The organism is Paenibacillus sp. 79R4 (assembly GCF_013393165.1).
Classification (GTDB): Bacteria; Bacillota; Bacilli; order Paenibacillales; family Paenibacillaceae; genus Fontibacillus.
Genome location: NZ_QJOT01000005.1, coordinates 1 through 230,686, shown reverse-complemented (window position 1 = coordinate 230,686; position 230,686 = coordinate 1). Strand labels below are relative to the sequence as shown.

General features: G+C 47.7%; 200 protein-coding genes, 6 tRNA genes and 1 pseudogene (1 of these 207 cut by a window edge). 172 read left to right on the top strand and 35 right to left on the bottom strand.

Annotation, left to right across the window (positions count from 1 at the left end; all coding sequences use genetic code 11):
* The 11 genes from DMN77_RS08970 to pgmB all read left to right on the top strand — a co-directional run.
* Positions 1–463: the 3' portion of a carbohydrate ABC transporter permease gene (locus DMN77_RS08970; RefSeq protein WP_229520970.1), read on the top strand. It extends 386 nt beyond the left edge of the window; only the last 463 of its 849 coding nucleotides appear in the window; its start codon lies beyond the left edge, outside the window; it ends in the stop codon at positions 461–463.
* Between the two features lie 71 nt (positions 464–534).
* Positions 535–3,864, top strand: a complete 3,330-nt coding sequence (locus DMN77_RS08965) for a sugar-binding protein (protein ID WP_179014497.1) — start codon at positions 535–537, stop codon at positions 3,862–3,864.
* A gap of 105 nt (positions 3,865–3,969) precedes the next feature.
* Entirely contained in the window at positions 3,970–4,389 is a 420-nt protein-coding gene (locus tag DMN77_RS08960) for a hypothetical protein (protein WP_179014496.1), read from the top strand.
* Positions 4,390–4,712: 323 nt separating this feature from the next.
* Positions 4,713–5,669: an alpha/beta fold hydrolase gene (locus DMN77_RS08955; RefSeq protein ID WP_068779788.1), complete on the top strand. Its 957-nt coding sequence runs from the start codon at positions 4,713–4,715 to the stop codon at positions 5,667–5,669.
* A gap of 126 nt (positions 5,670–5,795) precedes the next feature.
* The gene (locus DMN77_RS08950) at positions 5,796–6,806 is read left to right on the top strand and encodes a LacI family DNA-binding transcriptional regulator (protein ID WP_068780007.1); all 1,011 of its coding nucleotides are present in this window, start codon (positions 5,796–5,798) and stop codon (positions 6,804–6,806) included.
* Positions 6,807–6,986: 180 nt separating this feature from the next.
* Entirely contained in the window at positions 6,987–9,314 is a 2,328-nt protein-coding gene (locus DMN77_RS08945; RefSeq protein ID WP_179014494.1) for a glycoside hydrolase family 65 protein, read from the top strand.
* A gap of 36 nt (positions 9,315–9,350) precedes the next feature.
* Positions 9,351–10,661, top strand: a complete 1,311-nt coding sequence (locus DMN77_RS08940) for an ABC transporter substrate-binding protein (protein ID WP_068779790.1) — start codon at positions 9,351–9,353, stop codon at positions 10,659–10,661.
* A gap of 60 nt (positions 10,662–10,721) precedes the next feature.
* Positions 10,722–11,615 carry a carbohydrate ABC transporter permease gene (locus DMN77_RS08935; protein ID WP_068779791.1) on the top strand — a complete coding sequence of 298 codons (894 nt, stop codon included), beginning with the start codon at positions 10,722–10,724 and terminating at the stop codon, positions 11,613–11,615.
* 20 nt (positions 11,616–11,635) lie between these two features.
* Positions 11,636–12,475 carry a carbohydrate ABC transporter permease gene (locus DMN77_RS08930; RefSeq protein ID WP_068779792.1) on the top strand — a complete coding sequence of 280 codons (840 nt, stop codon included), beginning with the start codon at positions 11,636–11,638 and terminating at the stop codon, positions 12,473–12,475.
* Positions 12,476–12,918: 443 nt separating this feature from the next.
* Positions 12,919–15,126 (top strand): alpha-L-rhamnosidase-related protein, encoded by a 2,208-nt coding sequence (locus tag DMN77_RS08925; RefSeq protein ID WP_372775621.1) that lies wholly within the window; start codon positions 12,919–12,921, stop codon positions 15,124–15,126.
* A 44-nt stretch (positions 15,127–15,170) separates the two neighbouring features.
* Positions 15,171–15,833 carry a beta-phosphoglucomutase gene (gene pgmB, locus DMN77_RS08920; protein ID WP_179014492.1) on the top strand — a complete coding sequence of 221 codons (663 nt, stop codon included), beginning with the start codon at positions 15,171–15,173 and terminating at the stop codon, positions 15,831–15,833.
* Positions 15,834–15,943: 110 nt separating this feature from the next.
* On the opposite strand, the gene DMN77_RS08915 is transcribed toward pgmB, so the two are convergent.
* A complete protein-coding gene (locus DMN77_RS08915; protein WP_068779794.1) occupies positions 15,944–17,350 on the bottom strand; it encodes an MATE family efflux transporter in 1,407 nt (468 codons plus the stop codon).
* Between the two features lie 173 nt (positions 17,351–17,523).
* On the opposite strand from DMN77_RS08915, the gene DMN77_RS08910 reads away from it, so the two are divergent.
* Entirely contained in the window at positions 17,524–18,492 is a 969-nt protein-coding gene (locus DMN77_RS08910) for a helix-turn-helix domain-containing protein (RefSeq protein WP_179014491.1), read from the top strand.
* 144 nt (positions 18,493–18,636) lie between these two features.
* Positions 18,637–19,434 carry a Nif3-like dinuclear metal center hexameric protein gene (locus tag DMN77_RS08905; protein ID WP_068779796.1) on the top strand — a complete coding sequence of 266 codons (798 nt, stop codon included), beginning with the start codon at positions 18,637–18,639 and terminating at the stop codon, positions 19,432–19,434.
* Between the two features lie 132 nt (positions 19,435–19,566).
* Here the strand turns inward: DMN77_RS08905 and DMN77_RS08900 are convergent, their stop codons facing one another.
* The 3 genes from DMN77_RS08900 to DMN77_RS08890 all read right to left on the bottom strand — a co-directional run bounded on the left by DMN77_RS08900 (position 19,567) and on the right by DMN77_RS08890 (position 24,405).
* On the bottom strand, positions 19,567–21,390 hold the full coding sequence (locus DMN77_RS08900) for an ABC transporter substrate-binding protein (RefSeq protein ID WP_179014489.1): 1,824 nt from the start codon (positions 21,388–21,390) through the stop codon (positions 19,567–19,569).
* A gap of 140 nt (positions 21,391–21,530) precedes the next feature.
* A complete protein-coding gene (locus DMN77_RS08895) occupies positions 21,531–23,015 on the bottom strand; it encodes an ABC transporter permease (RefSeq protein WP_068779798.1) in 1,485 nt (494 codons plus the stop codon).
* 13 nt (positions 23,016–23,028) lie between these two features.
* On the bottom strand, positions 23,029–24,405 hold the full coding sequence (locus tag DMN77_RS08890; protein ID WP_179014669.1) for an ABC transporter permease: 1,377 nt from the start codon (positions 24,403–24,405) through the stop codon (positions 23,029–23,031).
* A gap of 211 nt (positions 24,406–24,616) precedes the next feature.
* On the opposite strand from DMN77_RS08890, the gene DMN77_RS24130 reads away from it, so the two are divergent.
* The 10 genes from DMN77_RS24130 (at position 24,617) to yajC (ending at position 34,863) form a co-directional block, all read left to right on the top strand.
* Positions 24,617–26,356, top strand: coding sequence for an ABC transporter ATP-binding protein (locus DMN77_RS24130; RefSeq protein ID WP_179014487.1), 1,740 nt, complete (start codon positions 24,617–24,619; stop codon positions 26,354–26,356).
* A 92-nt stretch (positions 26,357–26,448) separates the two neighbouring features.
* Positions 26,449–26,522 (top strand) — tRNA-Pro (locus tag DMN77_RS08880).
* Positions 26,523–26,658: 136 nt separating this feature from the next.
* Positions 26,659–27,351, top strand: coding sequence for a BofC C-terminal domain-containing protein (locus tag DMN77_RS23840; RefSeq protein ID WP_068779800.1), 693 nt, complete (start codon positions 26,659–26,661; stop codon positions 27,349–27,351).
* Between the two features lie 485 nt (positions 27,352–27,836).
* Complete coding sequence (gene ruvC / locus DMN77_RS08870; protein ID WP_068779801.1) at positions 27,837–28,340, top strand: crossover junction endodeoxyribonuclease RuvC; 504 nt, start codon at positions 27,837–27,839, stop codon at positions 28,338–28,340.
* The gene (ruvA, locus tag DMN77_RS08865; RefSeq protein WP_068779802.1) at positions 28,337–28,954 is read left to right on the top strand and encodes a Holliday junction branch migration protein RuvA; all 618 of its coding nucleotides are present in this window, start codon (positions 28,337–28,339) and stop codon (positions 28,952–28,954) included. Before ruvC ends, ruvA begins: the two co-directional genes overlap by 4 nt.
* Positions 28,955–29,124: 170 nt before the next feature.
* Positions 29,125–30,141 (top strand): Holliday junction branch migration DNA helicase RuvB, encoded by a 1,017-nt coding sequence (gene ruvB / locus DMN77_RS08860; protein ID WP_179014484.1) that lies wholly within the window; start codon positions 29,125–29,127, stop codon positions 30,139–30,141.
* 77 nt (positions 30,142–30,218) lie between these two features.
* Complete coding sequence (locus DMN77_RS08855) at positions 30,219–32,324, top strand: SpoIID/LytB domain-containing protein (RefSeq protein ID WP_372775617.1); 2,106 nt, start codon at positions 30,219–30,221, stop codon at positions 32,322–32,324.
* A 7-nt stretch (positions 32,325–32,331) separates the two neighbouring features.
* Positions 32,332–33,360: a tRNA preQ1(34) S-adenosylmethionine ribosyltransferase-isomerase QueA gene (gene queA, locus DMN77_RS08850; RefSeq protein WP_068779804.1), complete on the top strand. Its 1,029-nt coding sequence runs from the start codon at positions 32,332–32,334 to the stop codon at positions 33,358–33,360.
* Between the two features lie 22 nt (positions 33,361–33,382).
* Positions 33,383–34,522 (top strand): tRNA guanosine(34) transglycosylase Tgt, encoded by a 1,140-nt coding sequence (gene tgt / locus DMN77_RS08845; protein ID WP_068779805.1) that lies wholly within the window; start codon positions 33,383–33,385, stop codon positions 34,520–34,522.
* 35 nt (positions 34,523–34,557) lie between these two features.
* Positions 34,558–34,863, top strand: a complete 306-nt coding sequence (gene yajC / locus DMN77_RS08840; protein WP_068779806.1) for a preprotein translocase subunit YajC — start codon at positions 34,558–34,560, stop codon at positions 34,861–34,863.
* Between the two features lie 69 nt (positions 34,864–34,932).
* Here the strand turns inward: yajC and DMN77_RS08835 are convergent, their stop codons facing one another.
* Together DMN77_RS08835 and spoVB are read right to left on the bottom strand one after the other, a co-directional pair.
* Positions 34,933–35,325, bottom strand: a complete 393-nt coding sequence (locus DMN77_RS08835; protein WP_068779807.1) for a TIGR04086 family membrane protein — start codon at positions 35,323–35,325, stop codon at positions 34,933–34,935.
* Between the two features lie 108 nt (positions 35,326–35,433).
* Positions 35,434–37,011 carry a stage V sporulation protein B gene (spoVB, locus tag DMN77_RS08830; protein ID WP_068779808.1) on the bottom strand — a complete coding sequence of 526 codons (1,578 nt, stop codon included), beginning with the start codon at positions 37,009–37,011 and terminating at the stop codon, positions 35,434–35,436.
* A gap of 624 nt (positions 37,012–37,635) precedes the next feature.
* Between spoVB and DMN77_RS08825 the strand changes: the two genes are divergently transcribed.
* The 6 genes from DMN77_RS08825 to DMN77_RS08800 all read left to right on the top strand — a co-directional run bounded on the left by DMN77_RS08825 (position 37,636) and on the right by DMN77_RS08800 (position 44,330).
* Positions 37,636–37,893 (top strand): post-transcriptional regulator, encoded by a 258-nt coding sequence (locus DMN77_RS08825; RefSeq protein ID WP_068779809.1) that lies wholly within the window; start codon positions 37,636–37,638, stop codon positions 37,891–37,893.
* A gap of 157 nt (positions 37,894–38,050) precedes the next feature.
* On the top strand, positions 38,051–39,304 hold the full coding sequence (gene secD / locus DMN77_RS08820) for a protein translocase subunit SecD (protein WP_179014483.1): 1,254 nt from the start codon (positions 38,051–38,053) through the stop codon (positions 39,302–39,304).
* Positions 39,285–40,196 carry a protein translocase subunit SecF gene (gene secF / locus DMN77_RS08815; RefSeq protein ID WP_082790014.1) on the top strand — a complete coding sequence of 304 codons (912 nt, stop codon included), beginning with the start codon at positions 39,285–39,287 and terminating at the stop codon, positions 40,194–40,196. Before secD ends, secF begins: the two co-directional genes overlap by 20 nt.
* Positions 40,197–40,301: 105 nt before the next feature.
* Entirely contained in the window at positions 40,302–41,270 is a 969-nt protein-coding gene (locus DMN77_RS08810; RefSeq protein WP_179014481.1) for a cation diffusion facilitator family transporter, read from the top strand.
* Positions 41,271–41,345: 75 nt separating this feature from the next.
* Positions 41,346–43,751: a single-stranded-DNA-specific exonuclease RecJ gene (gene recJ, locus DMN77_RS08805; protein WP_179014666.1), complete on the top strand. Its 2,406-nt coding sequence runs from the start codon at positions 41,346–41,348 to the stop codon at positions 43,749–43,751.
* 60 nt (positions 43,752–43,811) lie between these two features.
* Positions 43,812–44,330 (top strand): adenine phosphoribosyltransferase, encoded by a 519-nt coding sequence (locus DMN77_RS08800; RefSeq protein ID WP_068780012.1) that lies wholly within the window; start codon positions 43,812–43,814, stop codon positions 44,328–44,330.
* 98 nt (positions 44,331–44,428) lie between these two features.
* Here the strand turns inward: DMN77_RS08800 and uraA are convergent, their stop codons facing one another.
* Complete coding sequence (uraA, locus tag DMN77_RS08795; RefSeq protein WP_068779813.1) at positions 44,429–45,715, bottom strand: uracil permease; 1,287 nt, start codon at positions 45,713–45,715, stop codon at positions 44,429–44,431.
* 337 nt (positions 45,716–46,052) lie between these two features.
* Complete coding sequence (locus DMN77_RS08790) at positions 46,053–46,400, bottom strand: DUF4870 domain-containing protein (RefSeq protein ID WP_179014480.1); 348 nt, start codon at positions 46,398–46,400, stop codon at positions 46,053–46,055.
* Positions 46,401–46,703: 303 nt separating this feature from the next.
* On the opposite strand from DMN77_RS08790, the gene DMN77_RS08785 reads away from it, so the two are divergent.
* The 7 genes from DMN77_RS08785 to DMN77_RS08755 all read left to right on the top strand — a co-directional run bounded on the left by DMN77_RS08785 (position 46,704) and on the right by DMN77_RS08755 (position 57,726).
* A complete protein-coding gene (locus tag DMN77_RS08785) occupies positions 46,704–48,881 on the top strand; it encodes a RelA/SpoT family protein (protein WP_068779815.1) in 2,178 nt (725 codons plus the stop codon).
* Positions 48,882–48,927: 46 nt separating this feature from the next.
* The gene (dtd, locus tag DMN77_RS08780; RefSeq protein WP_179014478.1) at positions 48,928–49,374 is read left to right on the top strand and encodes a D-aminoacyl-tRNA deacylase; all 447 of its coding nucleotides are present in this window, start codon (positions 48,928–48,930) and stop codon (positions 49,372–49,374) included.
* A 383-nt stretch (positions 49,375–49,757) separates the two neighbouring features.
* Positions 49,758–50,228, top strand: a complete 471-nt coding sequence (locus DMN77_RS08775) for a hypothetical protein (RefSeq protein WP_179014476.1) — start codon at positions 49,758–49,760, stop codon at positions 50,226–50,228.
* A gap of 841 nt (positions 50,229–51,069) precedes the next feature.
* Complete coding sequence (gene hisS / locus DMN77_RS08770) at positions 51,070–52,317, top strand: histidine--tRNA ligase (RefSeq protein WP_179014475.1); 1,248 nt, start codon at positions 51,070–51,072, stop codon at positions 52,315–52,317.
* Between the two features lie 102 nt (positions 52,318–52,419).
* Positions 52,420–54,198: an aspartate--tRNA ligase gene (gene aspS / locus DMN77_RS08765; protein WP_179014473.1), complete on the top strand. Its 1,779-nt coding sequence runs from the start codon at positions 52,420–52,422 to the stop codon at positions 54,196–54,198.
* Positions 54,199–54,699: 501 nt separating this feature from the next.
* Entirely contained in the window at positions 54,700–55,455 is a 756-nt protein-coding gene (locus DMN77_RS08760) for a tRNA threonylcarbamoyladenosine dehydratase (RefSeq protein WP_068779820.1), read from the top strand.
* 141 nt (positions 55,456–55,596) lie between these two features.
* Positions 55,597–57,726, top strand: a complete 2,130-nt coding sequence (locus DMN77_RS08755; RefSeq protein ID WP_179014471.1) for a HelD family protein — start codon at positions 55,597–55,599, stop codon at positions 57,724–57,726.
* A 111-nt stretch (positions 57,727–57,837) separates the two neighbouring features.
* Here DMN77_RS08755 and DMN77_RS08750 read toward each other — a convergent pair whose 3' ends face one another.
* Complete coding sequence (locus tag DMN77_RS08750) at positions 57,838–58,137, bottom strand: CD3324 family protein (RefSeq protein ID WP_068779822.1); 300 nt, start codon at positions 58,135–58,137, stop codon at positions 57,838–57,840.
* A gap of 421 nt (positions 58,138–58,558) precedes the next feature.
* Here DMN77_RS08750 and DMN77_RS08745 point away from each other — a divergent pair, with 421 nt between their 5' ends.
* The gene (locus tag DMN77_RS08745; protein ID WP_179014468.1) at positions 58,559–59,866 is read left to right on the top strand and encodes a replication-associated recombination protein A; all 1,308 of its coding nucleotides are present in this window, start codon (positions 58,559–58,561) and stop codon (positions 59,864–59,866) included.
* Positions 59,867–60,204: 338 nt separating this feature from the next.
* On the opposite strand, the gene mnmA is transcribed toward DMN77_RS08745, so the two are convergent.
* Positions 60,205–61,326, bottom strand: a complete 1,122-nt coding sequence (gene mnmA / locus DMN77_RS08740) for a tRNA 2-thiouridine(34) synthase MnmA (RefSeq protein ID WP_179014466.1) — start codon at positions 61,324–61,326, stop codon at positions 60,205–60,207.
* 260 nt (positions 61,327–61,586) lie between these two features.
* On the opposite strand from mnmA, the gene cymR reads away from it, so the two are divergent.
* The 17 genes from cymR to DMN77_RS08660 all read left to right on the top strand — a co-directional run bounded on the left by cymR (position 61,587) and on the right by DMN77_RS08660 (position 80,863).
* Positions 61,587–62,006, top strand: coding sequence for a cysteine metabolism transcriptional regulator CymR (gene cymR / locus DMN77_RS08735; RefSeq protein WP_068779825.1), 420 nt, complete (start codon positions 61,587–61,589; stop codon positions 62,004–62,006).
* Between the two features lie 95 nt (positions 62,007–62,101).
* Positions 62,102–62,230: a hypothetical protein gene (locus DMN77_RS23835; RefSeq protein ID WP_256872305.1), complete on the top strand. Its 129-nt coding sequence runs from the start codon at positions 62,102–62,104 to the stop codon at positions 62,228–62,230.
* A gap of 340 nt (positions 62,231–62,570) precedes the next feature.
* On the top strand, positions 62,571–63,725 hold the full coding sequence (locus DMN77_RS08730) for a cysteine desulfurase family protein (protein ID WP_179014665.1): 1,155 nt from the start codon (positions 62,571–62,573) through the stop codon (positions 63,723–63,725).
* Between the two features lie 87 nt (positions 63,726–63,812).
* Positions 63,813–64,328, top strand: a complete 516-nt coding sequence (locus tag DMN77_RS08725) for a PRC-barrel domain-containing protein (protein ID WP_068779826.1) — start codon at positions 63,813–63,815, stop codon at positions 64,326–64,328.
* 24 nt (positions 64,329–64,352) lie between these two features.
* Positions 64,353–64,559 carry a hypothetical protein gene (locus DMN77_RS08720; protein WP_082790016.1) on the top strand — a complete coding sequence of 69 codons (207 nt, stop codon included), beginning with the start codon at positions 64,353–64,355 and terminating at the stop codon, positions 64,557–64,559.
* A 136-nt stretch (positions 64,560–64,695) separates the two neighbouring features.
* On the top strand, positions 64,696–65,763 hold the full coding sequence (locus DMN77_RS08715; protein ID WP_179014465.1) for an AI-2E family transporter: 1,068 nt from the start codon (positions 64,696–64,698) through the stop codon (positions 65,761–65,763).
* 790 nt (positions 65,764–66,553) lie between these two features.
* Positions 66,554–69,178 carry an alanine--tRNA ligase gene (gene alaS / locus DMN77_RS08710; protein ID WP_179014463.1) on the top strand — a complete coding sequence of 875 codons (2,625 nt, stop codon included), beginning with the start codon at positions 66,554–66,556 and terminating at the stop codon, positions 69,176–69,178.
* Positions 69,179–69,581: 403 nt separating this feature from the next.
* Positions 69,582–69,842, top strand: coding sequence for an IreB family regulatory phosphoprotein (locus DMN77_RS08705; protein ID WP_068779831.1), 261 nt, complete (start codon positions 69,582–69,584; stop codon positions 69,840–69,842).
* An 8-nt stretch (positions 69,843–69,850) separates the two neighbouring features.
* Positions 69,851–70,267, top strand: a complete 417-nt coding sequence (ruvX, locus tag DMN77_RS08700; RefSeq protein ID WP_068779832.1) for a Holliday junction resolvase RuvX — start codon at positions 69,851–69,853, stop codon at positions 70,265–70,267.
* Positions 70,268–70,278: 11 nt separating this feature from the next.
* Positions 70,279–70,602: a DUF1292 domain-containing protein gene (locus DMN77_RS08695; RefSeq protein ID WP_068780014.1), complete on the top strand. Its 324-nt coding sequence runs from the start codon at positions 70,279–70,281 to the stop codon at positions 70,600–70,602.
* The gene (locus tag DMN77_RS08690) at positions 70,595–70,900 is read left to right on the top strand and encodes a DUF1292 domain-containing protein (protein ID WP_068779833.1); all 306 of its coding nucleotides are present in this window, start codon (positions 70,595–70,597) and stop codon (positions 70,898–70,900) included. Before DMN77_RS08695 ends, DMN77_RS08690 begins: the two co-directional genes overlap by 8 nt.
* A 107-nt stretch (positions 70,901–71,007) precedes the next feature.
* The gene (gene mltG / locus DMN77_RS08685) at positions 71,008–72,060 is read left to right on the top strand and encodes an endolytic transglycosylase MltG (protein ID WP_179014462.1); all 1,053 of its coding nucleotides are present in this window, start codon (positions 71,008–71,010) and stop codon (positions 72,058–72,060) included.
* A gap of 14 nt (positions 72,061–72,074) precedes the next feature.
* Complete coding sequence (locus DMN77_RS08680) at positions 72,075–73,010, top strand: peptidase U32 family protein (protein WP_179014460.1); 936 nt, start codon at positions 72,075–72,077, stop codon at positions 73,008–73,010.
* A 243-nt stretch (positions 73,011–73,253) separates the two neighbouring features.
* Entirely contained in the window at positions 73,254–74,588 is a 1,335-nt protein-coding gene (locus DMN77_RS08675; protein WP_068779836.1) for a peptidase U32 family protein, read from the top strand.
* Positions 74,589–74,840: 252 nt separating this feature from the next.
* The gene (locus DMN77_RS08670) at positions 74,841–76,991 is read left to right on the top strand and encodes a methyl-accepting chemotaxis protein (RefSeq protein ID WP_068779837.1); all 2,151 of its coding nucleotides are present in this window, start codon (positions 74,841–74,843) and stop codon (positions 76,989–76,991) included.
* Positions 76,992–77,143: 152 nt separating this feature from the next.
* Positions 77,144–78,943, top strand: a complete 1,800-nt coding sequence (locus tag DMN77_RS08665; protein WP_179014459.1) for a peptidoglycan D,D-transpeptidase FtsI family protein — start codon at positions 77,144–77,146, stop codon at positions 78,941–78,943.
* A 516-nt stretch (positions 78,944–79,459) separates the two neighbouring features.
* Positions 79,460–80,863 (top strand): polysaccharide deacetylase family protein, encoded by a 1,404-nt coding sequence (locus DMN77_RS08660; protein WP_068779839.1) that lies wholly within the window; start codon positions 79,460–79,462, stop codon positions 80,861–80,863.
* Positions 80,864–80,971: 108 nt separating this feature from the next.
* Here DMN77_RS08660 and ilvD read toward each other — a convergent pair whose 3' ends face one another.
* Both ilvD and DMN77_RS08650 read right to left on the bottom strand, forming a co-directional pair.
* Entirely contained in the window at positions 80,972–82,657 is a 1,686-nt protein-coding gene (ilvD, locus tag DMN77_RS08655) for a dihydroxy-acid dehydratase (RefSeq protein WP_068779840.1), read from the bottom strand.
* A gap of 1,934 nt (positions 82,658–84,591) precedes the next feature.
* On the bottom strand, positions 84,592–85,650 hold the full coding sequence (locus tag DMN77_RS08650) for an acyltransferase family protein (RefSeq protein WP_179014457.1): 1,059 nt from the start codon (positions 85,648–85,650) through the stop codon (positions 84,592–84,594).
* A 280-nt stretch (positions 85,651–85,930) separates the two neighbouring features.
* Here DMN77_RS08650 and DMN77_RS08645 point away from each other — a divergent pair, with 280 nt between their 5' ends.
* The 3 genes from DMN77_RS08645 (at position 85,931) to DMN77_RS08635 (ending at position 88,474) form a co-directional block, all read left to right on the top strand.
* A complete protein-coding gene (locus tag DMN77_RS08645; protein ID WP_179014456.1) occupies positions 85,931–86,695 on the top strand; it encodes an HAD family hydrolase in 765 nt (254 codons plus the stop codon).
* 169 nt (positions 86,696–86,864) lie between these two features.
* Positions 86,865–87,611 (top strand): NAD-dependent protein deacylase, encoded by a 747-nt coding sequence (locus tag DMN77_RS08640; protein WP_179014663.1) that lies wholly within the window; start codon positions 86,865–86,867, stop codon positions 87,609–87,611.
* A gap of 86 nt (positions 87,612–87,697) precedes the next feature.
* The gene (locus tag DMN77_RS08635) at positions 87,698–88,474 is read left to right on the top strand and encodes a protein-glutamine gamma-glutamyltransferase (protein ID WP_229520974.1); all 777 of its coding nucleotides are present in this window, start codon (positions 87,698–87,700) and stop codon (positions 88,472–88,474) included.
* Positions 88,475–88,632: 158 nt separating this feature from the next.
* Here DMN77_RS08635 and DMN77_RS08630 read toward each other — a convergent pair whose 3' ends face one another.
* Positions 88,633–89,487, bottom strand: a complete 855-nt coding sequence (locus DMN77_RS08630) for an AraC family transcriptional regulator (protein WP_179014454.1) — start codon at positions 89,485–89,487, stop codon at positions 88,633–88,635.
* Positions 89,488–89,648: 161 nt separating this feature from the next.
* On the opposite strand from DMN77_RS08630, the gene DMN77_RS08625 reads away from it, so the two are divergent.
* From DMN77_RS08625 to DMN77_RS24125, 36 genes are all read left to right on the top strand, one after another.
* The gene (locus tag DMN77_RS08625; RefSeq protein WP_068780016.1) at positions 89,649–90,827 is read left to right on the top strand and encodes a galactokinase; all 1,179 of its coding nucleotides are present in this window, start codon (positions 89,649–89,651) and stop codon (positions 90,825–90,827) included.
* Between the two features lies 1 nt (position 90,828).
* Positions 90,829–91,815 carry a UDP-glucose 4-epimerase GalE gene (gene galE, locus DMN77_RS08620; protein ID WP_179014453.1) on the top strand — a complete coding sequence of 329 codons (987 nt, stop codon included), beginning with the start codon at positions 90,829–90,831 and terminating at the stop codon, positions 91,813–91,815.
* A 13-nt stretch (positions 91,816–91,828) separates the two neighbouring features.
* Positions 91,829–93,412, top strand: a complete 1,584-nt coding sequence (locus DMN77_RS08615) for a UDP-glucose--hexose-1-phosphate uridylyltransferase (RefSeq protein WP_179014451.1) — start codon at positions 91,829–91,831, stop codon at positions 93,410–93,412.
* Between the two features lie 483 nt (positions 93,413–93,895).
* The gene (locus tag DMN77_RS08610; RefSeq protein ID WP_068779847.1) at positions 93,896–94,438 is read left to right on the top strand and encodes an NfeD family membrane protein; all 543 of its coding nucleotides are present in this window, start codon (positions 93,896–93,898) and stop codon (positions 94,436–94,438) included.
* Positions 94,439–95,986, top strand: a complete 1,548-nt coding sequence (locus DMN77_RS08605) for a flotillin lipid rafts scaffold protein FloT (RefSeq protein ID WP_068779848.1) — start codon at positions 94,439–94,441, stop codon at positions 95,984–95,986. It abuts the gene before it with no gap.
* Between the two features lie 220 nt (positions 95,987–96,206).
* Positions 96,207–97,055: a glucose PTS transporter transcription antiterminator GlcT gene (gene glcT, locus DMN77_RS08600; protein WP_179014450.1), complete on the top strand. Its 849-nt coding sequence runs from the start codon at positions 96,207–96,209 to the stop codon at positions 97,053–97,055.
* A 470-nt stretch (positions 97,056–97,525) separates the two neighbouring features.
* Entirely contained in the window at positions 97,526–97,801 is a 276-nt protein-coding gene (locus DMN77_RS08595; protein WP_068779850.1) for an HPr family phosphocarrier protein, read from the top strand.
* A complete protein-coding gene (ptsP, locus tag DMN77_RS08590) occupies positions 97,794–99,506 on the top strand; it encodes a phosphoenolpyruvate--protein phosphotransferase (RefSeq protein WP_068779851.1) in 1,713 nt (570 codons plus the stop codon). Before DMN77_RS08595 ends, ptsP begins: the two co-directional genes overlap by 8 nt.
* Before the next feature lie 197 nt (positions 99,507–99,703).
* Positions 99,704–100,414, top strand: a complete 711-nt coding sequence (locus tag DMN77_RS08585) for a DsbA family protein (protein ID WP_068779852.1) — start codon at positions 99,704–99,706, stop codon at positions 100,412–100,414.
* A gap of 44 nt (positions 100,415–100,458) precedes the next feature.
* Complete coding sequence (locus DMN77_RS08580) at positions 100,459–100,920, top strand: disulfide oxidoreductase (RefSeq protein ID WP_068779853.1); 462 nt, start codon at positions 100,459–100,461, stop codon at positions 100,918–100,920.
* Between the two features lie 171 nt (positions 100,921–101,091).
* Positions 101,092–102,921 carry a sensor histidine kinase gene (locus DMN77_RS08575; protein ID WP_179014449.1) on the top strand — a complete coding sequence of 610 codons (1,830 nt, stop codon included), beginning with the start codon at positions 101,092–101,094 and terminating at the stop codon, positions 102,919–102,921.
* The gene (locus tag DMN77_RS08570) at positions 102,896–104,479 is read left to right on the top strand and encodes a response regulator (protein WP_179014447.1); all 1,584 of its coding nucleotides are present in this window, start codon (positions 102,896–102,898) and stop codon (positions 104,477–104,479) included. Before DMN77_RS08575 ends, DMN77_RS08570 begins: the two co-directional genes overlap by 26 nt.
* 206 nt (positions 104,480–104,685) lie before the next feature.
* Positions 104,686–105,600, top strand: a complete 915-nt coding sequence (locus tag DMN77_RS08565; RefSeq protein WP_179014445.1) for a carbohydrate ABC transporter permease — start codon at positions 104,686–104,688, stop codon at positions 105,598–105,600.
* A 5-nt stretch (positions 105,601–105,605) separates the two neighbouring features.
* Positions 105,606–106,445, top strand: a complete 840-nt coding sequence (locus DMN77_RS08560; protein WP_068779857.1) for a carbohydrate ABC transporter permease — start codon at positions 105,606–105,608, stop codon at positions 106,443–106,445.
* 136 nt (positions 106,446–106,581) lie between these two features.
* A complete protein-coding gene (locus DMN77_RS08555) occupies positions 106,582–107,928 on the top strand; it encodes an ABC transporter substrate-binding protein (RefSeq protein ID WP_179014444.1) in 1,347 nt (448 codons plus the stop codon).
* 68 nt (positions 107,929–107,996) lie between these two features.
* Entirely contained in the window at positions 107,997–109,661 is a 1,665-nt protein-coding gene (locus DMN77_RS08550) for an MGH1-like glycoside hydrolase domain-containing protein (RefSeq protein ID WP_179014442.1), read from the top strand.
* 74 nt (positions 109,662–109,735) lie between these two features.
* Positions 109,736–110,647: a glycoside hydrolase family 43 protein gene (locus DMN77_RS08545; RefSeq protein WP_179014662.1), complete on the top strand. Its 912-nt coding sequence runs from the start codon at positions 109,736–109,738 to the stop codon at positions 110,645–110,647.
* 186 nt (positions 110,648–110,833) lie between these two features.
* Positions 110,834–113,389, top strand: coding sequence for a DUF2339 domain-containing protein (locus DMN77_RS08540; RefSeq protein ID WP_179014440.1), 2,556 nt, complete (start codon positions 110,834–110,836; stop codon positions 113,387–113,389).
* Positions 113,390–113,542: 153 nt separating this feature from the next.
* Positions 113,543–117,916 (top strand): WIAG-tail domain, encoded by a 4,374-nt coding sequence (locus tag DMN77_RS08535; protein ID WP_179014439.1) that lies wholly within the window; start codon positions 113,543–113,545, stop codon positions 117,914–117,916.
* Between the two features lie 190 nt (positions 117,917–118,106).
* Positions 118,107–119,066 (top strand): 3'-5' exoribonuclease YhaM family protein, encoded by a 960-nt coding sequence (locus tag DMN77_RS08530; protein WP_068779861.1) that lies wholly within the window; start codon positions 118,107–118,109, stop codon positions 119,064–119,066.
* Positions 119,067–119,239: 173 nt separating this feature from the next.
* Complete coding sequence (gene sdaAB, locus DMN77_RS08525; protein WP_068779862.1) at positions 119,240–119,902, top strand: L-serine ammonia-lyase, iron-sulfur-dependent subunit beta; 663 nt, start codon at positions 119,240–119,242, stop codon at positions 119,900–119,902.
* A 53-nt stretch (positions 119,903–119,955) separates the two neighbouring features.
* The gene (sdaAA, locus tag DMN77_RS08520) at positions 119,956–120,834 is read left to right on the top strand and encodes an L-serine ammonia-lyase, iron-sulfur-dependent, subunit alpha (RefSeq protein ID WP_179014437.1); all 879 of its coding nucleotides are present in this window, start codon (positions 119,956–119,958) and stop codon (positions 120,832–120,834) included.
* A 139-nt stretch (positions 120,835–120,973) separates the two neighbouring features.
* A complete protein-coding gene (locus DMN77_RS08515; RefSeq protein ID WP_068779864.1) occupies positions 120,974–122,158 on the top strand; it encodes a GntR family transcriptional regulator in 1,185 nt (394 codons plus the stop codon).
* A gap of 257 nt (positions 122,159–122,415) precedes the next feature.
* Positions 122,416–123,126, top strand: coding sequence for a response regulator transcription factor (locus DMN77_RS08510; protein ID WP_068779865.1), 711 nt, complete (start codon positions 122,416–122,418; stop codon positions 123,124–123,126).
* 5 nt (positions 123,127–123,131) lie between these two features.
* The gene (locus DMN77_RS08505; RefSeq protein ID WP_256872303.1) at positions 123,132–124,769 is read left to right on the top strand and encodes a sensor histidine kinase; all 1,638 of its coding nucleotides are present in this window, start codon (positions 123,132–123,134) and stop codon (positions 124,767–124,769) included.
* Positions 124,770–124,862: 93 nt separating this feature from the next.
* The gene (locus tag DMN77_RS08500; RefSeq protein WP_179014436.1) at positions 124,863–126,506 is read left to right on the top strand and encodes a type 2 periplasmic-binding domain-containing protein; all 1,644 of its coding nucleotides are present in this window, start codon (positions 124,863–124,865) and stop codon (positions 126,504–126,506) included.
* 105 nt (positions 126,507–126,611) lie between these two features.
* Positions 126,612–127,481 carry an ABC transporter permease gene (locus DMN77_RS08495; RefSeq protein ID WP_229521114.1) on the top strand — a complete coding sequence of 290 codons (870 nt, stop codon included), beginning with the start codon at positions 126,612–126,614 and terminating at the stop codon, positions 127,479–127,481.
* 9 nt (positions 127,482–127,490) lie between these two features.
* On the top strand, positions 127,491–128,378 hold the full coding sequence (locus DMN77_RS08490; protein WP_179014434.1) for a carbohydrate ABC transporter permease: 888 nt from the start codon (positions 127,491–127,493) through the stop codon (positions 128,376–128,378).
* A gap of 34 nt (positions 128,379–128,412) precedes the next feature.
* A complete protein-coding gene (locus DMN77_RS08485) occupies positions 128,413–131,151 on the top strand; it encodes a carbohydrate-binding protein (RefSeq protein ID WP_372775600.1) in 2,739 nt (912 codons plus the stop codon).
* Positions 131,152–131,430: 279 nt separating this feature from the next.
* Entirely contained in the window at positions 131,431–132,759 is a 1,329-nt protein-coding gene (locus tag DMN77_RS08480; protein ID WP_179014433.1) for an FG-GAP repeat domain-containing protein, read from the top strand.
* Positions 132,760–132,782: 23 nt separating this feature from the next.
* On the top strand, positions 132,783–133,481 hold the full coding sequence (locus tag DMN77_RS08475) for a response regulator transcription factor (RefSeq protein ID WP_179014431.1): 699 nt from the start codon (positions 132,783–132,785) through the stop codon (positions 133,479–133,481).
* The gene (locus tag DMN77_RS08470) at positions 133,468–134,865 is read left to right on the top strand and encodes a sensor histidine kinase (RefSeq protein ID WP_179014429.1); all 1,398 of its coding nucleotides are present in this window, start codon (positions 133,468–133,470) and stop codon (positions 134,863–134,865) included. The genes DMN77_RS08475 and DMN77_RS08470 overlap by 14 nt, the downstream gene beginning before the upstream one ends.
* Before the next feature lie 155 nt (positions 134,866–135,020).
* Positions 135,021–136,160, top strand: coding sequence for a stalk domain-containing protein (locus tag DMN77_RS08465; protein WP_069188336.1), 1,140 nt, complete (start codon positions 135,021–135,023; stop codon positions 136,158–136,160).
* Between the two features lie 320 nt (positions 136,161–136,480).
* A complete protein-coding gene (gene groES, locus DMN77_RS08460; protein ID WP_068779872.1) occupies positions 136,481–136,762 on the top strand; it encodes a co-chaperone GroES in 282 nt (93 codons plus the stop codon).
* A 59-nt stretch (positions 136,763–136,821) separates the two neighbouring features.
* On the top strand, positions 136,822–138,450 hold the full coding sequence (gene groL, locus DMN77_RS08455) for a chaperonin GroEL (RefSeq protein ID WP_068779873.1): 1,629 nt from the start codon (positions 136,822–136,824) through the stop codon (positions 138,448–138,450).
* Between the two features lie 607 nt (positions 138,451–139,057).
* Positions 139,058–141,085, top strand: a complete 2,028-nt coding sequence (locus DMN77_RS24125; protein WP_179014657.1) for a glycosyl hydrolase family 18 protein — start codon at positions 139,058–139,060, stop codon at positions 141,083–141,085.
* Between the two features lie 61 nt (positions 141,086–141,146).
* Here DMN77_RS24125 and DMN77_RS08445 read toward each other — a convergent pair whose 3' ends face one another.
* Together DMN77_RS08445 and ybaK are read right to left on the bottom strand one after the other, a co-directional pair.
* A complete protein-coding gene (locus DMN77_RS08445) occupies positions 141,147–141,455 on the bottom strand; it encodes a hypothetical protein (RefSeq protein ID WP_068779874.1) in 309 nt (102 codons plus the stop codon).
* Between the two features lie 242 nt (positions 141,456–141,697).
* On the bottom strand, positions 141,698–142,171 hold the full coding sequence (gene ybaK, locus DMN77_RS08440) for a Cys-tRNA(Pro) deacylase (RefSeq protein ID WP_218652903.1): 474 nt from the start codon (positions 142,169–142,171) through the stop codon (positions 141,698–141,700).
* Positions 142,172–142,376: 205 nt separating this feature from the next.
* Here ybaK and DMN77_RS08435 point away from each other — a divergent pair, with 205 nt between their 5' ends.
* A complete protein-coding gene (locus DMN77_RS08435; protein WP_068779876.1) occupies positions 142,377–143,078 on the top strand; it encodes an ABC transporter ATP-binding protein in 702 nt (233 codons plus the stop codon).
* A 13-nt stretch (positions 143,079–143,091) separates the two neighbouring features.
* Positions 143,092–146,400, top strand: coding sequence for an ABC transporter permease (locus tag DMN77_RS08430; protein WP_179014428.1), 3,309 nt, complete (start codon positions 143,092–143,094; stop codon positions 146,398–146,400).
* Between the two features lie 198 nt (positions 146,401–146,598).
* On the opposite strand, the gene DMN77_RS08425 is transcribed toward DMN77_RS08430, so the two are convergent.
* From DMN77_RS08425 to DMN77_RS08410, 4 genes are all read right to left on the bottom strand, one after another.
* Entirely contained in the window at positions 146,599–146,826 is a 228-nt protein-coding gene (locus DMN77_RS08425; protein ID WP_068779878.1) for a hypothetical protein, read from the bottom strand.
* Positions 146,827–147,145: 319 nt separating this feature from the next.
* A complete protein-coding gene (locus tag DMN77_RS08420) occupies positions 147,146–148,063 on the bottom strand; it encodes a glycine betaine ABC transporter substrate-binding protein (protein ID WP_068779879.1) in 918 nt (305 codons plus the stop codon).
* 2 nt (positions 148,064–148,065) lie between these two features.
* Entirely contained in the window at positions 148,066–148,908 is an 843-nt protein-coding gene (locus DMN77_RS08415; protein WP_179014426.1) for an ABC transporter permease, read from the bottom strand.
* Positions 148,901–150,121 (bottom strand): quaternary amine ABC transporter ATP-binding protein, encoded by a 1,221-nt coding sequence (locus DMN77_RS08410; RefSeq protein ID WP_179014425.1) that lies wholly within the window; start codon positions 150,119–150,121, stop codon positions 148,901–148,903. The genes DMN77_RS08415 and DMN77_RS08410 overlap by 8 nt, the downstream gene beginning before the upstream one ends.
* Before the next feature lie 369 nt (positions 150,122–150,490).
* On the opposite strand from DMN77_RS08410, the gene DMN77_RS08405 reads away from it, so the two are divergent.
* Positions 150,491–151,042 carry a GbsR/MarR family transcriptional regulator gene (locus DMN77_RS08405; protein WP_068779881.1) on the top strand — a complete coding sequence of 184 codons (552 nt, stop codon included), beginning with the start codon at positions 150,491–150,493 and terminating at the stop codon, positions 151,040–151,042.
* 134 nt (positions 151,043–151,176) lie between these two features.
* Here the strand turns inward: DMN77_RS08405 and DMN77_RS08400 are convergent, their stop codons facing one another.
* Positions 151,177–153,435, bottom strand: a complete 2,259-nt coding sequence (locus DMN77_RS08400) for an alpha/beta hydrolase family protein (protein ID WP_179014423.1) — start codon at positions 153,433–153,435, stop codon at positions 151,177–151,179.
* Between the two features lie 157 nt (positions 153,436–153,592).
* Positions 153,593–154,960 (bottom strand): amino acid permease, encoded by a 1,368-nt coding sequence (locus DMN77_RS08395; protein ID WP_256872302.1) that lies wholly within the window; start codon positions 154,958–154,960, stop codon positions 153,593–153,595.
* 385 nt (positions 154,961–155,345) lie between these two features.
* Between DMN77_RS08395 and DMN77_RS08390 the strand changes: the two genes are divergently transcribed.
* The 7 genes from DMN77_RS08390 to DMN77_RS08360 all read left to right on the top strand — a co-directional run bounded on the left by DMN77_RS08390 (position 155,346) and on the right by DMN77_RS08360 (position 169,198).
* Entirely contained in the window at positions 155,346–156,308 is a 963-nt protein-coding gene (locus tag DMN77_RS08390; protein WP_068779883.1) for an ABC transporter permease, read from the top strand.
* A 30-nt stretch (positions 156,309–156,338) separates the two neighbouring features.
* On the top strand, positions 156,339–157,232 hold the full coding sequence (locus DMN77_RS08385; RefSeq protein WP_068779884.1) for a carbohydrate ABC transporter permease: 894 nt from the start codon (positions 156,339–156,341) through the stop codon (positions 157,230–157,232).
* A 117-nt stretch (positions 157,233–157,349) separates the two neighbouring features.
* Positions 157,350–159,026, top strand: coding sequence for an extracellular solute-binding protein (locus DMN77_RS08380; RefSeq protein WP_068779885.1), 1,677 nt, complete (start codon positions 157,350–157,352; stop codon positions 159,024–159,026).
* A gap of 147 nt (positions 159,027–159,173) precedes the next feature.
* Positions 159,174–160,772, top strand: coding sequence for a response regulator (locus DMN77_RS08375; protein ID WP_068779886.1), 1,599 nt, complete (start codon positions 159,174–159,176; stop codon positions 160,770–160,772).
* Positions 160,773–160,787: 15 nt separating this feature from the next.
* Positions 160,788–162,563 (top strand): cache domain-containing sensor histidine kinase, encoded by a 1,776-nt coding sequence (locus tag DMN77_RS08370; RefSeq protein ID WP_068779887.1) that lies wholly within the window; start codon positions 160,788–160,790, stop codon positions 162,561–162,563.
* A 140-nt stretch (positions 162,564–162,703) separates the two neighbouring features.
* Entirely contained in the window at positions 162,704–162,937 is a 234-nt protein-coding gene (locus DMN77_RS08365; protein ID WP_068779888.1) for a hypothetical protein, read from the top strand.
* A gap of 246 nt (positions 162,938–163,183) precedes the next feature.
* The gene (locus DMN77_RS08360; protein ID WP_179014421.1) at positions 163,184–169,198 is read left to right on the top strand and encodes an S-layer homology domain-containing protein; all 6,015 of its coding nucleotides are present in this window, start codon (positions 163,184–163,186) and stop codon (positions 169,196–169,198) included.
* A gap of 201 nt (positions 169,199–169,399) precedes the next feature.
* Here the strand turns inward: DMN77_RS08360 and DMN77_RS08355 are convergent, their stop codons facing one another.
* Entirely contained in the window at positions 169,400–169,741 is a 342-nt protein-coding gene (locus DMN77_RS08355; RefSeq protein WP_179014419.1) for a hypothetical protein, read from the bottom strand.
* A gap of 101 nt (positions 169,742–169,842) precedes the next feature.
* Here DMN77_RS08355 and DMN77_RS08350 point away from each other — a divergent pair, with 101 nt between their 5' ends.
* The 4 genes from DMN77_RS08350 to DMN77_RS08335 all read left to right on the top strand — a co-directional run bounded on the left by DMN77_RS08350 (position 169,843) and on the right by DMN77_RS08335 (position 173,254).
* Positions 169,843–170,976, top strand: coding sequence for an outer membrane lipoprotein-sorting protein (locus DMN77_RS08350; RefSeq protein WP_179014418.1), 1,134 nt, complete (start codon positions 169,843–169,845; stop codon positions 170,974–170,976).
* 213 nt (positions 170,977–171,189) lie between these two features.
* The gene (gene alr, locus DMN77_RS08345; protein ID WP_179014655.1) at positions 171,190–172,374 is read left to right on the top strand and encodes an alanine racemase; all 1,185 of its coding nucleotides are present in this window, start codon (positions 171,190–171,192) and stop codon (positions 172,372–172,374) included.
* 244 nt (positions 172,375–172,618) lie between these two features.
* Positions 172,619–172,900: a CopG family ribbon-helix-helix protein gene (locus DMN77_RS08340; protein WP_082790021.1), complete on the top strand. Its 282-nt coding sequence runs from the start codon at positions 172,619–172,621 to the stop codon at positions 172,898–172,900.
* 3 nt (positions 172,901–172,903) lie between these two features.
* Positions 172,904–173,254 (top strand): type II toxin-antitoxin system PemK/MazF family toxin, encoded by a 351-nt coding sequence (locus DMN77_RS08335; protein WP_068779893.1) that lies wholly within the window; start codon positions 172,904–172,906, stop codon positions 173,252–173,254.
* 144 nt (positions 173,255–173,398) lie between these two features.
* On the opposite strand, the gene DMN77_RS08330 is transcribed toward DMN77_RS08335, so the two are convergent.
* The 3 genes from DMN77_RS08330 to DMN77_RS08320 are packed head-to-tail and all read right to left on the bottom strand — an operon-like array spanning position 173,399 to position 176,693.
* A complete protein-coding gene (locus DMN77_RS08330; RefSeq protein WP_179014416.1) occupies positions 173,399–174,571 on the bottom strand; it encodes an ABC transporter permease in 1,173 nt (390 codons plus the stop codon).
* Positions 174,568–175,275 carry an ABC transporter ATP-binding protein gene (locus DMN77_RS08325; protein ID WP_068779895.1) on the bottom strand — a complete coding sequence of 236 codons (708 nt, stop codon included), beginning with the start codon at positions 175,273–175,275 and terminating at the stop codon, positions 174,568–174,570. Before DMN77_RS08325 ends, DMN77_RS08330 begins: the two co-directional genes overlap by 4 nt.
* Positions 175,275–176,693 carry an efflux RND transporter periplasmic adaptor subunit gene (locus DMN77_RS08320; RefSeq protein WP_179014415.1) on the bottom strand — a complete coding sequence of 473 codons (1,419 nt, stop codon included), beginning with the start codon at positions 176,691–176,693 and terminating at the stop codon, positions 175,275–175,277. Before DMN77_RS08320 ends, DMN77_RS08325 begins: the two co-directional genes overlap by 1 nt.
* Positions 176,694–176,983: 290 nt before the next feature.
* On the opposite strand from DMN77_RS08320, the gene DMN77_RS08315 reads away from it, so the two are divergent.
* Complete coding sequence (locus DMN77_RS08315) at positions 176,984–177,355, top strand: DUF4190 domain-containing protein (protein WP_068779897.1); 372 nt, start codon at positions 176,984–176,986, stop codon at positions 177,353–177,355.
* A gap of 81 nt (positions 177,356–177,436) precedes the next feature.
* Positions 177,437–179,737, top strand: coding sequence for a Tex family protein (locus DMN77_RS08310; RefSeq protein WP_179014413.1), 2,301 nt, complete (start codon positions 177,437–177,439; stop codon positions 179,735–179,737).
* 59 nt (positions 179,738–179,796) lie between these two features.
* Here DMN77_RS08310 and cmpA read toward each other — a convergent pair whose 3' ends face one another.
* Together cmpA and DMN77_RS08300 are read right to left on the bottom strand one after the other, a co-directional pair.
* Positions 179,797–179,946, bottom strand: a complete 150-nt coding sequence (gene cmpA / locus DMN77_RS08305) for a cortex morphogenetic protein CmpA (protein WP_148466553.1) — start codon at positions 179,944–179,946, stop codon at positions 179,797–179,799.
* 450 nt (positions 179,947–180,396) lie between these two features.
* Positions 180,397–180,750, bottom strand: a complete 354-nt coding sequence (locus DMN77_RS08300; RefSeq protein ID WP_179014412.1) for a hydrolase/acyltransferase — start codon at positions 180,748–180,750, stop codon at positions 180,397–180,399.
* A gap of 144 nt (positions 180,751–180,894) precedes the next feature.
* On the opposite strand from DMN77_RS08300, the gene DMN77_RS08295 reads away from it, so the two are divergent.
* Positions 180,895–181,356, top strand: a complete 462-nt coding sequence (locus DMN77_RS08295; protein WP_068779900.1) for a SprT family protein — start codon at positions 180,895–180,897, stop codon at positions 181,354–181,356.
* A gap of 52 nt (positions 181,357–181,408) precedes the next feature.
* Complete coding sequence (locus DMN77_RS08290) at positions 181,409–181,624, top strand: hypothetical protein (protein WP_068779901.1); 216 nt, start codon at positions 181,409–181,411, stop codon at positions 181,622–181,624.
* On the opposite strand, the gene DMN77_RS08285 is transcribed toward DMN77_RS08290, so the two are convergent.
* Both DMN77_RS08285 and DMN77_RS08280 read right to left on the bottom strand, forming a co-directional pair.
* Positions 181,597–182,157 carry an ArsR/SmtB family transcription factor gene (locus DMN77_RS08285; protein ID WP_229520978.1) on the bottom strand — a complete coding sequence of 187 codons (561 nt, stop codon included), beginning with the start codon at positions 182,155–182,157 and terminating at the stop codon, positions 181,597–181,599. The genes DMN77_RS08290 and DMN77_RS08285 overlap by 28 nt on opposite strands.
* A 99-nt stretch (positions 182,158–182,256) precedes the next feature.
* Positions 182,257–183,525, bottom strand: coding sequence for an MFS transporter (locus DMN77_RS08280; RefSeq protein ID WP_068779903.1), 1,269 nt, complete (start codon positions 183,523–183,525; stop codon positions 182,257–182,259).
* Between the two features lie 251 nt (positions 183,526–183,776).
* Between DMN77_RS08280 and DMN77_RS08275 the strand changes: the two genes are divergently transcribed.
* From DMN77_RS08275 to DMN77_RS08235, 9 genes are all read left to right on the top strand, one after another.
* Positions 183,777–183,852, top strand: a tRNA-Asn gene (locus DMN77_RS08275).
* A 6-nt stretch (positions 183,853–183,858) separates the two neighbouring features.
* Positions 183,859–183,947, top strand: a tRNA-Ser gene (locus DMN77_RS08270).
* A gap of 201 nt (positions 183,948–184,148) precedes the next feature.
* Positions 184,149–184,223: transfer RNA gene (locus tag DMN77_RS08265), tRNA-Glu, on the top strand.
* A 9-nt stretch (positions 184,224–184,232) separates the two neighbouring features.
* A tRNA-Leu gene (locus tag DMN77_RS08260) sits at positions 184,233–184,315 on the top strand.
* 202 nt (positions 184,316–184,517) lie between these two features.
* A complete protein-coding gene (locus DMN77_RS08255) occupies positions 184,518–186,161 on the top strand; it encodes an AraC family transcriptional regulator (protein ID WP_179014410.1) in 1,644 nt (547 codons plus the stop codon).
* Positions 186,162–186,267: 106 nt separating this feature from the next.
* Positions 186,268–187,272 carry an iron-hydroxamate ABC transporter substrate-binding protein gene (locus DMN77_RS08250; RefSeq protein WP_068779905.1) on the top strand — a complete coding sequence of 335 codons (1,005 nt, stop codon included), beginning with the start codon at positions 186,268–186,270 and terminating at the stop codon, positions 187,270–187,272.
* A gap of 34 nt (positions 187,273–187,306) precedes the next feature.
* Positions 187,307–188,314, top strand: a complete 1,008-nt coding sequence (locus tag DMN77_RS08245) for a FecCD family ABC transporter permease (RefSeq protein ID WP_179014409.1) — start codon at positions 187,307–187,309, stop codon at positions 188,312–188,314.
* A gap of 1 nt (position 188,315) precedes the next feature.
* Positions 188,316–189,326, top strand: coding sequence for a FecCD family ABC transporter permease (locus DMN77_RS08240; protein WP_372775667.1), 1,011 nt, complete (start codon positions 188,316–188,318; stop codon positions 189,324–189,326).
* A gap of 21 nt (positions 189,327–189,347) precedes the next feature.
* The gene (locus DMN77_RS08235) at positions 189,348–190,904 is read left to right on the top strand and encodes an alpha/beta hydrolase (RefSeq protein ID WP_179014407.1); all 1,557 of its coding nucleotides are present in this window, start codon (positions 189,348–189,350) and stop codon (positions 190,902–190,904) included.
* 79 nt (positions 190,905–190,983) lie between these two features.
* Here DMN77_RS08235 and DMN77_RS08230 read toward each other — a convergent pair whose 3' ends face one another.
* A complete protein-coding gene (locus DMN77_RS08230; RefSeq protein ID WP_068779909.1) occupies positions 190,984–191,601 on the bottom strand; it encodes a PAS domain-containing protein in 618 nt (205 codons plus the stop codon).
* Positions 191,602–191,868: 267 nt separating this feature from the next.
* On the opposite strand from DMN77_RS08230, the gene DMN77_RS08225 reads away from it, so the two are divergent.
* The 6 genes and pseudogenes from DMN77_RS08225 to DMN77_RS08200 all read left to right on the top strand — a co-directional run.
* Positions 191,869–192,219 (top strand): helix-turn-helix domain-containing protein, encoded by a 351-nt coding sequence (locus DMN77_RS08225; RefSeq protein WP_068779910.1) that lies wholly within the window; start codon positions 191,869–191,871, stop codon positions 192,217–192,219.
* 156 nt (positions 192,220–192,375) lie between these two features.
* Positions 192,376–192,458: transfer RNA gene (locus tag DMN77_RS08220), tRNA-Leu, on the top strand.
* 300 nt (positions 192,459–192,758) lie between these two features.
* Entirely contained in the window at positions 192,759–193,037 is a 279-nt protein-coding gene (locus DMN77_RS08215; RefSeq protein WP_068779911.1) for a hypothetical protein, read from the top strand.
* Positions 193,038–193,191: 154 nt separating this feature from the next.
* Entirely contained in the window at positions 193,192–193,614 is a 423-nt protein-coding gene (locus tag DMN77_RS08210; protein ID WP_068779912.1) for a thiol-disulfide oxidoreductase DCC family protein, read from the top strand.
* 170 nt (positions 193,615–193,784) lie between these two features.
* Entirely contained in the window at positions 193,785–194,927 is a 1,143-nt protein-coding gene (locus DMN77_RS08205) for a P-loop NTPase family protein (protein ID WP_179014406.1), read from the top strand.
* Positions 194,924–195,808, top strand: a pseudogene (locus DMN77_RS08200) (TadA family conjugal transfer-associated ATPase); the annotation flags it as partial. The gene DMN77_RS08205 and the pseudogene DMN77_RS08200, both read left to right, overlap by 4 nt.
* A gap of 24 nt (positions 195,809–195,832) precedes the next feature.
* On the opposite strand, the gene DMN77_RS08195 reads toward DMN77_RS08200, so the two are convergent.
* Both DMN77_RS08195 and DMN77_RS24205 read right to left on the bottom strand, forming a co-directional pair.
* Positions 195,833–197,320 carry a recombinase family protein gene (locus DMN77_RS08195; RefSeq protein WP_179014403.1) on the bottom strand — a complete coding sequence of 496 codons (1,488 nt, stop codon included), beginning with the start codon at positions 197,318–197,320 and terminating at the stop codon, positions 195,833–195,835.
* A gap of 10 nt (positions 197,321–197,330) precedes the next feature.
* Entirely contained in the window at positions 197,331–198,257 is a 927-nt protein-coding gene (locus DMN77_RS24205) for a S24 family peptidase (protein ID WP_179014401.1), read from the bottom strand.
* A 205-nt stretch (positions 198,258–198,462) separates the two neighbouring features.
* Between DMN77_RS24205 and DMN77_RS08185 the strand changes: the two genes are divergently transcribed.
* The 4 genes from DMN77_RS08185 to DMN77_RS08170 are packed head-to-tail and all read left to right on the top strand — an operon-like array spanning position 198,463 to position 199,495.
* Positions 198,463–198,729, top strand: coding sequence for an XRE family transcriptional regulator (locus DMN77_RS08185; protein ID WP_179014399.1), 267 nt, complete (start codon positions 198,463–198,465; stop codon positions 198,727–198,729).
* 28 nt (positions 198,730–198,757) lie between these two features.
* The gene (locus DMN77_RS08180; protein WP_179014398.1) at positions 198,758–198,919 is read left to right on the top strand and encodes a hypothetical protein; all 162 of its coding nucleotides are present in this window, start codon (positions 198,758–198,760) and stop codon (positions 198,917–198,919) included.
* A 13-nt stretch (positions 198,920–198,932) separates the two neighbouring features.
* Positions 198,933–199,307 (top strand): hypothetical protein, encoded by a 375-nt coding sequence (locus DMN77_RS08175; protein WP_179014396.1) that lies wholly within the window; start codon positions 198,933–198,935, stop codon positions 199,305–199,307.
* Positions 199,308–199,330: 23 nt separating this feature from the next.
* Entirely contained in the window at positions 199,331–199,495 is a 165-nt protein-coding gene (locus tag DMN77_RS08170) for a hypothetical protein (protein WP_179014395.1), read from the top strand.
* Here the strand turns inward: DMN77_RS08170 and DMN77_RS08165 are convergent.
* A complete protein-coding gene (locus tag DMN77_RS08165) occupies positions 199,485–199,691 on the bottom strand; it encodes a hypothetical protein (protein ID WP_179014393.1) in 207 nt (68 codons plus the stop codon). The genes DMN77_RS08170 and DMN77_RS08165 overlap by 11 nt on opposite strands.
* A gap of 88 nt (positions 199,692–199,779) precedes the next feature.
* Here DMN77_RS08165 and DMN77_RS08160 point away from each other — a divergent pair, with 88 nt between their 5' ends.
* The gene (locus tag DMN77_RS08160) at positions 199,780–200,424 is read left to right on the top strand and encodes a Rha family transcriptional regulator (RefSeq protein WP_179014392.1); all 645 of its coding nucleotides are present in this window, start codon (positions 199,780–199,782) and stop codon (positions 200,422–200,424) included.
* A 156-nt stretch (positions 200,425–200,580) separates the two neighbouring features.
* On the opposite strand, the gene DMN77_RS08155 is transcribed toward DMN77_RS08160, so the two are convergent.
* The gene (locus DMN77_RS08155) at positions 200,581–201,228 is read right to left on the bottom strand and encodes a hypothetical protein (RefSeq protein WP_179014390.1); all 648 of its coding nucleotides are present in this window, start codon (positions 201,226–201,228) and stop codon (positions 200,581–200,583) included.
* Between the two features lie 951 nt (positions 201,229–202,179).
* Between DMN77_RS08155 and DMN77_RS08150 the strand changes: the two genes are divergently transcribed.
* The 20 genes from DMN77_RS08150 to DMN77_RS08055 all read left to right on the top strand — a co-directional run bounded on the left by DMN77_RS08150 (position 202,180) and on the right by DMN77_RS08055 (position 213,170).
* The gene (locus tag DMN77_RS08150; protein WP_179014388.1) at positions 202,180–202,806 is read left to right on the top strand and encodes an ERF family protein; all 627 of its coding nucleotides are present in this window, start codon (positions 202,180–202,182) and stop codon (positions 202,804–202,806) included.
* Positions 202,799–203,227, top strand: coding sequence for a single-stranded DNA-binding protein (gene ssb / locus DMN77_RS08145; RefSeq protein WP_179014387.1), 429 nt, complete (start codon positions 202,799–202,801; stop codon positions 203,225–203,227). Before DMN77_RS08150 ends, ssb begins: the two co-directional genes overlap by 8 nt.
* Positions 203,228–203,239: 12 nt before the next feature.
* Entirely contained in the window at positions 203,240–203,626 is a 387-nt protein-coding gene (locus DMN77_RS08140) for a hypothetical protein (protein WP_179014385.1), read from the top strand.
* Positions 203,627–203,962 carry an HNH endonuclease gene (locus DMN77_RS08135; RefSeq protein WP_179014384.1) on the top strand — a complete coding sequence of 112 codons (336 nt, stop codon included), beginning with the start codon at positions 203,627–203,629 and terminating at the stop codon, positions 203,960–203,962.
* A gap of 11 nt (positions 203,963–203,973) precedes the next feature.
* Positions 203,974–204,849, top strand: coding sequence for a hypothetical protein (locus DMN77_RS23620; protein WP_218652901.1), 876 nt, complete (start codon positions 203,974–203,976; stop codon positions 204,847–204,849).
* Between the two features lie 61 nt (positions 204,850–204,910).
* Positions 204,911–205,630 carry an ATP-binding protein gene (locus DMN77_RS08125; RefSeq protein ID WP_179014382.1) on the top strand — a complete coding sequence of 240 codons (720 nt, stop codon included), beginning with the start codon at positions 204,911–204,913 and terminating at the stop codon, positions 205,628–205,630.
* A gap of 333 nt (positions 205,631–205,963) precedes the next feature.
* Positions 205,964–206,260 (top strand): hypothetical protein, encoded by a 297-nt coding sequence (locus DMN77_RS08120; RefSeq protein WP_179014381.1) that lies wholly within the window; start codon positions 205,964–205,966, stop codon positions 206,258–206,260.
* Complete coding sequence (locus DMN77_RS08115; RefSeq protein WP_179014379.1) at positions 206,257–206,772, top strand: hypothetical protein; 516 nt, start codon at positions 206,257–206,259, stop codon at positions 206,770–206,772. Before DMN77_RS08120 ends, DMN77_RS08115 begins: the two co-directional genes overlap by 4 nt.
* Positions 206,773–206,954: 182 nt before the next feature.
* Positions 206,955–207,314, top strand: coding sequence for a hypothetical protein (locus DMN77_RS08110; RefSeq protein WP_179014377.1), 360 nt, complete (start codon positions 206,955–206,957; stop codon positions 207,312–207,314).
* Positions 207,315–207,330: 16 nt separating this feature from the next.
* Positions 207,331–207,789, top strand: a complete 459-nt coding sequence (locus DMN77_RS08105) for a hypothetical protein (RefSeq protein WP_179014375.1) — start codon at positions 207,331–207,333, stop codon at positions 207,787–207,789.
* A 167-nt stretch (positions 207,790–207,956) separates the two neighbouring features.
* Entirely contained in the window at positions 207,957–208,334 is a 378-nt protein-coding gene (locus tag DMN77_RS08100) for a hypothetical protein (protein ID WP_179014374.1), read from the top strand.
* Entirely contained in the window at positions 208,331–208,702 is a 372-nt protein-coding gene (locus DMN77_RS08095) for a hypothetical protein (protein WP_179014372.1), read from the top strand. The genes DMN77_RS08100 and DMN77_RS08095 overlap by 4 nt, the downstream gene beginning before the upstream one ends.
* The gene (locus DMN77_RS08090) at positions 208,699–209,115 is read left to right on the top strand and encodes a hypothetical protein (protein ID WP_256872298.1); all 417 of its coding nucleotides are present in this window, start codon (positions 208,699–208,701) and stop codon (positions 209,113–209,115) included. Before DMN77_RS08095 ends, DMN77_RS08090 begins: the two co-directional genes overlap by 4 nt.
* 331 nt (positions 209,116–209,446) lie before the next feature.
* Positions 209,447–210,259: a DNA adenine methylase gene (locus tag DMN77_RS08085; RefSeq protein ID WP_179014371.1), complete on the top strand. Its 813-nt coding sequence runs from the start codon at positions 209,447–209,449 to the stop codon at positions 210,257–210,259.
* Between the two features lie 18 nt (positions 210,260–210,277).
* Positions 210,278–211,129, top strand: a complete 852-nt coding sequence (locus DMN77_RS08080; RefSeq protein WP_179014369.1) for a hypothetical protein — start codon at positions 210,278–210,280, stop codon at positions 211,127–211,129.
* A gap of 279 nt (positions 211,130–211,408) precedes the next feature.
* Positions 211,409–211,591 carry a DUF7167 family protein gene (locus DMN77_RS08075; RefSeq protein ID WP_179014368.1) on the top strand — a complete coding sequence of 61 codons (183 nt, stop codon included), beginning with the start codon at positions 211,409–211,411 and terminating at the stop codon, positions 211,589–211,591.
* A gap of 219 nt (positions 211,592–211,810) precedes the next feature.
* Positions 211,811–212,056, top strand: coding sequence for a hypothetical protein (locus tag DMN77_RS08070; protein ID WP_179014366.1), 246 nt, complete (start codon positions 211,811–211,813; stop codon positions 212,054–212,056).
* A 14-nt stretch (positions 212,057–212,070) separates the two neighbouring features.
* Positions 212,071–212,280 carry a hypothetical protein gene (locus DMN77_RS08065; protein WP_179014365.1) on the top strand — a complete coding sequence of 70 codons (210 nt, stop codon included), beginning with the start codon at positions 212,071–212,073 and terminating at the stop codon, positions 212,278–212,280.
* 35 nt (positions 212,281–212,315) lie between these two features.
* Positions 212,316–212,516, top strand: coding sequence for a hypothetical protein (locus DMN77_RS08060; protein WP_179014363.1), 201 nt, complete (start codon positions 212,316–212,318; stop codon positions 212,514–212,516).
* A 216-nt stretch (positions 212,517–212,732) separates the two neighbouring features.
* Positions 212,733–213,170, top strand: a complete 438-nt coding sequence (locus tag DMN77_RS08055; RefSeq protein ID WP_179014361.1) for an ArpU family phage packaging/lysis transcriptional regulator — start codon at positions 212,733–212,735, stop codon at positions 213,168–213,170.
* 517 nt (positions 213,171–213,687) lie between these two features.
* On the opposite strand, the gene DMN77_RS08050 is transcribed toward DMN77_RS08055, so the two are convergent.
* The gene (locus tag DMN77_RS08050; protein WP_179014360.1) at positions 213,688–213,957 is read right to left on the bottom strand and encodes a DUF3892 domain-containing protein; all 270 of its coding nucleotides are present in this window, start codon (positions 213,955–213,957) and stop codon (positions 213,688–213,690) included.
* Positions 213,958–214,043: 86 nt separating this feature from the next.
* Between DMN77_RS08050 and DMN77_RS08045 the strand changes: the two genes are divergently transcribed.
* The 21 genes from DMN77_RS08045 to DMN77_RS07945 all read left to right on the top strand — a co-directional run bounded on the left by DMN77_RS08045 (position 214,044) and on the right by DMN77_RS07945 (position 230,319).
* Entirely contained in the window at positions 214,044–214,352 is a 309-nt protein-coding gene (locus DMN77_RS08045; RefSeq protein ID WP_068779651.1) for a hypothetical protein, read from the top strand.
* A 62-nt stretch (positions 214,353–214,414) separates the two neighbouring features.
* Positions 214,415–215,164 (top strand): phage terminase small subunit, encoded by a 750-nt coding sequence (terS, locus tag DMN77_RS08040; RefSeq protein WP_179014358.1) that lies wholly within the window; start codon positions 214,415–214,417, stop codon positions 215,162–215,164.
* Positions 215,161–216,453, top strand: coding sequence for a PBSX family phage terminase large subunit (locus DMN77_RS08035; protein ID WP_179014356.1), 1,293 nt, complete (start codon positions 215,161–215,163; stop codon positions 216,451–216,453). Before terS ends, DMN77_RS08035 begins: the two co-directional genes overlap by 4 nt.
* Before the next feature lies 1 nt (position 216,454).
* Entirely contained in the window at positions 216,455–217,840 is a 1,386-nt protein-coding gene (locus DMN77_RS08030) for a phage portal protein (protein WP_179014355.1), read from the top strand.
* A complete protein-coding gene (locus tag DMN77_RS08025; RefSeq protein ID WP_179014353.1) occupies positions 217,824–219,368 on the top strand; it encodes a minor capsid protein in 1,545 nt (514 codons plus the stop codon). The genes DMN77_RS08030 and DMN77_RS08025 overlap by 17 nt, the downstream gene beginning before the upstream one ends.
* Complete coding sequence (locus tag DMN77_RS08020; protein ID WP_179014352.1) at positions 219,369–219,656, top strand: hypothetical protein; 288 nt, start codon at positions 219,369–219,371, stop codon at positions 219,654–219,656.
* A gap of 212 nt (positions 219,657–219,868) precedes the next feature.
* The gene (locus DMN77_RS08015) at positions 219,869–220,483 is read left to right on the top strand and encodes a DUF4355 domain-containing protein (RefSeq protein WP_179014350.1); all 615 of its coding nucleotides are present in this window, start codon (positions 219,869–219,871) and stop codon (positions 220,481–220,483) included.
* Between the two features lie 15 nt (positions 220,484–220,498).
* Positions 220,499–221,395 (top strand): phage capsid protein, encoded by an 897-nt coding sequence (locus DMN77_RS08010; RefSeq protein ID WP_179014348.1) that lies wholly within the window; start codon positions 220,499–220,501, stop codon positions 221,393–221,395.
* A 10-nt stretch (positions 221,396–221,405) separates the two neighbouring features.
* A complete protein-coding gene (locus tag DMN77_RS08005; protein ID WP_179014326.1) occupies positions 221,406–221,627 on the top strand; it encodes a hypothetical protein in 222 nt (73 codons plus the stop codon).
* Positions 221,578–221,889: a phage head-tail connector protein gene (locus tag DMN77_RS08000; protein ID WP_179014346.1), complete on the top strand. Its 312-nt coding sequence runs from the start codon at positions 221,578–221,580 to the stop codon at positions 221,887–221,889. The genes DMN77_RS08005 and DMN77_RS08000 overlap by 50 nt, the downstream gene beginning before the upstream one ends.
* Entirely contained in the window at positions 221,886–222,242 is a 357-nt protein-coding gene (locus DMN77_RS07995) for a hypothetical protein (RefSeq protein WP_179014345.1), read from the top strand. Before DMN77_RS08000 ends, DMN77_RS07995 begins: the two co-directional genes overlap by 4 nt.
* A complete protein-coding gene (locus DMN77_RS07990; protein ID WP_179014343.1) occupies positions 222,242–222,790 on the top strand; it encodes an HK97-gp10 family putative phage morphogenesis protein in 549 nt (182 codons plus the stop codon). The genes DMN77_RS07995 and DMN77_RS07990 overlap by 1 nt, the downstream gene beginning before the upstream one ends.
* Positions 222,790–223,143 (top strand): hypothetical protein, encoded by a 354-nt coding sequence (locus DMN77_RS07985; RefSeq protein ID WP_179014341.1) that lies wholly within the window; start codon positions 222,790–222,792, stop codon positions 223,141–223,143. Before DMN77_RS07990 ends, DMN77_RS07985 begins: the two co-directional genes overlap by 1 nt.
* Positions 223,144–223,159: 16 nt before the next feature.
* A complete protein-coding gene (locus DMN77_RS07980) occupies positions 223,160–223,582 on the top strand; it encodes a phage tail tube protein (protein ID WP_179014339.1) in 423 nt (140 codons plus the stop codon).
* A gap of 51 nt (positions 223,583–223,633) precedes the next feature.
* Complete coding sequence (locus DMN77_RS07975) at positions 223,634–224,011, top strand: DUF6096 family protein (protein WP_179014338.1); 378 nt, start codon at positions 223,634–223,636, stop codon at positions 224,009–224,011.
* 74 nt (positions 224,012–224,085) lie between these two features.
* Positions 224,086–224,487 carry a hypothetical protein gene (locus DMN77_RS07970; RefSeq protein WP_179014336.1) on the top strand — a complete coding sequence of 134 codons (402 nt, stop codon included), beginning with the start codon at positions 224,086–224,088 and terminating at the stop codon, positions 224,485–224,487.
* The gene (locus DMN77_RS07965) at positions 224,396–227,011 is read left to right on the top strand and encodes a phage tail protein (RefSeq protein WP_179014334.1); all 2,616 of its coding nucleotides are present in this window, start codon (positions 224,396–224,398) and stop codon (positions 227,009–227,011) included. Before DMN77_RS07970 ends, DMN77_RS07965 begins: the two co-directional genes overlap by 92 nt.
* 11 nt (positions 227,012–227,022) lie before the next feature.
* A complete protein-coding gene (locus DMN77_RS07960; protein WP_179014332.1) occupies positions 227,023–227,391 on the top strand; it encodes a DUF6711 family protein in 369 nt (122 codons plus the stop codon).
* Between the two features lie 12 nt (positions 227,392–227,403).
* Positions 227,404–229,440, top strand: a complete 2,037-nt coding sequence (locus tag DMN77_RS07955) for a bactofilin family protein (RefSeq protein WP_372775575.1) — start codon at positions 227,404–227,406, stop codon at positions 229,438–229,440.
* Positions 229,441–229,508: 68 nt separating this feature from the next.
* Entirely contained in the window at positions 229,509–230,048 is a 540-nt protein-coding gene (locus tag DMN77_RS07950) for a kinetochore Spc7 family protein (RefSeq protein WP_179014331.1), read from the top strand.
* 67 nt (positions 230,049–230,115) lie between these two features.
* Positions 230,116–230,319, top strand: coding sequence for a YqaE/Pmp3 family membrane protein (locus DMN77_RS07945; protein ID WP_179014329.1), 204 nt, complete (start codon positions 230,116–230,118; stop codon positions 230,317–230,319).
* Positions 230,320–230,686: the final 367 nt, after the last annotated feature.

Sequence of the window (230,686 nt, the reverse complement as noted above, 5' to 3'; positions counted from 1 at the left end):
TTTTGTACCGAAATTTATTATGTTTGATTGGATGAAAATTTACAATACCCATTGGGCGCTTATTCTTCCAGGTTTGTTCACCGTGTTCGGCGTTTTCATGATCCGGCAATTTTTCATGAGCATTCCGCATGAGATTTCTGAAGCGGCTTTCATCGATGGAGCCGGTCACTTCCGGATTTTCTTTCAATTATTCCTGCCGCTCTCCAAACCGGTGCTGGCGACCTTCGCTATTATTGATTTCACCTGGACCTGGAACGATTATGAGAACGCGCTGATATTTTTGCTAGATAAGAAACTTTATACGGTTCCGCTCGGTATGCAGAACTTCATGCTGGAAGCCGGTGTGGATTACAATCTGATGATGGCCGCCGCTACAGCGGGAGTCGTACCACTATTAATCGTCTTCTTCCTCGGTCAAAAGTATATTATTCAAGGTTTTGCAAGCTCTGCCGTCAAAGGATGAACAGCTGCTGATGAACTCAATTACTCAGACCTATTATGAAAAATATGAAATAGAGGAGGAGTTTCATCTATATGAAGAGGATATCGTTCGTTATCGTATTGCTTTTAGTGACCCAAATGTCTTTGCTCAACGGTCCTGTCCAGGCTTTTTCGGAGGAGATGGCGGGAAAAATGGCTTTTGCAGCAGATGATCTTAACTACTTAATCAGTGACTTTGAACAAGAGAGTGATAACTGGCTCTTTGCTTACGGTGATGCACCTGAAGTAAAAGGGAGCTTCAATGTAGTCGAATCAGCCGAGAGCTATGCAGGAAACTATATGGGACAAATAAAAGCAGATTTCAGTCAAAGGCCCACGGGTTCACCATATGCTTCTATAAAAAAAGAAGTGGATGAGCTAGACATTGAACAATTGAAATTCTGGGTTAAGACCTCGGATCTGAAATCATTGCGCATACGAACGACAGATTCGACAGGGCAGACGTTCCAGCAGCGGATTGAATTGCAAAATACAGCGGATTGGCAGCAGGTGGCTGTCAGTGAAATGGGATCAAAATCATTTACTTACTGGAACGGCGCCAATGACGGGGTATGGCAAAAACCAGCAATGGCTATAACGATACTTTTTGATCGTTTTGATATTAAGAATACTTCATTAACGGCGACTTTACTGGTAGACCAGATGACGGCTCAAATCGGAGACTGGCTGCCGGATTTGAAAATTCAGCAAACAGCACTTGGCAATATATTTCTGGATCATGAACCAAACGATTTTGTTATAAGAACAAGCAGGCCGGCAGTAAATTGGGTCGCATATGATATTTATGGTGCGCAGGTTGCTTCGGGAAGTAAGGCTACGAACGCAGGGGAAGCCCGCATAACGGTACCTTTCAGCAAGCTGGGTTACTTTACTCTTGAAGTCTCTGCTGAACAGCCAGGCAGTAGACCTCTGGTCCGACGAACATCCTATGCGACCATATCTTCGGCTTTGCCGCCGGGCAATGGCGAGTCGCCGTTTGGTGTCAGCACGCATTTGAACCGGACGGCTTTCGGATGGAGCAAAGAACTGAGCAAGCTGGTCCGCTATATGGGCGCGTCCTTCGTCCGGGATGGTGTGGAATGGAGCAGTATAGAGAAGCAAAAAGGAGTCTATACTTTTGCTCCTTCACCAGATGACTATATGCAGAAGCTTGCGGAGAATGATCTTAAGCTGCTCTTTGTAGCGGCATTCAATAACCCATTTTATGATAATAACGGCACACCTTACACGGATGCGGGGAGAAAGGGACTTGCTGAATATGCCAAGGCTTACGTGGAGAAGTACAAGGATCAGCTTATCGGTTTTAACGTCTACAATGAATTTAATGGTGGATTCGGCAAAAGGGGCAATAGTCCTGCTAATTCGCAGCCAGATTATTATTTCAAGCTGCTGAAGGAGACCTATAATCGGGTAAAACCCGCCTATCCGGATGTGCCGGTAGTCGGAATCGTCTCAGGTGGCATCGACTTGGACTGGATTGAAGGGGTACTAAAAGGCGTAGGTGAGGGTGAGGACAAAAACGCTGGTTTGAAATACCTGGATGCCGTGTCCATTCAAAACTATATGGACCCGAATGATCCTGATAATGTATTCGTTAAATTGGAAGGCCTGAAAACCTTAATTAAGCAATACAATGATGGCAAGCTTGTACCGATATGGGTAACGGAATTTGGTTCGCCAACTCACCAATCCGCTAAAGGCGTCGATGAGAAGACACAGGCTAATTATTTACCTCGTGGCTTTGTGACGGGATTGGGCCTCGGAGTAGAGCGAATGTCCTGGTATGATTTTATGAACGATGGGATTAGAGCAGATTACAATGAAGATAATTTCGGTTTAGTCCGGTATAAGGATGACCCGATGGGAGCTTATACACCGAAGCCAGCTTATGTGAGCTATGCGGCAATGAGCAGACAGCTTGCTGGCGCGACCTTCGAGGAGTCAGAGCAATTCGGTTACCCGATTAAAAGTAATTTGTTTACGAAAGGCGGCGAAGCTCTCAGAGTCGTCTGGGCGCAGAGTGAAGTGCAAGCTGTAATTAAAACGGAGAGCAACTTGGAAATTACAGACTTTATGGGTAACACGGAAATTTACACCCCGCATAACGGCAAGATCTATATGACGATAACCGGCGAACCTTTTTACATTAAAGGAAATATCACTCGAATTGTGAAAGATAACACTTTTGCAGTTGCCGGAGAGCAAACGGCAATAGGCGACCCGCATACGTTCACGGTAACGGTGAAAAATGATAGTCTTCCTCAGCTTGCTTTATCCGCGAAGATGGAGGGGAACAGCTATTCGATTGTAGCTGAGCAGGGGCAGCCGGAAGTGCTCTCTCTAACCGTGGATGAAATACGGGAAGGTTTCCGCGCGGTATCGATTCATTTGTTGGATGAAGCAGGCAACAGGATAGGCAAGCTGCAGCATGAGGTCTTAACCGGAGTGCCGCAAAAGGTTACAGTCAGACCCGCGATGCAGCAAAATGATGGGCAATACAGTCAAATGCTAAATGTAGATGTGGAAAACTTCAGGCAAGCTACAGATCTTACTGTTAGCCGTGTAACCTGGCGGGTAGGAGAACAGTCCGGTCAAGAGCATGTCAATATGATCGTACAGTCGGGCAGTAAGCAGCAATTCAGCATTCCGCTCAGCAGGGTCGCGCTAGGAGAGGACCTGTCTGCATCGATCCGCGTCGAGTTTGCAGAGCAGGAGCCATATGTGTATGACGGAAATTTCAGTTTTAATCCGGTTACCCGGGGGACGATTGCGATTAATGACCACATCGAATCGGAAATCGAAGCTTTAGCGCCTACAATCGATTTGTCACAGGGCAAGCCAGTTCTACTTTCCGGTCATAGCGGCACAATTGATGTGAGCGGGGAAGCCTGGATTCACTATGATCAGGATCATTTGTACCTTACTGCAAAAATTAAGGACAATGTCCATGCGGCAGCAGCTTCTGGAGCTGAGATTTGGAATAATGACAGCATTCAGTTTGCCTTGTCTCCAGGAATCTCGGGCGAGAGCGGGGGCTGGTATGAATATGGCATTTCAGATTCCCCTCATGGTCCGCAAGTTTATCGCTGGACGGCGATGGAAGGATTGCCGGCAGGCCTCGTGCACAATGCTGATGCAGCGGTAACAAGGGATGAAGGACAAAAGCTAACGATCTATAAGCTTGCGATTCCATGGTCGGAGCTAACGCCAATTCAGCCTAAAAACGGAGATGTGATGAGCTTCTCGTTGCTTGTGAATGAGAATGACGGCAAGGGGAGAAGAGGCTGGATCGAATGGGGAGGCGGAATCGGTACCGAGAAGCGGCCGAGTTTGTTCCGTTCCATGCAGTGGATATGCCCTTAAGCCTTTGATCCAGATCGAAGCCATCGCGGAAGGCAAGTCTATACAGATGAAGTGACACCTGCCGTTCGCCTTCTAGATGAATCGGGAAAATGGAAGATTACACGGATGGAGCTGGATGGAGAAGCGTGGACAACGGGAGCAGCCGTGACGGAGAAAGGAAATCATTCGTTTAGCGTCTGGGCCGAGAACGCTTACGGTCAACTTATGAGTGAAACCGTTTCGTTCCAGTTGTTTCATAGCACGAATGTCGAAGTAAGAGACAATTCGGGAGCATATGGCAATGAAGTCCAGTTGGAAGCCAAACTGATGGATGTGAACGGTCAATCGGTGATCGGTGGACAGGTCGAATTCGAAGTAAATGGCCTTCCAGTGGGGACGGCGATGACGGATGCAAATGGAAAAGATTCATTGCCATGCACGATCGAAATCGGCACAACCGATGAGACGGATAGCCGATTAATTGAAGTTAAGGCGATTTATGAAGGAAATGAAGAGACCTACTACGGGAACAGAAGCAAAGGGTAAACTGACTGTAACGAAAGCAGAGGTCGCTATTCAATAGGGCAACCTTGTAGCCCGCACAGATGAGAGCCCGGTATTGTCGGCACAAGTTATGGGTGCCGACCTGAAGGGAAGTTACCAGATCAAGTGACTTATGCCAGACCGGAATTCGATTCTACGATTGACGAAACACCATGATCGAAAGAAAGAATTCAAATCTCCCGTTACCGGTCATTCTGGGAACGGGAGGTTCGTCGTTGGCATGTGGACCGTCGGCTTTACAGCCTTATCGGGCAAGCCGATGCTGTGACTGATATCGTAAGATTAGTAGGAAGAGGAGAATAGATATGCCAATGATCGATATGCCACTGGAGCAATTAAAAACCTATCAAGGAACCAATCCACGTCCGGCAGATTTTGATGAATACTGGGAGCGAGCCTTGGCGGCGATGCGTGCGGTGGATCCGCAAATTGAGATTGTACCTAGCAGATTTCAAGTACCGAATGCAGAATGCTTTGACCTTTATTTCACTGGTGTGAAGGGAGCGAGAATTCACGCGAAGTATGTGCGGCCTAAGCAAGCAAAAGAGCCTCATCCTGCGGTAGTCATGTTCCATGGCTATTCTGGCCATGCCGGAGATTGGAGCGATAAGCTGGCTTATGCTTCGATAGGTTTCTCTGTACTTGCCATGGATTGCCGCGGTCAAGGGGGAAGCTCTGAGGATGTTGGCAGGGTGAAGGGGAATACGCATCATGGACATATTATCCGCGGTTTGGAGGATCATCCGGATGAGCTGCTATTCCGCCACATTTTTTTGGACACAGCACAGCTTGCTGGGATAGCGATGAAGCTGCCTGAAGTTGACCCGGATCGGGTTTACGCAGCGGGCGGATCTCAGGGGGGCGGACTTACGATAGCATGCGCTGCTTTGGAGCCAAGGGTGAAGAAGCTAGCGCCGATCTACCCGTTTCTTAGTGATTACAAGCGGACCTGGGACATGGATCTGGATCAGGAAGCTTACGGTGAACTGCGAACGTATTTCCGCTATTATGATACACTGCATGAACGTGAGCACGAAGTATTTGAGAAGCTCGGCTATATAGATATTCAATTCCTGGCTGAACGTATAAAAGGTGAGGTATTGATGAGCGTGGGGTTAATAGATACCATCTGCCCGCCATCCACTCAATTTGCAGCCTACAATAAGATGAGCACGAAGAAGAGACTTGTTATTTATCCCGACTTCAAACATGAGTATTTGCCGGAGTCGTCGGATCGAACAATGCAGTTTTTTCTGGAGTAAAGCCATGAAGCTTGTAAAGTTGAACATTCAGCTTTGCAGGCTTTTTCCTGCTTTTGACCTATATGCTATAATGAAAATGAAACAGGAAAGTGATGAAAATTGAATAAGGATGGGATTGCAGAAAACATGGTATCTATTAAAGATGTAGCCAAGCATGCTAATGTTTCCATCTCGGCGGTCTCCAAGACCTTGAACGGGTACAGCGATGTAAGTGAAACAACCAGGCAGAGGATTCTCAAAGCAGCGCAGGAGCTGAACTATTCTCCCAACATGTTGGCGAAAAATCTCAAGCATAAAGTCACGAAGACAATCGCACTGATCATATCCAATTTCGAGCAGACCAGCGGTAAGGACGGCGTTATGTTCCAGATTATGAGCGGAGTGTATGCCGCCGCTACTCAATACGGGTATGAGGTCGTCATCTATACCCGCAGCCTTTCAGAGCAGCAGGATCGTTCCTATTGGCAATTCTGCAAGGATCACAAAATAGCCGGGGTCGTCATTTCAGGTCTGCGGACGACGGACCCGTATTTTGAAGAACTGGTCAAGAGCGATATTCCTTGTACCGTCGTCGATGCTCATACAGTAGGGCCGCATACGGGCTCCGTCATCACGGACAATCTGCTGGCGTCAAGGCGGGCTGTACAATACCTGATCAGCAAAGGGCATCGCGAGATTGGTCTGGTGAATGGGCATAAATATGCAACGGTTAGTATACAGCGCGAGCAGGGATATCGTGAGGCATTGGAAGGCGCAGGACTCCCGTTTATTGATTCGCGTGTGATCGAGGCTGACTTCAGCGAAGAGAAGGCTTACCAGCTGACGGAAGAATATATTAATAACAACCCGCAATTAACAGCGGTATTCGTAGCCAGTGATCTGATGGCAATCGGGATGATCAATCGCTGCAAAGAGATTGGACTGCGCATTCCAGAGGATATTTCGATTATGGGCTTCGATGATATCGTGCTCTCCAGCTATACGACCCCCAAGCTATCGACGATTAGCCAGGACTTTGCCGGCATCGGTTTTGCCGCATTGGAGCTGGTAGTAAAGATGCTAGAGAATAGCTTGCCGGGCTATCACAAAATTCTTCCCTTCAAAATAGTTGACAGAGAATCCATAAAGACTTTATAATAAGTTCGAAAACGTTTTCGAAAACCTTTGCAAAAAGTTTAACAGGTGTAAAAGTTTTCGGAATCGGGATCGAATTTTTTTTCAAGTTCGAAAACGATTTCGGTAACGCTTACAGAATAATGTGGATTTTTTGCAGAAAATTAAAGATATTGAATCAGGAGTAGAAAGGAAATTTAAGCCATGCTAAATTACAACAAGAAACTGCCGGACGGAGCGTCGGATTGGGTAGTATCGGAGGAGAACTTCCAGACTCTTGCGCTCGGAAAGTGCGAAGCTGTAATGGCTTTAGGCAACGGCTATATGGGACTTCGTTCCGCTGCTGAAGAATCCTATGTTGGAGAGAAGCGCAATTTGTTCGTGAACGGCACCTTTAACCGTTTTGATGAATTTGAAGTGAGTGAACTGCCGAATGCGGCCGATGTTACCGGTCTGGATATCCGAGTTGACGGCAAGAGATTCACATTGGAGCAAGGAGAAGTAACGGAGTACAGCCGCAGCTTGAATTTGCGTGAGGCGGAGCTGGTTCGTACCTTCATCTGGACCAATGCCGAGGGCAAGAAGCTGGAATTTACTTTCCACAGATTCGTATCCCTGAATCGCTTGCATCTGATCGGAATGAAGCTGGAGATCAAATCATTGAACGGTCCGGTTAAATTGTCGATCGCATCAGGGATCAATGCACAGGTGAGCAATAGCGGAAGCCAGCATTTCCATGAAGGTGAGAAACGGATTTATGATAAGAAGTATCTGGAGCTGATTCAGACGACGACGGAATCCAAGGTTGATTTTGTCATCGGAGCTGCACATCGCTTAAAATTGGATGGCCAAGAGATCGAGATCAGCCCGGCAATGGAGATCGACCGCCGCAAAGTGGCAGTCGCATACAGCGTGGAGCTTCAGGAAGGACAAAACCTCAGCTTCGAGAAGGTAGCAACGGTTCATACAAGCCGCGACCAAGCCTACGCACAAGACTACAGCTTGCCGGCGATGAGAGAGCATGCTCTTAGCGACTTGAAGAGCGTATATGCCGCAGGATATGATGTACTGTTCCAGGATCATACTGCCGCTTGGGCGAAGGTATGGAATGAATACGGAATCAACATCGTATCTAAGAATTCCTTTGATCTATTGGCACTGCGTTTTGCTCTGTATCATCTCGTAGTTATGACTCCGGCGCATGATCGGAGAATGGGTATTGGGGCGAAAGGTCTTAGCGGCGAAGGCTACAAAGGCCACTCCTTCTGGGATACAGAAATTTTCATCCTGCCTTTCTATATTTACAGCAATCCGAAAACAGCACGCTCGCTGTTGGAATACCGTTATCTGGGCCTCGAAGGCGCACGCCGCAAAGCGAAGGAAAACGGTTATGCCGGAGCGATGTATCCGTGGGAAGCCGCATGGCCTTCCGATGGTGAAGTAACGCCGGTATGGGGCGCAGTTGATATTGTGACAGGCGAGCAGACAAAGATCTGGTCCGGATTTATCGAACAGCATATTACATCCGACATCGTTTATGCCGTATGGCATTACTACCGGGCTACCGGAGATGAAGACTTCATGGAGCGTTACGGCTACGAGATGATCTTCGATACGGCGATATTCTGGGCAAGCCGCCTGGAATGGGACGAAGCGGAAGGACGTTATGAAATTAACGAAGTTGTTGGTCCGGATGAATACAAAGAGCATGTAGACAACAACGCCTTTACGAATTATATGGCTCATTTCAATATCGAACTGGCTTTGCAGTATTACAGCAGGCTGGAGATGGAGCAGCCTGAACTGTTCAAGCATTATGATGAATTGCTGAACTTGCAGGAAGCACGGAAGGTATGGGAGAGCAAGCTGGATTTGATCTACCTGCCGCAGCCCAACGAGCAACTGATTATTCCTCAGGATGATACTTATTTGCAAAAAGAAATAATTGATCTGACGCCTTACAAGGATCAGGAAAAAGTGGGCAGTATATTTAATGACTACAACCTGGATCAGGTTGGCAACATGCAAATTTCGAAGCAAGCGGACATTATGATGCTGTTCTTCTTGCTGGAAAATAAATTCACACCTGAAGTGAAGCTGGCGAATTACGAATATTACGAAGAGAAGACGCTGCATGATTCATCGCTGTCGCTCTCGACTCATTCGATTCTGGCCAGTGACTTCGGCGACAAGGAACTCGCTTATCATCTCTTTAAGAGAGCGGCCGAGATTGATCTGGGGCCGAAGATTCATTCGTCGGATGCCGGTATCCATGCCGCCTCGCTCGGCGGAATCTGGGAATGTGTTGTCATGGGCTTTGCCGGAATAAGAATGCTGGATGGTCAGCTGCATTTGGCACCTAAGCTTCCAGAGCACTGGGAGAAGTTAAGCTTCCCATTGCATTGGCAAGGCAAACTGCTGGAGATCAGCATCACACCTCAGCAGATCTCGATCACAAACACTGCAAGCGAGCCGGTACAATTGTTTGTTAACGGGGAACTGCAGGTCGTCCAAGGTAATGTTGTTTTTTAATAATCATAAAGTCAAATATTTAGGGAGGTCATTGAAATGAAAAAGAAATTGTCGATTACCCTTGCAGCAGTGCTAAGTTCCGTTCTGCTCCTATCCGCTTGCTCCACTGGCGGCAACACAGCAAATTCGGGCAACAGCTCTGCTGGTAATAGCGGCAGCAAAGAGAAAGTACAGCTTACATTTACGACTTGGGGCGATGTAAGCAGCAGCTCCAGCGAGCAGAAGCTGGCTGATGAATTTAATGCTTCTCATCCTAATATTGAAGTTAAATTTGAGCCTGTACCTGGCGATGGTTATGCAACGAAGCTGACGACTTCGCTGGCTAGTGGTACTGCTCCTGACGTATTCCTGATTGGTGAAGGCGATTTCTATGCTTATGTAGATAAAGGTGTAGTTGAGCCGCTTGATGATTATGTTGCTAAGGACAGCTCCTTCGATCTGAATATGTATCAGCAGGACCTGATCGACATGGAACGCATCAACGACAAGCTTTACTACCTGCCTAAAGACTTCAACCCATTGGCACTCTGGTTTAACAAACGCATCTTTGATGAAGCCGGCATTGCTTACCCTAGCGATGAATGGACTTGGGATGATTTGATCGCGACAGCACAGAAGCTGACCAAGCAAGAGAACGGCAAGTATACGCAATTCGGCTATAATGCAGGAACCTGGGAATACCCGATCTACACTTATCTGTGGGCCTATGGCACTGACATTGCCAACGAAGAAGGCACTAAAGCTGAAGGCTTCATGAACAGTGAAAAAACAGTAAATGCTATCCAGAAATATGTAGACCTGTCGACAGGTCCGAACAGAGTTTCCCCAACACCGCAAGACACGGAAACAATGGGTGGAGACTCCTCGATGTTCATGACCGACAAGCTGGCTATGATGGTTACAGGACGTTGGATCAAAGCCGACTTGGATAAATCGAATGTTGAATACGGTTCCGCTCTGATTCCAAAAGGTCCGAACGGCGACCGCGCAAGCATTATCGCTGCTGCAGGTTGGGCAATGAACTCCAAGACGAAGCATAAAGAAGAAGCTTTCGAACTGATGAAATGGTTGTCAGGTACCGATGCTCAGAAGCTTCGTTCCATAGACGGCCGAGTATTGCCGGCAACTACAGCAGAACTTGAAGAAGTTAAGGCTACTGAAGAGAAGGATAAGCCGGTTATTGAAATGATGAGCTTTGCTCGTAAGCCAGTAACCATGCGCTCTGCTAACGGTCCAATCTTCAAAGATGCATTCACTCAAGCCCTTGAGAAAATTCTTGTTGGCAAGGTAGATGTGAAGAGCGCGCTTGATGAAGCGGCGAAAACTGCGGATTCTAAACTTAAGTAAAAATCGCTGCGGGTGAGGTGTCGATAAGGCGCCTCGCCCGCTTCCATCAAGGAGGATGTCATGAATAATACCAAATCGGATCGGGCGGGGTACTTGTTTATTCTTCCGTGGCTAGTGGGACTTATCATCTTCACGCTTGGGCCGATGATCTTTTCGCTGATCCTATCCTTCAGCAAGTGGGATGTTATCACCGGCGTTGAATCCATTCAATATGTGGGACTGGACAATTTTAAAGCGATTTTCCATGATCCGCTGTTCTATCAGTCTCTGAAGGTTACTTTTATTTTTGCATTGGTATCGGTACCGTTATTCCAGGTCGCTTCGATTCTGATTGCCGTACTGCTCAATATGCGTTCACGCGGAATGAAGTTCTTCCGCCTTATTTACTTTATGCCGTCTGTAATTCCAGCTGTTGCCACTTCGATGATGTGGGTTATGATCTTCAACCCGGAATACGGAATTCTGAACGAGGCCTTAGGTTGGTTCGGCATTCAAGGTCCGGCTTGGCTGCAAGATCCGAGCTATGCGCTTGGTGCGCTGATTGTTATGGGTCTGTGGGGAATCGGCAACACAATCATTATTTATCTATCGGGTCTTCAAGGGGTGCCCGAGGACTTGTATGAGGCCGGAGAGCTTGATGGGGCCGGTATTTTCCGCCGTTTCTTCAGCATCACTATGCCGATGATTACCCCGACTATATTCTTCAATTTGATTATGGGGATTATCGGTGGATTCCAGTACTTTACCCAGGCGTTCGTTATGACAAATGGCGGTCCGCTCAATTCAACCTTGTTCTACAATCTGTATTTGTATAACAAAGCGTTCATCGAATTCGACATGGGCTATGCGTCCGCACTCTCCTGGATATTGTTCATCATCATTTTAATATTCACGCTTCTGGTTATCCGCAGCTCGTCCTTCTGGGTGTATTACCAGGGCGATGATCGAGACTAAAAGGAAGGGGGAGGCCTACTATGCAAACTTCACTCAGAAAAATTAATCTATCCCAGTGGCTCGCTCTTCTTATTCTGATCGCGGGCTCGGCCATTGTACTGGTACCGCTGCTGTGGACCGTATCTACATCATTGAAGACACCGGCTGAAGTATTCGGCAACTCATTCTTTCCACAGAAATGGATCTGGTCCAACTATTCGAATGCAGTTACAGCAATTCCGTTCTTTTTATTTTTACGCAATACGCTGATTATTCTCGTTCCTACGATGATAGGGACCGTCTTTACAGGCGCTCTCAGCGCCTATGGATTCGCGCGCTTTAATTTCCGTGGCAAACAGACCTTGTTCCTGATCCTGTTGGCTACAATGATGCTGCCAAGCCAGGTCACATTGATCCCGACGTTTTTGCTCTTCAAGCAAGTAGGGTTGACCAATTCCTTCTTGCCGTTGATCCTGCCCGCATTCTTCGGTGGTGGGGCGTTTAACATTTTCCTGATTCGTCAGTTCATGCGCGGTATTCCACGCGAACTCGATGAGTCGGCATTTGTAGACGGGGCGAGCCGCTGGCAAATTTTCGTTTGGATCATGGCTCCACTCTCGAAGGCTCCGTTAATCGCGGTATCGATCTTCACCTTTATGGGCGTATGGAACGACTTCCAAGGACCATTGATTTATCTGAACTCCAATGAAAAGTATACGCTGGCCCTTGGCTTGTCCATGTTCAAAGGGATGTATAATGTCGAGTGGAACATGCTGATGGCTGCGACGATTCTCATTATGCTGCCGGCATTGATCCTGTTCTTTATAGCGCAAAAATATTTCATTGAAGGTATTTCGATATCCTCGGCTGTAAAAGGCTGATGGGCTGAATGCATTCATGTTCTTATAATGAGAGATCAAAGAGGGCTTTTTGAATTACCTCATAAAATAAGGTTCAAAAAGTCCGGTTTTCAGCACCGAGAAGATTGGATGAAGCTAGGGTATGAGGAGCGGAGCGTACGTAGTTTGTACGTGAGCACCGGAGGACCCGGCTGAATTCAAGATTCGATGCCGAAAACCCTTTCAGGTTTGCTTCGTGATCAAAAGAGGACTTTTTGAATTACCTCATAAAATAAGGTTCAAAAAGTCCGGTTTTCAGCACCGAGAAGATTGGATGAAGCTAGGGTATGAGGAGCGGAGCGTACGTAGTTTGTACGTGAGCACCGGAAGACCCGGCTGAATTCAAGATTCGATGCCGAAAACCCTTTCAGGTTTGCTTCGTGATCAAAAGAGGAATTACCGCTTATTAGATGGAGGAGATGAAGGTGAAGATAGCTGGCATCAATAGCAAACATCCATTCAACTTATATTATAACGGCGGAGAATACGTCAAGATTTGTGGAACACAGGACGGGTACTTTCCCGATTTCGGCCATCATATAGCTAATGAAATGGGCGGGGTCTGGCTGCATCCGGTTAAACTGCTTGACGGCTTCTGGCTGAAGCTGACTGATACGAAACGGAATATCTCCGTCTGGTCCCGGGCTGACGGGTTTACAAGCGAGCCCTGGGGCAGTCGCTTCCATTACGATCATGGCCTTAGCTATATCCCTGTAGCTATGCAGCGCACGCAGTTTGCGCCTGAACAAGTTAAAGGCATGACGGCGGGATATGAGCTTCGTCATTATGGCGAAGGAGAGCTTCATCTGCAGGTAGAACTGCTCGCGCGCACCGATCTGCGGCCGGTCTGGTACTCGGATGAGGTCGGTATCCATAAGGGAGCCGGAGATCAAGCTTCCGTATTGAATCCGCGGGAGGTGCTTGTTCGCGACCCAGAAAATAACTGGTTCGTGCAAGTGGGTTCGGATTTGCCGGGGGATCAATTGGAGGTTGGAGCCGAGCTGTACGGTCCGGAATTCACGGCCGGAGCAGGCTGCGGGATTGCCTTCCGAACCGAACTGACGATCCCGGCTGGCGAGAGCCGCCGCTTCAATCTGTTTGTGGCTGGTTCCTATCTATCCGCAGAAGAATGTACGGATTCATATCGTCAGATCGCTGAGCATCATCAAGAGCTTCTTGCTGAGAAGCAAGCGGTATACAATGCTGTGGCAGATCGGGCCAAGCTTACGATCGAGGGGGAAACGGACTGGAATGAAGTCTTTGCCTGGGCCAAGTGGAATAACCAATGGCTGATCCAGAAGGTGGATGGGACCGGACGTGCGCTGACTGCCGGCGGACCAACCTATCCTTGGTGGTTTGGCTGTGACAATACCTATTCCTTGCAGGGTGTGCTAGCGATTGGCGATCCGCAGCTTGCCAAGGACACGCTGAATTTGCTGCTGCAGAAATCCGAGGAGGTTAACGGCAATGGTCGCTTCATCCATGAGGTGACGACACTTGGCGCTGTATCCAACCCGGGCAATACGCAGGAGACAGCGCATTATATCGCCTTTGTCTGGGATTTATTCCGCTGGACAGGGGATGAAGAACTACTGCGCCGTCATTATGCTTATTGTGTAAAAGGCATCGATTGGCTGTTGGAGGAGATGGACCCGGATCATGATCTATTCCCTTCGGGTTACGGCATTATTGAAATCGCTGGCCTGAATATGGAGCTTATCGACAGCGCTGTCTATACGGCAAAAGCACTGCAAGCTATGGCTGACATGAGCGCATATTTACAAGACGCTGCGGCAGAGAGCAAATACAGTGAACTAGCAACGCGCTGCATAGATGCGATCAATCGCTCATTTTGGCAGGAGGATGAAGGCCTGTATGCCGATGCAGTTGCACCGGCTCGCGATGTAGCACCGAAGGTTGATTATCTTGTCTCGCTTGCCGAAGGGCAGGGGGTGACCGACTATCGCGAGTATGTAGAAGGTCTGTTGGCCAAAGCCGCCAATAGCGGAACTGCTGATGCGGATCACGGTTGGCTGCTGAACAAGAACTGGGTTATTGTCACTCCGATGGAAGCGGGAATTGCCGATCCTGCTAAGGCGCGCAGAGCGCTGGATAATATGCGTAACGATACATTTATCGGTGAATACGGTACGTACTTATCCGGAACATTCCAGCAAGGCACGATGACGATCTCTACCGGGGCACATGCAGTAGCTGAGGCAGCTAACGGAAATGCCGATGCCGCGCTTGATCTTTTGAACCGGATGCGCCGCAGCTTCTCACGCGCCCTCCCAGGTTCCTTTTCGGAGATGTCGCCGGATTACGGCTGTGTTGTCCAGGCCTGGACAATCTATGCGCTGGCCGTTCCGTTTATACGGCATTTCTTTGGTGTAGCCCCGTTCGCTGCCCGTCAACAATTGACATTGCGACCACAGCTGCCTTCAGCCTGGAGCGGCAAAGCATGCACGCTGGAGCGTCTGGTTATCGCCGATGCTGAATTTGACCTGTCTCTGACAGAACAAGACGGCGTTCTAACTGGACAAATCCGTAATGATGCCGGTTGGACTGTCACTGTAGAATGGAATGGACAGACGGTCACAAGTACAGAGAAACTCATTGAACTTAGCCTGTAAATCCCTTAAGGTTATAAATAAACAAGAGGAGTTGGAGTGAGAGCATGAAGCTGGAAGCAGTTATTTTCGATCTTGACGGTGTCATTACCGATACTGCGGAATACCATTATGTAGCTTGGAAGCAGTTGGGTGAATCGATCGGAATTCCGTTCGACCGTGAATTTAACGAGACGTTAAAGGGAATAAGCCGCGGCGAATCACTGGAGCGAATCTTGCGACTAGGTGGCAAGGAGAACGATTATACAGAGGAGGAGAAGGCGGAGCTGGCTCGGCAAAAAAATGAACATTATGTCTCATTGCTGGTTAATCTTACTCCGGCCGATACCTATCCTGGGATCGTCTCATTGCTGACTGAGTTGAAGGCCCAAGGCATTCCGGCCGTCATCGCTTCGGCAAGCAAAAATGCGCCGCAAATATTGCGTTCCCTGGAGATCGACAAGCTGTTTCGTTATGTCGTTCATCCGGATTCTGTGAAGCGCGGCAAACCAGCGCCAGATCTGTTCCTGCGCGGCGCCGAGGAGGTTGGAGTGAGTCCGGAGCATTGCGTGGGTATCGAGGATGCAACAGCCGGAGTTGAAGCCATCAAAGCAGCCGGAATGAAGGCGGTTGGCATCAGTGAAGCCGAAGCCTTGCAAGCAGCTGGCGCCGATATTGTACTCCCGAACACATCGGGATTGAATGTGGACCTGTTGAACTCTTTATTGTAAAAGCAGGAGACACCAGGAGACAGGATGAACCTGAATATCCATCAGGCTGTGAAGTGAAGTCAGCCTGATTATAGTGGCTGAGGAGGCCGAGAGCGTCAGACAGCTCAGTATTAAGTACAACTGAGCTGTCCGGCTGCTTCGGAATCCTCAGCTTTTGCTGATTTCAGAGCTAAAAATTCCTGTCTGACCATAATCACAGTCCATAACACGATGATAGTATCAATGCCTAGCGAGCCGTAATAGATACCGGATACGCCTAATACTCTGGGAAGCAGCAGCATGACTGGAACATAGAACACCAATTGTCTGGCAATCCCGATGAGCACGGCCGGCCTTCCTTTATTAATAGAAGGGAAGAAGGTCATTGCCATGAAGATCGAAGATAAAAGGGGCAAAATCGCCATATAAATTCGGAAATGCAGCAATTGGGCTCCTGTGAAGGCTTGATCGGGCAGCATTATTCCCAGAAGGAGCTGCGGAGCGGTCATCGAAAGGATCCAGAATGGCAAGGTCAGCAGCATTGAAGCCAAGGTGAAAACTTTATACGAGCTGATGACCCGGTCATACTGTCTGGCACCGTAGTTTATTCCGATCACAGGCTGAAGCGCGCGCATTAGGCCGAAAATAGGCGTGAGCAGGAAGGTAAATATTCGGTATACCACCCCGTAGAAAGCGATATCGAGCATCGTACCGTATTTGGCGAGTGCGTTGAATACAATGACGGCTTGCACTAAGTTCATAATGTTCATGATCAGCGAGGACATACCCAGATTTGTGATCGATTTTAGGATAGAGCCATTCCAATAAAAAGCGAACGTGCTTGTCTTAAAGGAGGAGAATCCGCCCTTAAAATAAATCCAGCCCAGCAGCGTATATACAATCATGCCGATGTTCGTGGCCCACGCTGCTCCCTCTACCCCCAGATCGAGAAGAACGACAAGAATATAATGGAACGCGATGTCAGCTGCAAGACCGATCGCCATTAGCAAAGCCGCGGATTTCATTTTGCCTTCTGCCCGTATGATCATGTTGGCAGCCAGCCCATAGATCCAGAAGAAGGAGCAGAGGACTGTGATGCGAAAATACTGATCGCCGAAAAATAATGCTTCGCCTTCTCCACCCATCATTTTGATCCATTGAGTAGAGAAGACCAGACCAAGGATCATATAGATGGCTGTGACAATTAGGGCGAGGCAATTTACATTCCCAAGCAGTCGCTTCTGGGTGCTCTTGTCCTGGCGACCGATGGCAATGCTTAATACGGATCCTGCTCCGACCCCGATAAGAGAGCCTAGTCCTGCACTGATCTGGCTTAACGGGTAGGCGACCGAGACGCCGGCCAATGCGTTCTCGCCAACATATCTGCCAACAAAAAAGGCTGAAATAACGGCATTTAAGCCATATAAGACCATAGCGATGATAGCTGGCCAGGATAATCTGATCATGACTTTGTACAGCTTCTCATTTAATATGAGCTTCGTTTGCTCATCCTTCTCTAATGTGTTTTCTTCATTCAAGGTGAACCCTCCCGCAACATTGATTTATAGAAGAATGTAATTTAAAATCAATTAAATGATATTGATAATCATTATCATATAATTTGTTTTTTTTAGCGTCAATACGTGGAGAGCAACTATGGTTTTTAGGGGAAAAGCTTAGGCTTCCAGCAGTAAATACGGGGGGATGAGCCTTGGAGAACATATTGGATAAGCTGTTTCTGCCCTATTTGTCCGGGATCGGGCTGATCCCCGTGGAGAGAGGGGATAACTTCAAACGCAGCGGTTATTGCTATTGCCTTGCCTCGACAGAAGGAAGAGGGTACTACTGGATTTATCCCATAGATCGCTGGCACGCGATTGCTGTATGCGACCTTGTATTTTATCGTGATATATCCTTTCAATGCGAACATCCGGCCTCTTTAAGTCTAGGGTATTACGAATCACCGTTAGCCCGACTGATTTGCAGCAGAAAGGCCTCCCGGACAGAGAATCTGATCGCGTGCATGGGGAATAAGAGTACACATAGAGAGACTTTTCAGAAGAATATGCCTGTGCGGGGCGTTAGCATAAATTGGCTTCCGGAGTTCTATCAAGAGATTCTGCCGGCAAAATATTCGGAGGATTTCAGGGCTTTGCCTACGATCTGCACCAGGCTTGACGGCACCGGTACGATCCCGGAGGTGGAACAGATATTGAAGCAAATTCGCGCGTCCAAGCCAACCGACCATTTCGCGCGAATGTACTATGAAGGCAAGGTTCTGGAGATTATTTCACTGGTGATGCAGTGGGGAACGAATGAGCTTATGGTTCATGCTGCTCATGAAATTCCCGTTAAGGATTTGGAGGCCTTGGCTAAGGTAAAGAGCTATGTGGAACGGCATTATGCCGAACAGATCCCGTTGGCAGAACTCACAAAAATCGCTTGTATGAGCTCAAGCAAATTAACCAGTGATTTCAAACGGGCATATGGATTAACGATTACCGAATATATACAGATAATCCGAATGAATCGAGCGAAGCGAATGCTGCTGGATTCAGCGAAGGGAGTTGGCGAGATTGCCTGCGCTGTAGGGTACCAGAGGCATGCCAGCTTCTCCGAAGTGTTCAAACGGATAACCGGACTGACGCCAATTGAATTTAGAAGACGCAGCAAGCTGTAAGCTTGTCGGCAGGGCTTGATTTGGATAAACTTCCGATAGAAGTGGCTATGGTTATTTGTCTGTGAGCATGATAGGTTGAAGGAAAAGATCCGAGGATTAGTCCACCCTTTTATAGGTGAGACGAGGCAGGGGGTATCAAATCCAATGAGTATAAGCATACGTGAGGTATTGGAGCTGTTGGCAGACTCTGGCGGCGGCTCTACGGAGAACGGTGTCGACGGGCTGGAGTATGGGGACCCGGATACGGCAGTGAAGGGAATCGCCACGGCTTTCATAGCCAGCCAGCCTGTCATTGCAAGGGCGAAGTCCCTCGGGGTCAATTTGCTGATTACCCATGAAGGTTTATTTTATAGTCATTTTCCGCCAGGGGAGCAGATTGCGGAAACAGTTGTAGTACATGAGAAGAAAAGACGGATCGAGCAAAGCGGAATTGCCGTCTATCGCTATCATGACGGGATACATCGCTCCCGGCCGGATGGCATCACCTCTGGCTTGGTACGGGAATTGGGCTGGTTGGATAAACTGGAGGGATATCGTTCCTTTGCCGCGATAATCAGACTGCCGCGGATGACGGTTGCGGAAATAGCAGCCCATGTTAAGAGCCAGCTGGACTTGAGACAAGTGCAAATCGTTGGCGATCGCACGATGTCTTGCGAAAGAATCGGAGTTCTGGTCGGCTACAGAGGCGGGGGAAATCCGGCAATTCCCCTATTTGAACAGGAAAATCTCGATTTAATTCTATATGGCGAGGGGCCGGAATGGGAAACGCCGGAATATGTTAAGGATTCGCTCTCGCAAAATAAACCGAGGGCACTCTTGATCCTGGGACATGCGGCGAGTGAGGCGCCGGGGATGAAATACTTAGCTGAATCGCTCCAGACGAAGCTGCCTGACCTGCCTGTTCATTTTATTTCCGAGGAGCCGTTATTTGATAGTTTATAATTAAGTGACAGTTCAAAGCGGACCTTCTTAACAACCGCATTAAATAAAGAACCCTTGAATCTGCCATAATGGATTATGGCCTGGATTCGAGGGTTCTTTTCCCGTTTGCTGGGAGATTATAGGGTTTGCGGCTTATTTTGCCGCGTTGTATTTATCGAGGTATTCCTTCACCTTGGCCGGATCAGCCGTCAGCTCGTTGCCGGTCTTGACGATCGGACTAACGGTCGATACTGCCTTGATCTTCTTGTTGTTATAGAATTGCAGGAACTCATCCTGATTGATCGAGTAGAGCACGGCTTTTCTCAGATCATCGCTCTTGGCTACATCACGATTGCTCGTATTAAACAGCAGATAAGATACAGCATTGCTCTCAATACTTTGCAGCTTCAGCTTGCTATCGCTCTCTATCGTATCAAATTTCGTCTCCGGCACACCGTAGTAGAGGTGGATCTCACCGCTGCGCAGCGCGGACAGAGCGCTATCGGTATCGGCGATAAAACGGACTTTTACAGTTGAGATTTTAGGTTCGGACTCTGTACCTTTCCGATAGCCAGGATTCTTGTAGAAGATGCCTTCATAGTCATTTTTGTAAGACAAAATATAGGGTCCGCTGGCATACAGAGTGTTGTTGTATTTGCTTCCTTCGGTCACTGTGTTTTGATCCCCGTAAGGAATATCCTTATTCACATCGAACTTGGCTACATCATAAGTATTGATGCTCTCCACCTGCTTCTTGGAGACGATCCCGGCAGACTGGTGCGCCAGGTAATTCAGCACTTGCGGGAAAGGCTCGGTTGTTGTCAGCTTCACAACCTGGTATTTACCTGCTTTGTTGTCGGCTTGATTCTTGTCAGCTACAAGCTCTTTGATCTTCGTATCGAGTCCCGCTTCCAGCGCTTCCTTGATTGTACCGCTGCCTGAAGATTGCTTGACATTGTCCAGCGCGGTCAGATCCGTCACGGTCTCAATGGTTTTGATATGCTCATGCAAGCTGTATGTCCGGTGATCAGGTACCGAGTTTTTGTCCTTGGCCCGGTCGAGGGAGAAGATGACGTCATCCGCACCTACGCGCTCACCGGTGTCGGCAGCTTTTTTGTTATCGATCTTGGCAAAGTTAATATCGTCCCTAAGGAGGAAGTAGTATTCCGTATTGCCTTCTGCGATGCTGTGATTATAGGATAGAGAGCCGTCAGACGTAATTTTGTCATCATCCGTCAGGTTGATCAGGCGTACATACATATTCGTATTAAGCTGGTTAATCGACCCGTCATTGCCTTTGATCGGGTCCAAGGATGTCAGGACTGAAGCAGATTGCGTCAGAATAAGCGGCTCCTTGTCCCGTTTGGATGTATCGTTGAAATCGATGCTCTCCCAAGCCAGGGCACGGGATTTCGAGAGTCGAACGGTATCCGGGTTCAGCACATCCTTGTTCACAGCCTGGCTCTTCAGGGAAATATAGAGCGGAGCAATATAAGCTTTGTCAAATACGAGACGCTGTTCTAATTGTTTGTAGGTCTCTGTGTATTGATCCGGCGTCTGGGTGGCGGCTTCATCGATCAGCTTGTCCAGCTCCGGATCAGAGATAATGCTGTAGTCGCCGCCGGTCTTGAACAGCGATCTAACCGCATAATCGGGATTTCCGGTTACGGTTGTCCAGCTGGACAGGGCGATATCGAAGTTACCCGCATCCTCCTGTGCCTTGAAGCTGCCATAGTCGGGTTGAATGTTCAGCTTCACATTGAAGCCGTTTTTCGTTAACTGGTCGCGAATAATATTGATATCTGATTCATTTGAACTCATGCTCAGTACTTCAATATCTACCGGGGTATTGTTCTGGACAGGCGTTGTTCCAGAGTTATCCGGGTTGCTTGCTGCATCTGTCTTGGTTTTTACGGAGCAACCGCTCGCCACCAGCACAAACGTAAGCAGCAGTGCAAGCAAAGAAGATTTTTTCATGAATAGTTCCCTCCTGAATTGTTATTTGTTATATATATTGATTCATTCCCATGCGACAAATGAGAGGCATGCTCCGCATAGCTGATGAAAATGAAGGCCAACCGAAAATAGTAAACAGTACATACCAGATAAATATGACGCTAGCTTAATTTAGGATCCAGTGCATCGCGAAGCCCGTCTCCAAGAAAGTTAAAAGAGAGAACGAGAGCGATGATGGCCAGCCCGGGATAAATTGCCAAGTAGGAATTTGTCTCCAAGTAAGTGCTGCCCAGCTTCAGAATATTTCCCCATTCCGGGATATGCGGCTCTACACCGAGACCGAGGAAGCTGAGACTGCTTGTAGAGATTACCGCCGCGCCAATCGTTAAGGTCGCCTTAACAATCATTGGTGCGAGAGAATTCGGAACGATATGCTTGAAGATTATGGCGGTATCTTTGGATCCGAAAGCTCGGGCAGCATCCACATATTCGAAGGTAGAGACTAACAGTACATTGGCCCGCATCGTCCTGGCATAGGTAGGAATGGAGCCGATGCTTAACGCCAGGATCAGGTTGATGGTGTTGGCGCCAAAAGCGGCTATAATCGCAATCGCCAGCAGCACCCCGGGAATTGCATATAGAATATCAAGCAGCCGCATGATGATATTGTCGGTGCGCCGCCCATAATAGCCGGATACCGCTCCAAGGATACCGCCAATCACGAGAGGGATCGCTGTGGAGATCAGTCCAACAATCAGGGAAGTACGTGCACCAAATATGATGCGCGAGAACAGACATCTGCCGAAATTGTCCGTGCCAAGCGGATAAGCGAGACTCGGATGCTGCAATATCGCGCTGTAGTTATTCTCGGTTGCCATCGCGTAATCGAAGGTGAACAGGCTGCAGATCGATATCGAGAACAGGAAGATGATAAAGAACAAGCCGATCATCGCTGCTGTATTTCTCGTAATTTTCTCCCAGATGTCCTCCCACTTTGCTGAGGCGGGATTCCCTTGATTGCGGATCTTCAGCAGCAGATTAATGCCAAGCAGCAGGGCAAACAGATTGCCGGTAGCAGAGGTCAGAATCAGCAGACAAGCTACGACTGACATCCACGAAGCGATGGTTTGGCGGCCGCGTACATACTTCGCCACAAGCAGTAATGCAATGAGATGAAATAGGCTGACAATGACCAAAAGGAACATTGCCGGCAGAAATGTATCGGATACATACGGCTTGAACAGATTTAACGCCGATATCGCAATAACGAAGATCCCGGTAAGCAAGGTATACACGGCCAGAGCATATTCCGGGGTCCTCTGCTTTTTGATGAGATAAAAGGCGGAAGTGACCGTGAATAGATTCCCTGTCACAATACTAGCCAGTTGTACATAGCCGAGTGCGCGCGTGAAGCTTCTAATCTCTCCGTATCGGAGAATATCCTTCCTGATTAGCAGGGTAATGGCTAACTGAATGATCGTGAATAACGCATACGCCACAAAAGCAGCAAAGACATAGGGCTTAACGGTCTGTGCTGAGAAATCGTAGCTGTTCAGCAGCAGCAGTACGGATAAGGCAAGGGAGACCACCAGAGCGAAGATCGCTTTGCTGTATTCCTCGGAAGTTTTCAAGTTCGTCTTGATCATATCTACACCTGCTTTAATATTGTTTCATTCTGGTTCGGATTCTTGGATCGAAAAAGGCATACAAAATATCGATAATGACGTTGATCAGCGAGATCGTAATTGCGGTATAGACAACCCCGCCCATAATGCTCGGGATATCCGGGATAAATTGCTTATCTACGATATAGCTGCCGATCCCGCTAATATTAAATACTTTCTCGGTGACCGCTGATCCGCCCAGCATCCCGCCGAATTGCAAGCCGATGACGGTAATGATCGGGATCATCGCATTGCGGACCGCATGTTTCCAGAGCACCTGACGCTTGCTCAGCCCTTTGGCTTTGGCCGTAATCATGTAATCTTCGTTAATGACCTCCAGGGTGGAAGAACGGGTCATTCTGGCAACGGAGGCAGTAAGCCCGGTTCCCAGCACGATTGTCGGCATGATGATCGACAGCCAGTTCTGCGGGTTATACGTGGCCGGCAGCCAGTGCAGCTTGATCGAGAAATTCAATATAAAGATGAGCCCCTGCCAGAAGCTTGGAATGGACAAGCCGATCAGGGCAATGAACATAAACGTATAATCCCAGAAGGAATTGCGCTTCATCGCGGATATAATCCCCACGGGGATGGCGATGATCATGGACATGAGCAGGGAGATCATCGTCAGCGTAAAGGTGATAGGAAACTTCCTGGCGATTGTCGCGGTCACCTGCTCATTGCCGGCGAACGATTTGCCCAGATCGAAGGTGGCGATTCCCTTGATGTTGTTCCATAGCTGGGATAGGTAAGACTGATCCAATCCATAGATTCTATTAAAGTTAGCGATTTGATCTTCCGTAGCCGTCTCGCCGAGAATATTCGCTGCCGGATTCATCGGTGACAAATGCAAAATCGTAAAGACAAGCACCGATACGCCCATTATGACGAACAGACTCATTAGCAATCTCTCAAACACATATTTCATATAAGGACTGCTATATAGGAGGATCAGCAGATACATAAAAATCCCGGGAATGAACGAGAGAAGCAAAAAGGCCCGGCTCTGAATGCATGAGGCAAATGTCTCGGCATAGCTCAATCTCTGCTGTCCGTTAAGCAGCAGCTTGCGATTCGTGCTTTCGGTCAGCTCCTCCTGAAATCTGGCCTTGGCTATTTTATGGGCCTCGCGTTCCGTCTGCTCCGCGCTTGCGTTCTGTCTGAAGAATTGCTGTTTTTTCAGCAACTGCTCCCGCGTCTCTTCTACCAGTTGTCCCATATAGCCGGATTCAAGCAATTCGAGACGAGTCTCCTCAAGTAGAGTGTGATAGATATCATTCTTGCGGCGAGAGATATGAAATAGCAGAACAGCGATATTAACGGGTGCTCCCAGAATGAGTAAAAAATATTTATAGGAAGGATTCCGCAGCATTTTGGCATAGGTGTTACTTATGTAGCGGATAAAATGCGATTCTCTGGTTTGCTCTTTGGTTGCTCTGGCAACTTCCACAATAGTTCCCCTCCTGATGTGCAAATTTGCATTATTCCGATGGATATAGTATATATTATGGTAGGTTGTTTTTTATGTCAACACTAGAAATGATAGATTTAACGATATTACATACTAGACAGGTGTGATTAATGTGGAAACTATATTACAAGTGAAGGATTTAACGGTTTCCTTTCAAACCCGTGAACAGGAAGTTGAGGCGGTTCGCGGGGTCAGCTTCGAGGTTAAAAAGGGAGAGACCCTGGGAATTGTAGGGGAATCTGGCAGCGGGAAGAGCGTAACGGCTCGTTCAATTATGCGTTTATTGCCTTCGCCCCCTTCATATATGAAAGCTGGAGAAATTTCTTTTCTGGGCAAAAATCTGGCCGATTATTCGGAGAAAGAGATGGAGAGCCTTCGCGGCCGTGATATCGGCATGATCTTTCAAGATCCTATGACCTCCTTAAATCCGACCATCAAAATCGGAAAACAGATCTCGGAGAGTCTGATCAAGCATCAGCAGCTATCAAAGAAGGAAGCGAAGCAGCAGGCTTTGGAAATGCTCAAGCTGGTCGGGATCCGCAATAGCGAGGTCAGGTATAATCAATATCCGCATGAGTTCTCCGGCGGGATGCGTCAGCGGGTGATGATCGCGATTGCCTTGGCCTGCCGTCCTGCTCTGCTGATTGCTGATGAGCCAACAACGGCGCTGGATGTGACGATTCAGGCGCAAATTTTGAGCCTGATGAAGAATATTCAGGAGAAATTCGGTACATCGATCATTTTAATTACACATGACCTTGGGGTGGTCGCAGGAATGTGCGATCGGGTCGTCGTTATGAAGGAAGGGTCCATTGTAGAGAGCGGCACGACCGAGGAAATCTTCGAGAAGCCCTCGCACCCGTATACGTTGAAACTGCTAAATGCACTGCCCAGACTGGACGAGAAGAAGAAGGCGAAGCCGTCGCCTCTGATCATGACGAACTCGGATAGTGCCCGTCCGCTGCTGGAAGTTAGATCGCTAAGACAGCATTTTGATCTGGGCAAGGGCAATATATTGAAGGCCGTCGATGATATCAGCTTCACTATCCGCGAAGGAGAGACGCTGGGCCTTGTCGGCGAGTCAGGCAGCGGCAAATCGACGACCGGGCGGGCAATTCTTCGCCTGCATCAGCCAACAGGGGGAGAGGTATTATATCAAGGGATGGCGGTGAACCGTCTAACTTCAGCGGAAATGAAGACGTTGCGTCGCTATATGCAGATGATCTTCCAGGACCCCTACGCTTCGTTGAATCCTCGCTTTAAGGTGCTTGATATTATCGGAGAAGCGCTCGATGTCCATCGCCTTGTCGGCAGCAAGGAGGAACGAAAGAAGCGAGTTGAGGAGCTGCTTGATATGGTAGGACTGGATCCTTCCTTCGCCATGCGATATCCTCACGAGTTCTCGGGGGGACAGCGCCAGAGGATTGGGATTGCCCGCGCGCTTGCGGTCGAACCGAAGTTCATCGTCTGCGATGAGCCGCTCTCTGCGCTTGATGTATCGATCCAGTCACAGGTCGTCAGGCTGCTTGATGAGCTGCAGCAGCGGCTTGGTTTGACCTATCTGTTCATCGCTCATGATCTTTCTATGGTGAAGCATATCAGCGATCGAGTAGCTGTGATGTATATGGGCAAGATCGTGGAGCTCGCCGAGAGTGAGGAGCTCTATGCCAATCCGCAGCATGAATATACCAAGTCGTTATTCAAAGCAATCCCGGTACCTGATCCGAGGATCGAAGCGAAGAAGACGAGATCGGCCCTCCATGATTATTCCGATGTGGACAAGTATCAGCTGGAGCATTCCAGATTAGTAGAGGTCTCTCAAGGACATTGGGTGGCTATGGCAGGGGCATAATCATTGATTATTCCCCTTTCTCTTTTATATCTATTTTTCCTTGCTATACCAAGGCGGATGTGCTATTATCTTCTTTGTCAGGTTTTTTACTTCGGGACGTAGCTCAGCTTGGTAGAGCACCTGGTTTGGGACCAGGGGGTCGCATGTTCGAATCGTGTCGTCCCGATCAAGAACAGTCATTTGCGAATGGCTGTTTTTTTGCGTTTACAGACGAGTGTACAGCTTGCAACGCCGTATATTTCCTGATTCTATCGGTCACAATATTAGTGCATGATCAAAAAGGTCGATAGAAGGGGATCATCGTGAATATATTCCGTACAAAAAAGCAATGGAGAAGACGCTGGAAAAGATGGAGACGTGCGATTTGGACCTTTAGTGCCTGCGCTGTGGTTGCGGCAATGGCATGGATGGGATTACAGCTGTCCGGTCAGCTTGAGAAGCTGATGACCGGTGAGCCGCTTGCGCTTGAGACGCTAGGCAAGCTGCGCAGCTATGCCGAGGATCAGGCTGGACCGTCATCCACTGATTGGGTCAAGGTGCTTCAGGATCGGAAGCGGGCTCGTATCGTCCATTTAAATAAAGTATATACCTGTGGTGAGGAGCGCTCTGTCCTTGGCATTATGGATGCAAAGGAAATCGAAGCGTTGGCCGAGGAGCATCCGGAATGGACGGGACGGGTAGATTCGCTTGGCGAAGTCTGGCTGGAGGAGCATATCGTCGGATTATCCGAGGAATGTCAGCGATCAGGGTATATGGGCATCGATAAAGATGGGAATTTGAGCCTATTTGAAGGACCGCCCAAGGAGGAGAAAGTGCTGCGTACTTTTTTCCAATTGGATGTAGAGACGATGGAGAGTGTGCTGCCTGAAGATGTAGTGAGGCAATTGCAGCAAGGAATCCGCGTCCAGGATGTGGATGAATATAACAGTGTGCTGTCAACCTTCAGTGATTTCGCAGTAGAAGTATCGCAGGAAGCACTAAAACAGCATAAATAGAACAAGGCCAGAACGGGAGCTATTCCATAAGTAGTGATATCTACTTGGGATAGCTCCTTTAGTTATTCCTTTAAACTTTTTCCGCAAGGGTGGAAATCTTTTGTTATAATGAAGTGAATACATATGTTCGCTTATCGGACATGCGTTCTTTCCGGCTTGGTGAAGCGGAATTTGCAAGATTATCTGGATGAATTATTAATATAAAGGCGTGAAATGCGAGTTCAAAAGGTCTTTTATTCAGCAGCGAAGCTTAGGCTTACGATGTACGTTTCTTTGAAACGCTTCAGCTGGAAAAGATAAGGGACTGCGGGGCAGAGCGTACGTTGTTTGTGCCTGAGATCTGAAATAGTTCCCGAGGAAGCATAAGTTCAGAAATTCTATATCGCAATCACAAGAAAACCAACCTTTGACTCGCGGTCGCTCATCATTGCAAGGCCTCGTTAGAGGTTTTCTTATCAAAAGTGGATATTAGGGAGAGATTGTATTTGCGAATATTGGGGATAGACCCGGGAATTGCGATTGTCGGGTTTGGATTTATCGATAAGGAGGGCAGCAAATGTACACCGGTTCAGTATGGGTGCATTGAGACGAAGGCTCATACGCCGGAGGAAGATCGGCTGCTCTATGTTTACGAAGGAATGGTCCAGTTGATCGAGAAATATCAGCCTGATGCGGTGGCACTTGAGAAGCTGTTCTTCAATCGCAACGTAACGACGGCGATGACGGTCGCTCAGGCGAGGGGTGTGCTCGTGCTTGCAGCGGTCCAGAAGGGACTGCCCGTTGCCGAATATACACCGATGCAGGTTAAGCAGGCCATCGTCGGATACGGTAAAGCGGAGAAACGCCAGGTGCAGGAGATGACCCGGATGTTCTTGAAGCTGAAGGCGATTCCGAAGCCGGATGATGTGGCCGATGCATTAGCGGTTGCTATTTGCCACGCTCATTCATACACTTTAAATTCCAAGTTAAATGAGGTATTGAGGTCATGATCGATTTTTTACGAGGCCAGGTTGCTTATGTAGAGACGGAATATATTGTGCTTGATGTACAGGGTGTGGGCTACCGCGTGTTTTGTCCGAACCCGTACGTATTTCCGGCCAAGGGGCAGGATGCGATTACGGTGTATATTCACCACCATGTCAGGGAGGACGCTCAACTGTTGTTCGGATTCCCGACTCGGGAGGAGCAGCGCTTGTTCCGCAAGCTGATCGAGGTATCGGGCATCGGTCCGCGCGTAGCGCTCGGGATTCTTAGCGGCGGCAATCCGGATGGAGTGATTGCCGCGATTCATAACGAGAACATCGCCTTCCTGACCAAGCTGCCGGGAATCGGTAAGAAGACGGCGCAGCGGATGATTCTGGATCTTAAGGACAAGCTTGAGGGTTTCGGAGGCGTAACCCTGTTCAATCCGGTCTCTGCGGATGCGGAAGAACTGGAGGATGTCAGCCCGGGCTGGCCGGAGGCAAGGGAAGGCTTGAAGGCGCTGGGCTATACGGATGCGGAGCTTGATCGTGTGTGGGCGAAATTGAAGGATCAGTTAAACGCGGATGAAGCGGTTGATTCGTTAATGAAGAAAGCCCTCAAGCTGTTATATGCAGGTTAATGCAATTTCATAAGCTATCGGCCAAGCTGATATAATTCGATATCGCAAGAAAATCGGCCTCCGGATCGCGGTCGCTCATCCTTGGATGGCTTCGAACGATTTTCTGATTACAGGCTGAATTTTTAAACAACCTCTAATAGGCGACAGGATGGAAGGAGAGTGGGAGAGCGATGGAGGATCGAATCATTTCCGCGAATTTAATGATGGAGGATCAAGTGGAGGAGCTGAGCCTTCGGCCCCGCTACTTGTCTGAATATATTGGACAGAATCAGATCAAGGAGAATCTGAAGATATATATTGACGCGGCAAAAATGCGCAAAGAGGCCTTGGATCATGTGCTGCTGTATGGTCCGCCAGGACTCGGGAAGACAACACTGGCTAACATTATTGCCAATGAGTTGGGCGTAAATCTGCGTACGACATCCGGGCCGGCGATTGAGCGGCCCGGAGATTTGGCGGCTTTGCTCACCAATCTGCAAGAGGGCGATGTCCTGTTCATTGACGAGATTCATCGTCTGCATCGAACTGTCGAAGAGGTTCTGTATCCGGCGATGGAGGACTCGGCGCTGGATATTATGATCGGCAAGGGACCCAGCGCGCGTTCGGTACGGCTCGATTTGCCGCCTTTTACATTAGTGGGGGCTACGACCCGGGCTGGACTGCTGTCTGCTCCGCTCAGGGATCGGTTTGGCATCGTCAGTCGACTTGAGTTCTATACGATGGAAGAACTGAGCTATATCGTCTCCCGTGGTGCGGATATTTTCGGTATACAGATTGTTGGCGATGCAGCTGATGAGATTGCACTGCGTTCGCGCGGGACGCCAAGAATTTCCAATCGATTGCTGAAGCGGGTGCGCGATTATGCCCAGGTTCGCGGTGATGGAATGATTACGGAGGCCGTTGCCGCAGAAGCGCTGCAGATGCTGCAGGTAGATCCGAAGGGCCTGGATATGATCGACCATAAGATGCTCAATGCGATGATCACCAGCTTCCGGGGCGGCCCTGTTGGACTGGATACGATCGCAGCAACAATCGGCGAAGAGAGTCAGACGATCGAGGATGTCTATGAGCCTTATCTGCTGCAAATCGGTTATTTACAGCGGACGCCGCGCGGCAGAATGGTCACAGCTGCTGCTTACAATCACTTGGGAATTCCTTATCCGGAAGACAGAGGTAAGGGCCAATAACAAGATCAAGTTCAATCTTAAAAGTGTGTGTTCATAATATGTGTTCTAATACGACAACATGAAGGAGGAGCGAACAAGTGAAGGAGAAGAAGACAACATTCAAGCTGTTAAAATGGGGAAGGGGGATATTAGCGGGAGTTTTGCTGGCAGGGGCTCTGCAGCTTCCTGTATCTGCGCCTGTATCTGCCGATGATTGGTCGGGGAACCGCGTACGCGTCGCGATGTTCCTTGATCTTGGCAGCACCTATAAATTAACAGTGCCGGCGGTGACCTTGAAGCCAGGATCGGCAATGGATCTGGTGCTTCAAACATCCTTTGGCGCCAATAACTCATTGCTTACATTGGATTCCGGCCAAACTGTGCGTTTCAGCGCAGGAAGCAATCGGATTAAAGCGGCGGAGAGCTCTGACTGGAAAGCGATTGCCGCCGCCGTTAAAAAGCTGCAGGGTACGGCAGACCGTCCCGTGGCTTATGCTGTAGAGCAGTCGGGGGGCACGGTCTATCAAATTTATACCGGTCCTTATGCGAGTGCGGCAGAAGCTAAGAAAGCGGTAAGTCGAGTGTCCGGCAGCCTGTCTGGAGTTATCAGCGGACAAGCCCCTTCTGTCAAAGGCGGTTATTATTATTCCGCAGGGGCTCTTGGCAGCAAGTCAGAAGCGGAAGCGCTAAGAAATTCTGTATCCGCTGCTGGCGTGGATGCCTATCTTGTCTTGATTGGACAGCAGCAATATACGGTATGGGCTGGCGGAGCAGCAAGCGAATCTGAACTGTCAGCGGTGCGAGGTTCATTACCGCAGGCTTCCTGGTCCCAGGTTGACGATTCCGAGCCGGGAGTGATCGTGCAGCAGGACGTAACGCTTAATCTTAATTCGCCATCCCCGGTGGATCACTACGAGCTGAGAGGGACGGACAGCAAGCTGATTGTGAATGGCGATGATACGCTTGCAACCCAGGTCGTCGAAAGATCGGGTCGCAATTATCGAGGGAGCTTCGAGATTAGCCAGCTTAACGGTCAACTCGCCCTTGTCAATGAACTTCCGCTTGAGAAATATTTGTATTCGGTGGTTTCCGGGGAAGTTCCAGCATCCTGGCCACAGGAATCCTTGAAGGCACAAGCGGTTGCTGCGCGCAGCTATGCGCTCTATTCGGCTTCAACGGATCGCTTTAAGGTGGCCGGGCTTATCGATACAACGTTGAGCCAAGTGTATAACGGGGTTGAGAACGAAAAGGACAGCATCATCGAGGCAGTTGACAGCACGGCGGGGGAAGTTATCAAGTCCAACGGTAAAATTGTCGAAGCCATATTCTCCTCCAACAGCGGCGGTGTGTCGGCTGACTCTTCCGAGGTCTGGAGCAGTGTGAACCCGACGTTCTCAAGCGTGAACAGCGAGTGGGACAAGGCGGCGCAGGCTGCGTTGAAGTCGTGGTACTATGTTCTGCTGCCCAACGGTAAGACGGGATATGTTCGCGAGGATAATACAAAATTGACTGGCGGGACGACGGCCGCAGGCTTGAAGAAGCTGAGTGTAACGACTAGTTCCGTAGCGGTCCGTCCTCTGCCGCAGATTCAATCCGATGTCGATCCTGTAGCTAAGCTGAACCCTGGCGATGAGATTATCATCCTCGATAAAGTTGATGAATCCAGCACCTATGCATGGATTCGCGGTCCGTTTACATCGGATCAATTAGTGAAGTCCCTAAGCGGCAAGACCTCGACGCCGGCTCCGTCGTCGATCTATAATATGGAAGTTACGCAGAGAGGACCTTCGGGCCGGGTCACGCAGATCAAGGCGAACGGACAGATTCTCGATGTGAAGTACCCGGATGCCTTCCGTTCTGCGTTAGGCAGCTTGCCAAGCACTCTGTTTGATATTAAGGCAACGGGAAGGTATACTGTACTGGGTGCTTCAGGAGCGACTACAAGCGGTACAGCAGCTTCCGGCACGCCTGTTCTAACGGCTTCCGGTCAGAAGACCTGGAGCGGCGGCAATATGGTCGTCATGGATGGGGACGGGGTTGCTCGTGTGGTGGATCAATCCAATCAGTTCCTCTTTGTAGGCCGCGGCAACGGACATGGTCTTGGGCTATCCCAGTGGGGAGCCAAGGGAATGGCGGATGCCGGGTATGATTACCAAAAGATTTTGCAACACTACTATCAAAATGTAACTATCGTTAAGGAATGAACAAGATATGGACATAAATATGTATGACTTTGAGCTTCCGGAAGAGCTGATCGCTCAGACCCCATTGGCGGATCGGAGCGCTTCGCGCTTGCTGACGCTGGATAAGCGCAGCGGGAACATGGAGCATCATCAATTCTCGGAGATCATCCAATATTTGCAGCGCGGAGATACCCTTGTACTGAATGATACAAGAGTGCTTCCGGCTCGTCTCTTTGGTGTCAAGGAAGATACAGGAGCCAAGGCGGAAGTGCTGCTGCTCAAAAATTTGGGGAATGACAGCTGGGAAGCATTAGTGAAACCTGGCAAGAAGCTGAAGACGGGATCCGTCATCATCTTCAGTGATGAGTTGAAGGCAACGATCGAATCGGAAGGAGAGATGGGCGGCAGAGTGCTGCGCTTCTCTTATCAGGGAATTTTCAATGAAATTCTTGATCGCTTGGGACAGATGCCGCTGCCTCCCTATATCAAGGAAAGATTGGATGATCAGGAACGGTATCAGACGGTCTATTCCAAGCATGAAGGGTCTGCGGCGGCGCCGACGGCGGGATTGCATTTTACGGAGGAACTGCTGGAGCAGATTCGCAATAAAGGGGTAGACATCGCTTTTGTAACGCTGCATGTCGGACTGGGTACTTTTCGTCCGGTGTCCGTTGATCGTGTGGAGGATCATGTGATGCATGAGGAATATTATGTCCTCCCGCAGGAGACGGCTGACTTGCTGAATGCTACGAGGCAGCGGGGCGGCAGGGTCGTTGCTGTCGGTACGACATCAGCGCGGACGCTGGAGACTGTGGCGCAGAAGTGCGGGGACGGTCCCATCGTGAAAAGCAGCGGCTGGACGGGAATTTTCATTTATCCCGGGTATTCGTACAAGCTGGTCGATGCTTTAATTACTAACTTCCATTTGCCGAAGTCTACGCTGGTGATGTTAGTTAGCGCGTTAGCCGGACGGGAGAATATATTAACTGCTTATCGGGAAGCGATTGAGCAGAAATACCGTTTCTTCAGCTTTGGCGATGCGATGTTTATTTATTAGGTCTACGGAATGAGGGAAGAACGTGACAGCTGCAATTACTTATGAACATATCAAAACTTGTAAACAATCCGGGGCAAGGCTCGGGATCGTGCATACTCCGCACGGAAGCTTCGAGACTCCGATCTTCATGCCGGTAGGCACCTTGGCTACGGTTAAGACAATGAGTCCGGAAGAACTGAAGGAGATGGAAGCGAAGATTATTCTCAGCAACACCTACCATCTGTTCCTGCGTCCGGGTCATGAGATTGTCCGCGAAGCTGGTGGACTTCATAAATTCATGAACTGGGATCGGGCGATCCTGACCGATAGCGGCGGATTTCAAGTGTTCTCTCTAAGCGAGATGAGGAAGATTTCTGAGGAAGGCGTTCATTTCCGCTCCCATCTGAATGGGGACAAGCTGTTCTTATCGCCTGAGGTTGCGATGGAAATTCAAAACGCTCTTGGTTCGGATATTATGATGGCATTTGATGAATGCGCCCCCTATCCTGCGGAATATGACTATGTGAAGAAGTCGATGGAACGGACGACGAGATGGGCAGAACGCTGTCTGAAAAGCCATGCTCGACCGCATGACCAAGGGCTGTTCGCGATCGTGCAGGGGGGCATGTATGAGGACCTGCGCAAGCAGAGCGCACGGGATTTGACTTCGCTCGATTTCCCGGGGTATGCTATTGGTGGACTGAGTGTAGGCGAGCCTAAGCATCTTATGTATGAGGTTCTGGATTACACGGTTCCACTCTTGCCAACAGACAAGCCTCGGTACCTGATGGGTGTTGGGTCTCCGGATGCATTGATCGAGGGAGCCATACGCGGTGTCGATATGTTCGACTGTGTACTGCCAACCCGGATTGCCCGCAACGGGACAACAATGACGAGCCAGGGAAGACTGGTTGTTCGCAATGCCCAGTACGCCAGAGATTTTGGACCATTGGATCCTGAATGTGACTGCTATACATGCCGGAACTACTCCAGGGCTTATCTGCGTCACTTGATTAAGAGTGATGAGACGTTTGGACTGCGGTTAACTACATATCACAATCTGCATTTTCTGCTTCGTTTAATGAAGAAAGTGCGGCAGGCGATTATGGACGATAGACTGCTGGATTTCAGGGACGAGTTCTTCGAACAATATGGTCTGTTTGGCAATGACAAAGGATTTTAAATTCATTAGGAGATAAATGGAAGGAGGATAAGAACATGTTTCAACTTGCAGAAGGTACAGCAGCGCCATCTTCATCCGGCCAATTGCTATCCTTTATTGTGCCTTTGATTATTATGTTTGCGGTATTTTATTTCTTGCTTATTCGTCCGCAAAAGAAGAAACAAAATACACGCAATAACATGCTGAATGCTTTGCAAAAAGGCGATAAGATTGTTACCATCGGCGGCTTGCATGGTACGATCTTGGAGTTGACAGACGACACCGTTGTACTTCGCGTTAATGATGTAACCAAGCTTACATTTGAGCGCAGTGCGATCAGTCACCAAGTTAAAGAGTCGTAAGGTTGATCCTTAATGCATAAGTGAATGACAAAAAAGAGCCTGCATTCAGGCTCTTTTTTGTTGTATCCGCTAACGTTTATTCAAATTGACCCCAAATACACCTCCGATCGCCCCGATGATCAGTGCTGGCAGCAGTAAGAGCCATGTAGCAAGCTGCACTGAGCTGTCGAGGGCCAGGAAACTGATAACAAATACGAGAATTCCATAGATGAGACCTGTGATGCAGCCTTGGTACATCCCTTTCATCTGAGCGCGCTTGCCGGAGACGACTCCTCCGAATAGGATAGCTATGGAATGAACGATGTAAGTGTACAAGCCAAGCTCCTGCTCCTCTAGCATATTGGACTGTAGAAGCAGCGAGAGTACGAGAGCGCCGATCATCATCCAGAGAAAAGCGTACCACAGCCCGGATATGGTCGGATGGGAAATGCGGATTGAAACAATGCGGCGGATGAAATTCATGACGCGTTCCTCCATTTCTATTCATAGTGCATATTCAAAAAAACTCTCATGCTATTATTTTATGGTCAAGCAGGAGAGGTTATGACAAGTCCGTAGGTGGTCAGTTGTTCAGTTCTTGATCCATCTCCGCAAGATTGGAATTCGGCTAATATCATGCCAATCTATCAGTTTCAAGGCTGCGGACAGGATTAAGTAGATCATTGTGGCGATCAGCGAGGTCATGAGGAAGCGAAGCCCCGTGCCCCAGATAGTTAGTAATTCGTTATAGAGATAGGCTGCGGCTCCGCTCATAATGACCATCAGACATGCAACTTTCAAAATATCAAGCAAGGGAAAGCGGAAGCGAAGCGCGCGTGAGACGCTGAAGCCATGCAGTATAGTAACGATAATAATGTTGATAATGATCGCGATAATGGCTCCATAAATGCCCATGCTAGGGTTCGAGGCCAGATAATAGATGAGAACTAGCTTCACCGTGGCCCCGATTAATGTATTGATCAATGCCCGCCCAGGTTTGTCTAGCGCTTGCAGTGTAGCTTGCAGCGGGGCTTGCACATAGGAGAAGAGGGCGATCGGAGCCATAACTTTCAGCATGCCTGCGATGCTTCCGTTGTCGTATAGAAGCTGGCAGAGCGGTCCGGCCAAGACATACATGATCGCTGCAAAGGGGGCGCCGGTCACTAACGCCAGCCTGATGGATTGATGAAGTCTTAGATGAATCGTACGCATATCTCCTTTGGCCTGTGCTTCTGCGAGAGAAGGAACAAGTGATATGGCAAGCGAAGAGGTCAATGCGCCCGGGAGCAGCAAGAGTGGGATGATCATCCCTTGTAATGCGCCGTACTGAGAGGTGGCGATGGCCGTGGCTACTCCGGCAATGGCGAGACTGCGTGCCGTAATAATGGACTCTAGAAGGTAGGACATCGAACCGACTAAGCGACCGCCAGTTACCGGGAGAGCTACCTTGAGAATCTGCCAGATCCGCGAGAAGAAGGAGTCATCGTCCTGTTGCTCTGCCGCGACAGGGGCCGTTGTAGTATTGGGAGGATTTTTCCGGCGTATGCGGCTGTATTGCCATAATAAGACGGCGAGGCCGACGATCTCCCCAAATACGACTCCAAGCATCGCTCCGGCTGCAGCATACTCGATACCCCAAGGTAGGAACAGGTAGGAGAATAAGAGGACACAGATAATTCTTGCAATGGTCTCTGTGACTGATGAGACGGCGGAGGGGATCATGTCCTGCTTTCCTTGGAAATACCCGCGATAGACGGAAGAGATAGCGACAATAACGACCATTGGACTCATCGCGATAAAGGTGTGATAGACCCGTGGATCGGTGAGAATATAGCGGCTGGCCCAAGGGGCCCCGAACAGGCAGATAAATGTAAATAGAAATCCGACAGCCGTTGCGTAGACCAGGCTTGTCCGCAAAATAGTAGTAGAACGCTGTGAATTCCCCGCCGATTCCGCCTCGGCTACCAGCTTGGCAATCGCTAGCGGAATGCCGCCCGCTATGAGGGTAACAATTACCAAGAAAAAGGGATAGCCAAGCTGATATAAACCAACGCCTTCTGTACCGATGATCCTTGGAAGCATAATGCGCGGAATGAAGCCGAGAATACGATTAACCACACTTGCCAAGAGCAGGATCATCGTGCCCTGGATAAAGGTTTGTTTATTCAAAGTGATTCCCTCTCTCCCCTAAATGAGCCTCTACGAATATCAATGTTAATTAACCATATGCTAGTCCTGTCCCAATTCATGACTTATCCTTGAGAGGAAGTTCAAAAAGTCCGCTTTTGATCTCGGAGTAACACAAGGGGGCTAATCGGCGTCGAATCTTGAATTCAGCCGGACCTTCCGGTGCTCACGTACAAACTACGTACGCTGCGCTCCTCAGCCCCTAGCTTCATCCAACCTTCTCGGAGCTGAAAACCGGCCTTTTTGAACCTGCAATTTGAGAGGAAGTTCAAAAAGTCCGCTTTTGATCTCGAAGTAACACAAGGGGGACTAATCGGCGTCGAATCTTGAATTCAGCCGGTCCTTCCGGTGCTCACGTACAAACTACGTACGCTGCGCTCCTCAGTCCCTAGCTTCATCCAACCTTCTCGGAGCTGAAAACCGGCCTTTTTGAACCTGCAATTTGAGAGGAAGTTCAAAAAGTCCGCTTTTGATCTCGAAGTAACACAAGGGGGACTAATCGGCGTCGAATCTTGAATTCAGCCCAAATCAATAATTCTATCAAGCAGGAATCGGAAAAATGAAGTAGAATGTTATTTAGATGGGGATCAGGAAGGAGGCACCAGGATGGCTGAAGAGGATTACACGAGAAAGGAACTGTTCGAGACGATCGAGAATTTGTGCCGCAGCAAAGTGGAAGAATTCCGGATGATCGGTTATGAACATGTGACTGAAGAGGAAATATGGAGCTGTGTCAGCCAGAAGTATGAAAAAAATGGCTTTCCGCCATTACATCAATTGGTAAATGATATCCTTTCTTTGAAGATAACCCATTTTATGAACTATTTGACGATTTCAGCTTTTCGTGGATCCCATTTAGATTAAGGGGTCTTTTTTGTGCTCTATCACTAAAAAAAGATCTTTTTGAACACAGGTTTAAGAGTCGATCGTAACAAAAATGATAAAATTCGTGAAATTGACGGTCGATTCCTGCCTAGCTATAATAGGAATATTGAGAATTGAAAGGGGATCGAAGTACGGGATGAAAAGAATAGTGGCATTCATAACCGTCGTGGTTGTCTTATCAGCCCTGATGGGTTGGACAACCCCTGGTTTACTGAAAAGCATGCGTCTCGGCCTGGACTTGAAGGGCGGATTCGAAATTTTGTACGAGGCTTCGCCATTGGAATCCGGGGCTAAAGTAACAAAAGAATCGCTCGTCAAAACGGCGCAAAGCTTGGAAAAGCGTGCGAACAAGCTCGGTACGAGTGAGCCGGAAGTGACTACGGAAGGCACAAACCGGATTCGTGTAAAATTGGCCGGTGTGACCGACGAAGCAGAAGTACGCAAAATGATGAAAGAGCCGGCGGAACTGACTTTCCGTAGTAAAGACGGAACTGAAAAGAACCCGGATGAGTACAACAAGATCGAAATGATCGGTACCGACTTCGCCGAGAACGGCGCTGCGCTTCAATTTGATAATATGAATAAGCCGCAGGTAAGCATCAAGGTGAAGAGTAAAGATAAATTTGCTGAAATAACGAAACGTTTGCTTGGTCAACCACTTGCTATTTATATGAATGATGAGCTGATCTCAGCGCCAGTTGTACAAGCCGTTCTTACCGATGGAACAGCGTCAATCAGTGTAGGTGGAGATATAGATGAAGCGAAAGAGCTTCGCGATGTTATTAACCTGGGTGCGTTGCCTTTGAAGCTTCACGAGAAATACTCGCAGAGCCTTGGAGCAACCCTTGGCCAGCAATCGCTGAAATCTACAATTGAAGCAGGTTTGATTGGCTCCGTGTTTATTTTAGTGTTCATGGTCGGAATGTACCGGGCACCTGGACTTATTGCCAGCTTTGCATTGATTTTGCACACTTGGCTCTTGATAGCGGTGTTCGCATGGGCCAACTTCACGTTAACTCTGCCGGGGATCGCGGCGATTATTCTCGGGATCGGGATGGCCGTCGATGCCAACATCATTACCAACGAACGGATAAGAGAAGAGCTGAGGAGCGGCAAGAGCGTAATGTCGTCCGTAAAAGCAGGCGGCAAGCATTCACTCCGTACGGTTTTGGACTCCAACATTACGACGATTATCGTTGCTATCGTAATGTATATTTACGGAACTGGATCAGTTAAAGGGTTTGCCCTGGTGCTCATCGTGGAAATCGTGCTTAGTATCGCAACGAATGTCTACTTCGTACGGTTCCTCCTTAACTTGCTGCTCAAGGCTGGTAAGCTGATGAAACCGAAATACTTCGGGGTTAAGGAGAGTGAGATTCGTGCACTTTGATAAGAGCATTAAGAGACTGGATTATGTCCATCTAAGCAAATATTTCTTCGCCATATCGATTGCTTTAATCATACTTGGCGTAGCATCTCTATCCTTTTTTGGATTAAATTATAGCGTAGACTTTCAATCTGGCTCCAACGTAGACGTGACGATCACAAAGTCGATTTCGAAGGATGAAATTGAATCGATTATCAAGAATCTCGACATTGCAGAAGGGACAACCATTAATATGGGAGAGGAGCGGATAAGCATTCGCTTCACTAAGGTTCTGGATGAAGATCAGGATGTCGCGTTGAAGAAAGAAATAAGCAAGCTTGACGAGAGTGCAGCTTTCGAGGTTAATACCGTTGATACGGAAATGGCCAAGGAGCTGGCGCAAAATGCAATAAAAGCGGTTCTCATCGCTTGTTTAGGGATAATAATTTATGTAAGTATCCGTTTTGAATGGCGTTTTGCTGTAGCAGCTGTAATTTCTCTGCTGCATGATGCGATTCTGGTTATAGCGATTTTCTCTATCTTCCATCTCAAGGTCGATCTTACCTTTATCGTTGCCGTACTTACAATTATCGGCTATTCTATCAACGATACGATCGTTATCTTTGACCGGATTCGTGAAAATATGCGGTTCGCCAAGCTGAAGACCAGAGATGATCTCAAGGAACTGGTCGATCACAGTATCGCTCAGACGATTATGCGTTCGATTTATACGGTCTTGACCGTATTCATCGCGGCCTTCTTCCTGTTCCTGCTCGGCGGGGAATCGATTAAAATGTTCTCACTTGCTATGACGATCGGTCTTGTGCTCGGGGCTTATTCGACCATCTTTATCGCCAGCCCACTGTGGTTTGTGCTTAAAGTAAGAGAAAAGAAAAAACCGGCTAAGGCGGCTTAAGCGATTATATAGAGAGAAGTATTGTTGCTGGGCATGAAGAGCCGCGTCGATTACGACGCGGCTCTATCATTCTTTATTAAGTTCTCGGGTTTCAGGGGGGATATCATGAGACGCGAACAAACTGTTGCTGTTGATTCGATCGCTGCAGTTAGTATGGTGAGCCATTTTGCTCTAACCGCATTAAAAGGAATCGTAGGTATATTGTTCAATAGCTATGCTTTGCTGGCAGATGCATTATTCTCATTAGCTGAAATTTTATCTACAGTAAGTTCTTCGTTAACGGATGCATGGAGACGATTCTATGAGCGCAAATCACCGCTTTCCCGGCAGGACCCGGCGCAGAAGGCAAAATCGTTGCTGCCTGTTGCTATATTTATCGCTGTCTTGATTTTGCTGGGCGCTGTGCAGACGATGATTACGACGGTCACGGCGATTTTTGCAGGAGATATCCTTGCGCCTGGTTATGTAGCCGGCGTAGTTGTGGTTGTCTCTCTCGTCGTGAATGAACTTATTTTTCAGATACAATATCGATCAACAACCGCTCGGGCTGAGAAAGAGCGTGACACTTATGTCGAGAACCACCGTTATTCGTTGTATTGCTCTATAATCGTAATGCTGGGTGTATTTGGTGCGATGGCTGGTCATGCCCTGGATATACCGATGATGCTCTATTTCGACCCGATCATGGCGACCATCGTGGCCATTCTCGTAGCTTACAGGGCTTATATTATGGTTCGTAAAGTAATTAACAGCACGCTGGCTACAACATTGTTCCGGGAGGATACAGAGCGGTTCATAGAGACGGTTCAGCGCGTCCATGGCATTATTACCGTCGAAGATTTGCGCGCACAAGAGCAGGGGCATTATGTGAGGGTTATCGCTAAGATTAGCGTAAATCCGCAGATTACGGTAACAGAGGCAAATGATATCGCTAATAGAGCCAAGGTACTGCTCATGCATCGCTTCTCTCATGTGAATGATGTCAGTATTCTTGTTTTGCCTTATGATCCCGGTTATCCCTATAAGAGCAATCAGCTTGGGGCAAATGACGATATGCCAAACCTGCTGCAATAATAGTTCGAACATACTTTCTGTTTCACTTTGCAAAGAATATCGGGGGATCGACTGGAGAAAGAGGGTGTGAAGTCATTGCTTCAATCGAAATACCATTGGAATATATCTCCTTGTGACTTGGAGGTCTCTCGTCAACTGCAACAGCAGTTAGAGATTTCGGCTCCGCTGGCATCACTATTAGTGACGCGGGGAATATCCAAATTAGAGGATGCTGCAAAATTTCTGGATCACTCCTTAGTGGAGCTGCATGATCCATATCAGATGAGTGGAATCGAGGAAGCGGTTCCAAGAATCCGCAAGGCGGTGGAGGCCGGAGAGCGAATATTAATATACGGGGATTATGATGCAGACGGGGTATCGTCAACTGCTCTTATGATCGAGTTGATGCGAACGCTGCAGGCGAATTTTGAATTTTATATTCCCCATCGCTCAAAGGAGGGTTATGGATTACATAATCATGTGCTCAAGCAGGCTCATGACAACGGAGTCAGCCTGATCGTTACGGTAGATACCGGAATTAGCGCAGTGGAACAAATCGCTTATGCTGTCGAGTTAGGCATGGATGTGATTGTTACCGACCATCATGAGCCACCGGCAAAGCTGCCGGAAGCTTATACGCTGATCAATCCAAAGCTTTCCTATTGTTCATATCCATTCAAAGGATTGGCTGGCGTTGGTGTGGCGTACAAGCTAGCCAATGCATTGCTGGGGAAGGACACTCCCGCTGCATGGCTTGAACTGGTAGCCTTAGGAACTATAGCGGATCTGATGCCGCTGACAGACGAGAACAGAGTGCTTGTCCGCATGGGGCTGGAGCAGATGACAGCTTCAGCCTTCCCGGGCATCTCAGCCTTGCTTCATACCGCCGGGTGGAATCAGGGAGAAGTGACCTCTACGAATGTAGCCTTTGGTCTGGCCCCGCGTATCAACGCGGCTGGGCGGATGAGCCATGCATTCAGCGCGCTTGATGTATTGACTGCAACGAGCATGGAAGCGGCAGAGGACGCGGCAGAGAAGCTGGATCTGCTGAATAGAGAACGACAGCAGCTTGTCGATGATATCGTAGGCGAAGCTTTCGAACGAATCGAGGCGCAAGAAGCTGCAGGTACGCTGCCGGATGTGCTGGTAGTTGCCGGAGAAGGCTGGAATGTCGGGGTCGTCGGGATCGTTGCTTCAAAAATACTGGAACGCTACTACCGTCCGACCCTGGTGTTGGGCATTGATGCGGCTAGCGGAGAGTGCAAGGGGTCGGCGCGTTCCATCCCGGGCTTTGATATTTATGAAGCCTTAACGCATTGCGACGCGCTGCTGGGCCATTATGGCGGGCATCCTTCCGCGGCAGGGATGTCATTGCATAGAGACCGTCTGGAAGAGTTTGAGCAGAGGCTAAATGAGTTTGCTCGGAGCGTACTTAGGCCGGAGCATTTCATCCCCTCCTTGCAGGCGGATCTCGAATGCAGATTGCGAGAGATCACTCTGCCGGTGATTGAGCAATTGGACCAATTAGCTCCGTTTGGCATGGGGAACCCTTCCCCGCGTTTGCTCGTTCGTGGCGCCGAACTGCTCGATTATAGGCAGATGGGTAAGGATGGCAAGCATTTGAAGTTGACGATCCGTCAGGATGGAAGTATGATAGAGGCCGTTGCTTTTGGAAAAGGGGAAATATTCAAGCTTCTAACACCGGAAGCAAGAGTTGATTTGGTTGTAGAAGCCGGGATCAATGAATGGAACGGTCAGCGTAAACCGCAGCTATTTATTCAGGATATTTCGATTCCGCATCTGCAGGTGTTTGATTATCGCGATCCACTGGACCCTGGTGCCAAAATCGAGGAATTGCAGCAAAGCATCCTGAAGACCTACTATTGCAGTGCAGGGTCGATGGCAGCGGTCTCTAGCCGCAGAGCTGATTTGCTCGCGGTTGGCCATTTAGAGGGAACTTCGGTTTGGGTTTATGACGAGGAACTGGGGATTAGCCCTGGCAGGTCTGAATCGGATCGCGGGGATGCGGTTACAGTAAAAACATTATTTGTAATAGAATTGCCGGATTCGGCGGATATTTGGAATAAAATGTTGAACAGCTTCGTTCATCTGGAACGGGTATTTCTGCTTCATCCACGCTCATCGGTAGATACGATTGAAGCCCCTTCGCGGGAGCGTTTCAAGCAGGTCTATGTATTTCTCAGGAAATATGCTGGCCAGGATGAATGTCCGGAAGAACGGGTTATTGCTGAGTTAATGTCCCGTTTTGGAATCTCTCGCCGTATGTTATATTTTATTCTGGATATATTTGTAGAATTGGATTTCATCGTTCGCGGCGAAGGACGGATTGCAGTAAATCCTGCGCCATCTAAACGTCCGTTAGAATCGGCATCAGGCTATCAGAGCTTAGGCTTGCTTGCCGAGATGGAGCAAATATTGCTTCATGAAGAAGTGCCACAAATTACGGAATGGATCACCTGTCAACTGCAGGGGGTTTCATAGCATTGAATTTTGTTCAAGTCTTACGCTGAAGTCTATTTTATTTTGATGGAGGAGATTTTGTTGGATTTAAAACCGTATATTCGCGTCATTCCTGACTTCCCACAGCCAGGCATCAGCTTCAAGGACATTACGACCTTGCTGAATGATGGTGAGAAATACAAGGAAGCAATCAATGCGATTAAAGAGATGGTAAGCGAATTGGAGATCGATGTCATCGCCGGACCGGAAGCCCGCGGTTTTGTTGTGGGAGCTCCACTTGCTTATGCGCTTGGAGTGGGGTTCGTACCGATCCGCAAGAGCGGCAAGCTTCCGTATGAGACGATTGAGGTTGGCTACGATCTTGAATATGGAAAAGATAAATTAGCGATGCACAAGGATGCCATCAAGCCGGGACAAAATGTACTGATCGCTGATGATTTGCTGGCGACGGGCGGCACGATTGCGACCTCCGTCAATCTCGTTCGCGAGCTGGGCGGCAATGTTGTAGGCACGGCTTTTCTGATTGAGCTCAGCGAGTTGAACGGGCGTGCGAAGCTGCCGGACATTCGTGTATTCTCTCTTGCAAAATATGATTATTAATCAGGTGCGTCTGAATTCAACTTTTTAATAATACAGCAAGGGCGGTCCCCAAAGTAGTAGTTCACTACTGGAGACCGCCCTTTGTCTATTTTATAAAATTAAGCGGCGTCTTCCTTCTCGTTCGAGAGGCCGAAATGCTGAATGAATTTGAAGAACAGGCTGAGTACGATTCCTACGATCGTAGCAAGCGCCATGCCTTTCAATTGCACATTTCCGAATTTCAGGGTAGCGCCGCTAAGTCCAACCACAAATACGACGGTAGTTAGAATCATATTTGTAGCCTTGGAGAAATCGACCTTCTGTTCAACGAAGATACGTAGACCGGAAGCAGCGATGACGCCGAACAGGAGCAGCGATACCCCGCCCATAACCGGTTCAGGGATATTGGCAATGACCGCCGAGAATTTGCCTGAGAACGAGAGCAGGATGGCAAAGAGGGCAGCTCCACCGATTACGTATGTGGAATACACCTTGGTTAATGCCATAACACCGATATTCTCACCATAGGTTGTATTTGGCGTGGAGCCGACAAACCCGGATAATACGGTGGAAATACCGTTCCCCAGCAAGGATCGATGCAGCCCTGGATCCTTTGATAGATCTTTCCCGACAATATTGCCTGTAACAAGCAAGTGACCGATATGTTCAACAATGACGACCAGTGCAACGGGGATGATCGTAATAATGGCTGCCGAATTCCATTGAGGTGTCGTTACAGTTGGCATAGAGAGCCATTTTGCGGCGCCAATGGCTGCTGTATTCACTTCACCGAGGATAAGGGCGAGGATATAGCCGACCACAATGCCGATCAGAATGTGAATGATTTTAGGAAAGCCGCGGAAGAGTACGGCACCGAGAATGGTTACACCTAGAGTTACTAGTGACAGCGTAATATTGGTAGCGTTTGGAGTAAATATTTCTCCCGGATTTTTAGCGATCCATCCTGCCATACCGGCAGCGACGGGAATCAATTCAAGCCCGATTAAGGCTACAATTGCGCCCATAGCGGCTGGTGGGAATACAACATCAATCCACTTGGTTCCCGCATATTTTACGAGTAATCCTACAAGGATGAAAATAAGACCGGTAATGATGAAAGCTCCCAAAGCAAGGGAATATCCATGGCCCGGGTATTCTTTGAGCACTAGGCTAACAGGGGCGATAAAGGCAAAGCTGGATCCGAGATAGGCAGGAATTTTGCCTTTACAGATAAGAATGTAGAGCAGGGTGCCAATTCCGTTCATCAGCAGGATCATGCCCGGATCTACGCCGAATAGATTCGGGACTAGGACTGTACTGCCAAACATGGCGAATAAATGCTGAATGCTTAATAGTACGCCAGGCCCAAAAGGAACTTTCTCATTAACTTGAATTTCACGTTGCAAGCAGGGTCACTCCTCTATTTAATTTTAACGTTCTTAAGGCATCCCTAATATGATAAGGACAAACCCGACATTTTTCAACAACAATTTTAGCGGGGTAGGCTATTTTTCAGAATACCCCAGGTGACGTTGAATATTCGCAATCGTATATTAGCGGGAGTTCGGGCAACAAAACCCAAAAAAGGCCCGATATTTGCTTGGCTGCAAATCCGGACCTTTCGGTTCAATAGATTTTATTAGGTAAAACCTGTCTATAAACGAGCTTCAAAGGTTTCGTCTTCTTATCAAAAGTGAAAATCATGAATTGAATTGACCTCATTAAATGAAGGTTCAACCTGCTTTAAAAGCTTCTGCTGAGCCGTTCGGCGTAATCGCCAACGATAGGCAGCTTTGTCTGCTTCCCTTGCAGGGCAAGGAGCATAAGTACAATCCATAGTACAAAAGAAAGCGGCCAAACAATAAAAGCGATGATCGCTCCGATAATCGGGATGAAGCCCAGAATAAAATTAATTAGGGTTAAGGCGCCAAAGACGATGAGAGATTGGGCCGCGTGAAACTTAACGAATTGGCTTTTCTTCTCGATAGCGAGGAAAATGATGCCTGAAATGAAGCTGAATACATAACATAGAAGACCGGCCACTTTGGGGTCTAACCCGGTCGAGGATGGATCAACATTCACATTGTTCATAAGAATGGGATTCCTCCTAATTAGAAATGAAATCGAGATTTTCTGCTATATGGATATTCGTCAGTATGGGGGATGATTCCTCCCAATGATGAAACATTATTTTCAAATAAACGGGAAAATAGTGGGAACCTGTCGGACAGATTCAGCACAACCTTCCACAAGCTGCTAAAATCGAGACACAATAGTTGACGGCAAGGTATGTAAGAGTCATAATTATAGGAAATCAAAAATGGGGGTATAGTGCCCGCCAACGTACAAATCTCAATCTAGATTTATATATAGAAAGGACTCGGACTGGATTCAATGGGCATAGAGCGATTACTTGAAAAGGCGTCCGCCTATATAAAAGAACCGGATCTTCCTCGTATTCGGGAGGCATATGATTTCGCGGAGCAGGCTCACCATGGCCAGCTGCGGAAATCCGGAGAACCGTATATTCTGCACCCCTTGGCGGTGGCGGATATCGTCGTTAGCATGCAGATGGACATTTTGTCGATTATTGCAGCGCTTCTTCATGATGTGGTGGAGGACACTACCGTCTCCTTGAAGGAGATCGAGAATCAATTTGGCACAGAATGCGCCTTGCTGGTTGATGGTCTGACTAAGCTCGAGCGGATCAAGTTCCGTTCCAAGGAAGAGCAGCAGAATGAGAATTATCGCAAAATGTTTATAGCGATGGCGCAGGATATTCGCGTGATTGTGATCAAGCTTGCCGACCGCCTTCATAATATGCGGACCTTGAAATATCAATCGGAAGAGAGCCAGCGTCGTATTGCCTATGAGACATTGGAGATTTTCTGTCCGATTGCAAACCGACTTGGTATATCGGCCATTAAATGGGAAATGGAAGATATTGCGCTGCGTTATTTGAACCCGCAGCAGTATTACCGAATCGCCAATTTAATGCGCAAGAAACGGGCAGAGCGAGAAGAATATATCGAGAACGTGATCGGGCGGATTAAAGAGAAGCTGGAGGAAATGGGGGTAGAGGCTGATCTATTGGGCCGCCCTAAGCATATCTATAGCGTCTATAAAAAAATGACAACGAAGAACAAGCAGTTTAATGAGATCTATGATCTGCTTGCTATTCGTATTATCGTGAACAATATTAAGGATTGCTACGCAACCCTCGGAATTATCCATACCTTGTGGAAACCGATGCCTGGGCGCTTTAAGGATTATATCGCTATGCCCAAGGCGAATATGTATCAATCCCTCCATACGACCGTAGTTGGACCAAACGGTGAGCCGACAGAAGTGCAAATCCGTACCTGGGAAATGCATCGAACGGCAGAGTATGGGATCGCGGCGCATTGGGCCTACAAGGAAGGCAGCTATGCGGGGGGACCGGAGAACAAGATGACGTTCTTCAATGAAATTCTTGAGCTGCAGCACGAGGCCAAGGATGCTTCCGAGTTCGTGGAATCGCTTAAGATGGACTTTTTCACCGACTTGGTGTTTGTGTTCACTCCTTCCGGAGAGGTCATCGAGCTGCCGGCGGGTTCTGTTCCGCTTGATTTTGCCTATCGCATCCATACGGAGGTTGGCAATCGAACGATCGGAGCCAAGGTGAACGGGCGGATTGTTCCACTGGATTGCCAGCTGAAAACAGGGGATATCGTTGAGATATTGACCTCAAAGCATTCCTACGGCCCAAGCCAGGATTGGCTGAAGATTGCGCAGTCTTCCCATGCCCGCAGTAAGATTAAGCAATGGTTCAAGAAAGAGAAGCGCGAGGAGAATATTGAAAAAGGACGCGAAGCGATTGAACGTGAGCTGAAGCGCGCCGGTATCGAAGCCTCGTTATGGATGACGGATGATAAATTGCTGGATGCCGCAAAGAAATACTCATTTAACGATATCGATGATATGCTGTCGGCGATCGGATTTGGCGGCATTACAGCAGCGCAAATATGCACCAAACTCACAGAGAAGCTGCGCAAGGAGCAGGAAGAGAGCAATTCCATCGAGCTGACTTCGGAGATCAAAGAAGTGAAGCCGGGGCCGGAGGCTCGCAAATCTCGTCCGACCAATGGCGTTGTCGTGAAGGGGATCGATAACCTGCTTGTTCGCTTTGCCAGATGCTGTAATCCGGTTCCGGGAGACGAGATCGTTGGATATATCACTCGGGGCCGGGGCGTGTCTGTACATCGCAGTGACTGTCCGAATATCCCTCATGATGGTGAAGGTGAAGAAGCAGCGCGCATTATCGAAGTCGAATGGGTTGGAGCGATCGAAGCCAACTATAGTGTTGATATTGAGATCACGGGTCATGATCGGCGCAACTTCCTGAATGAAGTTCTTCAGGCCGTATCGGAGAGCAAGACGAACATTTCTGCAGTGTCAGGGCGCTCGGATAAGAATAAAATGGCCCAGGTCCATATGACGATCCTGATTCGCAACACAGATCATTTGCAGTCTGTCGTCGAGAGAATCAAGCGTGTGAAGGATGTCTATACAGTACACCGGATCATGCAATAACTTTGTCTGAACAGGTGATTACAAGAAGAACGGAGTTAATGCAGAAATGAAAGTCGTCTTACAACGGTGTAAAGAAGCTAAGGTTACGGTACAGGGTGAGACCGTTGGCTCCATCGGGCAAGGTCTGACGCTGCTTGTCGGAATTACCCATGAGGATACGGAAAAAGAAGCCGCTTATCTGGCCGAGAAAATTGCCGGATTGCGGATTTTTGAAGACGAGGAAGGCAAGATGAATCTTAGCGTGACGGATATCGGGGGAGCCATCTTGTCGGTATCGCAGTTCACGCTTTATGGGGATTGTCGCAAGGGCAAGCGCCCAAGCTTCATCGCTGCTGCCAGACCAGAGCAGGCTGAGCCTCTCTATAACCGCTTTAATGAGATGCTGCGCGAGAAAGGTCTTGTGGTGGAGACTGGCCAATTTGGCGCCAATATGGACGTCGCTCTGACGAACTGGGGACCTGTTACCATTGTGCTGAACAGCCCTACCGCCTGATCGTTAGTTAACCATCGCTGTATATTACGGATAAAGGGCTCCTTCACTGGATACCCTTCTATGTAGAGGGTTCAATAAAGTTGCTGAGATGAGACCCATCATGGCGACTTGCTGGACAAGCATTTGCCGCATAGAAGATGTTCAAGTGAGGAGCTTGTTTGTTATGCGCCAATCCTTAAAATCAAAAATATGGCAGAGCCTCTCACACCACCCGGTAGGGAGTTGCCATGAGGCTGGAAAGCTGGCGAAGTCCGGACAGAAGGAAGAGTTCGAATCCTTGCGGGATTTCAGGCCATCTAATGAATATCTGCCGCGTCGTTGAGCCATTGTCGTTGTACTGTCCGTTATATTTCGAAGCAATCTCTATAAGGGAGTGAGCAAGGATGTCCAAACATATACAAGCTTATTTTCGTAATGAGGATGAGGCTGAAGGCGCCAGAGCAAGCTTGATGGCCTTCCAGGCCGATGATGTGGAGGTCGGGCGATTGACCGACTCGGTCGCTAGCAGCAATTGGGTTGCTCCTGCCTTCTACCCGATGAGCAACAACGGTTTTACAGTGGGTACCGGACCCGGGACGATGTCGGCGCAAGGATTATTCCCTGTCATTGAGATGGGGGGCGGCGATGTGCGCGACGATCTGGATGGAAGCAATAGCACGGATGCGGATCATGGAGATTCGGTCAGAGATGCTGCAGGGGATCATGCCAGGAATGACGCAAGGGATGACGCGGCAGCCGATGCTACGGACCGCTTCGAGTATACGCTCAGCGCCAAAGTAAGTGATGCTCAATATGAGCAGGCAGTCCTTAAATTACGGTCTATGGGGGCCTATATTGAATCGGCCAATTTGTGATATTTTGTAATCTAACTGTAACATTGGCTTCACAGTCCTTTAACATAGCCTGTTTATAATAAAGACATGACCCCCTTTTTAATATATACCTTTTGAACCTGTACCCCGTTGGTAGCAGGTTTTTTTCTTGTATAGGGGACTTGACTTTGTCGCATTAGTTACTTAAAATCAAAAAATATATATTAGTTTGTTCCTTGTTTTGATGAGAGTTCAAAAAGTTTGGCTCACAGTAGCCGAAACCAGGCTTCCAATGGGCTTTTCTCCGGAAGGCTTTCAGATGGATGAAGCCAGGGGTTGGAGCTGAACGTACGCGGTTTGTACGTGAGCACCGAAGGGCCCGGGTGAATGCATGCTTCGATGCTGAGATACTTCCTGAGCCACTTCGTGATCCAAAACGGACTTTTTGAATCCTATAGCGATTTGATGACGGGACGAGTACTTCAACCCCACCTCCACAGAGAAGAATCCCTGACTGTTCAATAGGCTGTATGGCGGTATCACCGCTTGTAGCCATTGAATCAGCTGGCTGAAAGGATTCCGGTTGATGATTGAAGGAAGGACTTCCCCGAGAACTGGCGACGAAAGGCATTTGCAATGGTATTCCGTTGCATGCTTAGTAGACGTGCAGCGTTAACGGGCGTTAACCGTATGAAGCGAATGCTGGCGAGTTTGTATATTGCATATAAATGCTGTGTACGGAGCGAAACCTCGTGCAATGTATTCGGAATGTGGGTGGTACCACGGGTGATATGAAAATATAATCTCTCGTCCCTGTTATTGATGACAGGGGCGGGAGTTTTTTTATTTTCGAGCAATTCATAAACGATGGAGGATCGATAATATGGCTTTTCAGAAACCGACAGGTACACAGGATTTGTTGCCGGGCACGGTGGAAAAATGGCAGTTCATCGAAGAGAAAGCGCGCGACTTATGTCGGCGTTATAACTACAGAGAGGTTCGTACCCCGATCTTTGAACAAACCTCCCTCTTTGAACGCGGCGTTGGTGAGACGACAGACGTTGTTGAAAAGGAAATGTACACCTTTATGGACAAAGGGGATCGCAGCATGACATTGCGTCCGGAGGGCACTGCCGGGGTTGTACGCGCCTATGTGGAGAACAAGCTGTACGGTGAGCCGGATGTAAGCAAGCTGTACTATATCGGGCCGATGTTCCGCTATGAGCGCCCGCAAGCTGGACGACAAAGACAGTTCCACCAATTCGGGATTGAAGCGTTCGGAGCGACAGCTCCGGCGATTGATGCAGAAGTAGTGGCGCTTGGTTATCAGTTCTGCTGTGAGCTCGGCCTTCAGGATGTTAAGGTGGAGATCAACTCGGTAGGAAATGCGGAGAGTCGGGCTGCTTATCGCCAGACCCTGCTTGATTTCCTTACCCCAATGAAGGATACGCTGTGCAAGGATTGCCAGTCCCGTATGGAGCGCAATCCGCTGCGCGTGCTTGATTGTAAAATAGATCAGGATAAATTTGTGAATGCCCCTTCGATTTTGGATAGTCTGGATGAAGAGTGCACGGCGCATTTTGCCAAGGTACAAGAGCTGCTCACCGCAATGGAGGTTGAGTATGTGATTAATCCTCGTCTTGTACGCGGGCTTGATTACTACACGCATACCGCATTTGAATATAAAGCCCAAGGGATCGGTGCGATCGATACGATTGGCGGCGGCGGGCGTTATAACGGACTTGTCAGCGAAGTGGGCGGACCGGATCAGCCGGGAATCGGCATGGCGATCGGGCTGGAGCGCATCGCTTTGATTCTGGAGAAGCAGGAGATTGGGATCAGCGGGATCAAACCGCTTGATATTTATCTTGTGTCACTGGGCGAAGCGGCTGACAGAGAAGTTACCATCCAAACAGCCAAGCTGCGTCAGGCAGGCTTCTCGGTGGACCGTGACTATCTGGGACGCAAGATTAAGGCTCAGATGAAGTCGGCGGATCGGATGCAGGCCAAGTTCACAGCGATACTCGGTGATGACGAGCTGGAGCGCGGTGAGATTATGCTGAAAGCAATGGAGACCGGAGAGCAGCGTACTGTGAAACTGGACGATCTGGCCAATGAATTGAAGAAGTAATGAAATGATCAAGAGCTTCAAGTAAGCTTTTTCTCATAAAAGTGCGTGTTCAAATGTGTTTTTTGAACAACCTCTAAAAAATGCAAAGGAGATATTTATAACATGAAACGAACTCATCAATGCGGAACGCTTAGCGCCGCGAACATTGGAGAAACAGTGACGCTGAACGGCTGGGTTCAGACCCGTCGCGACTTGGGTGGCGTGCTGTTCATCGATCTGCGTGACCGCAGCGGCCTGGTGCAAATCGTATTCAACCCTGCTTATTCTGGCGAGGCGTTGAAGATTGCTGACCGAGTGCGCAGTGAATATGTCCTTGCTGTCAGCGGTAAAGTAGTAAAGCGCGACGCCGAGACGATCAACCCGAATATGCCCACCGGCGACATTGAAGTCCATATTACTGAAATTGAAGTGTTGAATGCTGCGAAGACACCTCCATTCTTCATCGAAGATGGAGTAGAAGTGGATGAATCGCTGCGCTTGAAATATCGTTATTTGGATCTGCGCCGTCCGGAAATGCAGAAGACGTTATTGCTCCGCTCCAAGGCAGCAAAAGTATTCCGCGATTTCCTCGATGGGGAAGGTTTCATCGAAGTGGAAACTCCGATCTTGACGAAGAGCTCTCCGGAAGGCGCGCGCGATTATCTGGTGCCTAGCCGTGTGCACCCTGGGGAGTTTTTCGCTTTGCCGCAATCTCCGCAGCTGTACAAGCAGCTTCTTATGGTAAGCGGTGTTGAACGCTATTATCAAATCGCCCGCTGCTTCCGTGACGAAGATCTGCGTGCTGACCGTCAACCGGAATTTACTCAGGTGGATATTGAGACTTCATTCCTGTCACGTGATGAGCTGCTGGAAATGATGGAGAAGCTGGTTGTACGTCTGTTCAAAGAAACGAAGGGGATCGATATTGAGACTCCATTCCAGCGTCTTACCTATGCCGATGCTATTGGCAAATACGGCTCTGACAAGCCGGATCTCCGCTTTGGTCTGGAGCTCGTTGACGTTAGCGATATCGTCGCAACTAGCGGTGTGAAGGTATTCTCCTCTGTGATTGAGAAGGGCGGGGAGGTTAAAATCCTTAACGCGAAGGGCTGCGGAACCTGGAGCCGTAAGGATATCGATGATCTTGGACCCTATGCGGCTCGTTATGGAGCCAAAGGTCTGGCTTGGGTACAGGTGAAGGAAGGAACATTCCGCGGACCGATCGTGAAGTTCCTGAGCGAGCAGGAAATTGAGATTCTGAAGGAGCGTACCGGTGCTGAAGAAGGCGACTTGCTGCTCTTCTCCGCAGATAACAAGAAGGTTGTCGCCGATGTGCTTGGCGCACTCCGTCTGAAGATTGGACGCGATCTCGGCATGATCGATGACAATGTCTATAAATTTGCTTGGGTTGTTGACTTCCCGCTGCTGGGCTGGGATGAGGAACAAAAGCGTTATGTAGCTGAGCACCATCCGTTCACCCGTCCGCGCGAGGAGGATCTGGAGCTGTTCGATACAGACCCGGGCAAAATCCTGGCTCAAGCCTATGACCTCGTATTAAACGGTTATGAAGTGGGCGGCGGTTCGATGCGGATCTATAAGCGCGAGGTTCAGGAGAAGATGTTCAACGCCATCGGCTTGTCGCCGGAAGAAGCAAAGGACAAATTCGGATATCTGATGGATGCGTTTGAGTATGGGACTCCACCACATGGCGGTATCGCTTTTGGTTTCGACCGCTTGGTCATGCTGTTGTCTGGACGCTCCAACCTGCGCGAGACGATTGCATTCCCTAAGACAGCGAGCGCAACCGACCTGCTCATGAATTCACCGTCCGAGGTCGATGCGCCTCAGCTGGAGCAGCTCCATATTAAGGTGGCAACAAAGCCTCCTGTAGCTGCAAAATAATATAGCAGCCTCGGGCAATCTCTCCGAACAAACGGCTTGCTTATAGCGAAATATTCACCAGGACCTTACTCCACTTTTACGGGGTGAGGTCCTTTTTTATTTTCCACGATGATCCTGTTAGGTACTATTAACAACCCAAAACACCAACTAAGCCTATTGTTTAAATGTAATTTGTGTAAAACGGGCGAAGAAGCTTGAGTAGAGAGGCGTCGGGGTGATATGATGACAAACGGGACAATCTTCTGTATATATTATTACTATTAGTGCGTGTTTAAAAAGTCAGATTTTCAGCACCGAGAAGGTGGATGAAGCTAGGGCGTGAGGAGTGGAGCGTACGTAGTTTGTACGTGAATACCGGAAGGCCCGGCTGAATTCAAGATTCGATGTCGAATAAGCTCTCAGTGTTACTTCGTGATCCAAGGGGGCTTTTTAAACAACCTCTATTCATTTGCATACAGGAAATTGAATTTATCGTCAGAGCTAATGGGAGGTATATGAATCATGCTTCATCAATTTTCACGGACAGAGCTGGCCATCGGAGCAGAAGGGTTGGAAGTTCTGAAGAATAGTACTGTAGCGGTACTGGGGATCGGCGGTGTAGGCTCGATGGCGGTGGAGGCTCTGGCCCGGACCGGAGTAGGCCGTATTATTCTAATTGACAAGGACGTTGTAGATATAACCAATTTGAATCGGCAAATTCATGCGCTGACGACTACGATCGGCCAGAAAAAAGCGGATCTGATGTGTGAGCGGGTCAAATTGATCAATCCCGAATGTGAGACGATCGCCTTGAACATGTTCTATACGGAAGAAACCTATGAGGAATTGTTCAAATACGATATCGATTATGTGCTTGATGCTTCGGATACAATTATTTATAAAATTCATCTTATCCTTGAATGCCGCAAGAGAGGCATCCCGATGTTGTCCAGCATGGGAGCGGCGAATCGAATGGATCCCACGAAATTCCAGGTCGCGGACATTTCCAAGACTCATATGGACCCTCTGGCCAGAGTGGTGCGTACGAAGCTGCGCGAGCTGGGCATCAAGAAGGGGGTGAAGGTTGTCTTCTCTACGGAGCAGCCGGTTAAACCGCGCGCTGATGTAACGAAGAAAATCGTGCCTGCCAATGCACCAGAGATTCGCAAAGCGAAGCAGCCACCGGCAAGCAATTCCTTCGTTCCGCCGGTCGTCGGTCTGATTATGGTTAGTGTAGCGGTACGGGATCTTTTGGATAAAGAACAAGCCAATAAATAATAAGAGCAGACGCTATGGTGGTAATACAAAGCCCCTGGCGTCTATTTTTGTAATGCTGCAAAGTTCTTGTTCGCTTTTTGTGGAACGCAATGATATAATTGAATTCCTTTTGACAAAATTTATCTTAGGAGGTAACTGAAAGTGAGTGATTTTCAAAGTGCCTATCAAGAAGAGGAACGGAAGCTTGAACGTGCCCTGGCGAGTATTGATGAACAGCTGCAGCAGCTGCGGAGCATCCCGGTTTATGTGGGAGATGATTTCACGGAGCAGGCGCTTGAGGCAAGCAGAGAAGGACAGCGCCAGAAGCTGATGCAATCCGCACAGGAGCCTTATTTTGGACGCTTGGATTTTGAGGAGACGGGCAGGGAGTTTATGCCGCTCTATATCGGGAAAGCTGGCGTGAGTGATGCAGTGGGCAAACAGCCGATGGTCATTGATTGGCGGGCTCCAGTCGCCAGCTTATTTTATTCTTTTACCGGTGGAGAGTCCGCCTCATACGAGGCCCCGGAAGGGGTGATCGAAGGTAAAGTCTCGCTGAAACGGAATATCGTAATCCGTCAGAGGAAGCTGGAGCGGGTCGTAGATACCTTCAATGAGAATGCCGACACTCCGGGGGTATCTGACGAGTTTCTCGTCTATCGACTTGGTGAGAATAAGGATAATCGATTGCGCGATATCGTCTCAACGATTCAGGCGGAGCAGGATCAGATTATTCGTGCCTTGAAAAATACCGCGCTGATCATTCAAGGGGTCGCGGGGAGCGGGAAGACGACGGTTGCCCTGCATAGGCTGGCTTATTTGCTGTATCAGTATAAGGAACAGATAAGGGCGGAGCGAATGGTTATATTTGCCCCAAACCTGATGTTTATCGATTATATCTCCGAAGTGCTGCCTGAGCTGGGCGTTGGCGATATTCAGCAGCGTACCTTTACGGATTGGGCCGCTAAAGTGATCGGACTTGCGACAGCACCTGAAGATGGTTCTGCAGGGCTGATGCGCTGGTTCGATGATCAAGCGCGGAGGCAAGAAATGCGGGCGGAGCAAGTTTACCCGGGCAGGTATAAAGGATCGATGGAGTTCAAACATTTATTGGATAATTATCTGCTGAGGATCGAGGCCGAGTGTGTGCCACAGGTCGATTTTGAGCCTTGGGACGGCAACCGGCTGTCCCGAGCGGAAATTATGGGGTGGTTCGAAGGCGAGTATAAATACTATCCGGTGGCTCGGCGCAAGGAGAGGGTATTGGCCCGGATTCATCGCTGGGTTGAAATGGAGCTGAAGAAGTCACCTTCGGCCGCAGCGTTGAAGGATCGGAAGAAGAAGGCGCAGCAGCGCGAGAAGGCTTATGCGAAGAAATGGCCTGAGCTGGATGCGTTCCAATTGTACCGGAATCTGTTCCAGGTGAAGAAAAATGCTGATTTTACGGTCGAGGATTTACAAGCTCAAATTCCGGCGGCAGTCTGGAAAGAGACGAAGGACAGCTTGAAGAATGGAACTGTGCAGGAAGACGATTTAGCGGCACTGCTGTACCTTTTTGCTGGAGTTAATGAATTGGACAGCTCGTTGACCTTTGACCATATCGTCATCGATGAAGCGCAGGATTTTAGTCCTTTTCAGGTGGCGGTGCTGGACCGGTTTGTGAAGGGGCATTCTTTTACAATATTGGGGGATTTGTCGCAGGGCATTCATTACTACAAAGGAATTGATGATTGGCAAGAGATGCAGGAGCTGTTCGCTCAAGAAGAGACGGCGTATTACGCTCTGACCCGAAGTTATCGCTCGACAATGGAAATTATCGAGTATGCCAATGAGATATTGAAGCGTGGAGTGGGTACCGACTTGCTGGCTGTTCCTGTATTCCGCAGTGGCGATCCCGTTCGGCTGGAGCATGCCTCGTCGGAAGAGGGTAAGCTGGGGCTAATCAAGCAGGCATTAACCAAGGTGTTAAATGGCGAATATCGCACAACGGCGATTCTGACAAGAACGTTGGATGAGGCCAAACGGATGTATGAGACGCTTGCTTCCGTGGGATTGGCCGCCAATTTGATCGATGGTGACAAGACGCAATATGCGGGGGGAATTTCGGTTCTTCCGGTATATTTGTCCAAAGGGCTCGAATTTGATGCCGTGATTGTTACGGATGTGGATGCGCAGCATTATGGGGCGCAGGACGCAAAGCTGCTGTATGTCGGATGCACAAGGGCTCTGCATGAGCTGTGGCTGCTGTATGGGGATCAAATTCCTGAGTACGTGGTGACAGAGGTATACTAAGATTCAGATATACTTCCTCATTCTCTTCTTCATCCAAAGGTATAATTAAAGACCGTCCGAAATAATGTAAATATTCGGACGGTCTTTTTAGTTTCCATTTCTTCATGTTCTTCATTCTGTAACCGAAGCGACTTCTTTGAGGGAAGCGCGCATTTTACACAATATTTTACGGATGCTCTCGTCGGACAGGTAGTAGTCTTCAGCCAAATCCTTGACAGAGCGCCCGGTACGGTAATGATAATATATTTCTTCATTCCGCTTGGCAATTTGCTTGCGGGTTCCGCTGAGTTCTCCCCAATGCGCTTTTGCGCGTTCCGGTTTGGGGATGTAGAGCAGCTCTCCTTGAATATAATATTGGAGCTCCTTCAGCAGCCTAGGGGGAAGCACATCCTTCCCATTTTTGTAATTCACGGTCATGTTCCTCCTTGCTCAGTAATTCGTATTTAGTATGCAAGTCAAGTAAAGTCAACATGGCTCGTTAATCCCCCTTTCGGCAATTTAGTATTGTCGTACATAACCTTTATATTAGCATAGTCTGGTTCAAACGGAAATAAGAGGATGGCTGTAAAGCCACCCTCGCTGTTAGAGCTTCCGCGTTACGCGGAAACCACCTCAATCACTGAAATCACTTCGATCAGCCCCCTTTCACGTGATTCGTCGGCCCGACATCTATATTAACTCATATAATGTCAGCAGTTGGAAGCGAAAGAACGATTATAAATGTTTTTTACTTTTGGTGTGCTAAAATAGAGGGAGTGTGAGCTCTGTCAGTTTAGTGTTTAATTAACTTATAGAGCCTTAAATTTGGAACAAGATCAAGGAAGTGAACGGTATGGATTTATTCTCTTACAGCCAGGAGCAGAAGCCGTCAGGCCGCTTGCTTGCGGATCGGATGCGCCCTGCTTCCCTGGATGAATATATCGGACAAGAGCATATTATTGGGCCCGGCAAGCTGCTGCGGCGGGCGATCGAAGCGGACCAGGTATCATCGATTTTGCTATATGGCCCGCCAGGCTGCGGCAAGACGACGCTTGCTCATATTATCTCGAACCATACTCAGGCGGAATTCGTGCGGTTAAATGCGGTGGACGCTTCCGTCAAGGATGTGCGTGAAGTGATTGAGAAAGCACAGAATGATAAAGCCTTTTACGGTACAAAGACGATCCTGTTCCTGGATGAGGTACATCGCTTTAACAGTTCACGTCAGGATGCACTTCTGCCAGCGGTGGAGAAAGGGACGATTATTTTCATCGGCGCTACGACGGAAAATCCGTTCCATTATGTAAATGGCGCTTTGATGAGCCGTTCGACGCTATTCCAGCTAGAACCGCTAAATAAGGAGCATTCGCTCTTGGCAATGCGCCGGGCGCTTGAGGATAAGGAGAAAGGGCTTGGCTTCATGAAGCTCAAGGTCGATGAGGATGCATTGCAGCATATCGCCACGATGGCGAACGGCGACATCCGTCGGGCCTTGAACGCTCTCGAGCTGGCAGTGCTGACGACACCTCCTCTAGAAGATGGCACGGTTCATGTGACGCTGGAGGTCGCAGAGGAATCGATCCGCCGTCCGTTAGTCAAAGCAGACGAGTCCACACAATACGATGTTTTATCGGCATTCCACAAGAGTATTCGCGGCTCCAGCGATGCGGCGGTGTTCTGGTTCCTGTATGCGGTCGAGAAGTTGGGCATGGACCCGATGACCTTCATCCGCCGCTTGATCGCGGCCAGCAGCGAGGATATCGGCCTGGCTAATCCGCAGGCGATGGTGCAGGCGGTCAGCGCTCTGCAAGCCTATAGGAACAACGGCTGGCCCGAGGCTAAGCTGAACGTCGTTCAGGCGATTCTTTTCGCGGTGGAGAGCCCGAAATCCAATGGGGTGACGTTAGCCATCGACAAGGCGATGACGGCGATTGAAGAGGTAAGGTCGGCGGAGGTGCCGCTTCACCTGCGGGATACTCATTACAAAGGTGCCGTTAAGCTAGGACATGAAGGATATAAATATCCGCATAACTTTCCGGGCCATTATGTGAAGCAGCAGTACTTGCCGGACAGTATATCCAAGAGGGTATTCTATGAAGCGACGGAGCAAGGCAATGAAGCGAAGATTCGGCATAACCAGGAGCTGCGGCGCAGGCAGTAGAGTAGCAGATTTCTATCACGTGATGGATCGCCTTTTCTTAGTACAGCGATGTATCGTTTTTGAAGAAGCTGGCAGAAGCGGCGTTTCTGCGTTTTTCTAACGAAACTTCATAACGCTATTTCCCTAAAAACAGCGGCAAATAAAATTTAACGAAACTTCAGATCGTTATTCGGGGGAATTCGAGACTTTAAGCCACTATTTTGCTGCAATAGCGATACCCAGTTTCGTTACAACTTTGCGCAGCCCATTTCGGCCGAAATAACGTTATCCCGTTTCGTTAGAAATAAATAAAGGCAGATCCACGATAAAGAGTGAATCTGCCTTTTATTTGTTGAGGCTCAAGAATTGGCAATAGCGACCTTCTTTGGGGCTTCAATGGTGCCGCCGCCGAGGCAAACTTCGCCGTCATAGAAGACGACCGCTTGTCCTGGGGTAATGGCCTTCTGCGGCTGGTCGAAGACGACGCGCACTGTGCCGTCCGCGTTCGGGATCATCGTTACGCCTTGATCCGGTTGACGGTAACGGAACTTGGCGGTGCATTGAAACGGCTCTTGCGGCAGCTTGTCCTGACCGGCAATCCAGTTGATACCGGATGCTGTCAGCTCAGTGGAGTAGAGGCTTGGATGCTTGTCGCCTTGTACAACATACAGGATGTTGTGCTCCAGATCCTTCTCGGCGACAAACCAGGGCTCCCCATTACCCGATCCGCCGATGCCAAGTCCTTGTCGTTGACCGAGCGTGTAATACATCAGGCCGTCGTGGCGGCCTTTGACCTCACCCGTTACGATGTCAATCATTTCGCCGGATTTAGCCGGCAAATATTGACTCAGGAACTCACGGAAATTACGCTCGCCGATGAAGCAGACGCCGGTGCTGTCTTTTTTCTTCGCGGTATATAATCCGGCTTCTTCAGCAATCCGTCGTACCTCGGGCTTCGGCAAATGACCGATTGGGAACATGGCCTTGGACAATTGCTCCTGGCTCAGGGCATTCAGGAAGTAAGTTTGATCCTTGTTGCTGTCGATTCCCCGAAGCAGCTTGTATCCATCAGCGTCATTGATCACGCGGGCATAGTGTCCGGTAGCGACATAATCGGCGCCAAGATCGAGCGCTTTTTGAAGGAACTCCCCAAACTTGATCTCGCGATTGCACATGACATCCGGATTTGGGGTACGGCCGCGCTTATATTCTTCGAGAAAATAGGCAAAGACTTTATCGAAGTATTCTTTTTCAAAATTCACTGTATAGTAAGGGATATCGATCTGTTCGCAGACACGCCGCACATCCTCAGCATCCTGCTCTGCCGTACAGACTCCGAATTCATCGGTATCATCCCAGTTTTTCATGAAAATTCCGATCACATCATAGCCTTGTTGCTTCAACAGCAGTGCGGTTACGGAGGAATCTACGCCGCCGGACATACCCACTACGATGCGAGTCTCGCTATTTGGTTTAGACATATTTTTTCACTCCTTTAGGACCGATATTGGCCTGTTCTTTATTGTAACATATACCCCGGCGATGTATACGATCAGTTTGTCTTCAGCTAGCGTCGCCCAATAAAATGTACGATTTTGATGTGAGATTTATTTCCCAAAGCTATAAAGGATATGATACGATAAGCAGAGGTAAGTGATAGGAATAGAGAGTTATACTATTCTCTTCTTGATCAAGGTTCCATTATATAAAGATTATTTGAAAATTGAAAGAGGTGGCTTCTTTGAAGATTTCTACAAAGGGACGCTATGGCTTAACGATCATGATGGAGCTGGCGGCAAAATTCGGCGAGGGACCAACTTCCCTGAAAAGTATCGCTGAGAAAAATCAATTATCGGAGCATTATCTGGAACAATTGATTGCCCCGCTTCGTAATGCTGGACTCGTTAAGAGCGTCCGCGGCGCGTATGGCGGCTACATTCTGTCCCGCGACGCCTCCGAGATAACAGCCGGGGATATTATCCGCGTACTTGAAGGACCGATCTCACCGGTGGATTTCACGGAGGAGGATGATCCGGCCAAACGTGATCTGTGGCTTAGAATCCGCGACAGTATCGCTGAAGTGTTGGATTCTACGACCCTGGAGGATTTAATTACATTCGAAGAGCAAAGCACTAAAGAAAACTACATGTTTTACATCTAATTGGATTTGCAGATGAATTTAGTGCTACTTACCTTCCATAAGTGGGAAAATCCGGATATAAACTCGCAAAAATGACTCCTGGAAGGGAGTCATTTTTGCATCAAATTGCAGGAAACGGCATTGCTGAGCTGTGGCAACGGTGCTATAGTATCCTTGCCAAGAATCGCATGGTTGAGCGGCTGGGGCCGTTTGGAGCGCAATGGAGCAGCACGAAGGAAACATGATCGGTTAGAGCCGTTTGAAACCTATACGATGCATAGAATTGGCTTGTTCGTACAAAAACTTTTGTGCGGCGTACTGCGTCTTATAGCTGGACAACAGGGGACTGTTGAATCTAATCAAATATGGGTAATTGTCCGAGCCGTGGGCCTGGACAGATGACAAATTTTGCAGAAATACAGTTTTTCTGAAAATAGATGTTTTAAACCGGAGATTCCTGCAAAAATGCAGATTTTTCACGGATTTCGGCTTAATCTAAAGGAGATAGGCTGAAAAGCCTGCATTTTGCAGTTAATATTATACGGACAGATATAGATCTATAGGGATAAGGTGATATTCATGAAAATGAACAATATATATTTGGACCATGCGGCGTCTACCCCCATCCGCCCTGAAGTAGCTGAAGTGATGATGAAGGTGATGACAGAGCAATACGGGAATGCTTCCAGCATTCATTCCTTCGGACGTGCAGCTAAGAGACTGATCAGCTCAGCACGGGATCAGGTGTCCGCGGTGGTAGGCTGCCGACCCGATGAATTAGTGTTCACCGCGGGGGGAACGGAGAGCGATAATCTGGCTTTGTTCGGAATTGCTGCTGCCCGTGCGGGACGGGGCAAGCATATCATCACGACAATGACTGAACACCATGCGGTGCTGCATACATGCCAGAGGTTGGAAAAAGATGGGTATGAAGTTACTTATTTGCCAGTCGATCGATATGGTAGAATTCATCCGGAGCAGGTAACCGAAGCGATCCGTCCCGATACGATTCTCGTCTCGGTCATGTATGCCAACAATGAAGTTGGAACGATTCAGCCAATTGCAGAGATCGGACGGATTACGGCTGAGCATGATATCGTTTTTCATGTTGATGCGGTGCAAGCGCTAGGGGCCTTGCCGATTCATCTAAGCGAATTACCCGTCGATCTAATGAGCTTCTCTTCACATAAAATTAACGGCCCGCAAGGCGTAGGTGCATTATACGTAGGCAAAAATATCAAGCTGGAGCCCCTGCAATATGGCGGGCTGCAAGAGCGGACGCGCCGGGCAGGCACTGAAAATATGGCCGGAATCGCTGGCTTCGCCAAAGCGGCCGAATTGGCCAAGCTGGAAATCCGCGAACGGACAAGCCGTGATGAAGAGCTGCGCCGAGTGCTGCTGGCAGAGCTTGAAGCGCTGGTTGGCAGCAGCCATTATCATATTAATGGCCATCCTGAGCACCATCTGGCTCACATCCTAAATATCAGCTTCCCGGAATGCGGTACAGAGACGATGCTTATGAATCTGGACATGGAGGGAATTGCAATTTCCAGCGGCTCGGCCTGTACTTCAGGGTCATTAGAGCCTTCGCATGTGCTTGAAGCGATGCATCTTCCGCCAATTCTTTTACAATCCGCGGTTCGATTTAGCTTCGGGTTGGGTAATACTATAGAAGAAATTAAAATTACTGCAAAAAAAATTGCAACCATTCTCGATCGTATACGTAGTAGAAAATATTAGTCGTTTTCTATCCATTCTGAGGGAGGAGGATTATGTTTTTTATTGCGGGACGTTCAGGGGTGCCCTGCTTTAGGAGGACCGCATACTGTGAGGCTGCAGCAATTAATAGGACTTGCTGTATTTGATATAGAGAACGGTAAAAGGGTCGGGAAGGTCTCGGATATCCTGCTTGATCAGGATTGGACCATCTCGGGGATTCAATTAGAGGGGAAAATGCTCTTCTCTCCGCGCCTTAGGGCGGTCCCTTGGAATGATATCGTCGCATACGGCGAAGATGCCGTGATGATTCGCAATCAACAGGCTATCCAAGTATGGAATGCCGAGAATATACAGCTTACCTTCTTATCAGGTAGCGGCAGAATTAAGGAACTGCCCATTCTTACCGCGGACGGTTCGATGATCGGTTATGTTAGCGATGTTTATTTTGACCAAGAAATGGGTAATACAATTACAGGTATTGAAATCAGTGACGGCTTCTTGTCCGATCTGATCGAGGGTCGCAAGAAGCTTCCTTATATTTCGGAAATGACGAAGGGGGAGCATGCTATTATGGTCCCTGCAAACAGTGAGCAAAAACTGCTGGAGAACGATGAATTCAGTTAACGTATAGGATAGGTGATGTGTATGATGAAATGTCCAAATTGCAGTTCCAAAGATATTGGCAAGATCGGTTCGCACCAATATTATTGCTGGGGCTGCTTTATTGAATTGACTGTGAACGGAGATAAGATGTCGGTCTATCAAGTAGAAGAAGATGGGACCCTCAGCTCCTTGGATGACTTGTTCTTTGGTGATGAATCCATGCAGGATTTCCCGCAAATCCATCTCTCTTAATTGAGAGCAACAGTCTGATTGTAACAAGCTCTTCTCCCATTTCGGGAGGAGGGCTTTTTGCATGGCGCGGTTATTTTTCCAGGCCTTCGCATATACTTTCCATAGCTGGTCCATATGCAGGGAGGAATGAGAGACAATGGAGCCGTTCCTGAAGAGCAAGCTGTTCCGTTATGGAGTCTGGCTGCTGCTGGGGCTCATTATTTTATATTTTGTTTGGCAGCTCCGCCCGATGTTTGCTGTTATTTACGAATTTCTGAAAGCGATCTTTGCCCCATTTGTGATCGCCATGATTATCTCCTATGTACTTAATCCGATTGTTAAAATGCTTGGCGGACGGAAGGTCCCAAGAACGATGGCAGTGCTGCTTATTTACGCGGTGTTTCTAACGAGCCTATCGGTTATTCTGATGAATGTCATCCCCATGTTCGTAGAGCAGCTTGAGGAATTGGGCGAACATTTGCCGCAGCTAACCATGCATACGCAGCAATTTATGAACCGCTTTGATAACAGTATTCTTCCCGGAAGCATTCGCATGGGAATGAACAACTGGTTCTTTCAGGTCGAACAACGAATGGCCACGGCAATCTCTGATTTTCTTAACAATATCGGTACGACCTTGAATATTGTCTTCAACGTGTTCATTATCCCTTTCCTCATCTTCTATATCCTCAAAGACTTTGATACGTTCGAGCGTATGATCCTGCAGTACCTTCCCCGAACCCATCGCAAATCGATCGTCTTGTTGCTAAAGGAGATTGATGAAGCACTGGGGAACTATATTCGCGGGCAGCTGCTTGTCTGCGTCATTATCGGTGTGCTGGCTTATATTGGATATATGATTATCGGCATGCCCTTCGCTCTATTGCTGGCAGGTGTTGTTGCTGTATGCAACATTATTCCATATCTGGGCCCTTTTCTGGGGGCTGCTCCAGCCCTGCTAATGGCATTAACGATTTCCTGGAAAATGGCGCTGTTCGTCCTGCTCGTTAATATGTTATGCCAGACCATCGAGAGCAATATTATCTCGCCGCAGGTGGTGGGCCGAACATTACATTTGCACCCGATGTTGATCATTTTTGCTCTGCTTGTCGGCGGCGAGATCGCGGGTGTTCCCGGGCTGATCGTTGCGGTGCCTATGTTTGCAGTGGGCAAGGTGATTCTGCAGCATTTCTATACTTACTATGTGCGTCGGAAGACGATATAGAGCGATCTGTAATATAATCACTTCACTTCCGGAATACGCATTATTGGTACTTAACCCTCCGTGGCTTGTGATAACCCTGGGGGGTATTTCTCATTTCACGGTTAAATATGATTACATAGTGAAAGGTTTAACGGTACTTTATTGGACTCGTTTGTTGCAGATTTCGATGTGACGGATAATGTTGCTATCGCTGTAAATGTTAGTACAGTAGCTGCCATTGCAGTTCAGAAGCCGAAGCATACCGATCGGCAAGCCATCGACAACGCTCAGAAGGGGTGCATTGACACTGTGCATGTTGCCCTATATACTAAAAATGTTATGTTCGAAAAATATGTCTTGAAGCTATTTCGGGGAAACCCCCAATTATAGCAGCAAAGCGATGATGAAATGAAGTACATTCGCAAACGGATTTTTGCAGAGAAGGGTTTCTTCATATCCGATGGTCTTTATAGACACAGCAAGGTATGATGGCTGAGAGAACCCGAAATACGGGCGGATGGAAAGCTGATTTCTGAGTGTGAGTTCAAAATCACCGGCAGGTCCCCGTTATCGGACTGATCAAGGCGATCGCTAGATCCGGAATACGGAAGATGACTTTGGATAAGGGTTCCAGAGGATACTTCAGCCGGCATTATTACAGCGATAACCAGGGTGGTACCGCGATTAAATCGTCCCTGAATTTCAGAGGGCGTTTTTTTGTTTTTCAGATTGTCACAAATTTTCACAAATGTTTACAATTCGATGTAGCAAACTGGCTTAACCAAACGTTAATAATTAGGGGGAGTATTCAATGAAAGCAAGTGAAATTCGCTCCAAATGGCTGGAGTTCTTTGCCAGCAAGGGGCATAAAATCGAACCAAGCGCTTCGCTCGTACCGCATAACGATCCGTCCCTGCTGTGGATCAATGCTGGTATGGCACCGCTCAAGCCTTATTTTGATGGCCGGGTGAAGCCGGAGAATCCGCGCCTGACGAATTCGCAGAAATGTATCCGTACCAATGATATTGAAAATGTCGGCAAGACGCGCCGACACCATACTTTCTTCGAAATGCTGGGCAACTTCTCCATTGGTGATTATTTTAAGGAAGAAGCAATCACTTGGGCTTGGGAATTTCTGACCGGCAAAGAGTGGATTGGCTTCGATCCGGAGCGCCTGTCTGTAACTGTATATCCTGAAGATGAAGAAGCCTTCAAGCTGTGGAATGAAAAGGTTGGCCTGCCGGCTGAACGGATCATCAAGCTGGAGGACAACTTCTGGGATATTGGCGAGGGTCCATGCGGGCCATGTACCGAAATTTTCTATGATCGCGGCGAAGCGTATGGCGATGCTTCTGATCCGGAGATGTATCCGGGGGGAGAGAACGAGCGTTATCTCGAAGTATGGAACCTGGTATTCTCGCAATTCAATCACAATAAGGACGGCAGCTACACACCGCTCCCTAACAAGAATATCGATACCGGGGCAGGCCTGGAGCGCTTCGCCTCCATTCTGCAGGATGTGAACTCCAACTTCGATACAGATCTGTTCCAGCCGCTGATTCAGAAGACAGCCAAACTGGCTAATGTGAAGTATGGGGAAAAGGAAGACCTGGATGTAGCGTTTAAAGTTATTGCTGACCATATCCGTACAGTTGCGTTTGCTGTATCCGATGGCGTGCTTCCTTCTAATGAAGGCCGCGGGTATGTCATTCGCCGTTTGCTGCGCCGGGCAGTTCGTTATGGGAAGATGCTTGGCCTGGACAAGCCGTTCATGTACACGCTGGTAGAAACGGTTGGTGAAGTAATGGGCAGCTACTACTCGGATGTGGTTGAGAAACGTGAATTTATTGAGAAGGTCGTCCATAACGAAGAGGAACGCTTCCATGAGACACTGACCGAAGGCTTGGCTATTCTGGCGGAGATGAGCGCAGAGGCCAAGGCAGCAGGTCATACAGTGATTAGCGGAGCGAATGCCTTTAAGCTCTATGATACTTATGGATTCCCGCTGGATTTGACGGAAGACTTTGCGCTTGAACATGGTCTGAATGTAGACCGTGAGGGCTTCGAAGCGGCGATGGAGGAACAGCGTGAGCGTGCGCGTTCGGCTCGTCATGATGGAGCCAGCATGAAGATTCAGGGCGGAGTTCTCTCGGATTTGACGACTAAATCGGAGTTCGTTGGATATAATGAGCTTAATGTTACTACTAAAATTGTGGCGATCGTATTCGAGGATGTATTTGTTGATGTGCTGTCCGCAGGGCAGACAGGCCAAATCATTCTGGAGAAGACGCCATTCTATGCGGAGAGCGGCGGACAAGTCAGCGACCAGGGGATCATCTCCGATGCTTCCTCAAGTGCTGAGGTTACCGGATTGTTCAAGGCGCCGCGTGGTCAGCATGTGCATCAAGTGACCGTACTGTCCGGCGAACTGCGTACCGGTACAGACGTGAAGGCGGAAGTAAATGGCGAAATGCGCCGCGACATCGTGAAGAACCACACGGCTACGCATTTGCTGCACAAAGCGTTAAAAGAAACGCTTGGCGAGCATGTTAATCAAGCAGGGTCTTTGGTGGAGCCGCAGCGTCTGCGCTTCGACTTCTCTCACCTGGGCAGCATCTCTGCTGAGGAGCTTGCCGTAATAGAACGCCGTGTGAATGAGCAGATCTGGAACGCACTCGATATCGTCATCCGGCAAATGCCTATTGACGAAGCGAGGGCTTTAGGAGCCATGGCCCTGTTCGGCGAGAAATATGGCGATGTCGTCCGTGTCGTTAAAGCAGGGGACTACAGCCTCGAGTTGTGTGGAGGATGTCATGTGAACAATACGGCGGAGATTGGACTGTTCAAGCTGATCAGCGAGAGTGGCATCGGCTCGGGCGTAAGACGGATCGAGGCAGTAACCGGTCGCGGAGCTTACCAGTTCATGGAAGAGCAGCTTGATCTTCTGAAGCAGTCTGGGGGATTGCTCAAGGCGAACATCGCCGACGTTCCGAAGCGGGTTGAGGCACTGCAGCATCAATTGAAGGAGCTGGAGCGTGAGAACGAATCGTTGCAAGGCAAGCTGAGCTCGATCGAAGCCGGATCGCTAACCAGCCAGGTTGTGACCATTGGCGAGACGAAGCTGCTGGCCGCTCGCGTCGATGCAGTCAGCATGGATGCGCTGCGCACCTTGGCGGATGAGCTGAAGGTCAAGCTGCCTGATGCTGTTCTGGTTCTTGGAGCAGCTGCACAAGATAAAGTGAATTTTGTTGTCGTAGTTCCGCAGTCGGAAGTGAAGCGCGGGTTGCATGCTGGCAAATTGGTCAAGGAAGTCGCTGCGGTATGCGGCGGTGGCGGTGGCGGACGCCCGGACATGGCCCAAGCCGGCGGCAAGGATGCTTCCAAACTGGAGGAAGCTCTGAAGGTAGCAGAAGAATGGATTGCTTCCCAGGCATAAAGAACGAGTTCAAAAAGGTTTCAGCATCTGAGAGAGTGGATTTGAAGCCAGGGACATAACTTCGCAAGTATTTGCTTAGGCCCGGCTAAATTCAAAATCGGATGTCAAATAGGCCCTCTGTATTACTTTTGGATTAGATATAGGATTGATTCGTGATCAGATAGGCTGATGAAATTCCATATCGCAAGAAAACCTGCCTTTGAATCGCAGTCGCTCGTCTTTGAATGACTTCGATCGGTTTTCTTATCAAAAGCGGACTTTTTGAACAACCTTTTAAAGTCCTGAGATCCTGGGAGCTTTTATTCAGTGAATGTTTCCTTATGGAGCCCGTGATATGATATAGTAAGATTAGATCAAGACGATTTAAGCAGATGGTGGATGTCTGAGGAAGCGAGGTGTCGTCATGGACTCCATGGATAAAACCGTCAAGTTCAATGTAACAGGGGATGAGCAGCAAGCGTCGGCAGAAAATATTCTTCTTGCGGTGTATGATGCGCTTCAGGAGAAGGACTATAATCCGATTAACCAGATTGTCGGGTATTTGCTGTCGGGTGACCCGGCATATATACCACGGCACAATAACGCAAGAAGCTTGGTTCGCAAGAAGGAACGCGACGAGCTGATTGAGGAACTGGTGAGATATTATTTGGCTGGTCATCGTTAGGAGAAGTTATGAAAATTCTAGGTCTTGATTACGGGGATGCACGAATCGGAGTCGCGATTAGCGATGAGCTCGGATGGACGGCCCAAGGACTTGAAGTCATTGAACGCCGTAAAGAAGGGGCGGAGCTGAAGCGGATCGCTGAGCTGGTCAGCCAGCATGAAGTGGAAGCGGTCGTAGTCGGGCTTCCGAAGAATATGAATGGTACGATCGGCCCCCGTGGTGAAATATGCAAGGCCTTTGCGGAGCAACTGCATGAAATGCTGCAGGTGCCTGTGCACTTGTGGGATGAGCGTCTGACTACGGTCTCAGCGCATCGAACGCTAATCGAGGCAGATGTGAGCAGGAAGAAACGCAAAGGGGTCGTGGACAAAATGGCCGCGAGCTTGATTTTGCAAAATTATTTGGACTCTAAGAGTAAAAAGTGAGGGTGATCGCTATGTCTAAAGATCGTATTGGCTATGAAGAAGAACCGGAAATTATTTATATTCCCAACGAAGAGGGGAATGAAGAAGAATTCGAAGTAATTATGAAGTTCGAAGTTGACGGTTCCGACGCCAAATATATGATGGTCGTTCCTTTGGATTCCGAGGATCATGATGATGATGATGAAGAGAGCGAAGAAGTATATGCCTTCCGCTACGAGGAAGACGGCGATGACCTGAAACTGTACACAATCGAGAGCGATGAAGAATGGGAGATCGTTGAAGAGACATTCAACACCCTGGTTGATGAATTCGACGGGGAGGACAACGATGACTGATTTTTCAGCGGAGAAGGTAGTGTGGACGTCACGGGTTCGTGATGCTTACGGTACCATCGTCGAGCTTCAAGATGAACAGGGCAAGGCTTCCTATTATACTGTCGAGAATGAATTTGACGTGGCGGGAGCAGCTTACGCCGCTTTACGCCCTGATCAAGACTCTTCTTCTGTAGAAGAGCCCGAATTGTTCAAGATTGTTCAGTCCTCGGATGGGGAGCTAGAGCTTGTTACCATCGAAGATGATGAAGAGTGGGAGAATGTATCTGAGCTATACGGTGAACTTACGTTCCCTGAATGAGTTCGGCAGGACATCTCTTGAATACGATCGATTGTGTTATCTGATGAGCTAATATAAATCGGCATAAGGGCGGGAATCCCGCTCTTTTTGCTGTAGAGGAGTGGGCTATGAAGACAGCATTGAAATGGTTCCTCGCATTTATTCTGATTATTATTATTGCAGCGGGAGCGGGCGGTGCCTATATTTATTATGGTATACAGCCAGTGAAAGCTTCGGAAGAAGCGGTGAGGGTTACGATTGAACCTGGAATGCGGACGAGCAGCATAGCTGATACCCTGGAGCAGCAAGGACTCATCAAGAATGCGTTCTTGTTCAAATCGTATTTAAAGTTTAAATCCGAGGGTAGCCGTTTTCAGGCGGGTACTTATGATATAAATCCCGGTGCGGATTATGATGAGATTATCGCCAAGCTGAACAGCGGAGATATTGTCAAAGCGGAGATGATCCGTTTTACTATCCCGGAGGGGTATACCGTCAAGCAGATGGCCGAGACCTTATCCGAGCAGGGATTCATTAATGAGGATACTTTCCTGAAATTGGCCAAGTCCCCTACAGGCATCGACAGTCAGCTGCTGGCTGATATTCCCGATCAAGCGGAGATGAAATTCAGACTGGAAGGGTATTTATTCCCGGAAACCTATGAGTTGAAGAAGGGCAGCAGCGAGCAGGAGATTATCAACCGGATGTTCACGGAGACGGATCAGCGTCTGCACAAGATTGCTGATTTTGAGCAACAGTTGAAGAAAAGCGGTCTTAGTCTGAATGAAATAATGACAGTCGCTTCCCTTGTTGAGCGTGAAGTCGTCGTTGATTCGGAACGAAGTCTGGTAGCTGGCGTCATCTATAATCGGCTTGCTAAAAACATGAAGCTAGAGATTGATGCCACTGTTCAATATCTGTTAGACAAACCTAAAGAGCGCTTAATGAATTCGGACCTGAGAAAAGTCGACAGCCCCTATAATACTTATTTGTATGAGGGACTGCCGCCAGGGCCGATCGCAGCGCCAAGCCTGAAATCTATCGAGGCCGCGCTTGCGCCGGAAGCTTCGGAGTATCTGTTCTATGTGACGAAGAAGGATGGCAGCGGCGAGCATCTGTTTGCCAAGACCTACAAAGAGCATTTGAAGAATATTGAGAAGAGCAAGGCAACAGCTAAATAACCGAGGTGTATAGAATGGGTAACAGACCGGAACTGCTTGTTCCCGCAGGCTCCCTTGCGGAGCTGCAGGCATATCTTGATTGTGGAGCGGATGCCTTTCTTATTGGCGAGGATAAATTCGGCATGCGTCTGCCAGGTGCTTTTACCCCGGCCGAAATTGCTGAAGCAGTCAGGATTGCCCATGAACGCGGGGCTAAAATATATGTATGTATCAACATTTTAATGAGTAATGAGCTGCTCAAGGATCTGCCGGATTATGTGAAGCAGCTTGGGGCCGCCGGGGTGGATGCCGTTCAATTTGGCGATCCATCCGTATTGCAGACGGTGAAGGAGCTAGCTCCTCAATTGAAGCTGCACTGGAACGCGGAAATGACTTCGACGAATTATATGACGGCGAACTATTGGGGCAGCAAAGGGGCCAGCCGCGTCGTGCTGGCTCGTGAGCTGAATATGGACGAGATTACGGAAATGCAGCCGCATTTGCAAATCGAGTCCGAGGTGCAAGTGCATGGGATGACGAATATTTACCATTCCAAACGCAGTCTGGTACGCAGTTATATGGCGCATCAGGGCCGGGTGATTGGCGAGAATGAATCCGTAGGTATGGAGCGCGGGCTGTTCTTGATCGAGGCGGAGCGCCAGGATGAGAAATTCCCGATCTATGAGGATCGTAATGGAACACATATTATGAGCTCCGACGATATTTGTATTCTGGAAGATCTTCATATGCTGCTGGGCGCTGGGGTAGACAGCTTGAAGATCGAGACGATTCTAAAGCCGGTGAGCTATAACGAGGCAGTTATTCGTATCTATCGTCAAGCGATTGACACTTATTTTACCGATCCGGAAGCCTATGAGTTTGAGGAAGCCTGGATTGAGAAAATTCGTGAGGCTCAGGATCCTGAGCGTGAGTTGTCATTCGGATTTTTCTATAAAGAACAAGTGTATTAATTTAAGAGGTAGTTCAAAAAGTTAATAGTCCACTTTGATAAGAAAATTGATCGAAGCCCTCCAAAGAGAGTGATCGTCTCGTCGTCCAGAGATAGGTTTTCTTGCGATATAGCGTGACCCTGTCTTTATCAACAGAAGCGTTTTGAGAGAACGCACATCGGAAGCTTGAGCTTTGGTGCTGAAAGTCGGACTTTTTTGAACATGTCATTTAACGATTAAAAATTTCTAGAGGTGAACGAATTCATGCAAACTGCGGAGAGACACATACGCAAATATACCGGCAAGCGATACCGTTTGGAGAAGCCAGAGCTGCTGGCTCCGGCAGGAAACCTCGAGAAATTGAAATTTGCAATCCACTATGGAGCAGATGCGGTTTACATCGGGGGTCAAAAATACGGTCTTCGCTCAGGTGCTGACAATTTCAGTCTGGAGGAAATGCGCGAGGGCGTTGAATTTGCTAAGAAATATGGAGCCAAAGTATTTGTGGCTACAAATATATATGCCCACAATGAGGATTTGGCGGGGATTGAGGCTTATTTGCGCGGCCTGCATTCCGTCGGAATTGCGGCGATTATCGCTGCCGACCCGATTATTGTTGATACGGCACGCCGTCTTGTGCCAGAGCTGGAAGTGCATCTTAGCACTCAGCAATCGACGGTGAACTGGCAGGCTGTGAAGTTTTGGAAGGATGAAGGTCTGCCGCGTGTAGTTCTGGGACGGGAGACAAGCCTGGAAGAGATCGAAGAAATCAAGCAGCATGTAGATGTAGAGATCGAAGCTTTTATTCACGGGGCGATGTGCTCCTCTTATTCCGGCCGCTGTGTACTGTCCAATCATTTCACAGACCGTGACTCCAACCGGGGCGGATGCTGTCAATCTTGCCGCTGGAAATATGATCTGTTCGAAGATGCCAGACCGGTCGAAACATGGATCTCTGAAGAAGAAGCGAGAGAAAGCTCGGTATTGCGCCAATTCCAGCTTGGGGTTAATCAATTGCCATTATTCAATGAAGGCGACAATGCCTTTACGATGGGCTCCAAGGATTTGTGCATGATTGAGCATATCCCTGATTTGATTGATGCGGGCGTAGACAGCTTCAAGATTGAAGGTCGTATGAAATCCATTCACTATGTGGCTACGGTCGTCAACGTATATCGTCAGGCGATCGATGCTTATATGGCTGATCCGGACAATTATGTTCTTAAACCGGAATGGCTGGAGGAGATTCAGAAGGCGGCCAATCGCCCGGTCAACACCGGCTTCTTCTACGATATTCCCGATCATGAGGATCACATTTATGAACCGGAAGAGAAGGCAATGCCGTATGACTTTGCCGGCCTTGTCATGGACTATGATCATGCTACGGGCATGGCTGTCATTCAGCAGCGCAATCATTTCAAACCGGGTCATGAGATTGAATTTTTCGGTCCGAATGGCACTTTCTTTAAGCAGACGGTGGGCAAGATCTGGGACGAAGAAGGCAATGAGCTGGATGCGGCTCGTCATCCGCTGCAAAGAATCAAGATGAAGGTGGATTATCCTGTATCTTATTTTGATATGATGCGTAAGAAGAAATAGACGAGATGCGACTTGTATATCACTGAAATTAGGGCTTTTCGATCATAGGACGAAAGGCCCTTTTTTGTGTTAAATGATAAAATTCAACAAATTCCACTAAAAAATACCCCCTTGTTATACCGATACATATAGGAGTATGACATCGTTTGTCGAATAGACTAAGTATGAGGCGATGTTGGTATTTAGTAATAGAGGCATGACCTCTAGCCTAGTTTCACGGCATACAACTATTATGAGCGGTGGGTGATTGACATGGGTCTGGTTCCGAAGAAGGAGGGCCAAGCAGCTGACAGCAAGAACAAGCAGAAGAAACAAACTAAATCAAGTGGGGAAAAGAAGCTTATTTCAAGTTGGAAAGACAACGTTTCAAATCTTCTTCCAACACAAATAAATCCTTCTAAATCTGTAGGTGTTCGTCTGTTTCTGATTTTCTTCGTGGCGATCATGTTCTTCGTATTAGCTATTGGGATATTGTCCTATCAAATGGCGAAGTCGACGATTCAGGATAATGCGGAAAATGCCAACCTGCAAACGATAGTACAAACATCGCAGAAGCTGGACATTATTTTGCAAAAGTATGAAGAGACTCTGCAACAGACCTTCCTGGACAATGAAATGCAAAAGGCGATTATGAATGCTTCTCTGTCCGGCGTGTCTGAATACGACCGTTTCACAACCATTAACGATATCAGGAACCGGTTGAATTCCCTCGTCTATTCAAGCAAAGGGGTAGAAGCGGTTTATATGCTGAGTGTGGACGGCAGCGTGGATGATATTTCAACCGGCAGCTCGACTCAGACATTCTTCGAAGCAGCGCGTAAGGAGCCTTGGTACGAAGAAATGTCCAAGACGGTCGGCACACGCTGGATTAAAGTGCCTGAGAAGAGTAATGGCAAATCGACTATACGATTGATTCGTTCCTTATCGAGCGTTACTACTTCCAAGCGTTTCGTTCTCGTACAAGACCTGAATGTTGAGGTGTTGGAGAACTACTTGAAGGAAATTAATTTTGGTGACAATTCAAAGCTGCAAATCGTCGGAGCGGATAATGTAGTTATCGGTTCATCGGTGGAAGCGGAATCAGGTGAAGCTTCTGAGTATGATTTGTCCAAAGCGGTAGACAAGAGTGGAGGCGTTCGCATCAAGGATGCGGGAGGCAATTCCGTACTGGCTGTGTATAACGATTTTACAGCTGCCGACTGGAAGTTAATTGGTACAGTTAGCACCGCCGAACTTGTGAAGGATGCCAAAGGCATTTTGCTCACAACATACATAGCTGCAGCTGTTGTCGCCTTAATTACAATCCTGATTGCTATGTGGATGGTTAGAATGATTGCTCATCCGTTGGCACAGTTGAAGAACTTGATGGAAGAAGGCTCCAGAGGGAACCTGAATGTACGGCTGAAGGCGAAATCACAGGATGAGATCGGTCAATTGACAAATAGCTTCAACGTGATGATGGAGCATATTACTGAGCTTGTGAAACAGACGAATCATTCAGCGAAGGATGTTTTGGACACGGCAACTGAATTGACGCAGGCTTCCAACAAGACAGCTATCTCTGCCAAAGAGATTGCTATCGCTACAGAGGAAATCGCTAACGGAGCTACCAGCCTGGCTAATGAAGCCGAGCGCGGCAATGAGCTTACAGAGAACATATCCCGACAAATGGAACAGGTTGTACAAGCGAACAAGCAGATGGAGACCGCTGCTCATCAGGTAGAGAAGTCAAGCCAGCAGGGTACCGAATATTTGAATGGGCTGCTTGCACAAACGAACTCTACAGTGGATATTGTTAATTCACTGACCGAGAAGGTAGACGCTCTGAAATCGAGTACATCTTCTGTGCTGAAGGTGCTGGAAGTAATGCAGAACATTACGCAGCAGACGAATATCCTGTCCTTGAATGCAACGATTGAAGCGGCGCGGGCCGGTGCAGCAGGGCGCGGCTTTATGGTCGTAGCCGATGAGATCCGCCAGCTGGCAGATCAGTCCCGTCAATCGATTACGATGGTCGGAGAGATCACAGACAATATTCAGCAAGAAATGAATGAGACGGTCCAAGCCCTATCTGATGCAAGTCCGTTATTCCAACAGCAGATTGCTTCTGTGAAGGAAACCAGTCAGATCTTCGTATCTGTACAGGATCAAATGGAAGGCTTCGTGAAGCAAATCGAGATGGTGACGGCTTCTATTGATGATCTGAATGAATCGCAAAACGTTCTGTCTGAAGCGATGAGTAACGTCAGCGCTGTTGCGCAGCAATCTTCGGCTACCTCCGAAGAGGTTGCATCGCTCAGCAGCGAGCAGCAGACGGTGAGCGATCAACTGGTGCAGCTTTCCGGAAAGCTGGAAAATGTATCCAATGGTTTGAAGGAATCGCTGTCCAAATTTACAGTTTAAGCGATATATATAATAGAACTGTCCCAGGAGTAATTTTGCTCTTGGGACAGTTTTTTTGCTGTTATCCTACGGGTCTGCTTGTTCCTTCTTCTCATGTGTTAACATCCCTCTCCAGGGAAATAATGAAGTTGTAAGGAAAAAGGGGGATGTACATGTCATTAGCTAGGAAAAGACGCATATTTTATATTCTAATCGTGTTTAGTCTTTTTTTTGTTGTATATACGCTAAGGATTGCCTGGATTCAGACCCATGCTGCGTTTGCCGCAGTGACATCTTCGGGGAAAACGATCAATGAATTGGCGGTACGGCAACGGGAACAGGGAATTGAGCTTGATCCGGGAAGAGGAAATTTTTTCGATCGATATGGCCGGCAATTGACCGGGATTACAACCTGGTCGCCTGTATTGTTCCCTATCAAGAAGCTGCCTGCTCAGGAGGATCTGGCACGTATCGCCGCTTCTTTGGGGGTATCTGAGAGCGAGCTAAGGAGCAAATGGGCAAATCTTGAGGTACCTTATATTTGGTCAGGTTCTCATAGCAAGCATGGGCTCCTGGATCATTCGTCCGGAGTCAAGGAGCCATCACTTGCTCAAATGGAAGGGATAGAGGTGCTTCCTCACGTCGTACGCTACCAATCCGGTCAGAACGGACAGCAGTGGCTTGGTTATGTAGCTCAGCGGCCGGATGTGATCGAGCAGATTCGCGGTAGCAGGAAGCAAAGCGAACACCTGCCTTTGACTATGCAAGTAGGGGCGTCGGGTTTGGAGAAGACATTCGACAGATTTTTGCGCGGCGCTGGAAGTACAAGGGTTTATTACGCGGTAGATGGGAAGCGGGAGCCCTTTCCGAATGTAGGCACCCGAGTTAAAGGCCCGGAGGAACGCTTCCATCCGCTGCAGATCAGAACGACGATTGATATCGCGCTGCAGCAAAAATTAGAAGCGCTTACGGAAGAGATGAAGGTGAAGGAGGGCGCGGTGGTTGTTCTTGATGCGGAGAACGGAGATGTGGCAGCGATGGTCTCAAGACCGTTCTTCGATCCTAATCATATTGACCTGACCGGAGGCAGTTGGAGCAATCGCGCTTTGAAGGCTGTCCCGCCCGGTTCCATTTTCAAGACCGTCATCGCAGCGGCTGCCCTGGAGAGTGGAGTCACTAAGCCGGGAGAAGTGTTCCATTGCTCGGGACAATATGGAAAATACGGATTAGCCTGTTGGAAGAAAGGCGGACATGGCGATATTACGCTGGAACAAGGCTACGCCCATTCTTGCAATATCGTGTTTGCGACATTGGGCGAACGTTTGTCGCCCGGCAGCATTGAACTTGCTGCGGCCAAGCTTGGCCTCGGCCATAAGGTCGGCTGGCATGAGGAGAAATTCATGGGCGGTGATGATCTTTGGCAATTCGACCATGAGGAAGCGGGGGCGATTTTTCACGGCAATTCGCCAATTGATGGAGGGGTGCTGGCCCAGACCGCGATCGGGCAGCGCGATGTTCTGGTTACTCCACTGCAGGCAGCCAATATGGTCGTGACGCTGCTCCATCAAGGGCGGGTTACATCACCGCGTCTGGTGAGCGAGATCCGCTTCCGCGATGGCTCGCTGCTCACGAATATGCCGGAGCATCGAGGGGGGACAAGGGCGGGGCAAGTATCGCCTCGCACGGCTGGCTTGCTGTTGTCCTGGATGAATGAAGTGGTTGAATCGGGAACGGGGAGATCGCTTAGACAAGCCGATTGGCATTTAGCGGGCAAGTCCGGTACAGCACAGGTCGAAAAAGCAGGTAAAAAATACAATCACCAATGGTTCATTGGATATGGTCCCGTGGAGAAGCCTAAGTATGCGGTAAGCGTGCTTGTAGAGAGCAAGGCGGAAGGATCGGAGCATCAAGCGACTGCTTTGTTCAGACGTACGATGGATCTTCTTGCCGCCTACAGGCCGGAACAGATCTGATTCATTTTCAAATTTTATAAAATGCGCCTCATTTTGCTCAGTATGTGCTAAAATAGTTAGGATGCTATTCAATATGTACGAGTGAACTACCTCTATATGTGTTCGTTCAAAAAGGCTGATTTTTCAGCACCGAGAAGCTTGGATGAAGCTAGGCGTTGAGGAGCGGGGTGTATGCAGGTGGTACGTGAGCACCAAAAGCCCCGGGTGCACTCAAGATTTGCTGCCGAGGATGACTTCGCAGGTTAATTTCCTGTCAGATATAGATTTTATATGTTATCAGCTGCGCTGATGATATTCTATATCGCAAGATAACTTACCTTTGAATGACGCGAGCTGACGCCGCTACTGTTTCTGCTCCAATGCCGGGTCGACGCCCCAGGCAGCCAGCTTAAGGGCAAGCGTCCGCCGCCCATCCTGGAATGACTTGGATTGGTTTTCTTATCAAAGGTGGACTTTTTGAACTATCTCTATATGTGCGTGGAAAAGCTAAGATCAGAGAGAAGTGGGGAAAGCGACATGGAGACTTTGCTGATATGGCTGTTTTACATTTCATCGTTGTATGCTTTTATACCAGGGCTGATCACGCGTCTGTTTGGTTATCGTGTCTTCAAGCATGGTTCGAGCAAAGATGAATTTGCCCTTACCTTTGATGATGGTCCGGATCATTATTATACCCCTCAGCTCCTTGATTTGCTGAAGCGGTATGATGCCAAGGCTACTTTCTTTGTCGTTGGTTCCAATGCGGAGAGAAATCCTGAGCTGATCAGACGGATGCACGAGGACGGGCATTTGATTGGAATCCATAATTATGTTCATAAGACGAATTGGCTGATGGGTCCCGGTGCCGTGAAGAAGCAAATTCAGAAGACGAATAAAATTATCCATGAGGTTACAGGCAAAGATACTCACTATTATAGACCGCCGTGGGGGATCGTTAATTTATTCGACTTCGCTAACCGAAGCGATGTCCAGATCGTGCTTTGGTCGGCAATGTTCAGCGATTGGCGCAAGCGCATCGGAGCTGAACGCTTGACGAAGCGGATGTTGAAGAAGCTCGGCGGCGGCGAAGTATTTCTGCTGCATGATTGCGGAGCTACCCTGGGCGCCGACAATGAGGCACCCAGGGAAATGCTGGTAGCACTGGAACGAGTGCTGGACGAAGCGCAGAAGCGAGGCTTGCGCAGCGTTCGGATCGACCACCTGATGGAGACAGACAGTAAGCTGAAGCATAGCAAAGCGGCGGCGAAGGCGGCAAATAGCACCCGTTCCTTAAGTTGGTGGAAGCGGTCGGTTGTAGCTTTATGGCTCCTCTGGGAGAAGTTGTTCCATCTCATATTCCAGTTGCATACGGCGAATGAACAGAACCCGATTTTTCATTTCCGTAGCCGTCCTTATCATGGACAGTCCGTTGAATTGATGGATGGAACGATGCTGAAGTCCGGCGACGAGGTGCTGGAGCTGCATTTCGACAACAGGAAGCTGTTTCAGATGGGGATGAGGTCGAAATCTACAGTTCATTTGGCCATTCAAATGATCAGGCAAGTCGAGAAGGCATTGCCCGAAATTGCCAAGTACGTGGTCGATCATCCTGAACTGCATAATGTCAAGGCGCTATATGGGGTAACAATGATTAATCGCGGGCCAGAGAAATTCGGTTTTACGGTTACGGATTTGCCGAAGGGGTTCTTTGCTAGTTCTTCGCGAATTTATTTGAAATTCCTGATGCGAGTGATCCACCCGGATGGAGGGACAAGATTAAAGCAGGCACCGGAGTTATTGGTGCCAAAGTTGATTCTGATGCCGATAGATCTACTGATGAAGAGATATCTCAACGATGGTTCCCATCATCGGATTAAGCATGACAGGCTTGTCGAGGAGGAAGAAGAGACGGTCATCAGCTCCACCCTACCTTGTCGGTAATCCGTAATTATTTATTTGTTTATTCAAAAAGGCTTGGCTCCTGTTGAAGGAGCCAAGCCTTTTCTACATGTAAAAGGGAGAAAATAATGTGTCTCAGCTAGATCTCGGTTAGATCTTCATAACTCCGCCCGAACTAGCGTTAGTAACCAGTTTGGAGTAACGAGCCAGGTAGCCGGTTTTTACTTTCGGCTCAAAGCCCTTCCAGTTAGCACGGCGGCTGGCCAGTACTTCTTCATCAACCAGCAGCTCGATTTTGCGGTTGTTCAAGTCGAGCTCGATGATATCGCCATCCTCAACGAATGCGATCGGGCCACCTTCCGCAGCTTCCGGAGAAATATGACCGATGCTGATTCCGCGCGAGGCGCCTGAGAAGCGGCCATCGGTAATCAGGCCGACCTTGGCGCCAAGGCCCATACCTACAATTTGTGAAGTAGGAGCGAGCATTTCTGGCATTCCCGGACCACCCTTTGGTCCTTCATAACGAATAACGACGACACAGCCCTCTTTTACTTTGCCGTTGGCGATTCCCTCCAACGCTTCCTCCTGAGAGTCGAAGCAGATGGCTGGACCTTTATGATATCCGCCGACAGATGGATCGACAGCACCAACCTTGATGACCGAACCTTCCGGAGCCAGGTTGCCGTATAAAATGGCGAGCCCGCCTTTTTCGGAGTAAGGATTATCGATCTTGTGGATGACGCTGGTATCTTTAATCTCACAGTTGGCTACGTTCTCTGCGAGCGTCTTGCCGGTAACTGTCATCTGCTCTCCGAAGATAGCCCCCGGCTTCTTCAGCAGCTCATGAATAACGGCGCTAACGCCGCCTGCCCGGTCAACATCCTCGATAAAGATATCTGTTGCCGGTGCCAGCTTGGAGATATGAGGAACGCGGTTAGCTACTTCATTGATCCGTTCCAGTGGATAATCGATTCCAGCTTCCTGCGCCAGAGCGAGGGTATGCAATACGGTATTGGTAGAACCGCCCATCGCCATATCCAGAGCAAAAGCGTTATCGATTGATTCCTTGGTTACGATATCGCGAGGCTTGAGATCAAGCTTGATCAATTCCATCAGCTGCTTTGCGGATTTTCTTACGAAGTCGCGACGCTCATCAGATACGGCAAGTATTGTACCGTTACCTGGCAGTGCCAGTCCCAGCGCCTCGGCCAGACAGTTCATGGAATTAGCGGTGAACATTCCCGAACAGGAGCCGCAGGTTGGACAACCGAACTGTTCAAGTTCCAACAGATCCGAATCATCAATTTGGCCCGCTTGGTGAGCACCAACTCCTTCAAATACGGAGGTTAGCGACAGCTTGCGTCCTTTGCTGTCTACGCCGGCCTTCATCGGACCGCCGCTGACGAAGATCGTCGGGATATTGACGCGAAGCGCGCCCATCATCATGCCCGGTGTGATCTTGTCACAGTTCGGGATGCAGACCATCCCATCGAACCAGTGAGCCGATACAACAGTCTCTAATGCGTCGGCGATAATCTCGCGGCTTGGCAGAGAGTAGCGCATTCCGATGTGCCCCATAGCAATGCCGTCATCCACGCCGATTGTATTAAATTCGAACGGAACGCCACCCGCTTCCCGGATCGCCTCTTTGACGATTTTACCGAACTCCTGCAAGTGAACATGTCCAGGGACAATATCGATGTAGGAATTACATACGGCGATAAACGGTTTGTTGAAGTCTTCTTCCTTAACGCCGGCGGCGCGGAGCAAGCTGCGGTGCGGCGCACGGTCGAAGCCTTTTTTGATCATGTCTGAACGCATTTTCTTGGCTGTCATAATAGACGATCCCCCCATAATAAGAATTTATTAGATTTTGGAACTTTACACCGCTAAAGGTTTTCTTTACAGTCTATCATATGTATTCTGCTTTTTCTAGCAAACAAAAACAGTAAAATATCTGAAAAAAACGTCGAATGGAGTGGAAGTTTGACCTGAAATCAATGGATTTGGCGCCTAAAACGGAATATAAGATGGTGTAAGGCAGGAGCGTCCTCGTTGCAAAAAAAAGAAAACTCCTGCAAATGCAGAACTTTTCTGAAAAACTTAATTGGTTATGAAAAAGTATAAGTTTTCCAAAAAGAGTGCTATATATTGGTTAAAATTAATGCGAGAATTGGTTAATCTGCCAGTTAAGCGCGTAGAGTGAATAGGGGCAATTAAGCTAACAGAGGGAATATTGCGGACAGAGTGAATTGGACCAACAGAGAGAATTGAGTGAACTGATCCTCACAGAGTGAACCGAGTTAAGTGAGCGAACTAGGCAAAAGGTGGATAAAGTCAACAGAGTAAACAGGGCCAAGCTGGGCCGATAGGGCTAACGGAGCCAACAGGTGAACTGAGAAAACTGGCCTAACAGGCCGAACTAAGCAGCAGAGTGGACAACGCTAACAGGTGAACTGAGAAAATTGAATGAGCTGAGCCAGCAAAACGAGCAGAGTGAACAGGGCAGGCTGGGCGAACAGAGTAAACAAGCTAACAGAGCCAGAGCGAACTAGGCAAACAGAAGGATTGAACGAACTGAGCCAGCAGAGTGGACCGAGTTAACTGAACGAACTGGGCAATAGAGTGGACAGCAGAACGAGTAGAGTGAACAGGGCAGGCTGGGCGAACAGAGTAAACAAGCTAACAGAGCCAGAGCGACTAGGCCAACAGAGTAAATAGAGCTAACTGAACGAGCTGAGCCAACCAGAGTTCACTATTGAGAATCTAACGAAACTCCAAAGCGCTATTTGTCCGAAAATAGGGGTGGAAAAAATCTAACGAAACCTCATATCGTTATTCGGGGCAAATCAAGGATTTTCGCGCCAAAATGTACTAAATAGGGCTCCACAGTTTCGTTAAAATCCCAAAGAGCCTATTTGTCCCTGAATAACGCTCCCCAGTTTCGTTAGAGCTAGCAGCCAGTTCAGACTACTCCCGGATTCGATGATTCTCACCCACTGTCAAGAATCTAACGAAACTCCAAAGCGCTATTTGTCCGAAAATAGGGGTGGAAAAAATCTAACGAAACCTCATATCGTTATTCGGGGCAAATCGAGGCTTTTCGCGTTAAAATGTACTAAATAAGGCTCCACAGTTTCGTTAAAACCCCAAAGAGCCTATTTGTCCCTGAATAACGCTCCCCAGTTTCGTTAGAGCTAGCAGGCAGTTCAGACTACGCCCGGATTCGATGATTCACACCCACTGTCAAGAATCTAACGAAACCCCAGAGCGCTATTTGCCCAAAAATAGGGGTGGAAAAAATCTAACGAAACCTCATATCGTTATTCGGGGCAAATCCAGGATTTTCGCGCCAAAATGTACTAAATAAGGCTCCCCAGTTTCGTTAAAATCCCAAAGAGCCTATTTGTCCCTGAATAACGCTCCCCAGTTTCGTTAGAGCTAGCAGGCAGTTCAGACTACGCCCGGATTCGATGATTCACACCCACTGTCAAGAATCTAACGAAACACCAGAGCGCTATTTGCCCAAAAATAGGGGTGGAAAAAATCTAACGAAACCTCATATCGTTATTCGGGGCAAATCGAGGCTTTTCGCGTTAAAATGTACTAAATAAGGTTCCCCAGTTTCGTTAAAATCCCGAAGAGCCTATTTGTCCCTGAATAACGCTCCCCAGTTTCGTTAGAGCTAGCAGACGGGTTCAGGCTACGCCCGGATTCGAAAAGTCTCGCCCACTGTCAAGAATCTAACGAAACTCCAGAGCGCTAAAGTCTTAATGCTTGCTTGCTGCACTTGTGCCAAACGAGTGGGTGGCCCGGTGCTCCAGGTCAACGATCCATTGTACAGAGGGCTCGATCAGCGGCGCTGCCAGTTTGCGGACGAATGGCTGACAGAGCAGCAGGGTCAAGGCAACGGCAGCTGCAACAAGCACCAGTGAGGCTACATCGCTATGAATCCAGCTGTAAATAGGGGACAGGGCAGCGAGCCGGACAATAAAACCGTGCAGCAGGAATACATATAAGGTTCTGCGTCCCATATCAGTGATGCTGCTTTTTCTCCAAGGCACGAAAGCCAGAAAGCTAGCCGCGGCCAGAGCTTGCAGTATATATAGCAGCATACGAAATATTCCGGTGTACCATGCGATTTGTCCCAATTGGCCATAGGTCATATTGCCATACAGCCAGCCGGGGGATATGTTCAATCCGCCCAAGGCGATCCAGAGGAACAGCAGGGCTGATGCGCTTAGGGCGAAGATTTTTACCTTGTGTGTGAACAAGAGCTTTAACCGTGCGTAAGAGAAATGATAACCGATAATGAAGAATGGGAAAAATACCAGTGTCCGCGAAATACTGAGCCAAACCCCATCAACCGGCAGATAGCCAACCAGCACACCGAGCAGAACCGCAGTGATAACCTGTTGAAGGGGTGTCAGCTTTTGCAGCATAATCAACAGCAGACGCCAGCAGAAATGGCTGGCCAGGAACCAGAGCAGCAAGTAAGGGGCGAAGTAAGAATAATGTGTGTTATGAACATGGAATAATAGCGCGTCCAGCGCCAGATAGAGGGTCTGAAAGATCATATACTGCATCGCGATTTGCAGCAGTACCTTGCGTCCAGCGCCTCCAAATAAATTGCTTTTCGCGAAATATCCGGTGACGAATACGAATAAAGGCATATGAAAAGTAAAAATCCACATATATAAAGCTTCCATGCCATGAAGTCTCGTAATTAACGGTTCGATGGCGTTGCCTATAAATACACAGACGATGAGCAGAAAGCGCAGATTCAGAAAAAAGGTCTCTCCCCGCGAACTTATCGAATGATTGGTCATGACGATTCTCTCCTTATCCGGCGGCTTCCGCATGGTTGTCGAGTCGGTACGTTTTAAAATAACTTATTGAAAATTTTGAGGAATCTTCGTTCAGCTATAAGGTACTATTTTTACAGGATCCACCTTGTGATAATAATCACAAAAGAAAACGCTATCAGCCAGGGGGAATGTGTCGATCTGTTGACAACTGCTGAAGTGTCGCTTTTGTCTGGATTCGTACTTCAAGGTACAATAGAGGAAGATATCGGGTCGTGAAAAATAAATATAGGGAAGTGAGTCGATGCCGAAAGTTACTGTGCATGGTCAAGAGGTTCCGTGCAGAGGGATATTGTTTGATAAAGACGGTACGTTGCTGGATTTTATGCCAATGTGGGGGGCTTGGGCCACTGTGCTTATCGGATTGCTTGATGAGCATTTGACCACTCTGGATAAAGAACCAATGGGTCATAGAAAAGAATCGCTTGGGTTGTTCAGCGACCAGACGGGAAGGATCATTGGATATGATAAGGCCGGGCCAATTGCGATGGGGACAGAGGAAGAGGTGACGGCGCTGCTGGCCTGGCATCTGTATGCTGCCGGAATCCCCTGGAATGAAGCGACAGTGCTGGTCAGGCGTTATAACAAGTTGGCGATGCAGAAGCTGGAGCAGGACAGGAGGGCGTTGCCGCTTCCGGGACTTCCGGAGTTTCTGGAGAATTGTCACAGATCGGGGATCAAGCTGGCAGTAGTGACTTCGGACACGGTGAAAGAAACTGAAAAGCATCTGGATTGGATGGGGCTGAGCCGTTATTTTCCAGTAGTTGTTGGTAGAGACCGGGTATCCAAGGGGAAGCCGGATCCGGAGATGGCATTACTGGCTGCGCAGGAACTGGGCCTTACGCCACAGCAATGCATCGTTATTGGAGATAGCAATGGCGATATGGTGATGGGGAAGCAGGCCAGCGTTGTGTGTACAATTGGCATTGCCCCAGACGGGGATGGCAAGCAGTATTTGCTTGATGCGAACTGGGTTGTTCGCGGATATCATGAATTGTCGGTTCAGTAAATACAGGGGTGTTCGCTTGGGATAAGAAAACCAGTTCGAGTTCAGTTTAAGGATGAAACACCGCGATGTGAGGGCATAGCTTTATCCAACTTCTCGGTGCTGAAAATCGGTCTTTTTGAACTTTTCGAACATCTACATGAAGAATAAAAAGGGGTCAATGACGATGGATATGACGAAGATAGAACAGTTAGCTGCCTGGATGCAGGAGAGCCAGAGGATCGTCTTCTTCGGCGGGGCAGGGATCTCCACTGAGAGTGGAATTCCTGACTTTCGTTCGGCAGCGGGAATTTATCAGACGGAGACGGCTTCGCCCTATGCACCTGAAGAAATTTTAAGTCGGTCTTTTTTCAACCGTCATCCCGAGGTTTTTTATGATTTCTATAAGATGAAAATGATTCACTCGGAGGCCCGTCCTAATCCGGCGCATCTCTGCCTCGCTAAGCTGGAGCAGGCGGGACAGCTGACGCATATTATTACACAAAATATCGACGGATTGCATCAAATGGCCGGCAGCAGGAATGTACTTGAGCTGCATGGTTCGATTCATCGCAATTATTGCATGGATTGCCGTCAGTTTCACAGCCTGGATGAGGTGATGCAAAGCGCTTCAGTCGTGCCGGTCTGTCATAGCTGTGGTGGAGTGGTCAAGCCTGATGTCGTGCTCTATGGAGAGAATCTCGATAACCAAGTGCTCTCAGAGAGCATCCAGGCGATCGCTTCGGCAGATATGCTGCTGATCGGAGGGACGTCCTTAACGGTACAGCCGGCCGCACACCTTGTGACTTATTTTAATGGAGATCGGACGGTGCTGCTGAATGCCTCGCCAACGGCATATGACCATCATGCCGACCTATTAATTACAGATCCGATCGGAGCGGTGATGGAGAAAGTAGGCCGGATGCTGCCGCCAGCATAATCGAGACGACCTGATATAGGCACTTATCTGTCTGCGCAGCGTACAATATCCGTATACGATGGATAATTCTACGATGTGAGGTGGGTATGATGATCGTTCTTCCGCCGGGGGAATCGGAGCAGATTGGGCAGATGAATCTGACGGGGCTGGAGCAGCAAATTTTGCGGATGAAGCAGGAGAGCGCAGTACAATATCGCTATGATTCTATCGCCGATCTGAAATTTGAATTAACAGCCAGGGGGAAAATAGTAGAAGCGGCCAGGGCGCTCTATGACAGCGGCGTGGGCTTTGCCACTTTTGAGAACTCACGCTGTAATCAAGACTACTGGGTTCGGCTTAGCAACGGGGGATTTCAACAGCGTAGCGATGTCACTCCAGCGGAGGCCATCCGCGATATTTTCCATAATGGCCGCAAGTATGCCTTCGAATGTGCTACAGCGATGGTGATCGTCTTATATCAAGGCGTCATGGATATGATCGGGGATCAGGCGTTTAATACTTATTTCGCTAATCTGGTGCTGTATGATTGGAAGTATGATAGCGATTTGCGCATTAATTCGGTCAGTGGGGCGGAAGCATTTCCAGGGGATGTAGTCTATTTCAAAAATCCCGATTTTGATCCTTCCATGCCGCAATGGCAGGGGGAGAACACGATCGTAATGCCTGATGGACGTTATTACGGCCACGGCATCGGCAACGTAACTGCGGATTATATTATCCGCTCTTTGAATTCGAGAAGGAAGCCGGGAAGTACGACGTCTGCGTATTTGATGGACGATGTGGAATCCTTGGATTTTGCTTATACACAGAGGCTGAGTAACGGTGTGGCGAGAATCGGTTCGAGCGTCTATTTGCTCGCTTGATATCGTGATGGACATCAGCTATCCTGTTGGTAGTAGAAATTATAGGGGACACCCTCAACTGCGTTGTCAGGCAATGGGGGTGTCCTTTTTTGGATTATGGGACTGTCATCCGTAAACCGTCCTAGTATATCAGCTTCTTTATGAGTTAGCAGGCGTTGTCAGTTCTGCCCGGGGGCATTTCTGCGGTACTCGCTTGGCGATTCACCGTAAAATCTACGGAACTGGCGTGAGAAATACAAGGCATCGGTTAATCCGACAGAAGCGGAGATTTGCTCGATGGAGAGTTCCGGCCGCTCCCGCAGCAGCTGACGGGATTTGTCTATCCGCAGCTTAAGCAGGTAAGTGACAGGAGTCAGCCCCGTCGTCCTCTTGAAGATCCGTGACAAGTAAGCCCGGTTGTACCCCAGGCTGGAGCACATTTGTTCAATAGAGATCGGATGGGCGTATTGACTGCTCATATAATGGATCATTTGCTTGACGGTGCGCTGCACTCCCGATTCCCCGGTCGGCAATGCAGACTCGCGAACGAGTCTCTCTTCAGCTTCGGCCATAATCAGGTGCAGATAACCTAATGAAGCCAGATGGGAGCTAGGCTTCCGTGTGCGGAAGACCTGAAGCACGGATTCGAGCACTTCAGGAATGGCGCTGGCTGATCCGGAGCTGAACGCAGCCATTTGCGGTGTAAACCCCGCACGCTGGACAAGCTCGGCTGCTTTATCCCCCGCGAAGGCGATCCAGCGGTAACGCCAGGGCTCAAGGCTATCTGAGGCATAGCTTACGAGCTGGTCAGGCTGAATCAGGAAGCAGTCTCCTGCGCTGAGAGAGTAATAAGCAAATTCAGTCTGGAAGCTTCCCCTTCCCTGCTCAACAAAATGCAGCAGGAAATAGTCATATACCTTCGGTCCCAGTCTATGATTGGCCGAGGTCTGACTCTCGCCCGCGAACAAGACATGCAGATCGCTAGTGTCGAACACTTCCGGATTAGCAGCGGCACTATAGGTTTCCTGAAGCATAGGGTGACCTCCTCTATTATTCTGACTATATTCTACTCTCTGAGGTCACATTTATCCATATAAAACTCGCATACATGCATTACGATTATATTCGATTTTTCTTATACTGGGTTCAAGGAAGCTTGAAACAATCAATCATGAATAATGAGGTGTCCATAACGATGAAACGACAAGAGATGGAACGATTGTTAATATCCCAATACGGCGAGAACGATGCAGCGATATCCGTATTCAATGCCCCGGGACGCGTCAACCTGATCGGTGAGCACATCGATTACAATGGCGGGTATGTACTGCCGGCTGCGCTGGAATTTGGAACAACGATGGCAATTCGCAAGCGTACGGATCGCAAAGTAATGTTCTCGTCCACAAATCTCACTTATAAGGGCGAGTTCGATGTGGACCAGCTTGGCAGCGTTAAGACTGGCGAGTGGGTCGACTATCCGATCGGAGTGATTGTAGAGCTTGGCAAGCTTGGCGTACAGCTCAGCAGTGGCTACGATATTCTGTTCCAGGGCGAGATCCCGAATGGGGCAGGTCTCTCATCTTCCGCCTCTATTGAAGTTGTTACCGCGTATGGACTGCTGGTGATGGAGAATCAACCTGCCGATAAGGTGGAAATCGCCAAGCTATCGCAACGGGCTGAGAATCATTACGTTGGCGTGAACAGCGGAATTATGGATCAGTTTGCTGTTGCGAACGGAGCGAAGGATCATGCGATTTTGCTGATGTGCGATACGCTGGAATATCAGCTTGTACCATTTGTGACGGGCAACTATAAGCTCGTAATCAGCAATACGAATAAGCGCAGAGGATTGGTTGATTCCAAATATAATGAGCGCCGTGGGGAATGTGATGCGGCTTTGAAAATTTTGCAGCAGGATGTACCTGGTCTTGAGTATTTGGCTCATCTGTCCCTGGAGCAATTTGCGCAGTTGAAGGGCAAGTTCACAGATGAAGTTCTGCTAAGACGGGCCACTCATGTCATTGAAGAGAATGCTAGAGTGCTCCAATCGGCCCTGGCGCTGCGCGCTAACGATTTGGTTCGTTTCGGGCAATTGATGAACGCTTCTCATGATTCGCTGCGCGATCTGTACGAGGTCAGCTGCATGGAGCTTGATGTTATGGTCGAAGAGGCACGGAACATTGAAGGCACGCTGGGCTCACGGATGACCGGAGCCGGATTTGGCGGCTGTACGGTATCACTCGTCCATGAGGACGCAATTGACCAATTCTTGTCTGCTGTAGGCGAAGCGTACGAGAAGAGAACGGGCTTGAAGGGCGAATTCTATGTGTGTGGAGTGGGCAACGGAGTTCAGGAAATGAAGGAGGAGTATTAATATGGCGATCTTGGTCACGGGTGGAGCAGGATATATCGGTTCTCATACAGTTGCGGAGCTGCTGGAGCAAGGCAAGGAGGTTGTCGTTATCGACAATCTGCAGACAGGGCATAAGGATGCGCTGCTGGGCGGGAAGCTGTACGAAGGTGATCTGCGCGATAAGGAACTGCTGAAGAGATTGTTCGCTGAGAATGAAATCGAGGCGGTGATCCATTTTGCCGCGAATTCACTGGTTGGGGAGAGTATGAAGGACCCGGTAAAATATTTTGACAATAACGTCTACGGCACACTGTGCTTGCTGGAAGCTATGGATAAGGCCAATGTGCGTAAAATCGTGTTCTCCTCCACGGCCGCAACCTATGGCGAACCGGAGAAAGTGCCTATTGAAGAGAGTGACCCTACCCATCCGACAAATGTCTATGGAGAGACGAAGCTGACGATGGAGCGGATGATGGCCTGGTTCGATCAGGTGCTGGGAATCAAATATGTGGCGCTTCGCTACTTCAATGCGGCCGGGGCTCATGCCAGCGGCAAAATCGGTGAGGATCATGATCCGGAGACGCATCTGGTTCCGCTTATTCTTCAGGCAGCGCTTGGACAACGGGATTCGATCAAAATCTTCGGGGATGATTACAACACACCTGATGGCACCTGCATACGCGACTATATTCATGTGAGCGATCTGGCGGATGCCCATCTGCGCGCTGTAGAGTATTTGCTGGGCGGTGGAGATAGCGATGTGTTCAACCTTGGCAGCGGTCAGGGATTCTCGGTCAAAGAGATGATCGAAGCTGTGCGCGAAGTAACGGGTCGCGACTTCCCGGTACAGGTTACCCCTCGTCGGGATGGAGACCCGGCTGTACTGGTTGCTTCCTCTGACAAAGCGAGAAGCGTGCTTGGCTGGAAGCCATTACGCGACAATCTGCAAGACATTATCGGCAGCGCCTGGGAATGGCACAGCAATCATCCGGAAGGATATAACGACTAAGGAGTGGGCAGAAGTGAAAGCTGAAGACAAGAACAGGCAGGATGCGCAGGCAGCTATCGAAAGACTGCTTCACTATGCACTGGAACAAGGACTATTCGATTGGTGGGATCTGGAGTATTCCCGCAATCGTCTGCTGGAATTGTTCTCCTTCGATGAGCCTTATGCCGGGGAGCTTGCAGAAGAGACGCTGACGAGTCCGGAGCAGCCGCTAGAGGTATTGATTGATTATGGCTTTGCAATCGGATTGATCCCGGAAAATACAGTGACATATCGCGATTTGCTTGACGCACGGATTATGGGGCTGATCATGCCTCGCCCGTCAGAGACCATCTCCGCCTTCCGCAAGACGGAGCAAAGTCAGGGCATTCAGGCGGCGACGGATCAATTTTACAAGTTATCTGTGGCGAGCAATTATATCCGTATGGATCGGGTTGCACAAAATATATATTGGGACCAGCCTACTGAATATGGCTCGATGGAGATTACTATCAATCTGTCCAAGCCGGAGAAAAATCCGAAGGAGATCGCAATGGCGAAGCTTCTGCCGCCTCCGGTCTATCCGAAATGCCAGCTCTGCCGGGAGAATGTAGGGTATGCCGGTCGGATCAACCATCCGGCGCGCCAAAATCTCCGCGTTATTCCGCTGGAATTGAATGGGGAGCCCTGGTTATTCCAATATTCTCCATACGTATATTACAACGAACATTGCATCGTGTTCCATCATGATCATGTGCCGATGAAGCTGACGAAGGATACCTTTAAACGGCTGTTAGCCTTTACGGCACAGTTTCCACACTATTTTATCGGATCGAATGCCGATTTGCCGATTGTCGGCGGGTCCATCCTGACGCATGATCATTTTCAGGGAGGAAGACATACCTTCCCATTGGAGAAATCGCCGATCGCAGCAAGGTTCCATCATTCATCTTATCCGGGCGTAACAGCCGGCATTGTCCAGTGGCCGATGACGGTATTGCGCTTAAACAGCCAGGACCCCGATATATTGCTGGAAGCAGCCGATGATATATATGAGCAGTGGAAGGAATATAGCGATCCGACAGTGGATGTATTTGCTTACAGTACGGACGCTGGTGAGAAGGTGCCGCATAATACGGTGACTCCGATCGTTCGCCGCGGAGCGGACGGCAGCTTCGAGATGGATATCGTGCTGCGCAACAACCGGACGAGTGAGCAGCATCCGGAAGGAATTTTCCACCCGCACCGGGAAATGCATCATATCAAGAAGGAGAATATCGGTCTGATTGAAGTCATGGGGCTGGCGATTCTGCCAGGCCGTCTCAAGGAAGAACTAGCCGATATCGCTGGTATTCTGAGCGGAGATACGACTTTGTATGATGATGTTACCTCCAATCCCGATTCCAAATTGGCCGTGCATGCTGCTTGGGTGAAGCAATTGGTTGCAGACTACGGGCAGGCTATGGTCAAAGAAGATGCGGAAGCACTGCTTCGCGATGAGGTCGGCCGCAAGTTTGCCGAGATTCTAGGACATGCCGGCGTGTTCAAGGTCACGGATGAAGGACGGGAAGCATTCCGCCGCTTCGTGACCAGCGTTGGGTACGGAGCGTTACAGGTATAATCACTAGGAATGACAGGGTGAAGCACTAGTTTTTAGGGGCTTTGCCCTGTTTTTTTGTAGGGAAGGAAGCTAACGAAACGTGGTATCGCTATTCTGCACCAATAAGGCTTTTCAAATCTCTAAAGAAACAGGGTATTGCTAATTGGACATAAAGTACGCATTGGAGCGAAAAGGTGCCTGAATAACGATGTGAAGTTTCGTTAGAATTTGGCAGGTGCCTTTTTACTTGAAATAGCGTGTGCCAGTTTCGTTAGCGTATGAGTGTAAGCGGAGTGACCCAATGTTCAGATCGGCTTCAGTCTAATACGAGATTAAGTAACGGAAAGGTTGCTGAATTTCCTGTTTCTTTGCTTTGGTTACAAGTATAATGGAATTGGATGCAATATTTGAAGAATGGGGTGTTGCAACCAAATATAGGGTTTTACGTAGTAAATATTACATATCATGATATGGTGAGTCATTTTGGTTCAAGGAGGAGAAGGGATGGATGGATTATTTTGGGGCTGCTTTATCGGCGGAGCGGTTTTTGCTTTGGCGAGTACGCTCCTGGGAGATATCATCGGAAGCTGGATCGATGGGATTTTCGATTTGATCTCCGTTGACTTTTTCAAGCCGATCATTAGTGCTTCAGCAATTACAACCTTTGGGGGAAGCGGTATTTTGTTAAGTCAGTATACCGGCCTGGGGAATGCTGCGATTATTATTTTCTCGATCCTGATCGCCCTTCTCCTCTCCGTCGTCGTGTATTTCATTTATGTTAAGCCCATGGATAACAGTGAGAATTCAATCGGGTTCTCAGAGACCGATCTGCCCGGCAAGCTGGGGGAAGTTACCATACCGATCGCCGGTGAAGGCTTCGGTGAGATCATGGTTAAGCAAGTGGCAGGGAATACGCTACATATCGCAGCGAGTTGGGATAAGAGGAACATTTCCGTGGGTAGAGAAGTGGTGGTGGTGGATATGAAGGAGGGAGTCGCCCTCGTATCCGAATTGTATGATAATAGGAAAGAAGAGGAGATGATCTAATTGATCGAAGGGTTTCCGGATTATTTGCTAATTCCATCTGTGGTTATTGCTGTCATTCTTATTCTTGGTATCGCATTCTGGGCCCGCTACAAGACGGTTAGCCCGGATGAGGCGATGCTTGTAACGGGTTCCTTCCTTGGCAGTAAGAACGTGTCAGACGATGATTCTGGTCGCAAGATTAAGATCGTTCGCGGGGGCGGCGCATTTATCTGGCCAATCTTCCAGAAGGCGGAGTTCATGTCCTTGCTGTCGCACAAGCTGGATGTGATGACGCCAGAGGTATATACGGAGCAAGGGGTTCCGGTATCCGCCGACGGTGTTGCCATCATCAAAGTAGGCAGCTCGGTAGAAGATGTGGCTACGGCTGCAGAGCAATTCATGGGCAAGCCCATTGAGTCGCTGAAGGGCGAAGCCCAGGAAGTGCTGGAAGGGCACTTGCGCTCGATTCTCGGCGGAATGACGGTTGAGGAGGTATACCGCAACCGGGATAAGTTCGCCCAGGAGGTACAGGGTGTAGCCGCCAGGGATTTGAAGAAGATGGGGCTACAGATTGTGTCGTTCACCATCAAGGATGTGCGCGACAAGCACGGTTATCTGGAAGCGCTTGGTAAGCCGCGGATCGCTGCTGTAAAGCGCGATGCTGATATCGCTGAGGCTGAGGCGCTGCGGGATGCAAGGGTTCAGAAGGCGCTGGCCGAGGAATCCGGACAAAAAGCCGAACTGCTGCGCGATACTAATATTGCGGAAGCGACCAAGGAGAAGGAACTGAAGGTCGCCGCCTTTAAGAAGGAGCAGGATACGGCCAAGGCGGAGGCGGACCAGGCGTATGAAATTCAGGAAGCGCGGGCCAAGCAGACCATGGTTGAGGAACAAATGAAGGTGGAATTGGTCCGTAAAGAGCGGGAGATTGATCTGCAGGATAAGGAAATTACGGTACGGCAGAAGCAGTATGACGCGGAAGTGAAGAAGAAGGCTGATGCGGACCGTTACGCGGTAGAACAGGCGGCGGAAGCCGATAAAGCCCGTAAAATGCGTGAGGCTGATGCATTGCAGTATTCCATTGAGGCGCAAGCGCGCGCCGAGGCGGAGCAGAAGCGTCTGGAAGGTCTGGCGGTCGCAGATGCCGAGCGTGCCAAAGGTACAGCGGATGCCGAGATCATTCGTCTTCGCGGTCTGGCTGAGGCTGAAGCTAAGGAGAAGCTGGCCGATGCGTTCCAGAAGTTCGGCGAAGCTGCCGTACTCGATATTATCGCCAAGATGCTGCCAGAATTGGCTGAGAAGATCGCTGCACCGATCGCTTCGATCGAGAAGCTGACGGTTGTGGATACCGGTAAGGGAGAGGGCGCAGCTCGTGTCAGCAATTATGTGACGGAGCTGATGGCTACAGCTCCGGAAATGATTAAGAATATTTCCGGAATAGAAGTGGAGCAATTGATCAAGGGGCTTACACAGCGGAAGATAGTTAATCCAGCTCCAGTTCCAGCACCAGCTCCAGCTCCGTCCAAGCCAGCCCCTAACGTAAATCCCGTTCAACCGCCTCAGGAATAATTCATATATTATTGAATAATATATACGGACGTCTCACGTTTATGTGAGACGTCTTTTGTTTGCATTACTAGCTTGCTATTTTCTATTTTTGGGCCAAATCATAAGTAATTTCTGGATCTGACCACCTTTTGTCCGGAATTACTGGCAACGCTTTATTCGGTCAGTTATAATGGGTGTAAGCGTTCCGGACAACTGAATATCAATTAAATGAGGTGCAAATGTGAAGATCCTACGAGTGGCCAAGGTGTTGAATAACAACGTCATTATTGCCGGGCATCCTGAGCATGGTGAAGTTGTCGTAATCGGCAAAGGCATCGGTTTCAATCGCAAGACGGGGGACACCATTCCTCTCGAAGCGATTGAGAAAATGTTCATCCTTACGAATCAGATGGAGCAGGAGCAGTACAAGCAGCTCGTGCCTCAGGTAGATGAACATTTGATCGAAGTCATTGGCGAAATTATCTCGTATATTTCCCGGAAAACGCAATCGGAGCTCAATGAACATATACATATTGCGCTAACCGATCACCTCGCATTCGCTATTAAGCGTGCTGAACAGGATCTTGCCTTCCATAATCCTTTTCTATATGAGACAAAAGAGATATACCCCCTTGAGTTTGAATTAGCAGAGTATGCGATCGACCTGATTCATAACAAACTGGGGGTGGACCTTGGCGATGATGAGATTGGATTTGTTGCGCTTCATATCAACAGCGCAATTACTAACCGGCATATTAGCGAGGTTCGGGGACATGCGCAATTGATTGCTGATTTAGTTACCATCATTGAAGAGGAGTTACAGATTTCTATTTCACGCCATTCTCTGGATTATTCCAGACTCCTTACCCATTTGAGATTTGCTATTGAGCGAGTGCGTAGAGGTGAAAGAGTTGGAGAGATCGAACGACTGGATGTGCTGTTGCAGCAGGAATATCCAAGACTGTATGCCCTGGCTGGTAAGCTGACCCAAATCATGGAGCAGCGGCTGAATAAGCCGATCTGTCATGCAGAGCTCAGTTATTTGACTATGCATCTACAGCGCATCGCTACCTCGCAAACCGACAGCTAGGGAACTTGCACTCGTTATGCAGGTTTGTTATACTTTTAACAAGTAATACAACAGAAAATTTATTATCACAATGTGTGACTGATTCGATCAGGCATGAGTTGATTAAAGTGTTTTGATTGCAACGCTATTTGTTGGGGATAATATCCTCAGAAATAGGCGCTTGCAGCGGAGTACTTTATTGCTCATGTCTTTTTTGCATTTTGAACGATTTGTTACTGTCAGAGATATTATGACAGGGGAGGGATGTTGCTTAGAGCTTAAGGGGTCGCCGGAACGCTCCCTTATGTAGTAGTAAATTCGGTAGTTAATTTGGATTGAAATTAGATAAAAGCAAAGAATGTGGTGAAATTATCCTCATATAATGCCATTGCAATGTGGGGGACAATTTGGCAAATAATGTCGCATTCCCGTATTATAAAGGGAGAAAGACTAAAAAGACATAAAAATGTGGAAAGCGAGATGAGATAAACATGGAGAAAAATTTTAGAATTACTGATGAGGATGGAATTCATGCACGTCCGGCAACCGCTTTGGTAAATACGGCCAATAAATTTAAAGGTTCCGAGGCTTTTGCTGAGGCAAATGGCAAGAAAGTAACTTTGAAATCGATTCTTGGGGTCCTGTCCCTTGGGTTGGAGAAGGGGGATGACCTGAAGTTAATCGTTGAGGGTGATCAAGCGGAAGAGGCTATTCAAGCGCTTGCGGAAGTGATGATTAACGAAGGGTTAGGCGAAGTCCATGCTTGAAATTAAAGGAATTGCCGCATCTGCGGGAGTGGCGATTGCATCTGCCTTCCGGCTGGAGCACCCTGATTATACCGTACATCAAGAGAATGTAGCTGATTCCGATTCGGAACTGAAGCGATTGGATAATGCTCTGGCAAAATCGCAGCAGGAGCTCGAAGGGATCAAGCAGCGTACCGAGCAACAGCTTGGCGCTAAGAAAGCAGAGATCTTCGAATCGCACTTGTTGATTCTAAATGACCCTGAGCTGCTTGATGCCGTTCGCGATAAGATTACTTCCGAGAAGGTGACGGCACAATACGCGCTGGATGAAGTAGCCAAGCAATTTATCTCGATGTTCGAGAATATGAAGAGTGCTTATTTAAGAGAACGCGCTGCTGACATGAGAGATGTGACCAAGCGGGTGCTTACCCATCTGCTTGGATTGAATTATACCAATCCGGCTGACATTAGCGAGGAAGTTATCGTCATCGCTGAGGATTTAACCCCATCGGATACGGCGCAGTTGAATCGGCAATATGTAAAAGGGTTCACGACCAACATTGGGGGAAGGACTTCTCATTCGGCCATTATGGCCCGTTCCCTGGAGATCCCGGCTGTAGTTGGCACCCAGGAGGTTATGGCCCAGATTCAGAGTGGCGATACCGTCATCGTTGACGGTCTGGACGGCAAAGTTATTGTCAATCCGTCCGCAGAGCTGCTGGAGCAGTACCAGCTTAAACGTGACCAATATCTCCTCCAGATTGAGGAATGGAAGAAGCTCAGAGAGGTTCCTACCCAGTCCAAGGATGGCGTTCATGTAGAACTCGGTGCCAATATAGGCACTCCAAATGATGTTACAGGTGTGCTGGAGAACGGTGGAGAAGCCGTAGGTTTGTATCGTACGGAGTTCCTCTACATGGGACGCACGGAGCTGCCGTCGGAGGATGTCCAATTCAACGCCTACAAGACCGTTCTTGAACGAATGGAAGGCAAGCCAGTAGTGGTTAGAACCCTGGATATCGGTGGAGATAAGGAATTGCCTTATCTTGATCTGCCTAAGGAAATGAATCCTTTCCTTGGATTCCGCGCAGTCAGACTATGCCTGGAACGCCAGGATATATTCCGCACCCAATTGCGCGCGTTGCTGCGGGCAAGTGTGTATGGCGATTTGAGAATTATGTTCCCGATGATTGCTACGCTGGATGAGTTCCGTCAGGCCAAAGCTTTGCTCCTGGACGAGAAGCAAAAGCTGACTTCGGAAGGAGTTCAGGTCTCGGATGCCATTCAGCTAGGAATTATGGTAGAGATTCCGTCGACGGCTGTACTCGCAGACCAATTTGCCAAAGAGGTTGATTTCTTTAGTATTGGAACCAATGATCTGATTCAGTATACGATGGCCGCAGACCGCATGAACGAACGCGTGTCCTACTTGTATCAGCCATACAACCCGGCGATTCTGCGCCTGGTGAAGATGGTTATCGATGCAGCGCATCAGGAAGGACGCTGGGTAGGCATGTGCGGCGAGATGGCTGGGGATGCAACGGCAATTCCACTCCTGCTCGGTCTTGGACTCGATGAGTTCAGCATGAGTGCGACATCCATTCTTCCGGCTCGTTCCCAAATTTCCCGTCTTTCGAAGGCAGAGATGGAGCAGCTTGCAGCCAAGGCGATTGGTATGCAAACCGCACAGCAAGTGGTTGAACTGGTTCACTCGATCGGCGAATAAAGGAAGAGTACGTAACTGATTATCATAGCAATAATTCATGGCGACCTACAGGGTCGCCATTTTTAATGGGAACCATCTACCACCAGGAGTGAATCACTTGACGAAAAATGTTTTTGTAACTAGAATGGTTGCAGGATTGTGAGAATTTAATATATTCTATAATAAACTATTAAATTTTGGTAGAAAGAAGGGATTAAATGGCACCTAAAAAACAAAAAAGCTCCATGGCACAGCGTAACGCCGCCGGAGAACAAGCTAAGAAGAAGCAGCAGACCAGACGGATTATCTGGTTCTCGACCGTCGGCATTTTGCTGGTTCTGATTGTGGTCGTGCTATCAATCAGGCCTGCGGCAACCGCTGCGTCTTTTGATTATGAGCAGCTCCCAAGGTTAGGACAAGCCGATGCTCCGATTAAGGTTGTCGAATTTGGGGATTACAAATGTCCGGCTTGTAAAATTGCCAATGATAAGATTAAGCCGAACCTGGTCAGCGATTATATAGATTCGGGAAAAGTGGCTTTTTATTTCATGAACCTTCCGTTTATCGGCCCGGACTCAACGACAGCCGCGTTAGCGGCGCAATCGGTCTTCCATCAGAACAGCGGGGATTACTGGACTTATTTTGATGCCTTATACAACAATCAGCAGGATGAGAACCTCACATGGGCGACTCCTGATTATTTGGTAGATTTGGCGAAGCAGGCCAATCTGTCCATCGATTTTGACGTGCTGCGGAAAGATATCGAGAATCAGACCTATCTCCAAGAAGTGAACGAACATCAGAGTAAAGCAAGCAAGCTAGGTGTCTCAGGGACGCCGACCTACTTTATTAATGGGGTAGAGTATCTTGGACATTATGATGATTATGCCGAGTTCGAGCAGCAGATCAAGGCGGCGCTCGGGGAATAACCTGTTGTATACTGTATCCGTTAATTAAGGGAGGAGCGAGAACAGTGCGTTCTTTGTTCAGAAATTATGGTATTTATTTTGCCTGGATCGTATCTATGGTGGCTACAGCCGGAAGTTTGTATTTAAGTGAAGTGTTGCATTATGAGCCATGCAGGTTATGCTGGTTCCAGCGTATCTTCATGTACCCACAGGTTATTCTGCTGGGAATTGCCGCGTATCGCAATGACCGGAATGTGATCCCTTACATCCTCCCGCTTAGCTTTATCGGCGGATCCATCTCGGTGTACCATTATGCGGAGCAGAAGATTCCGGCTTTGGCCAAGGCGCTGCCTTGCAAGGTAGGCATTCCGTGTGATTTTGACTACCTGAACTGGTTCGGATTCCTGACGATTCCGCTAATGTGTCTGATCGCCTTCATTCTCATCATCGTATTCCTGTTTACGGCCCGCAACACAACCCACTCTATGCCTGCAACGACAGATATTCAAGAGACGGAGCAACTATAATTTCATATTTTACTCAACAAGCAAAAAGGTTGATCTTATATAGTTTACGGGGGAGAGTCATTACTCTCCCTCTTTTGCGTGTATGCAAAATATCATATGATATTAAACATTAAATCGTTTACATAAAAGAATATTTATACATATGATCAGCACGAGGAGGAGTCGACACTCATGTTTTATTCTTTGAAGAGCAGACTGATGACCTTTTTCGTACTTCTATCTATTTTATCGTTCGGAACGATGGCCATTCTCCTGTTCAATCAATCCCGGACAATTATCCGCTCGAATATCGAATCCTCTGCCCTGGAGAAGATGGAGGAGTATGGGGCATACATCGATATGGTGCAAATGCAAATCTATGATTTGGCTTCGCTGGTGTTCAATAGTGACATGACAAAAAATTGGGATAAGCTAACCTCTGATCCGACTATTCCGGTCGGTGAGAGGATGTATGAGCATATTAAAATGAGCAAGTTTCTGACTCAAGCAACGAATGGCTATTCCGGCGTGTCGGGGGTATCCATTTATAGTGAGGACGGGATGTGGCTGGGCACCGATAATCAGGTCGTGTTCGACAAGACCTTTTTGCAGCAGGATTGGTATAAGGATTTTATCGTCAACGGCAACCATTGGATGGCAGAGCATACGGATCCGGGGGAGGTGCTTCGCAACAATGCCAGTCCGGTCGTCAGTATGCTGATGCCGCTAGGTACCTTCGAGCCTTCTATGGCCCAAAATATTATGAAGCTCAATGTGAATGCGGACTATTTTCGCGAGCCGTTGAACCGCATCCATCTGGGCGAAAATGGGACGATCTATTTACTCGATCAAGAGGGGACGCCGCTGTTGTCGCAGACTCCACAAAGCGGACTGTCCGCCGGCGAGCCGCTGCTGGACAAGATCGAAGAGGCCCGCAGGGACTGGAGGAAGCAGGGCGTTATTAACCTGAAAAATGAGCGCGGAACGATGGATATCCTGGTCTACAAGAAGCTGAAGCTGACCAACTGGATGCTGGTCGGCTTCGTCTCCGAGGAGGATCTATACTCGGAGCTGTTCATGCTGCGCAAGAGCATCGTTATCTTCTCGGCCTTGCTATTAATAGTTTCTCTGTTTGTAGCCGCCGGGCTTGCTTATAGTATTACAAAGCCGCTATCTGAGCTTGTATCGGCCATGCGGCTTGTCCAGCGCGGCGATTTCCGGCTTGCGGAGAACAAAATACCGCCGGAACACAGCATTCGCAGCGAGATTGGGTATGTAACATCGACCTTCCGTACGATGGTGACTCAGCTTCGCTACCATATCAAGACGGAGTTTGAACTGAAGCTGCTGCGACAGCAGGCGGAATACAAAAGCTTGCTGATGCAGATCAATCCTCATTTCCTGTTCAATACCCTGGAGCTGATGAGCAGCCTTACAATGCAGAAGCGAAATGACGATACGATCGAAGTCATTGAATTGCTGGGGAAGATGATGCGCTATTCTCTCAAGATTAGCGATGATCTCGTACCTCTCACAGAGGAGCTTGGGTATGTGCATGATTATGTAGGAATTCTGAAAATACGCTTCAGCGATCGGCTGCATATTACGATCGTTGAAGAAGGGGAGCTGGACAACCTGACGATAATTAAATTTATTTTGCAGCCGCTTATTGAGAACGCTGTCAAATTCAGCCTTCGCCAGCAGGCGGAAGCACGGGTAGATATTCATGTGCGCCGCGTCCAGCGCCGCCTATACTTTATCATTGCCGATAATGGGCCTGGCATCGATCCTGAGCAGCTGCAAAGGCTTCAGGAACAGATGATGTCCCCGCAGCTTGATCTCAGCATGCTCAATCGCAACTGGCAAATCGGACTTGGCAATGTGCTTGCCCGCTGCCGTCTGTACTATGGATCATTATTTGCTGTCCAGATCGATTCCTCGCCGGAATCGGGCACTCAGATTGAACTTAGACTACCTGTGGAGGAGGAATCACAAGATGTATCGGGTATTGATCGTCGATGATGAGCCTGAAATCAGGCAAGGCCTGCAATTGAAGGTGGATTGGAACAAGCTGGGCTTCGTTCTGGTTGGGGAAGCCGCCAACGGAATGGAAGCGATGAACCGGCTTGAGGAGGAAGAGATCGATATTGTCATTACGGATATGAATATGCCGATGATGGATGGGGTCTCTTTTCTGGAGGCTTATCATAAGGTATATCCCTTCTTACGCGTGGTTGTCATTACCGGCTATGAGGATTTCAAGTATGCCAGAGCAGCGCTTCGTAACCGGGCCAAAGATTATCTGCTTAAGCCTGTGACCCGAAGCGAATTGACCGATACGCTGGAGAAAGTGAAGCAAGAGCTTGATGAGGAGCGCGAGAACAAAAACCAGTTTGAAAGGATCAAGTGGCAGATCTCGGAGTATTACAAGGAGATGAAGGAGCATTTCATTCTCCATTTGGTCAAAGGAAGCATTGATGAAGAACATCTCGTACATGATCGGGCCAAGCTGCTGCAATTGGATCATTGGGACGAACGTGAGATTCGTATCATAACGGTTGGCCTTCGTGAACAGACATTGCTGGAGGACAGTGATCGACCGCTCGATAAGCTGTGTCCGCCCTTCCGTTTGATCTGTCGCGAGTGTGCAACGATGTTTCCGGGCTCGCCAGAGGTGTTCTACGACAGCAATTACCGCCGATTAATCCATATCATCGTGTCCGAGCAGGATACGGCATGGCCCGAACTGGTGGATAAGCTAAGCCGAGAAGTACTGTCCAATATTGGAATCCTGCCTTTTGCAGGTGTGGGACAAGCTATGCGCGGGTTTAAACAGTGGAAGGAGGGGTATGTCGATGCGCTGCTGGCCTGGAACCTATCAAGAAATAATATCTCGGAGAGCTCGTTCCCTATCGAAGGCGAGCAGGAGCTGCTGCCGGATGAAGAGATTCGAATCATCGAACGACAGTTGCTGCAGGGGGACCTTGCCAGCTTCGAGAATGCGATTCGGACGCCACTACAGAAGGCATTTTGCATCTCACAAATCAAATTTGTGAAAATATTTTTTCAGCTCTATCTAATGCTGGAGAAGCTTGCGGGCGAATCACAGATTTCGTTGGAGGCAGAAGAGCAGCTATGGATTCGCCCTCAATTAGTGCTCGCTTTTAATACGGTGGATAAGGCATATCAATATTTACTGCGGATTGCCGCGAAAATTCAGCGAAGGCTTAGCAACGAGGCGGATGCCGATCAATCGTTGGTCGAGGCGGCTCAGCATTTCATTGAGGAGAATTATATGTATGACCTCAGTCTGAAAATGATCGCCAAAAGGTTCAATTATAATCCCTCTTACTTCTCGGAAATTTTTAAGGCGCGTGTCGGGGTTACGTTCATTCAGTATGTGAATGAGGTACGCATGGGTCAAGCGGTCCGGCTATTGGAAGGCACGGAGCTTAGTCTCTGGGATATCGCCGAATTGAGCGGATTCTCCAGCGCCAGCTATTTCAGTTCGAAATTCAAGCGGATGTATGGAATTACACCGTCGGATTACCGGCAGACAATCGCTGAAGAGAATACCTGAAGAAATTGATAGCGAAGTTCCGAAGAAATAGCATTCATCCAGGCTGATCTCCTGTTTATGATGAAGATAAATCGCATACGAACTCGGAACGGCTGCAACAGCTGAGCATTTCATATGGATGGTTGCCTATTCCGGGGAATCGCTGCATGCAGCGATTCCTTCTTCGTTGACGATTAATCTAAGCTCAGAAGGAGGAAGCATCAGCGATGCGATCTGCGCACAAATCATTAGCAAGAGGACAAAATCGGGCCGGCTATCTATTCCTGTTGCCCTGGCTCATCGGCTTTTTCTGTCTGACCTTATTGCCGATGCTGGGGTCTTTGTACTTGTCGATGACCAAATTCAACTTGCTTAGTCCGCCGAAGTGGATCGGGCTTAATAACTTCGTACAGATTTTCACCTCAGACCATACCTTTGTGAACTCATTGGTTCTAACTTTTAAATACGTGCTCTTATCTGTGCCTTTACGGCTTGCCTTTGCCTTACTGGTTGCTATGGCTCTGAATAAGGGGTTACGGGGACTGGGAATCTACCGGACGGTGTATTATATCCCTTCGCTCCTTGGAGGAAGTGTGGCGATTGCCATCGTTTGGCGCCAGATTTTTGATGGAGACGGATTGGTGAACCATTTCCTGGGCTGGTTTGGGATTCGGGGTCCTTCCTGGATCGCTCACCCGGATTATATTCTTTATACCATTATTACGCTTGCGATTTGGCAGTTTGGTTCCGCGATGGTTATTTTCCTGGCCGGGATCAAGCAGATTCCGGCTGATCTGTACGAAGCGTCAGAGGTGGACGGAGCAGGCCAGGTCCGGCAGTTTATCAAGATCACCCTGCCTATGCTGACGCCAGTCATTTTTTTTAATCTCGTCATGGGGATTATTAACTCCTTTCAAGCCTTTACGCCAGCTTATGTTATCGGGGATGGACGTGGAGGGCCGCTTGATGCAACGATGTTCTACACCCTGTACCTGTACTTGAAAGGCTTCTCCTTCTTCGATATGGGCTACGCCGCGGCTCTGGCCTGGATTATGCTGGTCATTATCGGAGTGTTCACAGCGATGATATTTGTGACCTCGAAATACTGGGTGTTCTACGGCGATGGCAATGATGGGAGATGATGGGGATGAGAGCGAATTCAACGATTTTGAAAATAGGCAGACATATACCGATTATCCTGCTGGGTATCATCATGCTGTATCCTGTGCTGTGGCTTATTAGCAGTTCGTTCAAGCCCAATCAGCTCATATTTGCGGACTCAGGCTTATGGCCTGCTCAAATTACGCTGGACAATTACGCGAACGGCTGGAAAGGACTGCAGGGGATTTCATTTGCCCGATTCTTCGCCAACTCGGCATTTATATCGAGCATGTGTGTGATCGGCAACGTGATGACCTGTTCCTTCGCGGCTTATGCCTTTGGAAGACTGAATTTCAAGTATAAGAAGCTTTGGTTCGGGTTGATGCTCGTTACGATTATGCTGCCTTATCATGTGACGCTAATTCCGCAATACATTATTTTCGACAAGCTGAGCTGGGTTAACACGTATTTTCCGTTGATTGTGCCAAAATGGCTGTCGCATGATTCATTCTTCATCTTGCTGATGGTGCAGTTTATCCGCGGGCTGCCGAAGGAACTGGACGAGAGTGCTACGATCGACGGCTGCGGATTGAAGCAAATTTACTTTCGGATTGTGCTGCCGCTTCTGCTCCCGGCTTTAATTACAACAGCGATCTTTACATTTATTTGGTCCTGGGATGACTTCTTCAGCCAAATGATCTACTTGAGCAAAATTGATCTGTTCACCGTACAGCTGGGCATTCGTTCGCTGTTTGACCCTTCGGGTCAATCGGACTGGGGCGCACTTCTGGCTATGTCGACGTTGTCGCTTATACCGATCACGATTATCTTTCTGGTCTTCCAGCGCTACTTCCTCGAAGGGATCGCGACGACAGGGCTCAAGTAGAGCCTAATAAACCTAAACCCGAAAAAATTTAAAATCAACTGCCGAAATAATCCTATTCTCGCAGCAGTGGCGATGAAGTAGCATGAGGGTGAGTTTGAAGGCGTTCTTATAAAACCGATATGGGGGAGATCACGGAATGAAGCAACGTATTTTAGCGGTGCTGCTGGCTCTTTTTATGGTTGTCGTGTCAGCGTGCGGAGCAGGAAGTGGTGGCGTAAATAGCAAGACGGACGGTAATACAGCGGGCAATAATACGGCGAAAGGCAATGATCCGGGGACGGAAGAGCAGGTTGAGCTCCGGATTATGTGGTGGGGAGATCAGAAACGGGCGGATAAGACTAATGAAGCCCTAAAGGTATTTCAGGAAAAAAATCCGAATATTAAAGTTATCGGAGAATTTGCCCCTGCATCCGGTTATTTCGATAAGTTGAACACGCAGCTAGCCTCGGGAACTGCGCCGGACGTATTCTTTCTTGGTGGCAACGTTGTTGATTACGCCAACAAGGGCGTCCTGCTTGACCTTGATCCGTATGTAGGCGGTGTGCTCGACTTGACAGATATGGATCAAAGCATGGTTGAGTACGGCACATTTGAAGGGAAGCTTCAGCATATCTCGGTTGGAGCTAACGCCCGCGGCATCGTCGCCAACACAGCGATGTTCGAGAAGGCGGGAATGCCTGTACCGGAAGATGGCTGGAGCTGGGAGGACTACGCTCGGATCAGTCAGGAAATCTCTCAGAAGCTGGGCAAAGGCTTCTATGGAACCTATGATTTCACTGTAGATGGCATGGACATCTACCTGAAGCAGAGAGGCAAGCAACTGTATGAGATGGAGAACGCCGCACTGGGATTTGAGATGCCGGATGCACTGGAATGGTTCCAATACTGGGCGGATACAGCAAAAACAGGCGGAGTAGTGACACCGGAGCTGCAAGTATCCAACCCGCCGGGAGACACAAGCAAATCGTTGATTGTTACTGGGAAAGTAGCTATGAATCTGATTCCGTCCAATATGTTCAGCGCTCACCAGAGTTTGACAGAGGACCCGCTTATTATGGTTCAGCTTCCTCGCGGACCCAAGGGTACCGGAGTTGTATTCGAGTCCAGTCAAGGCATATCGGGCTATAGCAAGACGAAGCACCCGGAAGCTGTAGCGAAGCTGATGAATTTCTGGATCAATGATGATGATGCAGCCCATATTCTAGGCAATGATCGCGGAGTTCCGGTGACGTCCAAGAAGCGCACATTACTGGAGGGTACGGCGACTCCGGAAGAGAAAATCATCTACGATTATACGAGCCGGGTATCCAACGCGACAAAGGCAGAGCCTTTTGCTATCAGTTATAATATGCCGGGCTTTGCTGAATTCTCCAAGCTGGCTGAGACGACGATGCAGGAGATCGGGTTCGGACGCAAGAGCGTTGAGAAGGCGGTGGATGATTTCTACAACAGCACGGTTAAGATCTTCGAGAGCAATAAGTAAGTGATTGCAGCGGCTGCCTCAGGCGGCCTGCTGTTGTTATATCTACTTTATGAGAGTAGGCGATACGGGTGAGTCAGTCTCTGAAGGAACGCCTTCGGAATCTATCTGTTGAGGATAGGATAGGGGAATTGGAGAAGCCGCAGGATAGACAGCTGCTGAAGGAATGGAAGCAGTCGGGCGTACGCTTTGCAGCAGCGTCTGGCGAACTGGAGAAGGTTTATTATAAGGCGCTGCGAAGGCTGTTCGATTGCATCGCGCCTACAGGCGGATCGGAGCCGATATTGCAGGAAGGAGGCGTCTATCTCGGCTGCTGGTTGGAGAGCACGGGAACGATCAATGCGGAATTGTTGTCCAGGTTTCTTCCATCGGTCTCTGAGGCGACCTATCTATCCTTCGCCAAGCATCAAAGAGAGGATGGACTACTTCCATACAAAATTACCGAACAGGGTCCGGTATTCAAACAAATTCAATTGGTAACCCCGCTGGCCCGCAGCGTATGGAATCACTATGGCCTGCACGGGCGAGGCGAGTCATTCCTGCGCACGATGTATGAAGCTATGTCGCGTTATGATCAGTGGCTTGCCACATACCGCGATACACGCGGAACAGGGTGTGTAGAGGCGTTTAGCACTTTTGATACCGGCCATGATCTGTCACCCCGGTTTTGGCATGTTCCGGATACTCCACATTTAAATGATCCTGCGGCTTACAATCGGGATTCACCGATTCTGCCATTTCTGGCGCCTGACTTGACCGCTAATGTATATTGCCAGCGGATGTATTTGGCGCTGATGGCAGAGAAGCTGGGGGAGACTTCAGGGGCCATGGATCAGAAGCTTTGGAGAGAGAAGGCCGGGCAAAGCCTGGACAGCTTGTTTAGGTACTGCTTTGATGAAGCGGATCATTTCTTCTATGATCGGGATGCCAACGATGCCTTTGTTCGGGTACAGTCCGATGTATTGCTTCGTGTCATGGCCTGCGAGGTAGGGGATCGGGAATTTTTTGATACGATGCTAAGGCGTTATTTGTTAAACACTCGCAAGTTCTTTGCGAGATTCCCGTTCACCTCGATTGCGCTTGATGACCCGAGGTTCAATCCATTCTCCAGCTATAACAGCTGGGCGGGACCGTCAAACTTCCTGAGCATGATTCGTGCCCCTCATGCCTTCGAGCATCATCATCGTTACGTGGAGCTGACATGGGCGATCTATCCTATTCTCTCCGCATTAAACCGGGCAACGCGCTTCCCGCAGACGCTTGATCCATGGACAGGACAGGAGGGCTTCACAGAAGCTTATTCCCCGTCCATCCTATGCCTGCTGGATTATGTAGAGAGATTATGCGGAATCATGCCGCGGCCGGATGGCGAGCTGTGGTTCACCGGTCTCGTGCCTTATGATATCGATATGGGCGAAGAGATCGCGGGCGAGACGGCCTACTGCAGAATGGTGAATGGGGATTTATATGAACTATATAATACGAAATCAGGCTCTGAAATCTGCCGGAATGGCCGGACTATCATGACTTTCCCACGGGGGGTTCGGGTTGTGACCGATTATGGTGGAGGCCTGCTATCCATCATAGGCATGAGTGCCCGTCCGGTTCAGGGAGCCATGCAGTACGAAGGACGCAGCATTCCATTCACGGTACAGGGAAATGAAATATTGAACTATAAGCAAGGCCGCTTCAGCCGTAAGCAGGATATCGGTATCGTGTATCCTGCCTATTCATAAGGCCAGGAAATCCCCGGCTTATAAAGGGTCTGTCCAGAGGAAGGTTTAAACAAAGGAGAAGGGAGCTCATGACGATGCTGAAAAATAAGGATATCCAGATCAGAGATCCATTCGTTTTCCCGGTGTTGGAAGAAGAGAAATATGTACTATTTGGCAGTACGGATAAAAATATATGGGGAAAAGGCGCGGGATTCGACGCATATACGAGCCACGATTTGCAGTATTGGGATGGGCCGTACAATGTGTTTTGCCCTGAGGCGGATTTTTATTCGGATACGAATTTCTGGGCGCCTGAAGTTTACTCCTATGAGGGACAGTATTACATGTTTGCAACGTTTCGACGCAAAGATAACCAGTTGCTTGGCACTGCCGTGCTTACAGCCGATCATCTGCTTGGGCCATATAAGCCGCACAGCGATGGGCCGGTAACTCCGCAGAGCTGGTCTTCTCTGGATGGCAGCCTGTTCTGTGATGAGGAGGGCCAGCCATGGATGATATTCTGTCATGAATGGCAGCAGATCGCTGATGGAGAGGTATGCGCGATGAGGCTAAGTTCGGATTTGCGACGGTCGACAGGGGAGCCTATCCTCCTGTTTCGGGCATCGGAGGCGCGCTGGACGGCCCCGTTCATCTCTGCCCGATTTCCCGGACAGCAGAATTATGTGACCGACGGTCCTTATCTGTTCAGGGCATCCTCAAATGAGCTCTATATGTTATGGGCAAGCTTTGTGAGCGACAACACCTACGCGCTTGGCATTGCTAAATCTCCATCAGGACGGGTTAGCGGACCATGGCTGCAAGAGGAGAAGCCGCTATATCAGAACGATGGCGGACATGCGATGGTATTCCGTACCTTTGCAGGCCAGTTGATGCTGGCGATTCATACCCCGAATCAGACGCCGGATGAACGACCGCTGTTCCTGCCTCTTCATGAGCAGAACGGCAAAATCGTCGTGGCAAGTGAAGGGGAAGGGGCAATAGGTTAAAGCGTAATTTTGAATAGCCGATTAAGGACCTTGATCATTCGCAAATATATGCGGGATAGGGGTCTTTTTTTCGATATTTGGAATTCCACTAAATCGGGGCATAGAAAGTTAAAATCAAAAGGAAATTTATAGGAGCATATAGTAATATATAAAATGAACCTGAATAAGCAACAAAAGGAGGATGTAATGGAGGAATTTAAAGACCGATTATTTAAACTCCGAGAACAACAAAACGTTATTGCCGAAGAATATGAGGCGCTTCTCAAGGAATATAAAGCGAATGATCTGGTACAAGAGAATGAAATACTTAAGCGGGATTATGAAGAGTATAAGCAGCGGGTTGCGGCACTGGAGAGCAGACTGCGGCAAGTGGAGAAGGAAAATGGCGGGCTCCGTCAGGCTCTGGCCGAGCAGATTCTCGATGAGAAGCTCACCTTCATCAGGGTATCTCAGGAGAAGCTGAATACTTATTTCACCACGGCGTCCCATCAGCATATGAATCGGCTGCAAGCGCTTGAATATTCCAGCAAGCAGAGGATTCAGCAATTGTATGACCAGGCGCAGCGCTTGTTGCAGGCCGATCAGCAAATGATCCAGGCCAAGCTGACCGACCTTCAGGGGGAGGTTCACCAAGGGATTCAGCGTCACCGGCAGTTCATATATGAAGCGGAGCGTCAAATTCATGAGCAGGCCATCGACGGTTATCAGCAGCTGGAAGCCGAAGGGGTGGACGAACATACGATTCAGCGCCGCGTGAAGCAGAACCAGCTCGAGATGAAAATTGGCCTGAACTGGATTAACAAGCTGGGCATTCTGCTGCTCATCATAGGAATGGGCGCGGCATTTAAATATACATATAGCTGGTTTAGCGCTTATACCAAAGGAGCTGTCTTCTTTGTACTCGGCTTGCTGATGCTGGCCGGCGGGGAATGGATGTTCCGGAGAAATAAGCAGGTTTTCGCACTAGGGTTGTTAGGCGGGGGGATCTCCGTTCTGTATGGCTCTGTCTTCTATAGCTATTTCTTGCTTGATATCATTAATTTAGCGTCAGGGCTCATACTCTGTGTTATTATAACCGCAGCAGCTGCGCTAATGTCACTGCGTTATCAATCCAAAACAATTTGTTCATTTGCGCTCGTAGGCGGCTATCTGCCTTTCTTCTCTTATTTAGAGGCATACGGATTAGCCGGAAATGCTGTATATGTGGCGATGGGCTATTTATTCCTATTAAACGCCTTGATCCTGCTCATATCTTTCCGAAAACGCTGGCCTATCGTGCATTATATCAGCTTTGGACTGAATACCCTATCGATGATCATCCTTGTAAACCTGACAGATCAAACCGTGATTGCTATCATCTATGCACTAATTACATTTTTAATGTATCTTTGCATTACGCTGTGGGTGCCGTTCCGCTATCCATCCAAGCTGAATTGGCTGGACTTCTCTCTGCTTGCGCTCAATACGCTGATCAGCTGCAGCATCATGTACAGCCTGTTCGATCGGGCGGACTGGAATCAATATCGCGGCTTGCTCGCGCTCATCTTCTGTGTCGTTTATTACGGGATTGCCCGCTTCAATCGTAAATATTTGGACAAGGAAATCGAGACGAGACTGTTGTTCTACGGCACATCCCTCACCTTCTCCCTGCTCGTTATCCCTTTCCAGTTCGGAATTCATTACATGTCGCTAGGCTGGTTAATCGAGGGGATCGTCTTCTCCGTGCTGGGACATTTGCAGCGCTCGAAGTTTGTGGAGAGGATCGGCTGGGGGATTCTGGCGCTGACGATGGGAGCTTTTGTTCTGGTCGATTTGGTAGGAGGCATGTTCGGTCATCCCGAAGTGGACTTTGCTTGGAAATACAGCTTTATCTCGATGGGGCTGTTTGGTCTGGCTTGCTTCTATGGTTTCCGTCTCCGGGATATACAGGAGATCAAGCGGTACAATGCGTCGGATCATTCGCTGCTGGCGGTATTAAAGTATATAACATCTATTAATATATGGTTCTACCTGCTGTACGAGATCCACCGGATCTACAGGGCGTTGATGCCTGGAGATGCTATTCTGTATAGCTTCTATCAATGGCTGCTGTTCGCCGCGATTACGTTTGGTCTTGCCTACAGCTTGATCAAGGCGAAAATATTGTATGACAGAGTCATTAAATATTATAGCCGTATTTTGTATCTCATCGGGTATGTGCTGTGCCTGGGAGTTACACTGGGAATGCCCGCACTGAATACGAACGGAGAATACAATTCGTTCGAGAATTATTTAGCGCTGGTCATCTTGATCGCCTTCAATGTATTTGTCTTTTTTAGCGGACGCGATCTGCTGCTGCAGATCATTAGCCGTCAAGCCGGGGGGCTGGAATGGATTCCGGTATGCCTCGGAGTTTATATTTTTGGAATGGCTACAGCCTTTTTAGGCATCCAATTCAGATTAGGTGATGTGAGCTGGCTGTTCAGCCTGGTCTATCTTCTGTTGGCGATCGCGTATATCGCTTACGGATTCCGCAGGAGATTTGTCTTCATTCGCCGGATGGGGCTTGGGCTGACGCTGCTGTCTACGGGGAAAATGCTGCTCTTTGATCTGTCTCTGATGACGACCGGCAGCAAGATTATCGCGTATTTCAGCTTTGGTCTGCTGCTGCTTGGTATTTCATACCTCTATCAGAGGGTGTCGAATATGCTGAATGCGGTGCATAAGCCGGCGGAATCGAACTCTCAAGGTGAAAACGTATAGCGTGTAATGAATTAGCCCTGCTGCGAATGCGGCAGGGTTTCTTCGTTATATTTGGAGGAATGCGAAAAATAATCGCGGTAAGTTGGATAAGTCGCGGTGTTGCTGTGACAGGAGCCTAACTGTCCGCATATGATGCCTAAGGAGATTTATCTTTTGGCAAAGGGGAGGACGGCTCTGAAAAAGCGAACGAAAACCGCGAAAAACGGCAGGGCGAAAAACTCGCTATATTTCGTGGATAACCCGGATAAGAATGAACTGAAACTGCTAAGCTCTGTCAAGAACGAGAGCCAGCAGGAAGAACTGGAGGTCAGACTGCATCAGTCTCTGGCTGTAGCTGATGCGGAAGACAACAAAGTGGAGCAGAAGTCTGCGCAGGGTTCTCTTTCCAAGGAGAGGTCCGAGCAGGGTTCAAGATGGAGAGAGGCCAAGGAGCTGGGCGCTAAGGAGAGAGTATCGCAGAATGAAGCCGGGCAAGCTGAACGGCATGATCAGCTGGTGAAGGAAGCTCTTCAGGAGAAGAGAGCCTCACAGCTTGAAAAAGGTATCATTTACACCGACGATCTGTCGAGTTCATCTGTAACCGGTGATAAGATTGCACCGTTTGCCATCGATTCGACCAAGATCAAACATGGAGCGATCGGCACGGCCTGGATCGCCGATTACGCGGTAAACAGCATTAAGATCGCCGAATCGGCAGTAAATGCCTCGAAGATTGCCCCCGGCTCCATCACAGCCGATCATTTGGTAGACGGAGCTGTTGAAGGGCGCAAGATTCGTGAACGTTCGATTAGCGGAAGCAAGCTGGAGGAAGGCAGCATTACCTCTGATAAGCTTGCGGACGGTGTGATTGGCGGGGAGAAGCTCGCTGACGGCTCCATCGAGAGTCGCCATCTGCGGGAATGGATCGTAACGACCGATCTGATTCAGGATCAAGCCGTCAATGCAGAGAAGCTGCGCAGTGGGAGTGTCCATTCTTATCACATCGCCAATGCGGCAATTGATACTTCCAAATTAAGCGAAGGTGCGGTTACGTCCACCAAGCTGAGAGACGGGGCGGTGACGGGAACCAAGCTGCAGGACGGGGCGATCGAAAGCCGTCATTTGGCCGGAAATGCGATCACCGTTCATAATCTTGCTCCCGGATTGATCGCCAAGGAGCATCTGGCCCACGCGAGCGTTGGGGCTGAGCAGCTTGAGAAGGGAAGCGTGGCTGCGCATCATCTCGGCGAGCAGGTCGTAGAAGCGATGCATATTGCTCCAGGCGCAATCGAGAGTATCCATCTGCAAGCGGGGAGCGTTAGAGAAGAACAGATCGGAAGCCATGAAATCAAGGGCAAGCATTTGGCGGATCGCAGCGTTACTTCTACCAAGCTGGCCGATCAGTCTGTGGGCACTTCACAGATCGTCGAGCAGGCGGTGACCTCTTCGAAGATTGCCGACCAGAGCATATTGCCGCATAAGCTGGCAGATGAATCGGTCCTGACCCGACATTTAGCCAAAGGGTCCGTGCAGGGGCCGCAAATTGCAACGAATACGCTTAATGCTGCGCATTTACAGCAGGGGGCAGTACAACGCGATCATATCGCCCCGGGCGCCATCCAGGAATGGCATATCGCGGGTTCCGCAGTGACGGGTGACAAAATCGACCTTGAGACGATCTCCGGCGAGCATATTACAGAAGAAGCCATCGAAGAGAGACATCTCCAGCCTGGGAGCGTGGTCTCGGAGAAGCTGGCCGAAGGCAGCGTGACGGAGAGCAAAATTATGCGGGGAGCGGTGACCAGCAGCATTATTGGGGACAATCAAGTACAGTCCCGTCATATTGTCTCCGGCTCGGTTCAGCAGGAGCATCTGGCTCAGAACAGCGTGAGCAGCGATAAGCTGCAGAAGGACTCGATTCATGAGGATCATTTGCGCAAGGGGGCTATTTTCTCTTACCATTTGCAGGACCATGCCGTGACGGCCTTGAAGCTGTCCCCAGAGAGCGTGAGCAGCGACAAGATCACAGATCTGTCGATTACGAGCAGTAAACTGGCTGAAAGCAGTGTGGTCTCCTCTAAAATCGCACCGGGAACGATTCAATCCTGGCATTTGGCACAGGGGGCGGTGCTGTCCGAGAATTTGGCGGCGGGCGCCGTACAATCTCAACATTTAGCAAAATCCGCGGTTGATGGCAGTCATCTGCAGACTAACGTGCTCAAAGAGACACATTTTACAACCGAGTCGGTGCCCGGGCAGGCCTTGCAGAATCAAGCGGTCACATCCGCTAAAATAGCAGAGCAAGCCGTGCAGTCGCGCCATTTGGCTAAAGACAGCATTCAGGGAGCGCATATTGCAGAAGGGGCCATCGAATCGAATCATCTTGCTTCTCAGGCAGTGAAGCTAGACCATTTATCCCTGGAATTGCAGGAGGGGGGATTGCTGCCGGAAGCAGGAATCAACGGCATGGACATTCAGCCTTCATCCATTCGTCGCGCTCATTTGCAGAAGGGAGCGGTCGATGGGGAGGTTCTGCAGCTGGGCTCGGTAGGCGTAGGCCATCTACAGGCACATAGCGTGCAAAGTCAGCACATTGTTGCTGCTTCGGTGCAGAGCGAGCATCTGGCCGGCGGTGCTGTGCAGTCCCGTCATATCGTCCCGGGAACGATCGATAGCGAATTGCTTGCCAAGGGGGCGGTGACGGCTGAACATATTCAGCCGGGCGCGATTTCCAAGGCATTGATGAATGAGGAGATTGTGCGGGAGGGGATCCTGCCTGAAGGAGGAATTGGCGGAAAAAGCTTGCAGCCCGGTTCGATCAGCCGCACCCACCTACAAAAAGGCGCGATCGATGATGAAGCGCTGCAGAATGAATCGGTCGGTTCGCTGCACCTGCAGCTGAAATCGGTGCAGTGCTATCATCTGGCAGATGAAGCTGTGCAAATTCAGCATTTAGCTACGAATATTATCGGAGCACAGCATCTGACGGAAGGCAGTGTGCATGACTCTCATATCCGGGAAGGGGTTATCGATTCACGGCATATTCGCGAAGGCTCCGTCAATCAAGCTCATCTGTCTCCCGAACTCCAGCAGGAGGGGCTGCTTCCGAAGGAGGGACTCAGCGGCAAAGATCTGCAACCTGGCTCGATCAGCCGCGTTCATCTTGAGCAAAATGCGGTTGATGCGGATGTGCTCAAGAGCCACTCGGTGGGGGCTGTGCATTTGCAGGCCAATTCGATCTTCAGCTTGCATCTGACGGATGAGGCAGTACAGTCGAAGCATCTGGCGGCCAATGCGGTTGAATCCGGGCATCTGTCCGAGGATAGCATTCAAGCGCGTCATATCGGGGAAGCCGTGGTTGGTTCTGCTCATCTACAGCCGCAGTCCGTATCCTTGCAGCATCTGTCCTCAGAGCTTCAGCAGGAGGGTATCCTGCCTCAAGAGGGCATCCGGGGCGAGAATATCCAGCATAACTCGATTAGCCGCAAGCATTTGCAGAAGCATGCCGTTGATTCTGATACGCTTCGGAATCAGTCGGTCGGTTCGGTTCATATTCAGCCGGATTCAATCTACAGCGTTCACCTGACCGCTGATTCGGTACAATCGCAGCATTTGGGGGACAGCACGGTTAGTTCGCGCCATCTTACAGAGAACTCCATCGACGGCTCCCATATTGTGCAGAAGGCGATCACTTCGCAGCATATTGCTTCTCACGTGATCAGCAGTGAGCATTTGGCGCTGGAGCTTAGAGAACAAGGCTTGCTGCCTGAAGGCGGGATCAGAGGAGAGGATATCCAGGCGGGGGCGGTCTCCCGGGAGCATCTGCAGGACAATACAGTGGATTCCGATGTGCTGAGCCATCAATCGGTCGGTTCCGAGCATATTCAGGAGGGCTCGGTATTCGGCTATCATCTGGTGGATGAATCCGTGCAGTCTCGTCATTTGGCTGATGACGCGGTGGAATCCAATCACCTGTCGAAGCACGCTGTCGGCTTCGAGCATATTCAAGAGGGAGCTATCTCCGGGTATCATCTGGGCAACGAATCTATACATTCTCATCATTTAGCTGATGAAGCCGTTGAATCCAATCATCTGTCAAAATGGTCGGTCAGCTCGGAGCATATTCAGGAAGGTTCGGTATTCGGCTATCATCTGGTGGATGATTCGGTGCAAGCGCGGCACCTGGCTGATGGCTCTGTAACCTCCCATCATCTGTCGCCAAATTCTGTGGGCTCCGAGCATTTAAGCATCAATCCGGTCCAGACGGTCAGCGGCCAACAGGCTATACAGCAGTTCGGCATGTCGGCATTCTTGCTGCAGGGCTACGAGAAGTCGACCGAGATTACGATTCAGTTCGATGAGCCCTTTGATCATGCCCATTATGTGCTTGTAGCCATGACGAATCATCCGGCGTACTATGTTACCATGAAGGATCGTTCTCCGGATATGGCTACTGTGGAGATATCCAGACTGAAGGATAGTCCGATTAATTATGGATTTATTACCTGGATTGCGATCGGAAGCAAGGAAGAGTCTGCGAAGAAATAGCGGAAGAGTTGCAGGTGGGCCGGCAGCCGTACCGGATTGATCCGGGGCTGCCGGCCCTTTTAACTTACCTTTAAAATGCTGTTCAAAAACTTTGCTTATCAACACTGAGAAGGCTGAAAATCTATTTTATTCTGCATTAGCTCGGACCCATAGTATAATAGAGATATGATTATTTTGTGGGGGAGAATCCATGACATTAATTAGAGAGTTTGTAAATCAAGAGGAATTCATCGGTTATTATTTGCTGAAGGAAGTAGATGTGAAATTAACGAATAGTACGCCTCCCAAAAATTATTTGGATATTGTGCTGAGCGATTCCAGCGGGGAAATTTCGGCTAAATTATGGGATGCTTCAGAGGTTGACAAAGAGACCTTCTTTCCTATGGGACTCGTAAAGGTGCGCGGTGTTGTACAGACTTATCGGGAACGGCTGCAAATGAAGATCATCCAGATGCGCCCAGTCAAAGAAGAAGATGGAGTGAGGCTGACGGATTTCGTCCGTTCTGCACCGATCCGGGCCGTGGACTTGGTCCATACGATCCGGACGACAATCGCGGCTATAGCGGATGCGGAGATTCGCGGCATCGTCGCTTATTGCGTTGATAAAGTGGAAGAGAAGCTGATGCATTATCCGGCTGCGAAGACGCATCATCATGCCTATTTTGGCGGCCTTGCCTATCATATGGTCAGGATGCTGGAGCTGGGCGAATTTCTCTGCGGGCAGCGTCCATTTCTGAATCCGGATATGCTGCGGGCGGGAATTATTTTACACGATATTGCCAAACCTGAAGAGATGGTGGCACAGCTCGGCATTGTGTCCGAGTATAGCACGGCAGGCAAGCTGCTGGGCCATATCTCAATGGCGTCCAATTGGATTACTGAGGCAGCGATCCGGCTTGATATTGACCTGGATTCGCCGAAGGTAATGGGACTGCAGCATCTGGTGCTCTCCCATCATAACTTGGGCGAATGGGGCAGCCCTGTACAGCCGCAGACGGCAGAAGCGGTGGCCCTGCACCATATCGATGCCCTGGATGCGAAGCTGCAGATGGTGGAGGATGCATTGAACACTACTGCGGAGGACGAGGATTGGACCCCGCTTATTCGCGGTCTTGAGAACAAGGGAATTCATCGTTTACGGGTATTATAAGCAATAACTTAGATAGGCTGTCTCGCGGTCAGGCTTGATCGAGGGGGCGGCCTTTGTGCGTATCGCCAGGTTATGGCCAATCTTATTGCATCGTCTCTGTGAAGCGCATATTATGGATTAGTGATTCTTTTTGCTCGAGATATTTCATGATTTACGTACAAGGGAGAATGATAATGAAATACCGTAGCGTGTTTGATGTAATCGGTCCGGTAATGGTTGGCCCCTCTAGCTCTCATACAGCAGGGGCGGCGAAGATTGGCAGGCTGGCGCGCAGCATATTTGGCAAGGAGCCGCAGCGCGTTGTGTTGTCGCTGTACGGTTCCTTTGCTGATACTTATAAGGGACATGCTACCGATGTGGCATTAATTGCCGGATTATTGGGGTATGATACGGATGATCCACGTCTGCCTCAGTCTGCAAAATATGCGGAGGAAGCAGGAGTAGAGATTATCATTAGAACGGAAGAGGCGATCCCGGAGCATCCAAATACGGTCCGCATCAACATGCAAAGCGGGAGCGAGGAGATTGATCTGGTAGGGATCTCGATCGGCGGCGGCAAGGTGGAGCTGCGTGAGCTGAACGGATTCCAATTGGGTCTGTCCGGCGAAAGTCCGGCTATTCTCATTATTAACCATGATCGCTACGGCGTTATCGCCAGGGTGACCCATATATTAAGTGAAAGTCATGTGAACATCGGGAATATGAAGGTATCCCGCAAGGAAAAGGGCAAGATGGCGCTGATGGTTATCGAGACGGATGAGATGATCAGCGATAAAGTGATCGATATGATTAGGAGGCTAGAGGGCGTCGACCGGGTTTTATCCATGGAGGATTAGCAGAGCCAACCGCTTGTTAAACGTAAATTATAGGTAAGGAGGCTGAACTTCAAATGTTTTCAAATGTGGCGGAGTTAGTCGCACTTGCGGAAGAAAAATCATGCTCCATTGCGGAGATTATGGTCCGCCAGGAGATGGAAGTTAGCGGAAAGAGCCGGGAGCAGATCCGTGAGCAAATGTCGCGCAATCTTGAGGTGATGGAGAAGGCGGTAGAAAGAGGACTCAGCGGGGTGAAGTCGTATTCGGGATTGACCGGGGGGGATGCGGTGAAAATGCAAAAATATATCGCCAGCGGTCAAGGATTAAGCGGCCTTACAGTGCTTGATGCGGTTAGCAAAGCGGTCGCTACCAATGAAGTTAATGCGGCGATGGGGCTGATTTGCGCTACGCCGACCGCTGGCGCTTCCGGGGTGATCCCGGGCGTATTATTCGCGCTGGTGGATAAGCTTCATCCGACCCGGGATCAAATGATTGATTTTTTGTTCACATCAGGAGCATTCGGGATGGTTGTCGCCAACAATGCTTCGATTAGCGGCGCCGCCGGAGGTTGTCAGGCCGAGGTGGGTTCTGCGACGGGGATGGCGGCAGCTTCGATCGTTGCCCTGGCCGGAGGGACGCCGCAGCAATCTGCTACAGCGATGGCCATAGCGCTCAAAAATTTGCTGGGTCTGGTATGTGATCCGGTCGCTGGCCTGGTTGAAGTTCCCTGTGTGAAGCGGAATGCGATGGGAGCAGCGATTGCGATGGTAGCCGCGGATATGTCGCTGGCTGGTATTACCAGTGCGATCCCTTGCGATGAAGTGATCGAAGCGATGCACCGGATTGGCCAAGCGATGCCGGTTGCACTGCGAGAGACCGCACAAGGCGGCCTTGCTGACACGCCTACCGGACGACGGTTGAAGACGGAGATATTGAAGGGCGAGCGGGCTTGAGCGAAGCATTTATTGACAATTCTCCTATGCTCATGGAATGCCGATTAAATGATCGGCATTTCTTGGCATGCCATTAGACAATAATGATATATCATGATATATTATTATGTATTGTGGAATAAGTACCGGAGGTATCATGATGAGTGAATCAACCTCTTCAAAGCCGATGTATGAGCAGATTTTTAATGATGTTAAGCGGCGGATTATAGATAACACTTATATGGCCGGTGATAAGATCCCATCGGAGAAGGAGCTGGCCGAAGCCTATAATGTGAGTCGGATTACGAGCAAGAGGGCGCTGGAGATGCTGGCCGCCGAGAATTTTATTATCCGCAGACCCGGGCGCGGGTCCTTTGTAGCGGAAGCGGGAGACGATGGGCAAGCGCCGCCCGCTGCTGCGAAATCATCAGCTGTGCTGAAGAAACGGCCGGGGAAATTGATCGGGGTAGTGCTGACGGATTTCGCCAACAGCTATGGGACCCGGCTCATTTACGGCATGGAGTCCGCTGCCCGGGAGCTGGACTGCTATCTTATATTGCGTCGTACGTTTGGTGTGCAGGAGAATGAGGAGGAGACGATCCGCAAGCTGCTTGAGCTTGGTGTGGATGGGCTGATTGTTTTCCCTGCACAAGGAGAGTATTTCAATGCGGAAATCCTCAAGCTCGTTATCGAGCGCTTCCCGCTTGTGCTTATTGACCGGGAGATCAAGGGGGTAGCGTCGTCGTCGATTAGTACTGACAATGTACAAGCGGCGTTCATGGCAACGGAGTATCTGTTCGAGCTCGGGCATTCTCATATTTCAATCCTGTCCCCGCCTCCGAAGGATACGTCAGCGATTGAGGAACGGATCGAGGGGGTTATGCAGGCATATGCCAGTCACGGTGTTATTGTGGATCAGAGGTTGTGGATCACCGGACTGACTTCGACGCTGCCTAATTCCTTTAATGATGAAGAGAAAATAGAACAGGATATCGAGAGAATCATGAATCATCTGCAGGCGTTCCCGGAGATCACGGCGCTCTTTGCGTTCGAATACCACATTGCTCTCTTGGTCAAGGAAGCGGCGCGACGTCTGGGCTTAAACATCCCCAGCGACATCTCTGTCATCTGCTTCGACCATCCGCTGTTCCGGCTTGGAGAAGGGTATGCCTTTACTCATATGCGGCAGCAGGAAGAGAATATGGGCCGGTTGGCGCTGGAACAGGTGACGGCTCTTATGGGAAGCGGGGCAGGAGCTGGCAGAACCAAGCTGCAGGCGCAGCTGATTCCAGGGGAATCTGCCGCATCCGTACGCAGTCATTCAATGGATCGATCGTCTTTTTAAGCATAAGCAACGATGAAGCTGTTTCTATGACCATCAGGTCGTGGAACAGCTTTTTTTGTAATATTCAGTCTTTTTATTTTCCATAAATAGGATTTTACACTCATTGACATAATAATATTATACTAATATACTCATTTCCATGAAAGCGTTTTATTTACGGGAAGAAACGATATCGTCAAAGGAGGCGAGGATGTCTCAGCTTGTAACGATGGCTTGATAAGGGGGAGTATTACATCAATAAGTAAGGAGACGATAGGATGATGAATGTTCTGGTTGTAGACGACGAATCTACGGAACGTGAAGGAATCAAAAATTTGCTCTGCCAATACAAATTTCCCTGCCGCGTGCTTGAGGCCGAAAACGGTCGCGTTGCTGAAGAGATCCTGCAAAAAAACGCGGTTGATATTTTAATTACCGATGTGAAGATGCCGTTGATGAATGGCATTGAACTGAGCAAAGCGGCTAGAAGGATGCAGGAGAATTTGAAGATCGTCATCTGCAGCGGTTATGGCGAATTTGAATACGCCCTCAGCGCAATCAAGCTTGGGGTGATCAACTATTTACTGAAGCCGCTCATTCGTGAAGAGCTATTGGAGGTCATGGAAAACCTCACTCAGAAGAAGGCCTATATCGATCCTGATCAGGAGACCGAAGAATCCAGGGTGATTCGCCAAGTGAAACAGATTATAAAAAATAATTATCAACATGATATTTCATTAACAGATGTAGGCAACGAGGTCTATTTATCGCCAGGCTATCTCAGCATTTTGTTCAAAAAAGAAACAGGCATGAATTTCTCCAAATACTTAACGGATTACCGATTGCGGAAAGCAGATTATCTGTTGACACAAACCAATATGAAAATAAACGATATTGCGGAAAACGTTGGGATTGAAAATCCGTCTTATTTCTGCAAGTTATTCAAAAATAAATACGGTGTCAGTCCGATGCAATATCGGAAGTGCTGAGATCAATGATGATCATTCGTCTGATGAAAAGCAGGTTTAATGATCTAAAGTTCCGCAGCAAGCTGCTTCTCTCACACCTCACCATTGTGCTGATTCCGATTCTACTCCTGGGCATGCTGTCATTTCTTCAATCCTACACAACGCAGATCAACGAATTAAATAGTGAGGCGCGCTCCGGTCTCAGCCAAATGGCCAACATCCTGGACTACAAAATAAACCGCTATAACATGCTGTGCGAATTTATTGTACTGAACCGGGATTTCTCTCAAATTTTTTTGAAAAATTATCAGGACAATTATTTTAATATGTACTTGGATTTCAGGGATACGATGGACCCGCTGCTCTCGCAAATCAAGCTGATGGACGGGAATATCGAAGAAATTACCTTCTACACCTCAGGTGATCTGCTGGGGATTCGCGATCATATACTGCCGCTTCATGAACTGAAAAGACAGCCATGGTATGACGGTGATCGAGGCCGGCGCTGGATTATTTATGACGGGCATGTGTATTTGCTGCAGCAGTTGATCAGCAATCACAGGAACAGCAATTTTATGGTGATCACCATCAATTATGAAAGTATCTTCTCAAGCATAGAGCAGGTCTCCGACCATATCTCTGTAAGCATTGAAGACAGCCGGCATAAGCTCATATATCAAGGCAATCAGGACGTGCTGACAGCCAGAAGCCTGACGGACATCAGCGGTTCGCTGCAAAATATCGACTGGACGCTGAAATTTTCCGTTTCCCACGATAATGCTTACATGAATGCACTGACCATTTTTAAGATTACGTTTTTTGTTATTGTGCTAAGCTTGCTGATTGCCTTCAGTCTGATATATGTATTTTCCAGCAGCTTCACGCGGAGGATCGTTCATCTGAGAAATAAAGTAGATAAGGTGGAGCAAAACAATCTGGAGATCATCATCCAAAGCTCTTCCCGGGATGAAATAGGCGAGCTTACGAATGGGATCGGCAAGATGCTGGGCAGGATCAAAAGCTTAATCTCGCAGGTATACGAGGCAGAAAGCGCCAAGAGAGAAAGCGAGTACAGCCAGCTCATTGCCCAGATCAATCCGCATTTTCTGTATAACACCTTGTCGTTCATACATTGGCGCTCTGTGAAGAAGCAAGATATCGAAACCGGGTACATGGTGGCCGCGCTGGCCCAATTTTATCGGACCACGCTGAATAAAGGCAAGGCGCTGGTAACGATTAAGGACGAATTAGCCAATATCAAGGCCTATATCGATCTGCAGCTCATTATGCACGATGCAAGCTTTGAGATTGATTATAAGGTGGAAGAGTCGCTATTGAACCATCACATTATTCACTTCATATTACAGCCGATTGTCGAAAATGCGATCAAGCATGGCTTTGCTGAACCTCTGATTGGCGACCGCCTGTTAAACATCTCTGTCTATCTTGAAAAAGGGGAGATCAAAATGAAGGTGGAGGATAACGGCATCGGCATGTCGTCGGAGCAGGAACAAAAGCTGTTGACCGCAAGCAGCTCCGGTTACGGTGTGAAAAATGTCAATGATCGCATCAAGCTGTATTACGGAACGGACTATGGCTTGGACATTTTTAGTAATCCGGGCCAAGGAACTAAGGTGATGATTACGCTGCCTTATAATTCATAAAAAACGTGTTATGAATCAAAAAAACGTTGCATATCCGCCCTTTATGAAAACGGATACAATGAACCCATAAAATCAAATAAAGGGGTTAGCGATATGAAGAATAAGCGGAAATTAGTCTTTATTCTCCTGGTTTGCCTCAGCATGCTTGCTGTCAGCGGCTGTGGAGGAGGAAGCGGGACAAACGCTGGCGGCTCGGATGAAGCGCAGGTCGATGATGGGGTGAAATTTGATCCGTATGGCAAATATGACACCTCTGTTGAATTCACGATCGGCCGTAACACAAACCATACTAGCAATCTTCCCGACGGAGACACAAGCGAGAACAACATGGCTACCAGATATGTGGAGAGCAGGGTGAATGTGAAGGCGAAGATTGCCTGGGAGACCGATGATATGGATCAGAAGCTGTCCCTCTCCATGACGACGGGCGATCTGCCTGATGTAATGACGGTTAGTCGGGACATTCTCAACCAATTGGTCGATAACGATCTGATTGCGGATTTGACCGAAGTTTATGACAAGACCGCCTCCAAAGGCTTGAAAGAAATTTACGACACCTATGGCAGCCTGCTCATGGATCAGGTTACTTTCGATGGCAAGATCATGGCTTTGCCGCATACCAATATCGGCAACCAGCATCAGCTGCTGTGGATCCGCAAGGACTGGATGGATAAAGTAGGCGCAAAGACGCCTGCAAGCCTGGAGGAAGTTTGGGACCTGGCCAGGACTTTCGTTGAAAAGGACGTTTCCGGCACAGGAAAAACGGTCGGTTTCGTTATGGATCAGAATGCGATGAACTTTACGCCGGTATTCGCGGTCTATAATGCCTTCCCGACGAACTGGATCAAGGATGCGGAAGGCAAGGTCGTATATGGCTCGGTGCAGCCGGAAATGAAGGAAGCGCTGGCTGATTTGGCCCAGCGTTACAAAGAGGGGCTGATCGATAAGCAGTTTGCCGTCAGGTCCGGGGAAGAGAAGGAAGCGCTGGTCATTAAAGGCCAGGCAGGTATGCTTTTCAACCCTTGGTGGATCGGCTACACGAACTATAAAGATACCATTAAGCAGGATCCGGAAGCGGTCTGGATCGCCGTATCCGCACCGGTTGATGAGAACGGCAAATTTAAGACAATCCGTCAGGACCCGGCCGGCAGCTTCACCGTAGTCAAGAAGGATTACGCTCATCCGGAAGCGATTATGAAATCGATTAACCTGACCACAGATTTTTTGTATTCGCTTACGGACGATGCTGTTCAGTACAAAAAAGAGCATGCAAGTGAAGGGCTGACCGATAACAGCAGATGGAATAACGAGCCGACGCAGATTCCGATGCAAATCGATTATAACGACGTATTGAAGCGTTACTATGATGACATTATGGAAGCGGACCAAGCCGGAAATGAGAGCAAAATTCAACCTGACCGTCTAGTATCGCTCCATGCCTATCAGGACTTCAAAAAAGAAGGGAACAATATCGACGCTAATACTTACGGGGAATATCTATCGCGTATTGAGGGGCAACGGGAAGCCAACAATCCGAATCTGGAAGTCATACCGGGCGCTTTTTATGGCACAACCGATACGATGAAGATGAAATGGGCCAATCTGAAGAAGATGGAAGAAGAGACGATTCTTAAAATCATTATGGGCGAAGCGCCGCTTAGTGAATTCGATAAATTCGTCGACACCTGGCATCGGACTGGCGGGGACGAAATTCTGGCCGAGATAAATCAAAAGTAACTTTAATCGCAGGATGTGATGAACATGAATCGAACCGGAGTCAGCATGGGCCGGCAGCTGCAAGCGCCGCTGCGCCAAAGCCGTGCGCGCCAACGCCTGAACGGGATGACCTATCATATGATGCTGCTGCCTGGCATGATCATGCTGTTCATTTTCGCCATCATTCCGATGTTCGGTGCGGTGATGGCGTTTCAGAGATTTATTCCAGCCAAGGGGATCGGCGGCTCCCCTTGGATTGGACTCGGCAATTTTACTTATATGCTGCAGCTTCCGGACAGCAGACAGATCTTTGTGAACACTCTGGTCATCGCTGCCGGAAAGATCATTCTTGGCCTGATTGCACCGATCGTATTCGCGCTGCTGCTTCATGAGGTGCGGGTGAAGCTGTTCAAGAGCACAGTGCAGACGATCGTCTATTTACCGCACTTTATGTCCTGGGTTGTGCTGGGAACGATGCTGACAATGATCTTCTCTTATGACGGGATGGTCAACAATTTGCTGGAACTTCTGGGTCTGGAGCGGATCATGTTTATGGCCAGCAATACATGGTTCAGGCCGCTGCTGATCGTGACGGATACCTGGAAGGAATTCGGCTACGGGACGATTATTTATTTGGCGGCCTTAACGGCGATTAACCCGGCACTGTATGAATCGGCCGCGCTTGACGGAGCTAACCGCTGGAAGCAAATGCTGAATATTACTTTGCCAGGCATTTTTCCAACCATCATCTTATTGGGCACGCTCAGCCTGGGGAATGTGCTGAACGCCGGCTTTGATCAGGTCTTTAACATGTATAATCCGCTCGTCTACGAGACAGGGGATATTATCGATACATTTGTTTATCGTATGGGGCTTATTAATATGCAATATTCATTTGCTACGGCGGTCGGTTTGATGAAATCAGTAATTAGCTTTGTGCTTATTATTATCTCCTATCGGCTGGCGGCCAAGTATGCCGGGTACAGGATTTTCTAGGAGGATCATATGGTACAGTCGCAAACCTTGGGATCAAAAATGATGAATGCTCTGATTATCGCCGTGCTGGTTATCATCGCTTTTCTATCGCTGGCTCCGATGCTTAACACGATCATGATCTCGATCAGCAGCAGCGCGGCGGTGAACGCCAGAGAGGTCAATTTCTGGCCCGTTGACGTTAATTTCTCTTCCTATGAGAAGATTCTGAACGATGTCAAGTTCTGGCGCGCTTTCAAAATATCTGTGGAACGGGTCGTCCTTGGGGGCGGCATCAATATGCTGCTTACGGTGCTGATGGCTTACCCGCTGTCGCGCAGCACGATGCAATTCAAATCGCGCAATGTCTACATGTGGATTATCATTTTTACTATGCTGTTTAGCGGTGGGATCGTCCCGTGGTATATGGTCATCAGCAAGCTGAATCTCATCAATACCCTCTGGGCGCTGGTGCTTCCAGGCGCGGTCCCGGTGTTTAACGTGATCCTGCTGATGAATTTCTTCAAGGGCATTCCCAAGGAGCTTGAGGAAGCGGCATTTATGGATGGAGCGGGGCCGCTCAAAATTTTATTGAACATCTTCCTGCCGGTCTCTCTGCCCAGCCTGGCCACAATCACCCTGTTCGTGATTGTGGGGCACTGGAACAACTTTTTTGACGGTATTGTGTTGATTAATGACAGCAGCAAAGTTCCGTTGCAGACCTATCTGCAGCAGCTAAATCTGACGCGGGACCAGATGCAGAACCTGACCGTTGAGCAGCTTCAGCAGTTCAATAAAATATCCAATACGACCCTGAATTCAGCGAAAATCTTGGTCTCCATGATTCCGATTATGATGATATATCCTTTCTTGCAGCGGTATCTGATTCATGGCATCGTGCTTGGCTCGGTAAAGGAATAGATGGGAAAGTAAATTTATATTGGGAGGGGTTAGCGTGAACTTGAAACATGGAAAGCCGTTCAGGTCCAAATGGTTTATGGCCGTCCTGGCCATTGTGCCTGCTTTAACCGTATTCACAGGAATAGGAGCTTCTCCAGCCGATGCTTACAAGTCTTCCGATGCCGATATAGCCATCATGGCATTTAATCAATATTTCTGGAATCCCGAAACGAAGCATTTTCGGGCCGATTCGCAGCAAAGCGACTCCTACCAGAGTTTTTGGGTAGAAGCCGAATTATGGGAGATGGTCATGGATTCATATCTCCACACCTCCGATAGGACGTTAAAGCAGCAGCTTCGCCAGCAAATCGATGATATTTTTACGGGGGCGGTGGCGAAGTACGGAGAGGACTGGACGAATAATCCGTTCAACGACGATATTATGTGGTGGGCTATGGCCAGCGCGCGAGCGTATCAAATTACCGGCGAGCCGAAATACCTGGACAAGGCGAAATATTACTTCGACTTTGTGTACGACACCCAATGGGATGAGGAATTTGGCGGCGGACTCTGGTGGTTAAACAGCGAGCATGTTACGAAGAACGCTTGCATCAACTTTCCGGCTGCCGAAGCAGCGGTATTCCTCTATGAAATAAGCGGGGACCAGCACTATCTGGACGCCGCTTCCCGTATTTTTCGCTGGGGCAAGACGATGCTGACCGATGGCAAGGGCAAAGTCTTTGACCGGATTGAGCCGGTACGCGGCGGCGTTCCCGATGCGACCCACTATAATCAGGGAACCTTTATCGGCGCGGCGGTAGGGCTGTACCGCAGCACCGGGGATTCCGTCTATCTGGAAGATGCCGTGAAGGCCGCTCAATTTGTCAAGGAACACCAGACGGATGAGAATAGGCTGCTTAATTATGAAGGGCCCAACGGGGACTTGAAGGGCGGCAAGACGATTCTAATTCGTAATCTGGCCTATTTATTAACCTCCCTGGACGGAAAAAAGGCTGCATCAGGCTATAAGCAGTTTAGCAGGGAGCTTGACGAATGGCTCGCTTATAATACGGAAATGGCCTGGAGCCACCGCAATGAGGATGGAATTGTTGACGGCAATTGGATCGGCCGCAGGCAGTCCGGAACCTACGACTCCTGGACAGCGTCCAGTGCCGTTCAGGCGCTGGCGGTCCTTAAGCCCAGGAGTATGCCGCTAAGCTATCAGACCAGGGATGCCTATCAGAAAATTGAAGCGGAGAAGTACAATGACGGCAAGGGTTTCATCCTGGAGGGAAGCGCAGAAGGAACGATGCAGCTCGGCGGAATTCAATCCGGCCATTTTGCAGCCTACAAGCAGGTGGACTTTGGCAAGCTGGGTGCCAAGGGCTTTATTGCCAGGGTGGCCAGCGGGACGGCAGGCGGCAGGATCGAGATTCGTCTGGATGCTCTGAACGGTCCGGTCGTTGGCACTGTCAACGTCGAAGACACAGGCGGATGGGAGCATTTTATGGATGCCGTCAGCGTATTGAAAGATCACCAGGGCCATCCTGCAACGGTAACCGGAGTTCATGACGTGTATCTGGTATTTGAAGAAACAACGGACAGCTATCTGTTTAATCTCAATTGGTTCAAATTCACGCGGGATGATCCGACCAGGACAGACGCTTTCGCTAAGTTGCAGGCGGAAGATTTTGATGACAGCTTCGGGTTGGACCGAAATATGGAGCATGGCTATATTGAGGGGATTTCCGATGGAGCTCATGCTCTTTATCGGGGGATTGATTTTGCTGACGGAGCGTCCGGGGTTACGGTATATGTATCAAGCGGATCCCAAGGCGGAACGATTGAGATAAGGCTCGACAGTCCGCAGGGACCAGTGGTCAGCGAGATCCCGGTTCCGGCCATGGGCGATTGGAATCGATGGATGAACATGATGTCCATCGTTGATGATACGCTGGCAACCGGTACTCATGATGTATATCTAACCTTTAAAGGAACAAATGGAGCTGATTTCCCATGCAATCTGGATTGGTTTAATTTCACGACGGTGAAGGGCAAGGTTATGGATGCCTATAGCAAAATAGAAGCCGAGAGTTATACAAGTGCAGTGGAGCTTGGAACGGAGACGGGCGGAGGTCATACCTATTTGGTTGGTTTGTATGGCCCGAATCAGCCTTATGCAATGTACAACTATATTGATTTTGGCAGCGGCAGTCCGGAGCAGTTCCATGTGCATGCGGCCAGTGATACCGCTGGCGGTACCCTTGAAGTGCGGATCGATGGAGTGAACGGCCCTGTAATCTCAACTGTGCAAGTGACGGGGACCGGAGGCTGGCAAAAATTTCAGGTTTTCTCGTCAGAGATAACCACCCGCGTAACGGGAAAACATCTGATATTCCTTGTTTTTAAGGGATCGGACTGGTTGTACAATATCGATAAATTCACCTTTGGGGATCCTGAGGTATTCACCGCTCCTGCTCCCGAGCCTGAACCGGTGATAGATCATATTCCGCCGGGAGAGGTGGAGAATGTGCGCGTGGTGCAAGCAGGACAAAGCATGGGGCTCTATTGGGATGGACCCTATGATTTGGACGGACAAAAAGTGTTGATCAGCCTGTTTCAGAACAAAAAACAGGTCGGTCATACATTAGAGGTATCAAGAGGGGTTCAGACCGTTGTACTCCCGAAAATACCCGCTGCCAAAAGTTATTCGATAACGATTCAAAGCGTGGATGTCTCGGGTAATAGATCCAAGGGATATACGTTTCGGCTGAAGGATCATCTGCGCGGGTAACTTATTGGAATTTCCAGCCCGGGTAGGTGTATAATTTGTTACACAATCAGTTCAGCAATATTCCCGCTGGCGCTGATATAATAAAATACTGGAAATGTCGTGCTTATTCATTGCAAATACGGGCTATCCTAAGGTCATCTGACCTTATGTGATAGCCTTTGTTCATTGTTGGCGTAATGGTTCTGTAACCTCTTCATCTCGTCATTCTATATGATTAGAGATAGAGTTAGTCAGTCTATGAATTTAGAATTGAATGGTGATGACATGAGAATCAATCGAATGATATTTGTATTTATAATCAGCGGAGTTGTCCTGCTTCTCGGCGGCTGCAGTCTGGGCAGTACGCCATTTCAGCTGCTGCAGCCCCCGGCCCAGTCCCAGCAGCAGTCCAATATCCGCCAGGAAGTACTGCAGCAATTGCCGCCTCATTCCAAGCTGGTCATACCCGATAACGGACCTTATGGGGCCACGGCGATATTCATTAAAGATATTCTCGGGGATGGCCATCGGCAGGTGATTGCTTTTTATGCCAATGAAAGCGATGAATTTGAACACGGGTATATTCTATTGCGGGAGAATCAAGGGAAATGGGAACGGATGGATCAGGTTGCAGTTCCAAGCCGCGGTATCGATTTCTTCCAGCTTGCCGATCTTGACGGAGACGGACGCAGCGAGATTATTACCGGCTGGAAGGGCGGGGTTCGCGGACGCAATGAGCTGCAGATTCATTCGGTGAATGAGCAGAACAAGCTTGAACTGGCTGGGGATATGCTGTACACCAGGATACTTGTTAGCGACCTGGATGGCAACAACAGACCGGAGCTGTTCAACCTGTCCTGGGATTCCGAGAAAATGGTAGCGGAAGCGGCTTTATATGATTTTCATGATGGCCGGTTAGTCAAGCAAACAGCGCTTGATCTGGATGGTGCGATCAACGGCTATGCCCAGGTTGTTACCGGCAAAGTAAATGAAGAACGTCAGGGAATCGTCATCGTGGCAGATTTCGGCGCCCACTCTTCTTATACTTCGCTGCTGATTAAGGAGCAAGGGCAGTTAAAGGATGTGCTTAATGCCGATCCGCTCAACCCGGAATTTTTTAATGCTCAGACGACCTTGAGCGAGGATATCAACGGGGATGGAATTCTGGAAATTGACCGGATGAAGGAGCCTCCGGGAACAGAGGATATCCCTTATTCGGACATGCCGTTCATTCATGAGTGGATACAGTGGACGCCGCAAGGCAAGCTGCAGCCCATGATGGACAGCTTCTATAGCTTTGAGAACAATTACCGCTTTGATCTGCCGATGCGTTGGATCGATCAGGTGACACTGCAGTATACCGGCGACAATGAGGATATCTCGTTCAGACCCCTGCGGAACCCTGAGCTATCGCTCCTGGAGATCAAAATAGTGCCTTTGTCCGACAAGAGTCAAGAGATTGAAAAATGGAAGAAGGCAGGCTATCAATTTGTTTCCTTGCGCGAAGGCAAGGACAAGTGGATTGCTGGCATATTCCCGGAAAGTTTGCAGGAATATCCGAATGCAATTCAATCGTTGGCTATTTCGGTGAAGGAATTGGTCAGCGGTTTTAAAGATACGAAATATTGAGGCAGTGTTGGAGGTTGTACAAGATGAAGGTAATGATTGTAGAGGATGAGCGCCCGATCCGTAATTTTGTGCGCATCAACTTGAAACGGCAGGGGATCGTCGTTGTGGAGGCGGAATCCGGTGAGGAGGCAATGGAAGCTGTAGAGAGGGAGAAGGACATAGATATAGCCTTGCTTGATATTCAACTGCCCGCGATTAGCGGGCTTGATGTGTGTAGAATGCTCAGGCGTTCTTTTCCGAAAATGGGCATAATTATGCTAACAGCACTAACGCAAGAGGAAGACTTGGTGGCCGCGCTTGAAATGGGGGCGGATGATTATATATGTAAACCGTTCAGTCCAACTGAGCTGTTGGCCCGGATTAATGCGCTTTACCGCAGATTGCATCCTGTGGCGTATGAAATGGGCGGACAGCTTCAGTCGGGCATTTTTAGGTTATCGTCGAAGGAACGGAAGCTGTGGAAAAATGGGATTGAGGTGGAGCTGACGCCGACCGAATATGCGTTGATGAAATTGTTTCTGGAGCATGCAGACGCCAGCTTGAGCAGGGATGACATCCTTAATGCGGTATGGGGACAGGATTATACGGGTGAGGTAAAGACTGTCGACGTACATATGCGGCGCTTGCGCAACAAGATTGAGAACGATCCTTCTCATCCACACTGGATTCATACGGTGTGGGGACATGGCTACAAATGGAGCTCACAGCATGAAGAGCATTAAGAGCAAGCTGTTATTAAGCCATTTCTTTATTATTTTGCTCGTTACAACCTTGTTCTCCACCGTCTTCCTGTATGGTGTCCACCGGTATTATTACCAGGGGGCGAAGGAAGCGTTCGCGGAGCGGGTTGATGTGCTGTCTTCATACTACAATAAATTTATTAACGATGAGACGCTGCGTGAAAAAGCGACAGAGATCTTCCAGCAAATTCCGACGGCTGATTATATGAGTATTCAAGTGCTTGATCTGTCGGGAAAGGTGCTGATGGATGCCAATGGCTTCGAGCAGGAGGGGCAGCTGTCCTCGCCGGATATTACCGAAGCCACTCAGGCCGGAGAAGGGTCTTGGACCGGAAGGACAGAGCAGGACGGTGAGCATGTGATAGCATACAGCTATGCCCTGTACCGGGAGGAGAATGCCGTTGGTGTCGTTCGGTTTGTTACATCCTTGACTGCGGTTGATAAACTGTATGCGGAGATCGTCTTGGTTACGCTGACGCTCAGCGTCGGCATTATTGCCGCTTCCTTTATCGTCAGTTTATTTCTGTCGAGCAGAATGGTGGGCCCCCTGCTTGAATTGCGACGCATAGCCAATGCGTATATCAGGGGGGATTTCCATGTCCGTTCCGAGAATCGGCAGCGCGATGAGATTGCTGTGCTTGGTCAGACGATGAATGTCATGGCCGAGGAAATTTTAAAAACCGATAAGCTGAAGCATGAGTTCATTTCGACGGTGTCCCATGAATTAAGGACGCCGCTTACTTCTATTCAGGGCTGGTCGGAAACGCTGCTTACCGGAGATATGCAGGATAGAGAAGAACTGCTCGACGGGCTGCAGACGATTCGTGATGAGGCAAAGCGGCTCAACGGCATGGTTAATGATCTGCTGGACTTCTCCAAGCTGCAGGCCAAACATCTGGAGATGCATCCGACGCGCTGGAATGTAGGAGAATTGCTGCATGAACTGAAAATACAATTCGCGGCCCACCTCGAGCAAAAGGGGGTTACTCTGCGGACTGAGTATGATGATGCCGGATATATTACGGCGGACCGCAACCGGATGAAGCAAGTGCTGATTAATTTGCTGGACAATGCGATCAAGTTCTCGCATAAGGGCGGTGAAGTGCTGCTGAGAGCCCGGCGGCTGGAGCAGGGGCTTCAGCTTGAGGTGATCGATGAAGGCGAGGGGATCGCACCGGCTGATTTGGAGAAGATGATGACCAAGTTTTTTAAGGGCAAGAGCAAGCAATCCGGCAGCGGAATCGGACTTGCCCTGGCCAGGGAGATCGTGGAACTGCATGGGGGAAGCATGAAGATGGACAGCGAGTTGCATCAGGGGACAACGGTAACTATTGTATTGCCTTCTGCTTCATCGCTGCTGACGTAGGCTGTTGTTGATTTGTAACTATCTCTTTCACCGCTCCTGTTACGATAGGTTCACAGGAAGATTAGTCCAATTAAATGCTGGCTGCTGCCGGCGAATTCAGACTAATGCTTCAGAATCTAGAGTTTAACTTACTCATTATCGAAAGGGCGATGGACATGAAAACAGGGATGGCTAAAAAATCGATTATTGCTTTGGGAGTGGCTGGCGGATTGCTGATCAGCGGCGTGGGTGTTGCCCAGCTGGCACAACCGGTACAAGCGGCACAAGGGGTTGCACCCTCCGCCAAAAGCGTGGTTGAGGCAGAGCTCTCAAATAAGCTGGAGCAGAAGGTTACTATTAAGACGAAGGCGCTCACCTCGAATAGTCCCTATTTGAAGGTACATGTGAAAATTCCAGTCGTGGAGGGCTTGAAGGATACACAATATGGCCTGGAAATGAACGATATTATTGAACGCAATGCGGATAAGGCGATTCAAGAGTGGGAGAAGCTGGCTGCGGAAGGAGCCAAGGAGGCAAAAGAGAATAAATATGAATTCCGTCCGTATGAATTGTATATCGACTATGAGGTGAAGTCAGACGGCTCGGCTGCCGTTAATCCGCAGCAATTGCTCTCGTTCGTAGTTACTCAAGAGGGCTTTAGCGGAGGAACTTCAATGCCGATCAAATATTTCTACAATGTATGGAATAAAGCCGAGGCCGAACGGGTGACGCTTGAGGAATTGTTTGGCTCCGATTATAAAGCAGCGCTGGACAAGCAAATTCGTGAGCAAATTGCTAAGCAGCCGGACGATTATTTCGCGGACGAGTTCAAAGGAATCGATGCCGGACAAGAGGAGGATTTCTATGTGAAGGACGGCAAGGCTGTGATCGTATTCCCTAAATACTCGATCGCACCAGGAGCCGCAGGAACACCGGAATTCAGCATTGCCCTCGCCGCCAAAGGGGAAGATCATGAAGCTGCGAAGGCCAGTGTTGTCATCAACAAGAGCGAATACTACACAAAAGCAGATGGGCAGATGATGATTCCACTGCGTTCCACGATTGAAGGTCTTGGCTTCAAGCTGACCTGGAATGCAAAGGAGAAGAGAGCAGACCTGACCAAGGATGCTGTATTTACATCGATTGAGCTCGGCAAGGATCAATATTTCTTGAACAAGGTAGCTCCGTTCTCCCTTGGCGCTGCTCCAGAGCTGCATAATAAGAATACGTATGTTCCGGCAGATTTCGTAACCAAAGTGCTTCAAGGTACGATCGAAAAGGCTGAGAACGGAGCGCTTAACGTAACGCTTAAATAATTCAATCAGATTGATAAACATAATAAACATATTCAGCTAACAAGGTTAGAAAAGAAAATAAAGAGCAATCTCAAGTGAAAAAAGATATTGGGATTGCTCTTTTCTTATTTCGTGCGATTGACCTCCAGTCTGGTGTCAGAGGGAAATATCCTCTTGAATGAGCGTTTGGTCTGATAAAAAATCCAATCAGGAACTTGAAATTTGTCCCTAATTTGAGTATCATAATATTGGTTATTAGCACTTGAATATGTCGAGTGCTAATACATAGAAGAATATGTCTATGATTTCATTACAACATATTAATAAGGAGGCTATTTCTCATGATTAGACCATTAGGTGAACGTGTATTGGTAGAACCAATTGAACAAGAAGAAACGACGGCTTTCGGCATCGTGCTTCCAGATACAGCGAAGGAAAAGCCGCAAGAAGGCAAAGTCGTAGCCGTAGGCAGCGGCGCATTGAAGGATGGGGTTCGTATTCCTCTTGAAGTGAAGGAAGGCGACCGCGTGTTGTTCTCTAAATATGCGGGTACTGAAGTGAAATATGAAGGCAAAGAATATTTGATCATGAAGGAAAGCGACATTCACGCGATTGTCGGTTAACAGGCCGTTTCTCGATCAAATCGGTCACGCTTTAATATCCTTAAGGAGGAATCGTAACGATGGCAAAAGTAATTAAATTTAGTGAAGAAGCACGTCGCGCAATGCTACGTGGTGTAGATACTTTGGCAGATGCAGTAAAAGTAACACTTGGTCCAAAAGGCCGCAACGTAGTGTTGGAGAAGAAATTCGGCAGCCCGTTGATCACCAATGACGGTGTAACGATCGCAAAAGAGATCGAACTGGAAGATGCATTTGAGAACATGGGTGCTCAGCTCGTTAAGGAAGTAGCGACGAAGACCAACGATGTAGCCGGTGACGGTACGACCACAGCCACCGTTCTTGCGCAAGCGTTGATTCGTGAAGGCTTGAAGAACGTAACGGCAGGCGCCAGCCCCATCGGTCTGCGCAAAGGGATCGACAAAGCGGTAAAAGTAGCGGTTGAAGAGCTGCAAAAGATCTCCAAGTCGATTGAAGGTAAGCAATCGATCGCTCAAGTAGCTGCGATCTCTGCCGCTGACGAAGAAATCGGCGAACAAATCGCAGAAGCGATGGAAAAAGTGGGTAAAGACGGTGTTATCACAGTTGAGGAATCCCGCGGTTTCTTGACGGAGCTTGAAGTGGTAGAAGGCATGCAATTCGACCGCGGCTATGTATCTCCATACATGATCACAGATACCGATAAAATGGAAGCTGTCCTCGACAATCCCTATATCTTGATCACCGACAAGAAGATCAGCAGCACGCAAGAAATCTTGCCGTTGCTTGAGAAGATCGTACAACAATCCAGACCGCTGCTTGTAATCGCCGAAGACCTCGAAGGCGAAGCACAAGCGATGCTGATCGTGAACAAACTGCGCGGCACGTTCAATGCGGTAGCGGTTAAGGCACCTGGCTTTGGCGATCGTCGTGAAGCGATGCTGCAGGATATCGCTGCTCTGACTGGCGGCCAAGTGATCACCGAGAAGCTCGGCCTGGATCTGAAGAGCACAACCATCGACCAATTGGGTAGTGCACGCCAAGTGATCGTTACGAAAGAGAACACAACGATCGTGGACGGCAGCGGCGACAAAGCGGATATCGATGCTCGTGTGAACCAAATCCGTGCGCAGCTGGAAGAGACGACTTCCGAGTTCGACAAGGAGAAACTGCAAGAGCGTCTGGCTAAACTGGCTGGCGGCGTAGCGGTGATCAAAGTTGGCGCAGCTACAGAAACGGAATTGAAAGAACGCAAGCTTCGCATCGAGGACGCCCTGAACGCAACTCGCGCAGCGGTTGAAGAAGGGATCGTATCGGGCGGTGGCGTAGCGCTCGTGAACGTATATAACGCAGTCGCAGCACTTGACCTGAGCGGCGACGAGAAGACAGGCGCAAGCATCGTGCTGCGCGCACTGGAAGAGCCGGTTCGCACAATCGCGGCGAATGCGGGTGAAGAAGGCTCCGTGATTGTAGAACGGCTGAAGAAGGAAGAAGTAGGCGTAGGCTACAACGCAGCAACAGGCGAATGGGTGAACATGTTCGACGCAGGTATCGTTGACCCTGCGAAGGTAACGCGTTCCGCACTGCAATATGCAGCATCCGTAGCAGGTCTGTTCCTGACTACTGAAGCGGTAGTGGCTGATAAGCCGGAACCGGCTGCACCAGCTGCTCCTGACATGGGCGGCATGGGTGGAATGGGCGGCATGATGTAATCAGGCCAACATAGCCTTATGCATCAAGGGTTTCCTGAAATATGAAGCACTGGATGCTTCACGATTTAATTGCATGGTTTAAATGAGAGGCCCCTCATAAGTTCTTCGAACTTATGAGGGGCCTTTTTGTATACTGTTTTAGTTATGGGGTTCATACTCTCTTCCCCCTGTGCATATATTTAGTTTCGTGTTACAACGATTGAACTGAATGATCCTTACTCTTGATTTCCCCGATTTGACTCAGCTTTGCCTTCCTTCCGCCAGGCAATCACAAATTCCATTCGAGGTTTATCCACTTTATTCCGTTTATCAGATATCTACGACCCAGTGAGCCGCGAGTGCATGAATTTCTACCTTGCTGCTTACATCCATGGATTCATAGGTACTGATCAACTCCAAAACCCAAGCAGCTTGTAATTTCGCATTCTAATCATCGGGTGTCTTCTATCATTCCGGTAATTTTGGAATGCGATTACATAGATTTCTTATGAAAGGAGAGATGTCACGTACTCCCGGGTCTGACAAACCATCAACCAATCTAAGCGGAGTGTGATCAGAATTGAGAAAAGTCAAAAAAGTTAGTGCTATCCTGCTTCTTGTTATCATCATGGCATTCACAACCGTGCCGTTAACCGCCTTGGGCGCTGCCCCATGGGAGCCTAATACTACTTATCAAACGGGTGATATCGTCACCTACGGGACAGATACTTATCAATGCGTACAAGGACATACCTCCCTCGTGGGATGGGAACCGCCAAATGTTCCGGCGCTTTGGAGCAAACAATCATCCCCTGCGGATACACAGCCGCCAACGGCGCCAGCCGATGTAATAGCGAGCAACGTGACGAGCAGTACCGTTACATTAACTTGGACGGCTTCAACGGATAATGTGGGTGTTACGGGTTATGATGTGTACAACGGTTCTGCCGTGGCCGGTTCTTCAGCAACGACTTCCTATACGGTTACAGGATTAAGCGCCAGTACAGCCTACACGTTCACTGTCAAAGCGAAAGATGCTGCCGGCAACGTGTCAGCTGCCAGCGCGCCAGTTAACGTCACGACAGGAGCGCCTGTTGTGGACACAGAGCCGCCAACAGCCCCTAATAATCTAACTGCACCTACAGTTACTACAAGCTCGGTATCCCTAAGCTGGACTGCCTCGACAGACAACATCGGCGTTGCCGGCTACGATATTTATAATGGCACGACGCTGGCTGGCTCTTCGAACACAACTTTTTACACAGTAACAGGCTTAACCGCGAACACCTCCTACACTTTTACTGTGAAAGCAAAAGATGCAGCAGGTAATGTATCCACTGCTAGTAATGCGCTCACCGTTACAACCCTTCCTCAGAATTCAACCCAATATGAGATCATTGGTTATTTCCCAAGCTGGGCTGCTTACGATTCACCATCCTTTACCCCCTCCAATATCGACTCTTCAAAAGTAACTGTGATCAACTATGCTTTCCTTGATATTTGCTGGAATGGAAGGCACGGCAACCCTTCCCAGAGTCCCGATAATCCCAATCCCAACACATGGACCTGTCAAAACGGTGACGGCACTGTCAATAATGCGCCAAACGGTTCAATTGTGCTTGGGGATTCATTTACCGACGGTACCGCCGATGGCGGGTATAACCAATTGGTGAAGATGAGACAGCTTAAAAACACCAACCCCAATCTTAAGCTGTTCGCCTCTGTTGGCGGATGGACCTGGTCCAACCAATTCTCCAACACTGCGAATGACCCGGTGACCAGAGGCAACTTCGCGACCTCTGCCGTCAACTTCCTGCGTCAGTACCAATTCGATGGCATCGATATCGACTGGGAATACCCGAACAGTATCGGTGTACCTTGCGCATCGGGTCAAACATGCCAACGTACAGCTGACAAAGCGAACTACGTCCTGCTTTTGCAGACGCTGCGTCAAGCCCTGGATACAGCCGGGCAGCAAGATGGCAAGCACTACTATATTACGATTGCTTCCAGCGCGAACTCCAGCTTCCTGGCCGATGCAGGCGGCACCAGCAACTGGCTGTCTAATGCCGCACAGTATTTGGACTGGATTAACATCATGACCTATGACTACTATGGTCCATGGGATGCTGCCAGCGGCATCGTATCGCCATTATATAACGACCCGGCCAATACAAATGGAAATAGCCAATTCAACATCAATTCCACAGTAACCAATTACTTGAATAAAGGTCTTCCTGCCAATAAGTTAACCATCGGCGAACCATTCTATGGCTATGGCTGGAAAGGCTGCAATGCAGGTCCCAATAACAATGGATTGTATCAAAGCTGTAGCGGTGAAGCCACGGGTGGCTCCGACGGCTCAACATATGACTTTGCCTATATGCAGAACACCGGCCTTCTATCCGCGGATTCCACCGGAAGATATACCATAGCTGGCCAAGGCTACACCCGCTATTGGAACAGTGTGACGCAGACTCCATTCCTCTACAACCCTTCTACGAAAATCTTCATTACGTATGATGACGAGCAATCGGTCCATCTGAAAAATGAGTTTATCAAAACCAAAGGATTACGCGGCGCGATGTTCTGGGAATTAAACGCAGACAGAAACCGTACCTTGCAGTCCGTCGTCTCCAATGACTTGCCGCATTAACCAATAAAGCCAGGGCTTTCCCGGAAGCAGAAACCTGCTTGCTGAGGAAAGCCCTTCTTGTTTAAATCCGGCTGCGGTCGAATATTCGGATCAGGGCTGCTGTGCACGGAATCGGCTGCTCCATCGTACCGCTTGCGCAGACAATCGCATCGATCTGATCCAGCTCCAGCGAAGCATCGCTCAGCGCTTGCAGAGCTGCCTTCGCGCCCATAGATGAAGCAGGTTCTCCCTTGGCGTAATAACGGGTTTTGATGCCCGACTTTCTCTCCGCACATCCCCTCGTCAGCTGCAGCACCTGATCCAGCTTTGCAGAATCTACATTATGCTCAGGAATATACTTGCCTGTACCCATGGTTTTTACTTTGCCCATTGGATGTTCTCTCAGATTTCATCAAAGGCTTGCACCTTCAGGCCGATCCCGGCCTTTGATATTAATTCGACCTGTCTAAGCTTTGTTACGGCCTTTGATAGGGTGTCTCAATGAGCGCCTGTAAGGTGATCTTCTACGGAAATCTCATAGGGGCTTAAGTACAAGCTATCGTACGCTCCGCTCCTCATGCCTTGGTTTCATCCAACCTTCTCGGTGCTGAAAACTTGTTGAATAAAGACAACTTATTGTGAAACATCTCCTAATTGAATGGAAATGGCTCTTTGTAAATCCTCCAGGCTTAGTTCGACCTGATAGCCAATTTTGCCTGCGCTGAAAATAATCGTTGAATAAGCGGCGGCTGATTCATCGATCGTCGTGGTGAAGTTCTTCTTCATACCGATCGGGGAGCAGCCTCCGTGAATATATCCGGTAATCGGCAGCAAATCCTTCGATTTGATCATCTCAATCGATTTCTCCCCAACCGCATGCGCGGCTTTTTTCAATTCAAGCTCCTTGGCAACCGGGATCATAAATACGTAGTATTTCTTCGACTTTCCCATGGTGACCAAGGTCTTGAATACTTGATTCGGGTTCTGCCCCAAAGTCACGGCCACCTCGGTACCACTAACCGCATCCGTACCCGCGTAGCTATAACTGCTATATTCCATCTTTAGCTTGTCCAAGATTCTCATGACATTTGTCTTAAACTCCATCATTTATCACCTTATGCATTTTTGAGTTCCTTGTTTTGTGAGTATACTGTCCTATTATCATACCAAATCTTGCTGTAATAGGGGAAAGTAGTCCTCCTTTCATGAATTTTTATTCACATAGTCGATTATGATACACTGGATCTAGAGATAGATATACGAGAATCGGCGTTATCGATCGCTTCGTTAGGATGATAAGGGGAGTGGGCATATGGCATTCGTAGTGATCAAGGATGAGTACAAGCGTTACCAAATGGGCGAGACGACGATTGTTGCCAATGACGGCATCAATTTTGAGATCGAAAAGGGTGAATTTGCGGTTATTGTCGGCCCCAGCGGCGCCGGAAAATCAACCGTGCTGAATATTCTCGGTGGGATGGATACGGCTGATGAAGGCCAGGTGCTTGTAGACGGGACCGATATCGCCAAGTTGAATCGTAAAGAACTTACTGGCTATCGTCGCAATGATGTCGGCTTTGTGTTTCAATTTTATAATCTAGTACCGAACTTGACGACCAAGGAAAATGTGGAGCTGGCAGCGCAAATCTCTCCTCGAGCTCTTGATGCCGAGCAGGTGCTGCGTAATGTCGGGCTTGGCGAACGGCTCAACAACTTTCCGGCCCAGCTCTCCGGTGGAGAGCAGCAGCGGGTGGCGATTGCCAGGGCATTGGCGAAGCAGCCCAAGCTGCTTTTATGCGATGAACCTACGGGCGCGCTCGATTACAATACAGGCAAGCAGGTGCTGAAGCTGCTGCAGGATACTTGCCGCAATACAGGAACGACAGTAATTGTTATTACGCATAACTCAGCGATCGCGCCAATGGCGAATCGGATCATTGAAATTAACAATGCCAAAGTGCGCAAAATGGTCATGAACCCGAATCCGATCTCTGTAGACGACATTGAGTGGTAAGGAGCTGTACAGCATGCAGAAAAAAGCGCTATGGAAAGATATTTTCCGGGAAATATGGCGAACAAAGGCGAGGTTTCTGTCGATCTTTGCGATCATCATGCTCGGTGTCGGTTTCTTCGTAGGGATCAAGGCAACCGGACCGGATATGCTGGATACAGCTGAGCAATATTACGAGCAGTTCCATTTGATGGATGTAAAAGTCCAGACAACATACGGGTTGAAGTCAGCCGATATCAATACGTTAAAGAAAGTGTCTGAGGTAGAAACCGTCCAGCCGGGCTACAGCTCGGATGTATTTCTGGACGATAGCGGTCTGATCGCGAGTATTCGCTCTTATCGATCAGATGATACGCTCAATCGTTATCTCATCACCCAAGGAAGATTGCCTGAAGCTTCGGGGGAAATTGCGCTTGATAAGAGCGGGAAGACGAAGCATTACAAGTTGGGTGATACGATTACCTTTACGAACCCGGATACTGAAGTTGATTTGCAGGATACATTTCATACGCTGAGCTATAAGGTGGTCGGCTTTGTACAAAGTCCGCAGTACATTAATACGATTGGACGAGGGACAAGTCAAATTGGCAAAGGGACGACCGATGTATTCGCTGTGATTTCTGAGCAGGATTTCAATATGTCTGTGTATACAGAAGCCTATATAACCTTCAAGGATAGTGCGGGATTTCGCTCCTATTCGGATGAATATGCCGATCGGATCGAAGCGCATACGAAGGCGGTTGAGCAGGCGCTGACAGGAATGCCGGAGGAGCGTCTCAGCGAGGTGCGCGAGGAAGGGCAGGCCAAGCTGGATGAAGCGAAGCAGAAAATCGCTGACGCCAAGCAGCAGCTTGCAGATGCCGAGAAGAAGCTTAGCGATGCCAAGCTTAAGCTGGATGAAGGGGAGCTCAGCTATCAGGAAGGTGTGGACAAGCTGCAATCCGAGCTGGCCAAAGGCCAGGATAAGCTGGATCAAGCGGCCAGGCAGCTTGAGCAAGGCCGTGCTGAGCTGGCCCAGAATAAGCAGAAAATAAGCTCCGGCCAGACGAAGCTGGAGGAAGCTCGGGAACAATTGAATGATCAGAAGAAAGAGCTCCAGCCGAAGCTGGCGGGTGGACGAGAGCTTGCCGCGTCACTACAGCAGATCGCTGCCGTTCCTCCAGACAGCATTCCGCAGTCGCAGCGGGATCAACTGGTGGCTGGCGCCAAAGCGGCCGATTCTGCCCTAGGACAGGTCGTCGCCGGATATATGGCGGGTGAGGTGGACGCCGCTGCATTGAAACAAGCGGCAGGCGCATTCGAGCAGGGCCTGAACGAGGCTGAACAGAAGCTGTCAGCGGCGGAGCAGGAGCTGAATTCCAAGGAGCAGGAGCTTGAATCCGGGGCTGCTCAGCTGAAGGCCGCGGAGAAGAAGCTGGAGCAAGGCGAGCTGGACTGGAAGCAGGGGAAGGAAGAACTGGCCAAAGCCAAGCAAGAAGGAGAGGCCAAACTAGCCAAAGCGAAGGCCGATCTGGATCAGGGGCGTCGCGATTATGAGGAGGGCCTTCGCACCTACCGTGAAGAGAAGCAGGATGCTGATGCGAAGATCGCTGATGGTGAGCGCGAGCTGTCCAAAGGACAGCAGAAGCTGGATGAACTGAAGCTGCCCAAGGTCTACGTGCTGGATCGTGACTCCAATCCCGGTTATACCGAGTTTGAGGATAATGCCGAGAGGCTGGCCTCGATTGCCAAAGCATTTCCGGTCTTTTTCTTCCTTATTGCCGCCTTGGTCAGTTTGACGACGATGACGCGAATGGTCGAGGAGCAGAGATTGCAAATCGGAACGTTAAAAGCATTAGGCTACAGTAATGGCGATATCATGAGGAAGTTTCTCGTCTACGGTACGCTTGCAAGCGTATTGGCAACAGGCTCGGGTCTTGCAGTGGGTTTTACACTATTTCCAACGATCATCTATAATGCGTACGGCTCATTGTACAATTTGCCGGAGGTGAAGCTTAATTTCTATCTCAGCTATAGTCTGATGTCCTTGATCGTAGCTGTGTTATGTACGACGGTAACGGCCTTCACGGCGGCGCGCGTCGAGCTGCGTAGCGGCGCAGCCGTGCTGATGCGTCCGAAAGCTCCTAAGAGCGGGTCGCGCATCTTCCTGGAGCGGATTCCGCTAATATGGCGGCAGCTCAATTTTACTGGCAAAGTGACAGCGCGAAATCTGTTCCGCTATAAACAGCGAATGTTCATGACGGTGTGCGGCGTAGCGGGTTGTACAGCGCTTATACTGACCGGATTCGGACTCAAAGACTCTATCCGTGATATCGCTCCGCTGCAGTATGGCAAGATCATGAAATATAATGCGGCTGTCGTCTTTAAAGAGGACACCAGTCCTGCTGGGGAAGTATCCTATCATAAGCTTATCGAAGACACACCAGGGATTACAGGCACGCTTAATGTGTCCCAGGAAGCGATGCAGGCCGTTCGTAAAGGTGTGAATAGCCAGGATATTCATCTATTCATTCCGGAATCCACAGAGCATTTTTCTGATTTTGTGGTGTTAAGGGAGCGGGGACAGAAGCAAATCCTGAATTTGCCGGATGACGGAGCGATTGTTACGGAGAAGCTGGCTAAGTTGTTCAATCTGCATATCGGCAGTAAGCTGGTCATTCAGAATAACAGTAATGATTCCTTCGAATTGAAGGTAGCGGGCATTACTGAGAACTATACGATGCACTATGCCTATATGACGCCTAATTATTATGAGAGCATTTTCGGCAAGCAGCCAAAGCCGAATGTGGAGTTGATTAATTACAGCAATTCTGAGCCCTCGTTCGAGGATCAGTTCGGCGAACAATTGACGGCCAATGAACGGGTAGCTATGGTCAGCTTCACAAGCGGGGTCAGTGGATCGTTCAAAGATACGATGGACAGTATGAATGTGGTCGTCATTGTATTGATTATCTCAGCCGCTGCGTTGGCCTTCGTTGTGCTCTATAATCTGACCAATATCAATGTGTCCGAGCGGATTCGCGAGCTATCGACGATCAAGGTGCTGGGTTTCTATGACCAGGAGGTCACGATGTATATTTATCGTGAGAATATGATCCTGACGGTTCTCGGCATTATAGCCGGGGATCTCCTCGGCATCGTTCTGCATCGTTTCGTATTGAAGACGGCGGAAGTCGATGTGATGATGTTCAGCCCTACGGTACATTGGTTCAGCTATGGCTATGCGGCAGTGCTGACTCTGCTGTTCTCAGGAATCGTGATGGTCACGATGCATTACAAGCTGAAGCATATCGATATGATCGAAGCCCTAAAATCAGTCGAATAGAAATAAAATCCCCTCACTTTATAAAAAAGAGAGGGGATTTTTCTATAAGTTTAACCAAATGATAATCAATTATTTATCGTATTCTCATTTTCTTTTAAGCCAATTCTAAGGTTGGAGAGGTAGCATAAAGGTACCCCATAAATGATATATGTGTGAAGGCCCTGCTCATAGCAGGGCCTTCAGTGCGAATGCGGACAATTATATTAAAGCGATAGCAAGCAGTGTGAACAGGCTCAAGGTTAATATATCGGCACCATAGGCGCCGGGATAGAATGCGGAGGTTTTCACTTCGCAACCTCTATCAACACGTAGATAGACGTTATTGTAATCAACATCGACAATCGTTCCAACATAATGCTGTCTGTCCACGGTCAAGATGCGGACACGCTTGTTCTTACAGCGCATACAGTTATAATAGGCTTCCATCAAGCGTTTTCCCCTCCTTCTTTAAAAGGCTGTTCAAATGCCTTATCCAGACCTTTTGAAATTACCTCTTAATAAAGTATGAGAAGAGCGGCTATCAGTAACGGCAAGTACCCTGATGCATGGGGATTTTCCATGATTTGAATTTTTTTAATTTAATTTTCAGGTTGCAGTAAGGTTCTATTAAGGATGCAATGGTACAGTAATGATACTCCCTCTTCTTCATTATATATAAATACACAAAGAAACCATCCCGTGTTTGGGATGGTTTCCTCTTGTTTCAGGGACTTTCTCGGATTGATCAAAGTCTAGAATCCCCTTATTATTTGTTCAAATCTTCAATGGTCGTGATGTCTACATAGGAGGGAACAACTAGTCCGGTACGAACTCCGGTCATGTTAGCGCCGAGATCTTCAACCTGGTCTTTATACTTGGCCCAATAATCGGCGTGAGTTAATGGGAGCCATGCCGCTGCCATCGCATCTACATCACCGCTGGCCACCCCTGTCCACATCGGTCCAGCTTCAACCTGAAGTGCCGTAACTTTATAGCCAAGCTTGCTCTCAAGCACGTATTTCAACAGGTTTGTGCTGGCGATTTCAGAATCCCAGGCCACATAACTTAATTTCAGCGGATCCCCATTTGCCGGAGTCAGATCTTGGGTCCAGGAATCAACACGGTCGCTATGGCTGTCTGCCCACTCCTTGGCTGCAGCTTCAGGGTCTTTGCCGTCCTGGATCGCAGACATGATCTCGCCCATTTCATCTGAGGTCCATTCAAAGCGGTTAAGGAATTCATAAGCTACCGGCTGATCTTCCTTCAAGCCTTTGCGGGCGATGGTATGAATTTCTTCTGCATCCCCGTAGACTTTCTTCGAATCATCGAGGAATTTAAGATCATACTTAGAGAACATCCAGTGTGGTGTCCAACCGGTAATAATGATCGGTTCTTTCTTCTTAATCGACTTATCCAGCATCGCAGTCATGGCCGCGCTTGATCCTTCGACCAACTTCCAATCCTTCAGATCATATTGCTTGATCGCTTCATCTGTGGCTTTCATAATTCCTGCGCCGGGATCAATGCCGATAATTTGGTAATTGACCTGCTTCCCGACGGAAGTTGCTTCACCATTTCCGGATGTGTTGTTATTCCCATTTTTGTTAGCAGCTTGACCGCAAGCGGACAGCGCGAGCACAGAGGCAAGACCACCGATAAGCAAAAGTTTCTTCGATAATTTCATAGTTATTCTCCCCTTTTTTTAGTTTTGAACAGGCCTTGAGTGAACCGATCCAGTACGATCGCCAGAATGACGACAGCAAGCCCGGCCTCAAAGCCCTGGCCAATCTTCAATTGAGTGACAGCGCGATAGACCGTTGCGCCGATCCCTTGAGCGCCAATCATGGAAGCGATGACGACCATCGAGAGCGAGAGCATAATAGTCTGATTGACGCCGGTCATCATCGTCGGCATGGCAAGCGGCAATTCCACCTTGAACAGCTTCTGCCAAGAAGTCGAGCCGAAGGCATCTGCCGCCTCGGAGAGCTCGCCGGATACTTGCTGGATTCCCAGTGTCGTCAGGCGAATCGTTGGCGGAATGGCGAAAATTACCGAGGCAATAACCCCAGGAACGACCCCCAGACTGAAGAAGGTAACTGCCGGAAGCAAGTAGACGAAGGCTGGCATCGTCTGCATGAAGTCGAGCAGCGGGAATACGATCCGATGCGTCGTCTTGCTGTAGGCGCTCCAAATACCGATCGGAATCCCGATTAGAATCGAGATCAGTCCTGAAGTAATAACAAGGCCCAGCGTGTTCATCGTTTCTGTCCAATAGCCGAGATTATCAATTAACAGAAATCCGATCGCTGTAAAGAGTGTTAGCGGCCATCGACCAATGAGATAGGCAAGGACGCTTAAAATAGCGATAAATAACAGAGGATGCGGAAGAAGGAACAGATCGGAGAATAGATTAACGAACCATTCGATGACCGTTGCCAGACCGTCGAAAAATCCGCCTAGCGCTGTCCCCATCCAATCGACGATACTTTCAATCCAATCCGCAATCGGTATTTTTGGAATATTATCCATTGTCCTTCACCTCCAATACGCTAATTTCATCGCTAAGCCCACCGGCCAGCGCTCCCAGTACGGCCCCGCGTACGATAACGCCAAGCAATCGATCGTCATCCGCTACGACCGCAAGCGGCACTTTGGCCGAGCTTGTCACCTCGAACAGATCGCCAAGCAGGGTATCTGGCGAAACCCGCGGACCGTCGGTAATCAGAATGTCCTGTAATCCTTGTCCCGCCTTCAATGCTCTGGAGGCATCTTCGGCGGTAATTACGCCGAGCAGCCGCTTGCCGCGATCGATGACGAACAGGTTGGAAATTCCTCGTTCACGCATTAACTGAAGCGCGACCCGAGGACCGCGATCAAGGGCAACCGTCTCAGGACGCCGCATAACCCGTGATGCCGTAATGACTTTCGATAGATCCACGTCTTCAATAAAGCGTTCAACATAACGGTCGGCCGGCTGTGTCAGCATCTCTTCCGGCGTCCCAAGCTGTACGAGCGCTCCATCCTTCATGAGGGCAATTCGATCCCCAAGCCGCAGCGCTTCGTCCAGGTCATGGGTAATGAAGATGATCGTCTTCTTCATTTTCTCCTGCAGCTCAAGCAGTTCATCCTGCATATCGCGGCGAATTAATGGATCAAGTGCGCTAAACGCTTCATCCATAAGCAGGATTTCCGGATCATTGGCTAATGCTCTAGCCAGACCGACCCGCTGCTGCATGCCACCGCTTAACTGATCAGGCAATTTGTCTTCCCAGCCTTTGAGCCCCACAAGCTCTAACGCTTGCATGGCTTTCTGCTTGCGTTCTTCCTTATTAACTTTCTGGATATCAAGGCCATATTCCACGTTGTGCAATACTGTGCGGTGGGGGAATAGTGCAAATTTCTGGAAGACCATCGTAATCTTCTTGCGCCGCACTTCTCTTAACTGGGTTTTGTTCATCTTCAGCAAATCTTGACCATGCAGCAGGATCTCTCCTGCAGTAGGTTCTATGAGCCGATTCAGCATCCGGACGAGCGTCGACTTGCCGCTGCCGGACAGGCCCATAATAACGAATATTTCTCCCTTATGGACGCTGAGACTCATTTGGTTGACCCCAACGGTGATTCCTTTTTCTTTGGCCAGTTTCTCTTTGTTATAGCCTTGCTCAAGCAGCCGAACGCCTTGTTCCGCATTAGGACCGAACAGTTTGCTCAGCTTTCTAATTTCCAAAATATTTTGTTCCATATACTCACCTCTTCAAGTTCCGCTAACAGTTCGCTGAGTTCACGAGTTCTTTGCAGCTTTCTGTAATTCGTAACTATTTATTTGAACATAAAGTTAAAATGTTGCGATGTGGCGTGCTTAGCTGTTCTATAGTGTAACAAAAGGATAGGAAATTAATCAAAGATAATATCCGTACGTATAGAACGTACAGAAAAAACTGAACGAATAGAATCTTACGAATCCTCCCTTATGCTTAAAATTGCGGTATGATTCGCTGCTTTACTTTTGGGCATCCTTTTCTTAAGATAAAAATATCATTATAAATGCTGAAGGTTTAGGAAATTGTATTACACCAAGATAGCTTGATCGGAACGATAGGAGGTTGCAAGCATGAGCTTGGACCAGCTCAGCCCGGAACAACAAACGGCGGTACTTAACGTGCGTAAGCGGGTTATTGAAGCGATAGGAAGAAATATGAATCTGTATGGAATTCCGTTATCAACGGGACATCTGTATGGGTTGCTCTTTTTTGCTAATAAACCGATGACCCTTGATGAGATGGGAATGGGAATGAAAATGAGCAAGACGAGCATGAGTACAGGAGTAAGAACCTTGCTCGATATGAAGATGGTTAATAAAGTGTGGGAGAAAGGATCTCGCAAGGACTTATATGAAGTGGAGTATGACTGGTATCAGACGTTTACCGACTTCTTCGCGATCAAATGGCGCAAGGCGGTCGAGGGAAATATTCTGGTGCTTAAGCGTTCCATCAAGGAAATGAACAAGTATTTAACGGAGGATATGGATCCGGAATTACAAACTGTCCTTGAGGAGGATATACACAAGATGAATGAGGCAGTTAAATACTATAGCTGGCTTGATCGTCTGATCGATGCGATGGAGAACGGCGATATTTACGATCTGGTACCCAAAGAGGAGTAAAATTGTTCTTATCGAATTTAAAGGGTCTGAAGGACGCATTAAGATAGCCTCACCTGTGTGGAACGCTTGATTATAAGCGATTTTGACCAGGTAGAGGCTATATTTGTTATACATAGGGATATCTAACAATAAAATCAATACACACCGATATCGTCGAGCATAATTTTGCCCCGGTCACCTATGAGTATGAATGAGAGCGACTTAATGCCTTGGTCGGGAGCAAACTCGGGATTGGCGTCTACAAATTCAGCTATTGGCAGCTGGTAGGTCTGAAATATCGCTTCGGTCGGATTGTTATATTTGCCATCAGACATATGGAGCTCAAGCCAGGGATGAAGTGTAAATTGCACTTCTGATAAAGCGGGTAATTCCCGAAACTGAGATAGAGGCAAACGCGACTTCATGCCGTTTCCGTCCATAAGCTCGATCTCTATTGAAAAATGGTCCGTCTTCGGATTGTCCTGCTCTTCTATTTCATCCAACTCTCTACGCTGATCCGCCAAGGCGAAGGAGAGCAGCTCGGGCGGTCCTTCGGTCGGCTGCGGCGCTTGGTATGGCCAACTCATACGATAGACAGATTCCTCTTGGCCAGGCTGAGTTCTCTCCAGGATTAAAGCGTGATCGCCTTTATTCGATTTCCCGCGGTTTTTTGTTTCTACTTCACGCCAAAGGATATTCTCGCCTTCCGCAGTCCCGTTCTTCGGCAGGCTCTGTCGGTTCGAATCCTCCTCAAACCGCGTCCACATCGTGAAATGGCCATCTTCATACTGATTGATATAGGTTGTCTCCGGCATCAAGGGAAGAGCTTCGCGGAAATCGCGGAATAATGGCATATACCTGGTCTCCTCATGCAGCGATGTCTCCATGAAGGCGGATATATACAATTTAGCAATCATTCTCTGGTTAACACCACTTAGGAATTGATCCCTATTTAATAAAATACCCGATGGAAAGCTGATATCGCGCAATCCCCAGTCCGTATTGAATTGGCTGTGGTTCGCTCCCTGTACATATAAAGAAGCTTTGAAGAAATCCGTTCCCTTAGTGAAGGAAGAGCGATTGTACTGGCGATCTCCATCGAAATCACTGACATCGCCATCATTAGCTCCTTGAATGGTCAAGTAGTTGATATCCTTCAATTTAGCATTTATGCCGTCAACCTTCTTGTCGGTGGGAGCAATAGCGGCCAACGCCCTGATATTGAATTCCTTCACGCTGTCGAGAGTAGCATCGGATTTGAACCAGCTTGCATAATCCACCGCCATCGCGATCGCTTGCCCACCGCGTGAATGGCCGATCAGACCGATCCGGCTCATATCAACTTTGCCGAAGAAGGGCGTACCTGGAGACTGGGCGAAGGTATGGATCTGCTGCAGATGCTTCAGCAGCACCCAGGCCCTTACCTTCATATCGTTATTAGGGATTCCCGTCCAAGCGGAGTAATTCAGAAAATTCTCATCGACAGATACCGCAATAAACCCCCGACTGGCAAGCAGCTCCCCCAGATAGGCGTAGCCGGCGTCCGAATAATCCTCCATCAAATGGTTGCCATGAACGATAAGAATAAGCGGGTAAGACTCATCGCTGCTGCCCTCGGGCATCCAGACGCGGCCATTTAGCGGCAGAGCCTTCTCATCATACCGGAGATACATCGTGCGATATTTGGACCAATTCGTAATGTAGGCGCTGGCATCAACGGATTGAGAGATCAAGTCTGTCTTTGCACCGAACTCTGGCTGCCAAATATCCTTCCCACTACCGTAATTAAAGGTAGTAACGGCATAGGTTCCAGGCTCCGCCGGATTGTCCATGGACTGATCTAAATCGGCAACGCTTTGGATCGATTTAGTGCTTCCGCTAACGACCAACCCGATTACGATACATATACTGAGGGCCCCGATGATTTTCATTCCGGTTCTAAGGTGGCTTCCTGTCCGGCTGCCGTTATAAAGCTTGAAGAGTAATCCGGTTATCAGCCCGGCGATCACACCGATTAACGTGAGGATCGCGGCCACAATAATAGAGATTTTGAAGGACTCGTCATTATCGAAAATAAAGTAGGCGGCTCCAAGATCGAATAGCACGGTACCGATAAATAGACGCGGCACCGGCAATCCGATTAGGGACAGCAGAACAGCGATCGTATGAGCGACGAAGAACATCCCTACTGTTGCTGTGAAGAGGAACAACAGCAGATCCAGCCCCAGGCCAAGGCCGGTCGGCAGGCCCAATGCAGCAAGGGCAAAAGCGAACATGCCGGCTCCCCAAGGACCGGCAATGCTTATTCTCCAGAAGCGAGTGTCATATTGATACGTCCGCCGGATGCGGCGCATCATTCTTGAACGAAGCGTCGGTTTCCGTAAGGAAAATTGAGTTTGTATTTGTAAATCCATATTTTCTCCCGTCCTTAGATGACATTATTGTAACATTTTTAGTCCGGGAGTTCCAAAGGAGAAATGAGTTCAAATACTTCCATTTTATAGAGGTTGTCTTAAAGTCCCTTCTGATAAGAAAACCGATTGAAGTAATGGAGCCGAGATTGCCATTTCTTTAACTGCTTGTCCTTTTGTTGCTGGTTCTGAACTTCAGGAAGGAATAGATGATCAGAATAAACAGTACTCCCAGGCATACCCCGATGCTGATACGATTTTGGGCATCGAATATGAACATAAGCGCGATCAAGGACAGACAGAAAATGGTGATCAGCGTGATATAAGGATACCCCCATACCTTGAAGCCAGGTTCATGCGGATAGGTTCTTCTCAGCTTGAACTGGGCCATACAGATGCTGATCCATACGAGAATTACGACAAAGCCCGGTACGGCCATCAGTAGTCTAAACAGCCCTTCCTGCGTAAGATAAGCGATCATGGAGCCAGCGATTAGTACGATTCCGCTCAGCTTGAGACTGTTGATGGGAACGCCTTTCTTGGACAGGAGGCCGAGTGCGGCAGGAGCTTCTCCATCCTTGGCCATTGAATGCAGCATTCGCGTTGCTCCGTAAATTCCGGAATTTGCTGCGGACAAAACTGCGGTAATGAGAATGAAATTAATAAGGTGAGCCGCGCCTTGCAATCCGGCAGAAGTCAGTACCTGTACGAATGGACTTGTATGCTCATTCAGACTATTCCACGGAACTAACCCGCAAATGATAAGAATGGGCAGCGTATAGAACAAAATCACTCTTAAGATGAAGCTTTTTACGACACGAGGCAGTACCTTCTCAGCATCCTGCGTCTCCGACAGCGTTAATCCGATCAGTTCTGAACCGCCATAAGAGAACATGACGACCAGTAGTGCAGAGAAAATGGCAGTCCAGCCGTTAGGGAAGAAGCCGCCATTCCCGGTGAAGTTTTGCAGCATCGGCGCGCTTGAGCCGGGGATAAGGCCAAACAGAATACAGGCTCCAAGCACAATAAAGACAATAATCATGGCAATCTTGATGCCGGCCAGCCAAAATTCAAATTCTCCATAGCCGCCAACACTCATCGTATTAATGACAATAATGAACGCAGCGCAGGCCAGGCTCAACAGCCAGAGGGGAACCTCCGGCATCCAGTATTGCAGGAAGCTCCCGGCGGCGATGATCTCAATGACGCATACCGACAGCCACATGAAGCAATATAACCAGCCAATGACAAAAGAGAAGCGTTCCCCGAATGCCTCGCGTATAAATTCCTTCATATTTCTTCCTTTATAAATCGTTGCCATTTCAGCGATCGCGCTCATCACGACGAGGAGCAGAAGCCCTGCGAAGATATAAGAGAAAATAACCCCCGGGCCTGCGATACCAACCGTCTCGGCACTTCCTTTAAATATTCCTGTGCCGATTACGCCGCCCATGGCCATAAAGCTAATATGGCGCGGAAGCAGCTTCTTCTGCAAGGATGATGGTTCTTTGTTATTTGCGTTGTTCAATGAGAGTCCTCCCAGGTGATGTAATGAAAAAATATATCGAGTCCCATCATACAATAAATCGCGGTGTGTAGAAAGTGATATAACTCTTGTGAAGTATTCCAAAAAGTATGGTGTTCCAAAATCATTCGTGGTGGAGTAGTTAAAATCGAGTCTTATATTTCATTATAGAAGGGCAGCCTTTCCTCACGGTGTGAGGATAAGGCTGTTTTTTATTTTAAATTCCTCATCAATCGGGGTGCTGGGGGACTCTGCTGCGGGCTTATTGATAAGTATTATTTTTCTTGTTGATAAGTATCACATTTCGTTGATTGGTCAGGTAGTAAACGGTTTCACCATTCTCTAAAATGAAATGTAGACGGAGAATGATATTGGGGAGGAACTAGTCATGGCACAGCTTTCCGTGAATCAGACCATCAAGTCTGAGCCAAAGGGAAAGTTTAAGGCGGGGCTTGTCCGGTTTTATAAGCAGCTGGATCTGCAGCTAATGGTTATACCCGCTTTAATCTTAATCTTTATTTTTAGTTATATTCCGATGTATGGGATCTTGATTGCTTTTCAGGATTACAAGATCGGACATAGCTTTTCAAGCAGTCCTTGGGTGGGCATGAAGCACTTTGTTTATTTCTTCCACTCACCTGAATTTGGAACGGTCATGCGCAACACGATCGTAATCAGCTTTCTCAAATTTTTAATTGGATTTCCGGCACCGATCTTTTTGGCATTGATTCTGAATGAAGTAAGAAAGATGGCGTTCAAGCGCGTTGTACAGACCATCACCTACTTACCGCACTTTATGTCCTGGGTTATCCTCGGCGGCTTGGTTGGCTCCTTGCTGGCGGTAGATGGCGGCAGCGTCAACATGCTGCTGGAGAAGCTGAATTTAATCGATAAGCCGATTAACTTCTTATCGCTCCCTGAGTACTTCTGGGGAATTCTCGTAACGACGAACGTGTGGAAAGAAATTGGATTTGGCTCCATTGTATATCTGGCCGCGATTGCTGGGGTAGATCCCCATACTTATGAAGCCGCGTCCATCGACGGTGCAAGCCGCTTTAAGCAGATCTATTTGATTACGCTTCCGTCAATAATGCCAGTTGTCTCGATCTTTATGATTCTGGCTATCGGTAATTTGCTTAGCGCAGGCTTTGAAGATATTTTGATCCTGGCTGCGAATCCGGCAATTCGCGATGTATCTGATGTGCTTGATACTTATGTCGTTCGGGTCGGTATTAACAACTACCGTTATTCTTATGCGACTGCTGTTGGCGTGTTTAAGGCAGTGATAAGCGTCGGCTTGCTCACAATGGCGAACTTCGTAGCCAGGCGGAGCGGCAACAGCCTATGGTAAAAGGCACACGATCAGAGGAGGAATTGGGACATGCGCGATAGCCTTGGGGACCGCATAATGGTCATATGCATTTATACATTTTTAATCTTGTTCGCAATAAGTACGTTATATCCATTCTTGAACGCCCTGGCCGTATCATTCAACCAGGGGTTGGATACCTCCAAAGGCGGAATTACAATCTGGCCTAGAGTATTCACTTTTGAGAACTATAAAGTCGTGTTCAAGGACGATCGGTTGATGAGCGGTTTTATAGTCTCCGTATCACGTACGGTTATTGGGACCCTCTCATCGATTCTTTGCACCGCAATATTCGCTTACGGGATGTCGAAGCGCGAGCTGATGGGCCGTAAATACTATATGGTTATGTGTATTATTACGATGTACTTCGGGGGCGGGTTGATTCCTACCTTCATGCTGATTCGCAACATCGGCTTGATGAACTCCTTCTGGGTGTTTATCATTCCAGGCTTGATCGGGGTATGGAATATGATCATCTTCCGAACCTTCTTCCTCGGCCTGCCTAACGGTCTTGAGGAATCGGCCAAGATCGACGGCTGCGGCAACTGGGGGACCTTCTTCCGGATTGTACTTCCTTTGTCAGGCCCGGTCATTGCAACGCTAGCCTTGTTTACTGCAGTAGCACACTGGAATGAGTGGTTCTTGGCCGGGATCTATATCTCGGATCAGAAGCTGTATCCGATCCAGACGATACTAAGACAGATTTTGCTATCTAATATCGTCAGTGAGCAAGCAGCGAATCTGGACTCCGCATCAATTGCTCATATGCAAAAAGCCAAGACCGTAACGAGCAAATCGTTGTCAATGGCTACTATGATGGTTGCGACCCTTCCGATCATCTGTGTATATCCGTTCGTTCAGAAGTATTTTGTGAAGGGCGTACTGGTAGGTTCTTTGAAAGAGTAGGCTTCCAGATTTCAACAGCAATCCGGATGTTATAATAAACATCGCCTCGGACGGGGTTTAGAGCGCTAGCTTTAAACATAAATAAAATTAAGTGTTTGAAAGGGGAAGAAACAGCGTATGAAGAAAAGGAGTAAGCTGATCGTCAATGTCTTGTCGGTGCTGATGATTGTGGCGTTGCTTGCAGGTTGTTCCGGCAAAGGCGGTAATACCGCACAGGAACCTAACAGTTCTAACGCGGGCAATACACAGGAGCAGAACAATGCTCAGGGTGATGGTTCAGGTCTTTATGAACTGGGCAAGGAACCGCTGAACATTACCTTGTACGGTAATTACGATTGGTATACGATGCCGAAGTGGGGCGAGGAACCTACAACCAAGTGGGTACAGGAGAACAAGAAAGTAACTGTTACCGAGATTCCCAACGGAGGCAACACTGCACAAAAGCTGAACACTATGATTGCTTCTGGTGAACTTCCCGACATCATTTGGGGTGAGCGTGGTGCGGACGTAGAACGTTTGCGCGAAGCTGGCTTGCTCGTACCGCTGGATGATTATATCGATAAATATCCGAACTTGAAGAAATGGATCGATCCGGTAGCGCTCAAGATGCTCCGCTCTCCGGATGGCAAGCTGTATCAATTCCCGAACTGGTATACAAATCGCCCGAACGGGAACGCAGGCTGGGTAGTGAATAAGAAAATCTATAAAGAGCTTGGCGAGCCTAAGCTGGAGACTACCGATGATCTGTATGCTTATTTGAAGCAAGTTAAGGAGAAATTCCCTAACGTAGTTCCGTTCGAGACCGACCTGGCTGCTGAAGGACATGGTCTGGATCAAATTTACTCCGCATTTAAGGAAGATAACTTTACCTTTACTAGATTCTACGCTGTACCGGACGGAGATAACATGAAGTCGATCTATAAGGATGAACCGTTCCGTGAATCTGTAGTATATGCTGCAAAATTGTTCCGTGAAGGCTTGATGACGCAAGATGCGATGACTCAAACACGCGACCAGGTGGATGAGAAGCTGATTAACGGCCGTGTGGCTGTGTATGCATCTGCTAACCCTACTGTATACGCGATGACCGCTGACGCAGAACTGAGAAAGAAAGATCCGCAAGACGGTTATTTCATGGTATGGCCGATTCACAAAGAAGGACTCGATAAGAACAAGATCTATCCGGGGACTTACAATAAATTGGGCTGGAACGCCGCTGTAATTACGACCAGTGCAAAAAATCCGGAAGCTGTATTTGCATTCCTGGATTGGTGGACCGGTCCTGAAGGTACAACGCTTCAATTCTGGGGTCTTGAAGGGGAGTACTGGCAAGGCTATGAGGAAGATGGATACACGCCTAAATTTACTGAGAAGTATGTAACGCAAAGAGATCAGTTGACGAAGTATCAGACGGACATGGACCCGATTATGTGGGTAGGCAACACCGTGTTTGCCGACGATACGAAGGGGAAATACGAATCGACATTAGCCGAAGATGAGCGGAACTGGGCAACATACTGGCAGTACCAAATTACATGGAAGACTCAGGGCGATGCCACGCAATTCGTAAATATGTCGCCAATGCCGGATTCTGAGGAAGGTATCGCTTACCAGCGTGCGCGTGATATCTGGCTTCAGGTTAGGGCGCAAACCTTGTACGCGAAGACCGACGATGAAGTGCTCGCGCTTCTGGACAAAGCGTATGAAGATACGATGTCTGCCGGCTTTGACAAAGTGCTTGCTTATTACGTAAATAAATGGAATGAGAATAAAGCAGTTATTAACGGCAACTAATTAAAACTTTGGAAGGGACTCATTATAGGGTCCCTTCTTTGCCAATTTGTCGTATCCCATTGATCTGATACATAAGGATATCTATTCAGGAAGAATTGGACAGAGTATACTGGAATATACAACCAACACTCGGGAGGCGTTGTCAGCATGTATAAAGTGTTGTTGGCTGATGATGAAATGCTGGATCTGGAAGGTATGAAGCAGTTTATCCCCTGGTCTGAGCTGGGGCTTGAAGTTGTTGCGGCAGTAAGCAACGGATTTTCCGCTTGCGAAGTGCTGGAACAGCAGAAGATAGATATTTTGGTCACTGATGTAAATATGCCGAATATGTCCGGTCTTGAGCTGGCTAGAATTGCGATCCAGAAGAGCGCGAATATTCGGATTATTTTTGTAAGCGGTTATCAGGATTTTCACTATGTAAAGCAGGCTCTGTCGCTGAAAGCCTGCAGCTATGTGCTCAAGCCGATGGATGATAATGAATTGATCGCTTCGCTAAAGAGCATTATACAGGAGCTTATGGAGGAGACGCGGCGCAAGGAGACCGAGGAGCAGTACCAGCATTTGAAGCCCATGGCCAAGAATGATCTGCTATTCCGTCTGCTTGAAGGCGAGCCGGTCTTGGGGACGAACGAGCAGATGAAGAGGCTGGTCTCAGCCTATGGGCTGGATTATCTCGAAGCTCCGCTATGTGTATCGGTACTGGAGATCGATGAACTGAATCTGAAGTCCATCCCGAATGAACGGAACAGGGGGCATGAGTCTGCCGTCACCGTTCACTCTTTCTCGGATCAAAGTCTGCAGCAACTGCAAGAGGTTATTCAGGATCAGGGAATGCATTGGTGCAAACTGTCGCGGAACCGGCTGGCAGCCGTGCTTCACAGACCGCTATTGGAGCGAAGCATGGAACAAATGCGCACTGCCCTGAACCATGAACTGGCTGTACCCGTAACGATAGGCTTGGGCGGCATGGTCGAAAATATTTTTCAATTATCGCTTTCCTATAAGCAGGCGCTTGAAGCGCTGGACGGCAAGATGTTCTTCGGGCGTGGCCAGTTAATCAGGTATGAGGATGTCCGTAAGGCGCCGGAGCTTAGAGATGCCAGAACGCTCGACATACGGCTCGATGCGCTGTTCAAGGCGATGGTTACATACGATCTGGTCAGAATTCATGATGAGATTGATAATTTATTTCTGTCGGTCTCCACATTGCGATCCAAGTTCACAATCTACAATCTGGCTACCTATATCATTTTTAAGTTGGACCAGTATCTGCATACTCTGGATGAGGATCTGTTCGAGATGCTGGGGATGGAGTTGGACAGTCTTGATGTCGTACTGAAGTTCGAAATGATGGAGGATATTCGCTCCTGGCTCATCAGGCGTGTATTCGAAATTTCCGAAATGATACATCAGAAGGAAGCATCCAAGAACAGCAGACTTATTCGGGAGATTATGAAGATCGTCAAAGGGCGGCTGCATGAGAATATCACCTTAAAGGACATCGCCCAGCAATTTTCATTCTCCCCGAACTATTTAGGGTATTTATTTAAGGAAGAAGTGGGCAAGAGCTTCAGTGAGGTGCTTATCACGATGCGCATGGAGCGGGCGCGCGAGCTGTTGAAGGACCCGACGCTCAAAATCTATGAGGTTGCCGATCAGGTTGGGTATCGTTACATCCCCTATTTCAGCAAGCAGTTCAAAGAGACCTTCGGAATGACACCGGCTGAATACCGCAAACGAGAATGATGACGGAGGGTGACTATGCCAGCCCCAAAATTGCAGAGAACTATGAAGTTTATCCCCTTTGGGTATAAGCTGATGTTGACATATATGGTCTTTATCATTATACCGGTCATAGCGATCGGTTATTTCTCGCATACGATGTACCAGGAATCGATCCGCAAGCAGACGAGGAATAACATTCAGGGAACAATCACCCAGATCAAAGATAACATTGAATATAAAATGGCTGATGTGGAACGTATCTCTAATATGTTGTACTACGATTATTCGTTAATCACCGAGCTCAGGAGCTATAAGATGGGATGGGACAACCATGAGCGGATTACAAAAATCATCATGCCCAAATTCGATATTGCGCTAAATGCGACGGGACTCAATATTGCTATGTACATATTTCTGGATAACGATACACTTCCGGAAAAATACAACGGTTCTTTTGATAATGAAAACCCGGACCTCTTGGAGCGAATTAAGACCTATAACTTATATCATCTGGACCGCATAGAGGACAAAAACTGGCATCGCAGTTTTCCAGAGGAGAAAATGGGGCAGACAATGGTCTGGCAGAAGGTGGAGCGCGACTATGAGCTGGGCCGAATTTCATTGCTCAGGCGTCTGGTTGATATGAAAAGTCCGTTAAACCTGAAGGAAGTTGGATTCATGCGATTCAGCGTGCGCAAGCAGGAGCTGTTCCAGGCAGTGGATTATACGAAGATTGGTGATGGCGGCGCACTTCTAATCCGGGATGAGAACGGGAATATCATGTATCTCTCTGGTCAAATGCCGGATATGATCGATCATGTGAACGGAACGGTAGATAAAAATAATTACCTGGTCATTAAAGACAATGTCGGCAAACAAAATTGGGAACTGGTCGCTTACGTGCCGATGACAGTCATGGAGCGCGACTCGGCCCGGGTGAAAATGTTCATCATTGCGATTTGCCTGCTCTGTCTGGTTGTATTTACTTTTGCCGGCATGTTTATTTCACGCTACTTCTCGATTCGGATGAATAAGGTCGTGTCTGTACTGAACGCCTATCGGGAAGGCGAATTGCATAAGCGGATGGGATATCATGGGAAGGATGAATTTTCCGAGATCGCTTCGGCCTTAAATGAGATGGGCCAAAATATTAATCATCTGATCGAGGAAGTCTATGTGACCCAGATCGAGAAGAAAGAGGCCGAGCTGGAATCGCTGCAAGCACAGATTAACCCGCATTTTCTGTATAATACTTTGTCATCCATCAGCAGGTTGGCCAAGTTCGGTCAGATCGACAAACTGCAGCAAATGGTACTCGACCTGGCCAAGTTCTACCGACTGTCCTTGAATGAAGGGAGAACCTTGATTCCCGTCCGCAGCGAGCTAGAGCAGGCGGAGGCGTATATGAGCATCCAGAAGACGAAATTCGGAGATGCGGTAACGATTGGTTATGATATTGATCCGGCGATCGGGAAATATGAGACGATCAAATTGATACTACAGCCTTTTATAGAGAATGCATTCGAGCATGCCCGGATGGGGGATTCTTTACATATTCGCATCGTCGGCCGGCTTGAAGGGAAACAGATCATATTCAAAATTATCGATAATGGAATAGGGATGTCAGCAGAGCGGATTAGACAGATTTTTGATCCGATTGAAGGGCTCAACACCGGCTTCGGGATTCGCAATGTGCACAGTAGAATTCAGCTTCATTTTGGCAGTGAGTACGGGGTTACCATCGGCAGCGGACGCGGGATCGGCACGACTGTGCAGATCGTGATTCCTGCCAGAGAGAGCGATAAAACATAGATAGGTAGAGCTTCAGAACCTGAAATTCGGGATACCAGGTCTATATCGGCCCAATAACAACGCGATGTTGTCGGTGTTAGCCCACACTTCCTTGGGGAAGCACGCATATATTATGCCAAGACCCCAGGAGGTGAGCGCATTTGGCGACATCAGTCGGTTATCAAGAGGCCCGTAAATATGTGAATAAACGTGTTAAAATCAAGACAAAGACAGGCGCTGTTCTGTACGGAACGATCATTAAGGTCTCGGACAAGAAGCTACTGCTTAAGGTGAGCGGGGTTCATAATAAGGGTAGCAAGGCGCACGCCACTTTCTTCCCGTTTATTTTGCCGCTTGCCTTATTTGATTTGCTGGCAATCATTCTTTTGTTATGAGGCCCCATCAAAGTAGAAGAATATACGAGAACGAAGAGCAAAGCCGGTGGATGTATATCCGCCGGTTTAGTTTTTTGATAAGTAGAATCTATGAACCTTCTGTTATGTTGTTAAACTTTTGGTAGATTTATTTTTAACAATTTCATAATACTGTCCAAATACACAGGATGTACCCTAATAGAAATGTCGATGGAAGCCAAGCAATCTATCGGATTTACATTAAGGATTAAGGAGAGTGTTAGGATTTTGAAAATTATAGTACAAGGCACACGATGGATTTCATTGCTTGTTCTGAGCTGCTTGCTGCTGGGACTGGTCGTTCCGGCCGGATTAGCGAGGGCAATGGATTTGCAGATGAATCACGTCCCTTCCGCTGCATATAAGCAGCAGGATTATACGATTGATGCTGTTATTACAAATAATGGACAATCAGTAACAGGAGCGGTATATTATGAGGTCGATGCACAACCCCAAGCTCCGATTTCGCTGGATTGGATAGCAGACAGTACATATCGGACCGTGATCCCGGCGGATCGCCTTAACGGTCAGCAGCTTGATTATTATATCGAGGTGACTGAACAGGGTGGGCTATCGATTCGATCAACAGGGTATCATGTAGAACTTCAGGATGTTAGCGGCATGCCGGGAGGAACTAACGGTTCCCCTGATTTGTTAATCACGGAGCTGGTACCGGATACGGAAAATGTGTCTGGCTCGGATGCCTATGAATATGTAGAGGTATATAACAATACGGACAAGACGATTCAATTCGGTCAAAATTACTATTTCTACTATAACAATAAAGACAAATGGACACCGGATTCTAGCATCTCGATTCCGGCGCATTCCCCTATTGTATTTTGGGTTATGAATGGGGTGAACGAGACGATCGGTGAGCAGGATTTTATCCGCAATTTCAGTGCGGCCGCTGATCTTGTAGAAGGTGTGAATCTATTTCGGATCAATGGTAACGGGGGGATGGCCAATACGGCATCTCGGAATATTCAAATCCGCAGCGCAGTTGATAACAGCGTCATCGTATCGGCAACGTATGATAAAGAGCATGTCTCGTTAAATAAGGGGATCGTGTACCAGCTGCCGGATACGAACAGTGTCGATATGGTCCTCCTTCCCACCGCCGGGAAGACCCTGGCAACGCCAGGAATTGTGCAGGATGAACAATTGATTCAGAGAGCAGAAGGAACGCAGCCTATAATTGTTCATACTCCGGCGGAAACTGTGAATGTACAGGATCTGGAAATTGTGGCCACAGTAAAAAATCTTTCCGATGGCGTCAATCCTATTCCGGAAGTCCAGCTGCTGTATAAGACGCCTTCACAGGTACGCTTTACAGCAGCTGCAATGAGCAATTCGGGCGGTGAGCAGTATCGCGCTACAATTCCGGCAGCCGCTCTGGTAGAGTCCAGACTGGATTACAAGATTCGGGTCAGAAGCACGGTGGAGAGCTATTCTGTAAATGTGAATATCCCGCAATTCAATGCGGATCACGTGCCTCAATTACTGGTGACAGAGCTTGTACCGAACTCGACGAATGTAACGGGAACTTCCTCCGATGCTTATGAATTTATCGAAATATATAACAACACCGATCAGTCAGTAAACTTCAACAATTACAAAATCTATTACCGCTACCCTGACAAGGGCGTTGGATCAGATGTGAAGTGGGCCTCGACGAAAACTGATCTGGTCATTCCAGCTCAGAAGTCGGTGGTCTTCTGGATCATTAATAGTATGAACAGCGGTTATTCCGTAGACGATTTTAACAATTTCTATCATACCAATCTAGTAATGAATGATAATCTGTTCCAAATCCAGAGTGATGGAATGGCCAACTCTGGCTCCAGAGGCGTCGTGATCAAGACGAATACGGAGCGTGAAATTTCCGCCGCTTATTATAACAGCGCTATTTTTTATGATGGCGGAACTGCGGGAGATGAGACAAGAGAGGATAACGCGATTGAGTTCAAATATCCTGTAGACGGTAGCACGACGATGATCAAGATCAGCTCAGGCATAGGCGCGCCTACGCCTGGTACAGTGAATCCTGCGCAGGTACCGGCTGTTCCGGTCCATGTGGTACCTGATATGATCGAACCGGAAATAGAAGATATGACGGGAGTCACCGTCGTAGATCAGGCAGAGGCGCTTCACCTTCAGGCCTTTGCCAAGGATGATCGTCAAGTGGCCTCTGTTCAGGTATTTATCCGATCTGACAAGCAGCCTCAATACGTCCAGCATAACCTGATAGAGGACTATAACGACAAGCTGTATCACTATAAATTAACATCAGCCGATTTAATCGGCCGCTCATATATTGAGTATTATTTTGTAGTCTCGGATGGTACGAATGAGATCAAGTCCAATACGGTCCGGGTTAACGTGGTTGGCGGTCCCGATAACTCTCCGCTTCGATTGAATGTGAAGGATGGAGATGTTGTTCACGGAGAGATGACGCTCAAGGGGACAGCCGAACAAGCAGGCCCGGATGAATTGCAGCTTCGCGTAGATGGGAAAGTCTTGAACGAACAGGATACCTTCCCTACGCTTGAGCAGGATGCTTACTTCGTATTTGAAGCGAACAGCGTTGATTATTATTTTAAAAATGCGATTACGATGGGAGATCCGTCATTAAAAGACAAGACGATTCTTTATACGTTTATGGATCCGATCACCAGTTATACCACTCTATCATTCCCGATTGAAGCGAGCCGCCTGCAGTTGGGGGAGGAGAATACCATCTATATCCGCGCAGGGTCCAAGTCTTCTCCTTTTGATGACCGGGTAGAAGAGAATAAGGATGATTTCGAGATCAAAAACGTCAGGCTGCTTCTCGCTGATGGCACAGAAATCTGGGATCCTAGCTATGCGGTACGCGACAAAGAGATCAAGATGGGAGACAGTTCCGGCAAGCAAGAGTGGATCGGCTTTCACTTTCATTTGACGCCAGAGCTGCTTAAATCCAAGGCTTACTCCTGGGATACCCGCAACGTGGCCGATGGAGAGCACACGGTTGAACTATTGCGTGGAACAGATAAATTAAAATCCACGGTGATTGTTGATAATACCGCGCCTTCCATTCAGGCCACGATAGAGGATGGCAAGGAATATCGCGGGCAGTTCACCATTGATGCAAGCGCGGAGGATCATGGGGCCGGGATCGATCGGCTTGATGCGAAGCTGGATGATCAATCCGTCGTCTTGCCTTATGTTACTTCGTCCGGAAAATTAAAGGGCGGAGCGCATGTTCTTGTTCTGGAAGCTGCTGATAAAGTGGGCAATAAGTCACAACAGACCATTCGCTTCAACGTGCCGAATGAGAATCCGAACCAGCCGGAGCTTGTATCTCCGCGGCAGGGCCAGGAAAAGGTATCGCTCCGTCCTGATCTGACCGTGAAAGTGACGGACCCGACCGAAGATCCGATGGATGTGTTCTTCTATCGAGGATTTAAATATGACGGGAATCGTGCGGAAGGATTTACAGGTTATAAGAATGCCTCCGATACCGAACCGCCAAAGATGATGGTTCCGCAAGGCGAACAGGCTTTGACCGCACAGGAATATGAAGATATCCGCGCGGTGGATGGCAAGTATTTGGTAAATGATGCGGTGGATCAGTTCCCATATCAGCGTTATGAAATTGCATTAGACTCGTCTATCAAGCCGTCTGATCAAGTAAACATCGTGTGGAATGGGCATTCTCTTGAAGGCCGGAAAGTCAGTTTGTATGCATGGAGCGAGCCTGCACAGCGATGGGAGCAGCTTGTCTACAAGATTGCCGGAACAGAGGATTTCGAGCTTAGCGCGACGGTCCTGGCCGGTGATTACATGCTTCACCAGGCGAAGGCCAATACGATACAGATCATGATTCAGGATGAGATTGCTGCCGCTTCCAAATCAGGACCGGTCAGTGATGATCCGTATGATTTCTCCTTCTTATGGATGTCCGATACCCAATATTACTCACAGGACTATCCTTATATTTATCAGAAGAATGTGGAGTGGATTGCCGACAACAAGGACAGGATCAAATTGAAATACGTGATTCATACCGGGGATATCGTCGATAAGGAATACCAGGAATATCAGTGGCTGGAAGCGGATAAGGATATGAAGGTGCTGGAGAATGCCAACATTCCTTATGGCGTATTGGCCGGCAATCATGACGTAGGTCACCAGCAAAATGACTATACGAACTACTGGAAATATTTTGGTGAGGACCGATTTAAGAATATGCCAACCTTCGCCGGCTCATACGATAATAACCGCGGTCACTATGACCTCGTATCCGCAGGAGGTAATGATTTTATCATCGTTTATATGGGTTGGGGACTGGGTGACAAAGAGATCGAATGGATGAATCAGGTCGTTGCCAAATATCCGGAGAGAAAGGCGATTCTGGCCTTGCATGAATACTTGCTAGTGTCGAACAATCGCGCTCCGATCGCGGACCAAATCTTCGAGAAGGTCATTAAGCCTAATAAGAACGTGATTGCTGCCTTGAGTGGCCACTATCATGACGCCCAGCTGAAAATTGATGAGCTGGATGATGATGGGGACGGCATCAGCGACCGCAAGGTATATCAAATGCTGGCCGATTATCAGGGAGCAGAGGAAGGTGGACTCGGATATATCCGTTTAATGCAGTTCGATATGAAGAATAACAAGCTGCACATGAAGACTTATTCGCCTTATTTGGATGATTACAATTATTATGATCCGCAGGTTTACCCGGGCAAAGATGAGTTCTCGCTGGATCTTGATTTGCAGCCGAAGACGAAGCGCGTTGCTACGGATTATATCGGTGTGAAGGTCTACACCGACCAGCTGATCGGTCAAAAGACGCAGGTAGAGAGCGGTGCAAATGCTACAGCAGGGTGGAGTGGACTCGCCTCTGATCGTTACTACCAGTGGTATGTGAGAGCCAATGACGAGTTCAGCGGCAGCGCTACCTCCGACATCTGGGGATTCTACACAGGAAGCGCAACAGAACCGGGCCGTCCGGACCCAAATCCTGAACCGAAGCCGGACCCGACTCCTGATCCGGGGACAACGGCTCCGGGTGCAGGCGGCCATAGCGGGACTACTCCAAATCCGGGTGCTTCAAGCCAGCTGAAGGATGGAGTTATTGTAGCTGAAGCGGGTGAAGATGGCTCTTATTCAGTCAGTAAGCCGATTCTGGAACAGGCGATTCAAGCTGCAAAGGGAACAATCCTGATTCAATTGCAGGACGCGGGTGAGGCGGCCAAGCTTGATTTGGACGCCGCGGTTTTGGGACAATTGCAAGAACGCAAGCTGACGATTTGTGTTGATGCCGGGTCTATCGCTCTCACGATTCCGGCAACGTCACTGACGAGCGATGCAATCGAAGCGGACAAGGTGATTCTGTATATTGAGACGATCAGCAATCCATCTCTTCGTACCGATTTACAGACAGTATTGAATAGAAATGCAGATTATCGCTCCACGGATCTGGTCTATACACTGCGAATGGTTGCTGTGAAAGCAGGCCAGGAGATAGGGATCGACCGTCTTGCCGGACCGGTTAAGGTGGAGAGAAAGGTTGCTCCTGGACAGCTAAACTGGGATTATGCCGGTATCTATCGGATTGCTGGTGGTCAAGCTGCATATTTAGGGGGTGCCTTTAATAAAGGCAGCCTGGAATTTACAACGGATCAGCTATCTTCATTCGCTGTACTTGAGTATCATAAGGCTTTCGCGGATGTCACAGGTACTTGGGCCCAGGATTACATTCAAAAGCTGACGGCCAAGCATGTGATTAACGGCGTTGATTTGCAGCACTTCCAGCCGAATCAGGAGATGAGCCGCGCCGACTTCGTCACGCTTCTCGTTCGGGCATCGGGGCTGCCAGCGGCAGAAGGGGCTTCGCCATTTAACGATGTAGCCTCTAACACCTACTACGGAGGTTATGTGACAGTGGCAGCAGAGCTTGGATTAATCCAGGGAAGCGGAGGAGCATTCCGTCCGCAAGCAGAGATTACGCGTGAGGAAGCAGCTGTTGTGATAGACCGCTGGATGTCTTATTTGCATAAAACCTCGGCGGGCACGGTGGATACGGTCTTCACTGATCGTGCTGAAATTTCGGCTTGGGCGAAGGAAGCGGTAAACCGCCTGCAGGCGCAAAATGTTATCAATGGCAAAGGAAATCAGCGCTTTGACCCGCAGGGTGAGCTTACCCGGGCGGAAGTTGCGAAGATGATCTATGTCGTTATGAACCGGTAAGTCAGTCAAAAGGGTGTCCCTCCAAGCCATGATCATGGCCCGGGGACACCCTTTTTATCGTTCATATCTCGGAAATAGTTCATACTCATCGCTGCTTGAGCTTCCTGCATGGTCTCCTGTGCAATCGAATAGGCTCGACGCGTACCGGAGCTAAGAATATCATCGATATCACCCGGTCTGGATTCGTAGAAGGAACGGCATTCACGCATTGGTTCCAGAAGCGCGTTCAGCGCCGTGCGGAACTCGGTACAGCCGACCCGCCCTTTGGCTGCATTCAGGTGAATCTCGGGCAGCTCCTTCAGGCCGAAAGGCATGATGATAGGCGTAGATTGGACAGATATCCGGATGCTCGGGATGATGCTTATATATGCGGGGAGGAGCCGTCACGGCTTTGCGTATCTTTAGCTCAACCTTCGCCGACGTAGAATCAAGCTCGACCGCATTGCTTAGACTTTTGCTCATTTTGGCATTGCCGTTCGTATCGATTAAGCAGGAATTTTTGCTGATAATCGGGCGCGGTTCGGCAAATACCAGTCGATACATATACTTCCTTACTGGCTTGTCAAGCTAGTCTGCATAAACGGCCAAGTTCCCTCATAGACATGTATCAGTTTAGGAAATCAAACTGCAGAGGGGATGATCTCATGCGTCGGATCACGTGGATGCTGACAATCATAGTAGTGTTTGGCATCGTAATGACCGCATGCGGGAAAAAAGACGCCGCAGGTGTCGTTAAGGATTTGGACAAAGTCGTAACCAAGCTGGAGAGCTACCAGACATCCGGTACGATGACCTTGTATACCGGGGATAGTCCACAGGAATACAAGGTGGAGGTATGGCATCAGAAGCCAACCTATTACCGGATAGCACTCACGAACGCGCAGAAGAATGTCACTCAGATCGTGCTGCGCAACGACCAAGGCGTCTATGTACTGACGCCAAGCCTCAACAAGAGCTTCCGCTTCCAGAGCGACTGGCCGGAGAACCAAGGTCAGGTGTACTTGTACCAGACCCTGATACGCAGCATTCTAAGCGATAGCTCACGGCAGTTTGTAAGCGATAAGGACAACTATGTATTTGATGTGGCTGCGAATTACAATACGCATGCCCTGGTACGTCAGAAGATTTGGCTGGACAAGGAGAATTACGCACCGAAGCAGGTTCAAGTGTCGGATGCCCAGGCAAAGGTCGTTGTGGAAGTGAAATTCGATAAGTTCGATTTCAATACCAAATTTGACGACAAGTCATTCGATATGCAGCGTAATCTGGATGCAGCTGCACAGGATGCAAAGGGAACTATGCTTGAGGTAGATGAAAATGGAATGCTGATTGAGAAAGTACCTTCGGCTGACGAGACTGGGGCAGGAACGGACGAAGGCTCACCGGATGCCGCGGCGAACGGGCAAGGGACTGAAGAACCATCTACTCCGGCTCTCTCGGAACCATTCGGGATCATTGTTCCTACTTATTTACCAGAAGGAGTAGTGTACAGCGACAGCAAGGCTGTAGAAGACAGCGATCGTAGCATTGTCATTCAAAGATATGAAGGAGCTTATCAATTTACGATATCCGAGACAAGAGCAGCGGATCGAGCTACGTCACTTGTTCCAAGTGAGGTGGTGGATCTGGGATTTACAACAGGCTGGCTCGCAGGCGATGATCTGCAAACCTTGAGCTGGACGATTGATGGACTCGAATTCCGGATTACGAGCGATAATCTGCCTGTCACAGAAATGGTGAAGATCGCATCCTCGATGCAGGACCAGACAGGTAAATAATGGGGAGAAGGCGGTTTGCGGTTCATCCTGACGGTGTATTTTCCCGGCGGGAGAACCGTATTTCCGTCTTTTTTTGTCTTTGTCCAAAATATTACTTCACATATTTGCAAATATGGGGCTTGCAGCGGAATTGACATGAGAACCTCAGAACATTACGATAATTGTATCGTTTGGCATGGACTTTTTGAAAACAATGGAGAAGGTGACTTGAAAGTGCAAGTAATTTATCGACCCACACGAGCGGAAATAGATCTGGATGTACTCGGTGCCAATTATGAAGCATTTCGCCGCAGACTGCCTGAAAAGATCAAGCTGCTAGCCTGCGTAAAAGCCAATGCTTATGGACACGGAGCGGTTCCGATCTCCCGGGAGCTCGAGACGCTGGGAGCCGACTATCTTAGCGTAGCATTCTTGGATGAAGCATTGGAGCTAAGAAATGCGGGAATTACCCTGCCGATACTGGTTCTTGGATACACGCCTCCGCAAGGCGTGCAGATCGCTTGGGAACACGATATTACGCTTAACGTGTTCAGTGAGGAAGTACTTGATACGATTGTGACGCTGGATCCTGCAGAATTTACGAATAAGCTGAAGGTCCATATCAAAATTGATTCCGGCATGGGTCGTCTTGGTCTGCAGCCGGGGGAAGAAGCCGTTGAATTCATTCGTCGGGCGATGCAAATACCGCATGTGGAAGTGGAAGGGCTGTTTACCCATTTTGCAACCGCGGATGAAAGAGACAAAAGCTATACATTAGAACAATACGAACGTTTTCAGGGCTTGGTGGATGCGCTTCGGGATCAGGAAATGCATATTCCTATAATACATACGGGTAATAGCGCTATCGCAATCGATTTACCGGAATTAACCTGCCAGATGGCTCGAATCGGTATCGCCTTATATGGTCTGTATCCTTCGGGTGAAGTTGTGAAGCAGCAGGTTCAGCTGAAGCCGGTCTTGACGTTGAAGACGCAAGCGGTCTGGGTGAAGACAGTACCGCCCGGTTCAGCTATTAGCTACGGAGCCAAATACATCACCGACCAGGAAGAACGAATTGCTACCCTTCCGATCGGCTATGCTGATGGTTATTCCCGGATGATGAGCGGTAAGGCGCAGGTATTGATACGCGGACGCCGCGTCCCTGTTGTAGGAACGATTTGTATGGATCAATGTATGGTGTCATTACAATCTTTGGCTGAAAATGCTGAAGAAATTCAAGCCGGCGAAGAGGTTGTACTCATCGGTCAGCAATTGGGCGAGGAAATTACCGCCGAAGAGCTGGCTGCCTGGATTGGAACGATTAATTATGAGCTGGTATGTATGATGGCCCACCGGGTAGCACGGGTGTATACACGTAAAGGCGTGACAGAATCAGTACTAAATCCGCTTATTTCGTAAAAACCTGACAAAAATCAACAAAACTTTTTATGACTGGGAAGGATTTTATGCCTGGGTTATCGAATGATAGAAATATGGAAAGAATCAGGTGTGTACGGTACTATCATTTTTGTTTATAATGATATGCAGCATACTTGATATACTCTCGGCATATATTTTCTTGTATAAATTCCCTTGAATAATGCTATACTGTGTTTTAATACGAGGGTTTTGGGTCGATAAGGTTTTGGGGGTGGAAGTAAAGGTGGCCAATATGCACAATACCAAACGGATCATGATCAGTTTACCGGATCATCTTTTACAGGAGGTAGATGGGATCGTAGCGATGGAAAATTCCAATCGCAGCGAATTGATTCGGCAAGCCATGAAGCTGTATCTGAACGAACGGAAGAAGAGATTTATCCGCGAGTCGATGCAGCGGGGTTATATGGAAATGGCTAAGATTAACCTATCCATGGCCTCTGAAGCGTTCCAAGCAGAGGAAGATGCAGACATCACTCTGGACCGCCTAGTAAGCGGGGTGTAACCATTGATCGTAAAGCGCGGTGACGTATTTTTTGCAGACCTTTCCCCAGTAGTTGGTTCTGAACAGGGAGGGGTAAGACCGGTGCTAATCATCCAGAACGATATCGGCAACCGATTTAGCCCAACGGCGATCGTTGCTGCCATCACAGCTCAAATTCAAAAGGCAAAGCTGCCGACTCACGTTGAAATTGATGCAGCGACGCACGGATTTGATCGTGATTCCGTCATTTTGCTGGAACAGATTCGAACGATCGACAAACAAAGATTAACCGACAAAATCACACATTTAGACGATGAGACGATGAAGAAAGTGAATGATGCATTGTTGATTAGTCTAGGTTTGATTGATTTTTAATCATACAGCTTGGAGGCGAAAGCTTTCAAGCTAGCACCCGAAGTCTCGGGTGCTTTTTTCTTTATAGATCGAACAGCAAAAAGCTGGCGTCGTAGCCTATGCTACGGTTGCCAGCTTTTTTGAAGCCATTGTAAGGCTGCTGTTTTATTCACTGCGTAAAGCATAGATCGGGCGCAGCTTGGCTGCCTTGTTCGCCGGGATCATCCCGAAGATAATGCCGATGAACAGGGAGAAAATGAAGGAAATCATTACGATGTAGACAGGAACTGTAGTAGTTAGGGAGGTATACCGCCCAATCAGCGCACTGACTCCGTAGCCTATCCCGATCCCTACCATTCCTCCAAACCCGCTGAGGAAGGTGGATTCAACCATGAACTGCATAAGGATATTCCGCTTCTTAGCTCCGATGGCCTTTCTTATCCCGATCTCTCTCGTTCTTTCGCTTACTGAGACGAGCATAATGTTCATGATCCCGATGCCGCCAACCAAAAGTGAGATTCCTGCGATGCCTCCCAGAGCCAGAGAGAGCGTCTGGGTTGTTGAATTTACCGTATCGAGCATATCCTGAGAGTTGAAGATGCTGTAGGAGTTGGACGCATTCTGGAACTTCTTGTTCAGCTCGGCTTCCAGCGATGACTTGACGGTACTGATTAGCTTCGAGTCATTGGCTTGAACGGTAATTGAGCGGATGCCCCCACTTCTTAATGTTCGTTCAGCGGTCGTCAAGGGGATGAGAATTTTATTGTCGTTGGAGGCCGTAAGACTTGATCCCTTGGATTCCAGCAGCCCAACGATCTTGAAGCTGGAACCGTTCAATTGAATCGTCTGTCCGACCGGATTTTCGCTCCCGAAGAAGGTTTGTGCTGCCTCGCTGCCCATTAAAGCGACCTTCATCCGGAAGTCGTTATCCAGATCGAGAATGAAGCGACCCGTTTGGACATGAAAATTATTAACGTCCTCATAGGAAGGGACAATTCCCTCGACGGATATGGTGTCATTGGTCGTCCCCTTCTTAACGGTTACGGAATTGCTAATAACCGGGGACACGGCCTTAACTCCTTCAATTTGTCCGAAATCCATCGCTTCCTCAAGCGAGAGAGAAGTAGCGGCTCCCCGGCCCATAATATTTACCGTCAGCAGATCTGTGCCCAGTCCTTCCAGCTGGGAAGTGATTTGCGAAGTGGTTCCTTGGCCGACGGAGACGAGAATAATGACCGAGGATACGCCGATGATAATTCCAAGCATAGTTAACAGTGATCTGACCTTGGAGCCGATGATGCTCTTCCAAGCCATTTTGATGCTCTGCAGCAGATTCATATGGCCTCCCTCTGATCGTCAATGATTCTGCCGTCCTGGATATGAATGATTCTTGTGGCTTGCTGTGCAATCGACAGATCATGCGTGATAATTAGGATGGTATGACCAAGGGCATTCAACTTCTTCATTTGCTCCATGACCTCGATTCCGGTTCTGCTATCGAGCGCGCCTGTCGGCTCATCAGCCAATAGAAGCGGGGGATTGCCGGCAATGGCCCGGGCGATAGCGACACGCTGCTGCTGACCGCCTGAGAGCTGGGGCGGTTTGTGGTGCATGCGGTCCTCAAGGCCGACCGTCCGCAGCGATTCTACAACGATCCTCACTCGCTCTTTATGCGGGATATTCCGGTATACCAGCGGAAGCTCTACATTTTCGTAAGCTGTTAATTTGGACAATAAATTAAAAGATTGAAAGATAAAGCCGATTTTCTCATTTCTAATCTTGGCCAGTTTATTATCGGACAGTTTGCTGACATCAACGCCTTCCAAGTGATAGGAGCCTTCACTGGCGATATCCAGACAACCGAGCATATTCATAAGTGTAGATTTGCCGGAGCCTGAAGGGCCGATTATTGCCACGAACTCGCCGTAATTAATCGTGAAGGAAATATCGGAGAGCACCTTCATGATCTCGCCCGCCATCATATAGCCGTGTCCGAGTCGGTTCACTTCAATCAAGGGAGGTGTCGTTGGGGTGTCCGCCATTATTGTCCACCGCCTTTAGGAGCGCTGCCTCCGCTGCTAGGTCTGTTGCCTCCGGTGAGGCCGCCTCCGTTAAAGTTGCCGCTTGGCATCATTCCGCCGGATTCACCGCGGAAGCTGCCTTCACCGAATCTGACCGCCCCTCCGCCTTGAATGAATTGCTCCATAGCGGCATTATTCGTTGATTCCGAAATAATAGTTGGAATGACGACTTCGTCGCCTTCATTTAAGCCGCTGACGATCTCGATATTATTTTCATCATGAACGCCAACCTCAACTTCTTTCATATTTCCTGACACGTTTCGTCTTCCAGTCCTGGAATTGCTCGTGGTTCCTGAGCCCTCCTGCTTGTCCGATAGATCTGCTGGTTTTCCCGGAGCTGCTTTGGAGCTGCTCTCACTGTCCGGGCTGACAGCTGTTTGATCTTGAGTTGCCGCTCTGCGAACATTTGTTGTATCCGTTGTTGTTGAAGCATTCCCCGCTGCCTCATTTTCCGTTGATGGGAGCATTACGAAGTATTTTTCACCTAATTTCTGAACAGCTTCGATCGGCAATTTAAGAATATCTTCCTGCTCATTCACTATAATGGTCGCTTCTGCAGTCATTCCGACGCGCGCGCCATCTGTAGGGTTCATCTTAATCGTGACGTCGAACAGCGATACGCCGTTGGAGGCGGAGCCTTCATTCGATATATCGGAGACGGTGCCTTCGATGGTCTGGTCAGGTAAAGCATCCAGCTGGAGAGTTGCTTTCAACCCTTTTTTCACATCAGGGATATCAAGTTCATCGACCTGGGTCTTCACGCTTAGATTTTGGTAGTCGGTAATGACAAATAATTCACTGCCCGCTTTGGTCTGCTCCCCGGCAGTAATGTTGACAGCGGTAATCGTCCCGGCGATCGGAGAAGTCAACGGATCGGGAGGAAGCATATCCTCTTTTATCGTGGCGATATCCTTTTCTGTCTTTGCAATATTCAATTGCTGCTTATCTATTGATTTCTGAATCTGTTTCAACTCCTCCTCGGAGTCGATATCCTGGGCTTTGCGTTTGTATTGATCCTGGAGGTCCTCGAGATCCCATTTTTGCGTCTGCAATGTATTCTCCTGCTCTTCGAGCTTGTCGGATAGATCCTCCGGCTCATAGGTCAACAGAGTTTGGCCCTTTTTGACAACGTCGCCTGTTTTGACGAGCACCTTGCTTACCTTGCCTTCGTCCTTGGTACGGACACTTTCGCTATCCGTGGAGATGACGGAGCCCGATCCGGAGACGCTAACGGTAATATTCCCCTTCGTCACTTTGGTCGTCCTCTGCTGCGGGGGCTCCGCCGCATTCTTCTTAGACGGAAGCGTCAGCGATAGGGCAACGGCGATAAGCGCCAGTATAACAATCACAATTACAATCCATAACCATTTCTTCTTCAAATAGAATCACTCAGCTTTCTTCATAATGGTTCGAACGATAGCTCAACATATGTATAGGTGTTAAGCGGCTCAAAGTTATTTTATGGGGCGAATATGAAAGGAGGGTGAAGCTAGGCTGAATGTAATCTGAATAGAAGCTGAATGTTTGCTGAAAGAAGGAAGTGCAATATTTCTCTGTTTTGAGGGTAGATACGAGGTGGAGTCGGCTGAAGGCCAGTAAAGTTTTTCACTCCTCTACTGGGGATATCTGTTATAATGAAGCTATATATTTATGGGGAGGACCTTTTTGAATGGATCAAAATCGGTCAGATCAGCAGTATCAATACTCAACAATGAATAACTATCCGCCGCCCTATCCGCCGGGACCACCGGTTGTACAGAAGACTAACGGCAAATCGATTGCAGCCTTGATATTAGGAATTTTATCAATCTTGATTCCTTATGTCGGGTTTCTTCTGGGGATTATGGCCATTATTTTCGCCAGCTTATCTTTGAAGGAACTCAAGCGGAAATATGAGCAAGGAAAAGGCTTGGCCATTGCCGGACTTGTTTGCGGAATTATCGGAACAATTATTTATGGTTTCATCATTTTCCTTGTTGTGATCGGCATCTTTATTTATGCAGGTGCAGGGTGGGAGAACTCAATTTACTCCAACTTCTAAATAAGGCGATAGAGCATCGGGGCAGCCCGATGCTTTATTATTTTATCCGGCAGCTGGGGATGAAAGCTTAACACGCTGGAAATGAGCCGGAAAGTTTGTGATAATAGAGACAATTGTATTTTTGAGACGAAAGAGGGATCGCACTTGTCACAATCGGATACGACAATAACTACAACGGTAAATCAGGATCATTCAGGGGCTGAGGAGCAGGAGCAGATTGTCCGCCAAATTGCCAAGGAGCTGAATCTGTCCCTGAAGCAAGTGAGGACGACAGGATCATTATTGGATGAGGGCAACACGATTCCGTTCATTGCCCGTTATCGGAAGGAGATGACCGGAGAGCTTGATGAGAATCAGCTGCGGGATATCGCCGACCGGATGCAGTATTTGCGCAACCTGGGTGAACGCAAGCGTGAGGTATTGCGGATTATCGAAGAGCAGGGCAAGCTGACCGATGAACTGGCTGCGGCGATTGGACAGGCAGTGAAGCTGCAGGAAGTTGAGGATTTGTATCGTCCGTATAAGCAAAAGCGCAAGACGCGGGCAAGTGTCGCTAAGGAGAAGGGGCTAGAACCGCTGGCTAAGTGGATACTGGCTCAGCCGAAACAAGGGAACCTGCTTCAGGAGGCGGCTCAGTATATCGATGGGGAGAAGGCTGTTGAGACTGCAGAGGAAGCTGTCCAGGGGGCAATGGATATCATTGCCGAGGAGATTTCTGATGAAGCGTCAACCCGGGCCTGGGTACGACGCTATACAATGGATCACGGATTTATGGTATCGGAGGCGAAGACACCGGAAGAAGAATCGGTGTATGAGATGTACTATAATTACCGGGAAGCAGCGAAGAAAATGCCTTCCCACCGCATCCTGGCTATGAACCGCGGCGAGCGTGAGAATGTGCTGAGGGTGACGCTAGAAGTGGAGATAGAAGCGATTCATCGCCATATTGCCGGACGCTGTATCAAGGGCAGCTCAGTGGTGGAGGCTGTACTGCATTCCATTATTGAGGATGCTTACAAGCGGCTGATTGCCCCTTCAATTGAGCGGGAGGTACGCGCTGAATTAACGGAGAAGGCAGAGGGGCAGGCAATTGCGATCTTTGCTGGCAATTTGCGCAACCTGCTCCTTCAGCCTCCGGTGCGCGGCCAGCGTGTGCTTGGTGTCGACCCTGCCTACCGCACGGGCTGCAAGCTCGCCGTCGTTGACGAGACCGGCAAGCTGTTGGAGGTCGCTGTTACTTACCCGACGCCGCCGAACAACAAAAAGCGGGAAGCAGAGGAAATATTTAACCAGTTGATCGACAGATACGGGATATCGCTGATCGTTATTGGCAACGGTACCGCATCGAGGGAGACGGAGCAATTTGTAGCTGATGTAATTGCGGGCAGGAAGGACAAGGATAAGGATCTGGCTTATTTGATCGTCAACGAAGCGGGTGCCAGTGTGTACTCTGCTTCCAAGCTTGCTCAGGAGGAGTTCCCTAATCTGGACGTTGCGGAGCGCAGCGCAGCTTCGATTGCGCGGCGTCTGCAGGATCCGCTTGCGGAATTGGTTAAGATCGAACCCAAAGCGATTGGCGTTGGGCAGTATCAGCATGACGTATCTCAGAAGCATCTCGATGAGAGTCTGAAGAATGTTGTGGAATCCGCAGTTAACCATGTTGGTGTGGATGTTAATACGGCTTCATCTTCCTTGCTGTCTTATGTATCTGGCGTCAATGCAACAATTGCCAAGAATATCGTGAAATACAGGGATGAGAATGGCAAGTTCAAGAGCCGCAAGCAACTCCAGAAGGTGCCGCGGCTGGGGGCCAAAACCTATGAGCAGTGCATCGGCTTCCTGCGTATTAACGATGGCAGCTTCGAGTTGGATCGTACGCCAATCCATCCCGAATCTTATGAAGTGGTGGAGCGGTTATTTGCCGAGCTGGGTGTAGGGATGGAACAGCTTGGGTCGAAAGAATTAAACAGCAAGCTGGCCACTCTACAGCCAGAGGCAGTTGCCGCGCAATTGGAAGTTGGCGTGCCGACACTGCGCGATATTATCGATAGTTTGCAGCGTCCAGGTCGTGATCCGCGCGAAGAGCTGCCACTCCCGATTTTCCGCACCGATGTGCTTAAGATCGAGGATCTGACGCCGGGAATGGAGCTGCAAGGGACCGTTCGCAACGTGATCGACTTTGGCGCCTTTGTTGATATCGGGATCAAGAATGATGGTCTTGTCCATATTTCCCAGCTTAGCGATCGCTTCGTGAAGCATCCGATGGATGTCGTCTCGGTAGGGGATAATGTGACGGTCTGGGTACTGAATGTTGATCTGAAGAAGGGAAGAGTTGGTTTGACAATGCGCAAGCCTAACGATTCTGCAAACGGTTTGCAATAGACTATGAAAGAAGCCCGCCGGATGATGGCGGGCTTTCGTCTTATAGACGGTTAATTAGGCTATGATTTGGAACGGGGCAGTTGATTTGGGGTCCCATTGGTCCATTGACGGTTATAGTAGAAGAACCAGCAATCATTGAGTAATCGTATCTGACGGCGATCCCGCTTATTAAAGGCTCGCATAATTTGATTACTTAGCCAAGTTGGCAATGATATCTCCTCCTCCGGCATGCTTAGTACGTTTAGCATATGGGGGAATGCCAGAAAAAGTGCAGGTCCGCCACAATAGAGGAAGTCAAAAAGGCCAATTTTGATCTCGAAGTTATACTGAAAGATGATTCGACATCGAATCTTGAATTCAGCCGGGCCTTCCGGTACTCACGTACCCAGAACGTACGCTGCGCTCCTCAGTCCCTAGCTTCATCCAACCTTCTCGGAGCTGAAAACCGGCCTTTTTGAACATCTATTAAAATGAGGAAGTCAAAAAGCCCAATTCTGATCTCGAAGTTATACTGAAAGATGATTCGACATCGAATCTTGAATTCAGCCGGGCCTTCCGGTACTCACGTACTCAGAACGTACGCTGCGCTCCTCAGTCCCTAGCTTCATCCAACCTTCTCGGAGCTGAAAACCGGCGCCCTCTAATCACTGGTATAAAGGTTAAATAAGTTCCTCTTCTTCATACCATTGCTCAAGCTGGGCCTGCAATGCGCGAATCTCGGTCAGCAGGGAGATGAGCGGGTAATTCTCCTCCTGGATGGAAGCGAAGGCGGACTCCAGCTCATTGATATAATCGATCCCGCTGGCAATTTGCAAGGACGGATGCAGCAGGTCAAGACGGTCGCACTCGGCAACAGCCAGCGGCAGGCTCGGTACATTGGCAGCAGTTAACTTGGCGATTTCCTTGTTCAGTCGCAGGTTAAGCGCGCTCAGTTGATAGGCATATTCTTCAGGCATTTCTACAAATCTCAGATCGCTATTTTGCTGTAAAATGACGTATCTCATGGAAGGCATCACGAATAATCTCCTTTATTCTGTCATTACTACTTGACAGTGTAGCCTAAGAGGAAGTTAAAATTCAAGTAAAATCAGCACGACGACCGGCGTGTTATGATAAAGTAGAACCAGTTACTATAGCAAAGAGGAGAAGCCGCAACGATGGACGACAAACAGCTACAGGAATGGGTCGAGGAAATCTCACTGCGCAGCTTCGGCGTGCCTTTTCGCCATCAAGCTTCATTTAACGGGCGCTTAAGGACGACCGGGGGAAGATATTTTCTGAAAAGCCATAACATTGAGATTAACCCCGCGCAGCTTCAGACCTACGGCCTGGATGAGGTGGAGAAGATTATTAAGCATGAATTGTGCCACTATCATCTTCATTTATCGGGCAAAGGGTACCAGCACCGGGACCCTGAATTCAAGGCACTGCTGCAAAAGGTAGATGGAAGCCGTTATTGCCAGTCGCTCCCGGGGGCTGCCCAACGCCGAACTTTGCCCTATCGCTATAAGTTAGTATGTGTCCGCTGTGGAATGGAGTATAAGCGCAAACGCAAGGTAGACCCTGCGCGGTACCGCTGTGGCCGGTGTTCAGGCGTATTGAAGCTGCATGCCATATAGAGATGCGGTTTTATGTTATACTAGAGCTATCAACAGATGAGGAGTGATATGTATGGCAGTATCCAAGGCGAAGAAATTTCGGCAAAAATGCGTCAGAGAAGGCAAGCGCAACCCGGAGGATGGACGAAGCCAGTTTGCTTTCGCGGATATGAGAACAAGACGGACGAGGAGCAAGCTGGAGCAATTGAATAGGAATAAGCATAACAACCATCATTCCTACAATGGAGACGATGGTTGTTTTTATTTGGATTTAATATCCGGATTGTGAAATAGAGTAAAGAACAACTCGTACCTCATGCGTCCCTCTTCCGGGGAAGGGTGGCCATGCTGCTCACAAAATTCATTAATCATCGAGAACAGCTGCTCGGCTTCCTGCTCTGTTAAATACATACTGCTATTATTAATTAAATTTCCCTTTGATCTGCTCCCGCTGTAATTCTGCAGGAAACGCTTCTTGTTCTCATCATAGAAGTTCGAGACCAACTTCTCGGCCTCCGATTGGAATACCTGCTTGATCGTCTCATCAACATCGCTTTTGCTAATGATGACCTTGCCTTTATAAGGCTCATAATATTTGGCTGTGATTCCGTTCACCAGCTTGGTATCCACCAATTCAAGCATCCCGATGCTCTCCAGCTTTTTGGCATGATAATACACCTTGGCAGGCACTTCATGAAGTGCGTCAGCCACTTCTTTGACCGTTGCCGGTCTGTTGAAGCTTATAAATTCATTCAGAATCTGAATGCGATAGGGATCGGAGTATATACGGATTTCTTCTAAAGTTTTGAGTTCCTTTTTCACGGTGGTCCCCCTGGAATCTAATAAGTTCATATAACTGCTTCATTTTAGTATAACGCATGCAAGGGAAAGTACAAGATAGAAGCGGCCGGGTAGCCGCTGTCAGATTTCACGAAAGCTGCGCCGGCTTATTAAATAGAAGAACGGAACGATCATCAGTAAGCCGAAGATAAGAAATAACAGATTGACTTCCATCCATTCTCCTAAAACTCCGGCCAGAGCGCTGCCAATCGGTATGGCCGCCGTACAGATCATGCTATAAATAGCTCCTACTCTGCCCAGCAGCTCCTTCGGTACAGTCTCCATAAAATAAGTAGTAGCCGGCGTGCTGATGAGTGTAACCGATATCCCCATGCAAAAAGTGATAAGGACGGCAAAGTAAAGTGAATGAACCTGAAAGAAGGTAGGCAGATACAACAGAGAATAGCTTAGACCAAGCATCAAATAACCCAAAATAATAAGCTGGCTTTTCTTGAACCGTAGGCCCCTGCGGCTAATCCACAGCGCGCTTACAATCATTCCGCCAATCATGCCAATTCCGAGTATGCTGAGCCCTTGGGGGCCGGATTTGAGAATTTCTGCTACATAGACCGGAGTCAATACATTATAGGGAGCAAGACAAAGGTTAACATAAGCCGCGCAGATGACAATGGTGACGATCATACGATTGGAAAAGAGGAACTTAAGTCCAAACTTGATTTCCTGAATAAAAGAGGTTTTCGCAGTTGAAGTGTGAGACGGATCTTCTCCGGTTTCTTCACTGACAGGGTTGACCCGGATAAAGGCTATCAACGCAGCAGCTGCGAAGAAGGTGATTCCATCCAGCAGGATTGCTCCGGAAATGCCCAGGAAGGCAATCATACCTCCAGTAATGGCAAGGCCGGCTAATTCGGCAGTTCTTGTGGCGGAGGTAGAGATAGAGTTGGCGCTTAATAGTCTGTGTTTTGGAAGCAGGGAAGGGACGATCGCCATTTCTGCAGGATGCGAGAAGCATTCGATGGTGGAGATCGTAAAGGTCAATACGTACAGATGCCAGGGCAGTAGCCAGCCTTGCCAATACAGCAGTGCTGTAAAAATGACAAGCAGGCCGCGACAAGAATAGGTAATGACAATTACTTTACGCTTCGACCAGCGATCCACTAGAGCACCAGTGAAGAAATTGAACAGAATGCCCGGTACGAAATTAAGAGCGAACAGAGTTCCCATCATGATTTTTGATCCTGTGAGCATATAGACCATCCAGCTGTAAGCGATCGAGTCGATGGAATCGCCAAAGTGAGAGATCACCCTGGCCAGAAGATAAAGCGTAAATTCTTTATGAGCAAACAGCCCGGAGAGTTTCTTTTCCTTCACCAAAATAGCTTCAGGCATAAACATCTTCCTCTCAATAAAATATTTAACTTGTTCAATTTAATTTAACATTAAATTTATTTTGACGTTGTTTTTATTATACCCACCATTTGGAATTTGGCAAGGGGGGAATGAGAAGAATTTTAAATTTTTATTGGCTTAGCTTGTCCGCTGATAGCTTACTTTGCAATCTGGCAAAAGTCTGCCACGCTATCTTGACTTTCTGATGAAAGCGTAATAAAATTGGATTTATTCTGATAGTTGTTCAATGTTCCCTGATAGCTCAGTCGGTAGAGCACTCGACTGTTAATCGAGTTGTCACAGGTTCGAGTCCTGTTCGGGGAGCCATTTCTTGGAGAGATACCCAAGTGGCTATAAGGGGACCCTCTGCTAAGGGGTTAGACTGCGTAAGCGGTGCGAGGGTTCGAATCCCTCTCTCTCCGTTCTGAATAACTTCATTTGCAAGAGATGAGAATCCTTATGAGAAGGGCTCGTCAGAGTGAAGCTTCCGCGCTGCATAACGGTGCCGGGAGTTTTTTTATTTCTGTAGTGAAGGCGCAGAAATATATCAAAAAACATCTTGCTATGTTTAATAGTTCTTGCTATAATCTTTCTTGTCGCTGCTTTTGGAACCTAATTAATAAGGCCCGTTGGTCAAGGGGTTAAGACACCTCCCTTTCACGGAGGTAACAGGGGTTCGAATCCCCTACGGGTCACCATGTTCATATGCGGTAGTGGTGGAATGGCAGACACGCTATCTTGAGGGGGTAGTGGGCGTATGCCCGTGGAGGTTCGAGTCCTCTCTACCGCATACAGACAGGAAGCACTCGCTAAGGCGGGTGCTTTTTTCGTTGCCTATGAACAACCTGATTCCTTAAAAGGAGTGAGGTTATTTTTTATTTTATGGGAATAAAAGAGTCATATGGAAAGTCCTTATCGCAGACAGAGCGGTTTATGGTATGATACCTATATGATAATGATAACCATTCTCAATTAATAAAGGCGGTACATGAATGATGATCCATGCAAACCATATACAAACCGATCTTCAAGCTATGATGGTCAGGCTGTGGCATGCGGATTTTTATAACCAGAACGGGTTGAATCTGGAGCAGCAGCTGGCTATGCAAAATGCGTTGATTATAGTCATCAAGGGCGAGCTCGATCTTGAATTGGAGGGACGAACTGTTCATCTTAGCGAGGGCAGCGTTCAGCTATGTCCTTGTGGAAGAACCTTTGGAGCAAAGAGTGGCGTGTGCGGTCTTGTGACAGCAGCTGTGTTCCATTTTAGTCTCTATCAGGCGGATACTTCATGCAAGGAAGCTATAAAAGAGGTTACAGATTTGGGCGCCTGTACGCTTTGGGAGGACCATATCGTTGTAAGTTCAGCGGAGAATCTGAAGGCGTCAAGCCGTAAAGTGTACCGGAATTTTCATCATAGTCAGCCGCAGAAGCAGTGGCGGGCCCAGCTTGATTTCCAGGAGCTGCTGTACGAATTGGTGGCCGAGAGCGGGAATGTGGCCGGAATCGATAAAGCCCAGGCGCTTGAACGAGCCAAAGCATATATCGAGGAGCATTATGACGAGGAGTTGACGATACAACGACTGGCTGAGGTTGCAGAATTCAGTCCGAAGTATTTTGCAGACCTGTTTAAGAAGACGTACAGACACAGCGTCATGGATTATGTAACACAGGTAAGGATGGCAAAGGCGAAGCAGCTTATGTTAGGTTCAGGTGCATTGTTGAAGGAGATCGCCCCGTTGGTGGGATACAAGGATGAATTCTATTTTAGCCGGAAGTTTAAAAAAGAGATGGGCTTGTCCCCTTCGGCATACATGAAGGAGCGGAGCAACAGGATCGCCTTATACGGATCTACCTCGCTGCTTGGATATCTGACTCCGCTGCAGATCATCCCCTATGCGGCTCCATTGCATCCTAAATGGTCATCCGAGCAGTATCATTCCCTTGGCCCGGATATCCCTGTGCATCTGGATGCCTATCGGCAAAATCATAATAAAGAGGCCAATCTTGAGAAGCTTGCGGCGGCCAAGCCGGAGCGGATCATATGTGTCCAAGAGCTGGAGCCATGGGAGAAGCGCAGATTAGCGCAGATTGCTCCAGTCCATGAGCTGGCATTGGAATCAGGGGATTGGAAGGGAGAGCTAATGACATTGGCGGCGTTGTTGGACAGGAAGGCGGAGGCAGAGCAATGGCTGCAATCCTTTGAACGAAATATCATTCGGCTGCGGCTTCGGATCATTCAGTATATGCAGCCTCCGGCAGCGGTTGTCGTGCGTATCTACCAAAATCAGCTGGTATTGGATAACAGTCAAGCTGTGCATGCAGTACTCTACAAGCTGCTAGGCTGCGAAATACCTCCTAATCTCCAAGAGGCAAACCCCTATACATCGTTGATTGTGGAGCAATTGGCGATGATCAAGGCAAAGCATATTTTTGTCCTGGTCCGACAGGATTCGGAGACACTGGCCTATTGGAAGGAGTTATCGTCATCGCCGGCATGGATGTCTATACAGGCGGTGAGAGAAGGGACGATGCATCTGATTAATTCCTATCCGTGGCGGGAACATTCCCCGGCTGCGATGGAGCAAATGGCAGAAGCGGCAACAGACCTGTTAACGGGAAAAAGTCCATGCTAATTCGGGAATTTGTCCATGGCACATTCGACGCTCCTCCTTTACTATCAATAATGATAATCATTATCAATTAAGGCGAGAGTCGTCGAAGGGAGAAGTTAGAGAGAATATGAAAAGATTCAATATGTTATTAGGGGTAATTCTGGCGTTAACCGTAGTCCTGTCGGCCTGCGGCAAGGGGAATTCTTCCTCGGAATCTCCAGCAGCGCAAAATTCTAACCAAACCGCCGCGGAGCAGCCTGCGGAAACAGCAGAGCAACCGGCATCATCGGATACAAGAGTTATTAAATATCTGGACCAGGAGTATACACTTCCGGCCAAAGTTGAACGCATCGTAATTACCGGCGCCGTTGAAGCGATGGAGGATTCAATCGTGCTTGATGTGAAGCCGATCGGTGCCATTTCCTTCTCAGGCAAGTTCCCTCCATTGTTCGAGTCAATTACTTCAGAAGCGAAGTCTGTCGGTGAGAAAATGGAGCCGAACTTTGAGACAATTCTATCTCTTAAGCCGGATGTCATCCTGACTTCGACCAAGTTCAAGCCGGAGGTCAATGAGAAGCTGGAGAAAATTGCTCCAACCATCCCGTATTCTCATATATCCACAAATTGGGAGGCCAATCTGAGACTGCTCGGAGAGCTTAGCGGCAAAGAGGAGCAGGCAGAGCAGGAAATCGCCAAATACAAGGCGGATCTGGATGCGGCCAAGTCGCAAATCGGAGAGAATCTGAAGGATAAGAAGGTCCTGGCGGTACGGATTCGCGGCGGAGAGGTATACATTTACCCGGCAGGGGTGTTCTTTAACCCGGTATTATATGAGGATCTCGGTCTGGCCGTTCCTGCAGAAGTACAAGCCGCTAAGGCTCAGGAGCTGATCTCGAAGGAGAAGCTTGCAGAGATGAATCCGGATTATCTGTTTATCCAATTCTCGCCGGATGAGAATATGGACACGCCAAAAGCACTGGATGAGTTCCAACAGGATCCGATTATGAAAAGCCTGAATGCATTCAAAAACGATAAGGTGTTCGTGAACATCGTCGATCCGCTTGCCCAAGGGGGAACGGCTTATAGCAAGATCGAGTTCCTGAAAGCAGCGGTTGCCAATCTTAACAAGTAAAAAATACTACAGCTCAATATAAGGCGTGTTGACGATGCGGTTAAAACGAACGCTGCCGGTGGTCATTCTTGGAATGGCCCCGGCAGCCATTGTATTATTGATCCTTGCTTCAATTTTATATGGGGCCAAGAGCATTACGGCAGCGGAGGTATGGAACGCGATAGTTGCTTTTGATCCGGACAATGTCGATCATCAGATCATTATAAGCTCCCGTCTTCCACGTGTCGTCGGATCGATCCTGATTGGAACATTCCTCGCAGTCTCAGGAGCTCTTATGCAGGGTATGACCCGGAATTACCTCGCATCGCCCTCGATCATGGGGGTGTCGGATGGCTCCGTATTTGCGGTTACGTTGTGCATGGTATTTTTACCGAATGCCAGCCCCAACTTATATATCACCAGCTCGCTGATTGGCTCCGCCTTGGGAACAGCTATCGTTTTTGGGTTAGCCTGGCTTATTCCTAACGGACTTAGCCCGGTCAAACTGGCCATTCTCGGTTCGATAATCGGGACTTTTCTTAGCGGAACGGCTCATGCGATGTCGACTTACTTCCAGGTCTCGCAAAATATCAGCTTCTGGTATAATGCCAGATTGCATCAATTGGACCCGGAGCTAATCCGACTTAGCATCCCGTTCGCATTGGTAGGTTTGACCTTGGCGCTGCTAATCTCCAGGTATATCTCGGCCCTCTCTCTGGGGGAAGAGGTCGCCCAGGGCTTGGGTATCCGCACTTGGGTCATCAAGGCCTTGGCTATTCTTGCGACGGTGCTGTTAACCGGCGTCTCCGTTGCTCTGGCCGGAAAAATCGCCTTCGTGGGCTTGATTATTCCTCATATTGCGCGTTACCTCTCGGGCGTTGATTATCGCTGGATTATTCCGGTTTCCGGAGTGCTTGGCGGTGTTTTCCTGGCAGCTTGTGATATTGTAGCCCGTTTCATTAACTATCCGTTTGAAACTCCGGTGGGAGTAGTCACTTCTTTGATTGGTGTGCCATTCTTCCTGTATCTGATCAAGACCAAGGGAGGTGCTCACCGTGAGTAATATAACGCAGCGAAGATTCTGGACAGTATTAACTGTCGGTATTCTAATTGCGATTGCGGCTGCTTATCTCAGCTTAACTAACGGCACATTTGACATGTCGGTGCTGGATGTGATCAAGACCCTGCTAGGGTTAAACGCTCAACCAGAACATAACCTTGTGGTGTTCGAGTTCAGGCTGCCGCGAATTGTATTGGGAGCGCTCGTGGGGTTTGCTTTGGGCACTGCTGGATCGATCATTCAAGGGGTGACCAGAAACGGACTTGCCGATCCGGGGATATTAGGGATTAATGCCGGAGCCGGCTTGGCTGTCGTATTGTTTATGTTTCTGTTCCAGGGAGTTATTACGGTGACAGGCTGGCTTGGAGTTATGCTGATGCCGATGTTTGGCATTGCAGGCGGCTTGCTGGCTACCGCGGCGATATATATGTTCGCTAAGGAGAAGGGCCGACTCGATCCGCAACGGCTGATTCTGGTCGGTATCGCCGTTGCGTCCGGTTTCGGGGCACTCACGATGTATATATCCCTGAAAATGAATCCGAATGATTACGAGATGGCCGTCGTATGGCTGGCCGGGAGCCTTCATAATGCCAATTGGAAGTTCGTCGTCACCATGCTGCCCTGGCTGCTAATTTTGCCGATAATCTGTCTTCGGTCTTATAAGCTTGACCTGTTTCAGCTTAGCGAGGACAGTCAGAAGAGCGTGGGACTGCACGTTGAGCGGGAGAAAAATATCTTTCTGCTCTGCAGCATCGGACTGGTCAGTGCAAGTGTTGCTGTATCGGGCAGCATCGCATTTATCGGCTTGATTGCGCCCCACCTGGCCCGGCAGCTTGTAGGCCTGCGACATACGCGTATCATCCCGGTCAGCGGGTTGGTGGGCATGATTATGGTGCTGATCGGTGATTTTATCGGCAAGACTGTATTTGCTCCGGCAGAGCTCTCGGTTGGGATTGTCGTGTCTATCATCGGCGTGCCGTATTTTGTTTATTTATTGCTTCGAACCAGGGGATAGGGAAAGACATAGGAGGAGAGTATGGAACGATATCAGCAGCTTAATGTTGGAGACTGGAAGCTGGTCCTCCATCTGCCGCCGTCCTATGCGACAACAGCGCACTGCTATCCGGCGGTGTATGTCCAGGATGGAGGCGAGTTATTCAGCGGTTGCCTGAACTATTTGGACCACCTGTATTTATCCGGCCAGTTGGCTGAGGTGATTCTGATCGGCATAGAGCCGCATTCGCGCAATGACGAATATACGCCGTGGCCTGCGGCCGCGCTGGTAGAACGCTTCTCGCCATTTGCCGGCCGGGGGCAGGATTATGTAAATGAGGTTGCAGATGTAATCAAGCCCTATATCGATAGTCATTACCGCACAAAAAGGCAGGCGGAGGAGACGGCGATCATCGGCGGCTCGCTAGGCGGACTGATATCGCTCTTCGCAGGCTGCTGGCGGCCGGACATTTTTGGACGGCTCGGTCTGCTATCGGCGTCCTTCTGGTATGAAGGCGTGCTCGATTTCATCCGGGAGCATAAAGGCTTTGAAGCGCATCAGCGCGTGTATATGTCGGTTGGAGATAAGGAAGGGATCTATAAAGAGACACGACAGCGTCATATGGTTGAGCATACCAAGGAGGCCTATCGGCTGTGGCATGATAAAGGAATGGGCGCAACTCAGCTGAAGCTGGAGGTGGAGCCGGAAGGCACGCATGACGATCTGTTCATGAAGAGGCAATTTCCGGAAAGCCTGAAATGGCTCTTTGGTAATTCGGAGGGGGATTCTCGATCCAAGCAAACGCTTGAGGGAAAGGTGCAAATACCGGGTACAAAGGTATGGAGCTTTCATTCCGGGGTCGCTGGCCGCGATTATCGCCTCTTTATCGCCGAACCGATGGGTCCACCGCCTGCCGGAGGTTATCCTGTGCTATATACGCTGGATGCCAATGCCACCTTTGGCTCATTGGCGGAAGCGGCCAGATTGCAGACCAGGGGGCCGCACGGAATGGATCCCTTTGTGATCGTAGGTATAGGTTATCACTCCAATGATCCAATCGTAACTCAGGAACGTTTCTATGATTACACGGTCTTTGCTGATAGCCGCGAGCTGCCGGCAAGGCCTGATGGATCTGACTGGCCGCTTACGGGCGGGGCGGAGGGGTTCCTCGATTTTATCGAATATGAGCTTAAACCGCTAATTGAGAAGGAATTTCCGATTGATCATTCCAGGCAGTCCCTATTTGGCCATTCACTTGGTGGATTCCTGACTTTATACACGTTATTTACGCGTCCAGGCTTATTCCGCCGTTATTTTGCAGCCAGTCCATCGATTTGGTGGAAGAATCATACCCTGCTTCAGTTATGGGAGGATCATAGGGAGCATATGACCCTTCATGAGGCGGAGATTGAGCTGCATTTGAGTGTTGGCAGTCAGGAGAAGCCCAATATGGTTAGTGATGCTAATAAGCTGTACCAGCTCTTAACGACAGATGAATATGCTCCAAAGTTCGTCTCGATGACCGAAGTTCCTGGTGAGGGCCATGTATCATTGTTGCCTTCCCTATTCAGCTCGATGCTGCGCCGTGTGACAAGTTAAAATGAAGAAAAAGCGCTTCATGCTACTGCATGGGGCGCTTTTTTGATGCTGTCAGTGACAGCCCTTTCATTTATCGAGATCAAGAACACGAGGATTTGTCCAGCAGAGAGGAGTATTCAGGGTACAGACGACGAATACATTCCGGGCAGATGTCGTGAGTGAATTCGACTTTTGTATGCTTCTCCAGGAAGCTTTCGATGGAGTTCCAGATATCATGCTCATCGCGAATTTTCTTGCATACCGCACATATAGGGAGCAGACCGTGCAGTGTATAGATTTGAGCCAGTGTCTCTAAATGATTTTGCTCAAGCAGCTTGTTCTGTGTAATATCCGTAAGGCAGACAAGCGCCCCTTTGACAGTTTTTCCGTCAGGCGAGTAAATCGTCGAAGCTTCCAATGTGAAGCATCTCGTCTCAAGCCTGGATGAGGACTTGAATTCCTTGCAGAAGAAGGGCTCTCGGCCCTCCAGCACCGCGTCAAGCTCATTGGGAGGGTATCCGTCATCGACAGCGAGAGCGTTGTAAATCTGAACGAAATTAACCCCGACCCATTCGAAGGATTCAGGAACGCCTTTTTCGAGCGAATGCAGACGCCAGGAACGATTGACGGATACGATAAAGCCCCGCGGATCGATAATTGCAATATTTTGTCTCAGCAAATCAATAATTTCTATAAAGTGGATGCCTGAGTTATGCAAAATTAAGTCGCTCCCTCTATTTGAGATGGGACTGCTTCTGTTGAACTTTAGAAGGGTATTGGTTTGCTTAAGATAGCTGGAGGGATAACTATCCGTTGGTGTCTGTTCATGAGGAGTCCATAGTAAAAGGCATAGAAATAATGGTACAATTACCATTATGCTATAATTGCCGTTGCATAAAGAAAAGTATATACGTTTTTACGTTATATCGCAAGAACAAAATTACGGAAATGCGTCTTAAGACGAATATTTGGAAGGCGGTTGTATATGCAATCCATTTACGATCGAATTGAATTATTAATTAAAATGAGGGGAATGACCAAGAAATCGTTCTGTGAGGAGCTGGGCATTAGTACGGGAAATCTGGGAGATTGGAAAAGAGGGAAATCGACACCGAGCACCAATAAGCTGATTGAGGTTGCTGGGTTTTTCGATGTTAGCCTGGATTGGCTCATATTGGGCAAGGAACCCAACCAACTGTACTTCAAGGAAGATGAGGAGACATATATATGGGATGAGCTAGGCAACGATCTTGTGCTGTCTGACAAAGAAAAGGAGTTTATTAAGGAGTACATTGATTTTACACGTTACCGAAGAAGCCAATCCTGTGATCAATAAACGTATTTAGCTTTTCTGATGCGCCGTGCAAGATCATGCAGGCCTGTAAATCCTTTTGGATGAACGGGCTTGCGATATAAGCCTTTAATTAAATTTATGTTTACTTTTCTGGAACTCCGGTGTATAATAAAAGAGTTGCTGAAAAAGTTATAATATGCGGTAGTGGTGGAATGGCAGACACGCTATCTTGAGGGGGTAGTGGGCGTACGCCCGTGGAGGTTCGAGTCCTCTCTACCGCATTACGAACAACGATAAAAAGATCCTTACTTCTGGTAAGGATCTTTTTTATTTTTTTGGACAGTATAATACAATGTGATATTCTGTTTTTTGCTTATGTAAACGCTTGAATTTATTATTTTTTTGAATTCTGCCGATTTACAGGGGCTTAATACTGGATTCAAGTTGACATGTAATAAAAAATTATTTAATATGTCTTAGTACTAAAAGTGAGAGTTCCAAAAGTCAAGCTTTATTTGAAAGATGATTTTTTGAACTTCCGCTTGAAAAAGCTTTCTATTTTAATAAAACGGGTGATGAAGATGTCTTACAGACCAAGTATTCAGAACGTGTCCATAGCCGGAAGCAACGAAAAGGAAGGATTGTACGAATTTGCCGTTAAATTGGCCGATGGAACGCAGTGCAGAGTATTTTATCACCGTTTTCCAGAATGGCGCCTCGCTAATATCAATCGATTGCAGAAGACGCCATGTCCGGTATGCCGTAAAGACTACATTTGCAATTGTATGGAGAGCTTTAAGGAAGATTTCAACAGCCAGCTTGTAGAGAACCAATGGATCGAGAAGCTGCTGGCAGAGTAAAAGTAAGCCCTGGCGAAATAAAAGAGTACGGAGGGGATCGACTCCTTCGTATTCTTTTTTTTGTTATATAAAGTTCGAGACCGGACCGCTTACCCGCACTTTTGAACCTGTATGGTAAGACGGATATAATGGAATTAGCAGGGAGGTTTTGCGGATGTCAGATAGGGGTATAGATCAGACTGCAGTTGTATTGTTTGATGGGGTGTGTCTGTTGTGTCAGGGTGCCGTAAAATGGATTATCAGATATGACCCCGGTGCCTATTTCAGGTTCGCATCGCTGCAATCCGATGTTGGCAGGGAGTTACTACAACAGTATGAAGGAGCTGCGGACGGGTCGATGAATACGATGTTTCTGCTGGAGCAGGGCAAGTTATACTCTCGTTCAACCGCTGCACTTAGAATCACCCAAAGGCTTAAGTTTCCCTGGCCAATATTATATGCATTCATCATCGTTCCGCGGGGATTGCGCGATGCGGCTTACCGATGGGTTGCGAATAACAGGTATCGCTGGTTCGGCCAATCTGATGCGTGCATGCTGCCTACTAAAGCTATCAAGGAACGGTTCATAGATTTGTAGAGGAAGTTGTTTCAATATATTTTTTGGGACTTGCCTGAGCAAATGATCTATGATATTCTGACTGTAAATATTAGGAACTCGTGAACGGGAGCACCGTCCAAATGAACCGATAATTCGGGATTTGGGCGGTGCTTTTTTGTGTTCCGGGAAAGAAGGAAGGTGGGGGTTTGATGCCCGTCAGATTGGTTCTGGCTGTACAGGATGAGTTGTATATAGAGCCGTTTATGCAGTACGTCCACTCCAGCGAATTCGACCGGCGTATCATCATAACGGGTTTCAGCCGGCAGGATGCCTTTGAGCTGTATATGAAAGACTCCGGGGAAATGGTGGATATCGTGCTAGCTGAGCCGACATTTCTTGAAGCGTGGCAGGGAGCGAAGCCGGGGCGACTGATCGTGGTCTCTCTATGTGAGAGGGGGGAAGCAGCTTCAGGTTTGAGTCTGGATAAATATCAGCCTTTGCATCCGTTGCTGTTCTCGCTCCTGAATATGGTTCGAGGGGACAAGGGGAAACAGGCGGCTAAGGAAGCTGGCACGGTCGTGATCGGTTTGCATTCGATGGTCGGCGGTCTGGGCAAGAGCACCGTATCCTGGAATATCGCGAAGCAGCTTGCTTCGGAAGGCGCTAAAGTATTTTATTTGAGTCTCGAAACCGTGAATAACAGACTGATCTTTGAAGGTCAGCTTGTTCATGAAGGTCAGCGGGGAGGTTTGGCCCGCCTGCTTTATGATTTGAAGTCGGCAGAAGAAGGACAGCAGGAGCTGAAGTTCCCTATATCGGCGTATGCTTGCAGGCATCCACTGCTTCAGGGGGATTTATTTGCACCGCTTGATAATTTGGATGAAATGCTCGAGTTGCAGCGCAAGGAGACCATGGATCTGATCGAATTTATTGCAGCAAGCGGATTGTACGACGCCATGGTGATTGATACCGACACTTACCCGAATGAAAGAGCTGAGGCGGTGCTGGAACGGGCGGATAAGCTGGTTTGGCTTGTAACTGATGATGATAATGTCATGCGCAAGACGTCTCTCTGGTTCGATCATTTGGAGCGATCACGCCCGGATGTCCATGGTCATATTCTGAGCAAGTCTCTGTTTGCCTTTAATCAGTATACAGGAGAAGAGGTTACTTCCCTGCCGGGGAGCAACATCGTATTTGCAGCGATGCTCTCATACATCCCGGCTTGGAAGAATGGGATACGGCAATTTGCAGCGATGCATTCTCCACTCTATCAGCGCGATGTGCAGCAGCTATGCTGCAAGCTGTACGGCAATGCCGAGGTATTGAGGGGAGGAAATATACAGCGATGACGGAGGAAATGTTTCCCCAACTTCGGTCAGAGATTCGATCCGGACTTGATGTTACCTTGACGCTTCAGGACGGGCAACTGATGGAATATATCGAACGGCGAGTGCTTGAGGATCATCGGTTGACCCACCTTACTTCCTCGGAGAAGAGAAGGTGGGTAAGGAGGCTATATGATTCGTTTCGCGGCCTGGATGTGCTGCAGCCGCTGGTCGATGATCGCTCTGTATCGGAGATTATGATCAACAGTCATGAGGAGGTCTTTGTTGAGCAGAATGGCAAAGTTCGCAAGCTTGCGCTGCATTTTGAATCCCGGGAGAGGCTGGAGGATATTATCCAGACCATCGTATCCGGTGTCAATCGGGTTGTGAATGAATCGTCGCCGATCGTGGATGCGAGGCTGAAGGATGGTTCCCGGGTTAATATCGTGCTGCCTCCGATCGCTCTGAAGGGACCGACGATGACGATTCGCAAATTCCCTGAGCATCCGCTTACGATGGAGCAGTTGGTTGAGAAGGAATCGCTAAGCGAGGAAGCGGCCCGTTTTATGCAGACCTTGGTACGCAGTAAATACAATATTTTTATTAGCGGTGGAACAGGTTCCGGCAAGACGACCTTCCTGAATGCCCTGTCGAGATACATACCCGCGGATGAACGGGTCATTACGATTGAGGACTCGGCAGAGCTGCAGATTGTGACTTTGCCCAATCTAGTCTCTCTCGAGACTCGCAATGCGAACACCGAAGGCAAGGGCGAGATCTCGATCCGCGATCTGATTCGTTCCTCGCTGCGAATGCGGCCGGATCGGATTGTTGTCGGCGAGGTTCGGGGCAGGGAGGCGCTGGATATGCTGCAGGCGATGAGTACCGGCCATGATGGAAGTCTATATAATATAAAATGGTATTGAATATTAGTTAAACTTCAACCCATCAATATAGGCATCAAAGTACTTGTTCTTCACACCTTTTACGTTTGTTAAATTAGTATTGACTGTTATCTTTTCAAATGTCGTGAAAACAATTTCTTTCCTCTCTTCATCGTTCGCAATTTGCCAAGATTCTTCGTAACTCATTAATGTTTTTAGCCTAGGTAATCCGGAAATATTGTTTTTACTTTCAGCAATTTTCCGTCTTAGTTCTTGTTCAATTTCTTCCTCGTTCTTGATTCTTTTACGAATGTCTTCTTTCGATATTAACCCTTCTACAAACATGAATTGCCAGTTTTCCTTACGTTTCAGGACCTTCGCTAATTTCTTTTTGGCTAATTGCACCGAATCTTCTGCATCGATTTGCTTTGTTGTTAAAGACTTCATTTCTGATTCAATCATACTAGAATCAGCTTTTATGATGTTCTTAATATACTCGTTTACTAAATGTTCAATATGAACTTGCCTAAATGTTGGCATGCTACAGGATTTATTCGCATGTTTGTTTGAACAAATATAATATTGGGTTCTTACGACTTCTCCAGATTTCTTTGATCGTTTAGTGGTCAATCTACCGAACATGGCCGCTCCACAACGCCCACATCGCAATACTCCCGAAAACCAATATATTTTATTTTTGCTGTATCCCCCGGTTGCCCTTCGCTTCATGAGATCCTTAGTTTCTTCATATTCTTCAGTTGTAAATATGGGTTTGTGCGATCCATTACCATATATGCAATTAACTCTTTCGTCTCGTTTTGAATTCACATAGGTTCCATCGGAGGTTTTAGAACCCAATCGGATAATACCGGCATAATAAGGGTTTTCTAAAGTATATTCGACTGTAGCGGCGGTCCACTCGCGCCCTCTACGGAGCAATCCTCTTGAATTAAGTTGAAATGCCACTGACATATAACCAAGTCCGGTATGGTATAAACGCCGCGCTTCTCGTATTATCTCCGCTTCTTCTTGTACAAGTTCTTCATCTTGGGTATAGCCGTACGGTATAATGCCGCCTGGGCGTTTCCCTTCTCTAACCATTTGTTCGACTCCGAATCGCACACGCTCAGAAATAGTTCCACGTTCCCATTCAGCCATTGCACCTACAAGCGTGATGAAAAATCTTCCCATTGCTGTGGTGGTTTCAAATATTTCTGTTGAAGATCTGAACTTAACACCGTATTTATCGAAGGTCTTTAATAGCTTATGGAGGTCACCTACTGATCGAGTAAGGCGATCTAATTTATAGACCAGGACCACATCAAATTTTTTCTCTTCCATGTTTTTGAGAAGTCGTTGCATTTCAGGACGCTCCAAGTCTTTAGCTGAATATCCATCATCAATGTATTCATCAAAGATGGTCCAGTCCTGAGATTGGGCGTAACTTGCTAACTTTTGCCGTTGTCCTTCAACGGAGAACCCTTCTTCGGCTTGCATATCAGTTGAAACACGAATATAAATAGCCGCTTTCATGGTTATCACCTCACTTTGGCCAGAATTTTACCTCTACAACCTTTCCGATTATTTCAACTTGTTCAGCCGGGATGAGACTTGGTTGCATAGTTGGGTTGGATGGTATGAGAAGGCACATAGAACCTTCTTTCCGAACGCGTTTCAATGTAACTGTTTCGTGATCAATGACTACAACAGCAATATCGTGCGGATTGACCTCTTTCTGCTTCGCAATTATAACCATATCCCCATCATGAATTCGATCACCTATCATACTGTCTCCTTGAACTGTTAAGGCAAATCCTTCTTTTCCTCTTAAAATTGCAGGATCCACAAGAGTGTAACCTTCAATATTTTCAATTCGTTCAATTGGAACTCCGGCAGCGATTCTGCCGACTAATGGTATTTGTAATAAACTTTCAGAATTAAAGGGAAGTACATTAGATTTTTCATGAAATCTTTTTTGATCTAAGTCAGAAATATATTTTTCTAGAGTTTTATTCTGAGAGAAAGAGTCTTCTATAAAAACCTTAAGGACCTCTAATTTTTCTTCAAAACTCATTACGTCGATAAGATCATCGATTGTAATATTGGAGATTTCGTTACTACCCATTTCCTTGATTTGTTCTTGGAAAAGTGTATTGTCCATTCCGACTTTCTTTAAAAGAGTGCTTATGTATGTATCAATATCATTTATATTTTCTAATACAGCTTTAATCGTTTCTGGTGCGCGATCTATAAAAGAAGTAAACACCAGTTTTTCGGGATCTCCGCCGGTTACTTCTGCGAAGGCTCTATTCACTTCTTCCGAAGCTGGGTTCTTTGTCTTGTTATTCTTCAACATAGAGATATAAGAACGATCTATTTTTATTCCTCTGTCAGTCATTCTCTTAGCTATTTCCCCTAAGCTTAATCCACTTTTCTCAATGTACTCATTTACCAAATCCGAATACGTCACAAAAGACACCGCCTTAGTAGATTTTCTATTACTAATATTACCATACCGTTGATAAATTATTCAATAGAAAATTATAACTAGTGAATAAATGTTTATTGACTTGGATTACCAAAAGAATTATGATGAAGGCATCAACTAGTGAATAATCATTTACTACCCATGCTTGGTGTTAATGTTTATTCAACAACGAGAGTGAGGTGAAAAAATGAATTATGCTGATTTGCTGAAACAAGCAATTCAAGAAGCGGATCTATCGCTTGGTCAGATTTGCAGAAGACTTGCAAAACACGGGATTAAAATGGACCGTGCGATTCTGAGCAAAATGCAAAACAACAAACTTCCCCCTGCAAAAGATGATGTGAATATTGTGTTGGCAGAAATCCTGCAAACCGACCCTGATGCCCTTCGAGTTGCTGCTGTTAAAGAAGTCGTGTCTCCGGAATTAATCGGGCTTATTAAAAAAGTCGGGTAAAACCAATCACATCAAGGGAGATGATGTAATGCCTGAAAACATTAGTAATAATCAAGCAAAAAAACCAGAAGGGATGTCAGAAAGAGCATGGATAAACCTCCATAAGGTCTTGGCTAAGATCCACGTTAATCACTTTAGTGAAATTCAAGAACTGCAAAAAGAAAGGGAAAGGAAAAAAGAAGCCATATGAAAGGAGTAACCAAATGAATCCGAATGCAATTGTATTAACACCTGAACAGTTTGAACAACTAAAGGAATCGCTTACCGAATCAGTAAGAACTGATTTAATTCAAGAATTTTCGCAGAAGCAAGCTCTTTACTCAAAAGGGATTTATACACCGGAATGGATAGGCATCCGTGAAGACCTTGAGAAGAAGCTACGGAGCGACTATAACGATGGATGCGGTCAATGGTACCAAAATCAGCAAGGGTTGTATGCGGCGTTTAGATTGGCCTTTCGGAAGGATAGAGCATCCAATTTCCGAAACATCGAGCCGAATAGACTTAGCAAATTTTATTCTGAGTTAATGGCTCTTATCAATAAGTATCGCGAAGAAAGAGATAAGGAGGAGCAATGAGATGAATCAAGGAGGTGAGATGAATGGAAGAAACAGTAATTAAAACAATCGGACGGCTTTGTGATCTGATTACTAAAAGAGCTGATATGATCGGTAATTCTGAAAATATGAATACCTCCGAAGAACTAATTGCTCTAGCGGAGGTAGTGAACGCAACATCTGACTTGGTTAAATCACTTAAAGTTTAAGTCCTGGAGATGGATTAATTTTAGGCGCTGGTCGATGAAGACGTTCTGTAATCTTTTCTAAAGCTTCATCGTACTCGTCCATAAATAACTCTACTGAAGGAGTTTGACTTAAAAATCTTTTTTCAAGGTAGAGCATGGCTAGTTGATGAGCTTTCGATGTTGTTGAGTACGACAAAAATCTAGTTCTATCGGACATATTTAAACCTCCCTTCTTTATGGTAGAAATCGAACATTACTAATATTCGACAAGAGAGGACAAAACCCTATTAGAAAGGACTGATTATATGAATCAATTAGTATTTATCGAAAACGGCAAGACGGTGACAGATAGTTTGACAGTGGCGGAGGTTTTCGGGAAAGAACACAAGCATGTTCTTCGTGATATTCGCGAATTGGAATGTAGTGATGACTTCGCTCAGTCCAATTTTGGACTCAGTTCATATCAAGATCGGTCGGGGCGTACTCTTTCGAAATACGTCATCACACAAGATGGTTTCTCATTTCTGGTCATGGGCTACACCGGAAAAGAAGCAGCACGGTTTAAGGAAATGTACATCAATGCTTTTAACAAAATGCGTGACCAATTAAGTTTACGCCCAGTTGATCCGGTAAAAGCACTCATGCAAGCTACTCATAACTTACTAGCAAGTCAAGAATTGATTGTTGAACGTCTGGATGATGTTGAACACAAAGTGGACAAGCAAATCACCTTAGACAGCGGCCAGCAGCGGCGGTTACAACAAGCAATTGCTAAAAAGGTATGTACCATCGAACCGGATAAGGCAGAGCGCGGTGAACTGTTTAGGCAGATCCACCGAGAAATCAAAGACCGCTGGCAAGTTGCAAGTTACAAAGATGTATTACGCCATGAGTTGCAGGATGTTTTGAATTACGTTGAAGCCTGGAAGCCGATACGGCGGGCTGGTTAGGAGGGCAAATGAACAAGCGTTCCGCTTTTACTAAAATGATCAACTTAATCATCATACTCGCATTTGCGGGAGTGACATTTTTAAATTACTGGTATGCAGTAGAGAGACAAAAGCTCAACCAACGGTATGAACAGTCAATTGAGCAATTCGAAAATGTTATTCAGGACTATGAGGAGATGGCAGTTCTTCTTCGTGGTTATGTTCAGAAATTGCAGGCGGAATAGCATTTATTAATTCGTTGAACTTTTCGATTAATTCTTCATGTCGACTATCTTGGACAATTGAATCTTTTCGATTTTTTACATCATCAAGATGTGTCTGATAAATCGGCTGCAACAATTGAAGAATGGTAAATATTAAAGAAATTATTACGGGCCACGTCCATGAAGAAGTCTCATTAACGTAGTTATTGATCGTGATATTAATAGTCGGACTTGAATCTTCAATTTCTTCTTCATCTTCTAGAAGTGGTTCTAGTGATTTGCATAAGTCGGTAACTTTAGGAATTATCACATCTGGTACTGGAATAGTGAAGTTCTTAAGTTGAGACAAGCTTTCTATGGTTGGTTTTATTAATTCAAAGTTGTATTTGGGAGTTTGGACGGCAGCCTCGATGGCTCTCATATAATCATCATTCATATTTTTTAACATCAATCTTATCGATTCTTCCAATTTGATCATTTGAGTCATTTCAGGAACGTTAAGCGTTGAAATTTGCTTCTGAAATTGAATAGCAGGAAGCATCGCGCGCCTTACAGTCTCGTTCATTCTTCTGATACTTTCAAACGGATCTTTATCACTCACAAGAGACACCCCATTCAAAAAAAGTAGTAATGACATTTATTCGACATGAGAGGCCAAAATACCTACCTGAAAGGATCAACAAGCCATGGGATATGAATCCAAGCATAAAGGCAAGTTTGTACAACGCCTTGATTTCCTCCACCGTGAAGCCCCCGGAGTAAATCTTAGCACTGATTACATGACACCTAAGCAGATTAAGGAGTTATCCGGTCCGGTACACATTTATTACATTCAGAAAGGAGCATGACAATGAACGATTTTATGATCATACGCAAACGAAGATATGATCTTATGCTGTACCGTTGGAGATTGTTGAATGGGCGAGTTGATTGTGATCCTGAAATTTACCCAGCAGCTTTAGATTGGATTGAATCGGAATTGGCGTTGATGCCATCATGATTGAATGCGCCGGGTGCCCAAGAGAAGCTGAATATGAAGTTTTTACGGGGAGTTACTGGCAACCACATTGCGATTCTTGCGCTAAGGAAGCTATGGAATGTGAACAAGGAGCCTTGATAAGGAGGATAGGCCATTATGCATCAAGGAATGAGAGTGAGAGTAAGCGAAGAATCCGCAGATATTCTTCTTGCAAAAGAGATGAATATCGGAACAAGTCTGGACGGCAAATACTTTCTTTTTCCAAATGCGGTTGTCAGAGACGAATACGACAGAAGAAGGAGGGAGCGCAAACGTGAAGAGTCTCGATTACATCAGGGAGTGCATGGAGATAGTCAGACCGCTAACAGATATAAGGAACGAATCAAACATTCGACTTCTTATAACTTTAGATCAGTTCCTAGAAGGCCCAGTAGATAGGCTGTACGACTGCTTGCAGACGTTAGAGAGTCTTGAAATGAAAAATGACCGCTGCGCCAACAGCGATCACTCCGACACTTAACAAAATTAATTACGGACACAATAACACATTTTTTAGGAGGTTGTAAAGAGGACATGAGAACAAGTGAAAGCATTTCAAACATTTCTGCGGCTCTATCTAAATTCCAGAGCGAAGTAAAACAGCCTAAAAAAGATACAAATAATCCATTTTTCAATAGCAAATATGTTCCATTGGAAGGGGTGGTATCTGTTATCACAGAGCCTCTGGCTAAGCACGGACTGTCATACATTCAATCCACCGGAACCGAAGATGAACAAGTGACTATTACAACGCTACTAATGCACACTAGCGGCGAGTTCATTGAATCCGATCCGCTTAAATTACCTGGTCACCAAGTAAAAAAAAACGGGGAAAAGGATTTTAATCCCCAAGGTATAGGATCAGCCATAACTTACGGTCGAAGATACAGCTTAACGGCCTTGCTTGGTATAGCTTCTGAGGATGATGATGACGGAAATTCTGGCACGAGAGATCCAAAACAAACCGATGACAAAGGCCCAAAACAACCTCCTTCTTCTCTTAAATCAAAATGGAAACTATTAAGTGATAACTCACTGGATGGATTTGACGATTGGGTAACCAAGAAAACAAAAGACGGTTGGAATTATTCGCAAATGGAACAAGCGCTTACTAAAAACTTACTAGATAAGAAGGCCAAGGAGGAACAAGAGAATGCTTAATAGATGGGTTGGAATCGGACGATTAACCCGTGATCCAGAGCTACAATACACACCAAACGGGATAGCAGTAACTAAATTTACTTTGGCAGTTGATAGACCGTTCACCTCGCAAAACGGCGAACGCGAAGCGGATTTTATCCCCGTTGTTGTATGGAGGCAAGCGGCTGAGGCGTGCGCTAATTACTTGGCTAAGGGGCGTTTAGTAGCTGTAGAGGGGCGCATTCAAGTGCGGAATTATGAAAACTCCGAAGGCAAACGAATCTATATCACCGAGGTCATAGCTGATAATGTTCGATTCTTAGAACATGGGGAATCGCGGCAAAGCAGTAATCACTCGAATAATGGATCAGCTAACGAAAGCGACCCATTTTCTGATGATGGTAAACCAATCGACATATCAGACGATGATTTGCCGTTCTAAGGCGGTGTAGTCATGGCGGATATAGATTACTACCTTGAACAGATCATTAGATTGCGCCAGGAAGCCGACGCGCTTCCTGATGACAATCCAGGCGCTTTAATGTCAAAGATTAACCTATTATCTAATTGCGTAATGTATATCGGCAGAGTATCAAGCCAAGTTGATGGAGATTACAAACGTCATTATGCAGATCGTAAATATCAGTATGCCTTGGCTTATAAATCGGCGAGCGGAGGAAAGGCGGCGGCTGCTGAAATAGCAGTGCATGATATGCGTCTGAAAGAAGCCGACTTATATCAAGATATGATGCGTTGGAGGAATGCCCTTGTATCAACTACAGAGGAATTACACGCCTTGAAACTGAGATTGCGCATTGATTATCAGCAAGGAGTGAACTAGATGAACTTTGAATATAACCCAGTCTCCAAACCATCCTATCGCCGCCGTAAGCCTACAAGCAAGATGCGCGGACGAATTACACCTGATGTCTATCAGACGGCGCTAGAACGGTCAGGAGGACGCTGTGAACGTTGTAATAAGACCGGATATCTTGAAGCCGCTCACCTTGTACGGCGCTGGAAGATCGAGGGCAGTACTACAGCAAACGACATAGCCATGTTATGCGGTCCAGCAGTTAATACAGGCACATGTCATAACTGGGTGGATTATACGGCAGAAGGTCGGGCGTGGGCTGAAGAATATCGGCAGCAGCTTTATAAGAAAGCACATGAATAGTAGGTGGTGAAATGGACGGATGGATTAAGCTTCACCGGAAACTAATGGAGAGTGAGACTTTCTCCCGACTCACTGCAATCCAGAAGGTTATTGCAATTTATATCGCGCTGAACGCCAATCATGACGATGGCGTTTGGTACGACAAATATAAGGATATTGAGGTTGAGGTAAAGCGCGGTCAACTGGTTGTGTCGAGGAACAAAATTGCCAAGGAATGGTTTGGTGGCGACAAAGATGTAACAGACATGAAAATAAGAACATGCCTAGACAAATTAGAGAGATTAGGTTTTTTAACCAAGTCTCCAACCAGTAACTACACATTAATAACAGTGCTTAACTATGGGATTTATCAGGGTTCCGACACAGACGATAACCAAGCTGATAACCAAGTCGTAACCAAGTCTCAACCAAGTGATAACCAAGAGAAAACCACAAACAAGAATGATAAGAATGTTAAGAATGATAAGAAAGTAATTAAAAAAGATATTATACCCAAAATTGCATTTGCTGAATTTGTAAAACTGACCCAAGAAGAATATGACAAGTTAGCAGCAACACATGGGGAAGATCGGGCGAAACGAATGATTGAAATACTGGACAATTACAAAGGAGCTAATAACAAGAAATACGCTAGTGATTACCGAGCTATTTTAAACTGGGTTGTCAAAAGAGTAGAAGAGGAGGAGGCAAAGGGTGGACGTAAACAATCTGAACCTTTCGGCAGAGGACAAGCAACTACTAATCAATACAATGAGCACCATTCCAAAACATCAAAAGAGGCAGTTCAGCAACAATCCAATGCCGGGAGTGTTCCGGGAACTAGAAAGCCAATTCAAGAAAACGGAGATCCTTCGGCCCCTTCGAAGTACGACATCTTTGTTCGCTGATGATCAGTACGATGGAACATACTGCTGCTTGGGATGTAGGCAGGAGATCGGAAGAACCTACGTGCCATTTAAAAAGCAATGGGGATTAAAAAGGGCATGTGCCTGTGTGATAGCTGAGAATGAGAGGGCTGAGAAAGAAAGCGAGCGGCGTTATCGGCGCGGACAAATGGAACGGGTGTTTTCAAGAAACATCATGAACGAGCGACTTAAACAGGCTAGGCTAAGTAACTTCATCGAACGCAGCGGCTCAGAAAGCAGTTTGAAAGGCGCTAAAGAGTTTGTCGAAGGGTTTGAGTCCAGAGAAACGGGGTTGCTCTTATTCGGCCCACCTGGTAACGGTAAGAGTCATCTAGCCGCAGGCATTCACCATGAATTAAATCATCAAGGGTTTGTATGTTTGTTCTTGGACGTTCCACAACTGCTAAAACTAGCAGAAACAGCTACTAGATTTGATTCCAAGATTAATCTAACTGATATCATCAACGGGGCTGTTAGCGCGGACCTACTTACTTTGGACGAGCTAGGGGCCGGGGATATTACAAGTAAGATTTACACCGACATATTATTTCCGATCATTAACGGGCGACAAGGTAAGATCACAAACTACACTTCAAATCTAAACTTGGAACGGCTGGAAAACTGGCTCTTATACGATAAATACAAAAATATTGTTGATGAAGAGGGGCGATTATTTGACCGGATACTTGGAAGCTCAGACATCTATCACAATACAGCAACCTCAAAACGGAGAGAGGATGCAATCAAGCGAATGCAGGGCTGAGGAAATCGCAAACGACACTAGCCGTGATTGGGCTGACCGGATCAGAGCAAGCGCCGAACTGCAATACAAGCAAGGAATGATGGTAAATGGCAACAAGTAAAGAGGATCGGAGACGTTACCAAGAAACGGCATAGCAAAAAGAAATGACGGAGATATTTGAATCTCTTGAATATCGACTCTTTGAATGTTTTCAACGTGCCGACGGCATCATGGCTAAAATGTCCACCGAAGCATCAGCCTGCCAGATACCCGGCGAGTTTCGCGAAAGATTCATGCGAGATAGATTGATAGACATGTTTGAACAAATAGCAGAGCAGAGGGAGGGCCGCAAAAATGCAATGTAATATACCTGGATGCGATGAAATGGCGAATGCAACTTTTGCAAAAGTGCCAGTCTGCAGGATGCATAGGTTTAAGTTGCTGGATGAAGCAAGCCTATTTTATTCAAAAGGAATTAACAATCGCCAACTATTCGAGTTGATCAGGCAGAAATCGCCGTGGAAGAAGCTTGAAGAAGGTGACAAGCATCAAGCCATTGTAAGGAAGATCAGAAATGGAACTGTAACAATTTACGAGATTAAAGGCGGAACATATGCATTACAACCTACAAGGGGAGGAAGAAATAAATGACTAGATTCGTAGGAATCGACCCAAGCGGACAGACTGGTTTAACGATATTGGACAAGGATGGAAACTTTTTGGATGGTTTTGAAATCACATCAAGCGCAGAGGATAAGACAGAAAAGATAGACTTCATTGTGACGGAAATTTTAAGCGAACTAGAATTTGGAGATGTTATTGCGATTGAGGGATTTAGCTTTGGTTCTAAGGGTAAGGGCGTTGATTTTCAATACGGCCTTGGTCATGCGATTCGCCTAGAACTATATCGCGAAAATCGAACGTGGTTAGAGGTATCGCCAAGCCAAGTCAAAAAATTTGCCACAGGCAACGGAAACACAGCAAAAGACAACATGGTTTTACCGATTTTCAAACACTGGGGCTTTGAGCATCCTTCTAACAACGTACGAGATGGCTTTGTTTTGGCTCAGATTGCGCGATCAGTCCGCACAGGAGTATTTACAACCAAATACCAGCAGGAAGTCATACAAGCGATTCTAGAGCCTCAGAAAAAACAAAGCTAAATCTAGGAAGGTAGTATAAAGCACCTCCACAGCTAATATGAGCGCCGTACAGACGTTATAAACACACAAGAGTATAAACGGAAGGATACAAACTAAAGGAGCTTATACAGGCTCACAGGGCAGCGTGCGAATGTAAATCTTAGTTTTCGGATGAAAATACTAAATTTTAAGGAGGCTAACCAATGAAACGGACAAGATGGAGCCATTATAAATACTACTGTAAGCATGAGTCTATCAATTGGGTATCTCGAAAAACAAAAAAATATATCCTTGGCAGGAAGATGAACAAACGCAAATTAAATGAACGCTTAGCTGCTGTTGTTGTCGAACAACGACCGTATCCAGAAGGTTCATTGCTCTCTGATTACTTTTGTCCAAAATGTGGATGCGATGAAACAAGGTCAACCGGGAACATGGCTGATTACCCGGAGTTGTGGGTGAGAAGCTATTGTATGCGATGTGGATTTTTGGTTGCGGAAGCTGATAACAGCCCTACTTACTTTGCATTAGAGTATCCAGAATACAATTACGAGTTGAATTAAGGAGGCTAATACCCCCATGAGTAACAATATAGACCCAAAGATAGAAGAGATAAGAGATAGACACAAGGAAGCAACAGAAGGGCCGTATATCTTCAAATTATTTTACAACGAATATGGAATGTATGGAAAGGATTCAAAAATTATATCGTTTGGCGGTCGGTCAGGATATGAAGAGTTCAGAGGGCAAGAACCAGGAATGGATGACGAGTCATTCTTACAAAATAGTTGGGCTGACATAGCCTATCTCCTATCCGAATATGACCGACTACGGGAAAACCACGATACCGCTATAAAAGCTCTGGAAAAAGCAGAAAGATTCATTGGCGCAATGATGGAGTTTTACGGAGAAGGATTAACAGTTCATAACTGGCATCAAAACGGAGACGGAGAACCGTGGGATAACTTCTTTGATAACAACATGGAAGGCGATGAATTGGAATCTATCCGTACTGCTTTATCCCACCTGAAAGGATGAATAAACATGGATAAACCAAAAAAGTGTTGGTGCGGCAAAGGTGATTACAAATACGCTTCAGCTTTATACGCCTATTACACTTGCGGACATATATTTGAACGACCATTAAACAGCAACGAAAAAGGGAATTTCGTTCTTAGCAATCATAGAGGGGAGAGGTAAAAGGGATGAAAGAAAGACTGACTAAAGAACGCTTGGAACAATTGAAGCAAAGATACAGGGACTTTGGAAGCTTGCATTGGATGGACGCCCAAGAGATAGTAATCGAACTGGAACAAGTTCAATCCGAGCTTACCGAGAAGGACGCAACCATAAAGAAGTTTGAAGATGATGCAATGTATTGGTATCGGGAAGCGGAAAAAGCAAGATTTATGTTCCTGGCTGCGCATGATGAACATAAAAGAACACGTAAAGCACTAGAAGATGCAAAGGATAGTATCCAGGTGATCGAAGCGCATGGGGAACGCCCTTGGGAAGTGACAAGCTATTGTGACAGGGCGATAGAGCTAATTGACGATGTTTTAGGGGAAGGTGATAAGGAATGAGTAAAATCCTAAAGCGGAGATACAAACAATCAAGGATCGAATTTAAAAGTGAGTTGTTGGAAAGATGCGAGGATAACAAGGCGTTAGCAATGCTTCTGCTTGAGACATACGTAGCTTGGCATCATATGAGACATATCGGGAAGATTTGGGCAATGTTCAGAAACCCAGACTATAGGGAATTTCAGATGGATTATAGCAAGAACTTATTTGGAAAACATCTTTCAGGTAGAAGTGATATTTGGCACTCTTTGTACTTTGCAGATAGAGGTTTATATGACAAATATGCCCGAAAAATACCGGAATGCTATGCGATGGGTGACGCTTTAGGCATTGCGTACAGAGTATTGAGAAAGGGTGATAGGGAATGAGTATAGAGGATGTAAACAAGGCATTAGAAGTCGAGAAGTTGAACAACGAAATTGCTTTAAAGAGCATTATTAATCGTGCACTACATGTATTCCCAAAATCATTCATAAATCACAACAACGAAATAATTCTGGAGCCTAGAAACAACGTATATTTCCGTTTGGATGAAGTAGAAACGGAGTTGGATTTCAAATGCAAAATGTTTGCTTGGTTATCTAGGCCGATTGCAGAAGGTTTGAATAGATACTGGTCGCCATTAGTTTTGAACTGTTTCAATGAGTTGCTGAAGACCAATTTTAGCAAAGATGAAATGTACGAAATATATGATCGATTAGGTAATGATGTCAACCGAAAGCTAACGATAAGATTTATTGAATCGGGTTATGATTTGTCATTGTTAACGCGCAATAGTTAGCCCCTATACGGCTATAGAGCATCAATTAAGGTCAGGTTGAGCCAAAAGATCGGATTTAAAGTCATCCACAATGTCCTTCGCAGTCGATGGGATCAGTCCTACCACTGAGATTAAGTAAAAATACATGTGGTCAAAGATTGTATCAAATTCAAGCATTTCAGCGGGGGCGGTTTTTATATAATCCATATGTTGTTTAGCAAACATACTTGTTTCGATTCGCATTTATATCACCTCAATGACATTTTAATATGCGAGTGTGGTATTTGGTAGAGGTGTATTTTGTAAAAAAACTGTCATAGAAGAGTAGATACAGCAGAGGAGAGAGGAAACAGTGAGTATACCACGCATATTAAATTACCCGGGTGCAAAGTGGAGCATGACAGACTGGATAATTGATCAAATGCCACAACATACGACATACCTAGAACCGTATTTCGGATCCGGTGCCGTATTTTTTCGGAAAAGACCATCTGCGCTTGAAACGATAAATGACATTGACGGCGATGTAGTGAATCTCTTCCGAGTGGTTCGGGACAAACCTGATGAACTGGCCTATCTAATCCAATGGACTCCATATTCAAGAGAAGAGTACTACGATTCATATGAATCAATAGGCTGTGATCTTGAAAGAGCAAGAAGGTTCCTTGTCCGTTGCTGGCAAGCTATTGGAGCGAAAACGAGCGATAGAACAGGATGGAGAAGCAATATACAGTATGATAAAGCGCCGAATAAGATTTGGCCTAAACAATGGCAAGATATTCCTGTCGAAATAATAGAGGTTGCAAACAGGCTGAAGGATGTTCAAATAGAAAATCAGCCAGCCTTACAGATATTAGAACGATACAAACAACCAGATGTATTGGTCTATGCGGATCCTCCGTATATCTTATCCACTCGATCAAAACGGTTATACCGCCATGAAATGAATGAGAATGACCATTTAGAAATGCTGGAAGCATTAGACGCGCATCCTGGTCCGGTGATCTTATCTGGATATGCGCATCAAATGTATGATGACCGTCTTAATCACTGGAAACGTGAAACGAGAAAAGCAACCGCAGATAGAGGACAACCACGCACAGAAGTTCTTTGGATAAATCCTGTTGCTGCTAATCAAGTAGGGCAAATTGCAATGATGTTATAGAGGGGAGATGAAAGAAGATTGAAACACATCGTATTTAACTCCGCTGGAATCGGTAGTTGGGCAACCGGAATGCGTGTAGCCGAAAAATATGGAACTGATAACATTATCCAACTATTTACCGATACAAAAAAGCTTAACGATAACCATCCGCATCGTGGTGAGGACGATGATGCATATAGATTCTTACGCGAGGGTGCGGCGCTAATCGGAGGAAATCTCGAATGGGTGTCGGCTGGCAAAGATATATGGCGCACATTTGAAGATAGTCGGTATATGGGCAATAGCCGTGTTGATCCGTGCAGTCGGATATTAAAGCGTGAGATGGCGCGGAAGTGGATTGAAGATCATTTCAAGCCGGAAGAAGTTACGCTTTATATCGGAATTGACTGGACAGAGGCGCACCGGGCTGTTAAAAACAAGCGGTTTTGGGAGCCATATAACGTTGAGTTTCCGATGATGGATGCACCTTACATGACCAAAGAGGAAATGTGCCAGTGGTCCGAATCTCTCGGACTAAAGCGCCCACGTCTTTATGATCTTGGCTTTGCGCACAACAATTGCGGCGGATTTTGTGTTAAGGCTGGGCTTGGTCAGTTTTATACGTTGCTCAAGACGATGCCTGAGCGGTACGCATACCACGAACAAAAACAGGAGGAACTATTCGCAGTTCTAGGCAAGCGAGTTCCCTTCCTACGTCAGACAATCAACGGCAAGTTACGGTATTTGAGTTTGAAGGAATACCGGGAGCAAATCGAAGAAATCGAGCGCAAAAATGAAGACGTGGCCTGCCAGATAGACTTATTTGATATCGGTGGATGTGGCTGCTTCGGGGATGTTGACGACATTGTGGAGAAAGTTATTACTGCATGATGCACTAGGCCGAAGGCCATCAAATAAACCAAAGGAGAATGCTCAAATGAGTGATAGACAATTGTTACGTGAGATCGGATATGAAGAATCACTTCTTGAAACTATGACTGATGAAGATTGCGAAGCTGAAGTAACCGAGTTGAAATATAGCGCTGATTAATTGGCCGAAGGCCATCGATCCGAACGAATCAGCTTAGGCGTAAGCCGGGGGCCGTATAAAGATTTTATTATCAGGATAGAGTCATAACCCTGACTCTGTCCTATAAAGGAGCGATAAGAATGGCAAAGTTTATATTTAACGTAAGCACCAAGTATGTGGGGAGTAGAGCTGAGGAAACTGTTGAAGTGCCTGATGAAGACCTAGAAGGGCTGAACGAAGACGAAAGAGTGAAGGTAATTAATGAACATTGGGAAGAGTGGCTTTGGAACGGAAATATTGACGGAGGATGGGAAGAGGTTTAAACGCCTCTCCTATCCATACCAGGAGGGATACACAGTGATCGGATATATTTCAAGTGAATTTACAGTGTGGTGCGGTAAATGTTCCAAATGGGAGCAAGTTTCCACGATAAGCAAAACGTTCGCCGCGAAAGAATTTACTAAAAGCGGTTGGAGAAAGACGAAAGAACATGGATGGGTATGTCCTAGCTGCAAGAAGAAACCAAAGGAGGGATACAAGATATGAGAGATTATATGCAGCGGTGCCGAAGGATTACGAAAGAAAAGAAGTTGAGTAAAACTGAGCAAGGATATGAAGTAACAGTTACTCAGTCTGATTTTAATTGGTTAATGAGCAATGCAGAGGCTTTATGCGAAATAGCCGATGAATGGATACGGATAGAAGAGCAAGGAACAAAAGAAGAAGCTGACGATTTTTATTCCTATGTTCAAGATGCGCTAACTGGAGACGGAGAAGAGAGTTATTAGGGGAGGAATAGTCCATGACAAAGTGGTGGGAGGATAAAATCAATCTTCCGAAGGAACCGGAACCAGTAAAACCAAAGAGACCCGCGGAAGAAGTATTAAGAGAGGGTTTGGAAGGACTTGAAACATTCGGTCTGAACACCAGAAAAGGATCTGCCGCTTGGCATACAGGTATAAAAGCAAAGATTATACTGGATGAAGCTTATGGGAGGGAGCGAAACGTATGACCGTACAAGCTAAGACAATACAGGGAGGTATTAGTTTGGAATTGGTAACTGCACAGTCGCACTGGGTGTGGAGTCAGAAGGCGCAGGAGATTGAACCAAAGCGTCATAGAGTTGGGGAAATGATATGGCCTCAATGGTCGAAGGAAGCGCCTAAGAAGTGGCTAGAAGACGGTCTGATAGTGGACAAGAGTGAGTATGTAAAAGAAGGGCAGACAGAAATATTTGATTTTATGTAAGGGGTGATACTATGCAGTATGCCATTGAACATCCGATACTAACCTTTATCCTGATAATAATTGCTTTAGTAGTAATAGAAAACGTAGCAAATAACTATATAAGGTATAGGTTGGTCACGAAACAAAAGAAAGATATGTAGTATAATACAAATAAATGATCAAAATTTCGCGTGTTATATAAAATATCGCGTAAAATAGTGCAAATGGGGTGATTGAATGGGTGCGCAACAGATGGTAATGGACATTTACAAAGTGGATGAAAAGGCAACGACGGCAGCCGTAGAAAACTATCTTAAAGACGCTAGGGAATACAGAGTAACAGAATACATCCCAATTGAGCCATCATTAACAGCAGGATACAGCGATATGCCGCGAGGTAGTAACATCAGCGATCAGACATCGGATATAGCAATCCAAAACGTGGACGAGCAGCGCAGGCGTAAAGCTCACATTGAAAGAGTAGAAAAGGCTGTAAACAGATTGCCTAAAAGACAGCAATTAATCATCCGCACCAAGTACCTGAACACCGAGGAAATGTGGGATTATGAAGTAGCTGACGAGATCGGATACAGCTATAGACATTACAAGAGAATAAAGTCATACGCGATCTACAGATTGGCTACAGCATTGGGGTTAATTGTACTGAAAGAATGAGACAATTTCTATGGCCCTTTTTTGTCAGTTTTATGGCAGGATAAAGTCAGAATTTTCTAAAAAAACCGTGTTATGATTGTAGTGTGGGAAATTGAATAAAGGACACCACAGAGGTAAATACCTTAGTGATATGGCTGGCATATGCTGGCCTTTTTTATTTGGTGGTGATAAGTTCCTGAGCAATTCCCGGACCTCCAGGGCAGCCCGATATGAGTTCGTGTTGCCCGGTGTGGGGCATTTACCAAGATAGACAGTCGAATAAGCGAGCGAGAGTCAGAGACCGATTGATGTGGTGGCGGAATAAGTAGACGCTGGCGAGTGGATGCTCCAGCTGCCAAGATCGCAACTTAGCGGCTTGATCACTCGAATAAGGTAGAGCATCATGCAAGGTGCAAATCCTTGCCCACATCTTTAATACGGTAATTCTAACCTTTTTATAGCCGCTGCCTTCGGGTGGCGGTAATTTTATTTGAAAAGAAAAACAGCCCTAGATGGGGGCTGTTTCGGGTGATGGAACTTAGAATCGCGGCAGACTTAAGAGATTATCTTTGGTTGTTGAATTGCCTTTTGTCCGGATATAAGGGGCTCGTCCAGTCGGATGGACGGACTCCACTACGGCATGAGAACCTGCAGAAGTGGTGTAATAGTACTCGAAGTTAGAATCGATGTACTTAACAGCCTGTTCGCGGGTTTCGATGGTTCCGTCAGATAATTTTATTTTTTCGATGTGTTCTGTTGATGTTGATGAATTATCTGACATGCTAATTGCAACTACATGAGACGCCATTTAACCTTCCACCTCCTTCCAAATACCTATACGGCATATTTTGGAATAGGTTTCAATAGAATATCTCAAAAAGAGGAGGATTACTCTTGGATTTAGGAGATTGGATCTTTACAGCACATAACGGAAATAAAATAACAGGCTTTATCACAGATATGGCTGGAGATTGGGTAGACATTTTTGTTACCATTCCACAAAGGTACGGGACTATTACCAGACCAATTTCAGAAGTCTGGACTCATGATGATAAAGACGTAGTTCTATCTCCGGATGATATCCCAGCCTTAATTGATTTATCTTTGCAAATAAAAGACGAAGAATGGTTCCGAAAGTGGGCGCATGAGTTGTCATTATGGAGACCTGCTTCGGAATTAGAAAATCTGATTAGTCGCCAATAGGCGGCTTTTTTTATTTTACAAAACAACACTAACCAAATGCTGGAGGTGGTGGAGGTGATCTGATGGCAAGAGCGCGAAGCCCAAATAGAAATAAAGCGAGGGAATTGTGGTTAGGAAGTGGCGGCGATATGAAATTAAAGGATGTGGCCGCAGAGCTTGGACTAACCGAATCACAAGTAAGAAAGTGGAAGAGTCAAGACAAATGGGATGACGATTTAAAAGGTAACGCTCCTATAAGTAATGGTAACGTTACTAAACGCGGCCCAGGCGCTCCTAAAGGCAATAAGAATGCTGTAGGCAACGAAGGTGGCGCGCCAAAAGGAAACGATAATGCCGTTACTCATGGATTCTTCAGGAAGTACTTTCCCGAGGATGCGCTTGAAATAATGGAGCAGTTGGCCGAACGTTCGCCGCTTGATATGCTTTGGGATCAAATAACGATCCAATACACAGCGATTATCCGGGCGCAGCAGATTATGTACGTTCGGGATAAAGAAGACATGACCAAGGAAGTCAAAAAGACTGAAACGGTGGATACTGATGGTTTCTCATCAGAAAAAGAAGAATGGGAAATCCAATTTGCATGGGATAAACAAGCGACTTTCCTAACGGCTCAGAGTAGGGCCATGAGTACGTTGCAAAGCCTTATTAAGCAATATGAGGATATGTGTCGTCAAGGCAACGCAGACGAGGAACAGCAGCTTAGAATCAAGAAGATCAAAGGCGAGGTTGCGTTACTGGAACAACAGGCAACTAAGGATGACGATAAACCGATCGAAATCGTGATTAAGCGCAAGGGTGAACGCTCATGACAGAAAAAGAGGTAAACCCACACTTTGAGGATTTCTTGTTTGATTGGCAACATAAATTCTATTTTCTCGTTGGTGGTTACGGATCTTCAAAAAGCTATCATGTTGCACTTAAATTAATACTTAAGCTGCTGGAAGAGAAGAGAACGGCCCTAGTTGTTCGTGAGGTATACGATACTCATCGAGATTCAACATTTTCTTTGTTGGAAGAAATCATTATTGATTTAGGACTAGAGGGCAAAGTTAGGCCCATGTCGTCACCAATGCACATCAGGTTCCCAAACGGCAGCAGGATAATTTTCAAAGGGATGGATAAACCAGCAAAGCTAAAATCCATTCACAACGTATCTATCATTTGGATAGAAGAGTGTTCGGAAGTGAAGTATGCTGGCTTTAAGGAGCTTATAGGGCGTCTGCGTCATCCTAAGTTGCCGTTGCATATGATCCTATCCACAAATCCAGTGAGTACGTCCAACTGGTGTTACAAGTTCTTCTTTAAGGACAAGATGAATGTCGTTCTTGATGACGAAGAACTATACCGGGATCGGGTTGTAATTGTTAAGAACACTTATTATCATCATTCGGTTGCTGACGATAATTTATTTCTTCCATTGAGCTATATAGAACAGTTGGACGAGTTGCAAATACATGACCCTGATTTGTATAGAATCGCCCGCAAAGGCCGATTTGGTGTGAATGGTAGATTGGTATTGCCTCAGTTTGAAGAACGGTCACATGATAAAGTTATGGAAGCAATATCACAGATTAAAAGCCCTGTGAAGCGTGTAGGAATGGACTTCGGATTTGAAGACTCTTATAACGCTTTATTAAGAGTGGTTGTAGATCATAAGGAGAAAATCCTATACATCCATTGGGAGTATTACAAAAACAAGATGACAGATGATAGAACAGCAACTGAGATTATAGAGTTTAAAAAGACGAGGGAACTTATTCGGGCAGATAGTGCAGAGCCAAAAACAATCGCATTTTATCGACAAATGGGATTTAATATGCAGCCAGCTAAGAAGTTCCAAGGATCGAGAGCGCAGTATACTAAAAAGATTAAGCGGTTCAAAAAAATAATATGTTCCAGTAACTGTACGAATACCATATCGGAGTTAAAGGACCTGACATACGCCGTAAATAAGGACGGAGAAATTATTGAAGATGAATTCAATATTGATCCGCATACGTTTTCGGCTATTTGGTATGCACTTGATGATTATGAAGTAGCTGACCTTAAAGGATATACAGTAACGGTTGGAGATAAATATAAACTGGGGGTGAGATAACTTGGCAATTATACGAGATAGGTCATTTATGGCATCCGACGGTTCAGTGCCGATCGAGTTGCTTATTTCTTGTGTCAAAGAACATCAGAATAGTTTGGGCAGATTTGAAAAGCTTGATGAATATTATCGAGGTGAGCACGAGATACTCAAACGTCCAGAGAGTCAGACTGGATTACCGAATAACAAACTGGTGGCTAACCATGCAAAATACATTACGGATATTGCCGTAGGATATGTACTTGGTAATCCGGTCAAGTATGATAATGTCGACACGATCGTCGAACATTATAAAAATCTTGATATGTCATCACACGATAGTGAGATAGGAAAGGACTTGTCTATATTCGGGATTGGTTTAGAACTTTATTATCTCAGTTCGGATGATAAGCCAGTGCCAAAGGTGACTTGCATCGACCCTCGTCAGATATTCTTAGTAGTAGATGACACAGTAGAATACAAGTCAATGTTCGGAGTGCACTATTACAAAAAAATGGACATTGATGGATCTCAAGACGGTTACAAAGTGTTTGTATATACGGGGAATACGATTACGGAGTACGACACTAGCGATTTAACAAATGGCTATAAGGAAGTGGATAGTAAACCTCACTATTGGAGTGCAGTTCCAGTAGTTGAGTTCTGGAATAATGAAGAACAAATGGGCGACTTCGAAGGTGTGTTGACGCTCATTGATGCATACAACACTTTGGCTAGCGATCGGCTTAATGACAAGGAGCAGTTGGTTGATGCAATATTAAAGATAACAGGCATGAGTTTTGGAGATGACACAGATGAAGCATCCAGAACTATTAAGCTACTCAAGGAAATGAAGGTCCTGGAAATGCCTTCGGAAGGCGCCGATGCAAATTGGTTAATCAAACAACTTGATGAAGGGCAAGTTGAAATACTTCGTAACGCCATTAAATCAGACATTCACGAGTTCTCGATGGTGCCTGATTTAACAGATGAGAACTTCGCAGCTAATGCATCTGGCGTGGCTATGAAGTATAAGCTTTTCGGACTTGAACAATTAGCAGTCACCAAGGAGCGTTATTATAAGCAGGGTTTACGTGAACGGATTGAAATGTTTGGTCAAATAATGAAGGTTAAAGCGCAATCCATTGATGTGAGTAAGGTCAAGATAACAATGACGCGTAACCTTCCAGCAGATGATATGGAGACGGCTAACATGATCTCACTACTCAGCAATGATGTTAGTAGAAAAACATTAACTGGCCGACTCTCCTTTGTTGACGATCCGGAAGAAGAAGACAAGAAACTGATGGCTCAAAAGAAAGAGGATTTAAAACTACAACAATCCGCATTCGGTATGCCGTTTGATGAGAATGACCGCATAACAGGTGAGGACGATGTTGCAGCGGAGTAACACCTATTGGGATCGTCGGGCAAACCAGCGAATGGCCGAGTATCACCGCCAGGCAGAACAGACGATACATTCAGTTAACCTGGCTTATGACAAAGCTTTACGCGACATAAACAGAAGCATTAAGAAGATCTTCGAAAAGTATGTTAAGGACAGTCGATTAACGCGTTCTGAAGCAATGGCGTTATTAAATAGTCCAGTACCACGGGCAGAGTGGGAAGCAATCAAAGCACAATATGAGCAAGTCAAGAACCCAGAAATAAGACGGAAACTTCTTAATATCTTAAATGGTCCTGCATATTCGGCGAGAATAAACCGTTTAGTAGCTTTGAGGATGGATATTTACATCAAGTCAAAGATTCTAATGGACGCGGAAGTAACTCAGTCATCAGCCACTTTTACCAGGGTTACGGACCAAGCTTATTACAATTCCATGTTTGACCTACAGCGTGGCTTAGGCGTGGCCTTTGAGTTTGCATCACTTTCAACGAGGACGGTCGAAGAGATACTTCGAAATCCATGGTCTGGAGAACACTTCTCGGAGCGTATTTGGAAAAATACAGATAGGCTGGCTGAACAGGTTATTGAAGTCGTTACGGGTGGCTTTGAATCGGGTATAAGCTACAAGAAAATGGCGAACCAGTTGGCTGCACGTATGGAAGTTGGTAAGTTTGCTGCGTCTCGACTAATACGGACGGAAGCGACTTACATGGCTAATGCAGCAGAGATAGAGTCCTACAAAGAGGCTGAGATTGATAAATACATGTTTGTTGCTACCCTGGACATGCGTACTTCTCATATATGCCAAGATCTTGACGGACAAATATTTCTTGTGTCTGAAGCAAGAGCGGGTGTAAATCTGCCAAGTATGCATCCATTCTGTCGATCAACAACACGGGCTATTCTTGACGCTGATGTCGAGGCTAGACTACAGCGGAGAGCGCTTAATCCGATCACTGGAGAGCTTGAAACCTTGCCTCCGGGAATCACGTACAAAGAGTGGAGAGCAAAACTAGCTAACCAACATGGTACTGACAGGGTTGCAGCAATGGAAAAGATGGTTAAGAACCAATCTACCGACAAAATGCAGTATAATGAGTATAAGGAACTTGTTGGCAAAGATACAGGCTCTAGTTTTTCTTCATTCCAGGATGTGAAGTATTTGAACCCTGGTAGATGGGCCGCTCTAAAACGTCAGGTTAACACATTTCGCAAGATTAATGATGGCCACTACTCAGATGCATACAAAGATCGGCTACGTGATACTTACCGATATTTCAAAGAGAGCGGGCATGAGTTTACAATTCACGCTCTGAACCGAGTTGAGGGGCCGAAAACAGGAAAAGGTAAAGTATCATTTGCCAGAGAAGATGTTAAGTCGCTGCTTAGTCAATCACCTAATTATCGGCAGCCAGATGGAAAACTGGTATATTACCAAAACGGATTATCTGCGGTTCAAGCGTCTGATACCGGAGAGATAGTCAGTATAGTAACCAGGGCTAAAGCCCGTTCAGATTGGGAGGCGTTATAAGTGTCCGCCGTGACAGACATATTGAATAGAATTAGGCTCTTTGTGGATGGCGTTACAGACGCCGAGGAATTTTCGTTTGATTTCCCGAATGACTTGGCGGATGCCTACACCGATCTGGAACGAGATAACAAACCGTTAGCCGCATTGCTGAATGACGAATTACCTGATATATGCGCAAACTATGAGGCGGACGAGGTAGCAAGACTAGGTGAACCAGATTTGTTAGATGAAATACAGTTCAGACGGAAAGTCAAAGAGGTTTATGAAAAAGCGAATAAGTTGATCTAATAAGCACTCTCGAATTATGAGGGTGCTTTTATTATGCCTGAAATGGGGTGGTGTTTATGTCCGATGGCGTACTAATCACTTTGATTATTTGTTTAACGTTGGTTGTTCTGAATCTGCTTGGTCGTAAGCGTAAATAAATTTTGTCCAAAACGTGCCGATGACATTAAAAGCTGCATGGAAATAGCCGACGGGCGTTAATCGGGAGGTATACAATGACACATTTTTTAAATAGACCGTTACGCATGAATCTGCAATTATTTGCTGCTGACACAGGCGGAGATGGTGGGGCGAATGGTGGTGATGGAGGAGCGGCAGCAGACGGAGAAAACAATTCTTCTGAAGGTAAAGGCGCTGGCACCAAAATTACCTTCACGGCAGAACAACAAACCGAAATTGATCGCATTTTAGGTGAGCGATTGGGCAAGGCACAATCTAAATGGGAAAAAGAATACCAAGACAAGCTCGAAGCTGCCAAGACTGAGGCCGAAAAGCTCGCAAAGATGAATGCTGACCAAAAAGCACAATATGAACAAGAACAACGAGAAAGTACATTAAAACAACGTGAAACAGACATTACACGTAGGGAGCTTCGTGCAACGGCACTAGAAACACTAGCAGAAAAGGGCTTGCCAAAAGGGTTGGTAGAGATATTGGACTATACAGACGCAGACAAAACAAATGCTAGTATTGCGGCGGTTGAAACAGCGTTTAGAGAAGCGGTCGAAAATGGCATAAATGAACGCCTAAGGGGCGAAACACCACGATCTGGAGCTGGTGCAACTGGCGTGACAGACCCATTCACAGAGCGGTTGAAAAAATATAAATAAAAAGGAGCATGACACATGTCAACAAATAACAATAACCAAACAGCTAGAAGCTATCAAAAACAATTTAAGGATTTTTTGCAAGCGGTTTTCCGTACGCAAGCTTATTTTGGAGATTTTTTCGGTGGTGGTATCGAAGTATTAGACGGGGTGCAACACAATGCTACAGCTTTCTCCCTTAAAACATCTGATATTCCTGTAGTAGTTGGTGATAAATACATCACAGACCCTAATGTTGGTTTTGGGACGGGCACATCTAACTCTAGCCGCTTTGGTGAGCGTAAAGAAATCATCTACACAGATACAGACGTGCCTTACACATGGGGATGGAGATACCATGAAGGTATTGACCGTTTTACAGTTAATAACGCGATGGAGTCAGCTATTGCAGACCGTTTAGACTTGCAAGCACAAGCAAAAATGAAACAATTTAACGAAGCTCACAGCAAGTTTATTGCAAGTGTTGCAGGGTATACAAAACAACTAACAGGCTACACCAACGACGCTATACTAGCATTGTTCAATGACTTGTCCAAGTATTTTTTAAACATCGAAGCAGTCGGCACAAAGGTCGCCAAGGTTAATGCAGAGCTTTATAACGCTATTGTGGACCATCCGCTAATGACATCGGGCAAGCATTCTGCTGTTAATATCGACAACAACAATCTGCCAATGTTTAAAGGGTTTGTCATCCAACAAGTGCCAGATGCGCAACTGCAAGGTAATAACGTCGCTTATGCTTACATCACAAATGTGGGTAGAGCGTTTACAGGTATCAACACAGCACGCGCGATCGAATCAGAAGATTTTGACGGCGTAGCGTTGCAGGGTGCTGGAAAAGCAGGCGAGTTTATCCTAGACGATAATAAAAAGGCGGTTGTTAAAGTAAATAAGGACAACACTCCAGAAGGGTAAGGTGTAAGGCGTGGCTACTTACAAAGTCTTGCAACAGTTTAGAGACAAAGAAACGAAGGTTATCTACGAGGTTGGTCAGGAGATTGAAATGACAGTGAAGCGAGCTGACCAAGCCATTGCCAATCTCAAAAAGTGGGACGGAACCTTCTTGGAGCGTGTTCAACAGGACGGTGATGGAAAAGGTGGATCAACTACAAAAGCTGAAGATTCAACTGGGGATAAAGCAGAGTGACGATAGTCAAGATGATGAACTTAAATTACTGCTAGATGATGTTGAAACTGATCTTTTAACATGGACTAACCGCACTGAACTGCCTGTAACCTTAGATTCTACACAGCGTCAAATATCCGTTATCCGTTACAACAAACAAGGCGTAGAGGGAGAGTCCAGCCATTCCGAGGGTGGTATAAGTCGCAGTTTTGATGATCTACCTAAAGGATTGCAGGACTCTATCCTGCAAAAGCGCCTTGCTAAGTTGGTGACATATCAATGAGGCTGATTAAGCGAGATCAGAAGGAAGTTGTATTTAAAGAGCGGATACCCATGAAAGAACCGGACGGTACGCCTTATGAGGAATGGTCTCAAGATAGTCTTAAGATCAAAGGCAACTTACAACCTGCTGGCGGCAAGGTTATGGCTGAACAATACGGCGAGCGACTTGGTTATATCATGGTCATGTACTGTGAGTTCACACCAGAATCGCTGAAGATTCTTGAAGAGTATAACAGCCAAAAGAAGGGATTCGGGGCGTGTGTTTATGCTCCTCATGATTCGGAGCCCGATTACAAAATAGTGGCTATACGAGGCTGGCGCCATGTGGTTATTGAACTGGAGAAGGTGATCTGATGGCTAGAGGCGGCATGAAGAATATGGACCGTTTGCTACGGAAGATTAACCGTCTTGGTGGCGATGTAAAAAAAGAATTGAGAACTGGTGTGGCGCAGGGAACCAAGTTAATACAAGGCGATGCTAAGGACAATGCTCCAGTTGGAGATGGACAATTGCAAAATAGCATCAAGGAAGAAGTTAAGGATGTAGACGCCAACACAATACAGGGCCGTGTATTCACCAACCTTGAACATGCTCCATATGTTGAGTTTGGTACAGGCCCGGTTGGACAGGCAAATAACGCCGATCTGCCGCCGGATTTACGCAGTAAAATAACATATCGCCAAGATGGTTGGTGGATACATGAATCTCAAATTGATGCTGCAACCGCTGAAAAATATCACTTTTTCAAGGTCGAAACTGGCGAAGGAGTTTTTTACTACACAAGAGGCATGAAACCACAACCTTATATGTATCCAGCAACTCAGGCGCGTAAAGACGATGTCCCAAAGGTGATTGCTGCACACCTGAATAAAGCATTACAGCGGCTCGGAGGTGGTGCTTGATGTATGATGTTAAACCGCAGATACTGACGCTACTAGAGACTATTCCAGACGTAACAGTTGTTGGTGAATATCCGAAGTCTTTTGCAACTTTACCACTAATCAGCTTCTATGAGTTGAGTAATAGTGAGAATAAACCAACTTTGCCGGGGTTGCTTACCGAAATTAGTGTTCAGGTAGATGTGTGGAGCAAGAGAAGTACAGGCGCTATAGCGCAGCAAGTTAACATTTTAATGAATAGTATTGGTTTTCGGCGTCAGATGTCTGCTGATATTTCAGACCCATCCGGTGTTAATCGAAAGACAATGCGTTTTCGTGGTGTTGTTGATGCTCGAAGCGAGCGTGTAACACAATAAAAGGAGAGTGAAATAAATGGCACAAGGCTTACTTACTAAAGATACGGAGTTGCAATACAAAAAAGGATCTGCGTTTGAACGGATTGATTATCTGATGTCCGTTCCTGAACTTGGTGGAGACCCGGAACAGGTTGAGGTTACCACACTTCAGGACAGTGTTCGCAAATACATTCCTGGTATTAAGGACCCAGGTGATTTGGAGTTTCAGTTTTTGTACGACAATGAGGGAGCAACGAGCAACTTCCGTATTTTGCGCGGAATGCAGGAAGATGGCAAGCCTGTAGACTTTAAGGTTGTATTCCCGGATGGCACAGAGTGGGGCTTCACAGCACTCGTAAACGTCAAGATAGATTCCGGTGAAGTGAATGCAGCTTTAACATTTACCGCAAGTATGATGCTGCAAAGCGAGTTTGAAGTAACTAATCCAACAGGACCTTAATTAAGCGCTCCCTTCTCGGGGCGCTTTTTAATTTGAAAGGAGAATGACTAAATGAGACACGCAACTTGGAGAGTGGATGGACAGGAGTACAAATTGAGATTGGGAGTTTCAGACTCAATGAATCTTGAGAAACGTTTGGGCCGAAACCCAATGGATTTGCTTATGGGTATTCAGGAAGGGAAGCTGCCGACTTTGACTGCTTCCTTGGCTGTAATTCAAGCGTCCATGACGAAGTTCCAACATGGCATTACCGCGCAGGATGTTATCCGCATCTACGAACGTTACCTCGATGCAGGTAATTCCTATACAGACCTACTCCCGGTTATTATGGAGGTTTTTGAAGTATCAGGTTTTTTCAAGAGCGATCCGGTGCTGGATACGGCGGAGAACGAAGCGCTGGAGGAACCGGAGAACGATCTAATCCTATAAGTTTAGCTGATTACTTCGAAGAACTTTTCCCGTTAGCTTTGGAAATTGGCATAGACCGGAATGACTATTGGGATATGACGCCGTGGGAGTTGGAGAGGGTTATTGCTGCAAAGCAGAAGCAACGGAAAGAAGAGATGCAACTACGTGCAGTTATTGCTTACCAGCAAGCTGGCTTAACGGCTGTTTTGGTCTCTAAATCATTAGGATCTAAACAAAAGGTGCCTGATATCAAAAAAGCATTTCCGGGCTTTTTTGACGATTCGGAACAAACGATAGTACCAGCAGAGCCAGGGAAGAAACCTTTCAGGCAACAAGACTGGCGCATCATGAAGGCGCGTATGGAAATGTACGCTGCCGCCCGCAGAAAGTGGGGTGAGAAAAAACGTGGCAATAACGATCGAGGAACTACAAGTGCTGATCACGGCCAAGACCAACGGCCTACAGAAGGCGATGGCGGCGGTGACGAATCGGTTTAAAGGTGCTGAACAGGCAGCGCGTGATGTAACCGCCGCTGTAGATACCCAAGGTAAGCAAGCCGCTGACACTAGTAACAAAATGAAGAGTCTAAGTGAATCGCTGGCTAATACAAATCAGCAAATTGAACTACAGAAACAAAAGATAGCCGGACTTAAGGCTGAACAAGCAAATCTAACCGCTGTAGCTCAACAACAAATGCAGGCATTAGAGAAAGAAAGCTATAGCCTTGAAGAACAGATTCGCAGCACAACGGAAAAGCTAGGAGCAATGAAGGCTGAACAGGCCAAGGCAATGAGTCCTGTCCATGCCGATATGATGACTGAGGAGATTTCTCAGGTAGAGAAGTCGTTGACAGATTTAATCGCTAAAGCTGATGAAGTCGGCAACAAAATGGCTGACCTGGATGCTTCGGGCGGAAATCAAAAATTGCAGCAGAGTATTGCGAAAGCCGAAGGTACATTAATCAGCTTAGAGCAGCGGGCAGATAGTACAAGATCATCCATGGAAAAACTCATGATAGTACCGATAAAGCCAGCTAAGCAAACAGTAACGGCTGTCCAGGAAGTTGATAAGGCTGTTAAGGAAACGGGCAAGAATGCACGAAAGACCAGTAACCAGTTTGTATCCGCATTTAAACGGATTGCGAAACAGGTACTGGTCTTTGCTTTGATTTACAAGGCCATCCGTGGAGTAAGCAAGTATATTGGGGATAGCTTAAAAACCAATGAACAGTATGCAGCGTCTCTTAATGCCATCCAAACGAACTTACGTGTCGCTTTTCAGCCAATCTACCAAGCCATATTGCCAGCCATTAACGCCTTTATGAATGCCTTGGCGAAGATTACGGCCTATATAGCAGCTTTTATTAGTGCCCTGTTTGGAAAGACGTACAAACAGTCATATGATGCTGCAAAAGGGCTGGAATCGGCTAGAAAAGCAATGGCTGGCTATGGTAAGGCCGCCAAGAAGTCGGGGAAGGATGCAAAGCTTGCTATGGCGAGTTTTGACCAACTTAACACCCTAGACTTCTCCAAAGATTCTGATAAGGATTCCGGTGGAGCTGATGACGGTTTTTCTATGCAAATGCCAGACATGGATATCGATGGTATTCAGTCAAAAATGGACAAGTTGGCAGCAGGCGTTAAGTCTACGTTCGATAAAGCTTGGCAGGGCGTTAAATCTGGATGGGATTGGACGGTTAAAACGTTTGGCCCCTCGTTCCAATCGGCATGGAGTGAAATTTCCCCGACCCTGGATCGCTGGAAAGAGCAGTTCAAAACCATGTTTGAGGATGTTAAGTCCTTGGGCGCACCTTTGGGTGAATGGTTTAAAACAGACTTAGTTAAAAACATGCAAGAAGGCATCCAATTAGCGGGCCATGTTTGGGCTGGTTTATCGGACAGTGCCCAAAAAGTCGTAGCCAGCTTGTGGGAGGCCGTTTTCCCCATCTTGGATAAGTTTGTCACCGAAGGGCTGCCACGAATATCAGAGTTTGTTACGGGAGCTCAGGAGATTTTCCGAAAAATGTTTGATCTTGTAAAACAAATCTTTGATGATATCTGGCGTGATGCGGTGGATCCAGCTATGAAACTGGTCTCCCAAATTATCCAGGACACTATGGACATCGTTTATGAGTGGTGGGATAAGTGGGGCAAAAAAATCGTCGATAAACTCAAAGAAGCACTTGACGGAATTAAAAATCTTTGGAGCAACCTCTGGGATAATTTCCTTAAGCCCTTTATTACCAATATGCTCAAAAAGCTTGAGGAGCTTTGGGATAAACATCTAAAGGGTCTAGTAGAGGAAGTAGGAAACTTTGTAGGCAAACTGGCTTCGGCGGCTCTGGACATTTTCAATAAATTTATACTTCCTATTGTCAACTGGTTGGTTAAGACACTTGGCCCAACATTTTCGGAGGTATTTACCTTCTTGGGAGGCGTCCTTGTTACTGCGATAGGTGCTGTCATTGACTTTACCAAAGGGATTATAAAGGCGCTTGGTGGACTTATGGACTTCATCGCTGGGGTATTTACGGGTGACTGGAAGCGCGCTTGGGAAGGTGTGAAAACAGTGTTTTCCGGTATATGGGATGGTATTGTTGGCATCCTTAAAGGCGCGGTAAACATTATCATTGATGCAATCAACTTCTTAATACAGCAACTCAACAAAATCAAGATTGATGTTCCTGAATGGGTCGGTAAAATACCCGGAGTTCCTGATGATATCGGAACTATTGGGTTCAGCATCCCAAAAATTCCGAGATTAGCGGTAGGTACAAACTATGTTGCCAGTGATGGCCTTGCCTATCTGCATGAAGGCGAGGCGGTTGTGCCGAAGCGTTATAACCCGGCTGCGGGCGGCGGTGGTGACAATAAGGAAACCAACGCATTGCTAAAACAACTTATTCAAGCGGTTAAGGATGGGGCTACTGTTGTCATTGGCCGCGATGAAGTAGGCAGAGCAGCGGTTGGATATATGAATGATTTCCAACGACAAACTGGACGTCCTGCTATTTCATTGTGAGGTGATGTGTGATGGAAATTAAGATAAATGGGGCAGAAATAGCGGCTTATCCTGCTCCTGACGGCTTTACAGTCACCACGCTTGACCTCGATGACGGAGAGGCGTCTGGACGCACCACAGACGGCACCATGACCAGGAGTCGCATAGCAGTAAAAAGACAAATTCAAATGAGTTTTTCTGCGTTACCATGGAAAACAACATCGGCTTTACTTCAACAGGTAAAGGACGAGTATGTGAATGTAACCTATCCCGATCCTATGACAGGCAAGTATGAAACTAAGAGTTTTTATGTGGGAGATCGTCCCGCATTAGTAGCGTTGGAGGATTTTGACGGTACTCTATGGTGGTCTGGAGTACAATTTACGCTTACTGAGCAGTAAGGAGGTGGTCATGTGTGGACAATACCTGCATCCTATATACAATTTATGAGACGCCGTAATCTTACTTGGGACATGAAAGTAAACATAGAAGGCGTAGACTATGGCCGTGATGTTGTCATGGACTTTACAATTGATCGGCGTCTCACAAGCGGGGATGCGTTTGAGATTGGAACCGTGAACCTCGGTAAGCTTGAAATGAAGCTGAAATTACAGAAGGAATTACCTTCTAATGCAAAAATCATTCCGTATTTGGCTCTGGATACAGGGAGTTTAAGTTGGGAAGAAGCGAATATACCTTGGCAAGAAGCTAATTTTCCCTGGAATGGCGGTAATTTAGGCTGGATTCCCATGGGTGAGTTTTATGTGGATAGTCGGGAACGGGTAAAAAACATATGGGTATATACTTGTTTTGACAGGCTCTATCTAGCGGATGGGGCCTTTTTATCAAATTTAACCTACCCAGCAAATATGCAGGCCGTTTGGAATGAGATATGTACCAGACTTGGATACACCTTTGATAGTAGCGTAGTGATAAATCCAAATTATAAGATACCTGCCGGACCAGCAGGCTTCACGATGCGGCAGGTAATGGGATTCATCGCCTCAGCCAATGGAGCAAGCGTCTATATGGGCCGCGATGGAGTAGTTCGGTTTAAAAGATTCATGGCGAATCAATCAAGTCAATTTGATATGACCGAAGCTGATTATTTTCGGGCCAAGTTAACCAATCCGCTAAGAACGTATCGCCGGGTAGTAGTTCAGTATGACGGTGAAGACGGTATTCATTATGAGGCTGGAAATGGTAGCGAGGCTGAAACGCTATATGTAGATAATCCATATGCTACTCAAGCCATGGCTAACGCTTTACTTGTACAATTAAACGGATTCAGTTATATGCCTATGGAGATGGATTCAAGAGGTTATCCGCATTTAGATCCTGGGGACGTAGTTCAGTTTGAACAGACTCAATCAATGGCTTGGCAGGACGCGGATATCCCATGGCAGGATGCACACTTCCCATGGGATGGGAAATATAGGCATCAAACCACTATCCTAGTCCAGTCCTTTACTTATCGTGGTGGATTAGTCCTTAATATGCAAAGTCCTTCCATCAGCGACCAGCAATCTGAATTTCCTACGCCGGGTACCATTACGCAAGAAATTAACCGGATGAACCGGGAGGCTGTAAAGCTTGGACGTCAGTACTACGGCGTGGGATTTTCTCGTGAAAATGGGTTTCAACTCAACCGTGAAGATGGATTGTCTGAAGTTATTTGGAACTCGGACGTAATGGACTGGAAAGTTAATGGGCAACGAGTGCTATACTTAGATGCTCAGGCCAAGAAACTTAAGTTTGCAGGTGATTTAGAAGCGGCAAACGGTACGTTTAGCGGCAACTTACAGGCTGCCGGGGGCACGTTTACCGGAACGCTACAGGGCGTGGACGGTACATTTTCAGGTTCGCTTCAGGCTGCAACGGGAACGTTTAGCGGTAATTTATCCGCAGCTGGCGGCACGTTCAAGGGGAATTTATCTGCTGCCGGAGGAACCTTTACAGGAACACTGGTTGGGGTAGATGGTACATTCTCAGGGACTATTACAGCTTCAACTATTATAGGCTCTGAGATCATGACATCATCCGGTGGTTACCCAAGAGCTGAAATGAGCAGTTCAAACAGAATGTTCTCTGTGTGGTCCTCAAGCAACACAGGAATTGAAATGAGATCAACGGGATCTAATTACCTTTCCGAAATGCGGTTTTCAAACGGAGGTTCATACGCAACAATGAGCCTTCCAAGCTCAGGAACAGGTTTGCTATTAGACGGATCATCATCTCTGACGGCAGAATTCAGCAATATCTATCTTCGTGGGTATAACAGCGTAACAGTTCCAAGTTGGAGCACCTTCAGATCCACGTATGAAGGAGAATCAATCAGATCGGCATTAGATAGACTGGCTATAAATCTTACTTTTGACAATACTACAAGAAACTTAAAACTTTGGAGCCAAGGAGGTTCTTTACTTGCCCAAGTGAACATCCCAAAATAAACTTGAAACTTTTGTCGAACATAACCGATAATAGGTATAAGAAAATTTTACCTTAGGGAGTGTTTGCTTTGAAAAAGTTTATAGCGGGGTTTATTGTTAGTGCGTTATTGTTTGGGGCAATCCCGGCTTTTGCTGATGGAGTAAAAAGTATCTTCGGAGCTAAGGTTACAGGCATCTATACAGTTCAAAAGCCAAACGGTGAGAAGGTAGCCGAAGGAGCAGTGTTAAACGGTTCGGCTTACGTTCCAGTAAGGGCCATGTCGGAGGCAGTTAATAGACCATTGACTGTAGATTCGAAAAAGAAGGTGATTATTCTGGGTGATACTAGCGGTTCAGTTTCATCTTCTTATGATGAACTAAATATTAAAAAAAATGCGCTGCTCGATAAGTTAAAAGTGGCTGAAACAGCAATCAATGAATATGAAACTGATGTGATTCCAAGAGCGAAAGATAGAGTAGAAGGAGCAATTAATGAGGTAGAAAGAGATCAGAAAACCGAATTTCTGAATGAGAGAACCAAAGAACTTGAACAATACAAATCCGAATTAGGTGATCTCCAAAAGCAACTCGCCGAGATCGACGCTAAGATCGCGGAGCTTGAAAAATAGGGCTTACACATACTAATATTACATGGTACTATATACACAATTAAACCAGTTATTAGGAGTGTGTATAATGCTTTATTTTTTATGTTTTCTGCTACCTCCACTTGCAGTCTTGTTCTGCGGTAAACCAGGTTCATTTTTATTAAACATTCTACTTTGTATTTTGGGTTACATTCCAGGAGTAATTCATGCGCTTGTGATCGTCAATAGTCACAAAGCAGATAAACGTAATAAGGAATTAATCAGAGCTATTGATCGTAGTCGAGGTTATTAAAATCTATCAAAGGTCTCTCCAATGGAGGGGCCTTTTAATATGCCCGGAAAGGGTGATGTCCAATTGAAACAGTTTATTGACGACATGATCCATATGACGGAAGGCGAAAGACTAATAGCCTATTGGTGGTTGTGGCTGCTAATTATAGTCGCTGTGTCGTTACTCTATTTGAAAATCGGAAGAAAAGGGTGAAGGAAGAATGGATGAACAACAGGTAAAGGAAATCGTTAGACGTGAGACGGAACACCTTGAAAAGAGAATCGAACAGCTTGAGCGTGATTTGCTTTTGACAAAGCAGCATACAACCCAAGCCGTTCAATTAATGGCCGATCAATTTTCAAGAGAATTGAACAATTTGCTAGAGAAA

What these genes read in the sequence shown, in the direction of transcription:
- DMN77_RS08965 (WP_179014497.1), top strand. Translation starts at nt 535, where the DNA reads ATGAAGAGGATATCGTTCGTTATCGTATTGCTTTTAGTGACCCAAATG.
- DMN77_RS08960 (WP_179014496.1), top strand. Translation starts at nt 3,970, where the DNA reads ATGGAGCTGGATGGAGAAGCGTGGACAACGGGAGCAGCCGTGACGGAG.
- DMN77_RS08955 (WP_068779788.1), top strand. Translation starts at nt 4,713, where the DNA reads ATGCCAATGATCGATATGCCACTGGAGCAATTAAAAACCTATCAAGGA.
- DMN77_RS08950 (WP_068780007.1), top strand. Translation starts at nt 5,796, where the DNA reads ATGGTATCTATTAAAGATGTAGCCAAGCATGCTAATGTTTCCATCTCG.
- DMN77_RS08945 (WP_179014494.1), top strand. Translation starts at nt 6,987, where the DNA reads ATGCTAAATTACAACAAGAAACTGCCGGACGGAGCGTCGGATTGGGTA.
- DMN77_RS08940 (WP_068779790.1), top strand. Translation starts at nt 9,351, where the DNA reads ATGAAAAAGAAATTGTCGATTACCCTTGCAGCAGTGCTAAGTTCCGTT.
- DMN77_RS08935 (WP_068779791.1), top strand. Translation starts at nt 10,722, where the DNA reads ATGAATAATACCAAATCGGATCGGGCGGGGTACTTGTTTATTCTTCCG.
- DMN77_RS08930 (WP_068779792.1), top strand. Translation starts at nt 11,636, where the DNA reads ATGCAAACTTCACTCAGAAAAATTAATCTATCCCAGTGGCTCGCTCTT.
- pgmB (WP_179014492.1), top strand. Translation starts at nt 15,171, where the DNA reads ATGAAGCTGGAAGCAGTTATTTTCGATCTTGACGGTGTCATTACCGAT.
- DMN77_RS08905 (WP_068779796.1), top strand. Translation starts at nt 18,637, where the DNA reads ATGAGTATAAGCATACGTGAGGTATTGGAGCTGTTGGCAGACTCTGGC.
- DMN77_RS08900 (WP_179014489.1), bottom strand. Translation starts at nt 21,390, where the DNA reads ATGAAAAAATCTTCTTTGCTTGCACTGCTGCTTACGTTTGTGCTGGTG.
- DMN77_RS08895 (WP_068779798.1), bottom strand. Translation starts at nt 23,015, where the DNA reads ATGATCAAGACGAACTTGAAAACTTCCGAGGAATACAGCAAAGCGATC.
- DMN77_RS08890 (WP_179014669.1), bottom strand. Translation starts at nt 24,405, where the DNA reads ATGCTGCGGAATCCTTCCTATAAATATTTTTTACTCATTCTGGGAGCA.
- ruvA (WP_068779802.1), top strand. Translation starts at nt 28,337, where the DNA reads ATGATCGATTTTTTACGAGGCCAGGTTGCTTATGTAGAGACGGAATAT.
- ruvB (WP_179014484.1), top strand. Translation starts at nt 29,125, where the DNA reads ATGGAGGATCGAATCATTTCCGCGAATTTAATGATGGAGGATCAAGTG.
- queA (WP_068779804.1), top strand. Translation starts at nt 32,332, where the DNA reads ATGGACATAAATATGTATGACTTTGAGCTTCCGGAAGAGCTGATCGCT.
- yajC (WP_068779806.1), top strand. Translation starts at nt 34,558, where the DNA reads ATGTTTCAACTTGCAGAAGGTACAGCAGCGCCATCTTCATCCGGCCAA.
- DMN77_RS08835 (WP_068779807.1), bottom strand. Translation starts at nt 35,325, where the DNA reads ATGAATTTCATCCGCCGCATTGTTTCAATCCGCATTTCCCATCCGACC.
- DMN77_RS08825 (WP_068779809.1), top strand. Translation starts at nt 37,636, where the DNA reads ATGGCTGAAGAGGATTACACGAGAAAGGAACTGTTCGAGACGATCGAG.
- secD (WP_179014483.1), top strand. Translation starts at nt 38,051, where the DNA reads ATGAAAAGAATAGTGGCATTCATAACCGTCGTGGTTGTCTTATCAGCC.
- DMN77_RS08810 (WP_179014481.1), top strand. Translation starts at nt 40,302, where the DNA reads ATGAGACGCGAACAAACTGTTGCTGTTGATTCGATCGCTGCAGTTAGT.
- DMN77_RS08790 (WP_179014480.1), bottom strand. Translation starts at nt 46,400, where the DNA reads ATGAACAATGTGAATGTTGATCCATCCTCGACCGGGTTAGACCCCAAA.
- DMN77_RS08785 (WP_068779815.1), top strand. Translation starts at nt 46,704, where the DNA reads ATGGGCATAGAGCGATTACTTGAAAAGGCGTCCGCCTATATAAAAGAA.
- dtd (WP_179014478.1), top strand. Translation starts at nt 48,928, where the DNA reads ATGAAAGTCGTCTTACAACGGTGTAAAGAAGCTAAGGTTACGGTACAG.
- DMN77_RS08775 (WP_179014476.1), top strand. Translation starts at nt 49,758, where the DNA reads ATGTCCAAACATATACAAGCTTATTTTCGTAATGAGGATGAGGCTGAA.
- hisS (WP_179014475.1), top strand. Translation starts at nt 51,070, where the DNA reads ATGGCTTTTCAGAAACCGACAGGTACACAGGATTTGTTGCCGGGCACG.
- aspS (WP_179014473.1), top strand. Translation starts at nt 52,420, where the DNA reads ATGAAACGAACTCATCAATGCGGAACGCTTAGCGCCGCGAACATTGGA.
- DMN77_RS08760 (WP_068779820.1), top strand. Translation starts at nt 54,700, where the DNA reads ATGCTTCATCAATTTTCACGGACAGAGCTGGCCATCGGAGCAGAAGGG.
- DMN77_RS08745 (WP_179014468.1), top strand. Translation starts at nt 58,559, where the DNA reads ATGGATTTATTCTCTTACAGCCAGGAGCAGAAGCCGTCAGGCCGCTTG.
- mnmA (WP_179014466.1), bottom strand. Translation starts at nt 61,326, where the DNA reads ATGTCTAAACCAAATAGCGAGACTCGCATCGTAGTGGGTATGTCCGGC.
- DMN77_RS08730 (WP_179014665.1), top strand. Translation starts at nt 62,571, where the DNA reads ATGAACAATATATATTTGGACCATGCGGCGTCTACCCCCATCCGCCCT.
- DMN77_RS08720 (WP_082790016.1), top strand. Translation starts at nt 64,353, where the DNA reads ATGAAATGTCCAAATTGCAGTTCCAAAGATATTGGCAAGATCGGTTCG.
- DMN77_RS08715 (WP_179014465.1), top strand. Translation starts at nt 64,696, where the DNA reads ATGGAGCCGTTCCTGAAGAGCAAGCTGTTCCGTTATGGAGTCTGGCTG.
- alaS (WP_179014463.1), top strand. Translation starts at nt 66,554, where the DNA reads ATGAAAGCAAGTGAAATTCGCTCCAAATGGCTGGAGTTCTTTGCCAGC.
- DMN77_RS08705 (WP_068779831.1), top strand. Translation starts at nt 69,582, where the DNA reads ATGGACTCCATGGATAAAACCGTCAAGTTCAATGTAACAGGGGATGAG.
- ruvX (WP_068779832.1), top strand. Translation starts at nt 69,851, where the DNA reads ATGAAAATTCTAGGTCTTGATTACGGGGATGCACGAATCGGAGTCGCG.
- DMN77_RS08695 (WP_068780014.1), top strand. Translation starts at nt 70,279, where the DNA reads ATGTCTAAAGATCGTATTGGCTATGAAGAAGAACCGGAAATTATTTAT.
- DMN77_RS08690 (WP_068779833.1), top strand. Translation starts at nt 70,595, where the DNA reads ATGACTGATTTTTCAGCGGAGAAGGTAGTGTGGACGTCACGGGTTCGT.
- mltG (WP_179014462.1), top strand. Translation starts at nt 71,008, where the DNA reads ATGAAGACAGCATTGAAATGGTTCCTCGCATTTATTCTGATTATTATT.
- DMN77_RS08680 (WP_179014460.1), top strand. Translation starts at nt 72,075, where the DNA reads ATGGGTAACAGACCGGAACTGCTTGTTCCCGCAGGCTCCCTTGCGGAG.
- DMN77_RS08675 (WP_068779836.1), top strand. Translation starts at nt 73,254, where the DNA reads ATGCAAACTGCGGAGAGACACATACGCAAATATACCGGCAAGCGATAC.
- DMN77_RS08670 (WP_068779837.1), top strand. Translation starts at nt 74,841, where the DNA reads ATGGGTCTGGTTCCGAAGAAGGAGGGCCAAGCAGCTGACAGCAAGAAC.
- DMN77_RS08665 (WP_179014459.1), top strand. Translation starts at nt 77,144, where the DNA reads ATGTCATTAGCTAGGAAAAGACGCATATTTTATATTCTAATCGTGTTT.
- DMN77_RS08660 (WP_068779839.1), top strand. Translation starts at nt 79,460, where the DNA reads ATGGAGACTTTGCTGATATGGCTGTTTTACATTTCATCGTTGTATGCT.
- ilvD (WP_068779840.1), bottom strand. Translation starts at nt 82,657, where the DNA reads ATGACAGCCAAGAAAATGCGTTCAGACATGATCAAAAAAGGCTTCGAC.
- DMN77_RS08650 (WP_179014457.1), bottom strand. Translation starts at nt 85,650, where the DNA reads ATGACCAATCATTCGATAAGTTCGCGGGGAGAGACCTTTTTTCTGAAT.
- DMN77_RS08645 (WP_179014456.1), top strand. Translation starts at nt 85,931, where the DNA reads ATGCCGAAAGTTACTGTGCATGGTCAAGAGGTTCCGTGCAGAGGGATA.
- DMN77_RS08640 (WP_179014663.1), top strand. Translation starts at nt 86,865, where the DNA reads ATGACGAAGATAGAACAGTTAGCTGCCTGGATGCAGGAGAGCCAGAGG.
- DMN77_RS08635 (WP_229520974.1), top strand. Translation starts at nt 87,698, where the DNA reads ATGATGATCGTTCTTCCGCCGGGGGAATCGGAGCAGATTGGGCAGATG.
- DMN77_RS08630 (WP_179014454.1), bottom strand. Translation starts at nt 89,487, where the DNA reads ATGCTTCAGGAAACCTATAGTGCCGCTGCTAATCCGGAAGTGTTCGAC.
- DMN77_RS08625 (WP_068780016.1), top strand. Translation starts at nt 89,649, where the DNA reads ATGAAACGACAAGAGATGGAACGATTGTTAATATCCCAATACGGCGAG.
- galE (WP_179014453.1), top strand. Translation starts at nt 90,829, where the DNA reads ATGGCGATCTTGGTCACGGGTGGAGCAGGATATATCGGTTCTCATACA.
- DMN77_RS08610 (WP_068779847.1), top strand. Translation starts at nt 93,896, where the DNA reads ATGGATGGATTATTTTGGGGCTGCTTTATCGGCGGAGCGGTTTTTGCT.
- DMN77_RS08595 (WP_068779850.1), top strand. Translation starts at nt 97,526, where the DNA reads ATGGAGAAAAATTTTAGAATTACTGATGAGGATGGAATTCATGCACGT.
- ptsP (WP_068779851.1), top strand. Translation starts at nt 97,794, where the DNA reads ATGCTTGAAATTAAAGGAATTGCCGCATCTGCGGGAGTGGCGATTGCA.
- DMN77_RS08585 (WP_068779852.1), top strand. Translation starts at nt 99,704, where the DNA reads ATGGCACCTAAAAAACAAAAAAGCTCCATGGCACAGCGTAACGCCGCC.
- DMN77_RS08575 (WP_179014449.1), top strand. Translation starts at nt 101,092, where the DNA reads ATGTTTTATTCTTTGAAGAGCAGACTGATGACCTTTTTCGTACTTCTA.
- DMN77_RS08570 (WP_179014447.1), top strand. Translation starts at nt 102,896, where the DNA reads ATGTATCGGGTATTGATCGTCGATGATGAGCCTGAAATCAGGCAAGGC.
- DMN77_RS08565 (WP_179014445.1), top strand. Translation starts at nt 104,686, where the DNA reads ATGCGATCTGCGCACAAATCATTAGCAAGAGGACAAAATCGGGCCGGC.
- DMN77_RS08560 (WP_068779857.1), top strand. Translation starts at nt 105,606, where the DNA reads ATGAGAGCGAATTCAACGATTTTGAAAATAGGCAGACATATACCGATT.
- DMN77_RS08555 (WP_179014444.1), top strand. Translation starts at nt 106,582, where the DNA reads ATGAAGCAACGTATTTTAGCGGTGCTGCTGGCTCTTTTTATGGTTGTC.
- DMN77_RS08545 (WP_179014662.1), top strand. Translation starts at nt 109,736, where the DNA reads ATGCTGAAAAATAAGGATATCCAGATCAGAGATCCATTCGTTTTCCCG.
- DMN77_RS08540 (WP_179014440.1), top strand. Translation starts at nt 110,834, where the DNA reads ATGGAGGAATTTAAAGACCGATTATTTAAACTCCGAGAACAACAAAAC.
- DMN77_RS08530 (WP_068779861.1), top strand. Translation starts at nt 118,107, where the DNA reads ATGACATTAATTAGAGAGTTTGTAAATCAAGAGGAATTCATCGGTTAT.
- sdaAB (WP_068779862.1), top strand. Translation starts at nt 119,240, where the DNA reads ATGAAATACCGTAGCGTGTTTGATGTAATCGGTCCGGTAATGGTTGGC.
- sdaAA (WP_179014437.1), top strand. Translation starts at nt 119,956, where the DNA reads ATGTTTTCAAATGTGGCGGAGTTAGTCGCACTTGCGGAAGAAAAATCA.
- DMN77_RS08515 (WP_068779864.1), top strand. Translation starts at nt 120,974, where the DNA reads ATGAGTGAATCAACCTCTTCAAAGCCGATGTATGAGCAGATTTTTAAT.
- DMN77_RS08510 (WP_068779865.1), top strand. Translation starts at nt 122,416, where the DNA reads ATGATGAATGTTCTGGTTGTAGACGACGAATCTACGGAACGTGAAGGA.
- DMN77_RS08505 (WP_256872303.1), top strand. Translation starts at nt 123,132, where the DNA reads ATGATGATCATTCGTCTGATGAAAAGCAGGTTTAATGATCTAAAGTTC.
- DMN77_RS08500 (WP_179014436.1), top strand. Translation starts at nt 124,863, where the DNA reads ATGAAGAATAAGCGGAAATTAGTCTTTATTCTCCTGGTTTGCCTCAGC.
- DMN77_RS08495 (WP_229521114.1), top strand. Translation starts at nt 126,612, where the DNA reads ATGACCTATCATATGATGCTGCTGCCTGGCATGATCATGCTGTTCATT.
- DMN77_RS08490 (WP_179014434.1), top strand. Translation starts at nt 127,491, where the DNA reads ATGGTACAGTCGCAAACCTTGGGATCAAAAATGATGAATGCTCTGATT.
- DMN77_RS08480 (WP_179014433.1), top strand. Translation starts at nt 131,431, where the DNA reads ATGATATTTGTATTTATAATCAGCGGAGTTGTCCTGCTTCTCGGCGGC.
- DMN77_RS08475 (WP_179014431.1), top strand. Translation starts at nt 132,783, where the DNA reads ATGAAGGTAATGATTGTAGAGGATGAGCGCCCGATCCGTAATTTTGTG.
- DMN77_RS08470 (WP_179014429.1), top strand. Translation starts at nt 133,468, where the DNA reads ATGAAGAGCATTAAGAGCAAGCTGTTATTAAGCCATTTCTTTATTATT.
- DMN77_RS08465 (WP_069188336.1), top strand. Translation starts at nt 135,021, where the DNA reads ATGAAAACAGGGATGGCTAAAAAATCGATTATTGCTTTGGGAGTGGCT.
- groES (WP_068779872.1), top strand. Translation starts at nt 136,481, where the DNA reads ATGATTAGACCATTAGGTGAACGTGTATTGGTAGAACCAATTGAACAA.
- groL (WP_068779873.1), top strand. Translation starts at nt 136,822, where the DNA reads ATGGCAAAAGTAATTAAATTTAGTGAAGAAGCACGTCGCGCAATGCTA.
- DMN77_RS24125 (WP_179014657.1), top strand. Translation starts at nt 139,058, where the DNA reads ATGGCATTCACAACCGTGCCGTTAACCGCCTTGGGCGCTGCCCCATGG.
- DMN77_RS08445 (WP_068779874.1), bottom strand. Translation starts at nt 141,455, where the DNA reads ATGGGCAAAGTAAAAACCATGGGTACAGGCAAGTATATTCCTGAGCAT.
- ybaK (WP_218652903.1), bottom strand. Translation starts at nt 142,171, where the DNA reads ATGATGGAGTTTAAGACAAATGTCATGAGAATCTTGGACAAGCTAAAG.
- DMN77_RS08435 (WP_068779876.1), top strand. Translation starts at nt 142,377, where the DNA reads ATGGCATTCGTAGTGATCAAGGATGAGTACAAGCGTTACCAAATGGGC.
- DMN77_RS08430 (WP_179014428.1), top strand. Translation starts at nt 143,092, where the DNA reads ATGCAGAAAAAAGCGCTATGGAAAGATATTTTCCGGGAAATATGGCGA.
- DMN77_RS08425 (WP_068779878.1), bottom strand. Translation starts at nt 146,826, where the DNA reads ATGGAAGCCTATTATAACTGTATGCGCTGTAAGAACAAGCGTGTCCGC.
- DMN77_RS08420 (WP_068779879.1), bottom strand. Translation starts at nt 148,063, where the DNA reads ATGAAATTATCGAAGAAACTTTTGCTTATCGGTGGTCTTGCCTCTGTG.
- DMN77_RS08415 (WP_179014426.1), bottom strand. Translation starts at nt 148,908, where the DNA reads ATGGATAATATTCCAAAAATACCGATTGCGGATTGGATTGAAAGTATC.
- DMN77_RS08410 (WP_179014425.1), bottom strand. Translation starts at nt 150,121, where the DNA reads ATGGAACAAAATATTTTGGAAATTAGAAAGCTGAGCAAACTGTTCGGT.
- DMN77_RS08405 (WP_068779881.1), top strand. Translation starts at nt 150,491, where the DNA reads ATGAGCTTGGACCAGCTCAGCCCGGAACAACAAACGGCGGTACTTAAC.
- DMN77_RS08400 (WP_179014423.1), bottom strand. Translation starts at nt 153,435, where the DNA reads ATGGATTTACAAATACAAACTCAATTTTCCTTACGGAAACCGACGCTT.
- DMN77_RS08390 (WP_068779883.1), top strand. Translation starts at nt 155,346, where the DNA reads ATGGCACAGCTTTCCGTGAATCAGACCATCAAGTCTGAGCCAAAGGGA.
- DMN77_RS08385 (WP_068779884.1), top strand. Translation starts at nt 156,339, where the DNA reads ATGCGCGATAGCCTTGGGGACCGCATAATGGTCATATGCATTTATACA.
- DMN77_RS08380 (WP_068779885.1), top strand. Translation starts at nt 157,350, where the DNA reads ATGAAGAAAAGGAGTAAGCTGATCGTCAATGTCTTGTCGGTGCTGATG.
- DMN77_RS08375 (WP_068779886.1), top strand. Translation starts at nt 159,174, where the DNA reads ATGTATAAAGTGTTGTTGGCTGATGATGAAATGCTGGATCTGGAAGGT.
- DMN77_RS08370 (WP_068779887.1), top strand. Translation starts at nt 160,788, where the DNA reads ATGCCAGCCCCAAAATTGCAGAGAACTATGAAGTTTATCCCCTTTGGG.
- DMN77_RS08355 (WP_179014419.1), bottom strand. Translation starts at nt 169,741, where the DNA reads ATGTATCGACTGGTATTTGCCGAACCGCGCCCGATTATCAGCAAAAAT.
- DMN77_RS08350 (WP_179014418.1), top strand. Translation starts at nt 169,843, where the DNA reads ATGCGTCGGATCACGTGGATGCTGACAATCATAGTAGTGTTTGGCATC.
- DMN77_RS08330 (WP_179014416.1), bottom strand. Translation starts at nt 174,571, where the DNA reads ATGAATCTGCTGCAGAGCATCAAAATGGCTTGGAAGAGCATCATCGGC.
- DMN77_RS08325 (WP_068779895.1), bottom strand. Translation starts at nt 175,275, where the DNA reads ATGGCGGACACCCCAACGACACCTCCCTTGATTGAAGTGAACCGACTC.
- DMN77_RS08315 (WP_068779897.1), top strand. Translation starts at nt 176,984, where the DNA reads ATGGATCAAAATCGGTCAGATCAGCAGTATCAATACTCAACAATGAAT.
- DMN77_RS08310 (WP_179014413.1), top strand. Translation starts at nt 177,437, where the DNA reads ATGAGCCGGAAAGTTTGTGATAATAGAGACAATTGTATTTTTGAGACG.
- DMN77_RS08300 (WP_179014412.1), bottom strand. Translation starts at nt 180,750, where the DNA reads ATGCCTTCCATGAGATACGTCATTTTACAGCAAAATAGCGATCTGAGA.
- DMN77_RS08295 (WP_068779900.1), top strand. Translation starts at nt 180,895, where the DNA reads ATGGACGACAAACAGCTACAGGAATGGGTCGAGGAAATCTCACTGCGC.
- DMN77_RS08290 (WP_068779901.1), top strand. Translation starts at nt 181,409, where the DNA reads ATGGCAGTATCCAAGGCGAAGAAATTTCGGCAAAAATGCGTCAGAGAA.
- DMN77_RS08280 (WP_068779903.1), bottom strand. Translation starts at nt 183,525, where the DNA reads ATGCCTGAAGCTATTTTGGTGAAGGAAAAGAAACTCTCCGGGCTGTTT.
- DMN77_RS08255 (WP_179014410.1), top strand. Translation starts at nt 184,518, where the DNA reads ATGATGATCCATGCAAACCATATACAAACCGATCTTCAAGCTATGATG.
- DMN77_RS08250 (WP_068779905.1), top strand. Translation starts at nt 186,268, where the DNA reads ATGAAAAGATTCAATATGTTATTAGGGGTAATTCTGGCGTTAACCGTA.
- DMN77_RS08245 (WP_179014409.1), top strand. Translation starts at nt 187,307, where the DNA reads ATGCGGTTAAAACGAACGCTGCCGGTGGTCATTCTTGGAATGGCCCCG.
- DMN77_RS08235 (WP_179014407.1), top strand. Translation starts at nt 189,348, where the DNA reads ATGGAACGATATCAGCAGCTTAATGTTGGAGACTGGAAGCTGGTCCTC.
- DMN77_RS08225 (WP_068779910.1), top strand. Translation starts at nt 191,869, where the DNA reads ATGCAATCCATTTACGATCGAATTGAATTATTAATTAAAATGAGGGGA.
- DMN77_RS08215 (WP_068779911.1), top strand. Translation starts at nt 192,759, where the DNA reads ATGTCTTACAGACCAAGTATTCAGAACGTGTCCATAGCCGGAAGCAAC.
- DMN77_RS08210 (WP_068779912.1), top strand. Translation starts at nt 193,192, where the DNA reads ATGTCAGATAGGGGTATAGATCAGACTGCAGTTGTATTGTTTGATGGG.
- DMN77_RS08205 (WP_179014406.1), top strand. Translation starts at nt 193,785, where the DNA reads ATGCCCGTCAGATTGGTTCTGGCTGTACAGGATGAGTTGTATATAGAG.
- DMN77_RS08195 (WP_179014403.1), bottom strand. Translation starts at nt 197,320, where the DNA reads ATGAAAGCGGCTATTTATATTCGTGTTTCAACTGATATGCAAGCCGAA.
- DMN77_RS08185 (WP_179014399.1), top strand. Translation starts at nt 198,463, where the DNA reads ATGAATTATGCTGATTTGCTGAAACAAGCAATTCAAGAAGCGGATCTA.
- DMN77_RS08180 (WP_179014398.1), top strand. Translation starts at nt 198,758, where the DNA reads ATGCCTGAAAACATTAGTAATAATCAAGCAAAAAAACCAGAAGGGATG.
- DMN77_RS08175 (WP_179014396.1), top strand. Translation starts at nt 198,933, where the DNA reads ATGAATCCGAATGCAATTGTATTAACACCTGAACAGTTTGAACAACTA.
- DMN77_RS08170 (WP_179014395.1), top strand. Translation starts at nt 199,331, where the DNA reads ATGGAAGAAACAGTAATTAAAACAATCGGACGGCTTTGTGATCTGATT.
- DMN77_RS08165 (WP_179014393.1), bottom strand. Translation starts at nt 199,691, where the DNA reads ATGTCCGATAGAACTAGATTTTTGTCGTACTCAACAACATCGAAAGCT.
- DMN77_RS08160 (WP_179014392.1), top strand. Translation starts at nt 199,780, where the DNA reads ATGAATCAATTAGTATTTATCGAAAACGGCAAGACGGTGACAGATAGT.
- DMN77_RS08150 (WP_179014388.1), top strand. Translation starts at nt 202,180, where the DNA reads ATGAGAACAAGTGAAAGCATTTCAAACATTTCTGCGGCTCTATCTAAA.
- ssb (WP_179014387.1), top strand. Translation starts at nt 202,799, where the DNA reads ATGCTTAATAGATGGGTTGGAATCGGACGATTAACCCGTGATCCAGAG.
- DMN77_RS08140 (WP_179014385.1), top strand. Translation starts at nt 203,240, where the DNA reads ATGGCGGATATAGATTACTACCTTGAACAGATCATTAGATTGCGCCAG.
- DMN77_RS08135 (WP_179014384.1), top strand. Translation starts at nt 203,627, where the DNA reads ATGAACTTTGAATATAACCCAGTCTCCAAACCATCCTATCGCCGCCGT.
- DMN77_RS23620 (WP_218652901.1), top strand. Translation starts at nt 203,974, where the DNA reads ATGGACGGATGGATTAAGCTTCACCGGAAACTAATGGAGAGTGAGACT.
- DMN77_RS08120 (WP_179014381.1), top strand. Translation starts at nt 205,964, where the DNA reads ATGCAATGTAATATACCTGGATGCGATGAAATGGCGAATGCAACTTTT.
- DMN77_RS08115 (WP_179014379.1), top strand. Translation starts at nt 206,257, where the DNA reads ATGACTAGATTCGTAGGAATCGACCCAAGCGGACAGACTGGTTTAACG.
- DMN77_RS08110 (WP_179014377.1), top strand. Translation starts at nt 206,955, where the DNA reads ATGAAACGGACAAGATGGAGCCATTATAAATACTACTGTAAGCATGAG.
- DMN77_RS08105 (WP_179014375.1), top strand. Translation starts at nt 207,331, where the DNA reads ATGAGTAACAATATAGACCCAAAGATAGAAGAGATAAGAGATAGACAC.
- DMN77_RS08100 (WP_179014374.1), top strand. Translation starts at nt 207,957, where the DNA reads ATGAAAGAAAGACTGACTAAAGAACGCTTGGAACAATTGAAGCAAAGA.
- DMN77_RS08095 (WP_179014372.1), top strand. Translation starts at nt 208,331, where the DNA reads ATGAGTAAAATCCTAAAGCGGAGATACAAACAATCAAGGATCGAATTT.
- DMN77_RS08090 (WP_256872298.1), top strand. Translation starts at nt 208,699, where the DNA reads ATGAGTATAGAGGATGTAAACAAGGCATTAGAAGTCGAGAAGTTGAAC.
- DMN77_RS08075 (WP_179014368.1), top strand. Translation starts at nt 211,409, where the DNA reads ATGGCAAAGTTTATATTTAACGTAAGCACCAAGTATGTGGGGAGTAGA.
- DMN77_RS08070 (WP_179014366.1), top strand. Translation starts at nt 211,811, where the DNA reads ATGAGAGATTATATGCAGCGGTGCCGAAGGATTACGAAAGAAAAGAAG.
- DMN77_RS08065 (WP_179014365.1), top strand. Translation starts at nt 212,071, where the DNA reads ATGACAAAGTGGTGGGAGGATAAAATCAATCTTCCGAAGGAACCGGAA.
- DMN77_RS08055 (WP_179014361.1), top strand. Translation starts at nt 212,733, where the DNA reads ATGGGTGCGCAACAGATGGTAATGGACATTTACAAAGTGGATGAAAAG.
- DMN77_RS08050 (WP_179014360.1), bottom strand. Translation starts at nt 213,957, where the DNA reads ATGGCGTCTCATGTAGTTGCAATTAGCATGTCAGATAATTCATCAACA.
- terS (WP_179014358.1), top strand. Translation starts at nt 214,415, where the DNA reads ATGGCAAGAGCGCGAAGCCCAAATAGAAATAAAGCGAGGGAATTGTGG.
- DMN77_RS08035 (WP_179014356.1), top strand. Translation starts at nt 215,161, where the DNA reads ATGACAGAAAAAGAGGTAAACCCACACTTTGAGGATTTCTTGTTTGAT.
- DMN77_RS08025 (WP_179014353.1), top strand. Translation starts at nt 217,824, where the DNA reads ATGTTGCAGCGGAGTAACACCTATTGGGATCGTCGGGCAAACCAGCGA.
- DMN77_RS08015 (WP_179014350.1), top strand. Translation starts at nt 219,869, where the DNA reads ATGACACATTTTTTAAATAGACCGTTACGCATGAATCTGCAATTATTT.
- DMN77_RS08010 (WP_179014348.1), top strand. Translation starts at nt 220,499, where the DNA reads ATGTCAACAAATAACAATAACCAAACAGCTAGAAGCTATCAAAAACAA.
- DMN77_RS07995 (WP_179014345.1), top strand. Translation starts at nt 221,886, where the DNA reads ATGAGGCTGATTAAGCGAGATCAGAAGGAAGTTGTATTTAAAGAGCGG.
- DMN77_RS07990 (WP_179014343.1), top strand. Translation starts at nt 222,242, where the DNA reads ATGGCTAGAGGCGGCATGAAGAATATGGACCGTTTGCTACGGAAGATT.
- DMN77_RS07985 (WP_179014341.1), top strand. Translation starts at nt 222,790, where the DNA reads ATGTATGATGTTAAACCGCAGATACTGACGCTACTAGAGACTATTCCA.
- DMN77_RS07980 (WP_179014339.1), top strand. Translation starts at nt 223,160, where the DNA reads ATGGCACAAGGCTTACTTACTAAAGATACGGAGTTGCAATACAAAAAA.
- DMN77_RS07975 (WP_179014338.1), top strand. Translation starts at nt 223,634, where the DNA reads ATGAGACACGCAACTTGGAGAGTGGATGGACAGGAGTACAAATTGAGA.
- DMN77_RS07970 (WP_179014336.1), top strand. Translation starts at nt 224,086, where the DNA reads ATGACGCCGTGGGAGTTGGAGAGGGTTATTGCTGCAAAGCAGAAGCAA.
- DMN77_RS07960 (WP_179014332.1), top strand. Translation starts at nt 227,023, where the DNA reads ATGGAAATTAAGATAAATGGGGCAGAAATAGCGGCTTATCCTGCTCCT.
- DMN77_RS07945 (WP_179014329.1), top strand. Translation starts at nt 230,116, where the DNA reads ATGCTTTATTTTTTATGTTTTCTGCTACCTCCACTTGCAGTCTTGTTC.